Genomic DNA, 224,572 nt, shown 5'->3' on the forward strand with positions numbered 1-224,572 from the left:
GAAATGCTCCTCGCGACTGTCATCCGTTTCCGCACCGTCCGCGTCCACACCTGACGCCGACGCCTTGAGGCTGACATAAGGACAATCCGCAACATGGCGGGTGCTGGGCGTGTTCTTGAAGTGCGGGGTGCGCACGTAATTCACGTTCTTGGCGTTGAACGTCGTCAACACATTCGCCGTCTCGAAGGCTAAACGACAGGCATCGTTGGGGCACTGGAAATGTTCTTTGGCTGAATCGAACTCCATCGTCTCGTCGAAATTCAAATCGCGCACGTCATAGATCGACAGCTTGTCGTCGAGGCTGAGGCAGTAGGCGAGGTCGAATTTCATGGGGCTTGGGCTCTTTGTGGGATCGTTTATATAGTCGCTAAGCTCTCGTCCTGCACAGCTTTTTCGCTGCCTCGCTCGACTTCTCTGTGTGGCTTTACCAGAGATAGCAATGTGGTTACCGTTGTAGGATTAATTTCCTGTGGCTGTGCGCTGTTTCCTACGTCGAGTTTTGGAGCTTACAGCCTGTGTCGACTGTAATAGAGCAATCGCCCCGCGATACCCATTTTGCTCACGTAGCAAGGATAGCGATTCGATGACTTCGCCTGCACTTAATCAAATCTTGTTTGGCCCTCCGGGTACCGGTAAGACGTACGCGACCATCGAGGCTGCGCTGGAAATTCTTGCTCCTGACTTTCTTCAGGCCAACAAAGACGGTCGGGCAGCGTTGAAGAGGCGCTTTGATGAACTCGCGGCAGATGGGTACGTAGAGTTCGTCACGTTTCATCAAAGCTTCAGCTACGAGGACTTTGTCGAAGGTCTGCGTGCGGAAAGCGGAGAGGACGGGCAACTGCACTATGCCGTCGTCGATGGCGTGTTCAAAAGATTGTGTAACCCTGCCTTAGCCAAGGTAAAGAGCCCTGGTGTTCTATTTCAAAAGGGGGAGTCATTTGGCTCGGGATACATAGTCACGAGTGCATCCGTTGAGTTGCTAAGCTTGGTTAAACCCAATGGTAAAGAGCTACCGATTGGGATGAGTATTCTTAGCACGCTCGCTGAGTATGTGCGCGCAGGGCGGTTAACCGTCGCAGATATTCGCAACAAGCTAGTTTTTGACAAAGTGTCAGAAACTAAGCTGGAACCGTATCTCATCAATGGCTACAACAATATTTTGCCGCTATTGGTCCAGCGCATTTTGGATACCTCATCCGAAGGCGCAGAGGTCAAGGAGACAACTCAATCCAGCAGCGCACGCGTACTCATCATCGATGAAATAAATCGCGGCAATATCTCTCGGATCTTCGGTGAGCTGATTACGCTCATCGAGCCATCCAAGCGTGCAGGAGCGGATGAGGCACTAAAGGTGACGCTGCCGTATTCGAAGGATCATTTCAGCGTTCCGAGTAATGTCTACCTCATTGGCACCATGAACACCGCTGATCGTTCATTGGCCGGTCTAGATATCGCGCTGCGTCGTCGTTTCACCTTCCGGGAAATGCCGCCTAAGCCTGAGCTGCTGAAAGACGTCACCGTGGGGGAGCTCAATGTTGGCCAACTACTGATAGTGATGAATCAGCGAATCGAGATGCTGCTAGATCGAGATCATTGTTTAGGGCACGCGTACTTTATGCCGCTAGTGGAGGATTGTACGCTTGAACGATTGGGGCAAATCTTTCGCGAGCAAGTGCTCCCATTACTGCAAGAGTATTTTTTCGAAGATTGGCTACGGATTCAGTGGGTCCTTAACGATCATCGCAAGGTCCCTGAAAACCGCTTTATCGAGCAGCCGCTATTCAGCTCAGGATCTTTGTTTGGCGATCAAGTGGTGCTGACTAACCAAAATAACCAATGGCTTATCAACGAAGATGCCTTTGCTCGGATTGAGTCTTTTTGGGGTGTCATTGATCACCAAGCAGTACCTCCAAAGGTCCAGGAGGCTATCGAAGCTGAAAAAGACGGCATTCAGGTTCGTCAGCTTGAAAGCGGATCAATTGAGGTTTTAAGGTCTGGGAAGATCATCAGCCCTTCTAAACCTATTTTGCGAGAGCTTGCCGCAGCACATGGCCTGACAACACATCATGCAAGTGGTCGTGAGTTTAATACTCGCCATCTTGGTACGGCGGTTATCAGCGCATTGAAAGGCGCGACGGTGTGAAACCCGTCATCACGGTTCGCGAGTACGCGAGGCTGACGACAGATAAAGTCACTGAGCCGACGTTGGATCTTGTTCAGGTATCAGCTTCAGCCTTTGATTGGTTGTGCAAATTAAATGCTTCATTCAGCAACACTGGTGCTGCGCTGATTCAGCTTGAGAGTCGTCGTTTACTAAAACTCGATAACTACGTCGGGGTGTTGGAAACACCCTGCGGCACTCGTCTTGAAATTCTCCCCAAACATTTTGAGCGTGAAGACTGCATCAAGCAGAGTAGAGCTTTATTGAGGTGCATGATCCAAGCCTCTCTAAATTTGCCCACTCGTGAAGTTGGAGCGGCTGATCTACAAAATTTCGATGCACCGTTGAGCGAATGGATCATGGGCCGATTCCTACTGGCTCTGGATCACTTGATCAAACGAGGTTTACGCTTTGACTACCAGCGCGTAGAGGAGGAACAACGGTTCCTGCGTGGTCAATTGGATGTGGTTAAGCAAATGCGCCAACCCCCTGGGCGCCAGCACCATTTCCAGATACGACACGATATCTATTTACCCGATCGACCAGAAAACCGCTTACTCAAATTCGCGCTAGATCAGGTCTGCAAAGCAACAAAAGATGCTGGTAATTGGCGTCTGGCTCACGAGTTAAGAAGTGTGTTGTTAGAGGTTCCTACAAGCCGCAATGTGCAGCAGGATTTCAAACAATGGAGTAGCGAGCGACTGATGGCGCACTATGTGCCAGTGAAGCCCTGGTGCGAGCTGATTATCAAGCAACAGATGCCTTTGGCGGTCGCCGGGGAGTGGCATGGCATGAGCTTGTTGTTTCCTATGGAGAGGCTGTTTGAGCGCTATGTAGCTGCGGGTCTTGACAAGGATTTGCTGCAAGACGCTCGCCTTCAAACTCAAACCCGCAGTGAATATTTGTGTCAGCACAAGGGCAAAAACTTCTTCCAGCTACGGCCGGATCTGATGGTTCACTATCAACAAAAAAGCTGGGTGCTAGACACAAAATGGAAGCGGTTGAGTTCATCCGCTGAGGATAAAAGCTACGGTTTGAAGCAGTCCGATTTTTATCAGTTGTTCGCTTATGGCCACAAATACCTAGCGGGCGAGGGGGAGTTGGTGCTGATTTACCCCAGACGATCTGCATTTGATGCGCCGCTGCAGGTATTCGAGTTCGCTCCGCAGCTCACACTTTGGGTACTGCCGTTTGATATGGAACGTGGCGTATTGTTAGGGGCTCCTGAAGGGTTCCCGCTTCACTCTCAGCAACAGCAATCGGCGTGACGCTCCACGTTCCCAATCAAACGGGTGCAGAAAGCTGCACCCATTTAACGGCTTTCTAAAATAGAAATAGCCGTGAAGCTTTCCTCCACCAGGATGTTTGCTGTTGGGTCGGCAGGATGCAAGGCATGTCCCGCATCCGAATCCATGGTTCATTCTGCCAATGCAGCAAACTCAGTTGCATCTGTGGCCAATCCAAAACGCTCAAGGTCGGACGCTCAACAGTCCGCGCTGGTCTTGCGTCACGCAGTGCAGCTACAACCTGATGCGTCAGCCATTCGCGTAGTGAGCGATATTCCGGGCAATAGTGATAAACCAATAATGCATACACGCCCGATTCGCTGAGCATCAGTCGTTCCTCTGCTGCTCCGTGAGCGTGCACCAACAACATCCGTCGCTGATCTGTATCGAGTTTTCGGGACATTCGCTCATCCAAATACTTGCCCATCAGCCGCCCTATATCGCGCGCGCAAAACCAGGCTTGGTTTTCGAAGAGTAGGGCGTGGAGATGAATGTCGTGGCGAGTGAATAGGGTGGATGCGAGAGGCTCCCACTCGTCGTTCATTGGTGTGGGTAAACTTCTGGATGCGAGTTGAGTAGACATAATCCGTGACCTCTACGTATTAAGGGGGCAGGGCTAGACCCAACGTAGAGTGGAATTAAGAAATCCCAACGAGCAAAGCCGTCACCTTCGAACGACAAACCACCATAGGGTGAATTGCGCATCTGTGTGATTGACCAAGCTTTCTACGTTGGGTGTTTCTTAGGCACCTGCAATGGAGCTTAGAGGTGCTTTGAATATGGATCAACGCGGAAGCAGCTGTAAGTGCTGTAGGAGTTTTAGCGTCATAGCGTAGGGATGAAAAAAGGGTTCTCATTCCCCAATAAAAAAGCCCCGATCAGATCGTAATGCTGTTCACTTAAGCATTTGAGTCCTAGCTGGGCTTATCCGAAAATCCGATGCCAGACCTCTGGCATCGGATTTTTTATGTCTGTTCAACAGGACCTGCTCGACCTCGGCGACCTTTTCAACTTCTGCGACCTGAGCACCTTTACCCAAAACATCCCCATTGAGTGGGTAGCCTCTGCGCTGGATCTTTCCAGTCAGGCCACCATTCGCCGACGTCGCTTGCCTGCTGACCAGGTGCTTTGGCTGGTGCTCGGCATGGCGCTGTTTCGTGACGAACCCGTTCACGAGGTGGCCAGACGCTTGAACATTTGCGCCCAAGGCCTGGCCTCCGACCACCTGTTGGCCCGTAGCGGTGTAACCGAAGCTCGAAAGCGGCTCGGCGCCGATCCTGTTGAGTGGTTGTTCCGCAAGACGGGTACCCAATGGGGTGCAGAGCGCTATAGCGGTGACGCCTGGCACGATCTGCAGGTGTTCGCGGTAGACGGTGCGCTCTTGCGCACTGCGGATACGCCCGAGCTTCGGGATCACTTCGGCTCGGGAAATACTTCGACCGACCGCCAGACACCGTTTCCCATGATGCGTCTTGTGGCGTTGATGAATGTACGCTCGCACTTGATTCTGGATGCGCAATTGAGTCCCTACCGGCGCAGTGAAATGCGCTTGGCCGATGAGTTCCTGCAACAGATCCCCAACCACTCGGTGACGCTGTTCGATAAAGGGTTCTGGGGGGCTGAAATGCTGTCGAGCCTGAGCAAAGCCGGGATCAACCGTCATTGGTTGATCCCGGCCAAAAAAGGCATGGTCTGTGAGGAAGTGGCCCGTTACGGCCAGCACGACCGTTTGGTGCGCATGAAAGTCTCGCCGCAGGCTAGAAAGCGCATTCCGACTCTTCCAACGCACTGGGAAGCCCGCGAAGTCAGCTATGAAATTCAAGGCAAGCTAAAAACCGTCATGACGTCGTTGCCGGCCGATACCTACAACACCAAGGCGGTTGCCAGGCTTTATCAGGAGCGCTGGGAAATTGAATTGGGCTTCAGGGACATCAAGAGCTCGATGCAACAGAACGCAGTGACCTTGCGCAGCAAAAAAGTCGATCTGGTCTATCAGGAGGTATGGGGACTCTTGCTGGCTTACAACGTAATTCGTCGGGAAGCCAGTCAGGCGGCGGTGGCGTTTGGTCGAGCGCCATCGGACATCCGTTTCAAACCGGCCTGCCAGTACATCGCAGTCCAACTGATCGTCATGGCAGCGGCTAACCCGGTTTCAGCGACCGGGAGACGATTGGCAGAGTTGAGGGCAGGTATCGGAGGATTGTTTCTGGACCACCGCCCCAGGCCTTCGAGGCCAAGGACGGTGAAGATCTCAAAGACCCGGTTTCCAGTGGACCGTAAGGCTGCTCCGCTTAAGTGAACAGCATTACGATCAGATCGGGGCTTTGCTTTTTCGTTTTGTCGATTCAGAGTGCAATCGTAAAATCGCCGCGAGCTCGGGAATCAATCCCAGCTCAACGCCCCACCAGTCTGATACTCAATAACCCGAGTCTCAAAGAAGTTCTTCTCTTTCTTCAAGTCCATGATCTCGCTCATCCAAGGGAACGGGTTAGTCGTCCCTGGATACTCTTCTTTCAACCCAATCTGCGACAAACGACGGTTAGCGATGAACTTCAGATAGTCCTCCATCATCGCCGCATTCATCCCCAACACCCCACGAGGCATGGTGTCACGCGCGTATTCAATCTCCAGCTGAGTCCCCTGCAGAATCATCTGGCTCGCTTCTTCCTTCATCTCAGCATCCCACAAGTGTGGGTTTTCGATTTTGATCTGGTTGATCACGTCGATGCCGAAGTTCAGGTGCATGGATTCGTCGCGCAGGATGTATTGGAACTGCTCGGCGACGCCGGTCATTTTGTTGCGACGGCCCATGGAGAGGATCTGGGTGAAGCCGCAGTAGAAGAAGATGCCTTCCAGAACGCAGTAGTAGGCGATCAGGTTGCGCAGCAGTTCTTTGTCGGTTTCGACGGTGCCGGTTTCGAACTTCGGATCGGAGATCGAACGGGTGTATTTGAGGCCCCAGGTGGCTTTTTTCGCGACCGATGGGATCTCGTGGTACATGTTGAAGATCTCGCCTTCATCCATGGCCAACGATTCGATGCAGTACTGGTAGGCGTGGGTGTGGATCGCCTCTTCGAACGCCTGGCGCAGGATGTACTGGCGGCATTCCGGGTTGGTGATCAGGCGGTACACGGCCAGCACCAGGTTGTTGGCAACCAGGGAGTCAGCGGTGGAGAAGAAGCCGAGGTTGCGCATGACGATGCGGCGCTCGTCGTCGGTCAGGCCTTCCGGGTCTTTCCAGAGGGCGATGTCGGCGGTCATGTTGACTTCTTGCGGCATCCAGTGGTTTGCGCAACCGTCCAGGTACTTCTGCCAGGCCCAGTCGTACTTGAACGGTACGAGTTGGTTGAGGTCGGCGCGGCAGTTGATCATGCGCTTTTCGTCGACGGCCACACGGGCGGAGGCGCCTTCGAGTTCGGCGAGGCCTTCGGCGATGTCGAGGTTGTCCAGGGCAGCTTTGGCACGGGCGATTGCGGCGGAGTCGGACGCGGTCACAGCGCGGGCTTCTTGAGCCGCGACGCCACCAGCGGTGTCGAGGCGGTCCATGTTGGCTTCAGTTGCGTGGCCGGCGTTGGCGCCTTTTACCACGGTTTCGCCGCTGTCTTCTTTGTCGAATTCGTCCCAGCTCAGCATGACGTGTCGTCTCCTGCGTGAGGGCCAGATGCCCGTGTGAAAACTGATAGGTTGGTTTTTCACACGGCCGTACTGGCCGCGTTGGATAGCGTTTTTTGCAGCGGTACACGCAGGCAAATAAACATAATTTTGTACGGGGTTCCGAGAGCCTCTGACGGGCGCCGAAATAGGTGAAGACTTCGGCGTGGGCTTCAGACTGGCTGTTATCCCTGTAAGGGAATATTGCAGGCCCGTTTAAGCCGGCATTATAAGGAAATTTTTGCGGCCGTGGTGGGGCGAATCGGCGCATGGAGCGGTCGAGACGGAGGGTTTTTCGGTCGGAGCGAGGGTTTACAGGGCTTTGGCTGGATGTCGCGAGTGAAGATTTTTTTTCATAAATTTTGGCTAGCCATTTTTTTGTTCAAAAAACAGCCAAAAAACAGCGTTTTTCACTACATGTTGTGTTTTGAGTCACGTTTCGATGCCCCCAGACACAACTAAGCCCGACCGAAGTCGGGCTGTGAAGTCGCACTCAATGATCAGCTGAGACGCGCCGCACCAACGTGGTCTGCACCATCCGCAGCTACCTTGGCTGCACCGGTGTGATCGAAGCCGTCGGCAGCGACTTTGGCAGCGCCAGTGCGATCAAAACCATCAGAAGCAAGTTTGGCAGCACCCGTGTGATCGGAGCCATCGGAGGCGAAAGACGCCGAGCCGGTATGGTCGTAACCGTCAGAAGCGACAGCCGCTTGCGTGCTGTAAGCAGCCGAGCCAGTGCGGTCGTAGCCGTCAGCGGCGAAGGTGTTAGCGGCCAGGACGGAGAGGGTCAGGGCGAGGATCAGTTTGGTTTTCATGGTAGTGGCTCCAGGTTCATTGGCGTTTTGTGCCTTGGTATGGAATTCATACTACGCCAGATAATTTGATTAAAAAGCGCAAATAAACGCTTAAAATAATCGTATAAATCGATATATAAGGTTCGGCGCTTCATCTGCCTTCAATAGCGGGCGGGTGGGTCGAACCTTGGGAGAGTGAGAGTGGGTGATTAGCCGTTAGAGCAGCCGTTACCCATGACGCTGTAACGAAGAATGTGGCGTTGGCCTTTGGAGTCGTCGTATTCCATTTTTGCCGGAACAACTTCGCAGACGTTCGGGATTTCGCTCATGGAGATAACTTTGGCGATGTCCAGGTGAGTGGAGTAAGTGTATTCCTCAATGGCGGGTTGCTGCTGTGCGACATCAGTCGGGACCTCGTCTGCCATGGCGGTTGCGCACAGGCTGCTGAGGGCCAGAACTAATAAAGCTTTCATTTCAGATTTACCTTTTAGAGGTCGAGTGGGGTCACGCAACCTTTTTGGGGTTGCGTGTATAACTTAAGTACTGGTTTTGGATTAACTGCCTTCGTGGGGGCTGCAACTTGGTTAATCACGTTGCCTGGTTGGCGAGGCTGATTTTAGGCGTGGGGTTTACATTCATATAGGCGTGCTTTTGATAAACACTATTGGCAGATCCTGTAACAATCCCCGAAAAGCGACCTTTGGCTTGCTGATGAAGCCAATGTCATAAATGCCCAAAGCCCCTGAAATCACCGCTCTTGAGCGCGTTGGCGAGGTATAGCCACATTTTGTAGGGGCTTGTTACTACCATCGTCGAATGGTTCTATAGGCCCGGCCCGGCTACAACTGGGTCATACAAAAACAACTATTCCACCGAGGTAACAAAGATGAGTGCGGCTTCTCTGTATCCCGTTCGTCCCGAGGTTGCGGCCAACACGCTGACTGATGAGGCGACCTACAAGGCCATGTACCAGCAGTCCGTCGTTAACCCGGACGGCTTCTGGCGCGAGCAAGCCAAGCGCCTCGACTGGATCAAGCCTTTCACCACGGTGAAACAGACTTCTTTCGACGATCACCATGTCGACATCAAATGGTTCGCCGACGGCACCCTGAACGTTTCCTACAACTGCCTCGACCGTCATCTGGCCGAGCGCGGCGATCAAATCGCGATCATTTGGGAAGGGGATGACCCTGCCGAAAGCCGCAACATCACCTACCGCGAGCTGCACGAACAAGTCTGCAAGTTCGCCAACGCCCTGCGCGGCCAGGATGTGCACCGCGGCGACGTGGTGACTATCTATATGCCGATGATCCCCGAAGCCGTGGTCGCCATGCTGGCGTGCACCAGGATCGGCGCGATTCACTCGGTGGTGTTCGGTGGTTTCTCGCCGGAAGCCCTGGCTGGCCGGATCATCGACTGCAAATCCAAAGTGGTGATCACGGCCGACGAAGGTATTCGTGCCGGCAAGAAGATCCCGCTCAAGACCAACGTCGACGACGCGCTGACCAACCCGGAAACCAGCAGCATTCAGAAAGTCATCGTGTGCAAACGCACCGGTGGCAACATCAAGTGGAACCAGCATCGCGACATCTGGTACGAAGACCTGATGAAGGTGGCAGGCAGTGTCTGCGCGCCGAAAGAGATGGGCGCTGAGGAAGCGCTGTTCATCCTTTATACCTCCGGCTCGACCGGTAAGCCGAAGGGCGTGCAGCACACCACCGCCGGTTATCTGTTGTACGCGGCGATGACCCACGAGCGCGTGTTCGACTACCGTCTGGGCGAAGTTTACTGGTGCACCGCCGACGTCGGTTGGGTCACTGGCCACACCTATATTGTCTATGGCCCCCTGGCCAATGGCGCGACCACCTTGCTGTTCGAAGGCGTGCCGAACTACCCGGACATCACCCGGGTGGCGAAAATCGTCGACAAGCATAAGGTCAATATTCTCTACACCGCGCCGACCGCCATCCGCGCGATGATGGCGTCCGGCAAAGCTGCCGTTGAAGGTGCCGATGGCAGCAGCCTGCGTCTGTTGGGTTCGGTCGGTGAGCCGATCAACCCGGAAGCGTGGGATTGGTACTACAAGAACGTCGGACAGTCCCGTTGCCCGATCGTCGACACCTGGTGGCAGACCGAAACCGGCGGCAACATGATGAGCCCGCTGCCGGGCGCTCATGGCCTCAAGCCGGGTTCGGCGGCACGTCCGTTCTTCGGTGTGGTGCCGGCACTGGTGGACAACCTGGGCAACATCATCGAAGGCGTTGCCGAGGGCAACCTGGTGATTCTCGATTCGTGGCCAGGCCAGGCGCGCACGCTGTATGGCGACCATGACCGCTTCGTTGATACCTACTTCAAGACGTTCCGCGGCATGTACTTCACCGGTGACGGTGCGCGTCGTGACGAAGACGGTTACTACTGGATTACCGGTCGCGTGGATGACGTGCTCAACGTGTCCGGCCACCGCATGGGGACCGCCGAGATTGAAAGCGCGATGGTCGCTCACCCGAAAGTCGCCGAAGCGGCCGTGGTCGGTGTGCCGCACGACATCAAAGGGCAGGGCATCTATGTCTATGTCACGTTGATCGGTGGTGAAGAGCCGAGCGAGCAGCTGCGACTTGAGCTGAAAAACTGGGTCCGTAAAGAGATCGGTCCGATTGCCTCGCCGGATGTCATCCAGTGGGCGCCGGGCCTGCCGAAAACCCGTTCGGGCAAAATCATGCGCCGCATCCTGCGCAAGATTGCTACGGCCGAATACGATGGGTTGGGGGATATCTCTACCTTGGCGGATCCGGGTGTGGTGCAGCATTTGATTGATGAACACAAGATCATGAACGTCGCTTAACCCGCTGTTCCTGAGTCATCGAAGCCCCGCCCGGCATTGCGCCGAGCGGGGCTTTTTACTGCCTGATGTTTTTGTGTCGGCAGTCCGGGCCTCTTCGCGAGCAGGCTCGCTCCCACATTTGGAATGCGTTTCCCTGTGGGAGCGAGCCGGCTCCGGGCGGCGTTCCGACGAAGGCGATCTGACAGGCAACACATAAACGACGGCCAATAATTATCGGCTTCAGTTGTAGGTGCTTTCCCACTGTTACCCGCCTTCGTTCAAGTAACTGAATGTGTAACCGCTCGCTCCGATACGGGGCATTGGGAAACGCAAAGCCCCATCATCAGGCCACCTCAGTCCCTGCAAAAAATAAGACACAACGCTGCGCTTGCCGGATTAGAAGGGTTTGCCAATAATGGGCCCGCAATTTGCAATATAGATCGGTTCACTGTCTTTTGCTCTTGCATGAATTTGCAAGGCTGTCAACGCGCCCCAGCGGCTTTCTCGGTGCTTCTGTAATTAGTTGTCGCATTGAAGAAATATCGGCTTCGGGCCTGTCGTTAGAATGCCGATCACTCGCTCGTTGTTGCTCGCGTTGAAAAAAACGCGCGATTCCTACGACGCAGCACCGCTTTGCGGTTCCACTCATTCGCATATTGGGCTGTCGCTCACTCTGCCGTTTTAGCCCTTTACCGATGGAGTCCCAAGATGAAGAAACTCGTGCTGCTTGGCGCCCTGGCACTGTCCGTGCTGTCCCTGCCGACTTTCGCCGATGAAAAGCCTCTGAAAATTGGTATCGAAGCGGCTTACCCTCCGTTCGCTTCCAAAGCGCCGGACGGCAGCATCGTGGGTTTCGACTACGACATCGGCAACGCTCTGTGCGAAGAGATGAAGGTCAAGTGCGTATGGGTCGAGCAAGAGTTCGACGGTCTGATCCCTGCACTCAAAGTGCGCAAGATCGACGCGATCCTGTCGTCCATGTCGATCACTGAAGACCGCAAGAAGTCCGTGGACTTCACCAACAAGTACTACAACACCCCGGCTCGCCTGGTCATGAAGGCCGGCACTCCAGTCAGCGACAGCCTGGCTGAGCTCAAGGGCAAAAACATCGGCGTGCAACGCGGTTCGATCCACGAGCGTTTCGCTCGCGAAGTCCTGGCTCCACTGGGTGCCGAGATCAAGCCTTACGGTTCGCAGAACGAAATTTACCTCGACGTCGCCGCCGGCCGCCTCGACGGTACCGTGGCAGACGCTACGCTGCTGGATGACGGTTTCCTGAAAACCGACGCCGGCAAAGGGTTTGCCTTCGTCGGCCCGGCCTTCACCGACGTCAAATACTTCGGCGACGGCGTGGGTATCGCAGTTCGCAAAGGTGACGCGCTGAAAGACAAGATCAACACCGCGATCGCTGCCATTCGTGAGAACGGCAAGTACAAGCAAATCCAGGACAAATACTTCGCCTTCGATATCTACGGCAAGTAACACGCCCCGGCGACAAGTCCGAAATGGCGCAAGCAACAGGATCTCTGAGGTTTGCGCCATTTTTTCATCCCCCTTTTCGAGGACCTGAATCATGTTGAAAGGCTACGGGGCTGTCATCCTCGATGGCGCATGGCTGACGCTTCAGCTCGCCTTGTCGTCCATGGTCTTGGCCATTGTTCTGGGTCTGATCGGCGTTGCGCTGCGTCTTTCCCCGATTCGCTGGCTGGCCTGGCTGGGCGACCTGTATTCCACGGTGATCCGCGGGATTCCCGACCTGGTGCTGATCCTGCTGATTTTCTACGGTGGTCAGGACCTGCTCAACCGCGTCGCGCCGATGCTCGGTTTTGACGATTACATCGACCTGAATCCATTGGCCGCCGGTATCGGCACCCTGGGCTTCATCTTCGGTGCGTACCTGTCGGAAACCTTCCGTGGCGCCTTCATGGCAATCCCGAAGGGTCAGGCAGAAGCTGGCATGGCGTACGGCATGAGCAGTTTTCAGGTGTTCTTCCGGGTGTTGGTGCCGCAGATGATTCGCCTGGCGATTCCGGGTTTCACCAACAACTGGCTGGTATTGACCAAGGCCACCGCGCTGATTTCGGTGGTGGGTCTGCAAGACATGATGTTCAAGGCCAAGCAGGCGGCAGATGCTACCCGCGAGCCTTTCACCTTCTTCCTCGCAGTGGCGGCGATGTACCTGGTGATCACCAGCGTCTCGTTGTTGGCATTGCGTCACCTTGAGAAGCGCTACTCGGTAGGCGTAAGGGCGGCTGATCTATGATCTTCGACTACAACGTCATTTGGGAGGCCTTGCCGCTGTACTTCGGCGGCCTGGTGACCACCCTGAAATTGCTCGCGCTGTCGCTGTTCTTCGGCCTGCTGTGCGCGTTGCCGCTGGGCTTGATGCGCGTCTCGAAAAACGCGGCCGTCAACATGAGCGCCTGGCTCTACACCTACGTGATCCGCGGCACGCCGATGCTGGTGCAGCTGTTCTTGATCTACTACGGTCTGGCGCAGTTCGAAGCCGTGCGTGAGAGCTTCCTCTGGCCGTGGCTGTCCAGTGCCACGTTCTGTGCGTGCCTGGCCTTCGCGATCAACACCAGCGCCTACACCGCTGAAATCATCGCCGGCAGCCTGCGGGCCACGCCCAATGGTGAGATCGAAGCCGCCAAGGCGATGGGCATGTCGCGCTACAAATTGTACAAGCGCATCCTGCTGCCGTCGGCCCTGCGCCGGGCGCTGCCGCAGTACAGCAACGAAGTGATCATGATGCTGCAGACCACCAGTCTGGCGTCCATCGTGACCCTGATCGACATCACCGGTGCCGCGCGCACGGTCAACGCACAGTTCTACCTGCCGTTCGAAGCCTACATCACCGCCGGCGTGTTCTACCTGTGCCTGACCTTCATTCTGGTGCGGATGTTCAAACAGGCCGAGCGCCGCTGGCTGGGCTATCTGGCCCCGCGGAAGCACTGATATGGAACGCATCGATCATTCATTGCCGTGGAGCCACTTGGGCTGCGAACGCCAGATTTCGGTGTTCTGTTTCGGTAATAGGGAGCGCAGTGGCGGGCGCAAGGCCTACATCCAGGCCAGCCTGCACGCCGATGAACTGCCGGGGATGCGCACGGCCTGGGAGCTGAAAAAGCGCCTGACCGAACTCGAAGCCCAAGGCTTGCTCAACGGTGTGATCGAACTGGTGCCGGTGGCCAATCCACTGGGCCTCGGTCAACTGCTTCAAGGCAATCATCAAGGGCGTTTTGAGGCGGGCAGCGGCAAGAACTTCAACCGGGATTTCGTCGAGCTGAGCGCGCCAGTGGCCGCTGAGCTGGAAGGGCACCTGGGTGATGATCCGCACGCCAATATTCAGCTGATCCGTCAGACCATGAGCGATGTGCTCGCCGCATTGCCGCCCGCCGCCAGTCAGTTGCAAGGCATGCAGCGCATCTTGCTCAGTCATGCCTGCACCGCCGACGTGGTGCTGGATCTGCATTGCGATGCCGAAGCGGCGCTGCACATGTACGCCTTGCCGCAACACTGGCCGCAATGGCGTTCGTTGGCCGCGCACCTGAACGTGAAGGTGGGTCTGCTGGCGGAAGATTCCGGTGGCAGCTCCTTCGACGAAGCGTGCTCGCTGCCATGGTTGCGTCTGTCGCGTCTGTTTCCTGATGCGCAGATTCCCCTGGCCTGCCTGGCGACTACCATTGAATTAGGTGGTCAGGCCGATACCGGTCGCGCTGAAGCCTGCGCTTACGCCGAAGGCATTCTGGCGTTCCTCGCCGAGCAAGGTTTGATCAGCGGCGAATGGCCAAAACCTGCGCAAGACGCTTGCGAAGGCATGCCGTTCGAAGGCACTGAATTGCTGTTCGCGCCACACCCTGGCGTGATCAGTTTCTTGCGTAAACCCGGTGAATGGATTGAAGCCGGCGATGAGATTTTCGAAGTGATCGATCCGTTATCGGATCGGGTCAGCACGGTGTGTGCTGGTACGTCCGGGGTGCTGTTTGCCATTGAACGGCTGCGTTATGCCCAACCCGGTTTCTGGCTGGCCAAGGTGGCGGGGCGCGAAGCGCTGCGTCACGGGCGCTTGCTCAACGACTGACTGACTGTTTTTGTGAGAACCGACCGCATGTACAAACTTGAAGTCCAAGACCTGCATAAACGCTATGGCAGTCACGAAGTGCTCAAGGGCGTGTCCCTGAAAGCGGCGGCTGGTGATGTGATCAGCATCATCGGCTCCAGTGGCTCCGGCAAAAGTACTTTCCTGCGCTGCATCAACCTGCTGGAGCAGCCGCACGCGGGCAAGATTCTGCTCAACAACGAAGAGCTGAAACTGGTCGCCAACAAGGACGGCGCGCTGAAGGCGGCCGACCCGAAACAGCTGCAACGCATGCGTTCGCGCCTGTCGATGGTGTTCCAGCATTTCAACCTGTGGTCGCACATGACCGCGCTGGAAAACATCATGGAAGCGCCGGTCCATGTGCTCGGCATGTCCAAGGCTGAAGCCCGTGAAAAAGCCGAGCACTACCTGAACAAGGTCGGTGTGGCCCATCGTAAAGATGCTTACCCGGGTCACATGTCCGGCGGTGAGCAGCAGCGCGTAGCGATTGCCCGTGCGTTGGCGATGGAACCTGAGGTAATGCTGTTCGACGAACCGACATCGGCGCTCGACCCGGAACTGGTTGGCGACGTGCTGAAAGTCATGCAGGCCCTGGCGCTGGAAGGCCGGACCATGGTGGTGGTGACGCACGAAATGGGCTTCGCCCGTGAAGTGTCGAACCAGCTGGTGTTCCTGCACAAAGGTGTCGTCGAAGAAAGCGGCAACCCGCGTGAGGTGCTGGTCAATCCACAGTCCGAACGTCTGCAACAATTCCTCTCGGGCAGCCTGAAGTAATCAGGGCTGCCGTTGTGCACCGGGATAGTGCATGCTTCGCAATTTAGAGGCTGGCTCCGATCCCCTGTGGGAGCTGGCTTGTCGGCCCCTTGGTAGGAGCTGCCGAAGGCTGCGATCTTTTGATCTTGATTTTGCAAATCAAAAGATCGCAGCCTCGTTTCACTCGACAGCTCCTACAGGGGGGCGGCAAGCCAGCTCCCACATTTGATCTCTGTTGGTTTTCAGATATGCGTTCATTTCCGGGCTAGCATTGGCCCATGCCTTCATCACTGTTTTCGTTTCGGATTGCCCGCCATGACTGCCCATCGAATTGGTTTCCTGATTTGGCCCAGCACTAAAGCACTGACGCTTGCGCTGGCTGAGGAGGCCTTGCGTGTTGCCCAGCGTGTGCATCCGGACGTTGTTTACGAACTGTCGTTTTTGCAGGCCGAACCGCCGACCGAAGGCGCCTGGCAATTGCCGGGTGAACCGTGGGCCGGCAAGCTCGAAAACTTTCAGAAACTGTTCCTGCTCGCCGATGAGCCGCCGACCACCCTCGCGCCCGCGCTCAGCAGCGCGCTGAAACAACTGGTGCGTGCAGGCTGCGTTATCGGCGGTTTGTCGGCCGGTGTTTACCCGTTGGCGCAATTGGGTTTACTCGACGGTTATCGCGCTGCCGTGCATTGGCGCTGGCAGGACGACTTCACCGAACGTTTCCCGAAAGTCATCGCCACCAGTCATCTGTTCGACTGGGATCGCGATCGTCTGACCGCGTGCGGCGGCATGTCGGTACTCGATTTGCTGCTGGCCGTGCTGGCTCGTGATCACGGCGCAGAACTGGCCGGTGCGGTGTCGGAAGAATTGGTGGTGGAGCGCATCCGCGAAGGCGGCGAGCGCCAACGCATTCCGCTGCAAAACCGTCTCGGTTCCAGTCATCCAAAGCTCACGCAAGCCGTGTTGCTGATGGAGGCCAACATCGAAGAGCCGCTGACCACTGACGAAATCGCCCAGCATGTGTGCGTGTCCCGTCGGCAGCTGGAGCGGATCTTCAAGCAATACCTCAACCGCGTGCCGAGCCAGTACTACCTGGAACTGCGCCTGAACAAGGCCCGGCAGATGTTGATGCAAACCAGCAAGTCGATCATCCAGATCGGCCTGTCGTGTGGCTTCTCCTCGGGGCCGCACTTCTCTAGCGCTTACCGCAACTTTTTCGGTGCCACGCCGCGGGAAGATCGCAACCAGCGGCGCAGCAGCAGCCCGTTTGAGTTGTCGTCGGTGCCATCCGAGCGCGGGTGACAAGTGGCCTCCTGCTTACTCGTCGATCTCGGATCCGTCAGAGGACGACACTTCCATTTCGCCGCGATTGATAACCTCCTCCACGCCGAAATCCACACCCGTGCGCTCGAAGTAGGCGATCAGTCGTAGCAGGCTCTCCTCGGAAAGCGGATTACCCCTGAAACTGATGCTTTCGGCGACCTCCACAGGCAGCTCTTGCACGTCGATGGGGATTTCGCTGATCGCATTGGCGCTCAGGTCGGCCCAATCCAGTTCGGTCAGTTGAAACATGCCGGGTGGTACTTCGGTGATGCCGGTGTCGTTGAGCAGGACCGTCGCCAGCTTCGGCATCTGGCGCAAATCAAGCGTTTGCCCCAAAGGATTGACCCCCAGATCGAGGTAGTCGAGGTTATCCATTCCCGCCAAGGCTGTTGCTGACTCAAGTGACAGGCTTATCCGGCAACGAGGGAGCGACAAGGACCTCAGCTCACCCATCTTGAACACAGCCTCGGGAATGCCATCCAGGTTGCAGTCGCGAAGAACAAGGTTTTTCAGCTTTGGAAAGGCCTCCAGAAAACCTCCTGTCCGCGTAACACCTTCGGCACCGTGTACCTCCAGCGAAGTCACGTGACTGAAGTCTGCACGGAGTGTTGGCAGTTCTCCGTTGATGATGGTCCTGATGACGAGTTCATGAGTGGGTTGAAGTGCCTCATTGAAGTCGTCCAGTTCAGTTTCGTGCTGCCAGCACCTCTGCAACATTTGCTTGAACTCGTCGCGACTGGCGTGCTCGAGAAGTTGTTGTTGCGCATCAAAGGGTTCACCGCTCAGGGGATGTAAGGCCGGCAGGTCGGTTGTCCAGGCAGTCAAATCATCTCTGAGCTGGTTCAGTTCTGCTTCGAGGCGCGTCAGCTCCGCTCGCCCATCCTCCAAAGTGCCAGGCAATTCGTACACAAATTCGCTCGCCTGCTCGACTTCCAGATTCGGGTACAGCGCCATGACTCGATTGATGTCCGTCTCGGGAGCATAAACACCCAAATCATAGGAGGTGTCGAAGTGATGGTGCTTGATCAGTTGTCGTGCCCTGTCGGAGAGGGGATTGTGCGTCAGGTGCATGCCGCGCTTGTCGTACACCGGACTGTCGAATACCTCCGGAGGCAATTCACTGATTTTGTTGCCCAGCAGTTTGGCGGTATCAAGCTTGGAGTGGGTCATTACGCTGGGGGGGATTTCGGTCAGGCCGGTATGGCTCAGGTCCAGGTGTACGAGTTCAGGCATCGACTCGATGCTGGGCTTTAGCGTGAGCGGATTCTTGTACAGATCCAGCATGACCAGTTTGTTGAGTGAAGACAGTTTCGACCAGCTGACTGCATCTAACCTGATACCACAATCGCTCAACACCAGCGCATCGAGGTTCGCCATTCGAGGAATGGTCTCGGGGAGAGTGGTCAGGGAAAAGCGTTTTAAATCGAGGCGGCGCAGGCCATTGAAGCGCTGCAGAAATTCAGGAACACCCTGCACAGCATGACTGCCTTCCAGGGACAGCAATGACACATGGGGGAAATCGACCGTCAGCGTCGGTAGATCGCCAAGGATCGGCTCGGCAAATCTGAGTGCATAACGCGGCGTGTCGTCCGGGGCATCGAAGTCCCGCTCTGATTGTCGGCGCCAGCTGCGCTGGATTTCCTGGGCCAGCAGCCTGCGATTGTGTCGAGCGGCCTGTCGTTCCAATTCGTTCAGGGGGGCTCTGGTTTGCGGGTGAACAGTGGGCGAGTCGTTTATCCAGGTGTTCAGTTCCTGATGCAGTCGCGAGAGCTCGCTGGACAGACGTGAGAGCTCCATGCGAGCGCCATCGGGATGCGTTTGTAACTGGAGAACAACAGACTGGAGTTCCTCCTCGGAAAGGCTGGGGTAAACCTCGCGAACCCGGTCGTTGAGGGTCGGCGTCGGGGAGTGTCTGCGCTTGTAACCCTCTGAGCCGCCGGGCAAGCGCATGGTCGTCGGATCGTAGAACGGTTTTCGATGGGGATTTTTTGCGAACACTGAGCGTAACTTCGGTTGGTCCAGTGCGTGTTCTGCGATGCGTTGTTTAAATACCTGCCCCTTTTCGACAGAAATGCCCAATGCATCGCGGTTAGTTTGCGGCAAAGCTTGCAGAACGGCGTCATAAAAGTCGCCGGTGGGGGGCAGTGGCCCGCTGTCGTCGTAGACCTGGTAAGAGAAGTCTTCAGCGCGAACCAGGGTTCTGCGAATCGACGCGTCGATCGGGCCGATGCTGTCGCGCACAGAGCCTTCTTGGGAATAATCCCTCACCTCGATGCGTAGATTGGCGGGCCATCCCGGCAGGGCGTCGAGGCTGTGCAAGACCAGTTGATGGGTGTCCGTGGTTTCCAGTGATGGTCGATAAAGTCCTTCATGCGCTCGGGAGGCGCGCACAGCTTCCATGGCTTTGAGGGCCACGTCCTTGAGACGCTGGGGCACACGGCCGCCATGCAATTGCCGAAGTTCGGTGCCTGTTGTATTGCTTGTCAGTTCTTGTGCGACATCGGTCGGTAATCCCTGCACCTCGTCGATCAGCCTTTGCACTGACGGATCGTTGGTTTTTTCAAGTTCGCGGTAACAGGATTCGAACAGCGATTTGCGATAGTTCACAGCGGTATCCGCTGTCTGTTTTCTGAGTGTTTGCGTTTGGGTTTTCAGCTCGGGGACGGGAGTCTCGATGGGCCATGAGCCGTATCGGGTCAGCAGTTCAAGTTGCATGGCCGGATCGGCCTGCAGATATTGATCAGGGTTGTCGCTGCCGATCTGCTCGATAAAGGTCTGGATGTCCCGATCGATTTTGAAGCGCTTGATCGTGTCCGTCAGCAATGACGGTGGGGGCAGGTTGTCGACGTGCATTTCGCGCAACACGTTGTCGTGGTAGCCGCTGATTTGCAGGACCTGCTCGCGTTCGGCGCTGGAGAGTGATTCGACGCTATGGCCGATTCGGCGCATGACGGTTTCCCGGTCCCAGGTCATCGGTTGTTCAAGAGCGGTCTGCCAGGCGCCGTGATCGTTGTGCAGCAGAGAGGGCCGATAAGCATCAACTCGATCGGGATGCTGAATCTGGTATTGACCCGTTTCGTTATTCCGTTCCACGGCATAGAGATTGTCTTCAATCGGTAACAGGGTTTTGCCCTGGTGCTGATACAGGCCGAGGTGATCGGGTTTGGCCGCTGCCGGTAACTCTGCGGAGTGTTCGTAGGGAGTCAGGTCCGGTTTCCAGTAACGGGTGTTGCCATTTGCCACTGTGACAGGGGTGAGCTTTTCGAAAAACGCCAGTGTGTCGCTGGACAGCAGAGGCTTGAGCTCCCCGACAACGATGGTGCCACCCACCGCCAATGTCCCTAGTTGAACAACCGATTCGACAACGCCCATGAGGTGCCCGAATGCTTCTGTTTTCAGATCTTCGGCCCAGTCCACGATGCCTTCGAAGGTTTCGTCGAGTAGCTGGTAGGCCATGTAGGCCAGCGTCAGTTCACCCAGGAAGGGCACGAATGGCAGGGCTACAAACGCCGCAGCTTCAAGGATGCTCGAGGCCACTTTGCTGAAGGCGTCCCAGAGTGCCCATCGTGCGTTCCGGTCGGCCCGTGCCGTGGAGACCGCTACAGTGTTCGCGTCATTGAGGATCTTGTTCAGTTGTCGCTGATACTGGTGGCTCCACAGATCCGTTTTGATCCGTGTCAGCGAGAATTGCAGGTTGGGCTTGTCGATCGGTGTTTCGCGCCAGCTGGGCAGCGGGTCGCCCGTTCGGTGCTGATGCCAGGTCACGGTACTCAAGCGGCGATTGAGATCGGCAAAAAAATAGCCTCTTTCTTGATGATCGACGAATCGACTGAAGAACTTCTGATAAGCGGGCGAGCGCAGCTTGCGGGTCAGCTCGGTCATGAACGCCAGAGTGTCGGGGTATTGCTTGAGTGGATGCTCCGGGTCATCAGGAATGTAAGCAATGATCCGTGTTGCCTTGCGCGTGCGCTCAAGGTTGGGGGCGAAAATGACAATGCCTGTCAGTGCAGAAGACATCATTGTCAGGTCGTGGCAGTGCAGCAGTTCGCCGTCCAGCTTTGTGCCCGGGCGTTTTTCCAGGAGGCCTCGGATCGAGTGATGGGCGTCGCCCTGTAGATCGCCTCGGACGTGACCCAGTTGCAGGGCAGACATGAGGGCGGCTTTATGCGCGTTTTTGACCTTTGACTTCAAAACTGCTCCCGCCACGGGGTTGGTCAGCCCCAGATTGTCTTTGAGGTAAGCGCTGTATTGGCCACCAATGTCCAGTTCCCGACACAGTCGGGCGAACCCTGGGACAGTGATTTTTTGCTTTACCTTCGGCAGCGTATCGAACTGCCCCGTGGGCGAAGGCTCGGTGATAAAGGTCGAGGCGGACTCATAGGCGTGCGCTTGTGTCTCCGATTCGTGAAAGTTGTGCAGGGCCGCATCGAGCAACGACACCGTCCAGGTTCGAGCGGCACCGGACTTGATCGAAAGCCAGGGGATAGTCTGAGGAATATAGAGGCGCAAGAAGGTGGTCTTGACGTCCAGCTCCAGGCCGAACCGCTTTTTCAAGGCGGCGCTCAGAAGTGGTTCGGCAAAGTCCCGGGCGTTTTGCAGATTTGCCAGCATCGATTCCAGGCGATTTCGATGAGTCCAGTATTCCTGGCTTGAGTTTTTCAGCATCTGGTCTTGCAGGCGGGTTGCTGTGACAAGCCCGTGCGGCGCTTGCAAGCGAGCATTCTTCAGGGCGCTGCGTGTATCGGACGACGCTTGTAATACCCAGGAGGCGAGGATGCTGCAAAGGTGTTGGTAGTGAGTGTCTGGATGAGCGGCAGGCTCGTATTCGTGTTGATTCATGCGCCAGTCCTTTAGCGTTTGGATGAGGCGCCAGCAAAACAGACGATGACCTGCTCCGTGCGGTACATATTTACCGCACCATTCGACAACCCTGCCTATAACCTGTGCCGGCAGTTTAAACTGCGCCTTTGCGACGCTATATGTCGCATTGCCGTAAACCCGGCTGAAACCGGGGTTTGCGCTATAAGAAGTTGTCGCTTGGCGGCAAGGCCGGGCTGAAAACTGTCCTTACAATCCCCCCATCGCTCGCCAGTTTCAGGCGAGTGTTCCTCATCAGGAGACTCCGATGTCCGTTGAGCACGCTGCGGTACAACGCGCCGATTTCGACCAGGTAATGGTTCCCAACTACGCGCCTGCCGCTTTCATCCCTGTGCGTGGCGCCGGTTCCCGCGTTTGGGACCAGTCTGGCCGCGAGCTGATCGACTTCGCCGGCGGGATCGCCGTTAACGTATTGGGCCATGCGCACCCGGCGCTGGTCAGTGCCTTGACCGAGCAGGCGAACAAGCTGTGGCACGTGTCCAACGTCTTCACCAATGAGCCGGCCCTGCGCCTGGCCCATAAGCTGATCGACGCTACGTTTGCCGAGCGCGCGTTCTTCTGCAACTCCGGCGCCGAAGCCAACGAGGCCGCCTTCAAGCTGGCCCGTCGTGTCGGTTTCGATCGTTTCGGCAGCGAGAAGTACGAAATCATTGCCGCGCTGAACAGCTTCCACGGTCGTACTCTGTTTACCGTGAACGTCGGTGGTCAGTCGAAGTATTCCGATGGCTTCGGTCCGAAGATCACCGGTATTACCCACGTGCCGTACAACGATCTGGCCGCGCTGAAAGCCGCCATTTCCGACAAGACTTGCGCTGTGGTTCTGGAACCGATCCAGGGCGAGAGCGGCGTGATCCCGGCCGAACTCGAATACCTGCAAGGCGCCCGTGAACTGTGCACCGCGCACAACGCGCTGCTGATTTTCGACGAAGTGCAAACCGGTATGGGCCGCAGCGGCAAGCTGTTCGCCTACCAGCATTACGGCGTGATCCCGGACATCCTGACCAGCGCCAAGAGCCTGGGCGGTGGTTTCCCGATCGCCGCGATGCTGACCACCGAAGACCTGGCCAAACACTTGGTCGTCGGCACTCACGGCACCACGTATGGCGGCAACCCGCTGGCGTGCGCTGTCGCTGAAGCCGTGATCGACGTCGTCAATACCCCTGAAGTACTGGCCGGCGTCAACGCCAAGCACGACAAGTTCAAGGCCCGCCTGGAACAGATCGGCAAGAAGTACGGCCTGTTCACCCAGGTCCGTGGTATGGGCCTGTTGATCGGTTGCGTGCTGAACGATGCCTGGAAAGGCAAGGCCAAGGACATCTTCAACGCCGCTGAAAAAGAAGGCCTGATGATTCTGCAAGCCGGCCCCGACGTGGTTCGTTTCGCGCCAAGCCTGGTGGTTGAAGACGCGGATATCGATCAGGGCCTGGATCGCTTCGAACGCGCCGTGGCGAAGTTGACGCAAGCCTGATAGACCCTTCGGCGCCTGATATTTCAGGTGTCGATCCAAATTTTTGTTTCGGGCTGGATCAAAAGTGTGGGAGCTAGCCTGCTAGCGATGAGGGCCTGATAGCCAACATCATTGTTGCCTGACAGGACGATATCGCTAGCAGGCTAGCTCCCACAGTTGACTCTGAGTTGTTTCAGGGATGGCCCGGGATTTTTTCTTCTGTAAGTTCTGAGATTAAGGAGTGACACCATGCTGGTGATGCGCCCCGCGCAAATGGCTGATCTGGGCGAGGTACAGCGTCTGGCTGCGGACAGCCCGATTGGTGTCACTTCCTTGCCGGATGACGTTGAACGCTTGAGCGACAAGATCGCAGCAAGCGAAGCCTCGTTCGCCGCCGAAGTCAGCTTCAACGGTGAAGAGAGCTATTTCTTCGTCCTCGAAGACACCGCCACCGGCAAACTGGTGGGGTGCTCGGCCATCGTTGCGTCGGCCGGTTATTCCGAGCCGTTCTACAGCTTCCGTAATGAAACCTTTGTGCACGCCTCCCGCGAGCTGAAGATTCATAACAAGATCCACGTGCTCTCCCAGTGCCACGACCTGACCGGCAACAGCTTGCTGACCAGTTTCTACGTGCTGCCGGAGCTGGTGGGTTCGGCCTGGTCGGAACTCAACTCCCGTGGCCGCTTGCTGTTCGTGGCCAGCCATCCGGAGCGTTTTGCCGATTCGGTGGTGACCGAGATCGTCGGTTATAGCGATGAAAATGGTGATTCGCCGTTCTGGGATGCCATCGGTCGTAATTTCTTCGACCTCAACTACGCCGCTGCCGAGCGTCTGTGCGGTCTGAAGAGCCGGACGTTCCTGGCCGAGCTGATGCCGCATTACCCGATCTATGTGCCGCTGCTGCCGGACTCCGCTCAAGAGGCGATGGGCCAGGTGCACCCACGGGCGCAGATCACCTTCGACATCCTGATGCGCGAAGGCTTCGAGACCGATCACTACATCGACATTTTCGATGGCGGCCCGACCCTGCACGCCCGTGTCTCGGGGATCCGTTCGATCGCCCAGAGCCGAGTAGTCCCGGTGAAAATCGGCGAGCCGGTCAAAGGCGCCGGTCGTCAGTACCTGGTGGCCAACGCCCAGTTGCAGGATTACCGCGCCGTGTTGCTTGAGCTCGATTATGCGCCGGGCAAACCCGTGACCCTGGATCTTGAAGCGGCCGAAGCGCTGGGTGTTGGTGAAGGTGCCAGCGTGCGCCTGGTGGCGGTTTAGCGCCTGCTGCTAAGCCTGGAAAGAATGCTTGGAAAGAATGCCTGAAAAGCAGCGAGTTTCACGGGTGGCGCAAGCGGCCCGTTTGAGGAGATAGCATGATCGTTCGTCCCGTACGCAGCAGCGATTTACCCGCTCTGATCGACCTGGCCCGCAGCACCGGCACCGGCCTGACCACCTTGCCGGCCAACGAAGAGCGTTTGGCCCATCGGGTCGGCTGGGCCGAGAAGACCTTCCGCGGCGAAGCCGGGCGGGGCGATGCGGACTACCTGTTCGTGCTCGAAGACGATGACGGCCGCGTGGTGGGTATTTCTGCCATCGCCGGCGCCGTCGGTCTGCGTGAGCCTTGGTACAACTTCCGGGTTGGCCTGACGGTCAGCGCTTCGCAAGAGCTGAACATCTACCGCGAAATCCCGACGCTGTTCCTGGCCAACGACCTGACCGGCAATTCCGAGCTGTGCTCGCTGTTCCTGCACGCCGACTACCGCAGTGGCCTCAACGGTCGCATGCTGGCCAAGGCGCGGATGCTGTTCATCGCCGAGTTCCCGCAGCTGTTCGGCAACAAGATCATCGCCGAGATGCGCGGCATGTCCGACGAAGCCGGGCGTTCGCCGTTCTGGGAAAGCCTGGGCCGACATTTCTTCAAGATGGAATTCAGCCAGGCCGATTACCTGACCGGTGTGGGCAACAAGGCGTTCATCGCCGAACTGATGCCGAAATTCCCGTTGTACACCTGCTTCCTGTCGCCGGATGCGCGCAACGTGATCGGCCAGGTTCATCCAGACACCGAGCCGGCCTTGGCCATGCTCAAGAGCGAAGGCTTCAGCTATCAAGGCTACGTCGACATCTTCGACGCCGGTCCTGCGGTGGAGTGCGAAACTGGCAAGATCCGCGCAGTGCGCGACAGCCAGGCGCTGGTGCTGGCCATCGGCACGCCGGGTGACGACGCCACACCGTTCCTGATTCATAACCGCAAGCGCGAAGACTGCCGGATCACTGCTGCTCCTGCACGTTTCGCCGCCGGCACGCTGGTGGTCGATCCGCTGACCGCCAAACGTCTTCAACTCAACGCCGGCGATCAAGTGCGCGCCGTTCCGTTGTCCGCTGCCAGGGAGTCGAAATAATGAATTCGCTTTACATCGCAGGTGAATGGCTGGCCGGTCAGGGTGAAGCCTTTCAATCGCTGAACCCGGTCACTCAGCAAGTATTGTGGACGGGCGAGGGCGCTACCACCGCTCAGGTTGAATCGGCCGTGCAAGCAGCACGCCAGGCATTCCCGGGCTGGGCCCGACGTACTCTGGAAGAACGCATCACAGTGCTGGAAGCCTTTGCCGCCGCGCTGAAGAACAACGCTGACGAACTGGCTCGCACCATCGGTGAGGAGACTGGCAAACCCTTGTGGGAAGCGGCGACCGAAGTCACCAGCATGGTCAACAAGATAGCGATCTCGGTGCAGAGCTACCGCGAACGTACCGGCGAGAAGAGCGGCCCACTGGGCGACGCCACCGCCGTGCTACGCCACAAGCCACACGGTGTGGTCGCGGTGTTCGGGCCTTACAACTTCCCTGGCCATTTGCCGAACGGCCACATCGTGCCGGCGCTGCTGGCCGGTAACAGTGTGCTGTTCAAACCCAGCGAACTGACGCCGAAAGTCGCCGAGCTGACGGTCAAGTGCTGGATTGAAGCCGGTCTGCCGGCAGGCGTGTTGAACCTGCTGCAAGGCGCTCGCGAGACCGGTATCGCCCTGGCGGCGAACCCGGGCATCGACGGTTTGTTCTTCACCGGCTCCAGTCGCACCGGCAATCACCTGCATCAACAGTTTGCCGGTCGTCCGGACAAGATCCTCGCACTGGAAATGGGCGGCAACAACCCGCTGGTCGTTGATCAGGTCGCGGACCTCGACGCTGCCGTTTACACCATCATCCAGTCGGCGTTCATTTCTGCCGGTCAGCGTTGCACCTGTGCCCGCCGCTTGCTGGTGCCGCAGGGCGCTTGGGGCGACACACTGCTGGCGCGTCTGGTGGCGGTCAGCCGTACGATTGAAGTCGGCGCGTTTGATCAGCAACCGGCACCGTTCATGGGGTCGGTGATTTCCCTCGGCGCTGCGAAAGCACTGATGGAAGCACAGGAACATCTGCTGGGTAACGGCGCAGTAGCATTGCTGGAAATGACTCAACCTCAAGCTCAAGCCGCCTTGCTGACCCCAGGCATTCTGGATGTAACGGCAGTGGCTGATCGCCCTGACGAAGAGCTGTTCGGCCCGCTGCTGCAAGTGATCCGCTACGCTGATTTTGAGGCGGCGATCGCTGAAGCCAACGACACCGACTATGGCCTGGCGGCCGGTCTGCTGTCGGATTCCGAAGCACGTTATCAGCAATTCTGGCTGGAAAGCCGTGCGGGCATCGTCAACTGGAACAAGCAGCTGACCGGTGCTGCAAGCAGCGCGCCATTCGGCGGTGTCGGCGCCTCGGGCAACCACCGCGCCAGCGCCTACTACGCGGCAGATTACTGCGCGTACCCGGTTGCTTCGCTGGAAACGCCGAGCCTGGTGATGCCTGCCTCGCTGACGCCCGGCGTGCGAATGGCGTAACGCCCATTCGCGAGCAGGCTCGCTCCCACAGGTTTTGCATAATTTCTGTGGGAGCGAGCCTGCTCGCGATGGCCGCGACTCGGTCGCACTGAACAGTTAGTTACTGATGCCTATAACAACAGATTCTCGTGGAGCCTCGCTGATGAAATCCTATGAAGTCAATTTTGACGGTCTAGTGGGGCCGACCCATAACTACGGCGGTTTGTCCTACGGCAACGTCGCGTCCCAGAGCAACAGCCAGCAGTCTTCGAACCCGAAGGAAGCCGCGCTGCAAGGCCTGGCGAAAATGAAATCGCTGATGGAAATGGGCTTTCAACAGGGCGTGCTGGCACCACAGGAACGCCCGGACGTGGCAGCCCTGCGTCGTTTGGGTTTCAGCGGCACCGACGCTCAGGTGATCGAGCAGGCGGCTAAAGATGCGATGCCGTTGCTGGTGGCCAGCTGCTCGGCGTCGAGCATGTGGGTGGCTAATGCCGCCACCGTCAGCCCGAGTGCCGACACTGCGGATGGTCGTGTGCATTTCACCGCGGCCAACCTGAACTGCAAATATCACCGCAGCATCGAACACCCGACCACCAGTCGCGTGTTGGGGGCGATGTTCGCTGATCAGAAGCACTTCGCTCACCACGCCGCCTTGCCGGCCGTAGCGCAGTTCGGGGACGAAGGCGCAGCCAACCACACCCGTTTCTGCCGTGAATACGGCGAAGCGGGCGTCGAGTTCTTCGTGTTCGGTCGCAGCGCGTTCGACACCCGTTACCCGGCACCGCAGAAATACCCGGCCCGCCAGACCCTCGAAGCCTCCCAAGCGGTTGCCCGCTTGCACGGCTTGAGCGATGACGGCGTGGTCTACGCTCAGCAGAACCCTTCGGTGATCGATCAGGGTGTGTTCCACAACGATGTGATCGCGGTGGGTAATGGCGAGGTGCTGTTCTATCACGAGGACGCGTTCCTCGACACCGAGCAGATGCTCGCTGAATTGCAGAGCAAACTCGCCAAAGTCGGTGGGAAATTTCAGTCAATCTGCGTACCGCGTTCCGCGGTCACCGTGGAAGACGCCGTTCGTTCCTACCTGTTCAATAGCCAACTGCTGTCGCGTCCTGACGGCTCGATGCTGTTGATCGTGCCGGAAGAATGCCGTGGCAATGAGCGTGTCTGGCAGTACCTGCAAGGCTTGACCAGCTCCGGTGGCCTGATCCGCGAAGTGAAAGTGTTCGACTTGAAGCAGAGCATGCAGAACGGCGGCGGCCCGGCTTGCCTGCGACTGCGCGTCGCGCTCAACGAAACCGAACTGGCGGCCGTCAACCCAGGGGTTATCATGACGGCACCGTTGTACGGCACGCTGACCGAATGGGTCGACAAGCACTACCGCGACCGCATGACCGAAAACGATCTCGCGGACCCGCAATTGCTGCTTGAGTGCCGGACGGCACTGGATGAACTGACACAAATCCTTAAACTGGGCGCGGTTTATCCATTCCAGATCAATTGAACGTCGAGAGCGTAAAAAACATGAGCGATACCCTGCAGCTGATCCTTGAAGACACCGACGGCACGCAACTGGAAACGTCCTGCACCCGCGTCGCGGTCATGTGGCAAGGCAAAGAGCTGTGGATTCAGCAGGACGGCCGCGGCCAACTGCTGATCGGCGTGGACGTCGAAGAAGGTGACGCTGAATTCGCAAACCTGCTGCTGCGCCCATTGGCGACTAATCTGGTAAGTCTGCAACTGGAAATGGAGCCGGCTGAAGTCGGTGACGAAGACCACGTGCACGGCCCGGATTGCGCGCACGACCATTAAGGAAACCGCTCTATGCTCGCCCTCGGCAAACTGCTTGAACTGACCCTCGCCGGCCGCGAACCGGCGGAGAAGACTCAACTGACTGTCGAAGGCGTGCGCATGCGCTGGTTGAGCGAAGGTGCGCTGGAAGTCCGGCCACCTGAAGCTCGCGACAATGGCCTGGACCTGCTGCTATCGGCCGGCATCCACGGCAATGAAACAGCGCCGATCGAGTTGCTCGATCGCCTGTTGCATGACATCGCCCGCGGCGACTTGAAACCGCGCACACGTATTCTGTTCCTGTTCGGCAACCCGGAAGCGATTCGCAAAGGCGAGCGTTTCATCGAGCAGGATGTCAACCGGCTGTTCAACGGCCGTCACGAACAAAGCAGTGGCTCCGAAGCCCTGCGCGCGTGTGAACTGGAGCGGCTGGCAGCGAGTTTCTTCAGCTTGCCCGATCGCAACCGTCTGCACTACGACCTGCACACCGCCATTCGCGGTTCGAAAATCGAGCAGTTCGCACTGTATCCCTGGAAGGAAGGTCGTCAGCATTCACGCCTGGAACTGGCGCGCCTGCGCGCGGCCGGTATGGAAGCCGTGCTGCTGCAAAACAAGCCGTCCATCGTCTTCAGCTCCTACACCTACGACAAGCTCGGTGCCGAGTCTTTCACGCTTGAGTTGGGCAAGGCACGGCCATTCGGGCAGAACGACGGCGTCAACGTCGATCTGCTGGAAACCCGCCTCAAACAGATTATCGAAGGCAACGAGCCGACCCAGACCGAAGAGGCGCTGGACGGTTTGCAGCTGTTTAGCGTGGCGCGAGAAATCATCAAGCACAGCGATAGCTTCCGCCTGAACCTGCCAGCAGACATCGAGAACTTTTCGGAGTTGGAAGTGGGTTACCTGCTGGCCGAAGACATCGCCCAGACCCGGTGGATCATTGAGGAGGAGGGTGCCCGGATCATCTTCCCGAACCCCAAGGTCAAGAACGGCCTGCGCGCCGGCATCCTGATTGTGCCGACTACCGACGAAAATCTGGCCTGACCCGGATCTGAAGCCAGACATAAAACCCATGTGGGAGCGAGCCTGCTCGCGATAGCGGTGTATCAGTCAACATGGTCGTCGACTGACAGTCCGCCATCGCGAGCAGGCTCGCTCCCACAGGTTTTATTGGTGTTTAGACGGCCAATGCGCGCTGTTCGCTGCGACGCAATGCGCGAGTCTTGTGCAGCGTATCCGCGCACGTCTTTGCCGCTTCCTGGCCTTTATGCACAAAGTGCTCGAAGAAGAACTTCTGATGTTCTTCACCCGAATGGAAGTGGTGCGGGGTCAAAACCACGGAGAACACCGGCACTTCGGTTTCCAGCTGAACCTGCATCAAGCCGCTGATCACCGACTGGGCGACAAATTCGTGGCGGTAGATTCCGCCGTCGACCACCAGGCCCGCCGCGACGATGCCGGCATAACGACCGGACTTGGCCAGCAGCTTGGCGTGCAGCGGAATTTCAAAGGCGCCGCCGACTTCGAAGAAATCGATCTCCGATTCCTGATAACCCTGAGCAATCATTTCGGCCACAAAGCCCTTACGGCTCTGATCGACGATTTCCTTGTGCCAGCAGGCCTGGATGAACGCAATGCGCTCGCCCTGATGGTTTTTGCTTTTGCTATCGATTGCGGTGGGTTGCATGTTCTGACTCCTGTTTATGTAAAAAACAGGGCATATGAATCGAATGGGATTTAAGGGTACGCACGCTCGCACGAATGCCTGCGGACGGCCCTTTGGCGCCAATCCCGTTCTCTCTTCATCCGGACTATGACCGTCGGCCCCGGGATCACACCGGGTCTGCTGACCTTGCCAACATCACAGCCATTGCCGTGCCTGTCGCCAAGCGCTCGCGGGCTATGCGCATTGCGCGCAATTACCGCCGGTGGGGAGTTGCACCCCGCCCTGAGAACGTTTTGCCGCCAGATTGTTTGGCGGCGAAGCGTTTTTAACACATATTTCTCACCTGTGCATTGCTGCTATCTGATGATTGCTATCGACTTTTTCGTCGGTTCAAGAAGCCTTTTCCTACCCAAGGGTTGATTATTCGTCGGCATGACCGCAGTAATTCCTGACTGAAAGGGATTTTCCCTGCTTACCGAGGCCAGATTCATGAGCGTTATTGATCTTCGCAGCGACACCGTCACTCAACCGACCGCAGGGATGCTCGACGCGATGGCCACAGCAGCCACCGGCGATGACGTTTACGGCGAAGATCCGACGGTCAATCGTCTGGAAGCCGAGCTGGCAAAACGGCTGGGTTTTGCCGCGGCGCTGTTTGTCCCGACGGGCACTATGAGCAATCTGCTGGGCTTGATGGCCCATTGCGAGCGTGGTGACGAATACATCGTCGGCCAGCAGGCTCACACTTATAAGTACGAAGGGGGCGGTGCAGCGGTGCTGGGTTCGATCCAGCCGCAGCCCCTGGAAGTACAGGCCGACGGCTCGCTGGACTTGGCGCACGTCGCGGCCGCGATCAAACCGGATGACTTCCACTTTGCCCGCACCCGCTTGCTGGCGCTGGAAAACACCATGCAGGGCAAGGTTTTGCCGCTGGAGTATCTGGCGCGGGCTCGAAGCTTCACCCGTGAACAGGGGCTGCAGCTGCACCTGGACGGCGCTCGGCTGTACAACGCTGCGGTCAAATTGGGTGTCGATGCCCGGGAAATTACTCAGCACTTCGATTCTGTCTCGGTCTGCCTGTCCAAGGGCTTGGGCGCGCCGATCGGTTCGGTGCTGTGCGGCTCGATCGAGTTGATCGGTAAGGCGCGGCGTCTGCGCAAGATGGTCGGCGGCGGCATGCGCCAGGCCGGGATTCTGGCGGCGGCGGGTTTGTATGCGCTGGATAACAATGTTCAGCGTCTGGCTGACGACCACGCCAATGCGCAGTGGCTGGCCGAAGGCTTGCGAGCGGCGGGTTATGAGGTCGAGCCGGTGCAGACCAACATGGTTTACGTGCAGATGGGCGACAAGGCTGAGGCCATCAAGGCGTTTGCCGCCGAGCGCGGGATCAAACTCAGCGCTGCGGGCCGCCTGCGCATGGTCACGCACATGGACGTCAGCCGTGCTCAAATCGAGCAGGTCGTCGCGACATTCGTCGAGTTTTCTCGTAACTGATAGCGTTAGCGGTCCAATTGACCGTTTCTATCGTATAAACACGCTGTACCCCGCGCGCAGGGCCGATATAATGCGGCCCTTTGCCGTCGCTTCGTCTGTTGACGTTTCGAACAGGCCTTTGGCCGCAGCCTCCGTGGAAGAACCTAATGAAAAGCGCAGAAATCCGTGAAGCCTTCCTTCGCTTCTTCGAAGAGCAAGGCCACACCCGTGTAGCCTCCAGCTCTTTGATTCCGGGCAACGACCCAACCCTGCTGTTCACTAACGCGGGGATGAACCAGTTCAAGGACTGCTTCCTGGGCCAGGAAAAGCGCGCGTACACCCGCGCGGTCAGCAGCCAGAAATGCGTGCGCGCCGGCGGCAAGCACAACGACCTGGAAAACGTCGGTTATACCGCCCGTCACCACACGTTCTTCGAAATGCTGGGTAACTTCAGCTTCGGTGATTACTTCAAGCGCGACGCAATCACCTACGCCTGGAACTTCCTGACGTCCGACAAGTGGCTGAACCTGCCGAAAGAAAAGCTCTGGGTCACCGTCTACGCCAGCGATGACGAGGCCTACGACATCTGGACCAAGGAAATCGGCGTTCCGGCCGAGCGCATGGTTCGTATCGGCGACAACAAAGGCGCGCCGTACGCGTCCGATAATTTCTGGACCATGGGCGATACCGGCCCGTGCGGTCCTTGCACCGAGATTTTCTATGATCACGGCGCTGACATCTGGGGTGGCCCACCGGGCTCGCCGGAAGAAGACGGCGACCGTTACATTGAAATCTGGAACAACGTGTTCATGCAGTTCAACCGCACCGCCGATGGCGTGTTGCACCCGCTGCCAGCGCCGTCGGTCGATACTGGCATGGGCCTGGAGCGGATCAGTGCCGTGCTGCAACACGTTCACTCGAACTATGAAATCGACCTGTTCCAGAGCCTGCTGAGCGCATCGGCCAAGGCCATCGGCTGCACCAACGACAATCAGGCTTCCCTGAAAGTCGTCGCCGACCACATCCGTTCCTGCGGCTTCCTGATTGCCGACGGCGTGCTGCCGTCCAACGAAGGTCGCGGCTACGTGCTGCGCCGGATCATTCGTCGCGCTTGCCGTCACGGCAACAAGCTGGGCGCCAAGGGCAGTTTTTTCTACCAGATCGTTGCGGCACTGGTTGCCGAGATGGGCGAAGCCTTCCCTGAGCTGAAATCCCAGCAAGCGCACATCGAGCGCGTACTGAAAGCTGAAGAAGAGCAGTTCGCCAAGACCCTGGAGCAGGGCCTGAAAATCCTCGAGCAGGATCTGGCCGAGCTCAAAGGCGACGTGGTGCCGGGCGACGTCGTGTTCAAGTTGTACGACACCTACGGTTTCCCGATGGACCTGACCGGCGACATCGCTCGCGAACGCAGCCTGACTATCGACGAAGCAGGCTTTGAGCGCGAAATGGAAGCCCAGCGCGTCCGTGCCCGTTCCGCCAGCTCCTTCGGCATGGACTACAACAGCCTGGTCAAGGTTGATGTGGCCACCGAATTCACCGGTTACAACGCCACCTGCGGTTCGGCGAAAGTCGTTGGCCTCTATAAAGATGGCCAGGCGGTCGACGTATTAAGTGAAGGCGACGAGGGTGTGGTCGTGCTGGACCAGACGCCGTTCTATGCTGAATCCGGCGGCCAGATTGGCGATTGCGGCTATCTGCAAGCGGGTAGCTCTCGTTTTGATGTGCGCGACACGACCAAGACGGGCGGCGCTTTCCTGCATCACGGTGTACTGGATTCGGGTAGCCTGATCATTGGCGCGCCGGTCGAGACTCACGTTGAAGCGGAGGTGCGTCACGCGACGTCGCTGAACCACTCGGCGACTCACTTGCTGCACGCCGCGTTGCGTCAGGTGCTGGGCGATCACGTTCAGCAGAAAGGCTCGTTGGTCGACAGTCAGCGCCTGCGCTTCGACTTCAGCCACTTTGAAGCCATCAAGCCTGAGCAGCTGAAGGCGCTGGAAGACATCGTCAACGCCGAGATTCGCAAGAACTCCGAAGTTGAAACCGAAGAAACCGACATCGAAACCGCCAAGCAGAAGGGCGCGATGGCGCTGTTCGGCGAGAAGTACGGCGACAATGTGCGCGTACTGAGCATGGGCGGTGATTTCTCCGTCGAGCTGTGCGGCGGTATCCACGCCAACCGTACGGGCGACATCGGCCTGCTGAAGATTATCAGCGAAGGCGGTGTGGCCTCCGGCGTGCGTCGTATCGAAGCGGTTACCGGCGCCGCGGCGCTGGCATACTTGAACGCTGCTGAAGAACAACTCAAGGAAGCGGCCAACCTGGTCAAGGGTAGCCGCGACAACCTGATCGACAAGCTGTCGGCTGTGCTGGAGCGCAACCGTCTGCTGGAGAAGCAACTCGAGCAGTTGCAGGCCAAGGCTGCCAGCGCGGCGGGCGACGATCTGTCGGCTTCTGCCCTGGATGTCAAAGGCGTGAAAGTGCTGGCCGTGCGTCTGGACGGTCAGGACGGCAAGGCGCTGCTGGCGCTGGTCGATCAACTGAAAAACAAACTCGGCCGCGCAGTGATCCTGCTCGGCAGTGTCCATGAGGAAAAGGTCGTTCTGGTTGCAGGCGTAACCAAAGACCTGACTGGCCAACTCAAAGCCGGTGATTTGATGAAGCAAGCCGCTGCGGCAGTGGGCGGGAAGGGCGGTGGTCGTCCAGACATGGCGCAAGGCGGTGGTACTGACGCTGGCGCACTGGATGCGGCATTGGCCCTGACTGTTCCATTTGTAGAGCAGGGTTTATAAGGCAGTGTGTCCGGCCCGCAGTCTAGTGGCGGGCCGGAACGCTGTTTGAGTGATTATTTGGGCGCCCTTCATGGGCAGAGGCGGCTTTGAAATGGCTTTGATCGTACAGAAATTTGGAGGCACCTCGGTCGGCACTGTCGAGAGAATCGAGCAGGTCGCCGACAAGGTTAAGAAATTCCGCGATGCCGGCGATGACCTAGTGGTTGTGCTGTCTGCAATGAGCGGCGAAACCAACCGTCTGATCGATCTGGCCAAGCAAATCAGTGGCGACGGCCAACCGGTTCCTCGTGAGCTGGACGTGATCGTCTCCACCGGTGAACAGGTGACGATTGCACTGTTGGCCATGGCGCTGATCAAGCGCGGCGTGCCAGCGGTGTCCTACACCGGCAACCAGGTGCGGATTCTGACGGACAGTGCGCACAATAAAGCGCGTATCTTGCAGATTGACGACCAGAAGATTCGCGGTGACCTGAAGGCCGGTCGCGTGGTGGTTGTCGCCGGTTTCCAGGGCGTCGACGAGCACGGCAACATCACCACCCTCGGTCGTGGCGGTTCCGACACCACCGGCGTGGCGCTGGCAGCAGCCCTAAAGGCTGATGAATGCCAGATCTACACCGATGTCGACGGCGTCTATACCACCGACCCGCGTGTGGTGTCCGTGGCTCAGCGCCTGGACAAGATTACCTTCGAAGAGATGCTGGAAATGGCCAGCCTCGGTTCCAAGGTGTTGCAGATCCGTGCGGTGGAATTCGCCGGCAAGTACAACGTTCCGCTGCGCGTACTGCACAGCTTCAAGGAGGGTCCGGGCACCCTCATTACTATTGATGAAGAGGAAACCATGGAACAGCCGATCATTTCCGGCATCGCTTTCAACCGCGATGAAGCCAAGCTGACCATCCGTGGCGTGCCAGACACCCCGGGCGTTGCATTCAAGATTCTCGGCCCGATCAGCGCCGCGAACATCGAAGTCGACATGATCGTGCAGAACGTCGCGCACGATAACACCACCGACTTCACCTTCACCGTGCATCGCAATGACTTCCAGGCAGCGCAAACCGTGCTGGAAAACACCGCTCGCGAGATCGGTGCCCGTGAAGTCGTTGGTGATATCAAGATTGCCAAGGTGTCGATCGTCGGTGTCGGCATGCGCTCCCACGCAGGCGTGGCCAGCCGCATGTTCGAATCCCTAGCCAAGGAAAGCATCAACATCCAGATGATCTCGACTTCGGAAATCAAAGTCTCCGTAGTGATCGAAGAGAAGTACCTGGAACTGGCTGTGCGCGCTCTGCACACAGCTTTCGAACTGGACGCGCCGGCCCGTCAGGGCGAGTGATGCGTTTGCCGAAGGGCGCGGTCTGACCGCGCCCTTTGTTTTTTTGAATGGTGCGACTCGAGGCTGTTCTTTTGCTCGCGCTAGTCAATACTCAGGCATGTAGGGCTGCGATCGTTCCGGTTGTAGGTCGAGTGCCTTTTTTTTGCAGACTGTTGTCCCTGAAATGAAATGCGTGAGGAGAAAGGTATGCTGATTCTGACTCGTCGGTGCGCAGAAAGCCTGATTATTGGTGATGGCGAAATCACCGTGACCGTGCTCGGCGTCAAAGGAAATCAAGTGCGCATCGGTGTCAACGCCCCGAAAGAGGTTGCTGTGCACCGTGAGGAAATTTACCTGCGTATAAAGAAAGAGAAGGACGAAGAACCAAGCCATTAATTTTTATCGTTTTTTATGTTTGCAAACGGGGAAGAAGCTGGTTAATATACGCCCCGTGTTGCGGAGAGCTGGCCGAGTGGCCGAAGGCGCTCCCCTGCTAAGGGAGTACACCTCAAAAGGGTGTCGGGGGTTCGAATCCCCCGTTCTCCGCCATTATTTGCGTAGTACGTTGTAATCTGGCTTCTTCGGTAAGTGTTTGAAATTACTAGAAAAAGTGCTTTACATAGAGATTAAACGGCCTATAATGCGCGGCAACAAATGCACTCGTAGCTCAGCTGGATAGAGTACTCGGCTACGAACCGAGCGGTCACAGGTTCGAATCCTGTCGAGTGCACCATTTAAAGGTTGTTTGCAGTAATGTGAATGACTTGGCTCCAACCAGTTGTGATCTGGTATAAAAACACAAATGCACTCGTAGCTCAGCTGGATAGAGTACTCGGCTACGAACCGAGCGGTCACAGGTTCGAATCCTGTCGAGTGCACCAAAAACCAAAAAGCCCGCGTTTAACGCGGGCTTTTTGCCGTCTGGGATTTGGCTTTTCCTTTGGTGCATCCTCTCTCATCGAACTCGACGTGTGCACTACGACCTCGCTGGGTGTCGTAACGGTAGCTCGTGGCTGAATTGCGAATACTGATCTTGTCTGGCTTGCCAAGGGCGCTCTCGACATCCTGCTGACTCATGCCAGCGACAATCCGCTGATTGATGATGGCTTCGCGGCGCTCTCTGGCGCTGATGAGGTTTCCACATTTGTCCTCGGTCTTGCCGACGACAGTCGGATCTCTCCTTTTGATTTTCATACCTGATGTTTCGCGATTCTCGGCTTCCGGCATGAGAGCGGTCGCGCTGCCTGGTGTGAAGGTGTGTACATCCTGAAGCGAAAGGCTGTCTCCGGCCGTACAGCTCAACGTCGTGAAGGTAATGCGCCCGTTGGCCGCCTCGCAGCGGTGAACGGTCGTGGCAAGCGTCCAGGGCGACGGGCAGAGCAGGGTAATCAACAAAAAACAAAATGCATTCGATGGCATCAAACGTCCTCCATGACGGTCCATCTCAAGGGTAGTCGTTACATTTTTCGGCTGTGGTGTGTTTTCTTTTCAGGATGAGTCGTCGCAGTTTGATGGATCAGGCAGCGCTCAGGTTTGTCTTGCAAGCGCTTGTTTCAGCCACGATTTTTTAACGTTTAAAACCGTCGGGCGGTGTATCATTGCGCCCGTCAGCCCCGCCGGGGCTTGTGGAATACCTCCATGGACTTACCCAGTAGTTACTCAGTACCCCGTTTTTCCAATCATGAATTGACTGATTGATCCTTCCGGCGTGCCCCGCTGCTGGGAGTGGAGTTCGCCTATGTCTGAAGTTGAAGTAAAGAAAACGCAGGAAAGCTTGCAGGACCGCCTCGCTCAAGTTGTTGAGCTGCTGCAGCGTCAGCGGGTGGTCGAAGACCTGACTCATCGCCAGGAAGGTCCGCATCATGACCGGGTCGAGAACCTGGTTCACCGGCAAAACCTCGTCGAGTTGCAACGCAAGCTCGATGATTTGCACTCCGCCGACGTCGCCTACATCCTCGAAGCCTTGCCGCTGGACGATCGTCTGACGCTCTGGCAATTGGTCAAGGCCGATCGCGACGGCGACATTCTGCTCGAAGTATCCGACTCGGTTCGTGAAACGCTGATCGCCGACATGGACGATCACGAGCTCCTGGCTGCCGCCAAGGACATGGATGCCGACGAACTTGCTGACCTGGCCTCCGAGCTGCCGCGAGACGTCGTCCACGAGCTGATGGAAACCCTCGATGGTCAACAGCGTGAGCGCGTTCGCTCTGCGTTGTCCTACGACGAGGAGCAGGTCGGTGCGCTGATGGACTTCGAGATGGTGACGATCCGTGAGGACGTCAGTCTCGAAGTGGTTTTGCGTTACCTGCGCCGCCTCAAGGAGCTGCCGAGCCACACGGACAAATTGTTCGTGGTCGATTACGACGGTGTCCTCAAGGGCGTGTTGCCGATCAAGCGTTTGCTGGTCAACGACCCGGAAAAACAGGTTTCTGAAGTCATGGCCAGCGACCCGGTGAGTTTTCACCCGGACGAAGACGCCTATGACGCTGCTCAGGCCTTTGAACGTTACGACTTGATCTCGGCGCCTGTGGTCGACAAGAACGGCAAGCTGATCGGCCGTCTGACCATCGATGAAATGGTCGACCTGATCCGTGAAGAGAGCGAAAACGAAGTTCTCAACATGGCGGGTCTGCGTGAAGAGGAGGATATTTTTGCGTCAGTCTGGAAATCCCTGCGTAACCGTTGGGCCTGGCTGGCAATTAACCTGATCACCGCGTTTATCGCATCCCGGGTGATCGGTCTTTTTGAAGGCTCCATCGAGAAATTGGTGGCGTTGGCGGCACTGATGCCGATCGTGGCGGGTATCGGTGGTAACTCGGGTAACCAGACGATCACCATGATCGTTCGGGCCATGGCGCTGGATCAGGTCAGCACCGGCAATACTTCGCGCCTGATGCGCAAGGAGTTGGCGGTAGGTCTGATCAATGGCCTGGTCTGGGGGGGCGTTATCGGTGTTGTCGCCTATCTGCTGTATGGCAGTTGGTCTCTGGGGGTGGTGATGACCGCTGCCATGACGCTCAACTTGTTACTGGCGGCATTGGCGGGCGTATTGATTCCCATGACCCTGGCGCGGCTGGGGCGCGATCCTGCGATGGGCGCCAGTGTAATGATCACCGCCATGACGGACAGCGGCGGGTTCTTTATCTTTCTCGGGCTGGCGACGATCTTCCTGCTCTGAGTTCCTTACTTTAAAAACCCGCCAATCAATCGGCGGGTTTTTTATGCCCGAATTTCAGGCAAAAAAAAGCCAGCGATTAAGCTGGCTTGAACTTTCGGATGAAATCAGGAAGCGTCTGCGGCCATTTCGGCATCATGCGCAATCAGCGAAACAAGAGCGTTCTGCTGACGGTGGGAGAGTTGGCGGAAGCGTTGCAGCAGTTCACGTTCGTGCAATGACAGCTCCGGGCTGTCCAGGCGCATGCTCAACTCTTCGCCCAAAGCGCCTTCCTGAATAAGGCTCTGCTCAAGGCGCGCGATGATTTCGGAGTTCATGCTGCGATGATGATTGCGAGCCACCTCGGCAATGCGTTCACGCATTCCGTCTGGCAGACGTACGACGAACTTGTCAGCCGTACGGCTGGAATAAATTGCCTGTTTCAATGGGCGCATATATTTAACCGGTTAGTTCAGGGGAGCGGTTCTCGGGATTGGCCGCAGGATGTCAGATAGGACAAGCGCTCTGGCCAAATGTTCAACCTGAATTGATAGAGGCTCGCATCATGCATCAAAGCAGCCAGTTCATTGGCGTCAATTCTGTGACAAATATTGAACTGGATAAAGGCGTTATGCCAGCACCAATTATCAGAAATGCGGACTGGTTTGAAAAGTTTGCTCTGGTCCGTATTACTGACCGCACCCTCTTGCCCGACAGGTGATGTCCTAGGACGCCTGAAGGCGCATGCTGTGCAGATTCGATCAGTGTTCCTTACTGGTACAGGATAGTGGCAATTGGCCGATTTACTAGGGGAAGACGTGCAGTGGGAGGCAATTTCAAGATGGATGGCAGGCTGATTTACTTGATGGGGCCTTCTGGGTCCGGCAAGGACAGCCTCATCGAAGCCGCCCGAGAGCCGTTGCAGACGCTCAATTGTGAAGTGGTGCGTCGGGTCATCACGCGGTCGGCCGAATCAGTGGGTGAGGATGCGATTGGCGTTTCCCGGGAAGAGTTCGAGCAGCAGAGGGTCGAGGGTGATTTCGCGCTGTGCTGGAGCGCCAATGGCCTGGATTACGGTATTCCGATCGAAATAGATCAATGGCTCAATGACGGTCGGCATGTCTTGGTCAACGGCTCTCGCGGCCATCTGGTTGAGGCGCAGCATCGGTATCCAACGCTATTGCCGGTTCTGTTGACGGTCAAGGATGAAGTCCTGCGAGAGCGTCTGCTGCGCCGTGGTCGCGAAAGTTTTGCGGAGATTGAAGCAAGGCTGCACCGCAATGGGTTATTCACGGCAGAGGGTCCAATTGGTGGCAAACAGATCTATCGACTCGACAATTCAGGCGAATTGTCCACCACAGTTGCCAATCTGCTGGACCTGTTGAGGGTTAACGCAGAATCGGATCGAACTTGATCTTGCGCCCGGCAATCAGTGCCAGCACAAACAGCGCACCGAATACGCCGCTGGCGATCAAAGGCAGGGTGACGACCGTATCCTGGACCACTGACAGATGAAGAATGCCGCTCAGTAAGGCGAGGATGAAAAACCCTGCGGCTGATTTGGACATGTGGTGCTCCTGATGGGGTGATTCAAAATACCAAACGTTCTGAAGACTGAGCCGGCAGCAGAATGCCCTCCTGGCTCACCTCTTGGCTGACAAAGCTGCGCTCATCGCTCATTACCGCCAGTTGAGGCGCTCTTTGCACCTGAAGGTAATGAGGCATGCGTTGAGCAATCGGCTCAGCACCGCTCTCGGGGACAAAATGAAAGCCCAACAGAATCGCCAGAGCGATCGCGTTCGAGAGTAAAAGGGCGCTGTTCATGAGGCTGGCCTCCGTTGTTCTTCGAGAACAGCTAAAGCAGCCCGCATGCCAAGAGTCTAACGGTAATTAAATCCTTTAAAAACAATGAATTAAGATATTTGGCCGAAGTGCCTGCATTGCATTTTGCAATGATGGCTTTTTTGCGGTGATGCAATTTGCACGGTAAACAAAGCCACGCTCCTGCGAGGCGTCTGCCTACACTTAAAAAGCCCAACGGACGACATGACAAAAGCAGGCCTGCCCGTTAACATGCACGCCGTCCCTCGCACCGCGTTTCTTCGTGGTCGATCTGTGTCTCAGTAGCTCAATTGGATAGAGCATCCCCCTCCTAAGGGGAAGGTTGGCAGTTCGAACCTGCCCTGGGACACCATATTTTTCAGATCTCCCAGCCACGAAGCTTTGTCGATAGCTCATCTGGCTATCATTGGGCTAGCACCCAGCTTGGCCTGTGGGGCTACCCAGGTTGACAGTGCGGTCAAAACGCCTGGCAGCACCCATACGTATGTTCGGTGAACGAATTCGAGGACGATGTGCGTTGCCCATGCATTTCATGCTGCAAATTCCATTCTCCATTCTCCATCCCGCTGACTTGCTTATAGGCAAAGCATCACTTATGATCCGATGCATGTCAGTGACTAGGAGTATCTCCGGTCTGTTTGGAATGCTGGCCTCTACAGGTGTCTAGTCTCCGTCTTACGTTTGTGTGGGTTATACTGGGTCACACCAGCATAACCTACACAGATAGTAAGGAGTCTCCTCCAGCTCCTCCTTCGCTCCGTCCCTCCCTGCTCCAGCTTGCATCACCTAGGCCTCAGCCCTACCTTTCTTCTCTTTTTTCGCCTTTTCGTGAACACGGCTATCTCTAAGCGTTATCTGTGCTGCCTACGTCGTCGTTTCTCTTGGTTAGCTCGCTTTCAGTATGCTGATTCTTCTGTATTGTATTCCTCAGCCGATTTTGTTTCTCTCGTGGTCTTCTGAAAGTTAGAAGACCTCGAAATTCTGTCTGGAATCGTCTAACATATCTGTTTGATTGGCTAAAACTAAACTCGAAAATAAATAGTTACTGATTTAGATTCGGAAAATTGGGCGAATTAAGCCATGAATAGAAGACCGTTAGAAGAGTTGTTTTTTGCAACGTTTCGAGGAAAGCAAGATTTTTCAGATTTTTCAGGGATTGATGTAAGTACGGCTTATTCAAAAAAAGAATTTGATGGGCGGTCTATATATATTCCAGACAAGTCACTCAAGCTTTACTTGGGGTTCTTAAGTAGGGTGTTGTTTGATCGCCTTCCTGTCAAAGCAGATGTGGTGTTCTCCTACAGGAAGGGAGTTAATGTTGTTGATGCGGTAGAAAAACATTCTGATAACAAATACTTTTTTCAGTCTGATATAGAGAATTTTTTCGGTAGTATTAATCGGAAGATGATCAGTAATACTATTCTAGCTGCCATTGAGCGGTGCCCTATAGCTGATATTGAGGGTTGGATAGATAGAATATTGGATCTGGTAACAGTTGATGGGGTGCTACCACCAGGCTATCCAACTTCTCCGGCAATAAGTAATGCTTGTCTTTATGGGTTTGATAGAAAATTTCTTGCTTGGTGTGATGAGAGCTCCCTTATTTATACCAGATATGCCGATGATCTAATCGTTTCTGGTAAGAGTGAGGAGCAAATGCATTTGCTGATCTCCAAAATTACTGATCTTTTGGATGCCGAGTTCGGCGGGGGGATAAAATTAAACCCTCAGAAGACCAAATTTATCCGTCCCGGTGAAAAAGTCAGAATTCTAGGTGTTGCAATTCTGCCAAATGGGAAAGTTTCAGTTGATGGTAGGCTGAAAAAGAACTCGGAAACAGCAATGCATTTTTTGCTAAAAGATAAAAAGATGTTTGCATCTTTTTTAAAGGAGGCGGATCTAGAAAAGGCGCTAAAAAAATTCTCGGGTCAACTTAATTATATCAATACCGTGGATCCTAGCTTCTTAGATAAGTTACGGAAAAAGTATGGTGCCGCAGCAGTAGATAAAATAATACATATTTCGGTGCCTTCGTAATGCATCTCTATATCGAAGTTAGAAATGTTCAACATATCAACGACCTTCGTATTGATTTAGGTCTCAATATGAATGGGTTGACCTGTATAGTCGGTAAAAATGGGGTAGGCAAAACCACACTAATAAAGTCTATTAGAAACCTTAAAATTGCCGATACGTTTTCAAAAATGGCTCAGCCTGGGGCGATAAAGCCTGGTAGTGAAATAAGTTATATTTGCAATGGTGCGACCTATCATTTTGCGTATGATCATGAGCTCGAGGATCTGAATAGTAAGAATGTCTTCCCTCAAGACTTGAAGAAGCAAATTGAAGTCGAATTACCCATGCCTTGGGGGCAGCGATTTAATGCGTTTCAAAGTATAAGCTCTGCCGATGGCGATATTCGAACCGCAGTTATGCTTGGCGATTATTCCGTGCCCGAAGAGCTAATATTGTTGTTGGCTGATGTGTATGGGGATAATAAATTTTCCGATTTGAAAGAAATTAGAATAGGCAAAAATAATTATTACATAATGCCTTTGAGGGATGATAGATATGTTAGGGAAGACCATCTGAGCTCTGGGGAGTTTTTCTTAATATCGCTTTATAGAAAGATAAAGGGCGAATCTAAGCTTATCGTAATTGATGAAATTGATATTTCGTTAGATGCTGCCGCTCAAAGCCGGCTGATTGGATGGCTTAGAAAGTTTTGCGTGGTGGAGAGTATAAGTATTGTATTCACTACTCACTCCATGGCGATAATGCGAACCATGAATGATGGTGAGCTATTCTATATGAGCTGTGATAATAATCAGATAACGACACAGCCGGTGTCATATAATTATGTAAAGTCGGTTCTTTTCGGGTTTTCGGGGTGGGATCGTTATATTTTGACCGAGGATCCAGTGCTGGAAGGGTTTTTTAAGTTTCTTATGACTACTCATAATATCCCTAATTTCTACTCTTTCCAGATTGTTCCCGTTGGTGGTGGTGACAATGTTGCTCAGTTGCGACAGAAAAATATTAATGATGGTTTCTTCGGCCCAGAGGAACATGTGATGGCTATTCTTGATGGCGATTACAAGGGCACGCGTAGCGGTAGCAAACCAAATACGTACTGCATTCCATTTCAAAGTATCGAAAAAAAGATATTGGAGGATTATAGAAGTGGCAGTTTTACTTTGCCCTCTCCATTGGATATGGATTTGCGAGGCGATAAACTTGACAAGAAGTTTGTGAAGGCCATAAAGAGGCAGTTTAGAATATCGCATCAGGATCTGTATATTTATTTGAATGATAAATATCCTGAGGAAGTCGGGGAGGTATGTCGCGCGCTGCAAGGGTTTCTAAATAGGCCTTAAGATACATACAAAACGCTTATGTGAAGCTGTCTTTGATCGAAATCTATCAGGTGGCTCATTTGCAGTGGGGTCAAGGGCGCGACCGGAGGCCGCAGCTCGCACAGCGAAGCGGGCGGGAACGGGCGAGGATCGTGGCGCAGCGAATCCTTGACGCCTTCCAAAATCGCAATCTGACCGCGTTGGATGGGGGAAGCTCTTATCCCCAGCCGGCGAGCGTCCAGGGCGATCCCTGGGCTGGGGGCGCCCAAAGAGGGCGCGATTTTTGAGGCGCAAAGCGCCGGGCAGTCCAGCGGCACGCTGGCCCACCTTTCGGGACGAAAGTGTAGTGGGTTACACCTCGTGTCGAGGTTAGGGGTGGCGCCACCCTTTGCTCCATTCGCATACTGTTGATAAACAACAAGAGCGATGGAGAAACCGTCATGACTGAAACAAAAACGTTAGTGTTGTCAGAGGAAATGCGGGCGACTTGGGCCAAAGCAGGAGCGATGTTTCCAGGTAAGCAGCTAGATGAGGTTCTGACACGAACCCTGTCTGACTTTTCAAATGATCGAGCGCTGATTGCGTTCTATGAAATTCGGCGAACAGATGTTCCTGCTGTTTTCGACTCGTTACTCAAACTTCAGAACACGGGGTGCGCACGCCGTTACATTGAAACTGATGAAACTGAGTGTCGCGAGGTTTTGAAGGTGGAGGTATCGTTATTGAACGCCATCATGCTTGCCCTTGCACTCGTTCTAGATGTCATCCTAAGTATGATTTTACCAGGAGCCAGCGATGGCAGCGTCTCAATCTCTTCTACAGCACTCAATATTGAGCCATCACCAATAGCCGAGCCCTACATTCCCACTTGGAAGCGCCATTCCCAAGTAATTAGCTATGACAGGCCGTCTTTATGACTTACGCCATTCTGCGCACGAAAAAGCTCAAGAGCTTTGGGGCCGTGGCGCGCTCTGCACGCCACACGTTTCGAGAGCAGCCCACACCGAATGCCGACCCTGTCCATCGGAGCCATAACAGAACGGTTGGCGTTAGGGGTGTCTACGAAGTACTAGAGGCCATCAAGGGGCGGCTGCCCGATAAGCGGAGAAGTGATGCAGTGCTCTGTATCGAATATTTGGTTACTGCGTCACCCGAAGCTTTCGAGCGTCACGGAGGGCGCCTTGACGAACTGGGCGGGGGGTATTTCGCCGATGCGCTAGCGTGGTTGAGGATGCGCCACGGCCAAGAAAACGTTATTAGCTCGACCATTCACCTGGATGAGTTAACCCCGCATCTGGTGGCTTATGTTGTGCCCCGTACCAAAGATGGGCGGTTATCGTGTCGTGACTTCTTGGGAGGCCCCACCAAGCTGCGCGAGATGCAAGACAGTTTTCATGCTGCCTGCGGTGCGGCACATGGCCTGGAGCGTGGTATTAGGGGCTCCAAGGCTAAGCATGAGGAGGTAGCGGCCTTCTACACGACGTTGACTGCGGCTGGCAAAGCGCCACAGCTCTGCCGGAAGGACTATGCAGCGGCAGCGATGGGAATAAAGACTGATGCATGGAAGTACGCCGAGCAGACGGCCAAAAACAGTGCCATACAGGCGGCATATGAGCCACGTCGAAGAAAAGCTAACTTGTCCAGGTCACAGAGCCTAGAAAAGCTGGCGGCCAAATTAAGTTTGAACCAGCAGGCCGTCGCTCATAGGAAAATCGAACATTCCACTAAAGAAGCCGAACTGGAGCAGCGTGCTAGGAGCCTTGCAGTTCGTGAAAAAGAGGTTCGGGCTGTGGAAGATAAGGTTCTGGCCCTTGAAGGGGAGAGAGATGCCCTAGAGAGGCGTTTGGAGATGTTGGAGAGTTTCTCGGTTGTAAGGGAGAAGGCCCCATTCAGAGGCCTCAACTATGACAGTGCTTATTCATTGAGTTAGGCGTTTATTCAAGGCAAAACGGTCTGAAGATATTTCGCCTCCTCAGCGATTTCTATAACCGCCTTCCGTACCGCTTTAGGAAGAAATTTCGCCATTTCAGCGGTCTCAATTTTTGACCGAACTGACTGGTGAATCTCGGCCAGGGCAGTGCTGTCTTCATCGACTGCTTCTCCAGTATCAAAGGCATTAGCAACAGCTTGCCAGAGTAAGGAATTTAAGAGCATCCCCTTCTTCATAAAGTCAGCCGCCCATTCGCGGCAAATATATTTTGCCTGTTCGTCTTTTGGAAAAGTTTTCATTCATTTGACTCCTATGGTCACTGTTGTTTCGTATTTTCTAGTTGCTGGGAGTTTTCCCGGGCGGACGTACAGCTTGTTTATGATTTTTCACTAAGTAACTAGCAAGTGTTGCGGACGTTCTAACTCGCTACACGATCCTGTCTATTTGTTTTAGCTGGTATGAGTTAGCTGGTAGGTTTTTTGTTCATGTGCCATTCTTCGATTGCGTACAGCTCTAGCTCGTACAGTGCCGCTTCATCCCAGTCACCTCCCCGTCGCAAGTTGATCATCTCCCAGAATAGAAGCATGTTGGTATGATCTAGGCGTTCTACCCCCGCCAGACTTACAAGTCGATCCTCACTGGAGCTTCGATACCATGAGACATATGCGTGTGCAAACCAGTTTGAGCCACTCCCTCCTTTGCCTATCAGACACTTAATTTTTTCTACGGTGTGTGCAGATTTAGTCATGTTAGTTTCTTTTTGTTAACCGCGATGTGAGTGGGTAGTGTCAAGGCATGGGCGCTGTAATGTGCGATCAGCTTTTACTAGGAGCATTATGTGTAACTGTAACTGCGCAGTTTTTTTGCGTTTCTTCCTATCTCGCAGGGTTGCCTGTCAATTTGTATTTACCTTTGGTGATGAATTGTGTTCCATCAATATCGATTCCAATAATTCTCGTCCTCTCTTCGCTGTAACGAGAAAAAGTGGATTCTCTGATTAACTTTACAGGTGGGCTTTCACAGTCAGATTTTTTGAAAATAGATGGCCTTTGCAGTAGGTTTTTAAGCCCCAAAGGGTTTCGCCATACATGATTCCTAATGAAGCCTAGAACGCTTTCATCGTTTTCTTTGATGTCTTCCAGGTTTAGTTTGTTGATTTTCCTCAGTAGTGTCGTTACTCTTAGTAGTCCCACGGTTTGATACTGTCTTATGTTCATGGCCTGCAACGCCGCTTTGACTCGTTCGCTATTTTTAATTGATGCTAAGTCACTATCTTCGCGGATGGTGTCTTTGGATAAGTCATCTTTTGAAAGTCTGGATGTAATATTTTCATCTAGATTTGAGATGTCAAATTCTTTCATTATGTATTTGAATACATAGGAAGATGCCCTCCCTTTTTTGTCGTCCCCAAGTACTGTTTTTATCTGGTTGTGTAGTGGAAAGTATTCCTTGCACGAATTGGTGAATTCGTCAATTAGCGAGTGTTGAATAAAAATAATGAGGTGCCAGTGTATGCAGCCATCTTTGTGGGTCTCCACCGTTCTAGCGCCGAAGTATGTATTTGGACTGGCTTTAATTCCTCTCTTGCTAAGCACGGCCCTGATTTTCTTCCAAGCGTAATTTATATGATCGTGGCTTCTCTTTACGCCTAGATCTGGGTTGTAAGAACATTCACTCTTGGCTCCTGAAGGGTTTGGGTGGAATTCTGGCGGGGCAGTAAATGTAAGGAACAGCCACTCCATGCCATTTTCTTTTGCTAACACCTCAAAATTTTTTGTGAAAGCGTAAAGCTCATTAAATCTATTTGAGTGCGAAGCTTTTGCAATTTCAAGCATTGAAAACTGTTTTCCAGTTAATGTGTTTTCCATTGTGAGTTTTGCAAGAGCTTCATTCGTCTTGTTTGTTTTTTCTCTCATTCGATTGACTGTTGCATCTGAACTGTAAATATCGTTGTTGCTGTCACGGCCACCCACTAGCTTGTGTTTGGCCTCGTAGTTCAAGCGTGCGAGATTAACTTTCTTCTCTAGTGCGGTTCGCCAAAACTTGGTGCAAGAAAGCCTTGAATTTATGCCGATTTGTTTATCTGATTCAACAATAATTCCATAGATTCCGGTGTTAAAGTAAAATATCCCATTGAAAAACTGGCATGCGGTCATGTCTTCATTGCCTTTTTGAAGCGCAAGTTGTGACGCCAGAGAGATCACTTGGTTTATTGATAGGCTATAGGCTGGAGGTAATGATTTGAGCGTCCAGGTCAATGCATGTACTGGTTCTCCATCCTCATGTATTTTGAATTTGTTATCAGGGGCTACGACTGGACTTAGGTTTTCCTGTTCTGAATAATTCATACTATTAGGCAATCGTTACGTAGTTTTTGTTGTGGTCGAATCAGCCAGAAACTTTGCTAAGTCACTTAGGCGGTATCTGACAAGCCTTCCAACTTTCATATAGGGTAAATTATGTCTGCCCGTAGACCTCCATACTGAAAGTGTCGATGGTTTTACACCCAATACTTCAGCTGCATCAGTCTCACAGATTTGTATTGGGATGTTTTTAGTGGAAAGGCCTAGGGCGCTAGCTATCTCAATTTTTAACGATTCGATTTTCTTGGCATCGGTCATTCTGTTTCTCAAACGGCTCAATTTCGACCGGGAGAAGCTTTGCACGGTGGGCTTGATGGCGTGGATGGATGAAACTGCGTAAAGCTCAGAAGGTTTCATCCACCCATTCGGTGGGGAGGGTAGGGGGTAATAGGAGTGAATTTTTGGCGGGGTTATTTTCCAGTCGCTTTCGTAATTGATGCACGTGGATCACTTAGATTAGGCAGGACAAGATTTATAATCTGCACAAAATGGCTTCGGCTTGAATGTGATACTGAAACGTTATGTGCCCTACAGGTCGTAGCAATTTCTCCGATAAGGCCTATATGAAAACTATGCCTTGTTCCACTTGTTCGCATATGATTCTCTTTATAGAACTCCGCAGTTCCTCTCATTAGGTCGATAAGTTCAAGGTCGCAGCTCCAGTGCTCTAAATTATTCATGCCCGTTTTGCGCCATTCTGGTAGTTCTGATTTTTCACTATAGAAAATTGACGAAAGATTGCGCGTAACTTCGGATGGAAGTAGGCAGCCTTCCACATCCGAAATGAACTGAGGTAGCAGATCTCTGGATGATTTAGGTAGTGCTAGCCATGTTTTTCGAAGGTTTTTAATTGCGCTTATATAATCATTTAACTTGCCGAGATGTTCCGCTGGGCTTAGGTCTTCGGTAAATAATCTGTCTAAGTTGTCTCTTAAAACAATTTTCCCTAAGATCTGGTCTGCAAGTTCTTCCTGTTTGTCCGGGGCAGTAGTCCAAGAGTTGAAGAGGTGTATGAGTTTTTTTCGTAGAGTTTCATCAGGGGTTGCGTTTTCATAAACGTTGTTTTGCATTTTGTTTTTTTCGGCTTTGTCTGAGTATGTGGTTAGAATCAGATTTTTTTTGCTTGTTCAGAGGGGGGTGTGCTGGATAGTTTTTTATACTTTCCTTGCTCTGTCTCTATTCTCGATTTTGTCTGGCTTCTGCAGCTATGAACATTGCTTTTGTGGCGGTATTTACCGAGTTCCGTACAGGGTCGAGATCAAGGCGGGCGTAGATTCGCGTTGCCTGTGTTGATTTATGATTTAAGCTTTTTCCAATTATCGGCAGGGACGAACCAGTTTTTGCCTGCCAGCTGCCGAGTGTGCGGCGAAGATCATGAATTTGAAGATCGGTCATGTCATACGCGGCTTCTGCGATGTTTAGCTTAATGGCCAACGACTTATAGTGTTTTTCGGCTTTGCTTGGCGCATCCGATATAAGTTTTAAGGCCTCACGGCTTTCTTCTTCATTAAGATGGTTCATCTCATAAAGCAATTGTACCAAACGACTGGTTGTGGCCCGGCGTAAGATAGTTGCCCATGCCGTTTTAGGCTCAACAAGATGCCCGGTTTTGCTTTTGCTGCTTGGGAAAGCGAAGGACGCTCCATTGGCGCGCTGTTTTCGGATCTCCAAAATTGTCACGGCTTCAGGAGAAAGGGTGACATTTTGGGGGGTGCCGTTTTTAGTCTTGCCTATTCGCCAAACTCCACCCACAAGATCTACGTCGTGCCAAGCCATCGCCTGTACGTTTGAGCGCCTTGCGCCTGTGAGTAGCGACACGAAAAAAAAGTCGGCGTTAATGGATTTATCAATTGCATCGAACAGGTGCGGCAGTTCTCCGGCACCTACAAATCGATCTCGTTCTATGCTCGCGTTTTTTTGAATTTGCTGCGCAGGATTTCTGTCGGCGAAAAACCCAAGGTCAATTGCAAAGTTGAAGACGGCTGAAACGATGCGGACAGCTCGGTCAGCCTGAGCGTTGCTTGTACGAGATGCTTTAGCGTGGATAGCTTTAATCTCGTCTCGGGTGATTTGACTTAGCTTTTTCACCGCGATTGAACCTAGGTATATCCGCACTACGTCCGAGTAGTTGGTCTTGGTCTTCGGGGTCAGCGGCGTGCCATCGCGCTTTTTTTTGTTCACTAGGTAGTCACCGAACGCCTCACTAAACGTCATCTCCCTCTTTACCGCTCGGCGTACCTCTGCCGGATTGGAGCCAGTCGCGAACTCCCCGAGCACTTTGGTAGCCTCGTTGCGTGCTTGCTCGACGGTGATATCGGGAAACTGGCCCAGCTTTATCCAAGCCATCGTGCTGCCGGAGCGCTTAACTACATAAAATGTCTTGGCACCTGCCGCTGTTACCCGTAGGGCAAGCTTTGGAATTTCCGTGTCATAGACAGTTTTGCGCTTCCCTGCGTCTGGAAGTGCCAGTGACAACACCTCTCTTTTCGTAAGCTTAATCCGTTCCATTGTCTGACCTTCAAGGCGGGCTAGCACTGGGCTAGCGCGGGCTATCAAATGTGGTTTATTTTGGTAGCGTTTCGTAAAGGTTAGCTTAGGGGGAGAGGCCCGTTTTGTATAGGTGTGTAAGGTTATCTTAAGGTTCGTTAAACTGACAACCTTAACACTCCTAAGGGGAAGGTTGGCAGTTCGAACCTGCCCTGGGACACCATTAATCCAGGCCTCTTCGGTCAACTTCTGACAGGGCAATTCTCCTCGTCAGCAGGTAGCACCAAGAGGCAAAAAAAGCCCCGCCGGGCGATTTTTCGGCGGGGCTTTTTTATGCGCGAGGATAATCCTGTTTTTTGATAACCCACCCTTATTTAGCGCGTACTTAACGGCATGACTTCTCAAGGGAACGCCACTACTGGCCGATAACCCGAACAGTCATAGTCTTCTTCTTAAATTTCCTGGAAATCTTCGATGCTGTCGTATCACCAAAAGCGTTTTTTGATCGTCGATGATTTCTCGGATTTCCGCAGTTCCGTCAGGTCCATGCTGCGCGAGCTGGGCGTCAAGGATGTCGACACCGCCGACACCGGTGAACAGGCGCTACGTATGTGTTCGCAGAAGGCCTACGATTTCATCCTGCAGGACTTTCACCTGGGCGACGGCAAGAAGAACGGTCAGCAGGTGCTTGAAGACCTGATGATCGAGAAGCTGATCAGCCATGAGGCCGTGTTTGTCATGGTCACCGCCGAGACCAGCCAGGCGATGGTGCTCAGTGCGTTGGAACACGAACCCGATGCGTACCTGACCAAACCGTTCAACCGTTCCGGCCTGGCTCAACGGCTGGAGCGGCTGGAGCAACGCAAGACCTTGCTCAAGCCGATTCTGCAGGCCCTTGACCGGGGCAAACCGGTTGAAGTGCTCAATGCCTGCATCGCCCTGTGCAAGCAAGACATCCGCTACTCGCCGTTGTGCCTGCGCTACCGTGCCGATGCCTTGCGCGACCTGAATCAGAACGAGGCGCTGGAGCGTCTCTACGACAGCATCATTGCTGATCGGCCTTTGCCGTGGGCGTTTGCCGGTCTGGGCAAATTGCTGTTCAAACGTGGCCAGGTCGGTCAGGCCAAAGGCGTCTACGAAAAAGCCCTGAAAGTGTTCCCAATGATGCCGGCGCTCTACGACGGCATGGCCGATGTGCTGGTCGCCGAAGGCGACACCAAGGCGGCCCAGAGTGTGCTGGAAGAGGCGATCCGCTTGTCGCCGCTGGCGGTGCGCCGGCAAGCGCAGCTGGGCAAGTTGGCGATGGCCAACGAAGATTTCGACACCGCCTCCAAAGCCTATCGTCAGGCCGTGGCGCAGGGCGCGCAGTCACGTTTCAAGGATGCGGAGAGCAACCTTGGCCTGGCCCACGCCTTGATCAGTAAAGGCAGCGAAAAAGGCCTGGATACCCGGACTCGACTGGAAATCAACACGACGCTGAGTGCGGTGGCCAAGGAAAACCCTTCCGATCCAGGTCTGCAGATTCGTGCGCGACTGATGAAAGCCACCAGCCTGCTACTCAACGATGCCGAAACCGCCGAGAAGCTCACCGAGCAGGCGATGATGCGCCTCGATGGCATGGAACAGTTCATGAGCGCCGAAGCGGCGCTGCTGGTGGCCAAGCAACTGCAGATGCTCGGGCAGGCCAGCGCCGGTGCGTCGATGTTGAAAAACTGCGCAGAAATCTACGGCGACGACCCGACGGTGATGAAGGGCATCGCCAAGCTGACCGACGATCCGACCATCCTCAACTCCGGCAACGCCGCTGCCGACCTCAACCGTCAGGGCGTGCGGGTGTACAAGACCGGCAACCTGGTGGAGGCGCGGGATGTGTTCCGCAAAGCCCTGGCGTTGCAGCCGAAGAACATCAGTATCGCGCTGAACATGGCGCAGTCGCTGCTGCACGGCACCGACACCAGCGCCCCTTCGGCGGAGCTTGAGGAATGTCGGACCTGCCTGAAAATGGTCGGCCTGATGCCCGATACCGATGCGCGTTATTCCCGTTATCAGAAGCTGCGAAGCAAGGCGTTTGGCGAATGAACGACAGCGAACAGGCACTCGATTTTTCCACGGTGATTGCCTCCACCGTGCACGACATGAAGAACTCCCTGGCGATGCTGATGCAGGCGCACAGCCAATGGTTGGCGCGCTTGCCGGATCCGCAGCAGCACACCCCGGAGCAGGGCGTGATCGAATTCGAGTTCGCGCATCTCAATGGCATGCTGGTGCAGTTGCTGGGGCTGTACAAACTCGGCGTCAACCAGATGCCGTTGCAACCGGCCTACCATGAACTGGATGACTTCCTCGAAGCGCAATTAGCCTGCCACCAGGACGTGTTTGCCAGCCGCGGCATCATGGCGACCTATGAAGTGGACCCGCTAAGCCCTCTGGGTTTCTTCGACCGGGAGCTGATAGCTTCTGTGCTGGCCAACAGCATCAACAACGCCATTCGTTACGCCCGCCATGCGGTGTTGATCAGCGTCAGCGATGAAGCCGGGCAACTGGTGCTGACCGTCAACGACGATGGCGAGGGTTATCCATCCGAGATGATCGAGCGTCAGGCCGATTACGTGCAGGGCATCAACCACAGCAGCGGAAGCACCGGCCTGGGCCTGTACTTTGCCGGGCGGATTGCCGCACTTCATCAACGCAATGGCGTGGGCGGACGCACCGACATCAGCAATGGCGGCCCGCTGGGCGGCGGTGTGTTCGGCCTTTACCTCCCCTGACAGGTACATCCCCCGTAGGAGCTGGCGAAGCCTGCGATCTTTTAAACAGCAACGACAAAAGATCGCAGGCTGCGCCAGCTCCTACCGGATTTGTGGTGGCCGAAAATCAGAGGTTTCCAGCCAATGATTTTCTTTTTGTGCGGTGCTTGATATTCCGAACAGGCGGAGCCTATTTTGTACGGGTCGCCGTTCGCGGCTTGCATAACAAAAAGGATTGCGTCATGACAACCGATGGCCATTGTTCACTCGCGGAGCGATTGACGGGCATTGATGAGATTGAATGTGTCACGCCGGACTTGAATGGCGTACCGCGCGGCAAGGTAATGACCGCCGAAGGCTTTCTCGAAGGGCGGCGTTTGCAGATGGCGCGGGGGGTGCTGCTGCAATGCATCATGGGCGGATACCCGCCAGCGCGTTTTTACGGCAGCGATGACGGCGACCTGGCGTTGGTCCCCGACCCGGCGCAGATTCATCGCTTGCCGTGGAGCCAGCAGCCGCGAGCCTTGGCCATTTGCGATGCGCACGAGCTGACCGGCGAAAGCTCGTCTCTGTCGACTCGCGGCCAACTCAAAGCCGTGATCGCGCGTTACGCGGCCCTCGGCTTGGCGCCGGTGGTGGCGACCGAGCTGGAATTTTTTGTCTTCGCACCCAATACCGACCCGACTCAACCGTTCCAGCCGCCGCTGGGCCTGGACGGTCGTCGCGAGGACGGTCTTTCGGCGTTCAGTGTCAGTTCCAATAATGGTTTGCGCCCGTTCTTCGGTGAAGTCTACGCCTGCATGGCGGCCCTGGGCTTGCCGCGCGATACCTTCTTGCACGAGATGGGCATCAGCCAGTTCGAGATCAACTTGCTGCACGGCGACCCACTGCTACTGGCCGACCAGACACTGCTGTTCAAACATTTGCTTAAAGAAGTCGCGCTCAAGCATGGCCTGACCGTGGTTTGCATGGCCAAGCCGCTGGCGCACACGCCGGGCAGTTCGATGCATATTCACCAGAGCATCATCGAGATCGGCAGCGGGCGTAATGTGTTTAGCGACAAGGCCGGTGAGCCGACCGCGACCTTCCGTCATTTCATCGCGGGCCAGCAGGCCGGCATGGCGGATTTCACCGCGTTGTTCGCACCGAACGTGAACTCGTATCAGCGCTTGTGCCATCCCTTCGCATCACCGAATAATGCTTGCTGGTCCCACGACAACCGGGCGGCCGGATTGCGCATTCCGGCCAGTTCGCCCGCCGCTCGTCGGGTCGAGAACCGTTTGCCGGGGGCTGATGCAAATCCGTATCTTGCGATCGCGGCCAGCCTTGCCGCAGGGTTGTATGGCATTGAACACAAACTGGAGCCGAGTGAGCCGATCCAGGGTGAATTCGAAGTGCCGGACAATCTTTCGTTGCCGTGTACCTTGCATGCGGCTCTTGAGCGTCTGAAACGTAGCCAATTGGCGAAGGAACTGTTTGGCAAGGAGTTCATCGAAGGCTACATCGCCTCGAAGACCATGGAGTTGACCAGCTTCTTTGATGAAATTACTCCCTGGGAGCGCCGTGTCCTGGCAGCTCAGGCCTGACGATCCGTCGTCTTCGGGCTATCTTTTCGGATAGCCCGTTTCTCACCGCAAGGAGCCGCTCGGAACGCCGATGCGCCAAATCTGGAAACCCTTTCGAGCGCTTTATTTTGCCTCGCTGATGATGTTGATCGGCTCTGGACTGTTGAGTACTTACCTGGCCTTGCGCCTGGCCGCCGACCACGTCGACAGCCTGTGGGTCGGTGCGTTGATGGCAGCCAACTATTGCGGCCTGGTGCTGGGTGGCAAAATCGGCCACCGGCTGATTGCCCGGGTCGGGCATATTCGCGCCTATTCAGCCTGTGCCGGGATTGTCGGTGCGGCGGTGCTGGGCCATGGCCTGGTGGACTGGTTGCCTGCCTGGATCTTCCTGCGGGTGATCGTCGGCCTCGGCATGATGTGCCAATACATGGTCATCGAAAGCTGGCTCAATGAGCAGGCCGAAGCCTCGCAGCGGGGGACGGTATTCAGCGGCTACATGATCGCTTCGTACCTGGGGCTGGTGCTGGGGCAGTTGATTCTGGTCATGCACCCGGGCCTTGGCCTTGAGCTGCTGATGCTGGTCGCCTTGTGCTTTGCCCTGTGCCTGGTGCCGGTGGCCCTGACCCGGCGGATTCACCCGGCGCCGTTGCACCCGGCACCGATGGAGCCACGGTTCTTCATCAAGCGCGTGCCGCAGTCGTTGAGCACGGTGCTGGGGGCGGGGCTGATCATTGGTTCGTTCTACGGTCTGGCACCGCTGTATGCCTCACAGCAGGGGTTATCCACGGAGCAGGTCGGTCTGTTCATGGGTAGCTGCATTTTTGCGGGCTTGCTGGTGCAATGGCCGTTGGGCTGGCTGTCCGACCGTTATGACCGGGCGCTGTTGATCCGCTGTTTTGCAGTGGTCCTGGCGCTTGCCGCGTTGCCGCTGGCAATCATGCAACAGGTACCGCTGGAGATTTTGTTTATCACCGGGTTCTGCTGTTCGCTGGTGATGTTCTGCCTGTATCCGCTGGCGGTGGCATTCTCCAACGACCACGTCGAGGGTGATCGTCGGGTGTCCCTGACGGCGATGCTGTTGGTGACCTATGGCGTCGGCGCCAGTATCGGGCCACTGGTGGCCGGGGTACTGATGAAGCTGTTCGGCAGCCACATGCTCTATGCCTTCTTCAGCTTCTTCGCGTTGGTGCTGGTGTGGCGGATCCGCCCGAAAGCGGTGACCAATCTGCATCAGGTCGACGATGCGCCGCTGCATCACGTCGCCATGCCGGACAGTATGTCGAGTTCGCCGTTGGTGGCTTGCCTTGACCCGCGTGTCGATGAGCAGGTGGTGCAAGACCAGATGCAGAGCCCGATCAGCCCTGAACCGGAATCTGAACCAGAGCCCGAAACCGATCCGCCGCCCGAAGACCCTGATGCACCTCGCGAGCAAAGTTTTACCGAGGCCAGGCCTTAAATTCCATGCATAAAAAAAACGGGCAGTCACCGCAAGGGACTGCCCGTTTTCTGTTGAAGCGTTGTATTACATGTCGTCTTTGTCGAAGCGCCGCGCTTCGCGCTGAAGCTGATAGACGAACCGTTCTACCTGGCGCTGCACCAGCCCGCTCATGTTGTGAAAGCGTACGCCGGCGAAGGTGGTGGAGATCCTTTCTTCGAAGTGCAGGTAACGCAGCTCGACCGGTGCCGTCATGTTGCCAAAGGGCAGGGCGGCGATGAAGCGGTCATAGACCTGGCCCAGCTGCAGGCTGCCCGTGATGTCGCCTTCGAAGCGCAACTTGCAGCCGGTGGCGGAGATGTCCAGCAGCTTGCCGCTGATCGGCGACTTGAGTTTTTCACCACCCAGATCGACGTTGACCAGTTGTGCCAGCTTCAGTGCAGCACGAAATGCATTACGACGCTGATGGTAAACCACCTGGGCGGGCAGGGCGCCACGGTAGCAGCGACCGCCACCGGATTCGTCGATGGTCAACGGGCCGTTGCTTTCCCAGGCAATACGCACGCCGTCGTGAAAGCCTTCGACCTTGAACGGTTCGCCGGCCAGCAGGAAGCGTTCACCGTCGCGGGGAATCATTTCGTCCAGGGCAATCATGTTGCTGTCACGGTCAATGTCCACCAGATAACTCTGGAAGCGCTGGCTGCGCTCATGGAACGTGATGATCAGCGGATCATGGCTGTCTTGCAGCTGGCGCAGGTTGCCGGAGATCTCCAGGGGTGTGGTGAGCACCTTGGGTGGCTGCGGAGCATCTTCCGCGCTTATGGCATTGAACACGGTTCATCAATCTCCAGACAAGGTATGACTACGGCTGGCCAGCATTTTGACAGTATGTTGCGCGTCTTGATAGTGCGCGCTTTTCAGCAGACTCAGGCCTGACTGAGCGGGCGTGGCTTCGCAAGCATGGAGGTTGATCCGCGCGCATCGTAGAGCGCTGGCGGCTCGCCGCCGTTGAGGATTTTCAGCTGATTGGCCGTCGCGGCCTGTTGCACCAGGATTGACTGGCCATTCTTGACGTTGGCCGCCTGGCACTGAGCCAGAAGATCGGTCAATACATCGCTCTGCTCCAACAGCTGATCGCCAATGCTCGAATGGCTGGCAAGTTGCTCCAGGCCGTTGCGGTTGGTCGGCAGGTTGAGGCTGGCGAGGATTTCACTGCGCTTGCGGCCATGCTGATCGAGCAAAATGATCAATGCCTGTTTCTGCGCCAGAATCTCTTCGAGCAGTGGCATGTCGCGACCGTGCAAGGCGAGGGACTCGGTTTGCAGTAACTCCAGCAAGTGCTGTGCTGGAGCGAAGTCGTCGGTGATCAGTTGCAGTAAATTAGTGTCGTGCATGGCTGGCCTTGGGTTTTAAGCGTCCAAAAGCCTGGCGCAGGCCTTGGCCTAGCGCTGGGCTTCGAAGTTGAGCAGTTTGCTGGCTACACGGTTGCTGTCGACTTTGTAGCTGCCATCGGCAATCGCTGCTTTCAACTCGGCCACGCGGGCGTTGTCGACGGCAGGCTGATCGCGCAGCTTGTCAGTGACCTTCTGCAACTGTTGAGCCTCATTGCTGAGATGTACCGATTCCCCGCTTTTGACGGTACTGGCCTGTTCGGCCGGGGTATTCAGCGGCGCGGATTTGCCGGTTTCGGCGGTTTCCTTCGCGGCGCTGGTACGTGTACTGCCGGTAAGTGACGAGGAACTGTTTAAACGGCTGAAATCGATGACCATGACAAAAAACCTCTGGGTATTTGGACGCTTGCCATGTTTTCGGCCATACCCGGAAAAACTTTAGACCCATTTATCAATGAGCTTGCGCGCGCCAGTGCTTGCCCTGCGTGGGCACAGTTTAGGCAACAGTCGAGTGGCGCGCCATCTCTTCACCAACAGAGGTCGCTACATGGCCACTTCCACCTGGCCGGGCGCGGTGACTTGCGCCTTGATGACCCGCTGGGAGTTGAGGTTTTTCACCCGAATCTGTTCGCGCAGGCCGCCGTTGGACAGCGCTTCACCCGGCATGCGCACGCTGAGTGTTCCACTGCGGGCGGTAATTACCACCTGGTCGCCCTTGCTGATGACTTCTGCCTGTTCCATGTGCACCAGGGTCATGACCTGGTCGGCGACCATTGGTCGGGTAAGTTTCTGCCCGATCGCCTGGTCGACGGAAGTCAGGTAACCCTGATTGATCAAGCTGATGTCGCGCTCGCGCAGGGTCACATCCTGGGGCTCGACGATGCCGGTGCGCCGCAGCGCACGGGTGGTGGTCACAATGTCGCGAAACAGGCGCACTTGCGCGGGTACGAAGACGGTCCAGGGGGACGTGCCTTCACAAGCAACCTTGACGGTAACCCGCCCCAGCGGCCTTGCCGGACTCTCAAGCGTGGCTGTCAATTCCTTGTCACACATGGGCATGCGCAGCCGCGGATCGAGTTGCTTGACCTCGATCTCGTAGCGGCCTTGCGTTTGACTGGTTGCCAAATAGTCTTCTACGGTGAATTCAAGAAAGCCCTGAGTGACGCCGATAAGCATGTCAGGCAAGGTAACCGCGTCAGCAAGGGCAGGGCAGCCAGCGTTGAACAGGCAGACGGCCGACACCGCGCAAAGCAATCTGCGGGCGTTTGATGTCAGGCGTCGGAAAAATGTCGGTTCTGTGTTCATAAGAGTTAAAAAGCAAGCGCCGTGCCGTTTAGTGATGAATGTGCGTCGCAACACACTTAAGCGTTGGTGTAGGAGTCTGTGCATGGCTGGTGTAATGGATGCGGTAAACCAGCGCACGCAACTGGTAGGGCAGAATCGCCTTGAGCTGTTGTTGTTCCGTCTCGACGGCCAGCAGCTGTATGGGATCAACGTGTTCAAGGTTCGGGAGGTGCTGCAATGCCCCAAACTGACGCTGATGCCAAAATCCAGTCCTGTCGTGTGCGGTGTGGCAAACATTCGGGGGGCGACCATTCCGATTCTTGATCTGGCCATGGCGACCGGTTCCGGTGCGCTGAAAGATCAAAGCAATCCCTTCGTGATCATCACGGAGTACAACACCAAGACCCAGGGTTTCCTGGTGCGGTCGGTGGAACGCATCGTCAACATGAATTGGGAGGAGATTCATCCGCCACCCAAGGGCACGGGACGCGATCATTACCTGACGGCTGTGACTCGGATCGACAATCAGTTAGTCGAAATCATCGATGTCGAGAAAGTGCTGGCAGAAGTGGCGCCAACACCGGAAGCGATTTCCGTCGGTGTGGTGGATGTCGAAACCCAGCACAAGGCGCTCTCTTTGCGAGTACTGACGGTCGATGACTCGTCGGTGGCGCGCAAGCAGGTAACCCGTTGTCTGCAGACAGTCGGTGTCGAGGTGGTGGCGTTGAACGACGGTCGGCAAGCGCTGGATTACCTGCGCAAACTGGTCGACGAGGGCAAGAAGCCGGAAGAAGAGTTCCTGATGATGATTTCCGACATCGAGATGCCGGAGATGGACGGGTACACCCTGACGGCCGAGATCCGTAACGACCCTCGCATGCAAAAGCTTCACATCATCCTGCATACTTCGTTGTCGGGTGTATTCAATCAGGCGATGGTCAAGAAGGTCGGTGCCGATGACTTCCTTGCCAAATTCCGTCCTGATGACCTGGCATCCCGGGTAGTCGACCGGATCAAAGCAGCAGACATCAGCTAGGGGCCTAATGCCCCTAACGGTTAACACGATTTAAGAGGCGGCATCTTTGTCTACGGGTAATTTGGATTTCGAACAGTTCCGGGTCTTCCTGGAAAAAGCCTGTGGCATTTTGCTCGGTGAAAACAAGCAGTACCTGGTCTCGAGCCGTCTCAACAAACTGATGGAACAGCAAGGCATCAAGTCCCTGGGTGAGCTGGTCCAGCGCATCCAGACCCAGCCGCGCAGTGGTTTGCGCGAGATGGTGGTGGATGCCATGACCACCAACGAAACCCTGTGGTTTCGTGACACCTATCCGTTTGAAGTCTTGAAGAACAAGGTGCTGCCCGCAGCGATCAAGGCCGCCCCTGGCCAGCGCCTGCGGATCTGGTCGGCGGCGTGTTCGTCGGGTCAGGAACCGTATTCGCTGTCGATGTCGATCGATGAGTTCGAGCGCGTGAACATGGGTCAGTTGAAGATGGGCGTGCAGATCGTTGCCACCGACCTGTCCGGCACCATGCTGACCAACTGCAAGACCGGCGAGTACGACAGCCTGGCCATCGGCCGTGGTCTGTCGCCCGAGCGCCTTCAACGTTATTTCGACCCGAAAGGGCCGGGGCGCTGGGCAATCAAGGCGCCGATCAAGAGCCGGGTGGAGTTTCGCTCGTTCAACCTGCTGGACAGCTACGCGAGCCTCGGCAAGTTCGACATCGTGTTCTGCCGCAACGTGCTGATCTACTTCTCCGCCGAGGTGAAGAAGGACATCCTGTTGCGCATTCACAGCACGTTGAAGCCAGGCGGTTATCTGTTCCTCGGTGCTTCCGAGGCGCTGAACGGTTTGCCGGATCATTACCAGATGGTCCAGTGCAGCCCGGGGATCATTTACCAGGCGAAGTGATGTAAAAAGCGCCAGGCATAAAAAACGGGAGTCCTCAAGGGCTCCCGTTTTTTATGCCTGCCGCTTTTTCTGAAAACACCACTGACCCTGTGGGAGCGAGCCTGCTCGCGAAAGCGGTGGGTCAGGCAATGCAGATGTCGATTGACATGACGCTTTCGCGAGCAGGCTCGCTCCCACAACGGATAAGTGTTCCCCGTGAGAAAGCGGCAGAAAAGCGGCAGGCGGCGGAAATCAGTTGCCGCTTTTCTGGCATTGCCACATTGCCACTGCCCGCAAAGCCCCGGTTTATGGCCTTTTTTGAATTGGCACGACGCTTGCTATGTCCCTGTTACGAAAAATCAGGTCACCCGAAGGTTTCCGACATGAGCATCAGCTTCGATAAAGCGCTCGGTATCCACGAACAAGCCCTGGGCTTCCGCGCTCAGCGTGCCGAAGTCCTGGCCAACAACATCGCCAACGCCGACACCCCGAACTACAAGGCTCGGGATCTGGACTTCTCGAAAGTACTCGCCGAGCAGAACGAGAAGACCAAGAGCGGCACTTTCGCCTTGAACATGACCAACAGCCGTCATATCGAAGCCGAAGGCCTGGGCAATGGCGACGAGTCGCTGCTGTATCGCACGCCGATGCAACCGTCGATCGACCAGAACACCGTGGACGCCCAGCTTGAACAGTCGAACTACGCGGAAAACGCGATCGGCTTCCAGGCCAGCTTCACCCTGCTCAACAGCAAATTCAAAGGGCTGATGTCAGCCCTGCGCGGAGAGTAAGCCATGTCTCTATCCAGTGTTTTCAACATTGCCGGTAGCGGCATGAGTGCCCAGACCACTCGCTTGAACACCGTCGCCAGTAACATCGCCAACGCCGAAACCGTCTCGTCGAGCATCGACCAGACCTACCGTGCACGGCACCCGGTATTCGCCACCATGTTCCAGGGCGGCCAGAGCGGCGGCAGCGATTCGCTGTTCCAGAACCAGGACGCGGCCGGTCAAGGCGTGCAAGTGCTGGGCGTGGTCGAAGACCAGAGCAACCTTGAAGCGCGCTACGAGCCGAACCATCCGGCGGCCGACGCCAAGGGCTACGTCTACTACCCGAACGTCAACGTGGTGGAAGAAATGGCTGACATGATTTCCGCGAGCCGTTCGTTCCAGACCAACGCCGAAATGATGAACACCGCCAAAACCATGATGCAGAAGGTCCTGACCCTCGGTCAGTGATAAGGGGCGACTCAGATGAGTGTTACCGATACCACCAGTGGTTTGAGCCTCAACGACATCCTGGCCAACTCCTCGATCAAGACCACCACCACGACTGATGGCCTGGCGTCGGCCACCAACAGCGCCACGGGCAGCAAAGCCCTGGGCAAGGACGCGTTCCTGCAGTTGCTGGTGACGCAACTGAAAAACCAGAACCCGCTGGAGCCGCAAGACAACGGTGCGTTCGTCGCCCAGTTGGCGCAGTTCAGCAGCCTGGAAGGCATCACCACGCTCAACGACACCGTCAGTGGCCTGGCGAGCAATTACAACTCGTCCCAGGCATTGCAGGCGTCGTCGCTGGTCGGGCGTTCGGTCATTGCACCGGGCGGCTCGGCGGTGGTCGATACCTCCAAGAGTTTCAACGGCACCATCGCCGTACCGGCGTCGGCGGACCCGGTCACGGTCAAGATCACCAATGCCGATGGCAAGGTTGTCCGCACCATCGACCTGGGCAGCCAGGCAGCCGGTACTTCCAGTTTCATCTGGGATGGCAAAAACGATGCAGGCGAAGTGGCCACGGCGGGTACATATACCTTCGGCGCTACTGCGACCTACGACGGCAAGGCGACCTCGCTGGTGACGTACCTGCCGGCAACCGTCAACAGCGTGACCATCAGCCAGACCGGCGGTGAGTTGATGTTGAACCTGGCCGGGTTGGGCAGCATCGCCCTGTCCAAAGTACAAACCATTGGTATATAGAGCCGATTAGCACGGCACAAAGGAGTGGAATATGTCTTTCAATATCGGCCTTAGCGGTCTCTATGCAGCCAACAAACAACTGGACGTAACCGGCAACAACATCGCCAACGTCGCGACCACCGGTTTCAAATCGTCCCGTGCAGAATTCGAAGACGTGTACTCGGCGACCAAGCTGGGTTCAGGCGGCAAGACCACCGGTAACGGTGTGCGTCTGGCCAACGTTTCCCAACAGTTCACCCAGGGCGACATCAACAACACCGGTAACGTGCTGGACATGGGCATCAACGGTTCCGGCTTCTTCGTACTGAGCAACAGCGGCTCGCTGTCCTACACCCGTGCCGGTACGTTCAAGGTCGACAAGGACGGTTACGTCACCAACACCGACGGCACTTCGCGTCTGCAGGGCTACGGTGTGGATGCCAATGGCAAGATTCAGAACGGTGTGTTGACCGACCTGCGCATTGACACCTCCAACCTGGCGCCGAAAACCACCACCACCGTGTCGTCGACCATCAACCTGAACTCTTCGGCTGACGTGATCGACCAGGCGGTTCTGACCAACAAGTTCGATCCGACCAAGTCGGCCACCTTCACCAAGCAGTTCAGCACCCCGATTTTCGACACTCAGGGTAACCAGCACACCATGGATCAATACATGGTCAAGACTGGGGCCAACACGTGGGATACCTACACGCTGATTGATGGTCGCAACCCCGATGGCAGCGATCCTGCTGTTGCCGCTACCGCTCCGGTCCCTTCGACCATGACGTTCGACACGTCGGGCAAGTTGCTCCAGGTCAGCACTCCGCCCGTTCCGACCATCAGCAGCGATCTGAAGATCATGAACTGGACTCCAGGCACTGTGACCGCTGGCGTCTGGACGGCCAACGGCGCCGCCGCGAGCGCGGCGGGCGTGACCATCTCCATGGCCAACACCACCCAGTTCAACGCCGATACCGCGCGTTCGATTCCTTCCCAGAACGGTTACGCCACTGGCCAGATCACCAACCTGACCATCGACGGTAGCGGCGTGTTGCTGGCTAACTTCAGCAACAACCAGACCAAGCCTATCGGCCAGATCTCCCTCGCCAGCTTCACCAACGAGCAAGGTCTGCAGCCAGTCGGTGGCACCAGCTGGAAAGAAACCTATGCGTCGGGTATCCCGGGCTACGATGCGCCGGAAACCGGCACGCTGGGTTCGATCGCCTCCAACTCCCTGGAAGAGTCCAACGTCAACCTGACCAATGAACTGGTCGACCTGATCAAGGCTCAGAGCAACTACCAGGCGAACGCCAAGACCATCTCCACCCAAAGCACCATCATGCAAACCATCATTCAGATGACCTGATGCGGGTTAGCTGAAAGTGCTGCACAAAGAGCCCCTCGGAAGAGGGGCTTTTTTATGGCCGGGATTTTGTCGGTAACCTGAATTTCGCATTGTCGTGCAGGGCCCTTCGCGAGCAGGCTCGCTCCCACAATGGATCTCGTTTCTCTGGCTAACTCGGTCACCTGTGGGAGCGAGCCTGCTCGCGAAGGCGTCGGACCGGCCGCCACATTCCTCCAGGCAAAAGAAAACCCCCGATCAATCCAGAGGACCGATCGGGGGTTGTCGAGTAAGCGCCTTGCGGCGTCTACCGGCTCAGCTTATTGGCAAGCTTCGCAATCCGGCTCGTCGATGGCGCAAGCCTTCGGCACTGGAGCAGGACCAGCGGGCGCTGCCAGGACCGAATCTTCACCGTGGTTGCCGCCGCTGGAAACAGCGTTCAGCTTACCGGTGTTGATGGTCGACTTCTCGGTGCTGGTCGCGGCCAGGGCACGGAGGTAGTAAGTGGTTTTCAGACCACGGTACCAGGCCATGCGGTAGGTCACGTCCAGTTTCTTGCCCGATGCGCCAGCGATGTACAGGTTCAGCGATTGAGCCTGGTCGATCCACTTCTGACGACGGCTTGCCGCGTCAACGATCCACTTGGTGTCCACTTCGAAGGCCGTCGCGTAGAGCTCTTTGAGTTCTTGCGGGATGCGCTCGATCTGTTGCACCGAACCGTCGTAGTACTTCAGGTCGTTGATCATGACCGAGTCCCACAGACCGCGAGCCTTCAGGTCGCGAACCAGGTACGGGTTGATCACGGTGAATTCGCCCGACAGGTTCGATTTCACGTAGAGGTTCTGGTAGGTCGGTTCGATCGACTGCGATACGCCAGTGATGTTGGCGATGGTCGCGGTCGGTGCGATGGCCATGATGTTGGAGTTACGAATGCCTTTCTGCACACGGGCACGAACCGGTGCCCAGTCCAGGGATTCGTTCAGGTCAACGTCGATGTACTGCTGGCCACGTTGCTCGATCAGGATCTGTTGCGAATCCAGCGGCAGGATGCCTTTGGACCACAGCGAACCCTGGAACGTCTCGTAGGCGCCGCGCTCGTCGGCCAGGTCGCAGGAAGCCTGGATCGCGTAGTAGCTGACCGCTTCCATCGACTTGTCGGCGAACTCGACGGCAGCGTCGGAACCGTAAGGAATGTGCTGCAGGTACAAAGCGTCCTGGAAGCCCATGATGCCCAGACCGACCGGACGGTGCCTGAAGTTGGAGTTCTTCGCTTGCGGCACCGAGTAGTAGTTGATGTCGATAACGTTATCGAGCATGCGAACAGCGGTGTTCACGGTGCGTTCCAGCTTGGCGGTATCGAGCTTGCCGTTGGTGATGTGGTTCGGCAGGTTGATCGAGCCCAGGTTGCAAACAGCGATTTCGTCCTTGTTGGTGTTCAAGGTGATCTCGGTGCACAGGTTCGAGCTGTGAACCACGCCGACGTGCTGCTGCGGGCTGCGCAGGTTGCACGGGTCTTTGAAGGTCAGCCATGGGTGGCCGGTTTCAAACAGCATGGACAGCATTTTGCGCCACAAGTCTTTGGCCTGGATGGTCTTGAACAGTTTGACCTTGCCTGGATATTCGGTCAGGGCTTCGTAGTACTCGTAACGCTCTTCGAAGGCTTTGCCGGTCAGGTCGTGCAGGTCTGGAACTTCGGACGGCGAGAACAGGGTCCACTTGCCGTCATCGAAGACGCGCTTCATGAACAGGTCAGGGATCCAGTTGGCCGTGTTCATGTCGTGGGTACGACGACGATCATCACCGGTGTTCTTGCGGAGTTCGATGAACTCTTCGATGTCCATGTGCCAGGTTTCAAGGTAGGCACAGACAGCGCCTTTGCGCTTGCCACCCTGGTTAACGGCGACGGCGGTGTCGTTCACCACTTTCAGGAACGGAACAACGCCCTGGGATTTGCCGTTAGTGCCCTTGATGTACGAACCCAGTGCACGAACCGGGGTCCAGTCGTTGCCCAGGCCGCCCGCAAATTTCGACAACATGGCGTTGTCGTGGATCGCATGATAGATGCCCGACAGGTCATCCGGCACGGTGGTCAGGTAGCAGCTCGACAGCTGTGGACGCAGGGTGCCGGCGTTGAACAGGGTCGGGGTCGAGGACATGTAGTCGAAGGACGACAACAGGTTGTAGAACTCGATCGCACGGTCTTCTTTGTTCTTCTCTTCGATTGCCAGGCCCATGGCCACGCGCATGAAGAAGATTTGCGGCAGTTCGAAGCGGATACCGTCCTTGTGGATGAAGTAACGGTCGTACAGGGTTTGCAGGCCCAGGTACGTGAACTGCTGATCGCGCTCGTGGTTGATCGCCTTGCCGAGTTTTTCCAGGTCGAAGGTGGCCAGGACCGGGTTCAGCAATTCGAATTCGATACCTTTGGCGATGTACGCAGGCAAGGCCTTGGCGTACAGGTCGACCATTTCGTGGTGGGTCGCGCTTTCGGCGACTTCCAGGAAGCTCAGGCCTTCGGCACGCAGAGTGTCCATCAGCAGGCGAGCGGTCACGAACGAGTAGTTCGGCTCACGCTCAACCAGGGTACGGGCGGTCATCACCAACGCGGTGTTGACGTCGGTCAGGGCCACGCCGTCGTACAGGTTTTTCAGGGTTTCGCGCTGGATCAGGTCGCCGTCGACTTCTGCAAGGCCTTCGCACGCTTCGGTGACGATGGTGTTCAGGCGGCCCATGTCCAGAGGCGCAAAGGTGCCATCGGCGCGGGTGATGCGGATCGACGGGTGAGCGTTGACGGCTTCTTCGGCCGGTGCGTGGGCGGCGCGTTCTTTCGAACGACCGTCACGGTAGATCACGTAGTCGCGCGCCACTTTCTGCTCGCCGGCACGCATCAGGGCCAGTTCGACCTGGTCCTGGATTTCTTCGATGTGGATGGTGCCGCCCGAAGGCATGCGACGCTTGAAGGTCGCGGTGACTTGTTCGGTCAGACGGGCAACGGTGTCATGGATTCGCGACGAAGCGGCAGCGGTGCCGCCCTCAACTGCGAGAAACGCTTTGGTGATGGCGACGGTAATCTTGTCATCGGTGTAAGGAACGACAGTGCCGTTACGCTTGATCACGCGCAGCTGGCCAGGCGCGGTGGCGGACAGATCCGAAGTCGAATCTGCGGCCTGCGGCAAGGTGCCCTGCGGGTTCTCGCGAGTTGTGTCGGTTTGCATGGGGGGTTGTCTCCACATTCTCTATGTTTGTTTGGGCACCATCTGGGTGCCCACCGTTCCGTCCTGAAGCACTACAACCGGCGAGGGGCCGGGCATACCAACTTCGGGACAGATCAGGAAGGGGCAATTGGGGCGCCGCTTCCATGCCGAAGTCTTTGGTCCCAGGCCTTGAACCTGAAACCGGGATCCTTTTGGGTGACAGCAATTGACTGCAACACCCGTACCGTTAACGCCGTTTCCGGCTCAAAAACAGTAGCCATCCGCACGCGCGGTTTGGTCTTTCGAAAATACGTTTGGTTCAACCGGAAAGAGGCAATAAAAGCGCTTGAAATCGGTATCCGGTTTGTGTTTGGTTTTTGGTGTAAAACCCTACATGTAGGGTTTTTTTGGCGCCGGGGTACAAGATAATGCGTTTTGGGGGGGGTTGCAACGTACTACCTGTGGATAAACCTGTGCGTAAATTGTGTGTGAAAGGTGGAACAGGCGTGTAGGCCGCGACGTAGCTGGAGCGGACCGTTTTTCACTGATTTTCAGCGATTGAAAACAGTCATTCGGATTTTTAAGGGCGCGAACCCTATCACAAAAATCCGGGTTGTCCGAACGCATTTACCGGCTTGTGTTCTCGGCGGGCGGCGTTTATACAATCGGCCAGTGCGTACGCATTCTTATCCTCCCTAATCATTACAAAAAGACGGGCGGATCCTTCCTTATTAGTGTTGTTGGCAAGCAGAGGTCACCGTGGAGCAAGAAGCCTGGCAGGTATTGATTGTCGAGGACGACCAGCGTTTGGCCGAACTGACCCGCGACTACCTGGAAGCCAATGGCCTGCGCGTATCGATTGAGGGCAATGGCGCCTTGGCCGCGGCACGGATCATCAAGGAGAAACCGGACCTGGTGATCCTCGACCTGATGCTGCCGGGCGAAGATGGCCTGAGCATCTGCCGCAAGGTCCGCGACAAGTATGACGGCCCGATCCTGATGCTTACCGCCCGCACCGACGATACCGATCAGATTCTTGGCCTGGACCTGGGCGCCGACGATTACGTGTGCAAACCGGTTCGCCCGCGTCTGCTGCTGGCGCGCATCCAGGCCTTGTTGCGACGCAGTGAAGCCCCTGAAGTGGCGCCGGAAAAACAACGGCGCCTGCAGTTCGGGCCGCTGGTAGTGGACAACGCATTGCGCGAAGCCTGGCTGAACGACAACGGTATCGAGTTGACCAGTGCCGAGTTCGACTTGCTCTGGCTGTTGGTCGCCAACGCTGGACGCATCCTGTCCCGGGAAGAGATTTTTACCGCGCTGCGCGGCATTGGCTATGACGGCCAGGACCGTTCCATCGACGTGCGCATCTCGCGCATTCGCCCGAAAATCGGCGATGACCCGGAGCATCCGCGGCTGATCAAAACCATTCGCAGTAAAGGTTATCTGTTCGTTCCGGAAGCCTGCACGCTGTGAATTCGATCTTCCTGCGCATTTATGGCGGCATGTGCGCGGCGCTGATCCTGGTCGCCGTGCTCGGCGTACTGGCCTTGCACCTGCTCAACCAGGTGCGCGGCGAGCAGTACCGCGAACGCCTCGCCCACGGCACCTTCTCGCTGATGGCCGACAACCTGAACCCGATGAACGAAACCGAGCGCCACCGGGCCTTGCTGGTGTGGGAGCGTTTACTGGGCATTCCGTTGGCGCTGAAAACCTTCGCCCAGACCGACCTCGACCTCACCCAGCGCACCCGCGTGCTGCGGGGTCAGGCGCTGGTGGAACAGACCGGTCCGCATGCGGCGAAGGTGTATCGACTGGTCAGCGACAAGGAACAGCTGGTGCTGACCGGCGAAGTTCAGCAAATCAGCGAACAACTGGCCCGGGCAACTATTTACCTGCTGGCCGATGAACTGGTGCGCTACCCCGTGGCCGAGCAACCCGAACGCCTGGCGCAGCTGAAGCGCGAAAAAGGGTTTGGTTTCGACTTGCGGCTGGTGACGATCGAACAGGCGGACATGGACGAGGATCAGAGTCGCCGGGTGTCCGAGGGCGACACGGTGATGGCGCTGGGCAAGGGCGGCGATTCGATCCGGGTGTTTGCCGGCATGGTCGGTACGCCGTGGGTGCTGGAAATCGGCCCGTTGTATCAGATGAATCCTTATCCGCCGGAGTGGCTGGTGCTGATCGCCGCCCTGGGTTTGAGCCTGATCGGTTTGATCGTCTATCTGTTGGTGCGGCAACTTGAGCGCCGTTTGCGTGGCCTGGAAGCGGCCGCCACGCGCATCGCCAAGGGCAGCCTGGAAACCCGCGTGCCGGCACGCGGCGCGGACTCGGTGGGTCGGCTGGCCTCGGCGTTCAACGGCATGGCCGAGCACTTGCAGCAGTTGCTGGCGATCCAGCGTGAACTGGTGCGCGCCGTGTCTCACGAACTGCGCACGCCGGTGGCGCGACTGCGTTTTGGTCTGGAGATGATCGGCTCGGCCACCACGCCGCAGGCGTTGGAAAAATACTGTGAAGGCATGGACCACGACATCGAGGATCTCGATCGCCTGGTGGACGAGATGCTCACCTACGCACGGCTGGAGCAGGGTTCACCGGCGCTGAATTTTCAGCGGATCGATCTGGATGCGTTGGTCAATCAGGTGATCGAAGAACTGGCGCCGTTACGCGCCGAGGTCACGGTGCAGCGCGGTTTGTGTTTGTCCGCCGCTGACAACGACGCCGCTTGGGTCGAGGCCGAGCCGCGCTACCTGCACCGGGCGTTGCAGAACCTGGTGAGCAATGCCATGCGCCACGCTCAATCACGGGTGACCGTCAGCTATCAGGTGGGGCAGCAGCGCTGTCGGGTGGATGTCGAGGATGACGGACCGGGCGTGCCGGAAATGGCCTGGGAGAAGATCTTCACGCCGTTCCTGCGCCTCGATGACAGTCGCACCCGCGCCTCGGGCGGGCATGGATTGGGGTTGTCCATCGTGCGGCGAATCATCCATTGGCATGATGGCCGGGCGTTGATCAGCAAGAGCAAAAGCCTGGGCGGGGCGTGTTTCAGTCTGAGCTGGCCGAGGAATCAGGAGAAGCGGTGAGATTGGCGCAGGACTTGTAGCAGCTGCCGAAGGCTGCGTTCGGCTGCGAAGCAGTCGTAAATTCTGCGCACGCGGTTTGCCAGAAACACTGCGGTGCATGGTTTAGCGACTGCTTCGCAGCCGAACGCAGGCTTCGCCAGCTGCTACAGGGGGAACCTTCAGGCCTTGATGCTGACCAGACTCAACAACTGCCCATCCACAACCCCAAACTGCGCCTCCAGCTCAGTGCCGTTGCGCCACTCACTGGACAGGTCAGTCAGCAATCGCAGCCGCACCTCACCGCTCTCGCTCCACTCCAGCACTTCGGCGTGCTCGAAATAGAAGCGCTGCTGAACAATCGGATACAGCGCCTTGAACAGGCTTTCCTTCACCGAAAACGTCAGGGTCACCAGCATCGCCAGCTGATCGCGACGGCCAGCGGTCATGCGTTGCAACTCGGGCGGGGTGAGGATTTCCCCGGCCAGTCGCTCGGCCCGTTCAGGGTTGAGCAGGTTTTCCAGGTCCATCCCCAAGCCGCGCCAGTGGGTTTTCTTCGCGACAATCGCCGAGGCCCGGCCAGTGCTGTGGGTGATCGAGCCCGTGATGTGCGTCGGCCACACCGGTGCCCGGTCCTCGCCGATGGCCGGGATGAAGTTCAGCCCTTCCAACTGTTGCAACGCAGCCCGAGCGCAAACCCGCCCGGCGAGGAACTCAGCCTGACGCTTGGCGACCGAACGCTGGATGGTGGGCGGCGGCTCGATGGCGCTGCGCTGGAAATCATCGCTGGCCAGTTGCGAGGTATCGAAGTGAGTGCTCAACAGCACCGTATCGGGCAGCGCAAACGGCAGCGGCCAATGGGCATCGAGTGGGGTGCAGCAGACGGGGAGGGCGGGGGCGGGATTCATGTCGGGCATTTTGCCGGGTTGCTTTCGGGCTGGGTAGTAGCAACGGCTTTTGTGGCGAGGGGATTTATCCCCGTTGGGCTGCGAAGCAGTCCTAAACCCGACAACCGCAGTTTCCCTGCTGAAATGCGGTTGCAGGTTTTGGGGCCGCTTCGCAGCCCAACGGGGATAAATCCCCTCGCCACGAAAGCCCCTTGCCACAGGGGCTACCTGATCAACCGAAGATTTTCTTGAAGAACGCCTGCATGTCCGCCCAGGATTTTTCATCCGCTGCCTTGTTGTACCCAATATCCGGCCCGCCATGATCCCCATGGCTCAACCGATCCGCATCAGGGTTGCTGAACCCATGCTTGGCGCCCTCCAGGCTGACGAACTTATAGTCAGCCCCGGCCTTGTCCATTTCAGCCTTGAACGCTGCAACGTTATCCGGCGTGACCATGCTGTCCATCGCCCCATGCTCAACAAGAATTTTCGCTTTCACACTGTCAGGCGTCGCAGGCGTGTTAGTCGCCAGCGCCCCGTGGAAACTCACCACGCCCGCCAGCGGCACGCCCCGACGTGCCGCATTCAGCACTACGCCGCCGCCGAAGCAGTAACCGATAGCGGCGATTTTGTTCGGGTCGGTTTGCGGCTGTTTCTTCAATAGATCGAGCCCGGCCTGAAAGCGCGCACTCGACGCCGAACTGTCTTTCAGCGCGGCTTGCATAAACGCCATGGCGTCCTTGGGATGCTCGGTGTTCTTGCCGTCGCCATACATATCGATGGCGAGCGCGCTGTAACCCAGGCCGGCGAGGTCACGGGCGCGGCGCTTGGTGTAGTCGTTGAGCCCCCACCATTCGTGCACCACCACAACGCCAGGGCGTGCGCCTTTGATGGCGTCGTCATAGGCGAAATAGCCGATCATTTTGGTGCCGTCAGCACTTTGATAGGGGATTTCCTGGGTCTTGATGGCTGCCTGAGTCAGCCCGCTCAAGGCCAGCAAGACGAAAGCGAGAAACATGCGCATGGTCGGATCTCCTGACAGAAAAGTCGTCAAAAACAGCTGGGTCGATCTGGTTCAGCTTAGGTTCAGAGAGCGTTCAGGGGGAGTTCAGGGCGGGGTCAGTAATCTTGCCCCGTACCCGAAAAGCAAATAGCGCGTGAGGAAACTCCCTAATGACTGGTTTCAAAAAACTGCTTCTGGCTTTCACCGTCCTGAGTGCGAGTACCGCAGCTTTCGCTTCCGACGACAATTTCGCCAGCCTTACTTTTGGACAGACCAGCGACAAGGTCAAAAAGTCCCGCGCCCTGAACGACAACCTCAATAATCCGAACGCCGACGGCGTGATCGGCAAGGACAACACCTGGGGTGTGCGTCTGGGTCAGCAAAACAGCCAGGGTCGCTACTACGCCACCTACGACAACGTGTCGGGCTCACACAATGGCATTAAACTGCGTCAGGAAAACCTTCTGGGCAGCTACGATCTGTTCTACCCGGTGGGCGGCAGCACCAAACTGTTCGGCGGCGCCACGGCCGGTTTGACCAAAATGACTCAGGATTCCCCAGGCTTCAGCCGCGACAGCGACATCGGTTACGCCATCGGCGGCCAGGCGGGTGTCCTGCAACAGGTTTCGCAAAACACCTCGGTGGAACTGGGTTACCGTTATCTGCGCAGCAACGCGAGCACCGAGATGAGCGAGCGCGGTGGCAGCAAACAGGGTTCGCTGGACCTGACCAGCAGCGCCCAGACTTACCTGTCGGCGAACTACGCTTTCTGATAAGCGCTGCGCAATCCCTGTGGGAGCGAGCCTGCTCGCGATGGGGCCAGCACATTCGACATTGATGTCGACTGACGCACCGCTATCGCGAGCAGGCTCACTCCCACAGGTTCCGCGATCTGACTGAATACTGTGCTGCTGGAGATAACGATTTGCCTGGGAGAGCGTTATGAAACTGCTGGTCGTCGAAGATGAAGCGCTGTTGCGCCATCACCTGCAAACCCGCCTGACGGACAGCGGTCACGTGGTCGAATCCGTGGCCAATGCCGAAGAGGCGTTGTACCAGACCGAGCAGTTCAACCATGACCTGGCGGTGATCGACCTCGGCCTGCCGGGCATGGGCGGGCTCGACCTGATTCGCCAGCTGCGCTCGCGCGGCAAGACCTTTCCGATCCTGATCCTCACCGCACGCGGCAACTGGCAGGACAAGGTCGAAGGCCTCGCCGCCGGCGCTGACGATTACGTGGTCAAGCCGTTCCAGTTCGAAGAACTCGACGCGCGCCTGAATGCCTTGCTGCGCCGCTCCAGCGGTTTCACCCAGTCGACCATCGTCGCCGGTCCTTTGTTGCTGGACCTCAATCGCAAACAGGCGTCCCTCGATGATCAACCGCTGGCGCTGACCGCGTACGAGTACCGGATCCTCGAGTACCTGATGCGTCATCACCAGCAAGTGGTGGCCAAGGACCGCTTGATGGAACAGCTCTACCCGGACGACGACGAGCGCGATCCGAACGTGATCGAAGTGCTGGTCGGTCGTCTGCGCCGCAAACTTGAAGGGCCGGCCGGCTTCAAGCCGATCGATACCGTGCGTGGCCTCGGCTACCTGTTCAATGAGCGCTGCACTTGATTCGTTCCCTTCGTGTTCGTTTGATGCTCGCCGCCACGATCCTGGCGGTGTTGTTCATGCTGGCGTTGCTGCCGGCGATGCAGGGGGCGTTCAGCCTGGCGTTGCAGGACTCGATCGAGCAACGCCTGGCGTCGGACGTCACCACGCTGATCTCCGCCGCGCGGGTGGAAAACAACACCCTGCAAATGCCGGCGCAGTTGCCCGATGAGCGCTTCAACCTGACCGACAGCCGCTTGCTCGGTTACATCTATGACCGCGAAGCTCACTTGGTGTGGCGCTCGAAGGCCACCCGCGAAGAGAAGATCAACTACAAACCGCGTTACGACGGACGCGGCAACGAATTCGCCCGAATTCGGGAGGCCGACGGTCAGGAATTCTTCGTCTATGACGTCGAAGTCAAACTGCTCGGCGGCAAAAGCGCGGCGTTCAGCATCGTCGCGCTGCAACCGGTGCGCGAATACGAAGTCACCCTCGAAGGCCTGCGCGAAAACCTCTACCTCGGTTTCGGCGCCGCGTTGCTGGTGCTGTTGGCGTTGCTGTGGATTGGTTTGACCTGGGGCTTGCAGGCGTTGCGCCGGCTCAGTCAGGAACTGGACGAAATCGAAAGCGGCACCCGCGAAAGCCTCAGCGAACAACACCCGCGCGAACTGCTGCGCCTGACCGGCTCCCTCAACCGCTTGCTGCACAGCGAGCGCGAACAACGCAGCCGCTATCGCGATTCCCTCGACGACCTGGCCCACAGCCTGAAAACCCCGCTGACCGTGCTGCAAGGCGTCAGCGAAGACATGGCCCAGCGCCCGGCCGATCGTGATCAGGCCTGGGTGCTGCAAACCCAGATCGAACGCATGAGCCAGCAGATCAGCTATCAACTGCAACGCGCCAGCCTGCGCAAAAGCGGTCTGGTGCGCCATCAGGTACGCCTGCGCCCGGTGCTGCAAAGCCTGTGCGACACACTGGACAAGGTCTACCGCGACAAGCGCGTGCGCGTCGCATTCGATCTGCCGGACCCGTGTTACCTGCCGATCGAACAGGGTGCGTTGCTGGAAATGATGGGCAACCTGCTGGAAAACGCCTATCGCCTGTGCCTCGGCGAAGTGCGCATCAGCGTGCGCGAAAGCCTGAGCGGGATTGAGGTGTGTGTTGAGGATGATGGGCCGGGTGTGCCGCCGGATCAGCGTGCGCGGATTCTTGAACGGGGGGAGCGGCTGGATCGGCAGCATCCGGGGCAGGGGATTGGTCTCGCGGTGGTGAAGGACATTATCGAGAGCTACAGCGCCAAGCTGACGCTGGGGGATTCGCCGATGGGCGGGGCGGCGTTCCGGATTCATTTTCCGGTGGTTTGACCGCAGAGGTGATGGTGCTCTTTCGGGCCTCTTCGCGAGCAGGCTCGCTCCCACAATTGGATCTGCGGCGTTCGCGAAAAGTGGATACTCCGCAGATCCCCTGTGGGAGCGAGCCTGCTCGCGATGAGGCCAGCCCCTACAACGCAAATCCCACAGATTCTCTGCAATAAACAGCGGTGTTTAAAAGACATCTCCAGACACTCACTCAGGCTACACATCCTTGCGCCGCTGCCTACGACTGCGCCAGAATCCGCCGGCTTGTGCGCCTGGGGCGTGGGCTCTATCGTTTGCGGGTCGCTGACGAATCAGCGATCGGGTTTAGCGATCCGATCCCATACACAGACGCAAAAGCACCCAAGTTTTGATTGCAGTTTTTAGTGCCTGCAATTCGCGTAATGGTGGCTGTGCGTGGGAGACCTTCGAGTCTACCCGGGGTTTCTGTGACCCGGATCGCTAACCTGCGTACAGCCGCCACCTTTACTTGTTTAGCGATAGGTCGTGGTGGCTCAACCAACCACGGAGTTCAAGATCACACCCAACCCGCCAGAAACCGACGACGTTTCCCCCTACGAAACCCCCGATTCCAAAAAACTCAACGAAGCCGCCGACCGCGCCCTCGATTACTACCTCAAACCGGTCATTCCCAAAGACACTCCACGTAAACCCAGCACGATCTACTTCGTCGCTCCCGACACCGACGACGAAACATTGCTGGTCAACGCCTGTGAATCCATGGCGTCGGCGAGTGTGATGCTGAGTAATTTCGCGGGCTTGATGGAGGGGTCGCATCGCAACACGTTGCTGGGGATTCAGCAGGTTGTGATGCTGGGGGAACTGGCGGTGAATCGGATGCTGGATAGGCTTGATCCGCCGTAGTCGTTCAGTCAGGTAGTCCGCGTCATCGTTCTTCGCGAGCAGGCTCGCTCCCACAAGGGATCTTCGGTGACCACACTATTTGTGGATACCCGAGACCAAATGTGGGAGCGAGCCTGCTCGCGAAGGGGCCAGTCAATTCAACCCAAAAATCAGTTCTCTTGCGCGCAACAGGAAAAGGGGACGCATTTATTTATCCAGAGAGCTACAACGCGAAGCTGATGCTGGGGGACTCGCCGATGGGCGGGGCGGCGTTTCGGATTCATTTTTCGTTGCTGTAACAGCGACAACCGTCTGTCGGAAACGGGTTCGTACCTGTCAGATCTGACAGTAGCCAGTCTTCCAGTTTAGGAGTGTGATGGTTTTTGCATCCGAGAGGGGCTCGGGGCTTTTCACACTTGCGGGAGAAGATGATGGACATCCAGTCATCAGAGTTGGATCAGTTGTTTGAGCTTTATCCAGTGATCATCCAGGGCTGGATATCCCCTTTGAAACCCGCCGATCTCGCGCATGGCGGGATTCCGAGATCCCTTTACGATGGACAGCCACAGGGCCTGGAATGCCTGGTGGATCCATGGACCGAACTTCAGCTTCGTTTCTGGACAATGGCCGTTGATGATCGCGTTGACTTGTACGTCAACGACGATCCCACTCCCGTTACGGGCAAAACCGTCGCTCCGGGAGAGGAACAACTACGTATCCGCCTGTACGTGCCACACGGCCGGTTGCGCAACAGCGTCAACCGATTGCACTACAAGGTCATCCGTCCCGGTGGAAACAACGAAGACTCCCGGGATTTGAATGTGCTGTATTACCTGCGGTCTCCCGGTGAGCCTGCGCCGCAGGGGCTGGATCTGGTGATTCCGCCTGATGTCATCAAGGATGGGGTCAGCGCCGCACGCGCAGCGCAAGGTGTGGAGTTCGGGTTCACCTATTCCAATCGGCGAGCCTATGACCGCATTCGCTTTCAGTTAGGCGATGAGTCGGTTGATTGGGAGATCACCGACGCTTCGGTGCCGGTGATCAAAACGCTGTTCACCGACACGTTCCAGACGGTGGGTGACAACCCGAACCTGTTGCTTGATTTCGTCGTTTTTGACCAGTTGGGCAACTTCAACCGGTCGCCAACCAAGCAGATAGATGTTCACCTTGGCCGTACTAATCTTCTGGCGGCAATCCTTCGAGAAATTCCGACCGAGAACAATGACGATCCCAACACTGTGGACCTCGCCAAGTTGGATGGTAATCCGCTGTCGGCGTTGATTCATCTCGTCGAAACGATCTGGAAAGTGGGTGACTCCATCAAGCTGGTTTTCACAGCCGAGTTGAATGGCGGTGTCGTTGCGACTCACGAAGAAACATCGCCAATAACGCAAGTGCCGAGTCAGTTTTTGTGGAGTGTCCCCAACAGCAAGGTCATCGCCAATAGCACCGTGAAGGTGGTGTATCAGTTGGCCCGAGGCGGTGCGGTCATCGCTACCTCGGCGCCTGCCACGGCGCAGGTGATTGGCGTAGGCGTTATCAAATTAAACCCGGCGACACTGGTTGCACCGGCTGTCAGTCCCATCGACCTGTGGCTCTATTCGAACGGCGTCACTGTGCGCATCGAGTTCCTGGCCGCACTTGCCGGGGACATGGCTCGCCTGATCGAAATCAACCCCGAACCGGGCGCCACGCCATTTCCGGCGGTGGAGTTCAATGCGAACAAGCGGACGAACACCGTCCTTACCCAGGCATTTCTTGCGGAGCACCACGGGAAACAACTGACGTTTCGCTGGGCGCTGATTCGTGATGGCAAGGAGATTGCTCGGTCAGGGCCGCTGGTGTTGAACGTGAATCGGATTGCGGAGGGGGATGCGCGGTTTCCAACGCCGGTTGTTGCCGGTCAGACAGGGCAGGAACTGGATGTCACCCAACTGGTGGCGACCGATACGTTGAGAATTGCGCCGTGGCTATTTCAAAAGTCGGAACAGTTTGTCTGGTTGCGGTATGACGGGTTTAACAACAGTGGGGCGCCGATCTTCTTCGAAGACCTCAAGGGCGTATTGCACAACGAGACGCAGGGTCTGACTAGGCCGGCATTGGTTGACTGGTTGAAAGCGCTCAAGGATGGGACGAAGGTCACGATGACATTCAGGGTCAACTTTTCCCGAGTTGCTGACTTGGGTTCGGCTGTGACGTTCCCGGAGCGGCGTTATACGGTCAAGGCGGCGCCAGGTCTTCCGGAGCTTATTGTGGATACTTCGCTCCTCAGCTTGAAAGGAGAAAATTTCACTTTTAGGTATGCCCATTATTACTCGGGTGATGATGCCGTCGGCACAGCTGCAAATCGGGCGGCGTCTGGGGGAGTACTTCCATATACCTATGAGTCACTCGACCCAACAGTAGCGTCAGTCGATAGTAAAGGGGTGGTTCGTAGTGAAGGAAACGGCAGAACCACAATATGGGTTCGCGATTTTGCTCGTCAGCAAAAATCCTTTGATGTCGAAACTGCTAACGTCACCCACGTCGTGCAGACCCCTTCAGGATTAACTTTAGCAGCTGCACAGGCACATGTAAGGCAAGTAGGTGGGTCAATGATTCCATATAGTTTGTCTGATCGCCGTGTTCAAATTGCGTCTAGACGCGCTTCAATATTCAAAATAGATCTAGGTATAGTCTCAAGGGAGCACGCAACGCGGCAATACGCAATTTCTAAAAATATTGGTGCGGAAGTGATATTAACTGATTCGTCGCTCCCTTCGAACGGCACAATCAGTTTCTCTTTTTGGATTAATTGACCTGTTGGTTTTTCTGATGGATCGGGGAAAAGGGGATGCATTTGAATGGCACTTACTTAGCAGCTAACCACTTGAGCTAAAAGCAAAAAATGAAGAAGGGCTGGTCTTGGTCTACGGTGATAGTTGCGAACACACACCGACGAACCAAGGACACAGCCCCAATGAATGGGACGGAAAAGGGGGACGCATTTATTTATCCGGCTTTGACTGATCGTTCCCACGCTCTGCGTGGGAATGCCTCAATGGACGCTCTGCGTCCGCTTCGGCAGGGACGCGGAGCGTCCCGGGCTGCATTCCCACGCAGAGCGTGGGAATGATCATTAAACAGAGATGTTTAACCGACATCTCCGGATACTCTCCAAGGCTACACATCCTTGCGCCGCTGCCTACGACTACGCCAGAATCCGCCGGCTTGTGCGCCTAAGGGCCGGGCTCTATCGTTTCCCTGTCGCTGACCAATCAGCGGTCGGGTTTAGCAGCCCGGGTCACCTCTAGACGTACAGCGTCAGTCGTTGATTTTATGGCGGCTTTACGTGGGGCACTTCGGTGCGCCGGGTTCTAGAGTCCTGGTCTGCTAACCCGCGTACAGCCGCCACCCCTAATTCGTTTAGCAGCGATGCGTAGCGGCTCCATCACTCTAGGAGCTTCAAATGTTCAAGATCACCCCAAATCCGCCGGATACCGACGACGGTTCCCCCTACGAAACCCCCGATTCCAAAAAACTCAACGAAGCCGCCGACCGCGCCCTCGATTACTACCTCAACCCGGCAGCCCTCATCAAAGCCGCCCCGCGCGCACCCGGCACGATGTTCATCGTCAACCCGGAGCTCGATACCGAAACCCTGCTGGCTCACGCTTGCGAGTCGCTGGCCTCGGCCAATGTCCTGGCCATGGACCTGGCGGATCATATGGAGGGGTCGAGTCGCAATTCGCTGTTGGGTATTGCGCAAATCATCATGCTGGGCGAACTGGCGGTAAATCGGGCGCTGGATAACATTGATCCGTAAGGCTAGCGCGGATGATCGTTCCCACGCTCTGCGTGGGAATGCAGCCCGGGACGCTGCGCGTCCCTTTCGAGAGCTGGAACGCGGAGCGTCCCTTGAGGCATTCCCACGCGGAGCGTGGGAATGATCGGTGGGACTTCAGTTCTCCTGGGCGCGGTAGGCCCCCGGCGTCAATCCGGTCCACTTCTTGAACGCCCGATGAAACGCCGAAGGCTCGGAAAACCCCAGCTGCTCGGCAATCTGTTGCAACGACAGATCCGCACGCCCCAGGTGATAAATCGCAATGTCCCGCCGCAGCTGATCCTTCAACTCCTGAAAACTCGACCCTTCTTCACGCAAATGCCGCCGCAAGGTCTGCGGACTGATGTGCAAGTGCGCGGCCACCGTTTCCAGGTCCGGCCAGCGTGCACTGTCGCGGCTGAGCAGCCGTCGCAACTGGCTGCTCAAACTGTCGCCATCATCCGGGCGCGACAACAGGTCGGCGGGGGAGTGTTCGAGGAAATGTTTGAGTGTCCGTTCGTCCTGCAACAGCGGCATGTTCAAGTAGCGACTGTGGAACAGCAGGCTGCTCTGGGCGGTGGAAAACTCCATTGGGCAGGAAAACAGCAAATCGTACTCGGCGCCGTGCTCGGGTTTCGGGTAGCTGAACGTCGCCTGTTCCAGCCGAATGCGCTGGCCGATCAGCCAGCTGCCGAGTCGATGCCACACCATCAGCTGGCTCTCGGTGAGGAAGTGGTCCGGGTCGCGGAACTGCGAATCATCGAGGCTCAGGCGGATCATTTCGTCTTCGCGGGTCAGGGTCAGACGCGGACTGTCGGGGAATAGGCTATAAAACAATAAGCCGCGATGCAGTGCTTTATCGAGGTTGCGGCAGTGGATTACGGCATGGCACATCATCGCGAAACTGCCAGTTTTGCTCGGGATCGGCCCGAAGCCCAGGTATTCGTCGTCCAGTGCTAGCCACAGTCCCTGGATCAATCGGGTGAACTGTTCAGGCGCGATTCTCGCTCGTGGCTCTTCAAGCAACTCGGGGCTGATGCCCAGTTGTTGCAACAGGTTTGAATAGTCATAACCCAGCCGGCGTGCGCCACCGAGGGCGGCACGGGCGAAATGACTGGCGATGGTGCGTTCGCGCATAGGAGGCAGGTCCGTCCATTGAACGGCGGATGGTAGCCGTGGTGCCTGATGATGAACAAGGCGGATATCCGCCAAATTGTAGGACGAGGTCTGGTTGATGGGCGGAAATCCGCCACTTTGCCGTAACTGTTTGGTGACAAAGAAAAACCTGCAACCCTTGATGTCAAAAGGCTTGCTGGCGATTTGACGAAGGTGGCACGGGCCTTGCGATACAACCAGCAGATGCTTGCCGTTGCGCAGCTCGACAAAACAAATCCCTCCAGTGCAGGAGGGTTCGCAATTGAAGTGTTCAGGGCAACAGATGGATGTTGTCACCGGGCACTCTTGAGGAACTTTGCAATGACGACTCGTCAGCCACTGTACAAATCCCTGTATTTCCAGGTGATCGTTGCCATCGCCATCGGCATCCTGGTCGGTCACTTCTACCCACAGACCGGTGTAGCCCTCAAGCCCCTGGGTGACGGGTTCATCAAACTGATCAAAATGATCATCGCCCCGATCATCTTCTGCACTGTTGTCAGCGGTATCGCGGGCATGCAGAGCATGAAGTCGGTCGGCAAGACCGGCGGTTACGCGCTGCTGTACTTCGAAATCGTGTCGACCATTGCGTTGCTGGTGGGTCTGGTGGTGGTCAACGTCGTGCAGCCGGGCGCCGGCATGCACATCGACGTGGCCACGCTGGATGCCTCCAAAGTCGCTCAATATGTAGCGGCCGGTGCTGATCAAAGCGTCGTTGGCTTCCTGCTGAACGTGATCCCGAACACCATCTTCGGCGCGTTCGCCACCGGCGATATCCTGCAAGTGCTGATGTTCTCGGTGATCTTCGGTTTCGCCCTGCATCGCCTGGGTGCCTACGGCAAGCCGATCCTGGACTTCATCGATCGCTTCGCCCACGTGATGTTCAACATCATCAACATGATCATGAAGCTCGCGCCACTCGGTGCCCTGGGCGCCATGGCCTTCACCATCGGTGCCTACGGTGTGGGTTCGCTGGTGCAACTGGGTCAGCTGATGGCCTGCTTCTACATCACTTGCCTCGTGTTCGTACTGGTCGTGCTGGGCGGTATCGCTCGCGCTCACGGCTTCAGCGTGCTGAAAGTGATTCGCTACATCCGTGAAGAACTGCTGATCGTGCTGGGTACTTCTTCTTCGGAATCGGTACTGCCACGCATGCTGATCAAGATGGAACGCCTGGGCGCGCAGAAATCCGTGGTGGGTCTGGTGATCCCGACCGGTTACTCGTTCAACCTCGACGGTACTGCGATCTACCTGACCATGGCGGCAGTGTTCATTGCTCAGGCAACCGACACCCACATGGACATCACTCACCAGATCACCCTGCTGGTGGTGTTGCTGCTGTCCTCCAAAGGCGCTGCGGGTGTGACCGGTAGCGGCTTCATCGTGTTGGCTGCCACCTTGTCCGCCGTTGGCCACTTGCCGGTTGCCGGCCTGGCGCTAATCCTCGGTATCGACCGCTTCATGTCCGAAGCCCGCGCCCTGACCAACCTGGTCGGTAACGCTGTTGCCACCCTGGTTGTGGCCAAGTGGGTCAAGGAACTGGATACCGACGTGATGCACGCCGAGCTGGCTTCTGGCGGTCGCGGTATTGCCGACGAGCCTAAAGACGATGTTCTGGGCCACGTCGAAGGGGCAACCCCAACCAACGTCAAATAAGACGGCTGCACTGAAAAAACCCGCTTCGGCGGGTTTTTTCATGCCTGCGATTTGAGCGCAACGGTCAGCGCATCTGACGCATAAGGTGATTGCTGCAAGGCCATCGGCTGCCTAGTCTGAAGGCATCGTTTTACGGAGAACGCCCATGCTTGGTCCACTGGCATCACTCAAGGTTCTGGATTTCTCGACACTGCTGCCGGGGCCGTTCGCCTCGTTGTTACTGGCAGACATGGGCGCCGAGGTGCTGCGCATCGAATCGCCAACGCGCATGGACCTGCTGAAGGTATTGCCGCCGCACGATCAGGGCGTCTCCGCCAGCCATGCCTACCTCAATCGCAACAAGCGCAGCCTGGCGCTGGACCTCAAGCAGCCTGAGGCGCTGGAGGTGATCAAGCAGTTGCTTACGGACTACGACATCGTGCTGGAGCAGTTCCGTCCCGGCGTGATGGAACGCTTGGGGCTGGGTTATGACGCGTTGAAGGCGATCAATCCGAAGCTGATTTACGTGTCGATCACCGGTTACGGCCAGACCGGCCCCTACAAGGACCGCGCCGGCCATGACATCAACTACCTGGCGCTGGCGGGGCTGGCGAGCTACACCGGCCGCGCCGACAGCGGACCGCTGCCGTTGGGCATGCAAGTGGCGGATATCGCCGGTGGCTCGTTGCACGGGGTGATCGGGCTGCTGGCGGCGGTCATCGCCCGGCAGCAAACCGGGCAGGGCCAGCATCTGGATGTGAGCATGACCGACTGCGTGTTCAGCCTGAACGCCATGGCCGGCGCCGGGTATCTGGCCTGTGGCGTGGAGCCGGGAAGGGAGGATCAGATGCTCAACGGTGGCAGTTTCTATGACTATTACCGTTCCCGCGACGGACGCTGGTTCTCGGTGGGCAGTCTGGAACCCGCGTTCATGAAGCAACTGTGTGCGGCGCTGGGGCTGGAGGAGCTGGAAACCTTGGGGTTATCGCCTGAACCGGCCTTGCAAAAGGCACTGAAGAACGCGCTGAGGATTGAATTCGAGACGCACGATTTCGCCGAGTTGTGCGCGCTGTTTGCCACGTTGGATGCGTGTGTCGAGCCGGTGTTGAGCCTGAGCGAAGCGGTGCGGCATCCGCAGTTGAAGGCGCGGGCGCTGGTGACCGAAGTGCCGCGTGGTGACGGGACGACTCAGGCGCAGATGGCTTGTCCATTGAAGTTTTCGCAAGGGTTGCCCGAACCGCGGCATATCGGCGCGGCCATAGGGCAGCATACGGATCAGGTGTTGGGGGAGTTGGGGTTTAGTGCTGAGCGTATCGAAGCGTTGCGGCGTGCCAAGGTGGTTGTTTAGCGCCTGTCAGGACGCCTTCGTCGGAACGCCGCCCGGAGCCGGCTCGCTCCCACACTGGATATATGGCACGCCGAAGATCCCCTGTGGGAGCGAGCCTGCTCGCGAAGAGGCCAGCACAAACACAGAAAATCTAACTACTCGACCCGCATTTCCCCACTGAACACCAACGTGCTCCGACACCGCCGGCACAAATACCGCCGCCCCTGGCGCACCAAACCATGGCGCTGGGCCGAAAACGGAAAGTCACTGTCCGCACACGGGCATTTGTAGATGTAGCGGGTCACGCTGCGGCGTTTGACGTCATAGGTGTGGCAGCGATTGGGTGGCAGCTCGTACACGCCGCGCATGATCAGTTGCCACTCTTCACCATGCGGCTGGATGCGGTCGCCGAACAGTTGATGGGCGATCAGGTGCGCCACCTCGTGGGCCACGGTTTGCTTGAGGAAGTCTTCGGTGTTTTCCCGGTACAGCTGCGGATTGAAGCGCAGCAGGTTCTCGTGCAAATGCGCGACACCGGCTTTTTGCCCGCGCAGCTTGAGGCTCACCACGGGGCGTTTGAAAGGTCGTTTGAAAAAGGATTCGGCGAGTTGGTAACAGTCTTCGACGCGGGTATTGAGTTGCTCGGGCATGCTTGATGGATCTCCAGAGACGTCGAGTATGCCGCAACCCTCGGGAGTTGCGAATCGCCGAGGCGCCGAATGGTCGTCACCGTTTTCTATCCTTGAGCATTAGAAGGCCGCCTTGCGGCGGCCTGTGTTGGCAGATCTTGTTTTTGGGTGATGTGTTGCTAATTGGTGTAGACCGGCCCCACGCCGAGTCCCCAGACAATTACAGTGAACGCCATGATGGCCACCAGCACCACCAGGCCTACAGCAAGCACCGAACTCGAAAACAGAAATCCCTCGTCTGATGGAATGTTCATGAAAGTGGGTAGCCCCACATACAGCAGGTACACCGTGTAGCAGATGGCCGCGGTGCCGACGATCATCCCAAGCCACATGTGTGGGTACAGCGCCGCCAGACCACCGATGAACAGCGGTGTCGCGGTGTAGGTCGCAAATGCAACGCAGCGTGCCAGACTCGGGTTGGCGTCATAGGTACGAGCCATCCAGTGGATGAACGCGCCCATTACTGCCACACCGCCGAGCATCGCCAGGTACGACATGACCGTCATCCATATCGCGCTTTCCACCGTCAGCATCACCGGTGCGCGACTGCCAATGACCCAGCCGACCTGTGTGGTGCCGATAAACGCCGACACCGCGGGGATCGCCGCCAGAATCAGGGTATGAGTGAGATACATGTGGCTGATGCTTTCCTCCTGGTCGCCACGGATCTCTTTCCATTCTTGGTCAGGGTGGGTGAAGAGCCCCACTACGTGATGGATCATGCCAGTCACTCCTCTGTTTTTACCGTCGCCCCCCAGTGGAGCGCCTACGGGCCAAAGTGGCCGAGTAAGGAAAGGTCTGGATATGCGATGCGACCTTATGTCGCAGTATAGAAAGGTCTTAACGGCGCAGGTGTGGAGGCGTTAGAGCAAATTGCGCTGTAAAAAATGCTGTTAATCGCCTATGGGACTGTCAACACACTCATTGTGGGAGCGAGCCTGCTCGCGATTGCAGTGTGTCAGGCAATGTTGTGTCGACTGACACACCTTATTCGCGAGCAGGCTCGCTCCCACAGGGGATGGTGGGCACTTCGCCCACGGAGGGTTTTTGCGTAAAATGCCAGCCTTTCGTCACACCTCACGGATTTCGCGTCATGGGCACTCTTACGGTCAACCAGAACAAACTGCAAAAGCGCCTTCGCCGCCAGGCCGGTGAGGCTGTTGCCGACTTCAACATGATTGAAGACGGCGACAAGGTCATGGTCTGCCTGTCCGGTGGCAAGGACAGCTACACCCTGCTCGACGTGCTGATGCACTTGCAGAAGGTCGCTCCGATCAAGTTCGAGATCGTGGCCGTGAACATGGACCAGAAGCAGCCGGGTTTTCCTGAGCATGTGCTGCCGGCCTACCTCAAAGCGCTGGGTATCGAGTACCACATCGTCGAGAAAGACACCTATTCGGTGGTCAAGGAGCTGATCCCGGAAGGCAAAACCACCTGTTCACTCTGCTCGCGCCTGCGTCGCGGCACGCTCTACACCTTCGCCGACGAAATCGGCGCGACCAAGATGGCCCTCGGTCATCACCGCGACGACATCGTCGAAACCTTTTTCCTGAACATGTTCTTCAACGGTTCGCTCAAAGCCATGCCGCCGAAGCTGCGCGCCGATGACGGCCGCAACGTGGTGATCCGCCCGCTGGCCTATTGCAACGAAAAAGACATCCAGGCCTACTCGGACTTCAAGCAATTCCCGATCATCCCGTGCAACCTCTGTGGTTCCCAGGAAAACCTGCAACGTCAGGTGGTCAAGGACATGCTGCAAGAGTGGGAGCGCAAGACGCCAGGCCGCACCGAAAGCATTTTCCGCAGCTTGCAGAACGTGATCCCGTCGCAACTGGCGGACCGCAACCTGTTCGACTTCACCAACCTGCGCATCGACGAAACCGCAGCTTCGCGCTTCGTCAACGTTGTAAACCTCTAAACACAATCACTGTGGGAGCCAGCCTGCTGGCTCCCACATGGGTCTATTCACTTGCTCATCAGGAGAGGGCATGCGCGATTACAAGTGGCTGCACGAATACTGTCTGAACCGCTTCGGTTCGGCAGCTGAACTGGAAGCCCATCTGCCCGTTCCGAAAACCCCGGCGCAATTGCGCAAAATCAGCGACGACCGCTACCTCTCGACCATGGCCTTGCGCGTATTCCGCGCCGGGCTCAAGCACAGTTTGGTGGACGCCAAATGGCCGGCGTTCGAAGAAGTGTTCTTCAAGTTCGACCCGGAAAAGGTCGTATTGATGAGCGCCGAACACCTTGAGCGTTTGATGCAGGACGCGCGAATCATTCGCCACCTGGGCAAACTCAAGAGCGTGCCGCGTAATGCGCAGTTTGTGCTCGACGTGGCGCATGAAAAGGGCAGCTTCGGCGCGTTGATCGCCGATTGGCCGGTCACGGATATCGTTGGGTTGTGGACCTACCTGAAAAAGCGCGGTCATCAATTGGGCGGGTTGTCGGCGCCGCGATTCTTGCGAATGGTCGGCAAGGACACGTTTGTGCCGAGCTACGACGTGGTCGCGGCGTTGAATGCGCAGAAGATCGTCGACAAGGTGCCGACCAGTCTGCGGGATCTGGCGACGGTGCAGGGCGTGTTCAACCAGTGGCATGAAGAGAGTGGCGGGCGGCCGATGAGTCAGATTTCGATGATGCTGGCCTACACCGTCAACCATTAACACCGAGTCGCCCCATTCGCGAGCAGGCTCGCTCCCACATTGGATCTGTGTCGTTCACAAATCCCCTGTGGGAGCGAGCCTGCTCGCGAAGGCGTCAGATCAGGCGGCGGAGATCTCGCCCTCGCCAGCCAACTTGCGATTGAGCTGAAACCGCCACCGCACATACAGCAGCGCCGAGCAGAACACCGCCAGGCTCGCGCCCATTTCCAGCAAACCAAACAGCTGCCGGTTCGGGTCATACGCCGCCAGTGCGCCCTTGATGAAATACAGGTTCACCACAAAACACATCCATGAATGCCCGCGAGCGCTGCCGATAATCATCCCCGGCGCCAGCAACAGCAGCGGCACCAGTTCGATCAGCAGAATCACCCACGGCCGGGCGCCGTGCAGGTCGGCGACCACCAGGTAGTAAGCGCACAGCAAGCCCACCAAACCGAAGTAACACAGTAGGCTGATGACGCGCATCGCTCGGACCCGGGGTTCGAGCCATTCGATGGAGGGCAGAACTTTCGGCTTTTTGGCCACGTTAGCTCTCCAGTTTTTGTGCAGTCTTCGCCAAGCGCAGGCCCAAGGCCCGACACAGCGCGACTTCATGTTCATTCAAGCCGCTTTTGCCATCGGCCCCGGCGTGATGGCTGGCGCCGTACGGTGTGCCGCCGCCACGGGTTTCCAGCAGGGCCGATTCGCTGTACGGCAGACCGGTGATCAGCATGCCGTGGTGCAGCAAGGGCAACATCATCGACAGCAGCGTGGTTTCCTGGCCGCCGTGCAGGCTCGCGGTGGAGGTGAAAACGCCAGCCGGTTTGCCCACCAGAGCGCCGGTCAGCCACAGGTTGCTGGTGCCGTCGAGGAAGTACTTGAGCGGCGCCGCCATGTTGCCGAACCGGGTCGGGCTGCCCATGGCCAGGCCCGCGCAGTTCTTCAAATCGTCGAGGCTGGCGTACAGCGCGCCTTCGTCGGGGATGTCCGGCGACACGGCTTCGCATTCGCTGGATATCGCCGGCACCGTGCGCAACCGGGCTTCAAGGCCGGCCTGCTCGACGCCACGGGCGATCTGCCGGGCCATTTCATTGGTCGAGCCGCTGCGGCTGTAATACAGAACCAGAATGTACGGCGCACTCACGGCAGCAGCTCCAGCACATTCTCCGGCGGCCGACCGATGATGGCTCTGTCGCCGATTTCGAGGATCGGTCGCTCCATGAGTTTCGGATTGGCGGCGATGGCGGCGATCAATTGCCCCTCGCTCAGGCTGCTGTCGGCCAGGTTGAGGGTTTTGTACTCGTCCTCACCGGTGCGCAGCAGTTGCCGGGCGCTGATGCCGAGCTTGGTCAGCAAGCTCTGGATTTGCGCGGCGTCCAGAGGGGTGTCCAGGTAGCGGACCACGGTCGGGGTCAGGCCTCGGGCTTCGAGCAGTTCGAGCGCACCGCGGGATTTCGAGCAGCGCGGGTTGTGATAAAGCGTCAGATCGGTCATGTGCGGTTCGCATCTTGCGTAAGGTGACGGCTATTCTAACTGTGCAGCGCGTAATCCAGAACCTTGGGAGGCGATGGGTTGCAGGCGCATTCAATTTTGAACAAGGATCACGACATGACTAGGCGACTGGCAGCGGCATTGGCGATCATCGGTACGTTATTGCTGGGGGGCTGTGGTAACGACTATGGCATCGACCAGAGCGGCCAGAAAGTCGCCGCCGAACGTCTGGACAAACAATGGCTGGTGCTCAATTACTGGGCTGAATGGTGCGGGCCGTGCCGAACCGAGATCCCGGAATTGAACATCCTGGCCGATCAGCTCAAGGACAAGAAGATTGGTGTGTTCGGGGTCAATTTCGACAATGTGCAAGGTGAAGAGCTGAAAAGCGCCAGTGAAAAACTGGGCATCAAGTTCACCGTGCTGGCTTCTGATCCGGCCGATTTTTTTGAGTTGCCGCGCAGTGAGGCGTTGCCGGTGACTTACATCATCGATAACAAAGGCAAGGTACGGGAACAGTTGATGGGAGAGCAGACGGCTGCGGGGGTGATGGCCAAGTTGGAGGCATTGCAGGCGAAGAATTGAAGGTGGGGAGGGGGATCTGAATGCTGTGTTTGTCTTTAAGAACCACCCCTCACCCCAGCCCTCTCCCCAGTGGGGAGAGGGGGAAAGGGGGCAGATCGGGGGCTTTTCAAAACCTGAGTTCGACTCGATATCTCACGTCGCATAATTTCTCGAGATATCCCCGATCAGTCCCCTCTACCTCTGGGAGAGGGTTAGGGTGAGGGTGAGGGCTGGCGATCTAACTGATCAACCCTCTTCAAGCCACCAACGCAGTGGCTTGCCTTCGGCCGGCCAGAAACGCATCTGGTCCATCGGCGAGACGTCCCAGCGCTGGACGTTTTCCAACGCCTGGAGGAAACGCTTTTCCTGCTCCATCAACGCCGGCGCACACAGTTTGCGGGTGCTGCCGACCTTGCCGAAGCTCAGCTTGTCGCCTTCCAGGGTGTACGGCGCGAACCAGTGGTTGCAGCCGCCGTTGCCGTAGGCCCGACCGTCTTCACCCAGGGTGATGGTCAGGTGGCTGTAGTCCATCAACGGAAGTTCGCCAATCCACTCCAGAATGTAGCTGCGGTTCTGTTGCAATTGCACCGGCTCGGCGGCGCAGCCCAGCAGGCTGGCGCCAACCATAGCGGTCAGAGCGAGGCGTTTCATCACGCGGGCTCCTGGCATTTCGGGCACAGGTGCTTCTCGCCAACGGTGGTCCAGCCCAGCTCGGCGATCCGAGCAGTGGCAGCAGGCTTTTCAGCCTTGTTGCCCAGCTTGGCGTCGACCGCGAACTCGAAGTTCAGCTCTTTGGCGCAGCTGTCGCAGTTGACTTTCCAGGTGTGGATCGCCAGTTCGCCGAACACCGGACCACTGGCCACCGCGACCCATTGGCCTGGCGGGTTGATCAGGTGGCGAACCGTTTCGACGGTCAGGCGCATGGACAAGTCCTTGGCGCCTTTGAGGGTCACGACCAGCACGTCGTTGTTACGAATCGAGCCGCCGTTGCCGGTGACTTGATAACGCCCCGGCACAAGGGCGCGGCATTCGGTGAGGGTGTGTTGCGGGTTCATCAGGCTGTAGCGGAAATCGTGTTCGACCATGGGTCCTCCAAATATGCGCGGCATGCTAGCACGGACATTAGCGCAGCATGGCGCGGGCTTATGACCTTCGATCTGGTTCAGTCACCGGTCACCCGATTCGCAGGCGCGCCTGCCGCCCAGGCGGCGATGTTCTGCAGGGTGGTCGCGGCAATCGCGCCCAGGGCTTCGCGGGTCAGGAAGGCCTGGTGAGCGGTGACGATCACGTTCGGAAAGGTCAGCAGCCGCGCCAGCACATCGTCCTGCAGCGGCAGGTCGGAACGGTCCTCGAAGAACAACTGTGCCTCTTCTTCGTACACGTCCAGCCCCAGATAACCCAGTTGACCGTCCTTTAACGCGTCGATCAGCGCCGGCGTGTCCACCAGACCACCACGTCCGGTGTTGATCAGCATCGTACCGGGCTGCATGTGCGCCAATGACTCGCGATTGATCAAGTGTTTGCTTTGTTCGTTGAGCGGGCAGTGCAGGCTGATGATCTGCGACTCGGCCAGCAGTTCCGGCAGGCTCAGGTAACGGGCGCCGAGGGCTTCGACTTGCGGGTTGGGGAAGGGGTCGTACGCCAGCAGTTGGCAGCCAAAGCCGTTCATGATGTTCGCGAAGGTCGCGCCGATCTGTCCGGTGCCGACCACGCCGACGGTCTTGCCCACCAGGTCGAAGCCGGTCAGCCCGTGCAGGCTGAAATCCCCTTCGCGCGTGCGGTTGTAGGCCCGGTGCAGGTGTCGGTTGAGCGCCAGGATCAGCGCCACTGCATGTTCCGCCACCGCGTGGGGCGAGTAGGCCGGGACGCGCACAATCGCCAGCCCCAGACGCTTTGCCTCCGCCAGGTCGACATGGTTGTAACCGGCCGAGCGCAGGGCGATCAGGCGTGTGCCGCCCGCGGCCAGGCGTTCGAGCACCGGCGCACTGAGGTCGTCATTGATGAAGGCACAGACCACCTCGTGATGCTCCGCCAGCGCCACCGTATCGAGGCTCAGTCGCGCCGATTGAAAATGCAGTTCAATGCCGGCCGGTAGCTCGGCACTGAGAAAACTGTCGCGATCGTAGGTCTGGCTGCTGAAAAGAATCGTGCGCATGGCGTCCTCCTGGAAAATTTCACGCTATTCACGCTATTCACGCTATTCACGCTTTTGTAGCAGCTGGCGAAGCCTGCGTTCGGCGGCGAAGCCGTCGTGAATCCTGCCTCCGCGTTTTACTTGAAAGACCGCAGCGCCTGATTTTACGACGGCTACGTCCGAACGCGGCCCGCGCCGAACGCAGGCTTCGCCAGCTGCTACAGGTATTCATCAGGCATTGATACGGGCATGGGCGGCCAGGCGATTGATGGCCCGGTCGAGGTCTTCCAGCGCGCTGGGGGCTTTGGGGTCCTGTTGCTTGAGCAGGGTTTCGCTGCGCTGGCAGGCGGCGCGCAGTTGCGGGACGCCGCAATAGCGTGTCGCGCCGTGCAGGCGATGGACGCGTTCGATCAGGGCGTTCTGGTCGTTGGTTTCCCGGGCGAAGCGAATCGCCTCGCGGTCGGCTTCCAGCGACGCCAGCAGCATCGCCAGCATGTCCGCCGCCAGATCAGCCTTACCGGCGGCCAGGCGCAAACCTTCTTCGTGATCGAGCACCTGCAATTCATGACCACCACCGTGACTGTCGCTGGAGCGCTCCGGCCCATGATTGCGCAGCGCCAGGCCGGTCCACTTCAGCACCACTTGGGCCAGTTGCCGTTCGCTGATCGGTTTGGTCAGGTAATCGTCCATGCCGCTTTGCAGCAGCGCACGCTTTTCGTTGGCCATGGCGTGAGCGGTGAGGGCAACGATCGGCAGCGGCGTGCAATGCCGTTCACTTTCCCACTGGCGAATCGCTTCGGTGCTTTGCCGCCCGTCCATGCCGGGCATCTGAACGTCCATCAGCACCAGATCGAAGGTTTCGGTCTGCACGGCCTTGACCGCCGCGTAACCGCTTTCCACCGCGAGGACTTTGGCGCCCATGTCTTCGAGCAGGGTTTGCACCAGCAGCAAGTTGGCCGGGTTGTCGTCGACGCAAAGCACCTTTGCCGCACGGCTGGACACCGGTTCGCCGGGCTCGCTGCGGTGCTGACGCGGGTTGACCAGGTCGGACAAGGCCCGCCGCAGCTTGCGGGTGCAGGCCGGTTTGGCCTGGAGCTGGCTGTGCGGATTAGGCACCGAGAGGTGGAACAGCGTCTGTTCGGTGGTCGGGCACAACACCAGCACCTTGCAGCCCAGGTGTTCGAGGTCCCAGATGTGCTGGTTGAGGCGCTCTGGTGGCATGTCGTTGCTGGTGATGCCGAGTACCGCCAGGTCGATCGCCTGATCGGTCTGATGCGCGCCGGTCACGCCATTAGTCAGGCTTTCCAACGTATTGAACGGGGTGACTTCGAGGCCGCAGTCTTCCAGTTGATGCTGCAAGGCCTGACGGGCCAGTTCGTGGTTTTCCAGCACTGCCACCCGACGCCCGAGCAACGGCGGACCGGGCAGGTCTTCGGCGTCGTCGCGGGTTTTGGGCAGGCTCAGGCTGATCCAGAATTCCGAGCCTTCACCGGGCGTACTGTCGACGCCAATCTCACCGCCCATCTGTTCGATCAACCGCTTGGAAATGACCAATCCCAGACCCGTGCCGCCAGGTTGTCGGGACAGCGAATTGTCGGCCTGGCTGAAGGCCTGGAACAAGGCGCGCACGTCCTGGTTCGACAGCCCGATGCCGGTGTCCTGAATGCTGATGCGCAGTTGCACGCTCTCTTCGTGCTCTTCTTCAAGCATGGCCCGGGCGACGATGGTGCCTTCGCGGGTGAACTTGATCGCATTGCTGACCAGGTTGGTGAGGATCTGCTTGAGCCGCAGCGGATCACCCACCAGCGACAGCGGCGTATCGCGATAAACCAGGCTCACCAGCTCCAGTTGCTTGGCGTGGGCGGCCGGGGCGAGGATGGTCAGCGTGTCCTGGAGCAGGTCGCGCAAGTTGAACGGAATATTGTCGAGCACCAGTTTGCCGGCCTCGATTTTCGAGAAGTCGAGAATCTCGTTGATGATCCCCAACAGGCTGTCGGCGGATTTTTCGATGGTGTCCAGATAGTCGAGCTGGCGTGGGGTGAGCTCGCTTTTTTGCAGCAGATGCGTGAAGCCGAGAATGCCGTTGAGCGGCGTGCGGATTTCATGGCTCATGTTGGCCAGGAACTCGGATTTGATCCGGCTGGCTTCAAGGGCTTCCTTGCGCGCCAGGTCCAGTTCGATGTTCTGGATCTCGATGGTTTCCAGGTTCTGACGCACATCTTCGGTGGCCTGGTCGATGCTGTGTTGCAATTCTTCCTGCGCGTTCTGCAGGGTGCCGGCCATGCGGTTGATGCCGGACGCCAGTGTGTCCAGCTCCTGGCTACCGAGGGGCGGCAGACGGGTTTCCAGATGACCGTCCTTGAGTTGCGCCACCGCTTGCTTGATCTGGCTCAGCGGCCGATTGATGGTCCGGCCCATGCGTAACGCCAGCAGCGCTGCGCCGGCAAGGCCTGCGCCGATCAGCAGCAGGCTGGCGAACAGGCTGCGGTAACCGCGCAGCAGCATGCCGTTGTGGGACAGTTCGAGTTCGACCCAGCCCAGCAGGCGGTCGGCTTCTTCGGGAATCAAGTCACCGGCCAGATTGCGGTGCTTGCCGAACACCGGCAGCAAGTAACGCGTCGCGTCATTGCCGCTGCGGCGCAGCATCTGCGAACTGTTGCCGATCGGCGCCTGATTGAGCATGGTCGGGCCGGCATGGGCCAACAGGGAGCGGTCGGGTGCGAGGAACGAAACGGCGCGAACGTCCGGTTGTTCCAGGGATTGGGTGGCAATGCGTTCCAGCAGGTCGGTGTTCTTGTGGCCCATGGCCGGGGCCACCAGGGGCGCCAGTTGTTCGGCGATCATCTCGCCACGCTGCATGAGCTGGGTTTGCAGGTCGGATTGCTGCATCCAGGTGAAATAGCCGCCCAGAACCAAGGCCATCAGGCTGGTCGGCAATAAGGTCAGCAATAGCACGCGGCCTTTAATTCCCAGTTTCTTGAGCACGCATCTCTCCTGCATCCAGCGATTTAATGACCTGCACGTACGTCCAGCACGCGCCACTTGCGCAGTGTAGCGATTTGCAGGCGGGCAATCTTCGTAAAATTGATGTCGGCATTCGTCGGCCGGATCGCCACATTTACCTCACGGGCAAACCTTGTGTTGCCCGCAGCGAGGCAATCTTGAATAATCGCCAACTGAGAATTATTTGCAGATAGTCATGACTCCCATCACTGCTGACCATCCCCGTATCCTGTCTATAGAAGACGACCTCGTGCTCGGTGCTTATGTTCATGAGCACCTGGGACGTTGCGGTTTTCAGGTGACGTGGTGCCAGAACGGTCTGGAAGGTTTGACCATCGCCCGCCAGCAAGCCTTCGATGTGGTGCTGATGGATATTCTGCTGCCGGGACTGGACGGGCTGAATGTACTGACGCAGTTGCGCCAGAGCCATTCCACCCCGGTGGTGCTGATGTCGGCGCTCGGTGCCGAGGCGGATCGCATCAGTGGTTTTCGGCTGGGCGCCGACGATTACCTGCCCAAACCCTTCAGCATGGTCGAGTTGCGGGTGCGCATCGAAGCGATCCTGCGGCGCGTCGCGCTCGACCGCCGGCCAGCGCCAGCACCGATTGCCTCTTCGGCGGACAGCCTGCGTTTCGACGATGAGCGCTGTGATGTCTTTTATGGCGAACACGCTGCCGGCCTGACCCGCAGCGAGTACCGGTTGCTGGAAACGCTGAACCGCAGCGGTGATGAAGTCCTGAGCAAAGCCTTCCTTTATCAGCATGTACTGCAGCGCGGTTACGCACCCCATGACCGCAGCCTCGACATGCACATCAGCCAGATCCGTCGCAAGCTCAAGGCCATCGGTTACACCGAGCGGGAAGTGCGCACGGTGTGGGGCAAGGGTTACGTATTGAGTGCTGTCGATGAAGTGGTCTGACCTGCCGGGCAGGCATTCACTGTTCTGGAAACTGGCGTGCTTGTTGGTGGCGTTCTGTCTGCTGATGATCTGGCTCAGCTGGTCCTGGGGGCGCTACATGGAACAGAAAAACCTGTTCCTGTCCGGCGAGGCACGGGGCACGCTGACGCGCTACGCCGCCGAGGCCGAGCAGGCGTGGAATCAGCGTCAGAGTGCAGGCGTCGATGTCTGGTTGCAGAGTGTCGGCCATCGCGAGTCGACATGGGTCGGTGTGATTGGCGGCGATTTGCAGTCATTGAGCAGTTACCCGCTGACTGAAAAAGAAATCCAGCGCCTGACCTTTTTGCGCGGTCTGGATTGGCCGACGAGTCGCCATACCAAAGGTTTGCCGTGGTTGAGAGTGCCTTTTCCCAACGATCCGTCCGCCGGCAGTCTGGTGATCGAACTGCCCCGGCGTTTCGTGCCCGGGCAATACCGGGTGTTCTGGCGGGTGATCACCAACGGGGTGATTCCCGGACTGTTCACCTTACTGTTGTGCGTCGGTCTGTATCGGTTGCTGGTTGTGCCTTTGAACAGTCTGCGCGAACAAGCCAATGCCTGGCGTGCCGACCCGTTGAATGTGCGGTTGTCGAGCCGCATTACCAATCGCCCGGATGAGCTGGGTGAACTGGGCGGGGCCTTCGATCACATGTCCGAGCGCCTGCAAAGCACGGTGGCCCTGCAACAACAACTGTTGCGCGACCTGTCCCACGAATTGCGCACGCCACTGAGTCGTCTGCGGGTGGCCAGCGAAAGCGAGCAGGGGTTGACGCAATTGCGCGAGCGCATTGGCCGAGAGGTCGATGGCATGCAGCGCCTGGTAGAAGACACCCTCCAATTGGCCTGGCTCGACACCGAACGCGCGCCGCTGCCCGACGAATCGATCCAGATTCAGGCGTTGTGGGACATGCTCACGGAAAATGCCTGCTATGAAAGTGGCTGGCCGGCGAGCCAGTTGCAGTGTGCGGTGGATTCGTCCTGCTGGGTGCGCGGCCATCTCAATACGTTGGCTCAGGCACTGGAAAACATCCTGCGCAATGCCATTCGTCATTCACCGAAGGGCGGCGTTGTGCGTCTTGGTGGGCAGCGCGATGGCGACTTTTGGCATGTGTGGCTGGAGGATGAGGGCGGCGGGGTGGCCGATGAAGATCTGGAACGGATCTTTTCGCCATTCATCCGACTTGACGGTTCGCGACCTGGGGATGGTGGATTTGGCTTGGGGTTGAGCATTGCGAGGAATGCGGTGCAGCGTCAGGGCGGGAGTCTTTGGGCCGAGAACACTGAGACCGGGTTGCGGCTGAATATGCGGTTGGTGGCTGATATTGATGGTGTGAGTGATGACGCTATCGCGAGCAGGCTCGCTCCCACAGTGGATGTGTGTCGGCCACAAATGGTGTGATCAACCCCTAAGCCTGTGGGAGTGAACCTGCTCGCGAAGAGGCCTTCCCCTACACCACCGTTCTGATTTTACCGGAGCGTTCCCGTTATTTTGTACGACCTTTCCTAAAGGGTATCGCCGACACCTTAAGCCTGATTTGACGGAATAGACTCGCGTTTTTCCTCGTCCTCCAGGAGTTCGGCATGAATGCATCCAGCGTCCCCGGCAGCATAACCGACGACCGTTTCAATGAAGTGCTTGCGCTGATTCAAAGTGCCAAGCAGCAGGCCATTCAGGCGGTGAATACCCAGTTGATCGAGCTGTATTGGCAAGTTGGTGCTTACATCAGTCGCAAGCTGGAGCAGGCAGAGTGGGGCGATTCTGTGGTCAGTCAATTGGCTGAACATCTGTCTCAAACTCAACCAGGGTTGCGCGGGTTTACCCGGCGCAATCTGTTCCGTATGCGCCAGTTTTACGAGGCTTATCGGGACAATGAAAAAGTGTCAGCACTGCTGACACAATTACCCTGGACCCACAATCTGCTTATCCTGACTCAGAGTAAGCACCCGCAAGAGCGTGAGTTCTATTTGCGTCTGGCCGTCCAGGAAAAGTGGTCGACGCGTGAGTTGGAGCGCCAGCTCAAAGCTGCGCTGTTCGAGCGCAGCATTACCCAGCCAGCAAAAGTCTCAGCAGTCCTGAAACAAACTCACCCGGCTGCGCTGGATATATTCCGCGACACCTACATGCTCGAGTTTCTCGACCTGCCCGGCGGCCATGCCGAAACCGATCTGCATAAAGGTTTGCTGGCTCGTCTCAAGGAATTTCTGATCGAGCTGGGGCGCGACTTTTGTTTTGTTGGCTCTGAACACCCGCTGCAAGTCGGCGGGCGTGATTTCGCCCTGGATCTGCTGTTCTTCCACCGTGGGCTCAACTGTCTGGTGGCCATTGAGCTTAAGGTCGGCCGCTTCGAACCGGAGTATTTGGGCAAACTGAACTTCTATCTGGAAGCGCTGGATCGCAAGGAGCGCAAATCTCACGAAAATCCGGCCATTGGTGTATTGCTCTGCGCCAGCAAGGATGACGAGGTGGTCGAGTACGCCCTTAACCGCAGCTTGTCGCCAGCGCTGATCGCTGAATACCAGGTGCAGCTACCGGACAAACAGTTGTTGCAGGCCAAGTTGCATGAGTTCTATGCATTGAATATCGCGCAAGGCGAAGAGTACTGATCCAGCCCCTTATTCCCATAAACCATAAGCACCGTACTTTGCGTGATATGGCCTGCGATGGTTTGCCGGTATGATAGTCGCCCCCGCAGTCTGGATTGCGAATTACGCCATGACCTTGCAGTACCCAACCATCGCCGATTGCGTCGGCAACACTCCGCTGGTCCGTTTGCAGCGCCTGCCTGGCGCCACCAGCAATACCCTTTTGCTCAAGCTCGAAGGGAATAACCCGGCGGGTTCGGTCAAGGACCGTCCGGCGCTGTCGATGATCACTCGCGCCGAGTTGCGCGGGCAGATCCACGTCGGCGATACGCTGATCGAAGCGACCTCGGGTAACACCGGGATCGCCCTGGCGATGGCCGCCGCGATCAAGGGTTACAAGATGATCCTGATCATGCCGGACAACTCCAGCGCCGAACGTAAAGCCGCCATGACGGCGTATGGCGCCGAGCTGATTCTGGTCACCCAGGAAGAGGGCATGGAAGGCGCCCGCGACCTCGCCCAGCGAATGGAAGCCGAAGGCCGCGGCAAGGTGCTGGATCAGTTCGCCAACGGCGACAACCCCGAAGCGCACTACACCACCACCGGCCCGGAAATCTGGCGTCAGACCGAAGGCACCATCACCCATTTCGTCAGTTCGATGGGCACCACGGGTACCATCATGGGCGTCTCGCGCTACTTGAAAGAGCAGAACGAGAGCGTGCAGATCATCGGCCTGCAACCGATGGAAGGCTCGGCGATTCCGGGCATCCGTCGCTGGCCGCAGGAATACCTGCCGAAGATCTACCAGGCCGAGCGCGTGGACCGGATCGTCGACATGGCGCAAAGCGAAGCCGAAGACGTGACCCGTCGTCTGGCCCGCGAAGAAGGCATCTTCTGCGGCGTGTCCTCGGGCGGTGCCGTAGCAGCCATGCTGCGTCTGTCCAAAGAAGTTGAAAACGCGGTGATCGTCGCGATCATCTGCGACCGTGGCGACCGTTACTTGTCGACCGGCATTTTCGACGCGCCTAAATGATGGCCAAGCAAGAGAGAGGCCTGCGCTTCCAGCCCACCGGCGGCAGCAAGGCCCCGCAAATTCCGACCGGCAAAAAGCAGCGCTTGAGTATTGAGCGCCTGGCTAATGACGGTCGCGGTATCGCGTTTTTTGAAGGTCGCACCTGGTTCGTCCTCGGCGCATTGGCCGGTGAAGAAGTCGAGGCGCGCGTATTGGGCGCCCACGGCAAAGTGGTCGAGGCGCGCACCGAACGGGTGTTCCAGGCCAGCGAACTGCGCCGCCCGGCACCGTGTCCGCATGCCGGTCGCTGTGGCGGTTGCAGCGTGCAACATCTGCCGCACAACGAACAACTCGCCCTGAAACAGCGCATGCTCGCCGAGCAACTGTCCAAGATCGCCGGTGTCGAACCCGACGAATGGGCAGCGCCGTTGAGCGGTCCGGAGTTCGGTTACCGCCGTCGCGCCCGAGTGGCGGTGCGCTGGGACATGAAGGCGAAAAAACTCGAAGTCGGTTTCCGCGCCGCTGGCAGTCAGGACATCGTTGCGATCAACGAATGCATGGTGCTGGTACAACCCTTGCAACCGATCATGACCCGCTTGCCGGAAATGCTTCGGCGCTTGAGCAAACCTCAGGCGCTGGGGCATGTGGAATTATTTGCTGGATCGAAATTGGCCGTATTGCTGCGGCACATGGCGCCGCTGTCCGACGCCGACATGACGATCCTCAAGGATTTCTGCGCCTTCCATGAAGCCCAATTGTGGCTACACGGTGACGGTGAACCGCAACCGGTCGAGGCTGACCAGTCGTTGGGTTATCGACTTGAACAGTGGGACTTGAACCTGGCGTACCGGCCGGGAGATTTCATCCAGGTCAACGCCGGGGTCAACGAAGCGATGGTCGCCCAGGCACTGGACTGGCTGAAGCCTGCGGCGGATGAACGCGTTCTCGATCTGTTCTGTGGTTTGGGTAACTTTGCCTTGCCGCTGGCCAAGGTTGTTCGTGAAGTGGTGGCAGTGGAAGGTGTGCAGGCAATGGTCGAGCGGGCAGCCGCAAACGCCGCTAGCAACAATCTTCATAATGCGAAGTTTTTTCAGGCCGATTTATCCCAGCCTTTGACCGATGCCGAATGGGCCAGCGAAGGCTTTTGTGCGGTACTCTTGGACCCACCGCGTGACGGTGCTTTCGAGGCCGTGCGCACGCTGGCGTCCCTGGGCGCCAAACGGTTGGTGTATGTGTCGTGCAATCCGGCAACGCTGGCGCGCGACACGGTCGAATTGATCAAGCAGGGCTACCGGTTAAAACGTGCCGGGATTCTCGATATGTTTCCTCAGACGGCACATGTCGAGGCCATGGCGTTATTTGAAGCGAGCTAGGACGGCTCGTCTGGTCCGACTGGCCCGCCCGTGCAGCCGCGCACCAGCCCTGACGTGGGCACACGGGCAACGAAGGTCAGCGATTTGACGCATTGAATCTGCGTCGTAGGGAAGGTAAGCAAGATGGTACAGGTGAGAGCACACCAGCCGATCAACACCGACGGCAGTATCAATCTCGAGGCTTGGCTCGATCACGCGGTCAGTGTCGATCCGGCACTGGATCGCGAAGCCTTGAAGGAAGCCTGCGAGTTCGCTCGACAGGCCGAACAGCAAGCCAATGCGGCGAAGAATCTGTGGTCCGAAGGGACTTCCAGTTTCCGCACGGGCCTTGAGATCGCCGAGATTCTCGCCGACCTCAAACTCGATCAGGATTCGTTGGTTGCCGCGATCCTGTATCGCGGCGTGCGCGAAGGCCAGATTGAATTGCCGGCGGTCAGCCAGCGCTTCGGTCCGGTGGTCGCCAAACTCATCGACGGCGTGTTGCGCATGGCAGCGATCAGCGCCAGCCTCAGCCCCCGTCAATCCCTGGTGCTGGGCACGCAGGGCCAGGTCGAGAACCTGCGCAAGATGCTGGTCGCCATGGTCGACGACGTTCGCGTTGCGCTGATCAAACTGGCCGAACGCACCTGCGCGATTCGTGCGGTGAAAACCGCCGATGACGAAAAACGCAACCGCGTTGCTCGTGAAGTCTTCGACATCTATGCGCCTTTGGCTCACCGTCTCGGTATCGGTCACATCAAGTGGGAACTGGAGGACTTGTCCTTCCGTTACCTTGAGCCCGATCAGTACAAGCAGATCGCCAAGTTGCTTCATGAGCGGCGTCTGGATCGCGAGCGCTTCATCAGCGACGTGATGACTCAGCTGAAAAACGAATTGCAGGCCACCGGCGTCGATGCCGACATCAGCGGCCGGGCCAAACACATCTATTCGATCTGGCGCAAAATGCAGCGCAAGGGTCTGGAGTTCAGCCAGATCTACGACGTGCGCGCGGTTCGCGTGCTGGTGCCGGAAATGCGCGACTGCTACACCGCGCTCGGTATCGTCCACACTCTGTGGCGGCACATCCCGAAAGAATTCGACGACTACATCGCCAACCCGAAAGAGAACGGCTACCGCTCGCTGCACACGGCGGTGATCGGCCCCGAGGGCAAGGTGCTGGAAGTGCAAATCCGCACCCACGCCATGCACGAAGAAGCCGAACTGGGCGTTTGCGCGCACTGGCGCTACAAGGGCACTGACGTCAAATCCGGCTCCAACCACTACGAAGAGAAAATCTCCTGGCTGCGTCAGGTCCTCGAGTGGCACGAAGAGCTGGGTGATATTGGTGGTCTGGCTGAACAGCTGCGGGTCGATATCGAGCCGGACCGGGTCTACATCTTCACCCCGGACGGTCACGCCATCGACTTGCCGAAGGGCGCGACGCCGCTGGACTTCGCCTACCGCGTGCACACCGAAATCGGTCACAACTGCCGTGGCGCGAAGATCAACGGGCGCATCGTTCCGCTCAACTACAGCCTGCAAACCGGTGAACAGGTCGAGATCATCACCAGCAAGCACGGCACCCCGAGTCGCGACTGGCTGAACCCGAACCTGGGTTACATCACCACCTCGCGGGCACGGGCGAAGATCGTTCACTGGTTCAAATTGCAGGCGCGCGATCAGAACGTCGCCGCCGGTAAAACCTTGCTGGAACGCGAACTCAACCGCCTCGGTCTGCCAGCGGTAGATTTCGACAAGTTGGCCGAAAAGGCCAACATGAAAATGGCCGAAGACATGTTCGCCGCGTTGGGCGCAGGCGATTTGCGCCTGGCACAACTGGTGAACCTGGCGCAGCAACTGGTCGAGCCGGAACGCGGCAACGAACAGCTGGAATTGATTCCACGCAAAGCCACCGGTTACAAGCCGGGCAAGCGCGGCGACATCCAGATCCAGGGCGTCGGCAACCTGATGACCCAGATGGCCGGCTGCTGCCAGCCGCTGCCGGGGGATGCGATCGTCGGTTACATCACCCAGGGCCGTGGCGTGAGCATTCACCGTCAGGACTGCGCCTCGGTGCTGCAACTGGGCGGGCGCGAGCCCGAGCGGATCATCCAGGTCAGCTGGGGCCCGGTGCCGGTGCTCACCTATCCGGTGGACATCATCATCCGCGCCTACGACCGGTCCGGTCTGCTGCGTGACGTTTCGCAAGTGCTGCTCAACGAGCGGATCAACGTGCTGGCGGTCAACACCCGCTCGAACAAAGAGGACAACACCGCGTTGATGTCCCTGACCATCGAGATTCCGGGGCTTGATGCACTGGGGCGGTTGCTGGGTCGGATTTCCCAGTTGCCGAACATCATCGAAACCCGTCGTAACCGCACGCCTTGATGATGATCCCCCGATCCAATGTGGGAGCGAGCCTGCTCGCGAAAGCGGTGTGTCAGACAACAATGATGTCGACTGGCACTCCCTCTTCGCGAGCAGGCTCGCTCCCACAGGGTTTTGCAGTGAGAGTGATTGATGTACAAACTTGAAGACTTGCTGCACCTGATGAACCGTCTGCGCGACCCGCAGTACGGCTGCCCGTGGGACATCAAGCAAACCTACGAAACCATCGTCCCGCACACCCTTGAGGAAGCCTACGAAGTCGCCGACGCCATCGAGCGCGGTGACTTCGATCACTTGCAGGGTGAGTTGGGGGATTTGCTGTTCCAGGTGGTTTATTACAGCCAGTTGGCCCGGGAAGAAGGGCGCTTCGAATTCGAGGGTGTGGTCGACAGCATCACCCGCAAGTTGATTCGCCGACATCCTCACGTGTTCCCCACCGGTGATCTGTACGCGCCGCTGGATATCCCGCGACTGAGTGAAGAACAGGTCAAACAGCGCTGGGAAGAGATCAAGGCTGAAGAACGGGCGGAGAAATCTTCGGCGCCCGAACAGTTATCCTTGCTCGACGACGTGCCCGCAGCACTGCCGGCATTGTCCCGTTCGGCGAAGTTGCAGAAGCGCGCGGGGCAGGTCGGTTTCGACTGGCCGGACGCCTTGCCAGTGCTGGATAAAGTCCGCGAAGAGCTTGATGAAGTGCTCGAAGCCATGGCCGACAATGACTCGGCAGCGATTGCCGATGAAGTCGGTGATCTGTTGTTTTCCGTGGTCAATCTGGCGCGTCATCTCAAGGTCGATCCGGAAACTGCACTGCGTAGCGCCAACAGCAAGTTCGAAAGACGCTTCCGTTTTATCGAACAGGCATTGCGCGATACCCACCGTCCCATAGAAGATTGCACCCTCGAAGAGTTGGACGCCTTGTGGGGCGAAGCCAAACGTCAGGAAAAGAATTTGCCCAGCTGCGGTTGAGCAGTTGCCTAAGTGAGTAATAAGCACCATGAGCATTTCCCTTCGCGACCAGTTGCTCAAAGCAGGGCTGGTCAACCAGAAGCAGGCCAAACAGGTCGGCAAAGAGAAGCAGAAACAGCAGCGTCTGGCCCACAAAGGTCAGATCGAACTCGATGACTCGCAGCAGCGAGCGGCTCAGGAAGCCATGGCCGAGAAGGTCAAGCGCGATCAGGAGCTGAACCGTCAGCAACAGGAGAAGGCCGAGGCGAAGGCCCGCGCCGCCCAGGTCAAGCAATTGATCGAAGTCTCGCGTCTGCCGAAGCTGACGACCGAGGACTACTACAACTTCGTTGACGACAAGAAGGTCAAGCGCATCTCCGTCAACACGCTGATGCGCAACCAGCTGAGCAATGGCTTCCTGGCGATCGTGCACCATGCTGGCGGTTACGAAGTGATCCCCCGTGAGGCGGCCCTGAAGATCCAGGAGCGCGATCCGCAACGGATCGTGCAGCTGAACGTCAAGACTGAAGAAGTTGCTGCCGAGGACGATCCGTACGCGGCCTATCAGATCCCTGACGATCTGATGTGGTAAGTCTTTAAAGACTGCAACAACGACAAACCCCGCTCATGGCGGGGTTTGTCGTTTTCAATGCTGTCATTGCTTATGCGGAGCGCCTAGGCTCCGCGCCTAGGCGGAACGTAGTTCTCGTTGCTGCTCCAGTTTTTCCAGTTCGGCCTTGTAGCTGTGGGCGTCGGTTTCGGAGTGGAACATCCCCACCAGCATGTCTTGTTGGTGCACGTCCCAGATCCGGATACCGGCGGCTACGCCTTCATGGGACATATGTGAATCGTCGCGTTCAGTTACTTTTACAGTCATCTGCTAGCTCCAATCTCTGTTATCTGCAGCAAGGCGTGTGCAGGACTCCGTTATATGTTTGGTTAGCCTGCTAAGTAAACGACTGAGTTTGGTAACGGACTATTTCGAATTTGGTAAAAGTCCTGCAGCCCACTAAACGCGCGACATTCGGTCGCAGGGCATTGAGTTGTATGACAAAAGCTTCATGTTCGCGAAGAAAAACCTGCAGGCGACGCAGGACTTGTAGCAGCTGGCGAAGCCTGCGTTCGGCGACGCAGTCGTCGTGAAATCAGCACCTCGGTGTGTCAGGTAAATCGCATACGCAGGATTTACGACTGCTTCGCAGCCGAACGCAGGCTTCGCCAGCTGCTACAGGGAGCTGTGGTGAATTCATTTTTCCATGGCACATAAAAACGCCCCGAACCAGCCGGGGCGTTTTTATGTGCAGCGTAGTGGCGGGGTATTACTTACCCTGCCAGCGCTTCAGTACCAAGGTCGCGTTGGTGCCACCGAAGCCGAAGCTGTTGCTCATCACGGTGTTGATGGTGGCGTCTTCGCGCGTCTTGGTCAGGATCGGCATGTCTGCCACTTCCGGGTCCAGTTCGTCGATGTTGGCGGAACCCGCCATGAAGTTGCCTTCCATCATCAGCATGCAGTAGATCGCTTCGTGAACGCCGGCGGCGCCCAGGGAGTGACCCGACAGGCTCTTGGTGGAGCTGATGGCCGGAGCCTTGTCGCCGAACACTTCACGCACACCTTTCATTTCCATGACGTCGCCGACCGGAGTCGAGGTGCCGTGGGTGTTCAGGTAGTCGATCGGAGCGTCAACGGTGGACATGGCCATCTGCATGCAGCGGATGGCGCCTTCGCCGCTTGGGGCAACCATGTCGTAGCCGTCGGAGGTCGCGCCGTAGCCAACGATTTCCGCGTAGATCTTCGCGCCGCGGGCCAGAGCGTGTTCCAGCTCTTCGACCACGACCATGCCGCCACCGCCGGCGATGACGAAACCGTCACGCTTGGCGTCGTAGGCACGGGAAGCTTTTTCCGGGGTTTCGTTGTACTGGCTGGACAGTGCGCCCATGGCGTCGAACAGGAACGATTGGCTCCAGTGTTCTTCTTCACCGCCGCCGGCGAACACGATGTCCTGCTTGCCCATCTGGATCTGTTCCATGGCGGTACCGATGCAGTGAGCACTGGTGGCACAGGCAGAAGCGATGGAGTAGTTCAGGCCCTTGATCTTGAACGGCGTGGCCAGGCAAGCGGAAACGGTGCTGCTCATGGTCCGCGTAACGCGGTATGGGCCGACGCGCTTGACGCCTTTCTCGCGCAGGATGTCCAGCGCTTCCATCTGGTTCAGCGTGGAGGCGCCACCGGAGCCGGCGATCAGGCCGGTACGCGGGTTGGAGACTTGCTCATCGGTCAGACCGGAGTCGGCGATGGCGTCTTTCATGGCCAGGTAGGCGTAAGCCGCCGCGTGGCCGACGAAGCGAAAGATCTTGCGATCGATCAGCTCTTCGAGGGGAAGGTCAATGGAGCCGGAAACCTGGCTACGCAGACCCATTTCGGCATATTCCGGGTTGAACCGGATGCCAGGGCGGCTTGCACGCAGGTTAGCGGAGACGGTCTCTTTGTCATTGCCCAGGCACGAAACGATGCCCAGACCAGTGATAACGACGCGGCGCATGCGGATAACCCTTAGAAGTTTTCAGTGGAGGTGAACACGCCGACCCGAAGGCCTTCGGCGGTGTAGATTTCGCGGCCGTCGACACTGACCGAACCATCGGCGATGGCCAGGTTCAGCTTGCCCTTCAGCACGCGCTTGATCTGAATGTTATAGGTCACTTTCTTGGCGGTCGGCAGAACCTGGCCGAAGAATTTCACTTCGCCCGAACCCAGCGCACGCCCACGGCCCGGCAGACCTTGCCAGCCGAGGAAGAAGCCGACCAGTTGCCACATGGCGTCGAGGCCCAGGCAGCCCGGCATCACCGGATCACCTTCGAAGTGGCAGGCGAAGAACCACAGGTCCGGAGTGATATCCAGCTCGGCGACCAATTCACCTTTGCCGTACTTGCCACCCTCTTCGCTGATATGGGTGATGCGATCCACCATCAGCATGTTGGGGGCGGGCAGTTGCGCGTTACCTTGGCCGAACAGCTCACCGCGACTGCAGCGCAGCAGGTCTTCCCGAGTAAAGGCGTTTTGTTTGGTCATGCGAGCTCCTCAATAGTCCCATGCGGCAGGTGGGGCAAATCTTCCCGGCCGATCGAAGCGTTCATGCCTCGAGTCAGCAGCCTACTCATAGACTATTGCGTTGTGGTGAAAGTCACAGCACCAAGGACATGAATGTACACTTGTGCACTGAAATTATTATTCAAGCCCCTTTTCGGGCCTGTTCGGGTGCCTAAGACTGCCGCACTTTCGCCTTTCACGCCAGTCGCAGATAGCCGAAAGGCCTGCACTACTGCACCCAGCGCTGCAGAATTTGCTGCAAATCTGTGCGTTTGAAGGGCTTGGCCAGGTAATCGTTCATTCCCGCCGATAAACAGGCCTCGCGGTCACCCTGCAAGGCGTTGGCGGTCAGCGCGATGATCGGCAAGTCTGTGCAGCCGGGTAATTGGCGGATCTGTCGGGTAGCTTCGTAGCCGTCGATGATCGGTAGCCGGCAGTCCATCAGAATGGCTTCAAAAATCAGACTCTCGGCACTGCGCACTGCCTGGGCACCATCGGTGGCGACGCTGACAGTAAAGCCCAGACTGCGCAACATTGCTTCGATGACCGTTTGATTGACTGGATTGTCTTCCACCAGCAGCACGTTGCGCCCTTCGCCATCACCGGTGCCGGTCGGTGCGCGCGGCACCCGCACTGGCAGCGTCTGTTTATAGAGCGCCAGCGGGATTTCCAGGGTGAACACCGAGCCGCGACCTTCCTCGCTCTGGGCGCGCAACGTGCCGCCCATGCGTTCAGCCAGCGTGCGAGCAATCGGCAGGCCCAGCCCGGTGCCACCGTAACGCCTCGAGATAGAACTGTCGGCCTGCTGGAAGGCGTTGAACATCAATTCCAGGCTTTCAGCCGAGATACCAATCCCGCTGTCGCGCACGGTGCAGGTGAACCACAGCAGTTCGTGATCCAGCGATTGCCATTGTGGTTCGATGCTGACGCGGCCCTGTTCGGTGAATTTCAGCGCATTGCCGATCAGGTTGACCAGGATCTGCCGGATCCGCGTCGGGTCACCCTGAACCTGCAACGCGCGCATGTCGTCCGGAATCGACAGCGCCAGGTCGAGCCCGCGTTGCACGGCGCTGTGCGAGAACGACTGGGCGCAACTGCCGATCAGGTCCGCAAGGTTGAACGGAATGTGCTCCAGCTCCAGTTCCGAACGCTCGATGCGCGAGAAATCGAGAATGTCGTTGATGACTTTGAGCAGGTGTTCGGTGGACTCCGAGGCGAGCGCCGCGTATTCGACCTGCTCCTCGGTCATCTCGGTGGTTTCCAGCAGTTGCAGCATGCCCAGCACACCATTCATCGGCGTGCGCAGTTCGTGGCTCATCATCGCAAGGAAATCGGATTTGGCGTTGTTGGCCTTTTCCGCTTCCTCGCGAGTCTGAATCAACTGCGCCATCGCTTGATGCTGTTCGCGACTGGCTTGTTCGAGCCCGTTGGCGAGGTTGTTAATGTGTTGCGACAACGCGCCCAGTTCGGTGTCGTCGACGATCGGCAGCGGCGTTTTGTAGTCGCCGCCCTGAATCGCCTTGACCGCGTTACCGATATCGCGGATCGGTTGCGACAGGCTGCCGGCGAGGCGCCGGGCGACCAGAAAAGTAAACAGCAGGGCGAACAGCGCCAGGATCCCGGCCTTGAGCAGAATTTCCTGTTGACGCTGGCTGAAGGCGTCATTGGACAGCCCGACGATCACCCGACCCAGATAATCCTCGGTGGACGACGTGTTGGCGACGCGGCTGCCCTGCAGAAAATCATTGTGCAGCTGGATTCGTTGCAGCCGCACCGGGGCCTGGAACACTTCGACCTGATGTGAGCGGTTATGGGTTTCCGACGGTTGCTCGACGTACACCAGGATCCGGTTGGCACTGTCCTGGACTTCCAGAAAGCGCACATTGGGCGTGGCCAGGGTGGCCTTGAGCAAACTGTCGAGTACTTCGTTGTTGCCCGAAATCACCCCGTATTCGGTGGCCGGCGCCAGTTGGTTGGCGATCAGCTGCCCGGTGTGGTTGAGCTCCTGACGCAGGTCCTGGATCCGCACGAAGGTGAAGAAGCTGATCAACAGCAACGTCAGCAACAGGGCAGGGCCGAGGCTGATGATTTGCGTGCGGGTGTTGATGTCCCAACGGCGACGGAAGGTCATGGGCGGTTTTCTCCTTCGGCCAACTGTGTTGCGACAGACGCTTCATCCATCTGTTCAATCCCTAATGAACGAGCCACTTGCGGGTTGCTTAAGACTTTGAAGTGTTGCGGGTAGTGCGTGCGTGGCCACGTGGCCGGTGGCCGGTCGAGTAGCTCGTCGAGTATCGCCAGCCAATCGCTCTGATCGCTGTAGGTGCTGGCCAGGCTCCCGGCCCTGACGAACCCGGCGTTTGGGCCGATCAGCGCCAGTTGCCGTGTATAGCTGCTGAGCAACAGGTTTTTCGCGGTTTTCGGGTTGTACAGATCGGGGTCGTCAAGGCCCAGCAACACGTCGCTGTTTTTCAGCAGGGTTTGCAGCGGCCGGCTGTCGTTGGTGTTATCCCAGCGCTCGGTGACCACCTCAAGGCCCAGGGAGTGGGCGGCCTGATGCAGTTCTTTCAAGAGGAATTCGCTGTGGCTGTCGAAGAGCACGCCGACCCGTTTGGCCTGAGGCAGCAGCAATCGGGTCAGGCGCAATTGTCGGTCCAGAGGCGGATCGCTCCAGAGCAGGCTGAGGCGTGGGGGCAGGGTGTCGCCCAGATGCTGACGAGCTTGCAGGCGGCTGATGCGCAGCACCAGCGTCGCCGGGCCCTGGGCGTCTTGCAGGCGCCAGTCGAGGCTCGGCAGGTCGAGCAGAATCAAACGGGTGCCGGCGGGCAGTTTGCCTGGCGCCGGCAGACTGGCCAGAGGCTGGAAGCGCACGTTATCGGCAGGCCGCAACGCGCTCAGGGCCTGGGTGAAGGATTGCATGCCCGGGCTGTCCTCGGCGCCGGTCAGCAAAATGTCCGCGGCGCTGGCCTCCAGACTGCTCAGCAGCCCGGCAAACACCAGGCACAACCCGGCCAGCAGGCGGCCAAGGATTGGCGTCTTGCGTGACGGGCTTAGCATCTTAGAACGCCAGCTCTGCGCTGAAGTAAAGCACCCGGCGCTCGTCGTAGTTGTTGTCGACGAAGGTCGTGGGCTGGTTGTCGAGGCGTTGCTGGAGCACGCCGGCCAGTTCCAGGCTGGCCTTGCCCAGACCGATGCGTTTGGCGATGCGCGTGTCGACCCGTTCGAAGCGGTAGCCGTTCAGGGCATCGTCACCATAGTAGAAGAGCGCGCTGTTCCAGCCATGGCCCCAGTTGCGCAGCCAACCGGCGGAACCACTGTTTCGAGCCGTCTGTTGCGCATCCTGCGGGTTGCTCGCCTCGGCATCGACGTAGGCATAGGTCAGGCGCAGGCGATCGGCGCTGCTGATTCGCCAGTCGAGCTGGGTTTCTGTCCCGGAGAAGCGCGAGCTGTTTGAGTTGCTGGCGATGTACTGGTTGTTGCGCAGCGGTTCGCTGATCATCCCGGTGATTTCGTCGTAGAACAGCTTCACATCGACCGCCAGTCCCCACTGCGCAAAGTAGCCGTTGTAGCCCAGCTCCCGGGAGCGCATGTGTTCCTGTTCGAGGTCGCCGGGGCCACGGGTCTTGACGAAATAACGGGCGCTGGTCTGGCCGTAAGCGCTGGGCCGCAGGTTCTTTACCTGATAGCTCCAGTTGACGTTGTTCTCAAACATGTCCGGCGAGCGGATGGCTTCCGAGTACACCGCCCGCAGGCCATGGCGCGGGTTGATCAGGTAGTTGACCGCCACCCGCGGGGTGAGCGAACTGCCGATCAATTGCGTGTCTTCGAACATCGCACCACCCTGCAGCAACCAATGCTCGGTGGCGCGCCACTCGAGTTGGCCGAACGCCCGCCAGGTGGTGTCGTCGAGGGTGCCATTGAAGTAGGTCTCGGAATCTGCCCGGTCGTAACGATAATTCATGCCGCTGACCAGCCGCAGACTATCGGACAGGCTGAGGGTGTCCTGCAATTCAAGGTCGTAGCGCGATTCCCGGGTGCTCTGGTCAATATCGCCACAGAGGGTTTGCCGGGCGCCGTTTCGCCATTGGTCGAGCACTTGATTGGCAAGTGCGCGCTGGGCCGGGTCACCTGCGGGTGCGCCGGGGCCGGTGTAGCGCTCCATGTTGCGCGCCAGGCGCTCGGTGTAATTCGGGTTGAGCTGCCAGAGTTCGGTCAACTGCGGGCTGAACGAAACCTCGGCATCGCAGGCACGCCAGGTCTGCTGACGATCCCAATGTTGCGCCGAGCCCTGGATGTAAAGGCTGTGATCGGGATTGATGTCGAGGTTCCAACGCAGCGAGCCAGCGTAGTCCTTGGCGATAACGTCGGAATTGTTCCCTGCAGCGGTAATCCCCGAGAAGACCGGGCGGTAGGTATACGGACGCTGGTTGGTCCCGTCCTTGGCATTCAATTGCCAGTCGATACTCTGGTTTTCAGTGAGCGTCTGGCTGACGGCGAGGTTGAAGCGATTCAAACGGCGGCTGTCGCGGTAGTCGGCGCCGTTGCGGTCCGAGTCGAAGCCGTCGTCTTGCTGGCCGGACAGTGACAGGCGCAGGTCGCCGTCGTCCCAGCCCACGCCCTCCTGACTGGCGTAAAAGTCGTCGATGCCGCGCTGCCCACGGGTGACTTTCATCCGCGTGCCATGGCTGTCGGCCGGGTTGCGCGTGATGATGTTGACCACCGCCATCAGCGCATTGGCACCATAGCTGACGGTGTTCGGGCCGCGAAAAACTTCGATGCGCTCGATGTCCTCCATGGCCACCGGAATGTCACTCCAGTCCACTGTGGACAGGCCTGCGCGGTATACCGAACGGCCGTCGATCAAGACTTGCAGGCGTCGCGCTTCGGTCGCATTGGTGCCGTGATAGTTCACCGCCGCCTGGTTGCCATTGATGTTGCCGACCATCATTCCCGGCACCAGTCGCAGCAACTCACTGATGTCCCGAGCGCCACTGGCGTTGATCAGTTCGCTGTCGATCACCGTCATGCTCCCCGGTACCGCGGCCGGCGACTGCTTGAGCCGCGTCGCGGTCAATACTGGCGGCAGCGGCTCGCTGTCGAGGAACAAGTCGTCTGCAAGCAATGGCGAGCTGAAGATCAGCGCCAGTACCAGCGGCGAGCGAGGTGAGGGAGAGCCAAACGACACAACACATCCTTGATAGCGAACAATTGGCGCGCATGTTAACCGAGAGCAATGACTTTTCCAGTCACGTTGTGGGCATTTTCCTCGGTTTTCTTGGTCTTCTTCCTACAAGTGTCGGTAATTGATGCGGGGGCTGGCCGCCACGGGGCCGCTCCGTATAATGCCGACATCGCCACTGGTATGGATTAACGGATTGCATATGACTGAACAGCGCCCAATTGCGGTCCTGGGAGGCGGAAGTTTTGGTACCGCCGTGGCTAATCTGCTGGCCGAGAACGGGCATCAGGTCCGGCTATGGATGCGTGACCCCGAGCAGGCCGAGGCCATTCGGGTCAATCGCGAGAACCCGCGTTACCTCAAAGGCATCAAGATTCTGCCATCCGTGGAAGCGGTCACCGACCTGCTGGCCACTCTGCAAGCCTGCGACCTATGCTTCGTCGCACTGCCGTCCAGCGCGCTGCGCTCGGTATTGATGCCTCACGCCGAACGTTTGAGCGGCAAATTGTTGGTGAGCCTGACCAAAGGCATCGAAGCCCACACCTTCAAACTCATGAGCGAAATCCTCGAAGAGATCGCCCCGCAAGCGCGCATCGGTGTGCTGTCCGGACCGAACCTGGCCCGTGAAATCGCCGAACACGCGCTGACCGCCACGGTGGTCGCCAGCGAAGATGAAGAACTTTGTCAGCGGGTCCAGGAGGCGTTGCACGGCCGGACCTTTCGCGTATACGCCAGCGCCGACCGCTTCGGCGTGGAGTTGGGCGGCGCGCTGAAAAACGTTTACGCGATCATCGCCGGCATGGCGGTGGCGCTGGGCATGGGTGAAAACACCAAGAGCATGCTGATCACCCGGGCGCTGGCGGAAATGACCCGCTTTGCGGTGAATCAGGGCGCCAACCCGATGACCTTCCTCGGTTTGGCGGGCGTCGGCGATTTGATTGTCACCTGCTCGTCGCCGAAAAGCCGTAACTACCAGGTCGGATTCGCCCTCGGCCAGGGCTTGAGTCTGGAAGATGCGGTCACCCGTCTGGGCGAAGTCGCCGAAGGGGTGAACACCCTCAAGGTGCTCAAGGCCAAGGCCCAGGAGGTGGGCGTGTACATGCCGCTGGTCGCCGGGCTGCACGCGATCCTGTTCGAAGGGCGCACGCTTAATCAGGTGATTGAATTGTTGATGCGTGCCGAACCGAAAACCGACGTCGATTTTATTTCCACCAGTGGTTTCAACTGAGCATCAGGGAGAGCGAGACATGAACGATCCGAAAACAGAGGACAAGTACGAATCCATCCTGCTGCGCGTGTTGTGGATGATCGTCTACGTGCTGGTCTGGCAAGTGGCGCAATTCATCCTCGGCGCTGTGGTGCTGGTGCAGTTGATCTATCGTTTGATCTATGGCGCCCCGAGCGCCAGCCTGATGAACTTCGGCGACAGCCTGAGCCAGTTCCTGGCGCAGATCGGTCGTTTCGGCAGTTTCCACAGCGACCAGAAACCCTGGCCGTTCGCCGACTGGCCGACGCCGCGTACACCGGAAGGTGAAGCGCCGCATGTTGTGGCGCCGGCCCCGCATCCGGCACGAGATGAGGAACCGAAACTATGAAACTCTGGGTATTGCGTCATGGTGAAGCCGAGCCACACGGTACTCGCCCGGACTCCGAGCGGGCACTGACCGACAAGGGGCGTAAAGAGGTGAAGCGCATCGCGGCCAAATTGAAGGGCAAACCCCTTACTGCCATTTATGCCAGTCCTTACCTGCGAGCGCAGGAGACCGCACTGCTGGTGCGTAAGGAGCTGGGTTTCGCACCGGAGATTCGCACCGTCGAGTGGCTGACGCCGGACAATAATCCGCAAGCGGTGGCGGAGCAGTTGGTGTCTGTGGATCACGCGCTGCTGGTCAGTCATAACCCGCTGGTTGGCAACCTGCTGGGTTACCTTCAGCACGGTCACGTGCAGGACCCGGAAGCGGTGAAAACCGCCGGCCTTGCCGAGCTTGAAGGCGACTTGCCGCTGGCCGGAGCAATGAAGCTCGTTGGCATCAAGCACCCCTAAAAGCAAAAGATCGCAGCCTGCGGCGGCTCCTACATGGGTTTCGCATTCCCCTGTAGGAGCTGCCGCAGGCTGCGATCTTTTGATCTTGTTTTTGCCGACAAATAATTAACCGAGCAACTGCTTGGTTGACTACGCTTGCTCCAGACCAAAAACAAAGGAGCGAGTCGCATGTCTGCTGCTTTTCGTTTGCCGCTGGACGTCTTCTACGAGCGTGAGGCCCGCCATCCGCGCCAGCGCTTTTTGGTCCAGCCCACGGGCGGCGGACAAGTCGAGACCCTGACCTGGGCCGACGTCGGCCATCAGGCCCGCTGCGCTGCGCATTGGTTGCGCGCGCGCGAACTGCCCCAAGGCAGCCACATCGCCCTGATCTCGAAAAACTGCGCGCACTGGATCATCGCCGACCTGGCGATCTGGATGGCCGGCCATGTGTCGGTGCCGCTCTACCCGAACCTCACCGCCGAGACCGTGGCCCAGGTACTTGAGCACTCCGAAGCGGCGCTGGCGTTCATTGGCAAACTCGATGACTGGCCTGGCATGTCTCGCGGGGTCAGCCCTGATCTGCCGACGATCAGCCTGCCGTTGCATCCGCCCGGCACGTTCGATTTCAGCTGGGCCGAGCTGCAAAAGAGCTCACCGATCCAGGACGATCCCAAGCCGTCCGCCGACCAGTTGGCGACCATCATTTACACCTCCGGCACCACCGGCATGCCCAAAGGCGTGATGCACAGCTTCGCCAATCTGGGGTTTGCCACCACTCGCGGCACGCAGTTGTTTGGCTTGAATGAGTCGGATCGGCTGCTGTCCTACCTGCCGCTGTGCCATGTCGCCGAGCGGATGTTCGTCGAGCTGGCGTCGATCTACACCGGGCAAACGGTGTTTTTTGCCGAGAGCCTCGACACCTTCCTGGCCGATTTGCGCCGTGCACGCCCGACCGCGCTGTTCGGCGTGCCGAGGATCTGGACCAAATTCCAGATGGGTGTGTACAGCAAGATCCCGGCAAAGCGCCTCGACTTCCTGCTCAGTCTGCCGATCATCGGCAAACGGGTCGGCCACAAAGTCCTGGCCGGGCTCGGGCTGGATGCCTTGCGCATCGCTTTGTCCGGCGCCGCGCCAGTGCCGCAGACCTTGCTGCTGTGGTACCGCAAACTGGGGCTGGATGTGCTGGAGGTCTACGGCATGACCGAAAGCTGCGGCTATTCGCACGTTTGTCTGCCGGGCCAGAACAAACCCGGCTGGATCGGCAAGCCCTGCCCTGAGGTCGAGGTGCGGATTGCTGAGTCGGGCGAGGTCATGGTGCGCAGCGGCGCGACCATGCTCGGGTATTTCAAGGAGCCTGAGAAAACCGCCGAAACCATCACCGAGGACGGCTTCCTGCGCACTGGCGACAAGGGCGAGGAAGACACCGAAGGCAACCTGCGTCTGACCGGGCGCCTGAAAGAAATATTCAAGACCAGCAAAGGCAAATACGTCGCCCCGGCACCGATCGAAAATCGTCTGGCGGAGCACTCGCGCATCGAGCAAGTCTGCGTCGTCGGCGATGGTCTGAGTGCGCCATTGGGGTTGTGCGTGCTCTCGGCGGTCGGTCAGCAGGACGCCAGCGGAACGGCGAGGGCGGGTCTGCATTCAAGCCTGGAAAAACTCCTGGATGAGGTCAATGGCGTCCTCGACAAACACGAACGCTTGCGTCGCTTGGTGGTGGTCAAGGACAGTTGGGCGGTGGAAAACGGCTTCCTGACGCCGACCCTGAAGATCAAGCGCAACGTGATCGAAGCGGCTTATGGCGCTCGGTTTGAGGAATGGAGCGAGCGCAGCGAAGCGGTGCTGTGGCAGGATTGAGTCACGAATAAAACCAACCAAGGAAAGCAACGATGAGTCTGTGGCGTACCACTCCCAACGTCGAGCAGCTGAACGCAATCCAGAAAAACACCATCGGCGAAGTGCTGGATATTCGCTTCGAAGCCTTCGACGAAGAGTCCCTGACCGCGAGCATGGTCATCGACCACCGCACTCACCAGCCTTACGGCTTGCTGCACGGCGGCGCCTCGGTGGTGCTGGCCGAAACGGTCGGCTCGATGGCCAGTTACCTGTGCATCGACGCCAGCAAGTTTTATTGCGTGGGCCTGGAAATCAACGCCAACCATTTGCGCGGCTTGCGCAGTGGGCGGGTCACGGCGGTGGCCAAGCCGATTCACATTGGCCGCACGACGCATGTCTGGGATATCCGTTTGACCAGCGATGAGGGGAAGGCGAGTTGTGTGTCGCGGTTGACCATGGCGGTGGTGCCGTTGGGTGAGAATCCACCCGCCCGCTGAAACGCGATTCCTTGTAGCAGCTGGCGAAGCCTGCGTTCGGCTGCGAAGCAGTCGTAAAGCCATCACCGCGGTGGTTCAGAAAGACTACGGTTGCAGGATTTACGACTGCTGCGCAGTCGAACGCAGGCTTCGCCAGCTGCTACATAGATCTTCATCAGAAATCCTGTTGACCGGACTGTCATCATTCCTGGCACTTACGGTCATTGCTGAAGGACGTCGTCTTACGGACAATCAACCCTTGTTTTCGTTGATGGATCACCGGTATGTCGCAACAGATATTTTTCGCCCACGCCAACGGTTTCCCCTCGGGCACCTACGGCAAGTTGTTCGCGGCGCTGGCGCCCGAGTATCAGGTGACGCATCTGCAGCAGCACGCCCACGACCCGCGTTTTCCGGCGGACGACAACTGGTACAACCTGGTCGACGAGTTGATTCATCACCTCAAGCAGCAATCTGAACCGGTGTGGGGCGTCGGCCATTCCTTCGGTGGCGTGCTGCACCTGCACGCGGCGTTGCGGTGCCCCGAGCTCTATCGCGGCGTGGTGATGCTTGATTCGCCGGTGCTGACCCGCGCTGATCAATGGGTAATCCGTGCCGCCAAACGCTTTGGTTTCATCGATCGCCTGACCCCGGCCGGCCGTACGTTGGGACGACGGGAAGAGTTTGCCGATCTGGAAGCGGCCCGAATGTATTTCGCCGGTAAAACCTTGTTTCGCAGTTTCGACCCGGAATGCTTCGACGCTTACCTGCAACACGGCTTGCACAAGGTGGGCGACACGCTGCGTTTGCGCTTCGACCCGGCCACGGAAATCAGTATCTATCGCGGCGTGCCGCACACCAGTCCTGGCCGCGCACGGCAGCTGCAAGTGCCGCTGGCGGTGGTACGCGGGCACAAGAGCCGCGTGGTGATGCGTCATCACGCAAGCCTCGTGGGGCGCTTGCCGCTGGGCGAGTCCCTGACCATGCCTGGCGGCCACATGTTTCCCCTCGAACGTCCCCACGACACGGCCGCGCTGCTGAAGAACCTGTTCAGCCGTTGGGAAGGTCGCCGCCAACAGGATTGCGCATGAACAACGTCGTTGAAGAAGTTCGCCTCAGCCTGCCGCACATCGAGCTGGCAGCGCACTTGTTCGGCCCCGAAGACGGCATGCCAGTGATCGCCTTGCATGGCTGGCTGGACAACGCCAACAGCTTCGCCCGGCTGGCGCCGAAGCTCAAAGGCCTGCGCATCATTGCGCTGGACATGGCCGGTCACGGTCATTCCGGGCATCGGCCGACCGGTGCCGGTTACGCGATGTGGGACTACGCCCACGACGTGCTGCAAGTTGCCGAACAGCTGGGCTTGAAGCGTTTTGCACTGATGGGGCACTCGATGGGGGCGATCGCTTCGTTGATCATTGCCGGGTCGATGCCGGAACGCGTCACGCATCTGGCCTTGATCGACGGCATCATTCCTCCTACAGACAAAGGCGAAAATGCCGCCGAACGCATGGGCATGGCACTGCAAGCGCAGCTGGATTTGCGGGAAAAACGCAAACCGGTCTACAGCACCCTGGACCGCGCCATCGAGGCACGCATGAAAGGTTTGGTGGCGGTCAGTCGCGAAGCCGCCGAGCTGTTAGCCCAGCGCGGACTCATGCCAGTGCCGGGCGGTTACACCTGGCGCACCGACAACCGCCTCACGCTGCCGTCGCCGCTACGTCTTACAACCGAGCAGGCGATGGCCTTCGTCCAGCGGGTCAGTTGTCCTGCGTTGTTGGTGGTTGCAGCCGACGGCATGCTCGCCAAACATCCCGAGTTGCTGGAGCGTCTACCCTTTAGCCGTGAACAGCTGCCTGGCGGTCATCATTTGCACCTGAATGACGAACCCGGCGCCGACCTTGTCGCAGACTGTTTCAATCGGTTCTTCGCCGTTCCTTGACTTGCGCCGGGCAACTGTCGAGGCTGGGCGGGTTGAAATGGGAGACAACCATGATAGATCTCTACACCGCTGCGACCCCGAATGGCCACAAGGTCTCTATCGTGCTCGAGGAACTCGGCCTGCCCTACACGGTGCACGCCTTGAGTTTCGACAAAAAGGAACAGAAGTCCAAGGGCTTCCTCAAGATCAATCCCAATGGCCGGATTCCGGCGATTGTCGACCGCGCCAACGGCGATTTCGCCGTGTTTGAATCCGGCGCGATCCTGATTTACCTGGCTGAACTGAGCGGCAAACTGCTGCCAAAAGACCCTAAGGGGCGTTCAGTGGTCCTGCAATGGCTGATGTTCCAGATGGGTGGGATCGGCCCGATGCAAGGCCAGGCCAACGTGTTTTTCCGTTATTTCCCGGAGAAACTCCAGGGCGCCATCGACCGCTATCAACATGAAACCCGCCGCCTCTATGAAGTGCTCGACACGCGCCTGCAAGCCGTGGAGTTTCTGGCCGGTGAGTACAGCATTGCCGATATCGCTACTTTTCCGTGGGTTCGTGGCCACGACTGGTCCGGCGTCGAGGTCGAAGGCTTGCCGGCGTTGCAACGCTGGATGGCGACCATGGAGGCGCGCCCGGCGGTACAGCGCGGTTTGCTGGTGCCTGAGCGCATCGATGACGCCAGTATCATCAAGGGCGCCCAGGCCATGCTGATCCGATGAGTCTATCCATGCGTTCACTCAGTCTGCTGGCACTGTGTTGTTTCTGTCCGCTGTTATTTGCCGCCGATGTCCCGGGCAGTCAGGACCTGCCGATCGTGCCGCGTATGGCCGATGCGCAGATCGTCGACTATCGTCCGGTCGCCGAACTTGAGCGGATCTATCCACTGGGTTCGATCCGCAAAATCAGCGGCCAGTTGCGCTTTGACGGCCAGGTCGGTGCCCGGGGGAAAACCACTTCGGTGACCTACGAGTTGCCACCGGAGCATTCCTCCACCGAGGCCTTCACCGCCGCTCGTGAAGTCTTGCAGAAGCAGGGCGCCGAGTTGCTGTTCTGGTGCCAGGCCCGTGATTGCGGCGAAAGCAGCCTGTGGGCCAATGATGTCTTTGGCAATGCCAAGCTCTATGGCGCTGATGATCAGCAAGCGTTCTTGCTGTTGCGTCTGGCGGCCCCGCAAGACAACACGCTGGTGGCGCTTTACAGCATCACGCGCGGCAATCGCAAAGCTTATCTGCACGTCGAACAGTTCGACGCCGCTGCGCCGTTGGGCGATTTGCTGCCGACTTCTGCAACCTTGCTTCGGGAGCTCAAAAGCACCGGTGAGCTCGATTTTCCCAAACTGACCGACGATCCTGACGATACCTGGCTGCGCCTGATCTCTCGTGGGCTGAATCTGGACACCACGTTGCGGGTCAGTGTTTCGGGGCCGAAGGCCGAAGCCTGGCGTCAGGCACTGATCGGGCAGGGTGTGCGTACCGCCAGGATGGAAGCCGGCAGCGTCGAGGGCGCGGGCTTGCACATCGAGCTGTTGCGATAAGCTTTATCAGGCGAACGTGCACGCTGCGTTCGCCTACTCTTTTGCGAACTGACTTTTTTCGAGATTTAGATGATCAATAACGACCGGCTGTTGGTGCAGATCCTGCTCCTGGTGCTGTTTGGCGCGAGCTTCTGGGTGATGGCGCCGTTCTGGTCGGCGCTGTTCTGGGGCGCGGTGCTGGCGTTTGCCAGTTGGCCGCTGATGCGTTTGCTGACGCGTTTGCTCAAGGGTCGCGAATCTCTGGCGGCCGCAGTGCTGACGCTGGGCTGGATGTTGCTGGTGGCGTTGCCGTTGGTCTGGCTGGGGTTCAACCTCGCGGACCATGTGCGCGATGCCACAGCGTTCATCAAGGATGTGCAGGTCGATGGGCTGCCGGAAGCGCCGACCTGGCTGGGCAGTATTCCCTTGGTGGGCGAGCGGCTGGTGGGGGTCTGGAACAGCATCGATCAGCAGGGCGCGGCGATGATGCTGGCAGTCAAACCTTACCTGGGCCAGGTCGGCAATTGGCTGCTGGCGCGCAGTGCGCAGATTGGCGGCGGGATTCTTGAGCTGACGTTGAGTATCGTCTTCGTGTTCTTTTTCTACCGTGACGGGCCGCGTCTGGCGGCGTTTGTTCGAGGGTTGCTGGAACGGCTGATTGGTGACCGTGCCGGGTATTACATTGAATTGGTGGCGGGCACGGTGCAGCGGGTGGTGAACGGTGTGATCGGGACGGCAGCGGCCCAAGCGGTTCTGGCGTTGATCGGGTTTTTGATTGCCGGGGTTCCTGGGGCGCTGGTGCTGGGGATCGTCACGTTTTTGTTGAGCCTGATTCCGATGGGTCCGCCGCTGGTATGGATTCCGGCCACGGCGTGGCTGGCCTGGAAGGGTGAGTACGGGATGGCGGTGTTTCTCGGAATTTGGGGGACGTTCATCATCAGTGGCGTCGACAACGTGCTCAAACCGTACCTGATCAGCCGGGGCGGGAATTTGCCGTTGGTGATTGTCCTGCTCGGGGTGTTTGGCGGGTTGATTGCCTTTGGGTTTATTGGCTTGTTCATCGGCCCGACATTGTTGGCGGTGGCCTACAGCCTGCTGAACGACTGGAGCAAGAGTCAGGCTCGGGTTGAGGATCGCCGGCCCTGAGGTTTTTGGTTGAAGCTTAGGGCCCCTTCGCGAGCCTGCTCGCGAAGCTTTTGCCTTAGGTGGCCTCGTTCAGGTATTTGCCCACGGTCGCCACGTTGTCGAGCGAGTACTGCTTGCTCAGGTTGGCGATCATTTTGTTCAGGGCTTCGGTCACGTTCGACTGAGCGGTGGAACTGTCGGTGTTTCGCTCGCGGCCGGCTTGCAACGCCGCTTTCAACTCGTCGCTGCTGACGCCGCCACTGCTGTCGCTATCCAGCGCTTTGAGCAACGCGGCGCTGGTATCGGTGCTGGTCGATGAGGTGCTGCTGGTCTGCAACGCGCTGGTCAGTTCGGTGGCGCTGACACTGCCGTCGCTGTCCGCATCGAGCTGGCTGAACAGTTCTTCGCTGGACACTTGTTGAGGTGGCGGCGGAGGCGGGGCGAGGCTGGCGGCGAGTTCGTCCTGGCTGACGGAGCCGTCTTCGTTCTTGTCCAGGGCCGAGAAGATTTCTGTGCTGTCGGCACTGCTGCCGGCGCTGGTCAGGCCGTTGCTCAGTTCATCGCTGCTGATGGCGCCGTCACCGTCGGCGTCCAGGGCGCTGATCAGCGCGTCAGCCAGTTCGGTGTTCGGTGCCTGGTCCCGTGGCGGTGGCGGCGGGGGTGCCATCGCGGCCATTTCTTCACTGCTCAGGCTGCCGCTGTCGTCGCTGTCCAGGTCGGCGAAATTCTTGCTCAGGCTCACCAGCAGGCCGTCGTCGGTTTTCTGCGACAGGGCGCTCTTGAGTTCGTCCTGATCGACTGCGCCATCACTGTTGCTGTCCAGTTTGGCGAGCAGATCTTTCTGAAATTGCTGACTGCGGGCGGTGTTGGTTGTGGTGCTGTTGGTGCTGGTATAGCTCGTATAACTGCTGACGCTACCGATCATTGCGCTCACTCCTTGGAATGGATGACCGGTGGGTGCACCGGCTTATGCAGCCTCAAGGGGCAAGTTGTCGTGGGTATGTGAGGTTTGTACCGAGCGGTACACAGAGCTCGACGGGCCCGTGTAGCAGCTGGCGAAGCCTGCGTTCGGCTGCGAAGCAGTCGTAAATCCTGCTACATCAATCGTCCTGAAACACCGCGGTGGTTGGTCTAGCGACTGCTTCGTCCGAACGCGGCCCGAACCGAACGCAGGCTTCGCCAGCTGCTACACGGATCGAGGTAACCGGATAACGGCGGTCAAACCACCACCGGGCGTTTCTTCCAGGCTCAACTGCCCACCCAGGCGTTCGGCCGCTTCGCGGGCGATGGTCATGCCCAGCCCGACGCCACCGGAGTTGCGGTTGCGCGAACCTTCCAGACGAAAAAACGGCTCGAACACGGCTTCACGTTTATCCGCCGCAATACCCGGCCCATGGTCGATGACCCGGATCACCAGGGTTTCGCGCGTGTCTTCGAGCGTAATCATTGCCTGCCCGGCATAACGCAGGGCATTGTCCAGCAGGTTGTTGATGCACGAACGCAAGGCCATCGGCTGCACTTGCAACGGTGCGCAGTGGCCGCTGGTGAGCACATCGGCACCCTGGTCCTGGGCATTTTCACTCAGGGATTCGACCAGCGCCTGCACATCCATCCATTGCATAACTTCGCTGGTCCGCTGTTCGTGCAGATAAGTGAGGGTGGCGTCGAGCATGCTGATCATGTCGTCCAGATCCTGACGCATCTGGCCTTGCAGTTTGTTGTCGTCGATCTGCTCCAGCCGCAGCTTGAGCCGCGACAGCGGCGTACGCAGGTCGTGGGAGACGGCGCCGAGCATCCGCGAGCGTTGCTGCACTTGTTCTCGAATGCGTTGCTGCATTTTGTTGAAGGTGTGCGCCGCTTGCCGTGCTTCCCGTGGGCCGGACTCATCCAGAGGCGGGCTATCAAGGTTTTCGCTCAGTCGTTCGGCCGCATCGCTCAGACGCTGGATCGGCCGGCTCAACAGTTTGGCGCCGTACCAGGCGGCGATGACCAGCGAGACCAGTTGAAAGGTCAGCGGCACCAAAGGGCCGCCGAACCACGACCGCGGTGGCCGATTTTCGAAGCGCGGGTCCCTCGGCGGGCGCTGTCCGTCGAAGTTTTCGGAAAACCCCGGCGGCGGAGGGGGCGGCGGCGGGCCGTAATAGTGAAACCAGAAAAACGCCAACAGATGCGCCAGGATGATCGCCACCAGCAGCATGCCAAACAGGCGGCCGAAGAGCGTATCGAAGCGCACACGCATCAGCCGATGTCTCTAGCGTCGAACAGATAACCCTCACCGCGAACGGTTTTGATCAGCTGCGGCGCTTTCGGGTCATCACCGAGTTTCTGGCGCAGGCGCGAGACCAGCAAGTCGATGCTGCGATCAAAGGCTTCGATCGAGCGACCGCGAGCGGCGTCCAGCAGTTGTTCGCGGCTGAGGACCCGACGCGGACGTTCGATGAACACCCAGAGCAAACGGAACTCGGCGTTGGACAGCGGCACCACCAGGCCATCCGCGGCGATCAATTGGCGCAGCACGCTGTTCAGACGCCAGTTGTCGAAACGGATGTTCGCCCGTTGTTCAGTGCGATCGTCGCGCACCCGGCGCAGGATAGTCTGGATGCGTGCCACCAATTCTCGCGGCTCGAACGGCTTGGCCATGTAGTCGTCGGCGCCCAGTTCCAGGCCGATAATCCGGTCGGTCGGCTCGCAGCGGGCGGTGAGCATCAAAATCGGGATGTCCGATTCGGCACGTAGCCAGCGGCACAGCGACAAACCGTCTTCGCCGGGCAGCATCAGGTCGAGCACCACCACGTCGAAATGCTCCGCTTGCAACGCCAGACGCATCGCGGCGCCATCGGTGACGCCGCTGGCGTGAATGTTGAACCGGGCCAGATAGTCGATCATCAGTTCGCGGATCGGGACGTCATCGTCGACGATCAGGGCGCGAATGCTCCAGCGTTTATCATCGCCGGGCGCTTTTTGATCGTCGTTCACAGGTGCGTGGAGGTTGTGCATGCGTGCGTTCATCTGCCAGGTAGGCTGCCAACCACAAAGATGGGCTGCGAGGTTGTGGTTTCAGCATAGGCGTCCGGCCCGGAGGCGGGAAGTGCTGTAGGACGTGTTGCGGCTGCCGAAGGTAACGTTGAAGGGTGTTGCAGGCGTGTCATGTGTGTATCTGACTCGACACAATGGGCACAAGGGCTAGTCTTGCTTGAGCCGCCTCGACGAATTACCGATCATCGGGTCCCGCAGAGGCGCTGGTTCCGCTACAATGCGCGCCGATTTCGACCTGCCTGAGAGCCCACTCATGTCCGCCTGCCAGACTCCTATCATCGTCGCCCTGGATTTCCCCACCCGTGACGCCGCACTGAAGCTGGCCGATCAGTTGGACCCGAAGCTGTGCCGGGTCAAAGTCGGTAAAGAACTGTTCACCAGCTGCGCTTCGGAAATCGTTGGCACCCTGCGTGACAAGGGTTTCGAAGTGTTCCTGGACCTCAAGTTCCACGACATCCCGAACACTACCGCCATGGCCGTCAAGGCGGCTGCGGAGATGGGCGTGTGGATGGTCAATGTGCACTGCTCCGGTGGTTTGCGCATGATGGCCGCGTGCCGCGAAGTGCTCGACCAGCGCACCGGTCCGAAACCACTGCTGATCGGCGTGACCGTGCTGACCAGCATGGAGCGTGAAGACCTGGCGGGTATCGGTCTGGATATCGAGCCGCAGGAGCAAGTGTTGCGCCTGGCCGCGTTGGCGGAAAAAGCCGGGATGGACGGTCTGGTCTGTTCGGCCCTGGAAGCCCAGGCTCTGAAATCGGCGCACCCGTCGTTGCAACTGGTGACCCCGGGGATTCGTCCGGCGGGCAGCGCCCAGGACGATCAGCGCCGCATTCTGACGCCGCGTCAGGCGCTGGATGCCGGTTCCGATTATCTGGTGATCGGCCGTCCGATCAGCCAGGCCGCGGATCCGGCCAAGGCGTTGGCCGAGGTTGTGGCCGAAATCGCCTGATCAATAACTGAAGATCCACATGTGGGAGCGAGCCTGCTCGCGAAGAGGGAGTGTCAGTCGACATCATTATCGACTGATACACCGCTTTCGCGAGCAGGCTCGCTCCCACATTGGTTTGTGGTGCATTGAAATATCGGGTTAAACCTTCAACACCAACTTCCCGAAATTCTCGCCGCTGAACAATTTCATCAGCGTCTCCGGGAAGGTCTCCAGTCCTTCTACGATGTCTTCCTTGCTCTTGAGCTGCCCCTTGGCCATCCAGCCGGCCATTTCCTGCCCGGCGGCGGCGAACTGCGCGGCGTAGTCCATCACCACAAAGCCTTCCATCCGCGCGCGGTTGACGAGCAGCGACAGGTAGTTGGCCGGGCCTTTGACCGCTTCCTTGTTGTTGTACTGGCTGATGGCGCCACAGATCACCACCCGCGCCTTCATGTTCAGACGGCTCAGCACCGCGTCGAGGATATCGCCGCCGACGTTATCGAAATACACATCGACACCTTTCGGACATTCGCGCTTGAGGCCGGCGTGGACGTCTTCGTTTTTGTAATCGATGGCACCGTCAAAACCCAGTTCGTCGATCAGGAACTGGCACTTGTCCGCGCCCCCGGCAATGCCGATGACGCGGCAACCTTTGATCTTGGCGATCTGCCCGGCAATGCTGCCCACCGCACCCGCAGCGCCTGACAACACCACGGTGTCACCCGCCTTTGGCGCGCCGACATCGAGCAGGGCGAAATAAGCGGTCATCCCGGTCATCCCCAGCGCCGACAGATAGCGCGGCAGAGGCGCCAGTTTCGGGTCGACTTTGTAGAAGCCTCGTGGCTCGCCGAGGAAGTAATCCTGCACCCCCAGAGCTCCGTTGACGTAATCCCCGACCGCGAAGCCCGGATTATTCGAGGCAACGACTTTGCCTACACCTAATGCGCGCATCACTTCACCGATACCGACTGGTGGGATGTAGGACTTGCCCTCGTTCATCCAGCCACGCATGGCCGGGTCCAGGGACAGGTATTCGTTTTTGACCAGGATCTGACCCGCATCCGGCTCGCCGAGCGGTACTTCTTGATAGGTGAAGGTCTCACGGGTCGCCGCACCCACCGGACGTTTGGCGAGCAGGAACTGGCGATTGGTCTGGGTAGTCATGACAGGCACTCAAGATGAATGAAGACTTGTTGATAGACCTTCATGGTCGATGCCGCAAGTTTGGCTGATGCGGCGAATGCATATCGATCCAGTGCAGTGATAGTCGAGCCGGCGGTTTTATCACTGCCACTCATGGGCGCCCAACCGGCCTTCTGATAGTGCTGCCGTGCCGCAGGCCCTTGTGGCTAGATTGAGAACACGCGATCCCCGCATCTTCTCTTCGAGGACATAACAATGAGCATGACGTTTTCTGGCCAGGTCGCCGTGGTGACGGGCGCCGCCAATGGTATTGGCCGCGCGACCGCCCAGGCGTTCGCCGCTGAAGGCTTGAAAGTGGTGGTGGCCGACCTGGACGTGGCGGGTGGTGAGGGCACTGTGGCGCTGATTCGTGCCGCTGGCGGTGAAGCTACCTTCGTGCGCTGCAACGTCACGCTGGAAAGCGATGTAAAAAATCTGATGGACGAGGTGGTCAATACTTACGGCCGTCTCGACTATGCCTTCAACAACGCTGGCATCGAGATCGAGAAAGGCAAGCTGGCCGAAGGCACGGTTGACGAATTCGACGCGATCATGGGCGTCAACGTTAAAGGCGTCTGGTTGTGCATGAAGTACCAGTTGCCGTTGCTGTTGGCCCAAGGTGGCGGCGCGATCGTCAACACCGCTTCAGTCGCCGGCCTCGGAGCCGCGCCGAAGATGAGTATTTATGCAGCGTCGAAACACGCGGTGATCGGCCTGACCAAATCGGCGGCCATCGAATACGCCAAGAAAAAGATTCGGGTGAACGCGGTGTGTCCGGCAGTGATCGACACCGACATGTTCCGTCGTGCCTATGAAGCCGACCCGAAGAAAGGCGAGTTCGCCAATGCCATGCACCCGGTCGGGCGCATCGGCAAGGTCGAGGAAATTGCCAGTGCGGTGCTGTACCTGTGCAGCGATGGCGCAGCGTTCACCACGGGGCATTCACTGGCGGTGGACGGTGGCGTCACGGCGTTCTGAAACCAGGCACTGCAACGTAGGAAAAAACCCGCATTTGTGCGGGTTTTTTTTCGGTTCCTTATAGGGGCCGGACAATGTGTTTCAAATGGTTAGAACCGACGGTTTTAGCGGCGTTGTCGCACAGCTGATCGACCGCTCCTGTGATTAACTGTTTCCCGCAAAACGGACAGGAGTTTGCTTGCTCATGGAGTTGAGAATCGATCGACAGGCATTGGTGCCGGTCGTACAGCAAATCGTCGACGCGCTAGCCTGCTGGCTCCGTCGTGGCGAGGTGCCGCCGGGGACGCGTTTGCCTTCCGTGCGGCAAATCGCCCGGATCAATTTGCTCAGTCAGTCCAGCGTCGTTGAGGCCTGTGAGCGTCTGGTGGCTCAAGGACTGCTGGCGTCGCGTCATGGCGCCGGTTTCATTGTCGCCATTCCAGCGCTGACCGCTCAGGGGCAACAGGATTGCCCCAGGTTCGAGGGGGCGGAAGTGAAGCAGGGCGGCACCTCGGGCGAACTCAAACTGGGGTGTGGCGGACTGCCCGAGAGCTGGCGCGAAACTGACGACCTGAGCTACGCGATCCATCAGGTCAGCCGCACCGACATGGCCGGCCTGTTCAATTACAGCACGCCGCTGGGCCTGCCAGCCTTGCGCCAGCAAATCCACAAACGCCTGAAACAGCTCGATATCGTGGTGGAGGAAAGCCGGATTCTGACAACGGCGGGGGCCAGTCAGGGGCTGGACCTGATCGTGCGGACCTTGTTCAAACCGGGTGATTGCGTGGTAGTGGAGAATCCCGGTTATTCCTTGCTGTTCGATTTGCTCAGGCTGCACGGTGTCAGCATGATCGAGGTGCCGCGAACCCCGCGCGGGCCGGACGTTGAAGCGCTTGAGGCGTTGCTGGTTAAGTACAGGCCCTGCGGGATCTTCATCAATAGCTTCTATCACAATCCCACTGGCAGCAGCCTGGCGCCAGCGGTGGCGCAGCGGGTTCTGCAACTGGCCAAAACTTATGGCCTTCTGGTAATCGAAGACGACGTCTATGCGGATTTGCACAGCGGCCCCGGTACGCGCCTCGCTGCGTTGGGTATCGATGACAACGTCATCTACGTCGGCAGCTACTCCAAAACCCTCAGCAGTTCGTTGCGGGTCGGTTTTGTAGTGGCCGGCACCGGGGTTATTTCGCGGCTGGCGGAGGTCAAGATGATCAGCAGCATGGGCGCTTCACGGTTTTGCGAGTCGGTGCTGGCCAGTCTGTTGGCCAGCGGTGCCTATCGCAAATTGGTACAGCGCCAGCGCCAGCGTTTGAGCAATGACAGGGAGGCGGCGTTGCAAGTGCTTGAAGACGCCGAGTGGGAAGTGTTCGGCAAGCCGGTTGGAGGCCTGTTCATCTGGGCGCGATCGCGGATGTCCGACTACGCTCAGGTGCGGGCTCAGGCACAGCGCTTTGGTGTCCTGTTGTCTTCTGCGACGGCATTCAGTCCCACCGCAGAGGCCAATGACTGGCAGCGTATCAATGTGGCCTATGCCTGTGATCCGCGAGCCCGGGCGTTTTTTCAGGCCACCGCTCTGGATCGACCTCAAGCGTTCTGAAAACGACGTGAGCGTAGCTTTTTGCCATTATTCCGACGCCAGAGACTTGTGTTGATACAGGCCCGTTGCGAATCTGCGTCAACAGACTATGTCAGGGGACTAAGTGCAATGATTTCGGCCGTGCAAGGACGTTTTGCCAACCTCGGGATGGCGAAAAAAATGGGTGTCGGGTTTGTACTGGTGCTGCTATTGACCGCCTTGGTGGCAGCCATCGGCGTATGGTCCCTGCAAACCATCAGCCAGCGCTTCGACGGGCTCAAGCAGATGTCGTCGCTCAACAGCGGTTTGCTCAAGGTGAGACTGCTCGAACAGGAATACGCCTTGCACGGCAACCCGAAAACCGCTGATGCGCTGCACGAGGGCGTTGACGGCCTGATCGCCCTGGCAACCCAGCTGAAAGCGGCGTCTGCGGCCAACGTGCCGGTGATGAATGACGTCGAGCAGTCCTTGGGCGCTTACCGCAAGGCCTTTGATGAGTTCGTTTCGCTCAGCCAGGCCAAGGACCTGGCGCTGGAGATGGCCAGTTGGTCGGTGTCCAGTGTGGCCAATAATCTTGACGTGTTGCAGGCCGGGCTGGCCGATGACGGCGCTTATGCCTTGAAGGAATCCGAAGGCAAGGACGGGGGTCAGTTCATCGAGCAAGCCAGTCAGGTCAGCCAGGTGTCGCGGCTGATGTTGCAAGCCATGAACGAAGCGCGTGTGCGCCTGGACCTGAGCCGCAAGGGCGACGACAGCGCAGGGCAGGGCAAGATTGAGCAGGCCGACCAGGCACTGACCCAGGCCGAGCAGCTGAAAACCACTGTAAAGGATGAGGGTTACCAGACGGTCCTCAACGAAGTGGTCGGGCACATTAGCGGATTCAGCGAAAAACTGGCCGAGTACACCGGCCTGCTGGCGCAGGAAAAAACGGTCTATGAGCAGCTGCATCAACGTGCCGCTCAGGTGGTGGAGCGGGTGGATCAGGCCTATGTCGCCGAAGACCAGTCGATGCAGGCAGAGCTGAAAAAGAACTCGCTGCTGATCATTGGTTCCTCGGCGCTGGCGTTGATGGTTGGGTTGATTGCGGCCTGGGTGATTACCCGGTTGATCGTGGCACCGCTGCGCAGTGTGATCCGTGTTGCTCAACAGATTGCCTCGGGCGATTTGAGTGCGACGGTTGAAGTGACCCGTCGTGATGAGATCGGGCAGCTGATGCAGGCCATGCAGCAGATGGGCGCGGGGCTTAGCAGTATTGTCAGCGGTTTGCAGGCGGGTATCGAGCAGTTGGCCAGTTCAGCGCAGTCGCTGTCGGCGGTGACCGAGCAGACCAATCTTGAAGTCAGCAGCCAAAAGGAAGAAACCGAACAGGTCGCTACCGCGATGAATCAGATGACCGCCACCGTGCACGACGTTGCGCGTAACGCGGAGGAAGCTGCTCAGGCGGCGCAGACGGCGGACGGCAAGGTTGAAAGTGGCCAGCAGGTGGTGCGCCAGAGCATGGCGCGGATCGAGCAGTTGGCGGATTCAGCCACCTCGGCCAGTTCGAGTATCGAAAGTTTGAGTGCGGAAATCCAGAATATCGGTACGGTGCTGAGCGTCATCAAGAGTGTGGCCGAACAGACCAATCTGTTGGCCCTCAACGCCGCTATCGAAGCGGCTCGAGCCGGCGAGCAGGGCAGGGGCTTTGCGGTGGTGGCCGATGAGGTGCGGGCACTGGCCAAGCGCACTCAGCAATCGACCGAGGAGATTGAACGACTGGTGAGCGCCTTGCGCTCGGCGGCTCAGTCTTCTGTTCAGCAGATTCAGAACAGTGGCGAGCTGGTGAAGCTGGCGGTGAGTGATGCGTTGCAGACGGAGAGTGCGCTGGGGAGTATCGCAGCGGCAGTGTCATTGATTCAGCAGATGAACCAGCAGATCGCAGCGGCTGCCGAGGAGCAGAGTTCAGTGGCTGAGGAGATTAATCGCAGTGTCACGAGTATTCGGGCCAGTGCGGATCAGTCTTCGTTGGCGATGCAGGGGAATGCGGCTTCCAGTATTGAGTTGGCGCAGTTGGGGGTTGAGTTGAAGGGGATGGTGGGGCACTTTCGGCTTTGAGGCGTACACCGATCAACTGTGGGAGCCGGGCTTGTCGGGTCGCCGCATCGCCGCGATGGCAGCCTGACAGCCGACCAGTCTCTTTCAGGTGTACATATCCATTGCTGCGGTAACGGCTGCCTATGGTTTCGCCCTTACGGCGAGTCTCTTTTTCAAACGCCAAAAAGGAACCAAAAGGCTTCGCCCCAAGCGTCCGGCCCCTCGCCTAGGCTCGGCGTTCCTTCGCTCCGGCATTCATCTGGGGGCATCGCCTCCGGTCGGCTTCGCTTCGACCTCCTCTCGATGTGTTCGACTGCGTCGAACGGCGCTGCGCGCCTTCCCCCCAGATGAACACCTCCACTCAGCCTCCCGAAGGGGCGGGTGGATCAAGATCACAAGCTGCAGGCGAGCTAACGCTCGGCCTGTTGAGTGGTGAGGGGCGAAGCGTGTACGCCGCTCCATTGTAGGAGCCGGGCTTGCCCGCGATGGCGGCCTGATAGCCGACCTATCTTTCCTGGGTGTACACGCCAAACTCAACACAAAAAAAAGCCACCTGCTTAGGTGGCTTTTCTACTTTCTCTGTCAGTCGTAGATCACTTTTTTCTTCCAGTCCGCATCAGCCTCGACGTCTTTGAGGCCTTCGGTCAGTTGGTTCACTTCGCCTTCTACCGGGGCGATGTTGTCCATGACTTGTGCGTTGGCGCGAGCCAGGAGTTTTTCCAGGTATTCCAGCTGTTCGGCGTAGACCTGGGGTTCCTGTTGTTTGCGCAGGTATTGCACGCCGCGTTCGAACGCCAGGCGGGCCTGGCCGGGCTGGTTCTGTTGCAGGGCGTGCTGGCCGAGGTTGTTGAAGAATTCGATGTGCAGCAGGACCAGGATGTGGCGAACTTCGCGGATCCAGCGTTTGGCTTCGTTGGTCGGCAGGAAGCCGTCCTGTGCGGCGCGGGTGATTTGGCCGTGCAGGGCTTCGAGCAGGAAGCGTACGTCTTTGGCTTTGGCTTCGGTCTGGATCGGTGCTGGCGGGTTGTTGACCGGGATCGATTCGCCCTGGCCGACCAAGGCGCTCAGTTCGCCAATCCGTGCCTTGAGGTTGGAGCTGGTTTTTTCCAGGTTAAGCAGGCGTTGGCAGACGTTCAATTCCAGACGGGTCAATAGCAGCTTGAGCGCCGGTGTCATCAACTGGCCAGGGAAGGTCTCGGTGATTTCGCCGCAACGACGCAGACGATCGTTGAGCTCAACCTTGGCGCGGGCCTTTTCCAGCTTATTGTTTTCCACCACATGGTTCATGTAGCCAATGGCGATCAACAGTGCGATCCCGGCTACGACTAGCAGGGTGATCATGAGTGGTGTCACCGGTAAGACCTCTTTATGGGGTTCGCGTGCGAGTGTAGTAGCTTGGCATTGGGACGCATAGCGCCGCTCAGCGAGTTGAATCGGCTACTGCACTGCCTGTATCGGCCGCGTTCCTGCTTATATAAGTAATAGCGTGCGGGGCGCACATTGCCATCATCTTTGGCGTGGGTGGACTATAACGTCTTGGCGGGTGTCAGAATATAGGCGTCAAACGCCGGGCGACGGAAATGCCGGATTAGTGTCTCAAAGCAGGGCGAAGTCATTGATTTAAATAAATTTATATCTGGGGGTTGACGACCCCTCAATCCATCCATAGAATGCGCGCCACTTACAGCGTAAAGCACACAGCGAAACGCGGTAGGGAGTGAATGTTGTACGTGTGTCCCCTTCGTCTAGTGGCCTAGGACACCGCCCTTTCACGGCGGTAACAGGGGTTCGAGTCCCCTAGGGGACGCCATTTGCGGGAATAGCTCAGTTGGTAGAGCACGACCTTGCCAAGGTCGGGGTCGCGAGTTCGAGTCTCGTTTCCCGCTCCAATTTTAAACAGTGTTGCTTTCGGGCAGCGCTGAGTGAAACCAGAACCAGCATCTTCGGATGCGGATTTGGGCACTGAAATACACACCATGTGTTTCAGTTAGCGTGTCCCCTTCGTCTAGTGGCCTAGGACACCGCCCTTTCACGGCGGTAACAGGGGTTCGAGTCCCCTAGGGGACGCCATTTGCGGGAATAGCTCAGTTGGTAGAGCACGACCTTGCCAAGGTCGGGGTCGCGAGTTCGAGTCTCGTTTCCCGCTCCATATTTAACGAAAACGCCGCTCAGCAATGAGCGGCGTTTTTGTTTGTGCATTTTTTATGGCACAACAAAAAAGAACCTTAGGTTGGTCAGTTAGGCGACAACGCACTTTGTAATTGAATGGACTCGCCCAAGCCGAGGCGTCTGTGCGCCACGGTGGCATTCTTATAGAAGCCAACGACAGCGAGGGCGAGGCCATGAAAAAGCATACGACGATCAACCAGTCTTTGTCAGCCGATGCGGCGGCATGCACCACAGTTGCGGTGGATCTTGCCAAAAGGGTCTTTCAAGTGGCCGGGGAGGATGCCCTCGGTCAGGTGATATTCGAGGATCGAATCAAGTCACGCGAGGCCTTTCAGGTATTTCTTCATAAGCTACCAGTGAGCGTGACGGTGTTGGTGGAAACCGGGCCAGGCGCTCAGGCGTGGGCGCGGTTGCTGCAAACGCAGGGTAATCCAGTGCGCATCCTGCCGGCCCAGTTGGTTGCCAATCATCGCAGCGGCCCGAAAAATGATCGCAACGATGCATTGGCTATCTTGCGCGCAGGCCGCGATTGCAAGATCTCATCTGTACCGCTCAAGAGTGCGGCGGCGCTGGCGATGCAGGCTCTGCACAGGGCCCGGCAGGGATATGTACGGCGACGTACTGCGGTCGGCAATCAGATGCGCGGTTTACTGCTGGAACACGGTGTGGCCATGGCGCAGGGCGAAATAGCTATCAGCCAACTCGTGCCTCGGGTACTGGAAGATACCACCCAACCGTTGCCCGATTTGCTGCGCGAACTGATCGCCGAACTGCTGGGCGAATGGAGTCAACTGGGCGAACGCGTCAACGTGCTGACTGGTCGGCTGGAAACAGCCGCGAAGGCGGACGAGACGGCGAAGCGGCTGATGACGGTGCGCGGCGTTGGTCCGATCATCGCCACGGCGTTGTTGGCCAAGCAGACCGAGCCTGAACGCTTCGCCAACGCCCGCTTGTTCGCCGCCTACTTCGGGTTGGTGCCCAGCCAGCACAGCAGCGGCGAGAAGGTCCGGTTGGGCAAGATGAGCAAGCATGGCGATGCTTACTTGCGCAGTCTGACGATCCAGGGTGCCCATGCCGTTTTAAGACAGCTACGACCCGATTCACAGCAGCCGGACGACCAACGTCTCCAGCGTTGGATATCCCGCCTGGGTCGCAAGGAGGCGGCGGTGCGCTTGGCCAACCGCAACCTGCGCATCCTCTGGGTGCTATTGCAAAACGACCAGACTTATCGTCGCCAGCCGGGCACTGGCCAGGAGGCTGCGATGAGTCACTGATAACAGAGTTCTGCCACCGGGGCGTTAAGCCGCTCCAACCCATGCTAAGAACATTGACCCCAGGTCAGACCGTCGCGGATTGATGCCTAAGCTGCTACTGGCCCTTGAGGCCTTACTGTAATCGGCATACCGCGAGCTTACCCAATGTTGGCCAGAAGCCGTTGAAGGCTTCCTCGAACAGGCCTCATACATAGATGCAACCGGGTAGCAGTGTTTAAAAGCGGGTTGAACGTGGGGGCGAGTCCATACATAGCAGCTGGCGTAGCCTGCGTCCGGCTGCGTAGCAGTCGTAAATCCTGTACGCACGGATTTCCTGAAACACCGCACCGTCTGATTTCACGACTGCTGCGCAGCCGGACGCAGGCTTCGCCAGCTGCTACAGATTGTGTCGTTCTCTGGGGCCTTTTTTGTTTGGACCCGCCAGCATGGCGGGTCCGGCAAGCGATCAGAGCTTCGGCAACTGCCCGATGCGTCCCATCATCTCGGTCACGATCTGCAGATCCAACAGGAACTGGTCAACGGTCTTGAACTCGTTGTCAGTGTGGCCGGTGTACTTGACCTCAGGTCTGGCCAAGCCAAATTGCACGCCATTGGGCAGTTCATGGACTGAGGTGGCGCCGGCGGAAGTACCGAACGTGTGTTCCATGCCAAGGTTTTCGCTGGTCACAGCCAGCAGGGCCTTGACCCATTCACCCTCGGGGTTGCGGTACATCGGCTCGGCGATCGAGTAGTCGAAGGCCACCGCAACGTGGGTCTTCTTGCTCCAGGCGCCAAGCTTTTCGGCGATTTCGGCTTTGAGCATTTCGGGGGATTTGCCCTTCGGCACGCGTAGGTTTACTGCGAGCTTGAAGGCTTTCTCATCCATCCCGACATAGGTCAGGGAAGTGGTCAACGGTCCCATGAAGGCATCGGAAAAGCCGACCACCAATTTGCCACCCAGGTAGTCCAGTCCCCAGTTATCGGCGGCGTAGCGGGCGGCATCGGTAATGTGGTTGTGCTTGAGCGCGACTTTTCCGTCGAGGCTGTTGATGAAGTCCAGCATTCTGGACACCGGATTGACGCCTGACTCGGGCTCGGAGGAGTGGGCTGAAACGCCGGTGACTGTCAGCTTGACGTCCTTGCCGACGACCTTGGCGCTCACTTCGAAATTGCCGCCGTTGTGCTTGGCATAATCGGCACCGGCCTTCTGCAGGCTGGCGGCCAATTTGGCGGGCTTGTTACTCAAAAGTGTCGCGACCGATGTCGACGGAATCTGGTTGGTGGCCATGCCGCCCGTCATCGAGACGATTTCAGCGCCCTTGCCCTCTGCCTTGCGCTTGGCAAAGTTCGCCATGACGGTGCCGTAGCCTTTCTCGGCAATCACCACCGGGTAGCTGCCATCCAGCGCCAGGTTGTAGTTGGGTGTCGGGTTGCGTTCGAAGTAATAGGGGATGGCGTCGCCGGTGGTTTCTTCGGTGGTGTCGACCAGCAGCTTGAAATTCCGGGCCAGCGGCAGCTTCTCTTCCTTGATGATCTTCATGGCATAGAGCGCGACCACGATGCCGTTCTTGTCATCCTCGGTACCCCGGCCATACAGGCGGTCGCCTATCAGGGTGACTTTGAACGGATCGAGTCGGGTGCCGTCTTTCAGGACCCAGTTCTCCGGCGTCACGGGCACCACATCGGCATGCGCGTGAATGCCTATGACTTCATCGCCGCTGCCTTCCAGGGATATTTCATAGACGCGGTTGTCGATGTTGCGAAAGTTCAGGTTGAAGGCCTCTGCCAGGTCCTTGATCTTGTCGGCGATCTTGATGAATTCGGGATTGTCGTGCTGGGCAACACCGTCCACGCGGAAGGTCGGGATTGTCACCAACTCGCGCAGGGTCTCGGTGGCAGCATTGCCGTATTTTACCCGCGCATAGAGGCCCAGCAGGCGATGGATCTCGTTCTGCTGTTCAGGGGAAAGGGTCTTGTTGTCGAGAAAGGCACTGATGGCCGGGCCGAGGTCGTCGGTTTTGCCAAGGTCGCTTTTGGCCAGGCCTCCCAGGAACTGCCTGAAATCCGTTACTGATGCGTCGTTGAAGGTCTTGAGGATGGCCACGCTCTGTTGCGGGGTCATGTTAGCGTGCGCTGTCAGGGTGAACGACGAAAGGCTGGCCAGTATCAGGGTTGACGCGGCCAGGTGCTTGAGTGAGTAATTCATTGCTGGGGGCATTCCTTTGCAGGCAGTTTGTGAGAAATTTCTGATCGATGAGACAGAAACTTTTCCAAACTATCACCACGAAGGAGCGATAGGGGAGTCCCTGAAGTGGGATCTGTCGCACAGAAATGCAAAAGCGGCGCAGAAACGAAAAAGGCCCGCCAGTCTGACTGAGCGGGCCTTTTGCGTTTCAGGCGGTTTTACATCGAGAGAATCAACCGGCCGGCGAACAGGATCAGAATCACCCCCATCGTGCGTTCGAACCAGTGCCCCATGCGCATAAACAGCAAACGCACCCTGGCGCTGGAAAAGAACAGCGCGACGATGACAAACCACAGTGCGTTCACAAAACACATCCAGACACCGTAAAGCGCCTGAATCTTGAGCGGTGTCGTAGCGCTGATGATGGTGGTGAAGATTGCCAGGAAAAACAGCGTGGCCTTGGGGTTGGTGGCATTGGTCAGGAAACCCGTGGTAAAGGCCTTCAGCAACGTTTGCTCGATAACCGGCTCGTCTGCGCCCTTGTCACCCTCCAGCACGGTTTTGGGTTTACTGCGCAACAGGCTGACGCCGAGGTACAGAATGTAGGCACCGCCCACAACCTTGGCCACCGTCAATAGCCAGGGCGTGGTGTGCATCAGGGCGCCGACCCCGAGCAGGGTGTAAAGCACATGCACCGAAATGCCCGCGCCGATGCCCAGCGCCGTGCAAATCCCGACCAGTCGACCGAAGCGCACGCTCTGGCGGATGGTCACTGCGAAGTCCGGACCGGGTGCGACCACAGCCAGAAAGTGGATAGTTGCCAGCGCCAGAAACTCGCCCAGGTAATTCGAAAGCATCTCAACTCCAGAAAGTAAGGGGTGAAGCATTGCCGCGATAGCCGACAAAGAACGAAAGGCTCAAGCGCGGATCGGCCACACCCGGTGTCACCGAGTGCATGCAGCGCGAATTGAACATGATGAAATCACCCGGCTCGGGAAGAATCTCCAGGGCCGGAGTGCCGAGCAGCACCGGATCGATGCCGTAACTGTCGCCACGCATTTCGTCGAACTGGTCCGGGGAGATGTCGTGGTCCCACATCTGCAGTGCGCCACCCTCGGTGGGCATGTTCAGGTAAACATTGCAGGCGAACTGCGCTTCCAGGCTTCTGGCCTGGTAACTGTCCGGGGCGTCCTTGGCGAAAATGTCGTGGTGGGCCAGAAAACAGATCCCGGGTTTCACCACCCGGGACAGCCCGACATACATCTTGCGACCGTAGAGATTCTCCAGATGCGCGCCCGCCGGCCAGGATTCATCGAGCATGCAGCGCAGGGTGTCGACGGGGGACGAATAGGGCGCACACCGATTGCGCAATTCCGCAATGTTGCGGGTGGCGCGTTCGAAATAATCTTCGATCAGCAGCGGCTGGTTTTCCGCTTCATAAAACGCCATGCCGATGCGGCCGATGCTCGGCGCATTGATATAGCCTTCGAAGCCAGGGGCGAGGATCTTGTCGCCAATCTGAATCGCCAGCGGCTTGGGCAACAAGCCTTTGACGCGGATGGCGAGGACTTCTTCGTTGGCCAGTTTTTTTATGCACGTCTCATCGAGACGCTCGACGTCAAGCATCATGTCTTAGGTCCATCTATCAGATAGTCAACAGAACCCGCGACCGCAGGTTCCCCCGGCGTCAGGCGATGACAGGAACGGCATCGCCCAAATGCTCAATCCACGCTGTAGTGGACTGACAGCGTTCCCTTCTTCAGTGAAAGGGAAGCGATCGTGACCGTGCCCAAATCCTTCAGGCTGCGTACATGGGTGCCGCCGCAGCCGTAGGCGGGCAGTTCACCGAAACCGATTTCCCGGGCGCCTTCACGCATGGACGTCAGGCGCGGCAGATCATGGGCGATCCACTGCTCGATGCCGTGCTGAATTATCTCGGCATCAACATCTTTTGCCGAGTCTGCCGGTTTGAACTGCACACGGCCTTCGCCCGGCCAGTGATGAGCCTTGATTGGCATCCACCCTAATGCCTGGACAAAGTGGCCGATCAGGTGGCCGGCGGAATGCATGCGTGAATTGAATTGGCGGCGTTGCTCGTCAATCCGAATCTGGGTCATGCCCGGTTTTACCGGATGGTCGACGAAATGAATGATCCGGTCCGGATCCTGAACTACCCGCAGGACCCGGCTTTCGCCGATCCAGCCGGTGTCAAAAGGCTGTCCACCGCCCTGGGGGTGAAACAATGTGGCGCGCAGCACCACGGCAAATTCGTTCTCGTGGGGCGTGCAATCCAGGACTTCCACATTGGCCTTGAGGTCATCACTATGGAAAAAGAGGCGAAGCGTCATATTCCATGCCCTTATTAACAATTCTATTTTTTATTATATGAAGCGTGGAATTGCGTGATAATCCGTTCAAACATCAAAGGACTGTTGCGCTGTGAGCATAAATCTTCCACTGCCGTTGCTCGGTGAAATGGCAATTTTCGTCAAGGTTGTTGAGACCGGCAGCTTCTCCGAGGCTGCTCGCCAGTTGGGTTCTTCACCGTCGGCGGTCAGCCGTAGCATTTCGCGCCTGGAGAAGGCGCTCGCCACCCGTTTGCTGCAGCGAACCACGCGCAAGTTGCGCTTGAGCGACGGTGGCGAAGAGGTGTTCAAGCGTTGCCAGGAGATGGTCAGCGCGGCCAAGTCGGTGATGGAAATCAGCGGTCAGTTCACCCATGAAGCGGAGGGACTGGTGCGCGTCAGTGTGCCGAAGGCCGTGGGGCGGTTCGTGATTCATCCGCATATGCCGGAATTTTTGCGCCGTTATCCCAAAGTGGATGTGGAGTTGTTGCTCGAAGACCGCCAGGTTGATTTGATCGACGACAATGTAGATCTGGCCATTCGTATTACTGATCGGCCGCCCGCTGGACTGGTCGGGCGGCAACTGCTGACCATCGACCATTTACTCTGTGCAACACCGCAATACCTGGCCGAACACGGCACGCCAACACATCCTCACGACTTGCTCAACCACAGCTGCATCTACCTGGGCGAAACCCCGAGCGATGCACGCTGGAAATTCAAGAAGGGCACCAAGGCTGTGACCGTTGGTGTGCGCGGACGGTACGCGGCGAATCACACCGGCGTGCGTTTGGGGGCGGTGTTGCAGCACATCGGGATTGGCAGCCTGCCGTACTTCACCGCGCGTTATGCGCTGGAGCAGGGGCTGATCGTGCAGGTGCTGCCGGACTGGACCTTTCTGGCGTCATACCACGGCGGTGCCTGGTTGCTGCATTCGCCGACGCGTTATCTGCCGCCGAAATTACGGGTGTTTATTGACTATCTGGTGGAGTGCCTGGAAAAGGAACCGACCCTGAGCAAGCCAGGCAGGCCAAGTGCGTTGGGCAAGGTCGCGGCGGAGTATGAGTTGCCCGAGAGTGATGGGTTGCTCTGACGGGCTTGCTCGCGAAGGCGTCCGCCCAACCCCCCCCATCACCCGGCAAAAAAAGGCCCGCATGTTCAACCATGCGGGCCTTTTGCATTTCTGACCGAGGATCAGTGCTTGCTGTCGTCTTTCGACATCGCCAGCAGCTGTTTTTCCTGGTTCCAGTCGAACGGTTCGTCGTTTTGTTCAGCTTCGAAACGACGTTCTTCCAGCGCCTGGTACAAGTCGATTTCATCGTCGGGCATGTAATGCAGGCAGTCACCGGCGAAGTACCACAGCAGGTCGCGCGGGACCAGGTGGGCGATTTGCGGGTAGCGGGTGATCACCTGGCACAGAATGTCCTGGCCCAGGTATTGGCTTTCGATCGGGTCGACCGGCAGCAACGCACGCAGTTCGTCGAAGCGCTCCAGGAACAAGGCATGGCTTTCTTCGGGAACCTGTTCGGCCTCACCTACGGCGACCAGGATGCTGCGCAGGTGGTCGAGCAAGACAAGATGATCGGCAACGACATTGGACACAAGATAAGTCCTCAAGAGCAAAACGGGCGCGGGAGTATAAAGCTCCTGCGCCCATTTTTACAGGATCAGCGGACCTTTCCGTCGGCCAGCGCGAGTTCGTCTTTGTCGAAATCATCGACATCAATCACCTTGCGCCGCGCCGCTTCGGCCTCACGCAGGGTCTGCGCTTCCACGGGCTGCAACACGCCAGCCTCAAGCGCTGCATCGATGGTGTGTTCCCCGGCGACCGGTTTGACCTGACCGCTTTTGAGCGCGACATGAAGCTTTTTCCGCAGCGGTTGCGCGGCACTCAGCAGGTTACACGCATGTTGCAGGGCGCCGACCGGGTCATCAGTGGATTGCGGCCGGTAGCAACCGCCGAGCAACTCTTCCAGGGTCGGATCGCCCTTGGCGCGGCCGATCACCGCCGCCACTTCGGCGCCGAGTTTGTCCGACGGCCCTTTGTGACGACGACCGAACGGGAACACGATCACCCGCAACAGGCACCCCAACACCTTGTTCGGGAAGTTGGTCAGCAGTTCATCCAGCGCTCGTTCCGACTGACCCAGGCTTTCTTCCATGGCCCAGGTAAACAGCGGAGCCATGTGCTCCGGTGAATCGAGGTCGTGGTAACGCTTGAGCGCGGCGGAGGCGAGGTACAGGTTGCTGAGCACATCCCCAAGACGCGCCGACAGACGTTCGCGTCGTTTCAATTCGCCGCCCAGCAGCATCATGCTCAGGTCGGCGAGCATGGCGAACGCAGCCGCCTGGCGATTGAGGGCGCGGAAGTAACCCTGGCTGAGCTTGTCGCCTGGTGCGTGTTCGAAGTGACCGAAACCAAGGTTCAGCACCAGCGTGCTGGCGGCGTTACTCACGGCGAAACCGATGTGCTTGAGCAGCAGCCCATCAAATTCGGTGAGGGCCTGGTCCTTGTCTTCACGACCGGCGAGGGCCATTTCTTTAAGCACGAAGGGATGGCAGCGAATCGCACCCTGACCGAAGATCATCAGGTTGCGCGAGAGAATGTTTGCGCCTTCCACGGTGATGAAGATCGGCACGCCATTCCAGCTGCGACCGAGGTAATTGTTCGGCCCCATGATGATTGCCTTGCCGCCATGAACATCCATGGCGTGGCTGATGCACTCGCGGCCGCGTTCGGTGAGGTGGTACTTGAGAATCGCCGACAGCACCGACGGCTTCTCGCCCAAATCCACCGCATTGGCAGTGAGCATCCGCGCGGCGTCCATCATCCAGGCGTTGCCGCCGATACGGGCCATCGCTTCCTGAATCCCTTCGAAGGCCGACAGTGGAACGTTGAATTGTTCACGGACCTGAGCGTACTGGCCGGTCACCAGACTGGTGAACTTGGCGGCGCCGGTGCCGACTGCTGGCAACGAAATCGAACGCCCGACCGACAGGCAGTTCATCAGCATCATCCAGCCTTTGCCGAGCATTTCCTGGCCGCCGATGAGGAAGTCCAGCGGTACGAATACATCTTTGCCGGAGTTCGGGCCGTTCATGAATGACGCGCCCAACGGCAAGTGGCGGCGCCCGATTTCCACACCGGCGGTATCGGTCGGAATCAACGCCAGACTGATTCCCAGGTCTTCCTCCTCACCCAGCAGGTGATCCGGGTCGTAGGCCTTGAACGCGAGGCCGAGCAGGGTGGCGACTGGGCCCAGCGTGATGTAACGCTTTTCCCAGTTCAGACGCAGGCCCAAGGTTTCCTTGCCTTCCCATTCACCTTTGCAGATCACCCCGGTGTCGGGCATGGCACCGGCGTCGGAACCCGCCAGTGGTCCGGTCAGTGCGAAGCACGGGATGTCGTCACCGCGCGCCAGTCGTGGCAGGTAATGGTTGCGTTGCTCGTCGGTGCCGTAATGCAGCAGCAGTTCGGCCGGGCCGAGGGAGTTGGGGACCATCACGGTAGAGGCAAGGTCGCCGCTGCGGGTCGCCAGTTTCATCGCCACCTGGGAGTGGGCATAGGCGGAGAAACCCTTGCCGCCGAACTCCTTGGGAATGATCAGGGCGAAGAAGCCGTTTTCCTTGATGTGGGCCCAGGCTTCGGGAGGCAGGTCCATGGTTTGACCGATCTGCCAGTCGCTGACCATGGCGCAGAGTTCTTCGGTCGGGCCGTCGATGAAGGCCTGTTCCTCTTCATTCAGCTGCGCTTTTGGATAGGACAGCAGTTTGTTCCAGTCCGGGCGACCGCTGAACAGTTCGCCATCCCACCACACCGTGCCGGCATCGATCGCATCGCGCTCGGTTTGCGACATCGGCGGCAGGGTTTTCTGGAACCAGCCGAACAGCGGCGCGCTGAAACATTTGCGGCGCAGGTCGGGCAACAACAAGGGCGCTGCGACCGCCGCGATCAACACCCAGAGAACCAGCAGCAACCAGCCTGGCGCGCGGCTGAAAGCGCCCATCGCCACCACGTAAACGGCAACGACGCACAGCGCGGGCAGCGGGGCGATACGACGGTGGGCTAAATACGCAATCCCGACAACCAGAACCAGTATCCACAACAGCAGCATATTTAATCCTCCGTGAAACCAGGGCAAAACCAACTTTCAGAGCTTAGACGGCATCCGCAAAAGAGGGGGGTCAGAGCGATGTGATTGAATTCGTGGGAAACCATGGATGAGTTTTGTAGGCCCGGTGGGCAACAGGCCGCGGAAATCGTTCGTTGGGCGGGCGGCAAAGCGTCCATGTTTGGCCGAAACGTCGTTATCTCTGTGCTGAACGTGTCGCTAGACTCGTGGCTTCCCCAGGAGATTGTTCTCATGCACGAGTATCTGAGTCCCGGCCGCTTCATCGATAGTGACCACCCGTCGGTGGTGGAGTTCGCCGAAAAACATCGCGGCAGCCGTCGCGATCCTCTAGAGCAGGCGATCAATCTCTATTACGCCGTGCGCGAAGCCGTGCGTTACAACCCTTACACCTTCAGTCGCGACCCGGGCACCTTGCGCGGCAGTTATGCGTTGGCCGCGGGGGAGAGTTACTGCGTACCCAAAGCCACACTGCTGGCAGGTGCAGCCCGGCATTGCGGAATTCCCGCCCGGATCGGTCTGGCGGACGTGCGCAATCATTTGTCGACGCCGCGGTTGCTCGAGTTGCTCAAAAGCGATGTGTTCGCCATGCACGGCTATACGGAGCTGTATCTAAACGATCGCTGGGTCAAAGCCACGCCAGCGTTCAACCAAGGCTTGTGCGAACTGTTCAATGTCGCACCACTGGAATTCGACGGCATCAACGACAGCGTTTTCCATCCGTTCAATCGCGACGGCGAGCAGTTGATGGAGTACCTGATCGACCACGGCCAGTTCACCGACGTGCCTGAAGCGTTCTTTTTCGAGCACCTGGAGAAGTGCTATCCGCATCTATTCAGCGACAAAACGCCCGTGCAGCTGGGTGACATGCAGAGCGATTTGAGTCGCGCCTGATCCGGCGTATGCTGCCTGCGCATTCATCCATAAAGAGGCGGTCATGCTGAAGATCTGGGGTCGGAAAAACTCGTCGAATGTCAGAAAACCTTTGTGGGCCGCCGAGGAGCTGGGCCTGGCCTATGAAGCCATCGACGCCGGCGGCGCCTTTGGTGTTGTCGATACGCCGCAGTACCGCGCGATGAACCCCAATGGTCGCGTGCCGGTGATTGAAGACGATGGTTTCGTGCTGTGGGAATCCAACGCCATCGTGCGTTACCTGATGGCTCGCCACGCCAACGGCACCGCCTGGTATCCAGAAGATCTGCAGGCCAGGGCCTCTGCCGACAAGTGGATGGACTGGACCACTTCAAGTTTTGCCGGCCCTTTCCGAACGGTGTTCTGGGGCGTGCTACGCACACCGGAAAGTCAACAGGACTGGCCGGCCATCAACGCCGCGATCAAGGAGTGCGATGGCCTGTTGTCCATGGCCGATCAGGTGCTGGCGACCCAACCGTACCTGTCCGGCGATGAGATCGGCATGGGCGACATTCCTCTGGGCAGTTTCATTTATGCCTGGTTCGAGATGCCGATCGAGCGCGCACCACAGCCTCATCTGCAAGCTTGGTACGCACGCCTGAAACAGCGTCCGGCGTATCAGAAAGCCGTTATGACCGCGTTGACTTAATACTCACTATCGACACACTTGACTGTACTTGTGTGGCGGCGACAAGCACCATTGCGCTCCTGCGCCGCGGTTGTATTAGTCGCCGCCCGCCCTTATTTGTCCCTTTCCTCCCTTCTTGGTGCGTAAATCCGATATGAGTTCCGCTCTGTCCATCCGGCAGCTAACCAAAACCTACGGCAACGGTTTCCAGGCCTTGAGTGGTATCGATCTGGACGTCGCCGAAGGTGACTTTTTCGCCTTGCTCGGCCCTAACGGCGCCGGCAAATCCACCACCATCGGCATTCTCTCGACCCTGGTGAACAAGACCAGCGGGACGGTGAATATTTTCGGTCACGACCTGGACAAGAATCCTGCGCAGCTCAAGCGCTCCATCGGCGTAGTGCCTCAGGAATTCAACTTCAACCAGTTCGAAAAAACCTTCGATATCGTCGTGACACAGGCCGGTTACTACGGCATCCCGCCGAAAATCGCCAAGGAACGCGCCGAGCAATACCTGACCCAACTGGGTCTGTGGGACAAGCGCGATGTCCCGTCGCGTTCACTGTCCGGTGGCATGAAGCGTCGCCTGATGATCGCCCGTGCGCTGGTTCACGAACCGCGCCTGCTGATCCTCGACGAACCGACAGCGGGTGTGGACATCGAACTGCGTCGCTCGATGTGGACCTTCCTCACCGAGCTGAACAAGAAAGGCATCACCATCATCCTCACCACCCACTACCTGGAAGAGGCTGAGCAGTTGTGCCGCAACATCGGCATCATCGATCACGGCACCATCGTCGAGAACACCAGCATGAAACAGTTGCTCAGCCAACTGCATGTGGAAACGTTCCTGCTCGACCTCAAAAACACAGTGCACACCGCGCCGCAGTTGCTCGGCTACCCGACCAAGCTGCTCGACAGCCACACCCTTGAAGTTCAGGTCGACAAGGCCATGGGCATCACCGCGCTGTTCACCCAATTGGCGCAGCAGAACATCGAAGTGCTGAGCCTGCGTAACAAAACCAATCGCCTCGAGGAGTTGTTCGTGTCCCTGGTGGAGAAAAATCTGTCGAAGGTGGCGGTATGAGTTCCGAGCTGCAACCCAACCTCGTTGCCCTCAATACCATCGTTTACCGAGAGGTCAAACGCTTTACCCGGATCTGGCCACAGACGCTGCTGCCGCCGGCAATCACCATGGTTCTGTACTTCGTGATCTTCGGCAATCTGATCGGCCGGCAGATCGGTGACATGGGTGGTTTCACCTACATGGAGTACATCGTGCCGGGGCTGATCATGATGTCGGTGATCACCAACTCCTACGGCAACGTGGTTTCGAGTTTCTTCGGCAGCAAGTTCCAGCGTTCCATCGAAGAATTGATGGTGTCGCCGGTATCGCCGCATACGATTCTGATCGGCTACACCCTGGGCGGCGTGCTGCGCGGCTTGATGGTCGGGATCATCGTGACCCTGCTGTCGCTGTTCTTCACCCATTTGCAGGTGCATCACCTGGGCGTGACCATTCTGGTGGTGGTGCTGACGGCGACGATCTTCTCGCTGCTGGGCTTCATCAACGCCGTGTTTGCGCGCAACTTCGATGACATCTCGATCATCCCGACGTTTGTGCTGACACCGCTGACCTACCTGGGCGGGGTGTTCTACTCGATTTCCTTGCTGCCGCCGTTCTGGCAGACCGTGTCCCTGGCCAACCCGGTGCTGCACATGGTCAACGCGTTCCGTTACGGTATTCTTGGCGTTTCGGACATCAAGATCAGCGTGGCGATCACCTTCATGCTGGTGGCGACCGTGGTGTTGTACATCGGTTGCACACGGCTGCTGGTCAGCGGTCGCGGGATGCGTACCTAAAAGGACGACCGCGTCGCCTTCTTCGTCGGAACGCCGCCCGGAGCCTGCTCGCGAAGGCGACAGCCCAGGCACCACAAAAAAACGGCCTCCAAAAAATGGAGGCCGTTTTGCGTTTACTGCATCCGGTTTTTCTTGCGCCGCTTCCACTGCCGCCCAACCCACCAGCGCCAGTACATCATGGTCAGGCAATAGGCGAGCGCACCCAGCACCAGCCCCGTCACCACTGAACCGAGCAAAAACGGCTGCCAGAGGGAAGAGAGTTCACCGCTGATCCATTCCCAGGTCAGCTCGTCCGGCAAATGGCGGGTAGGAACGTCCATCAGCCAGGCACCGGTCTGGTAAGTGCAAAAGAACACCGCCGGCATGGTGATCGGGTTGGTCAGCCAGACCAGGCTGACCGCAATCGGCAGGTTGCCGCGCACCATGATGGCGAGAATGGCGGCGACCAGCATCTGCAACGGAATCGGCAGGAACGCCGCGAACAGACCAACAGCCATGGCCCGTGCGACGGAATGGCGGTTGAGGTGCCAGAGGTTCGGGTCATGCAGCAGGGTGCCGAGAAAGCGTAAGGACTTGTGTTCCCTGATGCTGGTCGGGTCTGGCATATAACGTTTGAATAAGCGCCGGGGCATAAGGCTTCTCGGTCGGTTAAGGCGGCAAGTATGTCTGGATTCTATGCACCGCCCATTCAGACTTTGTGACAATTAATAACGATGCCCGTGCGGTTAGCCGGCTATGCCTAGGAGGGGACTCTCAAGGACGGGCGTATGCGCACAGGGATGATGGCGCTGGCGTTGGGTCTGTTGATCCTGCGTTTTTTACCGGTATTACCGCCGGTCTGGTTATGGATGTTGCTGCCGGTGATCGGTTTGATGTTGCTGCCGTTTCGCAGCTATCCACTGGCATTTTTGCTGTTCGGCTTCAGTTGGGCATGCGCGAATGCACAGTGGGCGCTGGATGATCGGTTGCCGATGAGCCTCGATGGCGAAACCCGTTGGGTTGAAGGTCGGGTGACGGGATTGCCCCAGAACAATGAGGCAGCCGTGCGCTTTGAGTTGGCGGACGCCCGGTCGCGACACGGCAAGGTGCCGCAACTGCTGCGCCTGGCCTGGTATGACGGGCCGCCGGTCAACAGCGGCGAACAATGGCGACTGGCGGTCAAGTTGAAGCGTCCTGCGGGGCTGCTCAATCCCCATGCCTTCGATTACGACGCCTGGCTGCTGGCGCAACGCATCGGCGCTACGGGGACGGTCAAGGCTGGCGAGCGGCTGATGGAGGCCCGGTGGGCCTGGCGCGACGGCATTCGCCAGCGTTTGCAGGCCGTGGATGCCCAGGGGCGAACGGGTGCGCTGACGGCGTTGGTGCTGGGGGATGGCGGCGGGCTGAGTCGCGAAGATTGGCAAGTGCTGCAAGACACTGGCACCGTCCATCTGTTGGTGATTTCCGGACAGCACGTCGGTTTGTTGGCAGGGCTGGTGTATCTGCTGATCGCCGGACTGGCCCGTTATGGCCTGTGGCCGAAACGCTTGCCTTGGCTGCCGTGGGCCTGTGGACTGGCGTTCGCGGCGGCGCTTGGTTACGGGCTGCTGGCCGGTTTCGAGGTGCCGGTGCGGCGGGCCTGCGTGATGATCGGCCTGGTGCTGTTGTGGCGCCTGCGATTTCGTCACCTCGGCGCCTGGTGGCCGCTGTTGCTGGCGCTCGACGGCGTTTTGCTGCTCGACCCGCTGGCGAGTCTGCAACCGGGTTTCTGGTTGTCATTCGCAGCGGTGGCGGTGTTGATCTTCACCTTCGGTGGTCGGCTGGGCCCATGGCGTTGGTGGCAAACCTGGACCCGCGCCCAATGGCTGATCGCGATCGGTCTGTGCCCGTTGCTGCTGGTGCTCGGGTTGCCGATCAGTCTCAGCGGGCCGGTGGCCAATTTGCTGGCGGTGCCGTGGATCAGTCTGGTCGTGCTACCTCCGGCATTGCTGGGTACGTTGTTTTTACCTCTTCCTTACGTGGGCGAAGGGCTGCTGTGGTTGGCAGGAGGTTTGATCGATCTTTTGTTCAAGTGCCTGACGCTGATGGCCGGGCATTTGCCCGCGTGGGTGCCGGTGGCGATCCCGTTGTGGATATGGGCACTCGGCACACTCGGTGCCTTTCTACTATTAATGCCTCGAGGTGTGCCATTTCGCTCGTTGGGTTGGCCGATGCTGTTGTTGCTGGTTTTTCCACCCCGGCACGTCTTGCCTGAAGGCATGGCCGAAATCTGGCAGCTGGATGTCGGCCAGGGTTTGGCCATCCTGGTGCGCACCCGCCATCACACGCTGTTGTATGACACCGGGCCACGTTTCGGCGATTTCGACCTGGGCGAGCGGGTGGTGCTGCCGTCATTACGCAAACTGGGTGTGGAGGGGCTCGATTTGATGCTGATCAGCCATGCCGACGCCGATCATGCGGGCGGCGCCCGGGCCGTTGCCAATGGCCTGCCGGTGAAACGGGTGGTCAGTGGCGATCCCCTGGCGCTGCCGGCCGAGTTGCAGGCAGAAGGCTGCGAGAGCGGCAAGCAATGGGTCTGGGATGATGTGAGGTTCCAGCTCTGGCAATGGTCTTCCGCCCGCGACAGCAATCAAAAATCCTGCGTCCTGCAGATCGAAGCCAACGGTGAGCGTATGTTACTGACCGGTGATATAGACGCCGCAGCCGAGCGGGCGCTGCTCGACAGTCCGTTGGCCGTCACCACCGATTGGTTGCAGGCGCCGCACCACGGCAGTCGCAGTTCATCATCGATGGCGCTGCTTACCGGGCTGCAACCCAAAGCAGTGCTGATCTCCCGCGGCCAGGGCAATTCATTCGGTCATCCCCATCCTACGATCATGGCGCGCTATCAAAAGCGCGGCATATCGATCCATGACAGCGCCGAACAGGGTGCCATCCGTCTGCAACTGGGACACTTCAAGCCGCCATGGACGATGCGTCAAGAACGGCGTTTCTGGCGCTCTGCGCAATGACTCGGAGTGATTAAAGCCCGACCGGATGCGACATCACGGTCTTCGGTGCATGGACCCCCTATGTTAGAGTGGCGCACTTTTTCGAGGGGACTATCACTGTGTGGGAATTGGTCAAATCCGGCGGATGGATGATGATACCGATCATTCTGAGTTCCATCGCAGCCATGGCGATCGTCGCCGAACGTCTCTGGACCCTGCGAGCCAGCCGTGTGACCCCGGAGCATTTGCTCGGGCAGGTCTGGGTCTGGATCAAGGACAAACAACTCAATAAAGACAAGCTCAAGGAACTGCGTGCCAACTCTCCGTTGGGCGAGATCCTGGCTGCCGGCCTGGCCAACTCCAGGCATGGTCGCGAGATCATGAAAGAGTGCATTGAAGAAGCCGCCGCGCGAGTGATTCACGAGCTCGAACGCTACATCAATGCGCTGGGCACCATCGCCGCCATGGCCCCGTTGCTGGGTCTGTTGGGGACGGTGTTGGGCATGATCGATATCTTCAGCGCATTCATGGGCTCGGGCATGACCACCAACGCCGCCGTGTTGGCCGGTGGTATCTCCAAGGCGCTGATAACCACAGCCGCAGGCTTGATGGTCGGTATCCCATCGGTGTTCTTCCACCGTTTCCTGCAACGCCGGATCGATGAACTGGTGGTGGGCATGGAGCAAGAAGCGATCAAACTGGTCGAAGTGGTACAGGGCGATCGTGATGTTGACCTGAATGGGGGCAAAGCGTGAAATTCCGCCGCAAGCAACGGGAGAATGTGGACATCAACCTCGCGTCGCTGATCGACGTGGTGTTTATCCTGCTGCTGTTTTTCGTGGTCACCACCACGTTTACCCGTGAAACCCAGTTGCGCGTTGATCTGCCGGAAGCGGTCAGCGGTTCGCCTGCCGAAGACCAGCAGGTCAAGCATCTGGACGTTGCCATCAGCGCCGAGGGCGTATTTTCGGTGAACAACCAATTGTTGTCGAAAAACGATCTGGCCACGCTGATGGACGCGCTGCAGAAAGAATCCAGTGGCGACACCAACCTGCCGCTGTCCATCAGCGCTGATGGCAAGACTCAGCATCAGTCCGTCATTACCGCCATGGACGCCGCCGGTAAACTCGGTTTCAGTCACCTGCGCATGACCACTGTCGAGGCGGCGCCGCCCGCGCCCTGATGGCCATGTCCGATCGCTTGCTCGCCGCGTGGTACCAAGGTCATCCGGCCCTGAAGTTGTTACAGCCGCTGGAGTGGCTGTATCGGCGCGTGGTCATGAACAAGCGCAAGCGTTTTCTGGCGGGTGAGGGCGAGATCTATCAACCGCCGGTGCCGCTGATCGTGGTCGGTAACATCACCGTCGGCGGCACCGGCAAGACGCCGCTGATTCTCTGGATGATCCAGCACTGCCAGCGCAGCGGTTTGCGGGTCGGCGTGGTCAGCCGGGGTTACGGCGCCAAACCGCCACAACTGCCGTGGCGGGTTGAGGCGGATCAAAGCGCCGAGATCGCAGGCGACGAACCGCTGTTGATCGTCCAGCGCACCGGCATTGCGTTGATGATCGATCCCGACCGCAGCCGAGCCGTCAAAGCGCTGCTGGCGAGTGAACCGCTGGACCTGATCCTGTCCGACGACGGCATGCAGCATTACCGACTGGCCCGGGACCTTGAACTGGTGTTGATCGACGCCGCCCGCGGCTTGGGCAACCAGCGTTGCCTGCCCGCCGGGCCGTTGCGCGAACCGGTTGAGCGTCTGCAAAGCGTCGACGCGGTGCTGTACAACGGTGCCGATGCTGATCGCGATGGCGGTTTTGCCTTCCAGCTTCAACCCACCGAACTGGTCAATCTGCACAGCGGCGAGCGGCGTCCCCTCGACCACTTTCCCGCTGGCCAGGCGCTGCACGCGGTGGCCGGGATCGGCAATCCGCAGCGTTTCTTCACAACCCTCGAAACGCTACACTGGCAGCCAGTTCCGCATGCGTTTGCCGACCACGCCGAATACAGCGTGCAGGCCTTGAATTTCACGCCGTCATTGCCGTTGGTGATGACCGAAAAGGACGCGGTGAAGTGCCGTGCCTTCGCCGCTGCCGATTGGTGGTACCTGGCGGTCGATGCTGCGCCATCGCCGGCCTTCGTGGCCTGGTTCGATACGCAGCTGATGCGCCTGTTGCCGGCTCGTCTTTTGCCTTAAATCCGTTTTTATCCAGGGAATGCTCATGGACACCAAATTGCTCGATATCCTCGCTTGCCCGGTCTGCAAAGGCCCGCTCAAGCTCAGTGCCGACAAAACCGAGCTGATCAGCAAGGGCGCGGGTCTCGCTTACCCGATTCGCGACGGCATCCCGGTGATGCTGGAAACCGAAGCCCGCACCCTGACCACCGACGAGCGTCTGGATAAATGACCACAGCCTTTACCGTTGTCATTCCATCGCGTTACGCCTCCACCCGCTTGCCGGGCAAGCCGCTGCTGCTGATCGCCGGCAAGCCGATGATCCAGCACGTCTGGGAGCAGGCGAGCAAAAGCAGCGCTCAGCGCGTGGTGGTCGCCACTGACGATGCGCGCATCGTTGAGGCCTGCAAAGGGTTTGGTGCCGAGGTGGTGCTGACCCGCGAAGATCACAATTCCGGTACCGATCGTCTGGCCGAAGTCGCCACGAAACTGGGCCTGGCGCCCGATGCCATTGTGGTGAACGTTCAGGGTGACGAACCGCTGATCCCGCCGAGTGTGATCGATCAGGTGGCTGCCAACCTGGCCGCCCACACCGAAGCGCGCATGGCCACGCTGGCTGAGCCGATCGAAGACGTGGGAACCCTGTTCAACCCCAACGTGGTCAAGGTTGTCAGCGACCTTAATGGCCTGGCGCTGACCTTCAGTCGTGCCACGTTGCCGTGGGCCCGCGACGCGTTCGCCAAAAGCCGCGAGCAATTGCCGGAAGGCGTGCCGTATCGTCGGCATATCGGCATTTATGCCTACCGCGCCGGTTTCCTGCATGACTTCGTCAGCTGGGGCCCGTGCTGGCTGGAAAACACCGAATCCCTGGAACAGCTGCGTGCCCTGTGGCACGGCGTGCGGATTCACGTCGCCGACGCCTTGATCGCACCGCCCACCGGCGTCGACACGGTTGAAGACCTTGAGCGCGTTCGTCGCCTGCTGGAGGCCTGATGCGGGTTTTGTTTGTCTGCCTGGGCAATATCTGCCGTTCGCCCACGGCTGAAGGCGTGTTGCGACAAAAACTGCGTGAAGCGGGGCTGGCCGATCAAATCGAAGTCGCCTCCGCCGGCACCGGTGACTGGCACGTCGGCAAGGCGCCGGACAAGCGCAGCCAGGCGGCGGCGAAACTGCGCGGTTATGACCTGTCCGCTCAGCGCGCCCAGCAAGTGAGCCGGGCTGATTTCGCCACCTACGACCTGATTCTGGCGATGGACCACAGCAACCTGCGCAACCTCAAGGCCTTGCAACCGGCCAAGGGCAAAGCCGAACTGGATCTGTTTTTACGTCGCTACCCGTCGGAAATCGATGAAGTGCCGGATCCGTATTACGACGGCGACCAAGGCTTTGAGCAGGTGCTGGACCTGATCGAGCGTGCCAGTGATTTGCTGGTGATCGAATTGAAGGGACGGTTATGAGTTTGCAGGTTCAACCCCGGGTTTCGCTCAAACCGTACAACAGCTTTGGTGTCGACGTTCAGGCCCGGCTATTTGCCGAGGCCCATAGCGATGCCGACGTGCGTGAAGCCCTGGCCTATGCGGTGGAGCATGACGTGCCGCTGCTGGTGATTGGCGGTGGCAGCAATTTGCTGCTGACGGCCGATATCCAGTCCCTGGTGCTGCGCATGGCCACGCGCGGGATTCGCATCCTCAGTGATGATGGCAGCAAGGTCGTGATCGAAGCCGAGGCCGGCGAGCCTTGGCATCCGTTCGTGCAGCACACCCTGGCGCAGGGATTGTCGGGCCTGGAAAACCTCAGCCTGATTCCCGGAACCGTCGGCGCGGCACCGATGCAGAACATCGGTGCCTATGGTGTGGAGATCAAAGACGTTTTCGCCGGCCTGACCGCCCTCGATCGCCAGACTGGCGACTTGCGGGACTTTACGCTGGAGGAATGCAACTTCGCCTACCGCGACAGCCTGTTTAAACAGGAGCCGGGGCGTTGGTTGATCCTGCGGGTTCGTTTCATCCTGGACCGCGCCGCGCACCTGCATCTGGAGTACGGCCCGGTGCGTCAGCGCCTGACCGAGCAAGGCATCGATCACCCGACCGCCACCGATGTCAGCCAGGCGATTTGCAGCATCCGCAACGAAAAGCTTCCGGACCCGGCAGTGCTCGGCAATGCCGGCAGCTTCTTCAAGAATCCTTTGGTGCCAGCGACGCTCGTCACGCAACTCAAAGGTGAATACCCGGATCTGGTGGCCTACGCACAACCCGACGGGCAGATGAAACTGGCGGCGGGCTGGCTGATCGAGCGGGCCGGCTGGAAAGGTTTCCGTGATGCCGACGCCGGCGTGCATAAATTGCAGGCGTTGGTGCTGGTCAACTACGGCAACGCGACCGGTCTGCAATTGCTGAGCCTGGCGCAACGCATCCAGAAAGACATTTCAGAACGTTTTCATGTCGACCTGGAAATGGAGCCCAATCGGTATTGAGGCTAAGCTTTCAAGACTGATTTCAAAGCCCTGCACACGTTTAACTGTGCAGGGCTTTTTTGTTAATGCTGGGTTAACTTAGCCACCTAACGATGCAAACGTTTGCTCCATCAAAGGCCCGATGCAGATGCTACCGTCCGCATAAGAGAGCCTCATTAGCCTGAGCCGATCTGCGTGATGCCAACCGCCAACCCCAGGCGGCAGATTGCTCGACCCCATAACCAATAACTATGCGGGCGTGCCCATGATTACCCTGAAGCTCAATGGTCAAGACCATCAACTCGATGTCACCGAGGACATGCCGCTGCTCTGGGCAATTCGCGACGTGGCCGGCTACAACGGCACCAAATTCGGCTGCGGCATGGGTCTGTGCGGCGCCTGCACCATCCATATCGAAGGCGCCCCGGCGCGCAGTTGCATCACGCCGATCGGTTCGGTGGTCGGCCAGAACGTGACCACCATCGATAACCTGCACGCCGACCCGGTCGGGCAAGTCGTCCAGCAAGCCTGGCTCGACACCGCTGTGGCCCAGTGCGGTTTCTGCCAAGGCGGGCAGATCATGTCGGCGACAGCGCTGCTCAAGACCAACCCCAACCCCAGCGACGAACAGATCGAAGAGGCGATGGTCGGCAACATTTGCCGCTGCGGCACTTACAACCGCATCAAGACTGCCATCCGCCAGGCATCCACTCACCTGAAGGAGGCCAAGGCATGAGCCAGTTACCGAATGACTTTGCGCTGAGCAACCTCAGCCGCCGTGGCTTCCTCAAGGGGGTCGGTGCCACCAGTGCGTTGGTTCTGGTTGCGAGCTGGGGCTGGCAAGACGCTTTTGCTGCAGAGAAAGAGAAAAAATTCGGCGCCGACGGCATGCCCAACGGCTGGATCGACGATCCCAAGGTGTACGTCAGCATCGCCGCTGACGGCATAGTGACGGTGGTCTGCAACCGTTCGGAAATGGGCCAGGGTGTGCGTACCAGTCTGACGATGGTGGTGGCCGATGAACTGGAAGCCGACTGGGCGATGATGAAAGTACAACAGGCGCCGGGCGACGAAGTGCGTTTCGGCAACCAGGACACCGATGGTTCGCGCAGCATGCGCCACTGGTACGAGCCGATGCGCCGCTGCGGTGCTGCCGCGCGGACCATGCTTGAACAAGCCGCTGCCGAACAGTGGAAAGTGCCGGTCAGCGAATGCCATGCACAGTTGCATAAAGTCATCCATAAACCGTCCGGTCGTGAATTGGGTTACGGCGCCTTAGCCGCCGCGGCCGGTGCGTTGGCAGTGCCAGCGCGTGACAGCCTGCGGCTCAAGCAGTCGTCGGAGTTCCGCTACATCGGCAAGGAAGGCACCAAGGCGATCGACGGTGCCGACATCGTCAATGGCCGCGCCATTTACGGTGCAGACGTGCATTTCGACGGCATGCTCTACGCCACCATTGCGCGCCCTGCGGTGTACGGTGGCAAGGTTAAATCCGTCGACTCCAGCGCCGCGATGAAAGTCCCAGGCGTGATCAAGGTCGTGCAGATCGAAGGTCATCCGCTGCCGTCGGAGTTTCAGCCGTTGGGCGGCGTGGCCGTGGTGGCCAGTAATACCTGGGCGGCGATCAAGGGCCGCGAGGCGTTGAACATCGAGTGGGATGATGGTCCTAACGCCAGTTATGACTCGATCGCCTACCGCAAGGAACTGGAAGCCGCGTCCCTCAAACCCGGCAAAGTGGTGCGCAATACCGGCAACATCGACGAGGCCATGGGCAGTGCCAACAGCACGCTCGAAGCATCCTATTACCTACCGCACCTCACGCAAGCGCCCATGGAGCCGATGGTCGCCATCGCCCGCTTCAAGGACGGTGTGTGCGAAGCCTGGGCCCCAAGCCAGGCACCACAAGTCACCCGCGAGCGAATTGGCGAGCGCCTCGGTATCCCGTTCGATAACGTCACCTTTAACGTTACTTTGCTGGGCGGCGGTTTCGGTCGTAAATCCAAACCGGACTTCATCATCGAAGCGGCCATCCTTGCCAAGGAATTCCCCGGCAAGGCAGTGCGGGTGCAATGGACGCGTGAAGACGACATCCACTGCTCGTATTTCCACACGGTGTCGGCCGAGTACCTGAAAGCCAGCCTGAACAAGGACGGCCTGCCGTCCGGCTGGTTGCACCGCACCGTGGCGCCGAGCATCACTGCGCTGTTCGCGCCGGGCATGAACCACGAGGCGGCCTTCGAGCTGGGCATGGGCTTTACCAACATGGCGTACGCGATTCCCAATGTGCGTCTGGAAAACCCGGAAGCGGCGATTCACACTCGAGTCGGCTGGTATCGCTCGGTGTCGAACATTCCCCACGGTTTTGCGATTCAGAGCTTTGTCGATGAGCTGGCCCATAAGGCTGGCGAGGATCCGCTCAAGTACCAGATCAAATTGCTCGGCCCGGACCGGCAGATCGATCCACGCACCTTGAGTGAAGAGTGGAACTACGGCGAGTCCCCCGAGCGTTATCCGATCGACACGGCGCGGATGCGTACGGTGCTGGAAACCGCTGCCAAAGCCGCCGGTTGGGGCCGTGAGTTGCCCAAGGGCCGAGGCCTGGGCCTGGCGGTGCATTACAGCTTCGTGACCTATGTGGCGGCAGTGATTGAGGTCGAAGTCAAAGACGACGGCACGCTGATCGTGCACAAGGCCGACATCGCGGTGGATTGCGGTCCGCAGATCAACCCCGAGCGGATTCGTGCGCAGTTCGAAGGCGCCTGTGTCATGGGCCTGGGCAACGCGGTACTGGGGGAAATCAGCTTCAAGGACGGCAAGGTCCAGCAGGACAACTTCCACATGTACGAGGTGGCGCGCATGTCCCTGGCGCCGAAGGAAGTCGCGGTTCATCTGGTCACGCCGCCAGGCGATGTGCCATTGGGCGGTGTCGGTGAACCGGGCGTGCCACCGATTGCGCCAGCGCTGTGCAACGCAATCTTTGCCGCCACCGGCAAGCGCATCCGCAACCTGCCGGTTCGCTATCAGCTGCAAGGTTGGCAGAAGGCGCAGGCCTGATGGACAGCGTCGATCTGAACGTTCTGCGCAGCGTGCTGGAATGGCGCCGCGCCGGTCAGCGGGTGGTGTTGTACAGCGTGGTCCAGACCTGGGGCACCGCCCCTCGGGCACCTGGCGCCATGCTGGCGTTGCGTGAAGACGGCGTGGTGATTGGCTCGGTGTCCGGTGGTTGTGTTGAAGACGATTTGATTGCCCGGCTGCACGACGGTCGTATTCCAGCCGATGGGCCGCCGGTGCAATTGATCACTTACGGCGTCACCCGTGAAGAGGCGGCTCGCTTCGGTTTGCCGTGCGGTGGCACCTTGCGCCTGACCGAGGAGCGGGTCGGCGACCCGGCTTGGGTCGCCGAGTTGCTGGCGCGCTGCGAGGCGCATGAAATCGTTGCTCGCTCGCTCTGTGTCGAGACGGGTGAAGTCATGCTGCAACCGGCTGACAAGACCGATGTGCTGACGTTCGATGGCAAGACGTTGCGGGCCATTTACGGTCCGCGTTGGCGGCTGTTGCTGATCGGTGCGGGGCAGTTGTCCCGTTATGTGGCCGAGATGGCGCGGCTGCTGGATTTCGAAGTGCTGATCTGCGACCCACGCACCGAGTTCGTTTATGGTTGGGAAGAGCAGCACGGGCGATTTGTTTCGGGCATGCCCGATGAAGCGGTGCTCAGCATCCAGACCGACGAGCGTACGGCCATCGTCGCGCTGACCCACGATCCTCGACTCGATGACATGGCGCTGCTCACGGCGCTGGATTCCAGGGCGTTTTATGTCGGTGCGCTGGGCTCGCGGATCAACAGCTTGAAGCGCCGGGAGAACCTGGCTCAGCTAGGCTTGTCACAGCAGGCCATCGAGCGGCTGCATGGCCCGATCGGTTTGCACATCGGCAGCCACACACCGGCGGAAATCGCTTTGTCGCTGCTGGCCGAAATCGTGGCGATTAAAAACGGCGTCGAGCTCAAGCAGAAGAAGCCGTTGCAGGAGGTCGTATGAGTGAACCTATCGGCGTCATCGTGTTGGCGGCGGGGCAGGGCAGTCGGTTTCGGCAGGAGGCTGGTGCCGACAAGGACAAGTTGGTGGCGGATTGTACGGGGCGCGAGGGTGCTGTTCATTCGATGATCGAGCAAGTGCTGGTGAATTTGCCGGTCTCCCTTGAGAAGCGCGTCTTGGTGACCACTGTGGATCGACCGCAAGTGATCCGCATGGCCAAGGCCTATGGCTGCGAGATTGTGCTGATCGAGTCGACGGGGATGGGAGACAGCATCGCCGCCGGGGTGGCGGCGTGTCCGCAGCTCAGTGGCTGGCTGATTGTGCTGGGGGATATGCCGTTTATCTTGCCGTCGAGTATCGAACGGGTGTTGGCGGGGATTGCTGAGGACGCCGTCAGTGTTCCGGTGCATCAAGGCGAGTATGGGCATCCGGTGGGGTTTGGGCGCAGCTTTGCTCCGGCGTTGATGGCGTTGTCCGGTGATCGAGGTGCCAAGGCGTTGTTTGCGCAGGCGAGGGTGGTCGAGGTGGCGGTGGACGATCCTGGGGTGTTGTGGGATGTGGATGTGCCTGCTTCGCTGGTTTATCAATAAGGGTTGTCAGCGGGATTGCCATTGCGCATTCCTCGAATAGTCAGCCTTTTCTTTCGCTCATTCGTATTTATCGATGGGTGCCAGATATAAAACTCGTTATTCAGCGGGTTTTATCCGACATACGATCATGTGGCGTGCGGAGTTCACAGTTGGGGTGAATATCCGGTCAGTACTCATTAGAAAAAAAGAGCCTACATGATAAAGCACTATCTGGATGCGTCGGTCACTGTCAGTCCTTTAGAACTGGACAGTGACATACAGGAGTTGGGGGCGTTGGAGCGGGCGTTAAGTTCTGCAGATGTTTTTCAACCTGTTCCTCGTTATGTCAAAACGCTTCGACAACTTAGAAAAGCTTCGCAAACGATCAGTTGTCATCGTGACGAAATCAAGTTCGGGGTCACTTTTGGCGAACGTCTAAAAGAACTGGGTGATGACTTCGGTTTGCCTGCGGAGCACTTCTCGGTCAATACCACTGGTTCCCCACTGCTCGTCAATGAGCAGATCGGGGAGCACTTGATTTCGCCTACTCACTTTGAAAACGGTGCGTACTTCAGCCATCCCCATGCCGACCATCAACTCGAGCACTGCGCGGATGAGTTGCCGTCGATCAAAATTGGTCAGTATGTGCGTTTTGGTCGTAACGCTGCGGTCAACGCCGGCGGCGATGTGGATATTGGCGACGGTGTCTGGCTGTCGCCGGGGAGTCAGTTGCTGCGCCAGGACCATGATCCTTATGGCCGGCTCTCCATCGGCTCGAGAACCGTCGCGATGACGCGACTGCCGCCGGTGCGACTGTGTGATTACGCGTGGGTCGGGCGCGAAGCGATCGTGGGCTGGAACGCGGATTACCTGGGCAAGGCCAGCATCGTCGGGATCCGTTCCTTTCTCAATACCTGGGTCGGTGACTACTCTATCGTTGGCGATCAGGGGAAAGTCCTGCAATACCTGCCGTTCAAGGCTCACCTCATGGAAACCTATCAACCGTCGATCCAGCAGACGCTGCAAGTCAGCGATTGGGCCGCGATCAATTCGGACTGGTTGATGATCTATCGCGACACTGAGAAGCGCGATACGCCGCCGTTACCCGCCCCCCTGGCGGAGTATCTCGACACACCGGGCAAGAAATCGGTGTTGCTGATCTCGCCGGCCAATAACGCCCAGCTTCAAGCGTTCGCCCGACACAGTCTCGATGTCATCTCCAGTTCCCGGCAGTCGTTTGCCCACCACTTGCAGTGGGCGCAGGACTACGGCCACAAGCAGCTCAGATTACGCGCCGACCTGGATTTTTCGAGATTGCCCTTTGCCTCTGCCGGCGACTTTCACTATCGCCGCCGCTTGGGTTACTCATTGATTGTCGCTAACAGTTCGCCTGTCGACGCTGAGCCTTGCCGAGTCTATGTCAATGAGCTGGCCCGGGTACTGGCGTCGCAGGCACTGATGTTGGTGCCCATCACTGATGTATTGCAGGCGCAATTGTCTGTCTTTCAAGACTTGTTCCATCTGCAAGGGGAAGTCGAGTTCGACGGCGTCTCTTTCATGTTAATGAAGAAACTCTAACGGAGGCGTCAATGCCGTACTTATTACTCTCACTCGCTGCCGTGTTCTGGGGCGGGAACTATGTTGTCGGAAAGTTGATGGTCGTGGATGTCGATCCGGTGTTGCTGTCGCAACTTCGATGGTTGATCACCAGTGCGTTACTGCTGTTGATTAACTATAAAGCCGTGGTCGCCAGTTTGCCGGCCGCGCGTAAGTCATGGCTGACTCTTGTGATGTTAGCGGTCTGCGGCCAAGTTATATTTCCGTTGACGTTATATATCGGCTTGCAATACACCAGCTCTTTGAACGCGGCGATTTATCTGTCGGCCACCCCATGTCTGGTACTGGCTCTCAATCGTTTCGTTTTTGGTGACTTCATCTCCAGGTCGAACATGCTTGGGGTGGTCATCAGTACGGTCGGTGTGTTCTGGCTGGTGACCATGGGGCATCTTTCCGATTTGAGCTTTCTGGAGGGCTTCAACAAAGGTGATTTCTGGACCATGGCCTCGGCCGCCAGTTGGGCTGTCTATTGTTCCTTTTTGCGGACAAAGCCCAAAACCATCGCCGGCAACGCATTCGTGACGTATTGCGCGGTGGTGGGGGCGCTGTGCCTGATTCCGTTCAGCCTCGGGGTTTGGGTCTTGCATCCTGAATCGACCTTTAGTTTGGGACAGGGCGCAGCACCCTGGCTTGGCCTTGCGTATCTGGTGATCTTCCCGTCCTGGCTGTCGTACTTGTTCTGGAGCAAAGGGATCGGTGAAATCGGCGCCACCCGTGGCGAGATCTTCACTCATCTGGTGCCACTGTCTGGAGGGCTGTTCAGTATTGTGTTCCTGGACGTACAACTGCACGCCTATCACTTGGTCAGTCTGGTGCTGATTGTATTTGGGGTGATCCTTTGTTCGATCAAACGGCGGGCACCGGTGGCACTGCGCACGGAGGCCGCGTAATGGACAGAATCATCGATTCGGTCGACCGACACGGTGTTCGGTGGGTGGGCCTTGTACAAGGCAAGGAGGCATCGGCCGCAGTCTGGCAAGTCGAGGGTGTCGAGAACTCTCAGGCGTTGGCCGTGCGGTTCATGCGCAGCAAGCAATCCTGGGAGCACTTCAAAAGCGGCTTGTCCCTTGCTGCGGTGCCGCTTGAGTCACTGCCTTCAATGACTTTTAACGTGCCGCTGCGGCCTGCTCATGATGCCGCATGCATGGTGAGCGGTTTCGGTTACACCCACCGTTCAGTCAATGGTCTGGCCATGCCCGAACGGTCCTCTCCCGACTGGTACTACAAAGGCAATGGCAAGGGGCTGGTGGCGGCTTCCCGGGCGATCAAGTCGCCGTGTCATGCCAGCGGGGCAGGGATCGAGATCGAGTATGCGTGTGTGTACCTCATCGACGACTGCCGAAACCCGCGCTACATCGGCTACACCTTGGCGGTAGATTTCTCTGACCCGGTGCTGCGTCACACTCAGCCCGGGCTGGCCGGTCTTTCCAAGTTGCGCAATACCGCGTTGTGCCACGAACTGGTGATCGCCGAACCACCACGCCACTCGGTGGTGAGGAGTTCGATAGTCCGCAGCGGAAAAACCGTGTGGGACAAGCAGTCGCTATTGGGGTTGGACCAACTGATGTTTGCCAAAAATGAACTCGAAGCCCTGTTGTTTCAGCATGAAGAGCTCTGCGAGGCCGGTACGATCCACTACGTTTTGCTCGGTGCTTCATTAAGTACCGACAAGGATGCCTTCGAGCTGCAACACGGTGATGTCATTCAGGCAAGCAGCCTGGAGGATGGGCTGCAATTGTCCAACCTCTTCGAGGATGAAGTGGTGCGTCAATCGTGTAACTGTTGACGAGTTGCCCGGCCCGTTACCCCGCAGCTGCCGTCATCGCCAGCCGGGCCGGTTTTTCGAAGTCCAGCACCCATTGCGCCAGCGCCCTGGGTGCCGGTTTGCCGGGGTGGTCGAAAAATACGAATTCAGTCGTTAGCGAGGCATATGAACCGCTCAGGAAATAAGTCTGCACCTGTTCACTGCGACAGCACGAATCAACCAGTGACAAAGGCACCAGAGCGACGCCCACGCCATTGATTACATTTGAAAACAACAGCGGATAAGAGCCGCACTCGATGATCTTTTCCGGGGTAATGTTGCCCATCAGAAACAGTTCGTCGAGATTGCGTTGCGAAGCGCTGCGCCGGCTATTGACCAGAAATACCTGACCGCTGAACGCTTTCAAGTCCTGGATGGCAGGCTGTGTCGCGCTGTAGATCAGGGCCAACGGATCGTTGAACAACGTCACCCGGCGATAATGCGAAGGTGCAAAGCCGGCCCCGACAATCACCGCGTCGAGTTTGCCGGCCTCAAGATCCTTGAGCAGTGACTGTGTGTTGCCAATGCTGACATCGACCTCCAGGCCGTCGGGATTGGCAACGATGCTTTGCAACAGGTTCTGGCGAGTAATGGTGAGGTTTTCAATAACCCCCAAGCGAACCCGCGATTCGGTTTTTGCCTGATTCAGACAGGCTTGGGCGCGAGCCACCAGATCGAGGATTTGTGAGGCGTAGGCATAGAACTCCTTGCCTTGAGGCGTCATCGTGATACCGCGGCCAGAGCGTTCGAACAATTTGGTATCCAGCCGTGATTCGAGTGTCTTGATACGGAAGGAAATACTGGATTGAGCGCGGTTCAACCTGATTGCTGCTTGCGTGACGCTGCCATAGTCCACAATCGCTTTGAAAGCGTCCAGTTCAGCAATTTCCATAGTCATGCACTCTTTGCTCCTTGACGGCCGAAGGCTTTCGGACCGTGGCAGGGCCTGCTATGAGCCTTGCGACCGCTCTATTCTGCCCGTTACACGGCCTGTTCGTAATACTTGCTTACAAATATTTAAGCGAGTGTTCAGTGAGCAGCGCAAGAACTCCGGATCAAATCGTGCTTCACCTTGGCGGGGTATCGGGTTTTACAGGCGAAAAAAAGCCCCGCCTGGATCACCAGGCGGGGCTTTTTAGTGGCCGATGGAATCAGACGAAGGGTTTAGGTTCGTGTTCTTTTTCCTGGGCTTGTTCGTGTTGCTCTACCGCTTCCTGAACGGAGCGCGGTGCTTCTTCGATCACCGATACAGCTGGCTCAGCCGGTTCCGCTGGAGCAGGAACGGCCTCGACTACTTCAGCAACAACCGGTGCAGGCTCTGCAGCCACAACCGCTTCAACCGGAGCTGCAGCGGCAGCCAGTTCGGCTTCCTTCTGCAGACGCTCGGCTTCACGCTTGCGGCGACGCACTTCACGTGGGTCGTTCGGCGCACGGCCGCTTGGCGTCAGGGAGCTGACCGGAGCAATTTCGACTTCCGGTGCAGCCACTTCGGCAACAACCGGCGTTTCAACCACAGGAGCAGGCTCAGGCTCGGCAGCAGCAACCACTGGCTCGGACACCATGGCCTCGGCTTCTGGCGCTTCGGCGGCGGCTGGCTCGGCAACCCAGTTGAACGCGGTTTGCTCTTCGCGAACTTCACGGACAGCTTCGGTTACTGTTTCGGTTACTGTTTCGGCAGCCGGTTCTGCGGCAACCACTGGCTCAGCGGCAGCTTCAAATACAGGCTGTGCTTCACGAACCGGGGCCACTTCGATTTCCGGAGCGGGGGTGGCTTCGACCGGAGTCGTTGCTTCAACCACTGGCGCTTCCACTGGAGCAGTTTCCAGGGTGGCGGCAGTAGCGCGTTCGGCTTGCTCGTTAGCCTGTGCTTCGGCTGGAGCGCTGATCACGGTGCTGGCAACGGCTGCGGTAACAGCCAGGCCGGCGGCCAGATCGGCAGCGCTTGGCGCTTCGTTGGTTTCGGCAGCTTCGTTACCTTCGGCGGACTCGGATTCTTCCGAACCTTCGATCACATTACCGTTGGCATCGCGCTGACGCTCACGACGGTTGCTGCGACGACGCTGGCCACGGGAACGGCGGCGTGGACGATCGCCTTCGGCGCCTTCCTGACCGTCTTCCTGCAGTTGCTCTTCGTTGGTAACCAGCTCTTCTTCAGCTACTGCGGCAGCGGCTTGCTCGGCACGTGGCTGGCGTTCTTCACGCGGTGGGCGTGGAGCACGCTCTTCACGTGGCTGGCGAGCTGGACGCTCTTCAGCGGTAGCAGCGGCGGCCGGAGCGGCATCCAGAGGCTCACGCAGTTCACGAACCGGACGCTCTTCACGATCGCCACGTGGTTTGCGATCTTCGCGAGGAGCGCGCGGTGCACGTTCCTCACGAGGAGCGCGTGGTGCGCGCTCTTCACGTGGAGCGCGTTCTACTGCTACTGCTGGAGCTTCTTCGCGGGCTTCACGTGGCTCACGTGGTGCGCGCTCTTCACGCGGTGCACGTTCCTCACGAGGCTTGCGTTCTTCATCGCGGCGACCGTTACGGTTGCGGCTCTGCTGACGACCGTTGCGACGTTCTTCGTTGCGGGCCGGACGCTCGGTGGTTGCTGGTTTTTCAACCACAACCGGAGCAGCAGGTTCTTCCTTGGTCGCAAACAGGCTGACCAGCGACTTCACCAGGCCTTTGAACAGGCTTGGCTCAGGCGCGGCGGCCGGTGCAACCACTGGAGCGGCGACGACTTCGGTCGGAACCGGAGCATTGGCGCGGGCCGGAGCCGTCTTGACCGCGGCTTCCTGGCGAACCAGGGTGCGGGTCGCAGCGGCTGGCTGGACTTCTTCGACTTCGGCAGCGGCAGCAGCGATTTCGTAGCTGGACTGATTGATGCTGGCTTCCGGGCTGTCATCGCGCAGACGCTGAACTTCGAAGTGCGGCGTTTCGAGGTGATCGTTCGGCAGAATGACGATGCGGGCACGGGTGCGCAGTTCGATCTTGGTGATCGAGTTGCGTTTTTCGTTGAGCAGGAACGCGGCGACCGGGATCGGCACTTGGGCGCGAACTTCGGCGGTGCGGTCTTTCAGGGCTTCTTCTTCGATCAGGCGCAGGATCGCCAGCGACAGCGATTCAACGTCACGGATGATGCCGGTGCCGTTGCAACGCGGGCAAACGATGCCGCTGCTTTCACCCAGGGATGGACGCAGGCGCTGACGGGACATTTCCAGCAGGCCGAAGCGCGAGATGCGACCGACTTGCACGCGAGCGCGGTCGGCTTCCAGGCATTCGCGGACTTTTTCTTCCACGGCGCGCTGGTTCTTGGCTGGGGTCATGTCGATGAAGTCGATGACGATCAGGCCGCCGATGTCGCGCAAGCGCAACTGACGGGCGATTTCTTCGGCGGCTTCAAGGTTGGTCTGCAGAGCGGTTTCTTCGATGTCGCTGCCTTTGGTGGCGCGCGCCGAGTTGATGTCGATGGACACCAGGGCTTCGGTCGGATCGATAACGATGGAGCCGCCGGAAGGCAGTTCAACGACGCGCTGGAAAGCGGTCTCGATCTGGCTTTCGATCTGGAAACGGTTGAACAGCGGAACGCTGTCTTCGTACAGCTTGATCTTGCTGGCGTACTGCGGCATTACCTGGCGAATGAAGGTCAGGGCTTCGTCCTGGGCTTCAACGCTGTCGATCAGCACTTCGCCGATGTCCTGGCGCAGGTAATCGCGGATGGCGCGGATGATCACGTTGCTTTCCTGATAGATCAGGAACGGCGCGGAGCGATCCAGCGAGGCTTCTTTGATGGCGGTCCAGAGTTGCAGCAGGTAGTCGAGGTCCCACTGCATTTCTTCGCTGCTGCGGCCCAGGCCGGCAGTGCGAACGATCAGACCCATGTCGGCGGGTGCAACCAGGCCGTTCAGGGCTTCACGCAGTTCGTTGCGCTCTTCACCTTCGATGCGACGGGAGATACCGCCGGCACGCGGGTTGTTCGGCATCAGCACCAGGTAACGACCGGCCAGGCTGATGAAAGTGGTCAGGGCGGCGCCCTTGTTGCCACGTTCTTCTTTTTCGACCTGAACGATGACTTCCTGGCCTTCGCTCAGGACGTCCTTGATGTTGACGCGGCCTTCAGGGGCTTTCTTGAAGTATTCGCGGGAGATTTCTTTGAGGGGCAGGAAGCCGTGGCGCTCAGAGCCGAAATCGACAAAGGCAGCCTCAAGGCTTGGTTCGATGCGAGTAATCCGGCCTTTATAGATGTTGGCCTTTTTCTGCTCGCGTGCACCGGATTCGATGTCCAGGTCGTAGAGGCGCTGGCCATCTACCAGTGCAACACGCAACTCTTCGGGTTGGGTTGCGTTAATCAGCATTCTTTTCATGTAGTACCGTCGGTTTCCGGGCTGCCGGAAACGGCGTTCGGCACACACGACTTCTCATGGTCGGTGTCAGGTGCGTCAGGAGTGGTTGGACACTCCAGTGTCTAGCGAACCCCGACCAATTGGGCCGGCGTCGCGACGTACGCGTCCTGCTTGCTGTGGCTACTTAAGCACTCAGTCAGGAGGAGGAATCAACCAGCGGCTGTGGACGAGATGAAGCGTCTTGATAAAGCCTATTGCTACACAGTCCAGCGGTTGTGCATCTCCACCCTACACGTATCCCTGATAATTCGGGTGCTGCCGCGCGCAGAATCCGCAGCGGGTTGGCATTTACCGTGAGCTCCGAAAGGGGAGGTCACGCATCATGGCTAATTTAGGCGGTGTTTCCGAAGCGTTCGCTCGGGGTTGTTCGTAGCTGACTGCACTTTGTGAACTGGCCGTGAATATTTGCTCGCAAGGCGAGTGAAAACTCTGCTTTGCGGCATGCTTCAGGCCTCATGTCACCTGCGCTCGTTACAACTGCAAACTCTACCGTTTCGTAGCGAAAGCCCCGTAGGACGGCCTCTCGTCCTCGTGAATTGCGTTGGTCAGGGCCGGTTTTTGACCGTTAGTCCGCTGTCCAGGCCACTTTTGGCGGCGTTCGCGACTATAGCAGCAATGATTAAGTGCTTCAATTCCATAAAAAATTGTTATCATCCGCGCCATGACGACTACTGCCCCTTCGACCCCAGCCGTACAACTGCTGGAGGTCTCGCCGGAATATGCCGGCCAACGTATTGATAACTTCCTTCTCGCTCGGCTCAAAGGCGTGCCCAAGACCTTGATTTACCGCATTTTGCGCAAGGGCGAAGTGCGAGTGAACAAAGGTCGGATCAAGCCCGAATACAAGCTGCAGGCGGGCGATATCGTGCGCGTGCCGCCGGTTCGCGTGCCTGAGCGCGACGAGCCGGTGCCGCTGGCACAAGGCCTGCTGCAGCGCCTCGAAGCCTCGATTGTGTTCGAGGACAAGGCGTTGATCGTGATCAACAAGCCTTGCGGCATCGCGGTTCACGGTGGCAGCGGCTTGACTTACGGGGTGATCGAAGCCTTTCGTCAGCTGCGTCCCGATTGCAAGGAGCTCGAACTGGTTCACCGTCTCGACCGTGACACCTCCGGCCTGCTGATGATCGCCAAGAAGCGCAGCATGCTGCGTCATTTGCACACGGCATTGCGCGGCGATGGCGTCGATAAGCGCTACATGGCGCTGGTTCGCGGCAACTGGGCGGCCTCGATCAAGCAAGTCCGAGCGTCGCTCGGCAAGAGCAATCTGCGCTCCGGCGAGCGTATGGTCGAGGTCGACGAGGAGGAGGGCAAGGAGTCCGTGACCGTGTTCAAGGTCCTGCGTCGTTTTGGCGACTTTGCCACCCTGATCGAAGCCAAACCGATTACCGGCCGGACTCACCAGATCCGCGTCCACACCTTGCACGCCGGGCATTGCATCGCTGGCGATACCAAGTACGGCGATGAAGATTTCAGTAAGGAAATTCGTGACCTGGGCGGCAAACGCCTGTTCCTGCACGCCTACATGCTGACCGTGCCACTGCCTGATGGCGGTGAGCTGAAGTTGCAGGCGCCGGTCGACGAGATGTGGGCCAAAACCGTGGAGCGCCTGAGTGCACCCATCTGATTACAAGCTGCTGATCTTCGATTGGGACGGCACTCTTGCTGACTCCATTGGTCGGATTGTCGAGTCGATGCATGTCGCGTCCGAGCGCTCCGGTTTTCAGTTGCGCGATGATTTTGCCGTCAAGGGCATTATTGGTCTGGGCTTGCCGGAAGCGATTCGCACGTTATATCCGGAAATCGGCGACGACGAATTGGTAGCCTTCCGTCAGCACTATGCTGATCACTACATTGCCTCGGAGGCTGTTCCTTCGCCGTTGTTCGAGGGTGTGGTCGAGTCGATGGAAGCGTTTCGTGCCGAGGGTTATCACTTGGCGGTCGCGACCGGCAAGGCCCGTCGCGGTCTGGATCGGGTGCTGAAGTCTCACGGCTGGGAAGAGTATTTCGATATCACCCGCGCGGCCGATGAAACCGCCAGCAAGCCCCATCCGCTGATGCTAGAGCAGATCCTCGCTCACTGCGAGGTTCGCCCGGAGCAAGCGCTGATGGTGGGCGATTCGTCCTTTGACTTGCAGATGGCGCGCAACGCCGGCATGGATTCGGTGGCCGTCAGCTATGGCGCGCAATCGATCGAGGCGTTGAAGTTGTTCGAGCCGGCACTGGCCATTGATCGTTTTTCAGAACTGCATGCCTGGCTGAGTCAGCGGGCTAAATAGGTTTTTGCTGGGGTAGATGTCATGAGCGACGAATGGAAAGCGCCCGCCAAGGCGAGCGCAGAGAGCGGTGACGAGAAGAGCTGGAAGCTGCTGGAAAAGACCCTGCTGGCCAGCGTGCAGGAGCAGCGCCGGTCCCGTCGCTGGGGGATTTTCTTCAAGTTGCTGACCTTCGTGTACCTGTTTGGCGCGTTGATCTTGTTCACGCCGCTGATGGACATGGAAAAAGCCGCCACCCGCAGTGCCAACTACACCGCGTTGATCGACGTGACCGGCATGATCGCCGACAAGGAGCCTGCCAGCGCTGACAACATCGTCGGCAGTCTGCGTGCAGCATTCGAGGACGAGAAGGTCAAAGGTGTCATCCTGCGAATCAATAGTCCGGGTGGTAGTCCGGTACAGTCCGGTTACGTCTATGACGAGATCCGCCGTTTGCGCGGCCTGCATCCGGATACCAAGCTTTACGCGGTGATCTCGGATTTGGGTGCTTCCGGTGCTTACTACATCGCCAGTGCGGCGGATCAGATCTACGCCGACAAGGCGAGCCTGGTGGGTTCCATTGGTGTGACGGCGGCCGGTTATGGCTTTGTCGGGACGATGGAGAAGCTGGGTGTCGAGCGTCGCACCTACACCTCCGGCGAGCATAAATCGTTCCTCGACCCGTTCCAGCCTCAAAAGCCTGAAGAGACTCAGTTCTGGCAGGGCGTGCTTGATACCACTCATCAGCAGTTCATCAACAGCGTCAAGCAGGGTCGTGGCGACCGCCTCAAGGACAAGGAACATCCGGAGTTGTTCTCCGGGCTGGTCTGGAACGGTGAGCAGGCGTTGCCGCTGGGTCTGATCGATGGTCTGGGCAATGCCAGTTCGGTGGCGCGTGACGTGATCGGCGAGAAAGAGCTGGTGGATTTCACTGTTCAGGAATCGCCGTTCGATCGCTTCTCGAAAAAACTCGGTGCCAGCGTGGCTGAGCATCTGGCGATGTGGATGGGTTTTCAGGGGTCTTCGTTGCGCTGATCTTCTTGCTGCATAAAAAAACCGGCTTTTTGCCGGTTTTTTTTAAAGTCAAAAGATCGCAGCCTCGTTTCACTCGACAGCTCCTACATTGAAATGCGTATCCCTTGTAGGAGCTGTCGAGTGAAACGAGGCTGCGATCTTTTGACCTTTAAGGTATCTGCACGCCTTCTGCGAGCAGCATGTCGATCAGGCGGATCAGCGGCAGGCCGATCAGGCTGGTGGCGTCAGGGCCTTCGGTGCTTTGAAACAAGCTCACCCCCAAACCTTCAGCCTTGAAGCTGCCAGCGCAGTCGTAGGGCTGTTCGGCGCGAAGGTAGCGTTCGATGCGTGCCGGGTCCAGCGTGCGCATGTGCACGGTGAAGGGCACGCAGTCGACCTGGCAGTCGCCGGTCTGGCTGTTGAGCAGTGCCAGGCCCGTCAGGAAGGTCACGCTGGCACCGCTCGAAGCCAGCAATTGTTCGCGGGCCTTTTCGAAGGTGTGCGGTTTGCCGATAATCCGTTCGCCAAGCACCGCGACCTGATCCGAGCCGATGATCAGATGAGTGGGATGACTGCCGGCCAGCGCACGTGCTTTTTCCTCGGCGAGGCGCTTGACCAGTTCGATGGCGGACTCGCCCGGACGATCGCTTTCGTCGATATCCGGCGAGCTGCAGGTAAACGGCAGCTGCAAGCGGGCCAGCAATTCCCGGCGATAAACCGAGCTTGAAGCGAGTAATAAAGGCAGCATGCGCATCTCCAGAAGACAGGCGCGAATTCTAGCGGAGGCTTGCAAGTGACGGACAGGGCTGAATTTCCTTTGACATGGCCGGGGGCATCCCTATAATGCTGCGCCTATGTTGAATGACCCGATTCCACCTCACGTTGACCCGCGCAAATTGGCTGATCGTGGCACCACCCTTCAAGGTGAACTGCTGCTGGCCGATTTGGAGAGACTCTGCGACCCGCTTTCCGATACTGTCGGTACGGTGCAGGCTAAATTCGTTTTTGAACGAGATGAACGTAAGTCTGTGGTAATCCACAGCTTTATCGACACCGAAGTCAAAATGGTTTGCCAGCGTTGTCTTGAGCTGGTCACCCTGCCGATCCATAGCGAATGCAGTTATGCTGTGGTGAAGGAGGGTGCGAATACCCAGTCGTTGCCGAAAGGTTATGACGTGCTGGAACTGGGCGAAGATCCTTTGGATCTGCAGTCACTGATCGAGGAGGAGCTTCTGCTCGCCTTGCCCATTGTGCCTGCTCATCATCCGGAAGAATGCCAGCAGCCGGCGGGTCTCGATGAGCCCGAACCGAGCGAGGACGAGGTAACGCGGTCCAACCCGTTCAGTGTATTGGCGCAGTTAAAGCGTGACCCAAACGTTTAGGAGTTAATCAATTATGGCTGTTCAGCAGAACAAAAAATCCCGCTCTGCCCGTGACATGCGTCGTTCGCACGACGCCCTGACGGCAAGCACTCTGTCTGTAGAAAAAACCACCGGTGAAATTCACCTGCGTCACCACGTATCGCCAGAAGGCGTATACCGTGGCCGTAAAGTGATCGACAAGGGCGCTGACGAGTAATCACTTGTCTGCTCAAGTCATCGCGATTGACGCAATGGGCGGGGACTTCGGTCCCCGCAGCATTGTTCAGGCCAGCCTTGCTTGTCTGTCTGCTACGCCCTCGCTACACCTGACCCTCGTCGGTCAACCCTCCCTTCTTGAAGAATTGCTCTCTGGCCAGTCGGCTGTGGATCGCTCGCGTCTGTCGATTGCGCCGGCGTCCGAAGTCATCACCATGGACGAAAAACCTGCTCAGGCCTTGCGCGGCAAGCCCGACTCGTCGATGCGCGTGGCGCTGGAGTTGCTGCGCGATGGCAAGGTCCAGGCCTGTGTCAGTGCCGGCAATACCGGTGCGCTGATGGCGTTGTCGCGCTTCGTGCTCAAGACCTTGCCGGGCATTGATCGTCCGGCGATGGTGGCGGCGATTCCGACGCAGAAAGGCTACTGTCAGTTGCTCGACCTGGGCGCCAATGTCGATTGCAGTGCCGAGCACCTGTTGCAGTTCGCCGTGATGGGGTCGGTGGCGGCGGAAACCCTGGGCATCGTTCGTCCGCGAGTGGCGCTGCTGAACATCGGTACTGAAGACATCAAGGGCAATCAGCAGGTCAAGCTGGCGGCCACCTTGTTGCAGAGTGCTCGCGGCATCAATTACATCGGTTTTGTCGAAGGTGACGGTGTGTACCGTGGCGAGGCGGATGTGGTGGTATGTGACGGTTTTGTCGGCAATATCCTGCTCAAGTCCAGCGAAGGCCTGGCGACGATGATTGCCGGGCGCATCGAAGCCTTGTTCAAGAAAAACCTCGCGTCTAAAGTGGTCGGCGCTCTGGCGCTGCCGCTGATGAAGCGTTTGCAAGCTGATCTGGCGCCTGCGCGGCATAACGGCGCAAGTTTCCTTGGTTTGCAGGGGATTGTGGTGAAAAGCCATGGTTCGGCGGGGGTTCAGGGCTTCCAGAGTGCGATTCAGCGTGCCTTGATCGAGATCCAGGAAAACCTGCCGGAACGCATTCACGGTCGCCTGGAGGATTTGTTGCTTTAGGCGTTTTCGTCGGACAATGCTTAAATGTGACCGCTCAGTTCAATTTGCCATCCAACTGTCAGTTTCTTGCGTCCCCCAAGCGGGACGTCAATTCTCCGACGACAAGATCATTAGGGGCTTGTTACATGTCTGCTTCCCTCGCATTCGTCTTTCCGGGACAGGGTTCGCAGTCCCTCGGCATGCTGGCCGAGTTGGGCGCGCAACATCCGGTTGTCCTCGAAACATTCAAAGAAGCTTCCGATGCTCTGGGTTACGACCTGTGGGCACTGACCCAGCAAGGGCCGGAAGAACAACTCAATCAAACCGATAAAACCCAGCCGGCCATTCTGACCGCCTCGATTGCCTTGTGGCGTCTGTGGCTGGCTGAAGGCGGCGCGCGTCCGGCTTATGTTGCCGGTCATAGCCTGGGCGAATACAGCGCTCTGGTCGCCGCGGGCAGTCTGAGCCTGGGCGACGCGGTGAAGCTGGTTGAGCGCCGTGGTCAGCTGATGCAGGAAGCCGTTCCTGCCGGGCAAGGTGGCATGGCTGCCATTCTCGGTCTGGACGATGCTGATGTGCTGGCTGCCTGTGCCGAAGCGGCGCAAGGCGAAGTGGTCAGTGCGGTCAACTTCAACTCCCCTGGCCAAGTGGTCATCGCCGGTGCCAAGGCAGCGGTCGAGCGTGCCATCGAAGGCTGCAAGGCCCGTGGTGCCAAGCGCGCCATGCCGTTGCCGGTCAGCGTGCCGTCCCATTGCGAGCTGATGCGTCCGGCGGCCGAGCGTTTCGCCGAGTCGATCGCAGCGATCGACTGGCAGGTCCCGCAGATCCCGGTGGTTCAGAACGTCAGCGCCAATGTGCCGGCCGATCTGGAAATCCTCAAGCGCGATCTGCTTGAGCAGCTTTACAAGCCTGTACGCTGGGTCGAATCGGTTCAGGCGCTGGCCGCCAAAGGTGCTACCCAGTTGGTCGAATGCGGCCCAGGTAAAGTGCTGGCTGGCCTGAACAAGCGTTGCGCCGAAGGCGTGTCGACATCCAACCTCAATACCCCCGACGCCTTCGCTGCCGCCCGCGCAGCGCTGGCCTGAATCAGGAGAAGCCTGCATGAGTCTGCAAGGTAAAGTTGCACTGGTCACTGGCGCAAGCCGCGGTATCGGCCAGGCTATCGCCCTGGAACTGGGTCGTCAGGGCGCCATCGTTATCGGCACCGCGACGTCTGCTTCGGGTGCCGAGCGCATTGCGGCAACCCTGAAGGAAAACGGTATTCAAGGCACTGGCCTGGAACTCAATGTCACCAGCGACGAATCCGTTGCGGCAGTGCTGGCGAGCATCCAGGAGCAGTTCGGTGCGCCGGCGATCCTGGTCAACAATGCCGGTATCACCCGCGATAATCTGATGATGCGCATGAAAAATGACGAATGGCATGACGTCGTTGATACCAATTTGAACAGTCTGTTCCGCCTGTCCAAGGGCGTTTTGCGCGGTATGACCAAAGCCCGTTGGGGACGAATTATCAGTATTGGCTCGGTTGTGGGTGCCATGGGCAACTCAGGCCAAGTAAACTACGCAGCCGCCAAGGCCGGTCTGGAAGGTTTCAGCCGTTCACTGGCGCGTGAAGTCGGTTCGCGTTCGATTACGGTAAACTCGGTGGCCCCTGGGTTCATCGACACCGATATGACCCGCGAACTGCCCGAGGCACAGCGTGAAGCCTTGCAGACGCAGATTCCGCTGGGCCGTCTGGGGCAAGCTCAAGAGATCGCGTCTGTGGTCGCTTTTCTTGCATCCGACGGTGCGGCTTACGTTACTGGGGCTACAATCCCGGTGAACGGCGGGATGTACATGAGTTAAATGTGACGGATCGCTTCAAAAAAATGTCATACGAGCTGTCTAAAATCCGTTATAAAGCTGCAATCTATTTATAGGCAGAGGGTCGTCGGGTTTGAGGAGTGAAGCTTTCAGTTGAAAAACTGAAAAGTCTTTCTATACACTTACCCACTGGCCAGCTGCCTGAATTTGTCCATTAGGAGTGAAAACAAGGTATGAGCACCATCGAAGAGCGCGTCAAGAAAATCGTTGCTGAGCAACTGGGCGTTAAAGAAGAAGAAGTGGTCAACACTGCTTCCTTCGTTGAAGACCTGGGTGCCGACTCCCTTGACACCGTTGAGCTGGTGATGGCTCTGGAAGAGGAATTCGAGACCGAAATCCCAGACGAAGAAGCTGAGAAGATCACTACTGTACAAGCCGCAATCGATTACGTTACTAACCACCAGGCTTAATAGCTTGTAATCGTTGCATGCTGTCATGGAAAAACCGCACTGCCATCACGGCGTGCGGTTTTTTCTTTAGGCCTGATGCAAAGTCGTCATTTGAAAAAGGAGAGTGCTGTGTCGCGTAGACGCGTCGTAGTCACCGGTATGGGTATGTTGTCGCCACTGGGCACGGATGTGCCGAGCAGTTGGCAGGGCATTCTGGCTGGCCGCAGTGGCATTGGTCTGATCGAACACACCGACCTTTCTGCCTATTCCACCCGTTTTGGCGGCTCGGTAAAGGGCTTCAATGTCGAGGAATACCTGTCGGTCAAGGAAGCTCGCAAGCTCGACCTGTTCATTCAATACGGTCTGGCCGCAGGTTTTCAGGCAGTTCGTAATGCCGGTCTGGAAGTCACCGACGCCAACCGTGAGCGCATCGGCGTGGCCATGGGGTCGGGTATTGGCGGACTGACCAATATCGAAGAAACCAGCCGCACGCTGCATGATTCCGGCCCACGACGGATTTCTCCATTTTTCGTGCCTGGCTCGATCATCAATATGATTTCCGGTTTTCTGTCCATCCATCTGGGTGCACAGGGACCTAACTACGCCATCGCCACCGCGTGTACCACCGGTACGCACTGCATCGGCATGGCGGCACGCAACATCATGTACGACGAAGCCGACGTGATGATTGCCGGCGGCGCTGAAATGGCAGCTTGCGGTCTGGGCATGGGCGGCTTTGGTGCCTCCCGCGCACTGTCGACCCGCAACGACGAACCGACACGCGCCAGCCGTCCATGGGACAAGGGTCGTGACGGCTTCGTGCTGTCCGACGGTGCTGGCGCTCTGGTTCTGGAAGAACTGGAACACGCCAAGGCCCGTGGTGCGACGATCTATGCCGAGCTGATCGGCTTCGGCACCAGTGGCGATGCCTACCACATGACTTCGCCACCGGCGGATGGTGCAGGTGCTGCACGTTGCATCACCAATGCGCTGCGCGATGCCAGGATCAATGGCGATCAGGTTCAGTACGTCAATGCTCACGGCACCTCGACGTCGGCCGGCGACCTTGCCGAAGCCTGTGCGATCAAATCGGTGTTCGGTGATCACGCTTACAAGCTGGCGGTCAGTTCGACCAAGTCCATGACCGGTCACCTGTTGGGTGCGGCGGGCGCGGTCGAGGCGATCTTCAGTGTGCTGGCGATCAACAGTCAGGTAGCACCGCCAACCATCAACCTTGATGAGCCGGACGAAGGTTGCGACCTCGATTTCGTACCGCATACCGCGCGCAATATGGATATCGATGTGGTGCTGTCCAACTCCTTCGGGTTTGGCGGTACCAACGGCTCGCTGGTGTTCCGCCGGTTCGCTGACTGATGGACAGCTGGGTCGACGGTCAGCCGGCTGACGCTTTGTCGCTGAAGGATCGCGGCCTGGCTTACGGTGATGGTCTGTTCGAGACCATTGCCGTGCGCAATGGCACTCCAGTGCTGCTGGATCGGCATCTGGTGCGTTTGGTCAAAGGGTGCCAGCGGTTGGCAATTAACCTCGACCATGCGGCTGTGTGCACCGAGTTACTGACCTATGCCCAAGCGTTGGGCGAAGGCGTGCTCAAACTCATCGTCACGCGTGGCGAAAGCGCGCGCGGTTATGCGCCCGATCCTTCGGCTCAGGCGCGCCGCATCATGCTGGGTAACCCCTCTGCGGTTTATCCTGCTGCCCATGCGGAACAGGGCGTTCGCCTGTTCCCCTGTGCGACGCGGCTTTCCAAACAGCCTCTGCTCGCCGGACTCAAACACCTGAACCGTCTTGAGCAGGTCATCGCCCGCTCCGAATGGCAAGACACCGATCATGCCGAAGGCTTGATGCTCGATCAGGCCGGGCGCGTCATTGAAGGCGTGTTCAGCAATCTGTTCCTGATCCGCAATGGCGTGTTGATCACGGCTGATTTGAAGCGCTGTGGCGTTGCCGGCGTGATGCGTGCCGAATTATTGTTTCAAGCCGAGTCGTTGGGGATCCCCACGCAAATCACCGACATCACCCTCGATCAGATGCAATGGGCTGATGAAGTCTTTGTCTGCAACAGCGTGTATGGCGTTTGGCCGGTGCGCGCCTATGCCGCACTGAGCTGGCCGGTTGGTCCGCTCACCCGTAAACTCCAAACCATTGCCCGCGCGCTACTGGATGCTTGATACGTGAGACGTAAATTCTTGCTGCTGCTGGAAACCGGATTGGTTCTGGCGGGGCTGTGTCTGGGCGCTTCCGCCTGGAAAATTCATTCGGCGCTGGAACAGCCGCTGAACATCACTCAGGAAGAACTGCTGGAAGTGCCCAAAGGCACGACACCGACCCGCACCTTCTACCGACTCGAAGCCGATGGCGTCATCAAGGACGCTTTCTGGCTGCGGGTGTATTGGCGCTTCAATCTCGCCAAACAACCGTTGCACAAGGGCGAGTACCGCATGCAGCCCGGCATGACCGTCGAAGGACTGATTGACCTGTGGAAACGCGGGGAAATGGTTCAGTACAGCCTGACCTTGGTCGAAGGCTGGAATTTCCATCAGGTCCGCGCTGCTCTGGCCAAGGATGAAAAACTCGAAAAGACCCTCGACGGTTTGAGCGATAGCGAGGTGATGGACAAACTTGGCCACACCGGGATTTTTCCGGAAGGGCGATTCTTTCCTGACACCTATCGCTTCGTGCGCGGCATGACCGATGTTGAGCTGCTGAAAAAAGCCTACGACCGTCTCGACGAAGTCCTTGCCAAGGAGTGGAGCCAGCGCGCCGCTGACGTGCCGTACACCGAACCCTATCAGGCGCTGATCATGGCCTCGCTGGTGGAGAAGGAAACCGGCGTGCCGCAGGAGCGCGGGCAAATCGCTGGCGTGTTTGTGCGGCGCATGGAAATGGGCATGTTGTTGCAGACTGATCCGACCGTGATCTACGGCCTCGGTGATCGTTACAACGGCAAATTGACTCGCGCCCATCTCAAGGAAGCGTCGCCGTACAACACCTACATGATTTCGGGACTGCCGCCGACCCCGATCGCCATGGTCGGCCGCGAAGCGATTCATGCAGCGTTGAATCCGGTGGCTGGCAATAGCCTCTATTTCGTTGCTCGTGGTGATGGCAGTCACGTGTTCTCCGATGATCTGGACGCGCACAATAACGCTGTGCGCGAGTTCCAGCTCAAGCGCCGTGCCGACTACCGCTCCAGCCCGGCGCCGACCACGGCGCCAGAGGCGACGGATGAGCAGGCACCGATTCCGGCTGCTTCGCCCGACACAGCCCCCGAGGCTTTGCCGCAAGTGCCACCGCAAGTGCCGCCGCAGGAGCCGGTGCAGGAATCGTCGCCAGTGCAGCCTCAAGCGACCCCGCAGACGCCTGCTCCAGAGCCCGCTCAAGAACCCGCAGCTGCACCCGCGCCCGAACCGGATGCAGCCGCGCCGCAAAGCCCGCAATGACTCTGACTAAGGACTGCCTGTGACTGGCTTGTTTATTACCCTGGAAGGCCCGGAAGGGGCCGGCAAGAGCACCAATCGCGAATACCTGGCCGAGCGCCTGCGCGCCGCGGGTATCGAGGTCGTGCTGACTCGCGAACCAGGCGGCACGCCGTTGGCCGAGCGGATCCGCGAAGTGCTGCTGGCGCCGGTTGACGAAGTCATGAACCCCGACACCGAGTTGCTGTTGGTGTTCGCCGCGCGAGCCCAGCATCTGGCCGAGGTGATTCGCCCGGCACTGGCCCGCGGTGCGGTGGTCCTGTGTGATCGCTTTACCGATTCGACCTACGCCTATCAGGGTGGCGGTCGCGGCCTGTCACTGGAGCGCATCGCGACCTTGGAAACCTTCGTCCAGGGCGATCTGCGCCCGGACCTGACGTTGATTTTCGATCTGCCGGTGGAAGTGGGCCTGGCCCGCGCCAGCGCTCGCGGTCGTCTGGATCGCTTCGAACTCGAAGGCCGAACCTTTTTTGATGCGGTGCGTAGTGCTTTCCTCAAACGCGCTGAAGCGGATCCTGCACGTTATGTCCTGGTCGATGCGGCCCAGCCGCTGGCGCAGGTTCAGCAGTCACTGGATGCCTTGCTGCCGCGTCTGCTGGAGTTGACCCGTGGCTGAAGCCTATCCGTGGCAGGACAGTCTCTGGCAGCAGTTGGCCGGTCGTAAGCAGCATGCGCACGCCTATCTGCTCCATGGCCCGGCCGGGATCGGCAAGCGTGCGCTGGCCGAGCGCTTGATGGCCAGTTTGCTGTGCCAGCGTCCATCCGCCCAGGATGCTTGCGGCGAATGCAAATCCTGTCTGTTGCTCAAGGCCGGCAGTCACCCCGACAACTATATTCTGGAACCGGAAGAAGCGGATAAGGCGATCAAGGTCGATCAGGTTCGTGATCTGGTCAGTTTCGTGGTTCAGACCGCGCAGATGGGTGGCCGCAAAGTGGTGCTGATCGAGCCGGCCGAGTCGATGAACATCAACGCCGCCAACGCCTTGCTCAAAAGCCTGGAAGAACCTTCCGGCGATACCGTTTTGCTGTTGGTCAGTCACCAGACCAGCCGTCTGTTACCGACCATCAAGAGCCGCTGCGTGCAGCAGGCCTGTCCATTGCCGAGCGAAGCCATGAGTCTGGCGTGGCTGGCGAAGGCATTACCGGACTGCGCGGAAGAAGAGCGCATCGAGTTGCTGACCCTGGCCGCCGGTTCTCCGCTGGCCGCCGTCAACTTGCAGGCTCAGGGTGTGCGAGAGCAGCGAGCGCTGGTAGTCGACGGCGTGAAGAAATTGCTCAAGCAGCAACAGTCGCCAACTCAATTGGCCGAAGGCTGGAATGCGATTCCGCTGTTGCTGCTGTTCGACTGGTTCTGCGATTGGTCGAGCCTGATCCTGCGCTATCAACTGACTCAGGATGAAGAAGGGCTGGGACTGACGGACATGCGCAAGGTGATTCAGTATCTCGCGCAGAAAGCCGGCCAGGACAAAGTCCTGAATATCCAGGACTGGATCCTCGCCCAGCGCCAGAAAGTGATGAGCAAAGCCAACCTCAACCGGGTGCTGTTGCTGGAGGCGCTGCTGGTGCAATGGGTGGGTTTGCCTACCCAGAAGTGACCGTCTGGGCCTAGACTCTGAGCATCAGCAACGGAGGTCAGCATGAATGAAGCCGTCAATCCGGGGCCGCGCAACGGCATTTTGTCCCTGACGATCAAGGACAAGTCCGTGCTGTACGCAGCCTACATGCCATTCATCAAGAACGGTGGCCTGTTTATCCCGACCAACAAGAGCTACAAGTTGGGCGATGAGGTATTCATGCTGTTGAACCTGATGGACGAGCCGGAGAAGATTCCGGTCGCCGGCAAGGTCACCTGGATCACCCCCAAAGGTGCGCAGGGCAACCGGGCCGCCGGGGTCGGCGTGCAATTCAACGACGGCGACAATACTGCGCGCAGTCGAATCGAAACCCATCTGGCCGGAGCCCTGAAGTCCGACCGTCCCACTCATACGATGTAAGTTGCAGCCCTTTTATGCTCGTAGATTCCCATTGCCACCTTGATCGTCTTGACCTCGCCGCCCACAACGGCTCGCTGGATGCCGCACTCGATGCGGCCCGTCAGCGCGGGGTAGGGCACTTTCTGTGTATCGGCGTCAGCGTTGAGAATGCCGCCGACGTCAAAGCCCTGGCCGAACGTTACGACGACGTCGACTGCTCGGTTGGCGTACATCCGCTGGACGTGCAGCCGGGTGCCGCGCCGGCGCTGGATTGGCTGTTGCGCGAGCTCAACCACCCGCGTGTGGTGGCGATCGGTGAAACCGGTCTGGATTACCACTACGAGCCGGAAGCGGCGGAGTTGCAGCAGGAGTCGTTTCGCCTGCATCTGCAAGCGGCGCAGCAGACGGGCAAACCGGTGATCATTCACACCCGGGGTGCCCGCGCCGATACGTTGAGCCTGTTGCGCGAAGCTGCGCTTCCCCAGGCGGGCGTTCTGCATTGTTTCACTGAAGACTGGGACATGGCCAAAGCGGCGCTGGACATGGGGTATTACATTTCCTTGTCCGGGATTGTCACTTTCCGCAATGCCGATGCTCTACGTGACGTAGCCAGTAAAGTGCCGGCTGACCGATTGTTGGTGGAAACCGACTCCCCTTATCTGGCGCCGATCCCTCATCGCGGCAAGCCGAACCTGCCGCAGTACGTGCGCGACGTAGCGGAATTTCTGGCAATGTTGCGAGGTGAGCCCTACGAGCGGTTTGCCGAGCAAACGACGGAAAACTTCAAGCGACTGTTTCCGCTGGCGCACGTGAAAGGTTAAATCGCAGGCAAAAAAAACCCGGGTTCTGGGGGGTGAATCCGGGTTAAGACCATTAGGAGTAAAACAAAGGTACACGGTCCGTTGGTACCTATATCGGCGCAACACTTGGGGGAGATGTCCCGCCGACAGTTGAAGTATTGATCAGTATTGCGCCGAGTCCAGTTTACCGGTCGCGGTTTTTAAACAAATTTGGAATACGGGCGCTTCGGTTGAGTTCTCATCACTCTGCAAGGCTGCCGGAATTCATCAAGAAACACATATATGGTCGGATGATCCGTGCATTTTTGCGCAAGTTAGGCATAATACGCGGCTTCGAATTTTGACCCCTACAGACCTTTTCTTATGCATAAAGAACCTCGTAAGGTCCGTGAGTTTCGTCGCCGCGAGCAAGAAATTCTCGATACCGCGCTCAAGCTGTTCCTCGATCAAGGTGAAGACAGTGTCACCGTCGAGATGATTGCTGATGCCGTCGGTATCGGCAAAGGCACGATCTACAAGCACTTCAAATCCAAGGCCGAGATTTATCTGCGCCTGATGCTCGATTACGAGCGCGATTTGAACGAGCTGTTGCATTCGTCCGATGTCGACAAGGACAAGGAGGCCCTGTCCCGGGCCTACTTCGAATTCCGCATGCGCGATCCTCAACGCTATCGGTTGTTCGATCGCCTGGAAGAAAAGGTGGTCAAGGGCAATCAGGTGCCGGAGATGGTCGAGGAGCTGCACAAGATTCGCGCCTCGAACTTCGAACGCCTGACCCTGCTCATCAAAGGCCGGATCAGCGAAGGCAAACTTGAAGACGTACCGCCTTACTTCCATTACTGCGCATCCTGGGCGCTGGTGCACGGCGCCGTGGCGCTGTATCACTCGCCGTTCTGGAGCAATGTGCTGGAAGATCAGGAAGGTTTCTTCCAATTCCTGATGGACATTGGCGTGCGCATGGGCAACAAGCGCAAGCGCGATACCGACACCCCGGGCAGTTGAACCATTCAGTTGCCTTATTGCGCCATTATTTCGCTACGTGGCGCAGTACCGCAGGAATATACTCAGGCATGGGACTTGCTAAAACTTGATTTGTGAGTCAAGTTTTAGCGGTCCGAATATCCTTCCGCCGGAGTGATTCATGATCGTTGACCGTCAAGGCAGGCGTTTTCGCAATTTGCGAATCAGTCTGACTTCAGCCTGCAATTACGCTTGTACCTACTGTGTGCCCAATGGCAAGCGGTTGGTGGCTGCGCAGGATGAATTGTCGGCAGAGGCCATGGCGCGTGGCGTGGCCTATCTGATTGAAGCGGCGGGCATTGAGCGTTTGCGCATCACCGGCGGCGAACCGCTGGTCAGCCCCAAACTCGAAACCTTCATGACTGCCGTCGGGAAGATGGGCCTGGCGGACATCAGCCTGACCACCAATGGTCAGCTGCTGGCGAAGAAGCTGCCACTGCTGGTGGACGCCGGCATTCGTCGCATTAACGTTTCCCTCGATACCCTGGATGCCAGCGCTTTTCGCAGCATTGCCCGTGGCGGCGATCTGGCGACTGTGCTTGGCGGTATGGATCAGGCCAGCGCCGCCGGCTTGAAGATCAAGGTCAATATGGTGCCGCTGCGTGGGCAGAACCTCGATCAAGTGATGCCGCTACTCGATTACTGTCTGGAGCGCGGCTATGAGCTTCGCTTCATCGAGTTGATGCGCATGGGCCACCTGGCCAGCGACTCCAATGCTTTCCTGCAACAGTTTGTCAGCCTTCAGCAGTTGCTCAGCCTGATCGGCGAGCGCTACGAGTACCTTCAGGCCGATGCGCCGGTAGACGCCACCGCCGTGCGTTACGAGATTCCGGGGCAGGGCTACTTCGGCATTATCGCCAACGAAAGCGTTCCTTTCTGCCGCACCTGTTCGCGACTGCGTCTGTCCTCCACGGGCTGGCTGCATGGCTGCTTGTCGTCGAGCAACCGCCACTATGTCGGCGACCTGCTGGACAAGCCCCGCCATCAAGCTTTGCCCGCCTTGCAGCGACTCTTGGTGAAAGCCTTGGGGGACAAGCAGGAAGTGGCGTTCTCCGGTGGTGCGACCATCATGAAGATTATTGGCGGCTGATCGGACCTCTTCGCGAGCAGGCTCGCTCCCACAGGAGAATGCATTTCACCTGTGGGAGTGAGCCTGCTCGCGAAAGCGATCTTAAGACGCTGATGTTTCTTGAGCTGGCGCGGAAGCTGCATCCAATGGCCATTCGCCGGTTTTCCGTCACCGGCCTCTGGAGGGTAGGATGCGTAGCCTGGTTTTGCTGCTGGCCGTTTTGGCGCTTGGTGGCTGCATGAATGTCAGCGATCTGGCTGAAGGGACTCGCTACCACATGAGCGACGCAGGGTTGCTCGACCATAGCGACAGCCGTCGTGTGAATAACCTGCGCATTCAACCGGACTCATTCGTTTATATCGCCCAGGGCGCCTTTGTGCCGCCAGACAGTGCTGTCTACCCACGACCTAACGTGATCGCCGAAGTCGCCTTCGATGGCTTTATCGAATACTTCCCTATGGTCCGTCGCGCCCGTGCGCCGGAAGGTCTTGATCAAGCCATGGGCGAAGCCCGTGCCGCCGGTGCCCATTACCTGCTCTATACACGGTTCGCCAGGTCCGACGACCGTATCGGCAACTCGGACGAATGGCTCGATCAGGAAGCCCTGGATCGCCTCGGTATCGATAGCGGCGTGATTCAGATCATGTTGATCGAGACCAGCACCCAGTATTTGATTGATACTGCACGTATCAAGAGTCGTGGCGGTTTACTGACGTTCCACGACAAAAAGCCAGAAGACCTGATGGGCCCGCCGCTGGAACAATACGCGCGCAGCCTGCTGGGGCTCAGCGACCAGTAATTCAAAAGGAGAACGCCATGAGTGGCCCGCAAAAAGCCAACGATCTGTTGGGGCAAATCCCCAAAACCAAAGGCTTGCCGCCGGTCCACCTGTGGAACCCCGACTTCTGCGGCGACATCGACATGCGTATCGCCCGTGACGGTACCTGGTACTACCTGGGCACGCCGATCGGGCGCAAGCCGATGGTCAAGCTGTTCTCCACCATCATTCGTCGCGATGGTGACGATTACTTCCTCATCACCCCGGTCGAGAAGGTTGGCATCAAGGTCGACGATGCCCCCTTCGTGGCGATTGCCGTGGAGGTCGAAGGCGAGGGTGAAACCCAAGTCTTGCGCTTCACCACCAATGTTGACGAGACCGCCGAGGCCGGCACCGAACACCCCATGCGCGTGGTGATCGACCCGGTCACGCAGGAACCGGCGCCGTACGTGCATGTGCGCACCAACCTTGAAGCCCTGATCCACCGCAACGTGTTCTACCAACTGGTGGAGCTGGCCGTCACCCGCGAGATCGACGGGCAGCGCTGGTTAGGCGTGTGGAGCGGTGGCGAGTTCTTTCCCATCGGGCTTGAGCCGTAACTCGCCGAGTTGCTGTGTTCTGGAAAATGGCCCGCTATTCAAGCGGGCCATTTTTTTTTGGTGCGCCAGGCATGGCGCGTTGCGCGTAAGCGCAACCAGTTTGGCTGTGGTGGCCACGCTGGTGACTTGGAGGTGAAAGTCCTCTACACACCCGGCAAGGGGAAGTGTTAGCTGAAGGCAAGGGTGTCGCGGGTGACCGCGAATCTGAAGGAAGCCCGAGGCAAAATGCTGGCCTGACGAACAGGAAGCGGATTAGGCGGCGCAGCGGGGTAAGAAGGCCAATATCTTCAAAGCCCGATACTTGCACGGAACGCTGTGACGTAGATCCGACAGGCATAAGCAGGAAGGTCGCGCGAATTACCCTGGGAGATCTGTTTAGCCTGCCATGTGCTACCGGCGCCGTGAGGTGACGGGATGGGCGACAGAAGTCAGCAGAGGCCGTAGTAGCTGCTCGAAACCGGAGCAATGAAGGGCTGAACCTGCCATGAGTGGATAGTCGGGTGTGATCTCTGTTGGAGCGTAAAGCAGAAACTCCGCGTAGCGGGGGTCGAGACCATCAGGAGGTAGGAGCCGGAAGCTCCGAGGGCCGGTCTGGGCGCTTAGATACCGCAGGCGACACATCAACGGAACCAAGCTCGCTGACGCTGTTTATCAGTAGGCAGGAACCGCCGTATACGGAACCGTACGTACGGTGGTGTGAGAGGACGGCGGGGGCAACCCCGCCTCCTACTCGATCCTACAAACCTTTGTCCTTAAGCCGAGCAGCATGTTCAAGATAGAGGTGGACCGGGCTTACGTTCCAACTCGTGATCCCGGCCATTTGATTGACTGCGTCGAAATGGTCCATCGGGTAATCCGAGCGAATGACTTTGCCCAGGTGCGAGCTGTACCGTCCGACTAGTCCATCGTTGGCGAGTTTCTCTTTATAAAATAACTTCGACAGCACGATACAGTTCAAGTGGGACGGATCGAGAGGTTGCAGACTTTGAAAGTTTTGCAGGATCCCGCTCCAGGAGTAGTAGTACACGCCGTTTTCAACTTCGTTGCCTTCCCCACCCCAGTGTTCCGGTAGCCCTTGCGGGTACTTCTTATTGAAGGCTGCCAAACCTGCGCTGGTCAACGATTCGAAGGCTGCTTGAGGGTCCTGAGGGTTTTGCGGATGGTCGCTGATCAACGAAATGAATTTGCCGACTGCTTTGAACAGGGCGAGTACGAGCGCTTCGGGCAACTCACCAGGCGTCAGCGCCTTATGCAATTGGTCGGCAATCTCGGAGCCATGATTGGGGCAGCTGACAGAAGTGACAGATGCGACCTTTTCCGGGTGCAGCGCCGCTACGTAGCGTGCAGCCAATGGACCTTGGCTGTGGCCGATCAGATTGACCTTGGCGGCTCCCGTTTCCTGCAAAATACGGTTGACGTGTTCGAGCAGTTTTTTACCGCGCTCCTCGTTTCCGTTAACGGCTGGAATGTTAACGGCAAACACCTTGGCGCCTGCATGTTCCAGGGCTTCCTTGATCTCGAAGAAGTAGGGATAACCGGCAATTTTATCGAAGCCAAAAAGGCCGTGGACCAAAACAATCGGGTATTGCGTAGACGCATCCATGTTCATGCTTATACCTGTCGATAGCGGACTTGAGTGAAACAGATGCTATTGACTGCTTGATCTGTCGCGGCTAACCGTAGGTCACAAAGTGGGTTCGTTCAAATCGCTCACCTGAACGCCTCCAGACTGAAAAAATCAAATTGACACTCAATCGTATGATGATTAGCGTGGACACCTATCGCGAACGGCTTTGTGCCGTCCCTGAATCGAGGTGTCCATGTCCAGCAGTTTTCATGCGTCGACGGTCGATTGGCTGGGTTGCTGGATCGCCACGGGGCAGGTCAAACCGGGTGAGACGCTCAAGGTTGAAGCCGACCTGGGCGAGCAACTCGGTGTCAGTCGCACCGTTATCCGTGAAGCCATCAAAACCCTGGTCGCCAAAGGCATGCTCGAAGTCGGGCCGAAGGTCGGCACGCGGGTGTTGCCGGTGCGCCGCTGGAACCTCTTCGATCCGCAAGTCGTAGGCTGGCTGTCGCGCAGCGGCCTGCCGGAAAACTTCGTCGACGACTTGCTCGACCTGCGCCGCACCATCGAACCAATGGCCGTGCGCTGGGCTTGCGAGCGCGCTACCGTCGAGCAAGTTCACGCCATCCTTCAGGCTTACAACGCGTTGGAGCGGGCAGTGGACAGCGGCATTGATTACAACCGCGCCGACCAGTTCTTCCATGAGTGCATTCTCGCTGCCAGCCACAATCAATTCATCGAACAAATGGTCCCGGCCCTCGGCGCGCTGCTGGCGGTGTCCTTCGAAGTGTCTGCCGCCGACCCGGACGAACTGCGCCGCACGCTACCGATTCACAAAGACATGGCCGAGGCCATCGCCGCCCGGGATGCCGCGCGGGGAGTCTGGGCGTGCATGACCCTGATCGATAACGCCGACCTGGCTATCAAGCGCTTCTACCCGCAAGTCATGGCCGACAAAAAAGCCAGCTGACAATAAATAGCCCTGTGGGAGCGAGCCTGCTCGCGAAAGCTGTTCAGCATTCAACGATGAAGTCACCTGACACACCGCTTTCGCGAGCAGGCTCGCTCCCACATAAAAGCAATAAGGAAGGAGGTTTCATGGAGTGGACTGCGGTTACCGAACACCGGGCACGACTGGGTGAAGGCCCATTCTGGGACGCGCCGACCCAGGCGCTGTACTGGGTTGATATCGCCGGTCAACAGGCGCTGCGGCTGATTGGCGCCAACGTGCAGATCTGGCAGATGCCCGAGCACGTGTCTGCCTTCATCCCCTGCGAAAGCGGCGATGCGCTGGTGACATTGAACAGCGGCGTGTATCGACTCGATCTGGATTCCCCTGGCCTTGAGCCGCGACTGAGCTTGCTCTGCGTCGCCGATCCGCAACCCGGCAATCGCGCCAATGAAGCCCGCTGCGATGCTCAGGGCCGACTCTGGCTCGGCACCATGCAGAACAACATCGGCGAGCAGGGCGAAGACGTGCCCATCGTGCGGCGTTCCGGTGGCCTGTTTCGCATCGATCGCGATGCTCGGGTCACGCCGTTGCTTCGCGGGTTGGGCATTCCTAATACGTTGCTGTGGAGCGAAGACGCAACCACCGTGTATTTCGCCGACAGCCTCGACAGCACGCTCTACCAGTACTTCATCCGCACCGATGGCAACCTCGACCCGGCTCACGTCTGGTTCGGGCCGCATGAGCGCGGCGGGCCGGATGGCTCGGCGATGGATGCCGAGGGTTATATCTGGAACGCGCGTTGGGACGGCAGCTGCCTGCTCAGACTGACCCCGGCCGGGCAGGTTGATCGGGTGATCGAGCTGCCAATCAGCCGTCCCACCAGTTGCGTGTTCGGGGGTGAAGACCTGAAAACCCTTTACATCACCAGCGCTGCGAGCCCGCTCAACCATCCGTTGGACGGCGCGTTGCTGTCGATTCGAGTCGATGTGCCCGGAAAAACTTGTACACGGTTCGTGGGATAAATCCCAAAATATGGGATGCAAAATTATATATTGAGATTGTTTGGCGGGCGGGTTTATAGTCGACCATCAGTTACACGCACTCACACTTAAAAAAACAAAACAGGTGAAGTGATGCAGCGATTTTCCAAAAAGACTTTTGACCGGACATCGATAGATGCCCGGTTTTTGTCGTGCCTTCGAAAAGGAGTCTTGATCCATGGCTGAACCTCTTTCCTTGCCACCGGTGCCCGAACCGCCGAAGGGTGAGCGACTGAAAAACAAGGTCGTGCTGCTGACCGGCGCCGCTCAGGGTATCGGCGAGGCGATTGTCGCGACGTTCGCTTCCCAGCAGGCCAAGCTGATCATCAGCGATATCCAGGGTGAGAAAGTCGAAAAAGTCGCGGCTCACTGGAGGGACAAAGGCTTTGATGTTCAGGCGATCAAGGCCGACGTATCGCGTCAGCAGGACCTGCACGCCATGGCCAAACTGGCGATCGAGCTTCACGGACGGATCGACGTGCTGGTCAATTGCGCCGGGGTCAATGTGTTCCGCGATCCGCTGGAAATGACCGAGGAAGACTGGCGCCGCTGCTTCGCCATTGACCTCGACGGCGCCTGGTACGGCTGCAAGGCGGTATTGCCGCAGATGATCGAGCAGGGCATCGGCAGCATCATCAACATCGCCTCGACCCATTCCACTCACATCATTCCCGGCTGCTTCCCGTACCCGGTGGCCAAACACGGTTTGCTCGGCCTGACCCGCGCCCTAGGCATCGAGTACGCGCCGAAAGGCATTCGCGTCAACGCCATTGCGCCGGGTTACATCGAAACCCAACTGAACGTTGATTACTGGAACGGTTTTGCCGACCCGCATGCCGAGCGTCAGCGCGCTTTCGATCTGCATCCACCGCGTCGCATCGGCCAGCCGATTGAAGTGGCCATGACGGCCGTTTTCCTGGCCAGCGATGAAGCGCCGTTTATCAATGCTTCGTGTATCACCATTGATGGCGGTCGTTCGGTCATGTACCACGACTGAGTCAATCGGGTTTCAGGCGCGGAACCATGCCTGAAATCCAATCATCATACGATATGACTATTAGCTGCACAGTTTGATTGGCTTTCAAATAACGCTCAAAAAAAATAACAAGGAGTCAGCTTATGAATCGTCGTCGTGGGATCCGTTCCCTGTGCTGTGCCGCTTTGGCGGTCACCGCGGTCAGCCTGAGCAGTTCGTTGTTGGCGGCCGAGGAAGTGAAAATCGGCTTTCTGGTCAAGCAGGCGGAAGAGCCCTGGTTCCAGACCGAATGGGCATTCGCCGAAAAGGCCGGGAAAGAGAAGGGCTTCACCGTCATCAAGATCGCCGTGCCCGACGGCGAGAAAACCCTCTCGGCCATCGACAGCCTCGCCGCCAACGGTGCCAAGGGCTTCGTGATCTGCCCGCCAGACGTATCCCTGGGACCTGCGATCATGGCCAAAGCCAAGCTCAACGGTTTGAAAGTCATCGCAGTCGATGACCGCTTCGTTGATGCCGGCGGCCAGTTCATGGAACACGTTCCTTACCTGGGCATGGCAGCGTTCGAAGTCGGCCAGAAACAAGGCAACGCCATGGCCGCCGAAGCGAAGAAACGCGGCTGGGACTGGAAAGACACCTACGCGGTGATCAACACCTACAACGAACTCGACACCGGCAAGAAACGCACCGACGGTTCGGCTAAAGCACTGGAAGAAGCCGGTCTGCCGAAAGACCACATTCTGTTCTCGGCGCTGAAAACCCTCGACGTCCCGGGCAGCATGGACGCCACCAACTCGGCGCTGGTGAAACTGCCGAGCGCGGCGAAAAACCTGATCATCGGCGGCATGAACGACAACACCGTGCTGGGCGGCGTGCGCGCCACCGAAAGCGCCGGTTTTGCCGCGGCCAACGTGATCGGCATCGGCATCAACGGCACCGACGCCATCGGCGAATTGAAGAAGGCCAACAGCGGCTTCTTCGGCTCGATGCTGCCGAGCCCGCACATCGAGGGCTACAACACCGCCAGCATGATGTTCGATTGGGTCACCACCGGCAAAGAACCACCGAAATACACCGCGATGGATGACGTGACACTGATCACTCGCGAGAACTTCAAGCAGGAACTGGAAAAGATCGGCCTCTGGAACTGAGGGGCGGTTGATTCCATCGGTGGCCCTGGCAACGGGGCTGCCTGATCTGTGTGATGAGGTGGTTATGGCGCAAACAACAATACAACAACACGGCGGCTGTTCTTTTAGTGGCAGTGGCAGCTTGCGCTTCAACGGGATCGGCAAGACCTTTCCCGGGGTGAAGGCACTGGATGGCATCAGCTTCGTCGCCCACCCGGGGCAGGTTCACGCCTTGATGGGCGAGAACGGCGCCGGCAAATCGACCCTGCTGAAAATCCTCGGCGGTGCTTACACCCCGAGTAGCGGCGACCTGCAGATCGGCGAGCAGACAAGGGTCTTCAAGTCCACCGCCGACAGCATCGGCAGTGGTGTCGCAGTGATCCACCAAGAGCTGCACCTGGTCCCGGAAATGACCGTGGCAGAGAACTTGTTCCTCGGTCATCTGCCGGCCAGTTTCGGCCTGATCAATCGCGGTGCGTTGCGGCAACAGGCATTGGCCTGCCTCAAAGGCCTGGCCGATGAAATCGATCCGCAGGAGAAAGTAGGGCGCCTGTCCCTGGGTCAGCGGCAACTGGTGGAAATCGCCAAGGCCTTGTCCCGTGGTGCGCATGTGATCGCGTTTGACGAACCGACCAGCAGTCTGTCGGCGCGGGAGATTGATCGTTTGATGGCGATCATCGGTCGCCTGCGCGACGAAGGCAAAGTGGTGCTTTACGTCTCCCATCGCATGGAAGAAGTGTTCCGCATCTGCAACGCGGTGACGGTGTTCAAGGACGGTCGCTTTGTGCGCACGTTCGAGGACATGAGCGAGCTGACTCATGATCAGTTGGTGACCTGCATGGTCGGTCGCGACATTCAGGACATCTACGATTACCGCCATCGTCAGCGTGGCGCCGTGGCGCTCAAGGTCGACGGTTTGCTGGGACCGGGTTTGCGTGAGCCGGTGAGTTTCGAGGTGCACAAAGGTGAGATTCTCGGGCTGTTCGGCCTGGTCGGCGCCGGTCGTACCGAGCTGTTCCGCATGCTCAGCGGCCTTGAGCGCAACACCGCCGGGCGCCTGGAATTGCGCGGTCATGAACTGAAGTTGCGTTCACCCCGCGATGCGATTGCCGCCGGGATTCTGCTGTGCCCCGAGGACCGCAAGAAAGAGGGCATCCTGCCCCTCGCCAGCGTCGCCGAGAACATCAACATCAGCGCCCGCGGCGCTCATTCCACCTTCGGCTGCCTGTTGCGTGGCCTGTGGGAGAAGGGCAACGCCGACAAGCAGATCAAAGCGCTGAAAGTGAAGACGCCCAACGCGGCGCAGAAAATCATGTACCTGTCCGGCGGCAATCAGCAGAAGGCCATTCTCGGCCGCTGGCTGTCGATGCCGATGAAAGTCCTGCTGCTCGACGAACCGACTCGCGGCATCGACATCGGCGCCAAAGCCGAGATCTACCAGATCATTCACAACCTGGCGGCCAGCGGCATCGCGGTGATCGTGGTCTCCAGCGATCTGATGGAAGTGATGGGTATTTCCGACCGCATCCTGGTGCTCTGCGAAGGCGCGATGCGCGGCGAGTTGTCTCGCGCAGAGGCCAATGAATCCAACCTGCTGCAACTGGCTTTGCCGCGCCAACGCGCTGACGGCGTGGCGAACTGAGAGGTGACTATGACAATCCAAAACAACGCTTTGCCCACCCAGCGCAAACCTCTGGACCTGCGGCGCTTTCTCGATGACTGGGTGATGCTGCTGGCGGCCGTCGGGATCTTCGTGCTCTGCACCTTGCTGATCGATAACTTCCTCTCGCCGCTGAACATGCGCGGCCTGGGCCTCGCGATTTCGACGACGGGGATTGCGGCCTGCACCATGTTGTATTGCCTGGCGTCCGGGCACTTCGATTTGTCGGTGGGTTCGGTGATTGCCTGTGCCGGCGTGGTCGCAGCGGTGGTGATGCGCGACACCGACAGCGTGTTTCTCGGTGTGGTTGCTGCGCTGTTCATGGGGCTGATTGTCGGGTTGATCAACGGCATCGTGATCGCCAAGCTGCGGGTCAATGCGTTGATCACCACGCTGGCGACCATGCAGATCGTTCGCGGCCTGGCTTACATCTTCGCCAACGGCAAAGCGGTGGGCGTGTCGCAAGAGCAGTTCTTCGTCTTTGGTAACGGCCAGTTGTTGGGTGTGCCGGTGCCGATTCTGATCACCATCGTCTGCTTCCTGTTTTTCGGCTGGTTGCTGAATTACACCACCTACGGGCGCAACACCATGGCCATTGGCGGTAACCAGGAAGCAGCGCTGCTGGCCGGGGTGAACGTTGACCGGACCAAAATCATTATCTTTGCCGTGCACGGCGTGATCGGGGCGTTGGCCGGGGTGATTCTGGCTTCGCGGATGACCTCGGGGCAGCCGATGATCGGCCAGGGTTTCGAGCTGACAGTGATCTCGGCTTGCGTGCTCGGCGGGGTGTCGTTGAGCGGCGGGATCGGGATGATTCGGCATGTGATTGCCGGGGTGTTGATTCTGGCGATTATCGAGAATGCGATGAATTTGAAGAACATCGATACGTTTTACCAGTACGTGATTCGTGGTTCGATTTTGCTTTTGGCGGTCGTGATTGACCGCCTCAAACAACGCTGAGATCAAGATCTACCCCTCACCCCAGCCCTCCCGAAACGTCGGACCGCCCCAGAGGGGAGAGGGGGAAAGGGAGCAGATCGACGTCGCTTCCAAAACCTGAGTTCGACTTGGACTTTCAGGTCGCAGTAAATCCTCCAAACCCCTCGGTCAGCCCCCTCTACCCCTTGGGGAGAGGGTTGGGGTGAGGGGTGGATTCACCTGACACCACACACCTGCGAACATCTCATCTCCCGTCACCTCCTCAAAATATCCCTTGCCCGCCCAACCCCGTTTCGGTTATCACTTTGTACATGATTAGACAGGTACGATTTGACAAGAAACAACGGGTGGTCGACGAACTCATCCGGCGCATCGAAAGCGGCCTCATGGAGGACGGCTTTCTGTTGCCGGGCGAGCATCAATTGGCTCAAGAATTCAACGTCAGCCGCGGCACGCTGCGCGAAGCCCTGGCTGAATTGAAACGGCGCAACTACATCGCGACGCAAAGCGGGGTGGGCTCCATCGTCACCTTCGATGGTGTGGTGCTCGATCAGCGCAGCGGCTGGGCACAGGCCCTGGCCGACAGCGGGGCGCTGATCAATACCGAAGTGCTGCGGCTGGAGGCGATCACCCGTCCTGACCTGTTGCCGCGTTTCGGCACCGACCAATTCATCACCCTCGACCGTCGCCGTCGTTCCAACGAAGGCAAGCTGGTCTCCCTTGAACGCTCATTGATGCCCGCCACCGGAGGTCTGGAAAGCCTGCCGCGGGTCGGCCTTATCGACAATTCCCTGACCATCACCCTGGCCGCCTATGGCTATATCGGCGAGCGCGGTGATCAATGGATCGGCGCCGAACCCTTGAACGCCGAAGACGCCGAACTGCTCGGCCGTCCGCAAGGCACGGTGTTCCTCAAGGCCCTGCGCACCACCTACGACCGGAAAAACCGCTTCATGGAGCAGGTCGAAAGCTTGCTCGACCCGGTGCATTTTCGCCTGCACCTCCAGTTTGGAGAGTCAAAATGACCGCGCTCAACCGTGCTCTCGGCGCGTTCTACGGACTGGCTTTGGGCGACGCGCTGGGCATGCCGACCCAATCCCTGAGCCGTGCCGAGATCAAGGTGCGCTTCGGCGAGATCACTGATCTGGAAGACGCAGGCCCGGATCAACCGATCGCCGCCAACATGCTCAAAGGCTCGATTACCGATGACACCGAGCAGGCGATTCTGGTCGGCCAATTGCTGGTTGAAGGCGAGGGCCGGATCGAACCGTCGGTGCTGGCCCAACGGCTGATCGAATGGGAAGCCGCGATGCAGGCCAAGGGCTCGCAAGACCTGCTTGGCCCTTCGACCAAACGTGCCATCGAAATGATCCTCGCCGGCCACTCGCCCGAAGAAGCGGGGCGCTACGGCACCACCAATGGCGCGGCAATGCGCATCACGCCGGTCGGGATCGCGGCGGATGTCGCCAACCCTGAGCGTTTCATCAACGCTGTCGTGCAGGCGTGCCAGGTCACCCACAACACCACGCTGGGCATTTCCAGCGCGGCGGCGGTGGCGGCTGTGGTTTCGGCCGGTATCAACGGCATGGACCTGGGCGAGGCGTTGAACCTCGGCCAGCAAATCGCTCAGCAAGCTGAAGGCCACGGTTACTGGGTGGCTGGCGGGCGCATCGCCTCGCGCATCAGCTGGGCGCGGACCATCAGTGTCGACAGCGACAAGGCGTTGCTGGCGGATTTGATGTACGACGTGATCGGCACGTCGGTGGCTTCGCAGGAATCGGTGGTGGTCTCGTTTGCCCTGGCCCAGCAAGTGGCCATTGGTGAAATGAACGCTTTCGAAGCGCTGTGCATGGCCGCCAGCCTTGGCGGCGACACTGACACCATCGCGGCGATACTCGGCGCCATGCTCGGGGCCTGCCTGGGCCTTGAGTGTTGGCCGGCGGCGATGATCGACAAGGTCAAAACCGTTAACGATCTGGAGTTGGAACCGTTGGTGCGAGGGCTTTTAGCTTTGCGTTGACTGGACTGACGCTTTCGCGAGCAGGCTCGCTCCCACATTGGATTTGTGCAGGACGCAAACCCTGTGGGAGCGAGCCTGCTCGCGAAGGGCGCGCCGCCTACTTGAATTTTTCACCCGCAATGGAAAGCACGAATACGGCCAGGACTGCCGGGATGTTATGTCGACTTCCGAAACTGCCCACAACCAAAACAATGGCAACAGGAGCATTTCACATGAGTTCATCGAACGCCGGGCAAAGCGCCGGGCAACTGGAAACCCGTGGCATCGAGCCCGTGCCGGAAGCGGAGTGCAACGGTCATCCGCTGCAACTGTTCTGGGTCTGGTTTGCTGCCAACATCTCCATCCTCGGCCTGCCGCTGGGTGCGACACTTGTAGCCTTTCGCGGCTTGGCGATCTGGCAGGCGATCATCGTCGCGATCCTCGGCGCCGCCGGTTCCTTCGCGGTGGTCGGGATCATCTCCATTGCCGGTCGCCGTGGTCGCGCACCGAGCCTGACGTTGTCGCGAGCGATCTTCGGTGTACGCGGTAACATCGGTCCGACCCTGGTCTCGCTGATGTCGCGTCTGGGCTGGGAAACCGTCAACACCACCACGGCAGCGTTCGTGCTGCTGTCTCTGTGCTCGATTCTGTTCGGCTCGCCGGTAGAAGCCAAAAGCGCACCGGTATTGACCCTGATCTTCATTGCGATTTTCGTGTTGCTGACGTTGTCGGTCTCTGGCCTCGGTCACGCCACGTTGCTGGTGATTCAGAAGTGGGCGACTTACGTGTTCGGTGCGCTGAACCTGCTGGTGGGCGGCTTCCTCTGCGCCACTATCGACTGGAGTGCGGTGTTCAACGCAACGCCCGCGCCGTTGAGCGCGATGATCATCGGCGTTGGCACCATGGCCGCTGGCACTGGGATCGGTTGGGCCAACGCGGGTGCCGACATGTCGCGCTATCAGCATCGCAGCGTCAAAGCCGTGCGCCTGGTGGCGTCGGCGGCGTTCGGTGCGGGGATTCCGCTGGTGCTGCTGATCACCCTCGGCGGTCTGCTGTCGGTGGGCAACAACGATCTGGCCTCGGCCACTGACCCGATCATTGCCATCCGCGACATGCTGCCGACCTGGATGGCCGTGCCGTACCTGATCACCGCGTTCGGTGGGCTGCTGCTGTCGAACAACCTGTCGGTGTACTCCGCCGGTTTGACCACGCTGACCCTCGGCCTGAAGGTCAAACGCGTCTACGCGGTGGTCGTCGACATCGTCGCGATCTTCGCCGGTTCGATCTATTTCATGCTGATCGCCGACAGTTTCTATGGTCCGTTCATTACCTTCATTTCGCTGCTGGCCGTACCGATCACCGCGTGGGTCGGGATCTTCGTCGTCGACTTGATTCACCGTCATTACTACAGCCCCAAAGACCTGCTGGACGTCAGCCCGAGCAGCGCTTACTGGTACAGCGGCGGTATCGAGTGGCGCGCCTTCGGTGCGTGGGCGGTGGCGATCGTATTGGGCTTCAGCTTCACCACCATCGGTACGACCGAACAAACCGTCTGGTTCCGCGGTTTCCTGTCCGACTCCTGGCTGGGCCATAACGGCCTCGGCTGGATCGTGACGTTCCTGGTGGCGGGCGGGATGTATTTTGTACTCGGTGGGGCGAAGGATCGTCGCGCTGCGTTGACCGAGAATGCTCATGCCTAGATTGCTGCACACCGGCCAGGTCATGATCGACCTGGTCATGGCCGTGGATAAACTGCCGCATTCGGGCGGCGACGTGCTGGCGCAATCCGCCGGTTTCGAGGCCGGCGGCGGCTTCAATGTGATGGCTGCCGCCCAGCGCAATGGTTTGCCGGTGGTTTACCTCGGCCGCCACGGCACCGGGCGTTTCGGCGATCTGGCGCGCGAGGCGATGAAGGCTGAAGGCATTCGGATCGGCATCACTCACCGCGCCGAACGGGACACGGGATTGTGCGTCGCGTTGACCGAAACATCGGCCGAGCGCAGTTTCATTTCCTATATCGGTGCCGAAGGTGAGCTGACTGCCGAGGATCTGGCCAGCGTGCCGGCCGAGGCGGGTGACTATGTCTACGTCAGCGGCTACAGCCTGCTGCATGGCGGCAAAGCCCAGGCATTGGTGGATTGGGTGCTGGATTTACCGAGAGGGATCAACGTGGTGTTCGATCCGGGTCCGCTGGTGGATTCGCCGAATGAACCGTTGATGCAAGCCTTGCTGGCGCGCATTGATCTGTGGACCAGCAATAGCGTCGAGGCGTTGAAGTTTACCGGTGCGTCGGACATTGCCGAGGCGTTGAACCGGTTGGCCGATCATCTGCCGGCCGACGTGTTGATGGTGGTTCGTGACGGCCCTCAAGGGTGCTGGATCAGCCAGCGTGGAAACCGCCAGCATGTGCCGGGTTTCAAGGTTGAGGCGGTGGACAGCAATGGCGCGGGGGATGCGCATGCCGGGGTGTTTGTGGCCGGGTTGGCGCAAGGATTGTCGGCGGCTGAGGCGGCTCGGCGGGCCAATGCGGCGGCGGCGTTGGCGGTCACTCGTTGGGGGCCGGCGACTTCGCCGGGGACTGCTGAGGTTGACGCGTTAGTCAGCCAGACGTTCGGTGCCTGATCGGCCGCCTTCGCGAGCAGGCTCGCTCCCACAATGAATCTGTGAACGACACAAATCCCCTGTGGGAGCGAGCCTGCTCGCGAAGGGGTCATAAAATTCACTACAGATCCTGGATTTACCCAGCCTTGCGCAACGCCTCGATCAACTCTTGCTTGCGCATACCCGACCGCCCCGGAATCTTCTTCGCCCGAGCCTCTTTCATCAGGCTGTCGACGGTCTGGGTTTCGCGAGAAGCCTTGCTGTTTCGCGAATGACCTTTACGGCTGGCCACCGCACGTCGAGCTGATTCCTGGCGATCCGATGACTTGGCACTCGCCGGTTTCTTGCGTCCCGAACCCCCTTTGCGTTCACCGCCGCCCGACTGCTTGTTCACCGTCGCCCAGGCTCGGGCTTCTGCTTCTTCTTTCGAGACGCCCTTGTGTTCGTAGCTCTCTTCGATGTGCTCGGCCTTGCGTTTCTGTTCGGCGGTGTATTTGTCTTTGCTTCCACGAGGCATGGGATTTCTCCTTGCTTCAGGTGTGTATCCGTAGGAGCTGGTGCAGCCTGCGATCTTTTGATCTTCGAGGAGCCAAAGGCAAAAGTTCGCAGCCTGCGGTAGCTCCTACGCGGTTAGACGTCCAGCTTGCGCGCCGCCTCAACCCCTGCGGCACTGAGTTTGATCGGCAAGTTCAACGAGTGCTCACCGGCCTCGTTGCAGATCACATGACCATGCTGGATCAATCCACGATCCTGCAGCGTGGCGAGGGTGCTGGCCACGACTCTCTCCCCCCGGTAATTGTCCAGGACCTCTTTGCCCAAGCCGCTTGGATGGGCATGCAGCAGACGGGTCAGGACTTCGTTCTCAAGGTTTTTATCGGCGTTCATGGTTACCTCTTCATGGATGTGGATAGGTCCGTTTAATTCGAGTCCTTACTTGACGTTGGTCCGCCCCCGATTTGGATTGGTGCCTGATGAACGACGAACGGTCTAGGCTTGCTGCAACGTTTTGCTGGTAACGGTTCGACGCCAGACCAGCCGGCCGACGCTGATCAGCCAATTCAATACAGCAACCGCCAACACCGTGAGCAACAGTGTCGCCATTCCCTGTTCGACGATGATTTTCCCGGCCAGCAACGGAAAGCCAAACACGCCGATAAAGTAGGACAGGCTGAACAGCAGCAAGGATTGCGCGGTGGTGCCGTTCGGTGCCTCGTTGGCCGCCAGGCCGTTGATCACTGAATAGGTCAACCCGTAACCGACCCCGAGCACCGCCGCCGCCAGCACGTAGCTGAACCCGTCGTCGACGACAAACCCGAACATCAGGATCGAGCCCATCATCAAGCCCGACAACAGGCAGGACGCCCAGAAGGGGTCGCGCTTGACCACGAAACCGGCGATCAGCATTCGGCTGCTGATCGCTGCGCTCATGAAGCCGAGGAAGAACAGTGAATAATCGAGTGAACGCGCCGCCGCGTAACTTGTTTGAAAACTCGACAGACCGCCGAAAACGCAACCGCCGAGGCCGACCATGATGATCGGGAATACCGCTCTGGACGACAGCACTTGCGCCGCTGCACGCCAGGAAATTCGCGACACCGCTGCCGAGTGGGCCGGCGCTTTTTTCAGTTGCGAATCCAATCGCCAGAACAGCAGCACACCGATCAGGCTGGCCAGCGCCGCGAGGTAAAACGCCGCGGTGATCGGATACCCGAGGGCGCTGGCAGCGCGACCTAACAAGGGACCGCTGCCGATCCCGGTCATCATGCTGCCCGACAACAGCGCAAAGTATTTTGCCCGTTGGGCAGGCGTTACCAGACTCGCCACAATGATCGGGCCGAGGGTGTAGAACACGCCCCAACCCAGCCCCAGCAAGAGTCCGAAAAACAACAGCAGATTGCCGAAGCCTGGCGCCAGGGCGAAGCCCAGGCTGGCGGCCACCAGCAAGACGCCGAACAGCGCAATCGAGCGCGCCGCGCCGAGCAAATCGGACAAGTGCCCGGAGACGATTACCGCTGCAAACGTACTGAGCATCGCCGCCGAAATCACACTGCCGGCATCGTGCTCGTTGCCGCCGCGGGAACCGATCAACAACGACAGCAAAAAGGTCGAGCCATAGGACAGCGACAGCAAGTAGCTGGCCAGGCAAAACAGGCCGAACAACCTGCTTGAGACTTGGGGTGTTGCGCTAGGCATGACGCGGTTCCTTGACCCGATAGAAGAGAGCTTCTTCTATCTATCACGCAAGGCGTTGATGTTAGGTCTGAGGTTCTCGATTTCAGGGTTAGTGTTGGCCGGAGTAAGGCCTTCAGCAGACGCCACGGATGACGTTTTGATTTCATATGTGACGAGCGCCGCTTGCCGACTTAGTATGGCGTTTTCAACTTTTGACGAAGGCACGTCCATGACGATCGAGATCCGCCCGGCGACCCCGAGCGATGCACCGCAAATCCTCGGGTTCATCACCGAACTGGCCGACTACGAACGTGCCCGCCACGAAGTCATTGCCAGCGTCGCCGACATCGAGCGCAGCCTGTTCAGCGAAGGCGCCACTGCCCACGGCCTGATCTGCCTGCGCGACGGCTCGCCGATCGGCTTCGCGGTGTTCTTCTTCAGTTATTCCACGTGGCTCGGCAGCAACTGCCTCTACCTTGAAGACCTCTACATCACCCCCGGACAGCGTGGCGGCGGCGCCGGTAAAACCTTGCTGCGCCATCTGGCGAAAATCGCCTGCGCCAATGATTGCGGTCGATTTGAGTGGAGCGTGCTGGACTGGAACAAACCGGCAATCGAGTTCTACAAATCCTTGGGGGCGCAGCCGCAGGAAGAGTGGGTGCGGTATCGGATGGATGGGGCGGTGTTGCGGGAGTTTGCCGAGGGGCGGTGATCGTTGTACCCACTCTGACTCTGACTCTGAATCAGTTGTCGGCTCCTCTCTGGTCCTGCATTCTGTTCGCACTTCTGCATACTCACGGATGATACCTGCAGTGTCTTGTGCACTCATTCATCCCCTGAATTTCGCGACGAATTCGGCTAACAGTTCGAATGTGTCGAAAGCCAATGGCGCGTTGATCTTTACCACCACCTTAAAACTCAACAGCAAGGAGCTTTGACTTGAGTGGAAAACCGGCTGCTCGTGTAACCGACTCAACCTCGTGTCCGTTGCCGGGACATGGCACCAATCCGATAGTCTCTGGATGACCAGACGTTTTCTTCGATGGTCTTGCCGCTGCCCGCATGACGGATAAATCCGCCTGCGGTAGCCCTATTACTGGTGCAGTATCAGGCACGGTGTTCATCAACGGCCTCAATGCCGCAACCCTCGACAGCACTGGAGGTCACGGCAACGTTGTGGTTGGCGGTTCCGGGACTGTGATCATCGGTCAGAGCGGGGGAGGCGCGGCGTTCAGCGGTTTGCTACCGATGCCAGTGCATTTCACAGACAGATTGCAGGTAGTTAATGAGGCGACCGGCAAGCCGATTCCTTATCACCCCTACACCATTCAGCGTGGTGACGGCAGCGAGGAACATGGCATTACTGATGCGGTCGGCTTCACCCATACCGTCAGTTCTCATTTGGCTGAAACCATTAAATTGTTCGTGGAGTGATAGGGATGTCGGCTGAAGGACTGGCGGCGAAAGAAGAATTACCAAAAAAAAGGGAAGTGAAAACTCACACATTAACGTGCAAGACCGATCAGTCTGTTAAGCAGGTTCCCGTAGCTTTGCGGGACTTGGTTATATTTTTTATTGGCGGTGCGGGTGATCAGGAAAGTTATTATGGTACGGGCCCAAATAATAATATTGATTATGTTCGCCGGATCACGGTAGACGACGCAAAGCAGTTTGAGATTTTAAAGCGCTGCCCATCCTGGGCGCTCAGTTATAATGCATTTATAAGTGATGATGATCTTGAAAAAAGAATGTGTTGAGCCGGATACCTAATTGCTCTACCGCTATCTATATTGTTGGTCATAGTCTGGGTGGTTGGAATGGTGCCCATCTCTCTAGTGTGCTGGCAGACAGAGGGTTCAAAGTAAGGATGTTAATGACACTGGACCCAGTCGGCGAAGGGAAAATCGTCTACGGAATTTCAAGTATTTATAGGCGGGAGCCAAAACCCAAAGCCGATTACTGGGTGAATATTCGGGCTGCTGCGGTCGACTGGAACGTATCGGATCTGGTCGCAGATTTCGGTGAGCAGTGGGAAGTGACACAAGGGCCTAACGTAATGGGGCGGGTGGACATCAACCACGCCGACGCAAACAGGATGTTCGTGCAGCCGTTACCGGGCGGTAAGACAGCTCGACAAATATTTAATGAGTCGATTTTGAGTTATTTCAGGGAGTGAATCTGGATGCACAAGGTTTTTCTGTTTTTTTTAATATTGATGAGTGCATCCTGTTCTTTGAATCATGGGAAGCCTGTAGCAACACTTGAGTATTCCAGTGTCGCGGAACTTCGTAGTACTGGCCTTTACCAGATTTATTTTACTTCAGATGTGGATGTGCTCCAGTTGTTTAAGTCTAAAATTGGCGAGGGCCTTGTCTGTGCATTAGAAGACGATTTGGATTTTGCTGAGTCGCATCATATAAAAAGATCTGGTTTTGGTTTGGTAGAATCTGTGCCAGGCGACTTACCTTTGCGATATCGGGCAAATGTCATTTTTAGTGAGTCGGCAAGCGGGAAAGGAGGGGAGAACTATCTGGAGGGTGAAACCTTGGCTCCGCTTTTGAGGAAACGTGATTTTATCTCATGTGTGTTTAGAGTTCACACCACTACGTACAAAACGTACTTCTCAACGATCATGCGCATACCAACCAAGGAGCTTTTGAAGGCGGTTGCTAAACAGTAAAAGCGAGCATCTCTGACTCGAAGACACGCATAAAACGTGCTCGTTCAATCACTGACGTCCCAGTTACCACCGACCAAACCATCGAGTGTTTGCCGCACGGTGATCTTGAATGCCCCAGCCTTCCCTTCATCGAAGGCCGCACTCCACGCCTCATATCCCTGACTGAAATCCGGGATTTCAGAGGTATTTCCCACTCGGTGGGTGATGCTGCGTTCTATGGCTTTTGCCTGGAAGGGCAGGTGGGGCATTTCATTGAACTCGTTACCTGTCACTGGGTTGATCAGTCGGTAAGCGCTCAATAAACCCCACCTGCACATGAAGCGCCGATTCAAGGATGCTGAGCTCCCATTTCTCGCTCGGATCGACCGATCCGCCGGACGGTCTGTTAGTCGTTACGTGTCTGTTCAAGCCGCTTATCAAGCTCGCTTGGCGGCAAGTTCGGCGTCGAGTGAAGCGTCAGCCAGACGGCCCGCAGAATGTTGATCGCGGCCATGTTCAGGTGTTGTTCGGCGGCGTGCAGGGCCAGTTCGGCTGCCAGGCGCTTGTCGGCAGCACTGAGGTGCGCCGTTTTGTGGGTCATGTCCGCATCGACGTTGGCCAACAGCCCCTGGAGTTCCTGCACCGCCTGATCCGATGCCTGACGCATGTCCGCCAGCAGGCGGCTGGCTTCGGCAGGCGTCATGGCCAAGGCGCGGACGCTGCGAAAAGTCAGGCGGGCGGGCAAGGTGGCCAAACTGAAACCCGTCGAAATTAACTTGCCAATCATGCGAACAACTCCTGTAAACGAGGGTTTCAGCAGCGTATCAGAGTAAATCGCAAAAAAATGTCTGCTCATCGCTTGCCAGAATCAACTCTCCGCCTCTTTTTGGCATCAAGCGTCTGATCGTCGTCAGAACCCTCGAACGATGCGCCCATAGACGCTCGATCTGCTCATCCTTGGCAGACATTTCCTTGTCCTTCGAAAACATCTGCTTATGCAGCGACAGCAAAAGCTGTTTCAGCAAAATAGGGTCGTCAGGAAGGGTTTCGGGCACGGAAATCATGCCGTGGATTATACCGGCTCAGGTGACGAAGCGTGGCGTCAGCACCTTGTGAGGTTGATTGCCCCAGAGGTCGATTCCCTCCAGTAGGAGGTTCAACTCCCGCACCGTGAGCTCGATGGCTTCGTCATCCGCATCCGGCTTGGTCTTGAAGCGCTCAGCCTCCAGGCGCTTGAGCCACAAACAGAAGCCGTTGCGGTGCCAATACAGAATTTTCACTTGGTTGCGCGTGCGATTGAGGAAGACAAACAACACCGGGTCGAACACCGCGACCTTGATATCCAACTCGACCAAAGCCGCCAGGCCATTGATGGATTTCCGGAAATCGACTGGTTTGGGGTAGAGGTAAACGGCTTTGACCTTGGGGTCGGGACGCATCATGGGCTGGCACCAGAAAAATTGGGAGCACAGCATCGACGGGCTATCGGTTCATTTGAAGGTGTAGTTTGTGGAGCGGTTACATCAGTCGAAAGCCATCGACTCTGATGTGAACGACCTTACCCAACTTCGGATAGTTTTCGATTCTCAGGATCGTCAGCGTTGATGCGTCCTCGCCCGGTCGATTTTTGTAAGCCCAGATATCGCCGACCTGCAATTCCTTCGATGCGCTGAATGCGGCCACGGACCAGAGTACGCCGCATAGCAGCAGAGCCTTTGAAACAATCTTCATTTTTCTTCCTTGAAAGTGATGTACCGCTGCAATGGCCCGGCATTTTAAAGCGGCGTCGTAGAAAATCTTGTCATACTTGCAAATCCCATAATATGGGAGTGATATTTATATATTGAGATTTTGATGCATCCGGGTTTATAGTCCAGCTCACTCACTGCCAATAAACAAAACAGGTGAAGCGATGCTGGCGCAATTGATCGCGCTCGATTGGGGGACAACCTCATTACGTGCTTACAAACTCGCCGCGGGTGGCCAGGTGCTCGAACAGCGTTCGCTGTCGTCGGGGATCATGCAGTTGCCCAGGACGCCGCGAATGATTGCGGGTCAGGCCTGTACCGACGGTTTTGAACTGGCCTTTGACGAGGCCTGCGGTGACTGGCTCGACGCGCAGCCCGATTTGCCGGTGATTGCCTGTGGCATGGTCGGCAGCGCACAAGGCTGGCGTGAAGCGGCTTACCGCGATACGCCGGCGAACGTCGCCAATCTAGGAACTTCCCTGCAAACCATTCGTAGTGTTCGCGGTGTCGACGTGCACATCGTGCCGGGCGTGATTCAGCGTTCGCGCCTGCCGAACGTGATGCGTGGTGAAGAAACCCAGGTGCTTGGCGTTCTGCACAATCTGCCGGGCGGGGCGGGCAACGATCTGCTGATCGGCCTGCCGGGCAGTCATTCGAAATGGGTGGAAGTGGCCGACGGCTGCATCGTGCATTTCGATACCTTCATGACCGGCGAAGTCTTCGCCGTGCTCAGCGAACACAGCATTTTGGGGCGCACCCAGCAAAAGGGCGCGTCCTTTGATGGCCAAGCCTTTGATCGTGGTGTGCAGGTGGCCCTGTCGGCGGATGGCGAGATCGGGCCGTTGTCGACATTGTTCAGTGCCCGCAGCCTCGGGTTGACTGGCGAACTCAGCGCCACCGCCCAACCGGATTACTTGTCCGGCTTGTTGATCGGCCATGAGCTGTCAGCGCTGGCCAGCGTCCAGCGACGCCGACGCAACAGTGTTCATCTGCCTTCGATCATCCTCATTGGTAATGCCCAACTCTGTGCCCGCTACAGCCGGGCGCTCGACGCCTGTGGTTTTGCCCGGGTGACCCTGGCCGAACAAGCCACCGAACGCGGCTTGTGGCAGCTGGCGGTTGCCGCCGGACTGATCACACCCAACCCATCCCGTTTAACTTGACTGGAGGTCTGACATGCTCAAGCAAGCATTGGCGCAAAACGGTCTGATCGCGATTTTGCGTGGCCTGCGCCCGCAAGAAGCGGCAGCCATCGGCGAAGTCCTTTACGCCGCGGGATTTCGCGTCATCGAGGTGCCGCTCAATTCCCTCGAGCCGTACGAAAGCATCCGCATCCTGCGCAGTACGTTGCCCGCCGATTGCCTGATCGGTGCCGGCACGGTGTTGACGCCGGAGCAGGTCGAGCAGGTGAAAGCGGCGGGCGGTCAAGTGATCGTCATGCCGCACAGCGATGCCAAGGTGTTGCGCGCTGCGAAAGCGGCGGGGTTGTTCCTGTCACCGGGTGTGGCGACGCCGACTGAAGCCTTCGCCGCATTGGCCGAAGGGGCGGACGTACTGAAGATGTTCCCGGCTGAGCAGATGGGCCCGGCAGTCGTCAAAGCCTGGCTCGCGGTGCTGCCTGCGGGAACGATTCTGGCGCCGGTCGGCGGGATCACGCCGGACAACATGCAGGTGTTTATCGACGCTGGCGTCAAAGGCTTCGGCCTCGGTTCCGGGTTGTTCAAGCCGGGCATGACACCTGAGGAAGTGGCTGTAAACGCCAAGGCGTATGTCGCTGCGTGGAACGCTCTGCGTTAAGACTTTTTGGCGCCGAGCGCGCTGCATCTATAAGAGAGACAAGAAGATGAAAATCACCAAACTGACCACCTTCATCGTTCCACCGCGCTGGTGCTTCCTCAAGGTTGAAACCGACGAGGGCGTGACCGGCTGGGGCGAACCCGTGGTTGAAGGCCGCGCTCACACTGTCGCCGCCGCCGTTGAAGAATTGTCCGACTACCTGATCGGCAAAGACCCACGCAACATTGAAGACATCTGGACCGTGCTTTACCGCGGCGGCTTCTACCGGGGCGGCGCAATCCACATGAGTGCGCTGGCCGGTATCGACCAGGCGTTGTGGGACATCAAGGGCAAGGCCCTGGGTGTGTCGGTCAGCGACCTGCTGGGCGGTCAGGTGCGGGACAAGATTCGCGTCTATTCGTGGATCGGCGGCGACAGGCCGGCGGACACCGCTCGCGCTGCGAAGGAAGCCGTCGAGCGTGGTTTCACTGCGGTGAAAATGAACGGCACTGAAGAGCTGCAATTCCTCGATTCCTTCGAAAAAGTCGACCTGGCCCTGGCCAACGTCGCCGCCGTGCGCGATGCGGTGGGCCCGAACGTCGGCATCGGTGTCGACTTCCATGGCCGGGTGCACAAGCCCATGGCCAAGGTCCTGATGAAGGAGCTCGACCCGTACAAATTGATGTTCATCGAAGAGCCGGTACTCAGCGAAAACTACGAAGCGCTGAAAGAATTGGCGCCGCTGACCAGCACGCCGATTGCCCTCGGTGAGCGGCTGTTCTCGCGCTGGGATTTCAAGCGTGTGCTCAGCGAAGGTTACGTCGACATCATCCAGCCGGACGCGTCTCACGCCGGCGGTATTACCGAGACCCGCAAGATTGCCAACATGGCTGAAGCCTATGACGTGGCGCTGGCGCTGCATTGCCCGCTCGGCCCGATTGCCCTGGCGGCGTGTTTGCAGCTGGATGCGGTTTGCTACAACGCGTTCATCCAGGAACAGAGCCTGGGCATTCACTACAACGAGAGCAATGACCTGCTGGATTACGTCAAGGATCCGCGGGTGTTCGACTACGACAAAGGCTTCGTGAAAATACCCAACGGCCCGGGCCTGGGGATCGAGATCAACGAGGAATACGTCATCGAACGCGCGGCCGTCGGCCACCACTGGCGCAACCCGATCTGGCGCCATGCCGATGGCAGTTTTGCCGAGTGGTGATTGATCTCTAATCCACCCCAATCCCCTGTGGGAGCGAGCCTGCTCGCGATAGCAATCTATCAGCCAATATCGCAGTCGACTGAAATACCGCAATCGCGAGCAGGCTCACTCCCACAGTTTGATCTCCATGGTTAGCGAGATCTGCGTTTCACATCGACCTCAATAAACATAAGAAGAGGCACTCCCCATGCAACCGCAAACCCTCACCGGGCAGGCGTCGTTGGTGACGCCCAGTCGCAAGCGTTTTTTCATCATGGTCCTGCTGTTCATCACCGTGGTGATCAACTACCTGGACCGCAGCAACCTGTCCATCGCCGCCCCGGCGCTGACCAGCGAACTGGGCATCGACCCGATCCACGTCGGGCTGATTTTCTCGGCATTCGGCTGGACCTACGCCGCCATGCAAATCCCCGGCGGCTGGCTGGTGGATCGCGTCCCGCCGCGGATTCTTTATAGCGTCGCATTGCTGCTGTGGTCGATCGCCACGGTGATGCTCGGCTTCGCCGCCAGCTTCATCGCACTGTTCGTGTTGCGTATGGCGGTCGGTGCACTGGAAGCCCCGGCGTACCCGATCAACAGCCGAGTGGTCACCACCTGGTTTCCCGAGCGCGAGCGCGCCACAGCCATCGGTTTTTACACGTCCGGGCAGTTTGTCGGTCTAGCGTTTCTGACGCCGGTATTGGCCTGGCTGCAGCACCAATATGGCTGGCACATGGTGTTTGTCAGCACCGGTGCGGTGGGCATTCTCTGGGCGGTGATCTGGTACGCGGTGTACCGCGAGCCACGGGATTTCAAAGGCGCCAATGACGCCGAAATCGACCTGATCCGCGAAGGCGGCGGGCTGGTGGATATCCAGGCTGAACAAGCCAAAGTCAAAGCCAAATTCAGCTGGACCGACCTCGGCATCGTTCTGACCAAACGCAAATTGTGGGGCATCTACCTCGGCCAGTTTTGCCTCAACTCGACGTTGTGGTTTTTTCTGACGTGGTTCCCGACCTACCTGGTGAAATATCGCGGTATGGACTTCATCAAGTCCGGCCTGTTGGCGTCGCTGCCGTTTCTCGCCGCTTTCGTCGGTGTGCTCTGTTCGGGGTTCTTTTCCGACTGGCTGATCCGTCGTGGCTACACCGTGGGGTTCGCCCGCAAGTTGCCGATCATTGGCGGCCTGCTGATTTCCACTTCGATCATCGGCGCCAACTTCGTCGAGTCGACACCGCTGGTGATTGCCTTCCTCGCGTTGGCGTTCTTCGGCAATGGGCTGGCTTCGATTACCTGGTCGCTGGTTTCAACGCTGGCCCCGGCGCGGTTGCTCGGGTTGACCGGTGGGGTGTTCAACTTCATCGGCAACCTGTCGGCGATTACCACGCCGATCGTCATCGGTTTCCTCGCCACCGGTGATTCGTTCGCTCCCGCGATCACTTACATCTCGGTTCTGGCGTTGATTGGCGCGCTTTCCTACATCTTGCTGGTCGGCAAAGTCGAGCGTATCAAGTTGTAGTTGCGGCATTCGGGCGACCATAATGCCGCCCGTTCACTCGCTCAACGGTAAAGGCTGGATATGCAGGAAGACGCCCCAAAAATCGCCAAGGACGCCGCACCGACCGGCACCCAGACACTGCTTCGTGGTCTGGGTGTGGTTCAGGCCGTGGCCAGTGGCGCCCGCGATCTCAAGGAAATCGCCCGCCTGATCGGCACCACGCGCAGCACCACCCATCGTCTGGCCAGTTGCCTGGTGGACGAGCGTTATCTGCGCGTGGTGCCGCAAGTCGGTTATCTGTTGGGGCCGAAGCTGATCGAGTTGGGTTTTCAGGCACGTGAAGAATTGCCGTTGGTAACCCTTGCCGGACCGTATCTGGATGAGTTGTCGGCGTTGACTGGCGACACCATTCATCTGGCGATTCGCGAGGGCGACGAGGTGCTGTACCTGCACAAGAATCCTGGGCGCAATGGCCCGGAAATGCGTTCGCGGGTCGGCCATCGCATGCCGTTGGCGCGCACCGGGATCGGCAAGGCGCTGATGCTCGATGACACGCAGGAAGAATGGCAAAGGCTGTATGAAGTCAGCTTGCCGGCAGGTGGGAAAAATCAGTTCTGGCCGCAGCACCCGGAGCAGTCCTGGGAGCAGTTTCAACAGCGCATGATCGAGTATGTCGCGGGCGGTTATGCGTTCGATCTGGAAGACAACGAACCGTCGATCCGCTGTGTAGCGGCGCCGATCCGCGATGCCAGCAAGCGCATCGTCGCCGGCATCAGTATCGCCAGCACCGTGCCGTACATGCCGCTGGAAAAAATGGCCGAGCTGATTCCCCTGATCAAAGGGGTCACAGCCCGGCTGTCGGCGGAGCTTGGTTTGAAGGTATAAGCCGCTAAGGTCTGATCAGACCTTCAGCGTCGCCATGTCGATGACGAAGCGGTACTTCACGTCACCGGCGATCATGCGGGCATAAGCCTCGTTGATCTGGCGGATGTCGAGCATTTCGATGTCGCAAGTGATGTTGTGCTCGGCGCAGAAATCCAGCACTTCCTGGGTTTCGGCGATGCCGCCGATCAGCGAGCCGGCCAGCACGCGACGGCCCAATACCAGTTTGGCGGCGTGGACCGGTGGATCGACCGGTTCGATCAGGCCCACCAGAATGTGCACGCCGTCGAAACGCAGGGTGTCGAGGTAGGGATTGAGGTCGTGCTGCACCGGAATGGTGTCCAGCAGGAAGTCGAAATGGCCCGCAGCAGCCTTCATCTGTTCGGTATCGGTGGACACGATCACGTGGTCCGCACCTTGGCGACGACCTTCTTCAGCCTTGCTCGCCGAGCGGGTGAACAGCGTCACTTCAGCGCCCATCGCCTTGGCGAACTTGATGCCCATGTGGCCGAGGCCGCCCATGCCGAGAATCCCGACCTTGTCGCCCGCCTTCACGCCGTAGTGCTTGAGCGGCGAGTAGGTGGTGATGCCGGCGCAGAGAATCGGCGCGGCGCTGGCCGGGTCGAGTTTTTCCGGGATGCGCACCACGAAGTGTTCGCTGACCACGATGCTGTCGGAGTAGCCGCCCATGGTGTTGCTGCCATCGACCCGGTCCGGGGTGGCGTAGGTCATGGTCGGACCTTCGAGGCAGTATTGCTCAAGGTTGGACTGGCAGGCTTCGCAGCTGCGGCACGAATCGACCATGCAGCCGACACCGACCAGATCGCCGACTTTATGTTGGGTGACGTTCGCACCAATCGCGGTAACTTTACCTACGATCTCGTGGCCGGGCATCAGTGGGTAAACGGCAATGCCCCACTCGTTGCGTGCCTGATGGATGTCGGAATGGCAGACGCCGCAGTAGAGAATATCAATCGCAACGTCGTCGGGCCGTGGGCTGCGACGTTCGAATTTCACGGGGGCGAGGGGAGTGGTGGCCGACTGGGCGGCGTATCCGATGGCGGTGTACATGATGAACCTCGCAAAAACAGTGACAGGTGAGGTGGCGCATTCTGGGCGCCGCACTGGCCACCGGCCATGGCGATTCCTCCGGGTGTCATGCCTAATCCTCCGGCATCCGCCTTCAATGGGTCGCATTGGCCATCAGACCTGCGATGATGCTTTCATCCCTGTTTCCGCGACTTTTTTTGTGAAGAGCTCCCATGTTGTTAACCCGTCATCTCGATGCCAATGCCACGCTGGTTTCGCTGATCCAGCCTTTGACTACTCGCGATGGTTTCGCCGCTACGGCGTTGCCGGGCGTGCAGGTTTTGCGGGCCAGTTGTGATGTGGCGCGTGGTCCGCAGATTTATGAGCCCAGCCTGGTCATCATCGCCCAGGGCAGCAAGTTGGCGTATCTGGGGCCGCGTACGCTGGAATACGGCGCCGGGCATTATTTGATTCAGGCATTGCCGGTGCCGTTCGAATGCGAGACGTTTTCAGCACCCGATGGCCCGATGCTGGGCGTTTCCATCGCCATTGACCGGGTGTTGCTCGGTGAGTTGGTCTTGGCCATGGGGCTGGCGCCGGGGCGTAGTATTGCGGCGCAAACGCCAGAGTCCATGACCTCGGCGGTGCTCGACGATGCGATGCGTGGTTGTGTTGAACGGCTGTTACGTTGCCTGCACGATCCGCTGGAATGCCAGGTTATGGGGCAGGCGCGATTGCGCGAGTTGTTGTTCGTCGCCTTGCGCGGGCCGCAAGCCGATGTGCTGCGGGCGCTGGTCGAGCAACAGGGGCAGTTCGCCCGGATCGCGGCGTCGCTCAGCCATCTGCATGCGCATTACACCGAACCCTTGAACGTCGAGACCTTGGCCAGTTGCGCAAACATGAGTGCGTCGACCTTTCATGAGCATTTCAAACGCAGCACCTTGTTGTCGCCGGTGCAGTATTTGAAGCGTTTGCGCTTGCTCAAGGCGCAGACGTTGCTGGTGGCCGAAGGTTTGGGCGTGGCGCAGGTGGCGCATCGGGTGGGGTATCAAAGTACGTCGCAGTTCAGTCGCGAGTACAAGCGCTACTTCGAGCGTAATCCCGGTGATGAGCGCGCTGCCTGACACACCGCAAATCCCCTGTGGGAGCGAGCCTGCTCGCGAATGCGGTCGATCATTCAGCATTGATATTGATTGATACACCGCATTCGCGAGCAGGCTCGCTCCCACATTGGTATTTGATGTTTCATAAATCGCGGGCAACAAAAAGGCCCCCGTTCGGGAGCCTTGATGTTCAGGCATTCGACTTACATGTTCGGGTAAGTCGGGCCGCCAGAGCCTTCCGGCGCCACCCAGGTGATGTTCTGTGCAGGGTCCTTGATGTCGCAGGTCTTGCAGTGAACGCAGTTCTGGGCGTTGATCTGGAAGCGCTTCTCACCGTCTTCCATGGTCACCACTTCGTACACACCGGCCGGGCAGTAACGCTGGGCAGGCTCATCGTACAGGGGCAGGTTCTTGGCGATCGGGATGCTCGGATCGGCCAGCTTCAGGTGGCACGGCTGCTCTTCTTCATGGTTGGTACCCGAGATGAACACCGAGCTGAGTTTGTCGAAGCTGATCTTGCCGTCCGGTTTCGGGTAGTCGATCTTCTTGCAGTCGGCCGCGAGTTTCAGGCAAGCGTAATCCGGCTTGTTGTCGTGCAAGGTGAACGGCAGTTTTCCGCCGAAGATGTTCTGGTCGATCCAGTTGAAACCACCGCCAGCGATGGCGCCGAACTTGTGGATCGCCGGGCCGAAGTTGCGGCTGGCGAACAGTTCGTCGTAGAGCCAGCTCTTTTTGAAGGCGTCGACGTAAGTGGTCAGCTCTTCGGTGCCGTCTTTTTCAGCGAACAGCGCCTCAGCCACGGATTCAGCGGCGAGCATGCCGGACTTCATGGCGGTGTGGCTGCCTTTGATCTTGGCGAAGTTCAAGGTGCCGAGGTCGCAACCGATCAGCGCGCCGCCCTTGAAGACCATTTTCGGCAGCGAGTTCAAGCCGCCTTTGCTGATGGCGCGCGCGCCGTAGCTGATGCGTTTTCCGCCTTCCAGATACTGCTTGAGCACCGGGTGATGCTTGAGGCGCTGGAACTCGTCGAACGGCGACAGGTAAGTGTTGCTGTAAGACAGGTCGACGATCAGACCGACTACGACCTGGTTGTTTTCCAGGTGATAGAGGAACGAGCCGCCGGTGTTCTCGGTGCCCATGATGTCCAGCGGCCAGCCGGCGGTGTGGACCACCAGGCCTGGCTGATGCTTGGCCGGGTCGATTTCCCAGATTTCTTTCAGGCCGATGCCGTAGTGCTGGGCGTCGGCATCGCTGTCGAGGTTGAAGCGCTTGATCAACTGCTTGCCGATATGGCCGCGGCAACCTTCGGCGAACAGCGTGTACTTGCCACGCAGTTCCATGCCCGGGGTGTACAGGCCTTCTTTCGGCTGACCTTCGCGGTCAACGCCCAGATCGCCAGTGATGATCCCGCGAACCACGCCGTTCTCGTCGAACAGCGCTTCCTGGGCGGCGAAGCCGGGGTAGATTTCCACGCCCAGGTTCTCGGCCTGCTGAGCCAGCCAGCGGCACAGATTGCCCAGGGAGATGATGTAGTTGCCTTCGTTGTGCATGGTCTTGGGCACAAAGAGGTCAGGAATTTTTTGCGCGCTGTCAGCGTTCTTGAGAACGAAGATGTCATCGCGGGTGACTGGCGTATTCAGCGGGGCGCCGAGTTCTTTCCAGTCAGGGAACAATTCGTTCAGGGCGCGTGGTTCGAACACGGCACCGGACAGGATGTGAGCACCGACTTCGGAGCCTTTTTCGACCACGCAGACGCTGATTTCCTTACCGGCTTCGGCGGCCTTCTGCTTCAATCGGCAGGCGGCGGAAAGACCAGCGGGGCCGGCACCGACGATGACCACGTCGAATTCCATGTATTCGCGTTCCACAGGTTATCTCCTACTCAAGGCTCAACAGTTTTTTTCTAATTGGAGGTTTGGTGTCGCATCCATGAATCCCTGCGCAATGCAGGAAGAGGACAATCGATGAGCCACCTTTCTCTCTAAGGTGGCGCATTATATCTACACCACTCCTAGCGTCCAATACAAACGTTTGTTTGAATCGGCTCAAAGCCAGAGAAATCAAAGTCACGCGGCTTATGACTGGCCATTTTGCCGTATTGACCGGAATAGGCGTTCCGGTCAAGATACGGTCGGTTTTGCGCTCGCCGTAGGCTGACTGTTGGTATCAAGAGCACCTCTAAAGACAGGGCGATGGCAGTACAAGGTGATGCGCAGCGCAGGTTCTGGCGCGCAGTTTACACGCCGCGGTAATGAATGACTCATCAGTCACCACTGACGAACGGTCATTTACCTCGTGAGCAGGGTTCACCTTTACACCGGCCAGCGTTTTTAGAGGTGCCCTTGCGCCGATGAGCATCAAACCGCCAGGTTCGCCTAGGCGACTTTCTTTTCACCGGAGAGTAACGAGGAATCCATGAAGGTTCTTGTAGCTGTCAAACGCGTTGTGGATTACAACGTCAAGGTTCGCGTCAAGGCGGACAATTCCGGCGTCGACCTCGCCAACGTCAAGATGTCGATGAACCCGTTCTGCGAAATCGCAGTGGAAGAAGCCGTACGCCTGAAAGAGAAAGGTGTTGCGACTGAAATCGTCGTCGTCTCCATCGGCCCGTCCACCGCTCAAGAGCAACTGCGCACCGCGCTGGCTCTGGGTGCCGACCGCGCCATCCTCGTCGAATCCGCCGAAGATCTGACCTCCCTGGCCGTTGCCAAACTGTTGAAAGCGGTTGTCGACAAGGAACAGCCTCAGCTGGTGATCCTTGGTAAACAAGCCATCGACAGCGACAACAACCAGACTGGCCAGATGCTCGCTGCATTGAGCGGCTACGGTCAGGGCACGTTCGCGTCCAAAGTCGAAATCAGCGGCGACACCGTTGCCGTGACTCGCGAAGTCGACGGCGGCGCGCAGACGGTTTCCCTGAAACTGCCGGCCATCGTCACCACCGACTTGCGTTTGAACGAGCCGCGCTACGCGTCCCTGCCAAACATCATGAAAGCCAAGAAGAAGCCTCTCGAAGTGCTGACTCCGGACGCTTTGGGCGTTTCCACCGCCTCCACTAACAAGACCGTGAAAGTCGAAGCGCCAGCTGCACGCAGTGCGGGTATCAAGGTCAAGTCGGTGGCTGAACTGGTCGAGAAACTGAAAAACGAAGCGAAGGTAATCTAATCATGACTATCTTGGTAATCGCTGAACACGACAACAAGGTCGTGGCCCCGGCCACGCTGAACACCGTGGCGGCTGCCGCCAAAATCGGTGGTGATATCCACGTTCTGGTTGCAGGCCAGGGCGTTGGCGCCGTGGCTGAAGCCGCTGCGAAAATCGCTGGCGTGGCTAAAGTGCTGGTGGCCGACAACGCCGCTTACGCTCACCAACTGCCGGAAAACGTAGCACCGCTGGTGGCCGAGCTGGGCGCTGGCTACAGCCATATCCTGGCTGCCGCGACTTCCAACGGCAAAAACATCCTGCCGCGCGTTGCCGCTCAGCTGGACGTTGACCAGATCTCCGAGATCATCTCGGTCGAAAGCGCTGACACTTTCAAGCGTCCGATCTACGCCGGTAACGCCATCGCTACCGTTCAATCGAACGCTGCGGTCAAAGTCATCACCGTGCGTGCTACCGGTTTCGACCCGGTGGCTGCTGAAGGTGGTTCGGCTGCCGTTGAAGCGGTCGCTGCGGCTCACGATGCTGGTATTTCCAGCTTCGTCGGCGAAGAACTGGCCAAGTCCGATCGTCCGGAACTGACCGCTGCCAAGATCGTCGTTTCCGGCGGCCGTGGCATGCAGAACGGCGACAACTTCAAACACCTGTACGCCCTGGCCGACAAGCTGGGCGCTGCCGTCGGTGCTTCCCGCGCTGCGGTCGACGCAGGTTTTGTACCCAACGACATGCAAGTCGGTCAGACCGGCAAGATCGTTGCTCCACAGCTGTACATCGCGGTAGGTATCTCCGGCGCGATCCAGCACCTGGCCGGCATGAAAGACTCCAAAGTGATCGTTGCGATCAACAAGGACGAAGAAGCGCCGATCTTCCAGGTGGCCGATTACGGCCTGGTCGCGGACCTGTTTGAAGCCATCCCTGAGTTCGAGAAGCTGGTCTAATCCAGCGCCCTGACTTATAAAGAGCCCGACCTTTTGGTCGGGCTTTTTTTTGTTCTTTAGGAGCTATGTAGGAGCTGTCGAGTGAAACGAGGCTGCGATCTTTTGATCTTTCGCTTGGGATTCAAGTGGACCTGAAAAGATCGCAGCCTCGTTTCACTCGACAGCTCCTACAGGCGATATAACGGGGTTTGAGTGGAGAGTATTGCCATGGATCTGCGCCGCGTTTACGGCTGGTCATTGCTGCTGAGTCTGACGGTGTTGCCGGCGCTGTCCGTCGCTGCAGGCAAGTGCGAACGCCTGGTGGTGACCGGCAGCCCGGACGCGCCGCCGTACCTGTGGCAAGACCCACAAAACCCCAAGCACCTGATCGGCGCCAGTGCTGACCTGTTGCAGCAAGTGGCGGGGGAGTTGGGGATCAAGGTCCAATTGCTTTACGCCGGCAAACGTTCCCAGGCTCTGGAGGAAGTGCGCAGTGGGCGAATGGACATGCTGGCGGATGCGTCATTGACGGTCAGTGAACTGGATACTCTGGATTACATTCATCCGCCGTTACTGGAAAACGATTACCTGGTCTGGACCCGCAAAGACTCGACGCTGGTCTACAACGAAGCGCAGGACCTTCACGGTCATCCCGGCGCATTGTCGGAAAAGTCTCGTATGACCCCGGCATTTGGCACGTTCGCCGAGCAGCAATTGACCCTCGCACGTACGCCTAACCTGACCCAGGCCTTTCAGAAATTGCTGCTGGGCGAGGTGGAATTTGTTCTTGCCGGACGCTACTCGGGCATGGCGGCTGCGCAGACACTTAACCTGGCCAACGACCTGATCGCCCGTCCACAACCGATCGACAAGCCCGGTCTGTTCCTCGCGGTTTCCCACAACTCCGCCTGCAACGATCCGTGGTTGCGCGGACAGCTGGCCAAAAAGATGACAGAATTGCCCGCGTCCGGACTGACGGAAGCCGTGCTGCAACGCAATATCGAGCGCTGGAAGGCGCAGCTCTCACAACCGCAGCAACAACCTGTCAGTACCCCAAAACAGTAGGGATTTTTAGTGAGTATTCGACCTCTTTTCGCTGCCCTGGCCGTTCTGGCTCTGGCGGGTTGTGCAGCCGATCCGGCGCCGAATGAACAAATGCGCCTGACCGAACAGGCACTCGAGCAGGCCAAGGCCGTGGGCGCCACCGCCGACGACGTGCCGGAAATGAAACTGGCCGAAGACAAGTTCAACCGCGCCAAGGGCAGCATGAACGACCAATCTTTCAAGAACGCGCGCATGCGGGCCGAGCAGGCCGAGCTGGACGCGCGTCTGGCCGAAGCCCGGGTTCTGACCCTCAAGAGCGAGGAGCAGTTGAACGTGCTCAATACCCGCATCACTCGCCTGCGCAAGCAACTGGGAGATGCCCAATGAGCCTCAAGACCAAAGCTCTCGGCGGTTTTATCCTGGCAGGCTGCGCCAGCCTCTATGGTTGTGCCGGTCAGCACAGCGAGGCCGCGTTGCAGCAAGCCAGTACTGACTTTCAGAAGGTCAAGGAAGACTCCAACGTGCTGCGTATCGCGCCCAAGGACGTGATACGCGCCGGTGAATCGCTGGCCCGTGCTGATCGTCTGTCCAGCTACTGGGGCAGTGGAACGGACGTGCTGCATTACGCTTACCTGAGTGAGCGCTATAGCGAAATCGCACGCGAACACACCAATCAGGTGCTCAACGAAGAACGTGCAGCGAAGCTCGAACTGGAGCGTCAGCGCCTGCAACTGGCCCTGCGCGAATCCAAACTGCTCAGCGTGCAGCAGCAGGGCAAGTGGCTCGAAGAACAGATTGTCGCGCTGGCGACCACCCAGACCGACCGCGGCCTGGTGATGACCTTGGGCGACGTGCTGTTCGACACGGGCGAAGCAGAGTTGAAAAACTCGGCGAACCGCGTGGTGTTGAAGATCGTGCAGTTCCTGCAGCTCAACCCCAAGCGCGTGGTGCGCATCGAAGGTTACGCCGACAGTACCGGCGGCAAGCAGGAAAACCTCAAGTTGTCCCGTGACCGTGCGCAATCGGTGGCAGACGTGCTGATGGATTTGGGCATCGACGACAAACGCATCCAGGTCGAAGGCTACGGTGATGAATATCCGGTCGACGCGAACGCCTCCGAACGGGGTCGTGCGCAGAACCGTCGGGTGGAAATTGTGTTCTCTGACGAAAAAGGCCAGCTCGGCGCTGCCCGCTAAGGGGGGGCGTTACTGGATGAAGCAGGTTTACGGAAACTGCTGACGCTAGAGATCCTGTAGCAGCTGTCGAGTGAAACGAGGCTGCGATCTTCTTTCGCTCGGAACTCAAGTGGAACTGTAATATCGCAGCCTCGTTTCACTCGACAGCTGCTACAAACCCGGCCTGCCCGTCAGCGCCGGGTTTTTTTACGCCTGCCAATTGCCCCACAAAACAGTACAGTTTTTGCTGACACTGCACTGTACGGTCGACTATTGTGGCAACTGTCCCCGTACACTTCTAAACTGTTCCGGTATTGTTCCACACAAGAATAAAATGCCCGTGAAATCGAGTGCTGCGTCATGACCAATCTCTTGCTCTACCAACGTATTGCTCAACAACTGGCCGAAGACATCCGCCGTGGCGTTTATCAACCGGGGGAGCGCGTGCCTTCGGTGCGCAAGATGAGCTCGCAGCTCAACGTCAGCCATGCGACGGTGTTGCAGGCTTACGCCAACCTCGAGGATCAGGGGCTGATCCGCGCCCGGCCGCAATCGGGTTACTACGTGCACCAGACCCCGGCCCTGACCGCGCCGACACCGGACATCGCCCGGGTCGAGCGTCCCGGTCTGGTCACTCGCAGTAGCATCATCCAGCAAGTGCTGGTCGAATCCCGCCGCGAGGGTGTGTTTCCCTTGGGCGCGGCCGTACCAAGCGTTGATTATCTGCCGGTGCGGGCGCTGCATCAGCAACTGGCCAAAGTCACCCGTTTCCATAGCCCGCGGGCTTTCAGCTACATGTTCAGTCCGGGTTTCGAACCGTTGCGTCGACAAGTGGCGATCCGCATGCGTGACGCCGGCGTGGTGGTCGATCCGTCGGAAGTGGTGATCACCCACGGCTGCGTCGATGCGTTGCAGATGTCGCTGCGCGTGCTGACCCGTCCGGGCGACCTGATCGCCGCCGAGTCGCCGACCTACTACGGTTTGCTGCAACTGGCTGACCTGCTGGGCCTCAAGGTCATCGAGATTCCGAGCGATCCGGCCACCGGTATGAGCCTCGAAGCCCTGCAACTGGCGGCCAACCAGTGGTCGATCAAGGCGCTGGTGCTGACCACTCGTCTGAGCAATCCATTGGGTGGCACCATGCCCGAAGAGCGGCAGAAGCAACTGCTGCGCCTGGCCTCGGATTTCGATATCCAGATTGTCGAAGACGATATCTACGGCGAACTGATGTTCGAGCAGGGGCGCACCAAATCCCTTAAAGCCTACGATCGGCTGGATCGGGTGATCTATTGCTCAAGCTTCTCCAAAACCCTGTCGCCGGGCGTGCGGATTGGCTGGATGATTGCCGGCAAGTACCAGCAGGAAATCCAGCGTTTGCAGACCTTCAGTACCCATTCGGCCTGCAGCGTTACGCAAATGGGCATCGCGGCCTATCTGGAGAACGGTGGTTACGACCGGCATTTGCGCTACATCCGTCAGGAGTACCGCAAGAACCTCAGCGCTTTCCAGCTGGCGGTGCAGCAATACTTCCCGGAAGGCACGCAGATGACCCGGCCGACCGGCGGCTTCATTCTGTGGGTCAGCCTGCCGGGGCGGGTCAACACGCAGGAGCTGCACGTTCGGGCGTTGCAGCAGGGCATCAGTATCGCGCCGGGGCTGATTTTCAGTAACACCGAGCAATTCAATCACTGCATTCGATTGAACTGTGGCATACCCTGGAACCGTGAAGCCGAACGTGCATTGATGACCCTGGGCATGTTGGCCACCCAGCTCTGTCAGGAGATGGCCGGCGGCTTTTGACGGGACGGGCAGGTTGTTCCTGTCCGTGCTTGTCTTGTTGCGTGCAACAGGCGAGCATATGGCCTCCTGCCGTTTGCGCTGTTGGATCCATGAAATCGATTTTCCCCGCCGTCTGGCTGTCGATCTGCCTGCTGATGACCTTCCAGGCGGAAAGCGTCATGGCGGCTTCCGTTCAGGAAAAACCGACAGCCAGCGCCACGTCGAAAAAGCCGGCTCCCGCTAAAAAAGCCGCGCCGGTCAAAAAGAAAGCGGCCCCGGTGAAAAAGCGACCGCCGATTGCCTCCAAGTCCAAATCCGCCAGTGAGATCGTGAAAACCAAGCTTCCTTCGGCCGACCTGGATTTGAGCCTGCCCCAAGACATGGCCGAGGAGCTGAAACCGATCGGTACGGTACCGTTGCCCAGACACGATGCGGTGTTGCCGCAAATGTTTGGTGAAAAGGCCGGCAGCTCTCCCTTTCAGCTCAACGGAAGGCTGATCAGCAACGAAATGAAGTTGCAACTGCGCAACGAAGAGCGCCGTGAAGTCGAAGGCGCGGCACTGGAATTCGAGTTCAAGCGGTAATTCCTTCTCATCCGTGACCCGCTGGCCAGACGCTTTGTCGGAGACTGGTCAGTCACGCTCGTTTGAGCGAAAAAACCGGGGGCCAGGCAATTTTAAACAAGCGTTTTAGCGGTTACTCTGTGCCACGTCCTTTTACCCATCGCCCGTCGCGAGGAGCTCGTCGTCATGAAATGCCGTGAAGGCTGTGGCGCCTGTTGCATTGCCCCTTCCATCAGTTCACCGATTCCCGGCATGCCCAATGGCAAACCCGCCGGAGAACGTTGCGTACAACTCTCTGTCGATAATCTGTGCAGTATTTTCGGCAATCCCGAACGACCAGCCGTTTGCTCGGCATTCGAAGCCGACGTCGAAGTCTGCGGAAGCAGCAGCGACGAAGCGATCAAATTGCTGGGTTGGTGGGAGCAAATGACGGCGGCGTGATGTGTTCAACGAACGGAACTTCAACAATAAGGAATAAGACTATGGGTTCGCTGCAACGTATGGCTGTGCTGTGTGGTTTGACGGTGGTGCTCGCCACCACGGCTGCTCAGGCCGAAGACTGGAAAGTCGCCAAGGAACAGGACGGCATCAAGATATCCTTGAGCGAGGTGGCCGGCTCCGATTACAAGGCCTACCGTGGCGTCACGCTGATGAAGACCACCATAGCCAAACTGCGCGCATTGCAGGAAGACGTGCCAGGGGCCTGCACCTGGATTCACGAATGCAAGACCCAGAAGTTGCTCAAACACGAAGGTGATCAGAGCTGGACCTACACCCAGTTCAATACCCCTTGGCCGGTCACCGAGCGTGACTCGGTGCTGCATGTGACCACCATCGAGGGGGCTGATGGCAGCCTGACCCGCAAACTTGAAGGTGTGCCGAAGTACATTCCTGAGGAAAAAGGCTTTGTGCGGGTGACCAAGGTCGACGGTTTCTGGAAGTTCGTGCCCAAGGGCGATCAGATCGAAGTGACCTATCAGGTGCACACCGAGCCGGGCGGTAGCATACCGTCCATGGTAGCCAACAAGTTTGTGGTCGATGCGCCGTTCAATACCTTGAAAGCCCTGAAAGAACGCGCTGAGAAGTAATCGCCCATTTTGATAAAACGCCCTGACTTGTTTGGGGCGTTTTCTATTTGGTAGGGCGCCGATGGAGGTAGTCACAGGTTGACGGACAGGCTCAGGGCGTGAGGGGGCGGTGCATCAAGATCAAAAGCTGCAGGCGAGCTAACGCTCGGCCTGTTGAGTGGTGAGGAGCGTGCGTACACCTCCTCCCGCCTGTAGCAGCTGTCGAGTGAAACGAGGCTGCGATCTTTTGATCTTGCTGTGGCTGTGGCTGTGGCTGTGGCTTTTGATTTTGATTTTGATCTACTGCCCCTTTCCCAGAGGCCGAACGCAGGTGTTGCGCAGGGGGCACCGCGGCAAGGATGCCGCGGTAGCCGCCCCCGGCCATGGATGGCCGATGGCGGCGGGCCCCCGGAGCAATGCCTTCGTTACGGCATGCCGAGCCTAGGCGAGGCACCGAATGGCGGGGCAAGAGCCCTTGGTTACTTGGGGCTTTTCCAAGTGACTCGCTGTAAAAGCGAAACCGCCAGTCGCCGTTACCGCAGAAACGGATATGCCCCCGAACGACTGGCATCGGGGGCAGGGGCTTTATTTTGTTTCCGAATATGCGTTGCACGAAATTTTCACAAAGCCTCCAAGACAATTCGCCCGCGCCAGACATGCCGGACAGTAATCAATGGCAATGCCGCGGTTGATCGTGCAACATTTGCGCACCGCGCAAACCCCGGGGCCGAGTACTGGCCAACAGAGGGCAAGGCGCCGCTGTATTTTTGAAACTTCAACTTCCAATGGGTCCTAAAACGACATGGCAAACCCGGACGCCCTGAGTCAGCAGCGAGCTTCTAGTCGCCTGCTGCAACCGACCGTCAAATCGCATCTGGCCTACACGCTGCTGTGTGCCCTGGTCATGATGGTCATGTTCAGCCTGCTGCGCGTTGCGCTGCTGGTATACAACCGCGAGATGATCCTCGACACCCCGGCCTCGACCTTTCTCGAAGCGTTCGCCAACGGTCTGCGTTTCGATCTGCGTCTGGTGGTCTACCTCAGCATTCCGTTGCTGCTGGCGCTGTTCAGCGCCCGGGCGATGGCCGCACGCGGGTTCTTCCGTTTCTGGCTGACCATTGCCTCGAGCATCGCCCTGTTCCTCGGCCTGATGGAGATGGATTTCTACCGCGAGTTCCACCAGCGCCTCAACGGCCTGGTCTTCCAATATGTAAAGGAAGACCCGAAAACCGTGATGAGCATGCTCTGGTACGGTTTCCCGGTGGTTCGCTACCTGTTGGCCTGGGCCGTGGGCACGTTGATCCTGACCCTGGCGTTCAAGGGCGCCGACCGCGCCACCCGTCCTCGTGGCCCCTTCAGCGGCGGCAGCATCGGCACGCGCCAGATCGCCCCATGGTATGCGCGCATCACGGTGTTCGTCGTCTGCCTGCTGGTCTGCGTGGTGGCCGCTCGTGGCACCCTGCGTCAGGGCCCGCCACTGCGTTGGGGTGACGTCTACACCACCGACTCGAACTTCGCCAACCAGTTGGGCCTCAATGGCACCTTGTCGCTGGTCGCAGCCGCCAAGAGCCGGATGTCCGAAGATCGCGACAACATCTGGAAGGCCACCCTGCCACAGCCTGAAGCGCAGAAAATCGTGCGTGACATGCTGGTGATGCCAGACGACAAACTGGTGGATGCCGAAACCGCCGCCGTGCGTCGCGATTACACGCCGCCGGCCGACAAAACCCTGCCGATCAAGAACGTTGTCGTGATCCTGATGGAAAGCATGGCCGGTCACTCGGTGGGCGCCTTGGGTGCACCGGGCAACATCACGCCGTACCTCGACAAACTGTCGAAAGAAGGCCTGCTGTTCGACCGCTTCTTCTCCAACGGGACCCATACCCACCAGGGTATGTTCGCCACCATGGCCTGCTTCCCGAACCTGCCGGGTTTCGAATACCTGATGCAGACGCCGGAAGGCAGCCACAAGTTGTCCGGCCTGCCGCAATTGCTCAGTGCCCGTAACTATGGAGACGTGTACGTCTACAACGGCGACTTCGCTTGGGATAACCAGTCGGGTTTCTTCAGCAACCAGGGCATGACCAACTTCATTGGTCGTAACGACTTCGTGAACCCGGTGTTCTCTGATCCGACCTGGGGCGTGTCCGACCAGGACATGTTCGACCGTGGTCTGGTCGAACTCAAGGCGCGGGAAAACGGCAAGCCGTTCTATGCGTTGCTGCAAACCCTGTCCAACCACACGCCATACGCCTTGCCGACCCCATTGCCGGTCGAGCGCGTGACCGATCGCGGTAGCCTGAACGAGCATTTGACCGCCATGCGTTACGCGGACTGGGCGCTGGGCCAGTTCTTTGAAAAGGCCCGCAAGGAGCCGTACTTCAAGGAAACCCTGTTTGTCATCGTCGGGGACCACGGTTTTGGCAACGAGCGCCAGATCACCGAAATGGACCTGGGCCGCTTCAACGTGCCGATGCTGATGATCGCGCCAGGCATCCAGGAAAAGTTCGGCCGGCTTGACCATACCGTGGGCACGCAGATCGACATCGTGCCGACCATCATGGGCCGTATCGGTGGTGAAGTACGTCATCAGTGCTGGGGGCGTGACCTGCTCAACCTGCCTGAAGGCGACACCGGCTTTGGCGTGATCAAACCGTCGGGTAGCGAGCAGACCACCGCCATCATCACGGCTGATCAGATTCTGGTGCTGCCGAAGGAAAAGGAAATGGCGCCGAAGATGTACCAGTACGAACTGGGCGCGACACCTCACGCCGAGATCGTTCCGGATGCACCGCGTACCGCTGAGCTGAAGCTCAAGCTCGAAGCGTTCCTGCAAACGGCGACCAAGAGCCTGATCGACAACACTGCCGGGGTGGTTGACGGCAAGCCGGACTAAGTATTGACGCAATAAAAAAGAGGCCCTTGAAAAGGGCCTCTTTTTTTTGCCTGTTAAATCTTTATATCTTGCCGAGTAACAGCAGGATCAACAGCACCACCAACACCACGCCGATGATACCCGACGGGCCATAACCCCAACTTCTGGAGTGCGGGAACACTGGTAAACCACCAATCAGCAAGAGGATCAGGATTACGATAAGAATTGTGCCCATGTCTATTTCCTTGTTGGAAGTGTTCTGGATTACCTGGCGTTTAAGTGTCAGCCGGGATGCTAAAAACCAGGCTGCTTACAAAATCCGACTGTCGCGCATGAAAGAAAATTCCAAGTTTTTTTAATGTTTTTCGAAGAAAGGCTTATTCC

Annotated in this window: 209 protein-coding genes, 8 tRNA genes, 3 pseudogenes and 1 riboswitch (1 of these 221 only partly in view); of the genes and pseudogenes, 153 read left to right on the plus strand and 67 right to left on the minus strand. The window is 58.2% G+C overall.

What is annotated here, in order from left to right; all coding sequences use genetic code 11:
• On the minus strand, positions 1 to 330 hold the 5' end (the start) of the coding sequence (locus tag ACYZTW_RS07780; RefSeq protein WP_462004402.1) for a hypothetical protein. 660 nt of this gene lie to the left of the window's left edge; 330 of the gene's 990 nt are visible here — the first part of the coding sequence; its start codon is at positions 328 to 330; its stop codon lies off the left edge, out of view.
• Between the two features lie 253 nt (positions 331 to 583).
• Between ACYZTW_RS07780 and ACYZTW_RS07785 the strand changes: the two genes are divergently transcribed.
• Both ACYZTW_RS07785 and ACYZTW_RS07790 read left to right on the plus strand, forming a co-directional pair.
• A complete protein-coding gene (locus ACYZTW_RS07785) occupies positions 584 to 2,143 on the plus strand; it encodes an McrB family protein (protein WP_462004403.1) in 1,560 nt (519 codons plus the stop codon).
• The gene (locus ACYZTW_RS07790; protein WP_462004404.1) at positions 2,140 to 3,429 is read left to right on the plus strand and encodes an McrC family protein; all 1,290 of its coding nucleotides are present in this window, start codon (positions 2,140 to 2,142) and stop codon (positions 3,427 to 3,429) included. The genes ACYZTW_RS07785 and ACYZTW_RS07790 overlap by 4 nt, the downstream gene beginning before the upstream one ends.
• A 55-nt stretch (positions 3,430 to 3,484) precedes the next feature.
• Here the strand turns inward: ACYZTW_RS07790 and ACYZTW_RS07795 are convergent, their stop codons facing one another.
• Positions 3,485 to 4,030 (minus strand): BRO-N domain-containing protein, encoded by a 546-nt coding sequence (locus ACYZTW_RS07795; protein ID WP_462004405.1) that lies wholly within the window; start codon positions 4,028 to 4,030, stop codon positions 3,485 to 3,487.
• Between the two features lie 384 nt (positions 4,031 to 4,414).
• Between ACYZTW_RS07795 and ACYZTW_RS07800 the strand changes: the two genes are divergently transcribed.
• Positions 4,415 to 5,746, plus strand: a complete 1,332-nt coding sequence (locus tag ACYZTW_RS07800) for an IS4 family transposase (RefSeq protein ID WP_462000820.1) — start codon at positions 4,415 to 4,417, stop codon at positions 5,744 to 5,746.
• Positions 5,747 to 5,829: 83 nt separating this feature from the next.
• On the opposite strand, the gene ACYZTW_RS07805 is transcribed toward ACYZTW_RS07800, so the two are convergent.
• From ACYZTW_RS07805 to ACYZTW_RS07815, 3 genes are all read right to left on the minus strand, one after another.
• A complete protein-coding gene (locus ACYZTW_RS07805; protein WP_008034875.1) occupies positions 5,830 to 7,080 on the minus strand; it encodes a ribonucleotide-diphosphate reductase subunit beta in 1,251 nt (416 codons plus the stop codon).
• A gap of 518 nt (positions 7,081 to 7,598) precedes the next feature.
• Positions 7,599 to 7,913: a hypothetical protein gene (locus tag ACYZTW_RS07810; RefSeq protein WP_462004406.1), complete on the minus strand. Its 315-nt coding sequence runs from the start codon at positions 7,911 to 7,913 to the stop codon at positions 7,599 to 7,601.
• Positions 7,914 to 8,101: 188 nt separating this feature from the next.
• A complete protein-coding gene (locus tag ACYZTW_RS07815; RefSeq protein WP_038979415.1) occupies positions 8,102 to 8,365 on the minus strand; it encodes a DUF2790 domain-containing protein in 264 nt (87 codons plus the stop codon).
• A gap of 413 nt (positions 8,366 to 8,778) precedes the next feature.
• On the opposite strand from ACYZTW_RS07815, the gene acs reads away from it, so the two are divergent.
• The 7 genes from acs to argR all read left to right on the plus strand — a co-directional run bounded on the left by acs (position 8,779) and on the right by argR (position 16,864).
• Entirely contained in the window at positions 8,779 to 10,734 is a 1,956-nt protein-coding gene (gene acs, locus ACYZTW_RS07820; RefSeq protein WP_462004407.1) for an acetate--CoA ligase, read from the plus strand.
• A 687-nt stretch (positions 10,735 to 11,421) separates the two neighbouring features.
• Positions 11,422 to 12,195, plus strand: a complete 774-nt coding sequence (locus ACYZTW_RS07825; protein ID WP_462004408.1) for an ABC transporter substrate-binding protein — start codon at positions 11,422 to 11,424, stop codon at positions 12,193 to 12,195.
• Between the two features lie 91 nt (positions 12,196 to 12,286).
• Entirely contained in the window at positions 12,287 to 12,976 is a 690-nt protein-coding gene (locus ACYZTW_RS07830) for an ABC transporter permease (RefSeq protein ID WP_008154330.1), read from the plus strand.
• The gene (locus tag ACYZTW_RS07835; RefSeq protein ID WP_462004409.1) at positions 12,973 to 13,671 is read left to right on the plus strand and encodes an ABC transporter permease; all 699 of its coding nucleotides are present in this window, start codon (positions 12,973 to 12,975) and stop codon (positions 13,669 to 13,671) included. The genes ACYZTW_RS07830 and ACYZTW_RS07835 overlap by 4 nt, the downstream gene beginning before the upstream one ends.
• Before the next feature lies 1 nt (position 13,672).
• Positions 13,673 to 14,797 carry a M14 family metallopeptidase gene (locus ACYZTW_RS07840; protein WP_462004410.1) on the plus strand — a complete coding sequence of 375 codons (1,125 nt, stop codon included), beginning with the start codon at positions 13,673 to 13,675 and terminating at the stop codon, positions 14,795 to 14,797.
• A 27-nt stretch (positions 14,798 to 14,824) separates the two neighbouring features.
• The gene (locus tag ACYZTW_RS07845) at positions 14,825 to 15,589 is read left to right on the plus strand and encodes an ABC transporter ATP-binding protein (protein ID WP_008154324.1); all 765 of its coding nucleotides are present in this window, start codon (positions 14,825 to 14,827) and stop codon (positions 15,587 to 15,589) included.
• 294 nt (positions 15,590 to 15,883) lie between these two features.
• Positions 15,884 to 16,864 carry a transcriptional regulator ArgR gene (gene argR, locus ACYZTW_RS07850; protein WP_008154322.1) on the plus strand — a complete coding sequence of 327 codons (981 nt, stop codon included), beginning with the start codon at positions 15,884 to 15,886 and terminating at the stop codon, positions 16,862 to 16,864.
• Positions 16,865 to 16,879: 15 nt separating this feature from the next.
• Here argR and ACYZTW_RS07855 read toward each other — a convergent pair whose 3' ends face one another.
• Positions 16,880 to 21,724 (minus strand): dermonecrotic toxin domain-containing protein, encoded by a 4,845-nt coding sequence (locus tag ACYZTW_RS07855; protein ID WP_462004411.1) that lies wholly within the window; start codon positions 21,722 to 21,724, stop codon positions 16,880 to 16,882.
• A 286-nt stretch (positions 21,725 to 22,010) separates the two neighbouring features.
• On the opposite strand from ACYZTW_RS07855, the gene ACYZTW_RS07860 reads away from it, so the two are divergent.
• The 7 genes from ACYZTW_RS07860 (at position 22,011) to astE (ending at position 29,886) form a co-directional block, all read left to right on the plus strand.
• Positions 22,011 to 23,231 (plus strand): aspartate aminotransferase family protein, encoded by a 1,221-nt coding sequence (locus ACYZTW_RS07860; protein ID WP_462004412.1) that lies wholly within the window; start codon positions 22,011 to 22,013, stop codon positions 23,229 to 23,231.
• A 228-nt stretch (positions 23,232 to 23,459) separates the two neighbouring features.
• Positions 23,460 to 24,479 carry an arginine/ornithine succinyltransferase subunit alpha gene (gene aruF / locus ACYZTW_RS07865; protein WP_008154316.1) on the plus strand — a complete coding sequence of 340 codons (1,020 nt, stop codon included), beginning with the start codon at positions 23,460 to 23,462 and terminating at the stop codon, positions 24,477 to 24,479.
• Between the two features lie 95 nt (positions 24,480 to 24,574).
• A complete protein-coding gene (gene astA, locus ACYZTW_RS07870) occupies positions 24,575 to 25,600 on the plus strand; it encodes an arginine N-succinyltransferase (protein ID WP_462004413.1) in 1,026 nt (341 codons plus the stop codon).
• Positions 25,597 to 27,066, plus strand: coding sequence for a succinylglutamate-semialdehyde dehydrogenase (astD, locus tag ACYZTW_RS07875; RefSeq protein WP_462005720.1), 1,470 nt, complete (start codon positions 25,597 to 25,599; stop codon positions 27,064 to 27,066). Before astA ends, astD begins: the two co-directional genes overlap by 4 nt.
• 142 nt (positions 27,067 to 27,208) lie before the next feature.
• Positions 27,209 to 28,555: an N-succinylarginine dihydrolase gene (astB, locus tag ACYZTW_RS07880; RefSeq protein ID WP_033056736.1), complete on the plus strand. Its 1,347-nt coding sequence runs from the start codon at positions 27,209 to 27,211 to the stop codon at positions 28,553 to 28,555.
• Positions 28,556 to 28,575: 20 nt separating this feature from the next.
• A complete protein-coding gene (locus ACYZTW_RS07885) occupies positions 28,576 to 28,863 on the plus strand; it encodes a topoisomerase II (protein ID WP_140895507.1) in 288 nt (95 codons plus the stop codon).
• A 12-nt stretch (positions 28,864 to 28,875) separates the two neighbouring features.
• Positions 28,876 to 29,886, plus strand: a complete 1,011-nt coding sequence (astE, locus tag ACYZTW_RS07890; protein ID WP_462004414.1) for a succinylglutamate desuccinylase — start codon at positions 28,876 to 28,878, stop codon at positions 29,884 to 29,886.
• 133 nt (positions 29,887 to 30,019) lie between these two features.
• Here astE and ACYZTW_RS07895 read toward each other — a convergent pair whose 3' ends face one another.
• Positions 30,020 to 30,529, minus strand: a complete 510-nt coding sequence (locus ACYZTW_RS07895; protein ID WP_462004415.1) for a 6,7-dimethyl-8-ribityllumazine synthase — start codon at positions 30,527 to 30,529, stop codon at positions 30,020 to 30,022.
• A gap of 102 nt (positions 30,530 to 30,631) precedes the next feature.
• Positions 30,632 to 30,802, minus strand: a riboswitch (FMN riboswitch).
• A gap of 195 nt (positions 30,803 to 30,997) precedes the next feature.
• Here ACYZTW_RS07895 and ltaE point away from each other — a divergent pair.
• The 7 genes from ltaE to ACYZTW_RS07930 all read left to right on the plus strand — a co-directional run bounded on the left by ltaE (position 30,998) and on the right by ACYZTW_RS07930 (position 36,966).
• Positions 30,998 to 32,002 (plus strand): low-specificity L-threonine aldolase, encoded by a 1,005-nt coding sequence (gene ltaE, locus ACYZTW_RS07900; protein WP_462004416.1) that lies wholly within the window; start codon positions 30,998 to 31,000, stop codon positions 32,000 to 32,002.
• 146 nt (positions 32,003 to 32,148) lie between these two features.
• Positions 32,149 to 34,773 (plus strand): alanine--tRNA ligase, encoded by a 2,625-nt coding sequence (gene alaS / locus ACYZTW_RS07905; protein ID WP_462004417.1) that lies wholly within the window; start codon positions 32,149 to 32,151, stop codon positions 34,771 to 34,773.
• 91 nt (positions 34,774 to 34,864) lie between these two features.
• Positions 34,865 to 36,106, plus strand: a complete 1,242-nt coding sequence (locus ACYZTW_RS07910; RefSeq protein ID WP_031319071.1) for an aspartate kinase — start codon at positions 34,865 to 34,867, stop codon at positions 36,104 to 36,106.
• A gap of 186 nt (positions 36,107 to 36,292) precedes the next feature.
• A complete protein-coding gene (csrA, locus tag ACYZTW_RS07915) occupies positions 36,293 to 36,481 on the plus strand; it encodes a carbon storage regulator CsrA (protein ID WP_002554426.1) in 189 nt (62 codons plus the stop codon).
• Positions 36,482 to 36,543: 62 nt separating this feature from the next.
• Positions 36,544 to 36,634: transfer RNA gene (locus ACYZTW_RS07920), tRNA-Ser, on the plus strand.
• 107 nt (positions 36,635 to 36,741) lie between these two features.
• A tRNA-Arg gene (locus ACYZTW_RS07925) sits at positions 36,742 to 36,818 on the plus strand.
• Between the two features lie 71 nt (positions 36,819 to 36,889).
• Positions 36,890 to 36,966: transfer RNA gene (locus ACYZTW_RS07930), tRNA-Arg, on the plus strand.
• A gap of 19 nt (positions 36,967 to 36,985) precedes the next feature.
• On the opposite strand, the gene ACYZTW_RS07935 is transcribed toward ACYZTW_RS07930, so the two are convergent.
• Positions 36,986 to 37,504, minus strand: coding sequence for a cell envelope protein SmpA (locus ACYZTW_RS07935; RefSeq protein ID WP_462004418.1), 519 nt, complete (start codon positions 37,502 to 37,504; stop codon positions 36,986 to 36,988).
• Between the two features lie 319 nt (positions 37,505 to 37,823).
• On the opposite strand from ACYZTW_RS07935, the gene mgtE reads away from it, so the two are divergent.
• A complete protein-coding gene (mgtE, locus tag ACYZTW_RS07940; RefSeq protein WP_008154295.1) occupies positions 37,824 to 39,266 on the plus strand; it encodes a magnesium transporter in 1,443 nt (480 codons plus the stop codon).
• 104 nt (positions 39,267 to 39,370) lie between these two features.
• Here the strand turns inward: mgtE and ACYZTW_RS07945 are convergent, their stop codons facing one another.
• Entirely contained in the window at positions 39,371 to 39,697 is a 327-nt protein-coding gene (locus ACYZTW_RS07945) for an Arc family DNA-binding protein (RefSeq protein WP_003178899.1), read from the minus strand.
• A gap of 110 nt (positions 39,698 to 39,807) precedes the next feature.
• Here ACYZTW_RS07945 and ACYZTW_RS07950 point away from each other — a divergent pair, with 110 nt between their 5' ends.
• Both ACYZTW_RS07950 and phnN read left to right on the plus strand, forming a co-directional pair.
• On the plus strand, positions 39,808 to 39,963 hold the full coding sequence (locus ACYZTW_RS07950; protein ID WP_462004419.1) for a hypothetical protein: 156 nt from the start codon (positions 39,808 to 39,810) through the stop codon (positions 39,961 to 39,963).
• Between the two features lie 120 nt (positions 39,964 to 40,083).
• Entirely contained in the window at positions 40,084 to 40,656 is a 573-nt protein-coding gene (phnN, locus tag ACYZTW_RS07955; protein ID WP_462004420.1) for a phosphonate metabolism protein/1,5-bisphosphokinase (PRPP-forming) PhnN, read from the plus strand.
• On the opposite strand, the gene ACYZTW_RS07960 is transcribed toward phnN, so the two are convergent.
• Complete coding sequence (locus tag ACYZTW_RS07960; RefSeq protein ID WP_123368741.1) at positions 40,631 to 40,810, minus strand: PA3371 family protein; 180 nt, start codon at positions 40,808 to 40,810, stop codon at positions 40,631 to 40,633. The two genes, phnN and ACYZTW_RS07960, sit on opposite strands and share 26 nt — an antisense overlap.
• A gap of 22 nt (positions 40,811 to 40,832) precedes the next feature.
• A complete protein-coding gene (locus ACYZTW_RS07965; RefSeq protein WP_462004421.1) occupies positions 40,833 to 41,066 on the minus strand; it encodes a hypothetical protein in 234 nt (77 codons plus the stop codon).
• Positions 41,067 to 41,359: 293 nt separating this feature from the next.
• On the opposite strand from ACYZTW_RS07965, the gene ACYZTW_RS07970 reads away from it, so the two are divergent.
• The 5 genes from ACYZTW_RS07970 to mobV all read left to right on the plus strand — a co-directional run bounded on the left by ACYZTW_RS07970 (position 41,360) and on the right by mobV (position 46,370).
• Positions 41,360 to 41,436, plus strand: a tRNA-Arg gene (locus tag ACYZTW_RS07970).
• 728 nt (positions 41,437 to 42,164) lie between these two features.
• Positions 42,165 to 43,121, plus strand: coding sequence for a reverse transcriptase domain-containing protein (locus tag ACYZTW_RS07975; protein WP_462004422.1), 957 nt, complete (start codon positions 42,165 to 42,167; stop codon positions 43,119 to 43,121).
• Complete coding sequence (locus ACYZTW_RS07980) at positions 43,121 to 44,461, plus strand: ATP-dependent nuclease (protein WP_462004423.1); 1,341 nt, start codon at positions 43,121 to 43,123, stop codon at positions 44,459 to 44,461. Before ACYZTW_RS07975 ends, ACYZTW_RS07980 begins: the two co-directional genes overlap by 1 nt.
• A 419-nt stretch (positions 44,462 to 44,880) precedes the next feature.
• Positions 44,881 to 45,357, plus strand: a complete 477-nt coding sequence (locus tag ACYZTW_RS07985) for a hypothetical protein (protein ID WP_462004424.1) — start codon at positions 44,881 to 44,883, stop codon at positions 45,355 to 45,357.
• Complete coding sequence (gene mobV / locus ACYZTW_RS07990) at positions 45,354 to 46,370, plus strand: MobV family relaxase (RefSeq protein WP_462004425.1); 1,017 nt, start codon at positions 45,354 to 45,356, stop codon at positions 46,368 to 46,370. Before ACYZTW_RS07985 ends, mobV begins: the two co-directional genes overlap by 4 nt.
• An 8-nt stretch (positions 46,371 to 46,378) precedes the next feature.
• Here the strand turns inward: mobV and ACYZTW_RS07995 are convergent, their stop codons facing one another.
• The 5 genes from ACYZTW_RS07995 to ACYZTW_RS08015 form a co-directional block, all read right to left on the minus strand.
• Entirely contained in the window at positions 46,379 to 46,669 is a 291-nt protein-coding gene (locus ACYZTW_RS07995) for a hypothetical protein (protein WP_462004426.1), read from the minus strand.
• 576 nt (positions 46,670 to 47,245) lie between these two features.
• Entirely contained in the window at positions 47,246 to 48,718 is a 1,473-nt protein-coding gene (locus ACYZTW_RS08000; protein ID WP_462004427.1) for a replication endonuclease, read from the minus strand.
• Between the two features lie 15 nt (positions 48,719 to 48,733).
• On the minus strand, positions 48,734 to 49,090 hold the full coding sequence (locus tag ACYZTW_RS08005; protein ID WP_462004428.1) for a helix-turn-helix domain-containing protein: 357 nt from the start codon (positions 49,088 to 49,090) through the stop codon (positions 48,734 to 48,736).
• 53 nt (positions 49,091 to 49,143) lie between these two features.
• Complete coding sequence (locus ACYZTW_RS08010; RefSeq protein WP_462004429.1) at positions 49,144 to 49,803, minus strand: hypothetical protein; 660 nt, start codon at positions 49,801 to 49,803, stop codon at positions 49,144 to 49,146.
• Between the two features lie 106 nt (positions 49,804 to 49,909).
• Positions 49,910 to 51,241, minus strand: a complete 1,332-nt coding sequence (locus tag ACYZTW_RS08015) for a tyrosine-type recombinase/integrase (protein ID WP_462004430.1) — start codon at positions 51,239 to 51,241, stop codon at positions 49,910 to 49,912.
• 453 nt (positions 51,242 to 51,694) lie between these two features.
• Here ACYZTW_RS08015 and ACYZTW_RS08020 point away from each other — a divergent pair, with 453 nt between their 5' ends.
• The 4 genes from ACYZTW_RS08020 to ACYZTW_RS08035 all read left to right on the plus strand — a co-directional run bounded on the left by ACYZTW_RS08020 (position 51,695) and on the right by ACYZTW_RS08035 (position 56,988).
• Complete coding sequence (locus ACYZTW_RS08020; protein ID WP_462004431.1) at positions 51,695 to 53,299, plus strand: response regulator; 1,605 nt, start codon at positions 51,695 to 51,697, stop codon at positions 53,297 to 53,299.
• Complete coding sequence (locus ACYZTW_RS08025) at positions 53,296 to 53,988, plus strand: sensor histidine kinase (protein ID WP_462004432.1); 693 nt, start codon at positions 53,296 to 53,298, stop codon at positions 53,986 to 53,988. Before ACYZTW_RS08020 ends, ACYZTW_RS08025 begins: the two co-directional genes overlap by 4 nt.
• 323 nt (positions 53,989 to 54,311) lie before the next feature.
• Positions 54,312 to 55,553, plus strand: coding sequence for a glutamine synthetase family protein (locus ACYZTW_RS08030; RefSeq protein WP_462005721.1), 1,242 nt, complete (start codon positions 54,312 to 54,314; stop codon positions 55,551 to 55,553).
• A 70-nt stretch (positions 55,554 to 55,623) separates the two neighbouring features.
• Positions 55,624 to 56,988, plus strand: a complete 1,365-nt coding sequence (locus tag ACYZTW_RS08035) for an MFS transporter (RefSeq protein WP_462004433.1) — start codon at positions 55,624 to 55,626, stop codon at positions 56,986 to 56,988.
• Between the two features lie 66 nt (positions 56,989 to 57,054).
• Here ACYZTW_RS08035 and ACYZTW_RS08040 read toward each other — a convergent pair whose 3' ends face one another.
• The 4 genes from ACYZTW_RS08040 to flgA all read right to left on the minus strand — a co-directional run bounded on the left by ACYZTW_RS08040 (position 57,055) and on the right by flgA (position 59,663).
• Complete coding sequence (locus tag ACYZTW_RS08040) at positions 57,055 to 57,801, minus strand: flagellar brake protein (RefSeq protein WP_462004434.1); 747 nt, start codon at positions 57,799 to 57,801, stop codon at positions 57,055 to 57,057.
• 92 nt (positions 57,802 to 57,893) lie between these two features.
• On the minus strand, positions 57,894 to 58,361 hold the full coding sequence (locus ACYZTW_RS08045) for a flagella synthesis protein FlgN (protein ID WP_123368748.1): 468 nt from the start codon (positions 58,359 to 58,361) through the stop codon (positions 57,894 to 57,896).
• A gap of 48 nt (positions 58,362 to 58,409) precedes the next feature.
• Complete coding sequence (flgM, locus tag ACYZTW_RS08050) at positions 58,410 to 58,736, minus strand: flagellar biosynthesis anti-sigma factor FlgM (protein ID WP_462004435.1); 327 nt, start codon at positions 58,734 to 58,736, stop codon at positions 58,410 to 58,412.
• 165 nt (positions 58,737 to 58,901) lie between these two features.
• A complete protein-coding gene (gene flgA / locus ACYZTW_RS08055) occupies positions 58,902 to 59,663 on the minus strand; it encodes a flagellar basal body P-ring formation chaperone FlgA (RefSeq protein WP_462004436.1) in 762 nt (253 codons plus the stop codon).
• Positions 59,664 to 59,745: 82 nt separating this feature from the next.
• On the opposite strand from flgA, the gene ACYZTW_RS08060 reads away from it, so the two are divergent.
• From ACYZTW_RS08060 to flgE, 6 genes are all read left to right on the plus strand, one after another.
• A complete protein-coding gene (locus ACYZTW_RS08060) occupies positions 59,746 to 60,678 on the plus strand; it encodes a chemotaxis protein CheV (protein WP_462004437.1) in 933 nt (310 codons plus the stop codon).
• Positions 60,679 to 60,724: 46 nt separating this feature from the next.
• Positions 60,725 to 61,552 (plus strand): protein-glutamate O-methyltransferase CheR, encoded by an 828-nt coding sequence (gene cheR / locus ACYZTW_RS08065; RefSeq protein WP_008147958.1) that lies wholly within the window; start codon positions 60,725 to 60,727, stop codon positions 61,550 to 61,552.
• 362 nt (positions 61,553 to 61,914) lie between these two features.
• Entirely contained in the window at positions 61,915 to 62,322 is a 408-nt protein-coding gene (gene flgB, locus ACYZTW_RS08070; protein ID WP_462004438.1) for a flagellar basal body rod protein FlgB, read from the plus strand.
• Positions 62,323 to 62,325: 3 nt separating this feature from the next.
• Complete coding sequence (gene flgC, locus ACYZTW_RS08075; protein WP_007937507.1) at positions 62,326 to 62,769, plus strand: flagellar basal body rod protein FlgC; 444 nt, start codon at positions 62,326 to 62,328, stop codon at positions 62,767 to 62,769.
• A 15-nt stretch (positions 62,770 to 62,784) separates the two neighbouring features.
• Positions 62,785 to 63,507: a flagellar hook assembly protein FlgD gene (flgD, locus tag ACYZTW_RS08080; protein ID WP_462004439.1), complete on the plus strand. Its 723-nt coding sequence runs from the start codon at positions 62,785 to 62,787 to the stop codon at positions 63,505 to 63,507.
• A gap of 31 nt (positions 63,508 to 63,538) precedes the next feature.
• A complete protein-coding gene (gene flgE, locus ACYZTW_RS08085; RefSeq protein WP_462004440.1) occupies positions 63,539 to 64,855 on the plus strand; it encodes a flagellar hook protein FlgE in 1,317 nt (438 codons plus the stop codon).
• 296 nt (positions 64,856 to 65,151) lie between these two features.
• On the opposite strand, the gene ACYZTW_RS08090 is transcribed toward flgE, so the two are convergent.
• Positions 65,152 to 68,046: a ribonucleoside-diphosphate reductase subunit alpha gene (locus ACYZTW_RS08090; RefSeq protein WP_462004441.1), complete on the minus strand. Its 2,895-nt coding sequence runs from the start codon at positions 68,044 to 68,046 to the stop codon at positions 65,152 to 65,154.
• A gap of 738 nt (positions 68,047 to 68,784) precedes the next feature.
• Between ACYZTW_RS08090 and ACYZTW_RS08095 the strand changes: the two genes are divergently transcribed.
• Together ACYZTW_RS08095 and ACYZTW_RS08100 are read left to right on the plus strand one after the other, a co-directional pair.
• The gene (locus tag ACYZTW_RS08095; protein WP_074879161.1) at positions 68,785 to 69,498 is read left to right on the plus strand and encodes a response regulator; all 714 of its coding nucleotides are present in this window, start codon (positions 68,785 to 68,787) and stop codon (positions 69,496 to 69,498) included.
• Positions 69,495 to 71,105, plus strand: a complete 1,611-nt coding sequence (locus ACYZTW_RS08100) for an ATP-binding protein (protein WP_462004442.1) — start codon at positions 69,495 to 69,497, stop codon at positions 71,103 to 71,105. Before ACYZTW_RS08095 ends, ACYZTW_RS08100 begins: the two co-directional genes overlap by 4 nt.
• Positions 71,106 to 71,263: 158 nt before the next feature.
• Here the strand turns inward: ACYZTW_RS08100 and ACYZTW_RS08105 are convergent, their stop codons facing one another.
• Both ACYZTW_RS08105 and ACYZTW_RS08110 read right to left on the minus strand, forming a co-directional pair.
• Entirely contained in the window at positions 71,264 to 71,989 is a 726-nt protein-coding gene (locus ACYZTW_RS08105) for a 4'-phosphopantetheinyl transferase family protein (RefSeq protein ID WP_462004444.1), read from the minus strand.
• 211 nt (positions 71,990 to 72,200) lie between these two features.
• Positions 72,201 to 72,992 (minus strand): dienelactone hydrolase family protein, encoded by a 792-nt coding sequence (locus tag ACYZTW_RS08110; RefSeq protein WP_462004445.1) that lies wholly within the window; start codon positions 72,990 to 72,992, stop codon positions 72,201 to 72,203.
• Positions 72,993 to 73,141: 149 nt separating this feature from the next.
• Between ACYZTW_RS08110 and ACYZTW_RS08115 the strand changes: the two genes are divergently transcribed.
• The 6 genes from ACYZTW_RS08115 to ACYZTW_RS08140 all read left to right on the plus strand — a co-directional run bounded on the left by ACYZTW_RS08115 (position 73,142) and on the right by ACYZTW_RS08140 (position 80,594).
• Positions 73,142 to 73,744, plus strand: coding sequence for a hypothetical protein (locus ACYZTW_RS08115; RefSeq protein WP_462004446.1), 603 nt, complete (start codon positions 73,142 to 73,144; stop codon positions 73,742 to 73,744).
• Between the two features lie 169 nt (positions 73,745 to 73,913).
• Positions 73,914 to 74,591 carry a response regulator gene (locus ACYZTW_RS08120; protein ID WP_054054836.1) on the plus strand — a complete coding sequence of 226 codons (678 nt, stop codon included), beginning with the start codon at positions 73,914 to 73,916 and terminating at the stop codon, positions 74,589 to 74,591.
• A complete protein-coding gene (locus tag ACYZTW_RS08125; RefSeq protein WP_462004447.1) occupies positions 74,588 to 75,934 on the plus strand; it encodes an ATP-binding protein in 1,347 nt (448 codons plus the stop codon). The genes ACYZTW_RS08120 and ACYZTW_RS08125 overlap by 4 nt, the downstream gene beginning before the upstream one ends.
• Positions 75,935 to 76,435: 501 nt before the next feature.
• Positions 76,436 to 76,810, plus strand: a complete 375-nt coding sequence (locus ACYZTW_RS08130) for a DUF6124 family protein (RefSeq protein WP_462004448.1) — start codon at positions 76,436 to 76,438, stop codon at positions 76,808 to 76,810.
• A gap of 407 nt (positions 76,811 to 77,217) precedes the next feature.
• The gene (locus ACYZTW_RS08135; RefSeq protein WP_462004449.1) at positions 77,218 to 79,587 is read left to right on the plus strand and encodes a hypothetical protein; all 2,370 of its coding nucleotides are present in this window, start codon (positions 77,218 to 77,220) and stop codon (positions 79,585 to 79,587) included.
• Between the two features lie 650 nt (positions 79,588 to 80,237).
• Complete coding sequence (locus tag ACYZTW_RS08140) at positions 80,238 to 80,594, plus strand: DUF6124 family protein (protein ID WP_462004450.1); 357 nt, start codon at positions 80,238 to 80,240, stop codon at positions 80,592 to 80,594.
• A gap of 135 nt (positions 80,595 to 80,729) precedes the next feature.
• On the opposite strand, the gene ACYZTW_RS08145 is transcribed toward ACYZTW_RS08140, so the two are convergent.
• A complete protein-coding gene (locus ACYZTW_RS08145) occupies positions 80,730 to 81,728 on the minus strand; it encodes an AraC family transcriptional regulator (protein WP_462004451.1) in 999 nt (332 codons plus the stop codon).
• A gap of 339 nt (positions 81,729 to 82,067) precedes the next feature.
• On the opposite strand from ACYZTW_RS08145, the gene ACYZTW_RS08150 reads away from it, so the two are divergent.
• Together ACYZTW_RS08150 and ACYZTW_RS08155 are read left to right on the plus strand one after the other, a co-directional pair.
• A complete protein-coding gene (locus ACYZTW_RS08150) occupies positions 82,068 to 83,402 on the plus strand; it encodes a dicarboxylate/amino acid:cation symporter (RefSeq protein ID WP_462004452.1) in 1,335 nt (444 codons plus the stop codon).
• 145 nt (positions 83,403 to 83,547) lie between these two features.
• On the plus strand, positions 83,548 to 84,729 hold the full coding sequence (locus tag ACYZTW_RS08155; protein WP_462004453.1) for a CaiB/BaiF CoA transferase family protein: 1,182 nt from the start codon (positions 83,548 to 83,550) through the stop codon (positions 84,727 to 84,729).
• 134 nt (positions 84,730 to 84,863) lie between these two features.
• Here the strand turns inward: ACYZTW_RS08155 and ACYZTW_RS08160 are convergent, their stop codons facing one another.
• Both ACYZTW_RS08160 and ACYZTW_RS08165 read right to left on the minus strand, forming a co-directional pair.
• Complete coding sequence (locus tag ACYZTW_RS08160) at positions 84,864 to 85,358, minus strand: SprT family zinc-dependent metalloprotease (protein WP_033055255.1); 495 nt, start codon at positions 85,356 to 85,358, stop codon at positions 84,864 to 84,866.
• Between the two features lie 158 nt (positions 85,359 to 85,516).
• Positions 85,517 to 86,119 (minus strand): Yip1 family protein, encoded by a 603-nt coding sequence (locus ACYZTW_RS08165; RefSeq protein WP_008147981.1) that lies wholly within the window; start codon positions 86,117 to 86,119, stop codon positions 85,517 to 85,519.
• Positions 86,120 to 86,490: 371 nt separating this feature from the next.
• Between ACYZTW_RS08165 and ttcA the strand changes: the two genes are divergently transcribed.
• Both ttcA and ACYZTW_RS08175 read left to right on the plus strand, forming a co-directional pair.
• Entirely contained in the window at positions 86,491 to 87,315 is an 825-nt protein-coding gene (gene ttcA, locus ACYZTW_RS08170; protein ID WP_462004454.1) for a tRNA 2-thiocytidine(32) synthetase TtcA, read from the plus strand.
• A gap of 70 nt (positions 87,316 to 87,385) precedes the next feature.
• Positions 87,386 to 88,060 (plus strand): DNA-3-methyladenine glycosylase I, encoded by a 675-nt coding sequence (locus tag ACYZTW_RS08175; RefSeq protein ID WP_462004455.1) that lies wholly within the window; start codon positions 87,386 to 87,388, stop codon positions 88,058 to 88,060.
• 99 nt (positions 88,061 to 88,159) lie between these two features.
• Here ACYZTW_RS08175 and ACYZTW_RS08180 read toward each other — a convergent pair whose 3' ends face one another.
• From ACYZTW_RS08180 to arsC, 3 genes are read right to left on the minus strand one after another with little or no spacing between them, the layout of a single operon-like run.
• Positions 88,160 to 88,585 carry a DUF2069 domain-containing protein gene (locus ACYZTW_RS08180; protein ID WP_462004456.1) on the minus strand — a complete coding sequence of 142 codons (426 nt, stop codon included), beginning with the start codon at positions 88,583 to 88,585 and terminating at the stop codon, positions 88,160 to 88,162.
• Position 88,586: 1 nt separating this feature from the next.
• The gene (gene wrbA, locus ACYZTW_RS08185) at positions 88,587 to 89,183 is read right to left on the minus strand and encodes an NAD(P)H:quinone oxidoreductase (RefSeq protein ID WP_462004457.1); all 597 of its coding nucleotides are present in this window, start codon (positions 89,181 to 89,183) and stop codon (positions 88,587 to 88,589) included.
• The gene (arsC, locus tag ACYZTW_RS08190) at positions 89,180 to 89,533 is read right to left on the minus strand and encodes an arsenate reductase (glutaredoxin) (RefSeq protein WP_462004458.1); all 354 of its coding nucleotides are present in this window, start codon (positions 89,531 to 89,533) and stop codon (positions 89,180 to 89,182) included. The genes wrbA and arsC overlap by 4 nt, the downstream gene beginning before the upstream one ends.
• A gap of 114 nt (positions 89,534 to 89,647) precedes the next feature.
• Here arsC and ACYZTW_RS08195 point away from each other — a divergent pair, with 114 nt between their 5' ends.
• Complete coding sequence (locus tag ACYZTW_RS08195) at positions 89,648 to 90,115, plus strand: redoxin domain-containing protein (RefSeq protein WP_462004459.1); 468 nt, start codon at positions 89,648 to 89,650, stop codon at positions 90,113 to 90,115.
• 225 nt (positions 90,116 to 90,340) lie between these two features.
• On the opposite strand, the gene ACYZTW_RS08200 is transcribed toward ACYZTW_RS08195, so the two are convergent.
• From ACYZTW_RS08200 to ACYZTW_RS08215, 4 genes are all read right to left on the minus strand, one after another.
• On the minus strand, positions 90,341 to 90,745 hold the full coding sequence (locus tag ACYZTW_RS08200) for an META domain-containing protein (RefSeq protein WP_462004460.1): 405 nt from the start codon (positions 90,743 to 90,745) through the stop codon (positions 90,341 to 90,343).
• Positions 90,745 to 91,179 carry a hypothetical protein gene (locus tag ACYZTW_RS08205; protein ID WP_008147995.1) on the minus strand — a complete coding sequence of 145 codons (435 nt, stop codon included), beginning with the start codon at positions 91,177 to 91,179 and terminating at the stop codon, positions 90,745 to 90,747. Before ACYZTW_RS08205 ends, ACYZTW_RS08200 begins: the two co-directional genes overlap by 1 nt.
• Before the next feature lie 77 nt (positions 91,180 to 91,256).
• The gene (locus tag ACYZTW_RS08210) at positions 91,257 to 92,249 is read right to left on the minus strand and encodes a 2-hydroxyacid dehydrogenase (protein ID WP_462004461.1); all 993 of its coding nucleotides are present in this window, start codon (positions 92,247 to 92,249) and stop codon (positions 91,257 to 91,259) included.
• 210 nt (positions 92,250 to 92,459) lie between these two features.
• Complete coding sequence (locus tag ACYZTW_RS08215) at positions 92,460 to 95,213, minus strand: response regulator (RefSeq protein WP_462004462.1); 2,754 nt, start codon at positions 95,211 to 95,213, stop codon at positions 92,460 to 92,462.
• A 214-nt stretch (positions 95,214 to 95,427) separates the two neighbouring features.
• On the opposite strand from ACYZTW_RS08215, the gene ACYZTW_RS08220 reads away from it, so the two are divergent.
• The 8 genes from ACYZTW_RS08220 to ACYZTW_RS08255 all read left to right on the plus strand — a co-directional run bounded on the left by ACYZTW_RS08220 (position 95,428) and on the right by ACYZTW_RS08255 (position 105,040).
• Positions 95,428 to 96,150 carry a response regulator transcription factor gene (locus tag ACYZTW_RS08220; RefSeq protein WP_462004463.1) on the plus strand — a complete coding sequence of 241 codons (723 nt, stop codon included), beginning with the start codon at positions 95,428 to 95,430 and terminating at the stop codon, positions 96,148 to 96,150.
• Positions 96,137 to 97,567, plus strand: coding sequence for a histidine kinase sensor domain-containing protein (locus ACYZTW_RS08225; protein WP_462004464.1), 1,431 nt, complete (start codon positions 96,137 to 96,139; stop codon positions 97,565 to 97,567). The genes ACYZTW_RS08220 and ACYZTW_RS08225 overlap by 14 nt, the downstream gene beginning before the upstream one ends.
• A 182-nt stretch (positions 97,568 to 97,749) precedes the next feature.
• Positions 97,750 to 98,772 (plus strand): PDDEXK nuclease domain-containing protein, encoded by a 1,023-nt coding sequence (locus ACYZTW_RS08230; protein WP_462004465.1) that lies wholly within the window; start codon positions 97,750 to 97,752, stop codon positions 98,770 to 98,772.
• 109 nt (positions 98,773 to 98,881) lie between these two features.
• Positions 98,882 to 99,784, plus strand: a complete 903-nt coding sequence (gene cysM / locus ACYZTW_RS08235; RefSeq protein ID WP_462005722.1) for a cysteine synthase CysM — start codon at positions 98,882 to 98,884, stop codon at positions 99,782 to 99,784.
• Positions 99,784 to 101,136 (plus strand): 23S rRNA (uracil(1939)-C(5))-methyltransferase RlmD, encoded by a 1,353-nt coding sequence (gene rlmD / locus ACYZTW_RS08240; protein WP_462005723.1) that lies wholly within the window; start codon positions 99,784 to 99,786, stop codon positions 101,134 to 101,136. Before cysM ends, rlmD begins: the two co-directional genes overlap by 1 nt.
• A 123-nt stretch (positions 101,137 to 101,259) precedes the next feature.
• Positions 101,260 to 103,503: a GTP diphosphokinase gene (gene relA, locus ACYZTW_RS08245; protein WP_462004467.1), complete on the plus strand. Its 2,244-nt coding sequence runs from the start codon at positions 101,260 to 101,262 to the stop codon at positions 103,501 to 103,503.
• Between the two features lie 132 nt (positions 103,504 to 103,635).
• Complete coding sequence (gene mazG, locus ACYZTW_RS08250) at positions 103,636 to 104,469, plus strand: nucleoside triphosphate pyrophosphohydrolase (protein ID WP_462004468.1); 834 nt, start codon at positions 103,636 to 103,638, stop codon at positions 104,467 to 104,469.
• A gap of 28 nt (positions 104,470 to 104,497) precedes the next feature.
• A complete protein-coding gene (locus ACYZTW_RS08255; protein ID WP_462004469.1) occupies positions 104,498 to 105,040 on the plus strand; it encodes a DUF2058 domain-containing protein in 543 nt (180 codons plus the stop codon).
• A 96-nt stretch (positions 105,041 to 105,136) separates the two neighbouring features.
• Here the strand turns inward: ACYZTW_RS08255 and ACYZTW_RS08260 are convergent, their stop codons facing one another.
• From ACYZTW_RS08260 to ACYZTW_RS08285, 6 genes are all read right to left on the minus strand, one after another.
• Positions 105,137 to 105,325, minus strand: coding sequence for a hypothetical protein (locus ACYZTW_RS08260; protein ID WP_462004470.1), 189 nt, complete (start codon positions 105,323 to 105,325; stop codon positions 105,137 to 105,139).
• 442 nt (positions 105,326 to 105,767) lie between these two features.
• Positions 105,768 to 106,988, minus strand: coding sequence for a beta-ketoacyl-ACP synthase I (gene fabB, locus ACYZTW_RS08265; protein WP_283181300.1), 1,221 nt, complete (start codon positions 106,986 to 106,988; stop codon positions 105,768 to 105,770).
• A gap of 11 nt (positions 106,989 to 106,999) precedes the next feature.
• Positions 107,000 to 107,515, minus strand: a complete 516-nt coding sequence (gene fabA / locus ACYZTW_RS08270; protein WP_462004471.1) for a 3-hydroxyacyl-[acyl-carrier-protein] dehydratase FabA — start codon at positions 107,513 to 107,515, stop codon at positions 107,000 to 107,002.
• Between the two features lie 247 nt (positions 107,516 to 107,762).
• A complete protein-coding gene (locus tag ACYZTW_RS08275) occupies positions 107,763 to 109,664 on the minus strand; it encodes an ATP-binding protein (protein WP_462004472.1) in 1,902 nt (633 codons plus the stop codon).
• Entirely contained in the window at positions 109,661 to 110,590 is a 930-nt protein-coding gene (locus ACYZTW_RS08280) for an ABC transporter substrate-binding protein (RefSeq protein WP_462004473.1), read from the minus strand. The genes ACYZTW_RS08275 and ACYZTW_RS08280 overlap by 4 nt, the downstream gene beginning before the upstream one ends.
• A gap of 1 nt (position 110,591) precedes the next feature.
• The gene (locus ACYZTW_RS08285; protein WP_462004474.1) at positions 110,592 to 112,718 is read right to left on the minus strand and encodes a TonB-dependent receptor plug domain-containing protein; all 2,127 of its coding nucleotides are present in this window, start codon (positions 112,716 to 112,718) and stop codon (positions 110,592 to 110,594) included.
• 196 nt (positions 112,719 to 112,914) lie between these two features.
• Between ACYZTW_RS08285 and ACYZTW_RS08290 the strand changes: the two genes are divergently transcribed.
• The 10 genes from ACYZTW_RS08290 to ACYZTW_RS08335 all read left to right on the plus strand — a co-directional run bounded on the left by ACYZTW_RS08290 (position 112,915) and on the right by ACYZTW_RS08335 (position 121,639).
• Entirely contained in the window at positions 112,915 to 113,940 is a 1,026-nt protein-coding gene (locus tag ACYZTW_RS08290) for an NAD(P)H-dependent glycerol-3-phosphate dehydrogenase (protein ID WP_462004475.1), read from the plus strand.
• A 19-nt stretch (positions 113,941 to 113,959) separates the two neighbouring features.
• Complete coding sequence (locus ACYZTW_RS08295; protein WP_462004476.1) at positions 113,960 to 114,307, plus strand: DUF4389 domain-containing protein; 348 nt, start codon at positions 113,960 to 113,962, stop codon at positions 114,305 to 114,307.
• Positions 114,304 to 114,756: a phosphohistidine phosphatase SixA gene (gene sixA, locus ACYZTW_RS08300; protein ID WP_462004477.1), complete on the plus strand. Its 453-nt coding sequence runs from the start codon at positions 114,304 to 114,306 to the stop codon at positions 114,754 to 114,756. Before ACYZTW_RS08295 ends, sixA begins: the two co-directional genes overlap by 4 nt.
• Positions 114,757 to 114,924: 168 nt before the next feature.
• Complete coding sequence (locus ACYZTW_RS08305; protein ID WP_462004478.1) at positions 114,925 to 116,592, plus strand: AMP-binding protein; 1,668 nt, start codon at positions 114,925 to 114,927, stop codon at positions 116,590 to 116,592.
• A 32-nt stretch (positions 116,593 to 116,624) separates the two neighbouring features.
• Positions 116,625 to 117,068, plus strand: a complete 444-nt coding sequence (locus tag ACYZTW_RS08310; RefSeq protein ID WP_109633914.1) for a hotdog fold thioesterase — start codon at positions 116,625 to 116,627, stop codon at positions 117,066 to 117,068.
• Between the two features lie 263 nt (positions 117,069 to 117,331).
• On the plus strand, positions 117,332 to 118,138 hold the full coding sequence (locus ACYZTW_RS08315) for an alpha/beta fold hydrolase (RefSeq protein WP_462004479.1): 807 nt from the start codon (positions 117,332 to 117,334) through the stop codon (positions 118,136 to 118,138).
• Complete coding sequence (locus ACYZTW_RS08320; RefSeq protein WP_462004480.1) at positions 118,135 to 118,989, plus strand: alpha/beta hydrolase; 855 nt, start codon at positions 118,135 to 118,137, stop codon at positions 118,987 to 118,989. Before ACYZTW_RS08315 ends, ACYZTW_RS08320 begins: the two co-directional genes overlap by 4 nt.
• A gap of 50 nt (positions 118,990 to 119,039) precedes the next feature.
• Entirely contained in the window at positions 119,040 to 119,699 is a 660-nt protein-coding gene (locus tag ACYZTW_RS08325) for a glutathione S-transferase family protein (protein ID WP_462004481.1), read from the plus strand.
• Between the two features lie 8 nt (positions 119,700 to 119,707).
• Positions 119,708 to 120,514, plus strand: coding sequence for a DUF4892 domain-containing protein (locus tag ACYZTW_RS08330; protein ID WP_462004482.1), 807 nt, complete (start codon positions 119,708 to 119,710; stop codon positions 120,512 to 120,514).
• A gap of 69 nt (positions 120,515 to 120,583) precedes the next feature.
• The gene (locus ACYZTW_RS08335; RefSeq protein ID WP_462004484.1) at positions 120,584 to 121,639 is read left to right on the plus strand and encodes an AI-2E family transporter; all 1,056 of its coding nucleotides are present in this window, start codon (positions 120,584 to 120,586) and stop codon (positions 121,637 to 121,639) included.
• Positions 121,640 to 121,694: 55 nt separating this feature from the next.
• On the opposite strand, the gene xopAW is transcribed toward ACYZTW_RS08335, so the two are convergent.
• The 3 genes from xopAW to ACYZTW_RS08350 all read right to left on the minus strand — a co-directional run bounded on the left by xopAW (position 121,695) and on the right by ACYZTW_RS08350 (position 124,615).
• On the minus strand, positions 121,695 to 122,543 hold the full coding sequence (xopAW, locus tag ACYZTW_RS08340; RefSeq protein WP_462004485.1) for a XopAW family type III secretion system calcium-binding effector: 849 nt from the start codon (positions 122,541 to 122,543) through the stop codon (positions 121,695 to 121,697).
• Positions 122,544 to 122,804: 261 nt separating this feature from the next.
• Entirely contained in the window at positions 122,805 to 123,857 is a 1,053-nt protein-coding gene (locus tag ACYZTW_RS08345) for a sensor histidine kinase (protein WP_462004486.1), read from the minus strand.
• Positions 123,857 to 124,615, minus strand: coding sequence for a response regulator (locus ACYZTW_RS08350; RefSeq protein WP_033053235.1), 759 nt, complete (start codon positions 124,613 to 124,615; stop codon positions 123,857 to 123,859). The genes ACYZTW_RS08345 and ACYZTW_RS08350 overlap by 1 nt, the downstream gene beginning before the upstream one ends.
• A 292-nt stretch (positions 124,616 to 124,907) precedes the next feature.
• Between ACYZTW_RS08350 and pyrF the strand changes: the two genes are divergently transcribed.
• Positions 124,908 to 125,606, plus strand: coding sequence for an orotidine-5'-phosphate decarboxylase (pyrF, locus tag ACYZTW_RS08355; protein ID WP_462004487.1), 699 nt, complete (start codon positions 124,908 to 124,910; stop codon positions 125,604 to 125,606).
• A 138-nt stretch (positions 125,607 to 125,744) separates the two neighbouring features.
• Here pyrF and ACYZTW_RS08360 read toward each other — a convergent pair whose 3' ends face one another.
• Together ACYZTW_RS08360 and ACYZTW_RS08365 are read right to left on the minus strand one after the other, a co-directional pair.
• Positions 125,745 to 126,749, minus strand: a complete 1,005-nt coding sequence (locus ACYZTW_RS08360) for an NADP-dependent oxidoreductase (RefSeq protein ID WP_462004488.1) — start codon at positions 126,747 to 126,749, stop codon at positions 125,745 to 125,747.
• Positions 126,746 to 126,883 (minus strand): hypothetical protein, encoded by a 138-nt coding sequence (locus ACYZTW_RS08365; RefSeq protein WP_462004489.1) that lies wholly within the window; start codon positions 126,881 to 126,883, stop codon positions 126,746 to 126,748. The genes ACYZTW_RS08360 and ACYZTW_RS08365 overlap by 4 nt, the downstream gene beginning before the upstream one ends.
• Positions 126,884 to 126,983: 100 nt before the next feature.
• On the opposite strand from ACYZTW_RS08365, the gene ACYZTW_RS08370 reads away from it, so the two are divergent.
• The 4 genes and pseudogenes from ACYZTW_RS08370 to ACYZTW_RS08385 all read left to right on the plus strand — a co-directional run bounded on the left by ACYZTW_RS08370 (position 126,984) and on the right by ACYZTW_RS08385 (position 131,394).
• Positions 126,984 to 127,745, plus strand: a complete 762-nt coding sequence (locus tag ACYZTW_RS08370) for an SDR family oxidoreductase (RefSeq protein ID WP_462004490.1) — start codon at positions 126,984 to 126,986, stop codon at positions 127,743 to 127,745.
• 184 nt (positions 127,746 to 127,929) lie between these two features.
• Positions 127,930 to 129,321, plus strand: a complete 1,392-nt coding sequence (locus ACYZTW_RS08375) for an aminotransferase-like domain-containing protein (RefSeq protein WP_462004491.1) — start codon at positions 127,930 to 127,932, stop codon at positions 129,319 to 129,321.
• A 1,047-nt stretch (positions 129,322 to 130,368) separates the two neighbouring features.
• A pseudogene (locus tag ACYZTW_RS08380) lies at positions 130,369 to 130,533 on the plus strand (HAMP domain-containing protein); the annotation flags it as partial.
• Positions 130,531 to 131,394: a methyl-accepting chemotaxis protein gene (locus tag ACYZTW_RS08385; RefSeq protein WP_375154723.1), complete on the plus strand. Its 864-nt coding sequence runs from the start codon at positions 130,531 to 130,533 to the stop codon at positions 131,392 to 131,394. The pseudogene ACYZTW_RS08380 and the gene ACYZTW_RS08385, both read left to right, overlap by 3 nt.
• A 561-nt stretch (positions 131,395 to 131,955) precedes the next feature.
• Here ACYZTW_RS08385 and ACYZTW_RS08390 read toward each other — a convergent pair.
• Positions 131,956 to 132,714, minus strand: a complete 759-nt coding sequence (locus ACYZTW_RS08390; RefSeq protein WP_046054392.1) for a hypothetical protein — start codon at positions 132,712 to 132,714, stop codon at positions 131,956 to 131,958.
• A 393-nt stretch (positions 132,715 to 133,107) separates the two neighbouring features.
• Between ACYZTW_RS08390 and ACYZTW_RS08395 the strand changes: the two genes are divergently transcribed.
• The 5 genes from ACYZTW_RS08395 to ACYZTW_RS08415 all read left to right on the plus strand — a co-directional run bounded on the left by ACYZTW_RS08395 (position 133,108) and on the right by ACYZTW_RS08415 (position 134,816).
• Positions 133,108 to 133,183, plus strand: a tRNA-Glu gene (locus tag ACYZTW_RS08395).
• 3 nt (positions 133,184 to 133,186) lie between these two features.
• Positions 133,187 to 133,262, plus strand: a tRNA-Gly gene (locus tag ACYZTW_RS08400).
• A gap of 105 nt (positions 133,263 to 133,367) precedes the next feature.
• Positions 133,368 to 133,443, plus strand: a tRNA-Glu gene (locus ACYZTW_RS08405).
• A 3-nt stretch (positions 133,444 to 133,446) separates the two neighbouring features.
• Positions 133,447 to 133,522 (plus strand) — tRNA-Gly (locus tag ACYZTW_RS08410).
• A 193-nt stretch (positions 133,523 to 133,715) separates the two neighbouring features.
• A complete protein-coding gene (locus tag ACYZTW_RS08415) occupies positions 133,716 to 134,816 on the plus strand; it encodes an IS110 family RNA-guided transposase (protein WP_462005284.1) in 1,101 nt (366 codons plus the stop codon).
• A gap of 445 nt (positions 134,817 to 135,261) precedes the next feature.
• On the opposite strand, the gene ACYZTW_RS08420 is transcribed toward ACYZTW_RS08415, so the two are convergent.
• The 4 genes from ACYZTW_RS08420 to ACYZTW_RS08435 all read right to left on the minus strand — a co-directional run bounded on the left by ACYZTW_RS08420 (position 135,262) and on the right by ACYZTW_RS08435 (position 139,328).
• Positions 135,262 to 137,001, minus strand: coding sequence for a dipeptidase (locus ACYZTW_RS08420; RefSeq protein ID WP_462004492.1), 1,740 nt, complete (start codon positions 136,999 to 137,001; stop codon positions 135,262 to 135,264).
• A 197-nt stretch (positions 137,002 to 137,198) separates the two neighbouring features.
• Positions 137,199 to 137,837, minus strand: coding sequence for a LysE family translocator (locus tag ACYZTW_RS08425; protein WP_462004493.1), 639 nt, complete (start codon positions 137,835 to 137,837; stop codon positions 137,199 to 137,201).
• Position 137,838: 1 nt separating this feature from the next.
• On the minus strand, positions 137,839 to 138,609 hold the full coding sequence (locus ACYZTW_RS08430; RefSeq protein ID WP_462004495.1) for a 2OG-Fe(II) oxygenase: 771 nt from the start codon (positions 138,607 to 138,609) through the stop codon (positions 137,839 to 137,841).
• Positions 138,610 to 138,701: 92 nt separating this feature from the next.
• Positions 138,702 to 139,328 (minus strand): alanyl-tRNA editing protein, encoded by a 627-nt coding sequence (locus tag ACYZTW_RS08435; RefSeq protein WP_462004496.1) that lies wholly within the window; start codon positions 139,326 to 139,328, stop codon positions 138,702 to 138,704.
• A gap of 91 nt (positions 139,329 to 139,419) precedes the next feature.
• On the opposite strand from ACYZTW_RS08435, the gene ACYZTW_RS08440 reads away from it, so the two are divergent.
• On the plus strand, positions 139,420 to 140,418 hold the full coding sequence (locus ACYZTW_RS08440; RefSeq protein ID WP_462004498.1) for a LysR family transcriptional regulator: 999 nt from the start codon (positions 139,420 to 139,422) through the stop codon (positions 140,416 to 140,418).
• Positions 140,419 to 140,519: 101 nt separating this feature from the next.
• Here the strand turns inward: ACYZTW_RS08440 and ACYZTW_RS08445 are convergent, their stop codons facing one another.
• Both ACYZTW_RS08445 and ACYZTW_RS08450 read right to left on the minus strand, forming a co-directional pair.
• Positions 140,520 to 140,927, minus strand: a complete 408-nt coding sequence (locus tag ACYZTW_RS08445; RefSeq protein WP_008152400.1) for a PA2817 family protein — start codon at positions 140,925 to 140,927, stop codon at positions 140,520 to 140,522.
• A gap of 65 nt (positions 140,928 to 140,992) precedes the next feature.
• The gene (locus tag ACYZTW_RS08450; RefSeq protein ID WP_462004499.1) at positions 140,993 to 143,440 is read right to left on the minus strand and encodes an acyl-CoA dehydrogenase; all 2,448 of its coding nucleotides are present in this window, start codon (positions 143,438 to 143,440) and stop codon (positions 140,993 to 140,995) included.
• A gap of 249 nt (positions 143,441 to 143,689) precedes the next feature.
• On the opposite strand from ACYZTW_RS08450, the gene ACYZTW_RS08455 reads away from it, so the two are divergent.
• The 4 genes from ACYZTW_RS08455 (at position 143,690) to ACYZTW_RS08470 (ending at position 146,858) form a co-directional block, all read left to right on the plus strand.
• Positions 143,690 to 144,349 (plus strand): transglutaminase-like domain-containing protein, encoded by a 660-nt coding sequence (locus tag ACYZTW_RS08455; RefSeq protein WP_462004500.1) that lies wholly within the window; start codon positions 143,690 to 143,692, stop codon positions 144,347 to 144,349.
• 43 nt (positions 144,350 to 144,392) lie between these two features.
• A complete protein-coding gene (locus ACYZTW_RS08460; RefSeq protein ID WP_462004501.1) occupies positions 144,393 to 145,016 on the plus strand; it encodes a glutathione S-transferase family protein in 624 nt (207 codons plus the stop codon).
• Between the two features lie 133 nt (positions 145,017 to 145,149).
• Positions 145,150 to 146,082, plus strand: a complete 933-nt coding sequence (locus ACYZTW_RS08465; RefSeq protein WP_462004502.1) for an ABC transporter ATP-binding protein — start codon at positions 145,150 to 145,152, stop codon at positions 146,080 to 146,082.
• On the plus strand, positions 146,079 to 146,858 hold the full coding sequence (locus tag ACYZTW_RS08470; RefSeq protein WP_462004503.1) for an ABC transporter permease: 780 nt from the start codon (positions 146,079 to 146,081) through the stop codon (positions 146,856 to 146,858). Before ACYZTW_RS08465 ends, ACYZTW_RS08470 begins: the two co-directional genes overlap by 4 nt.
• 113 nt (positions 146,859 to 146,971) lie before the next feature.
• Here ACYZTW_RS08470 and ACYZTW_RS08475 read toward each other — a convergent pair whose 3' ends face one another.
• A complete protein-coding gene (locus tag ACYZTW_RS08475) occupies positions 146,972 to 147,490 on the minus strand; it encodes a DUF2062 domain-containing protein (protein ID WP_462004504.1) in 519 nt (172 codons plus the stop codon).
• A 135-nt stretch (positions 147,491 to 147,625) separates the two neighbouring features.
• Here ACYZTW_RS08475 and ACYZTW_RS08480 point away from each other — a divergent pair, with 135 nt between their 5' ends.
• From ACYZTW_RS08480 to ACYZTW_RS08550, 15 genes are all read left to right on the plus strand, one after another.
• Entirely contained in the window at positions 147,626 to 149,848 is a 2,223-nt protein-coding gene (locus ACYZTW_RS08480) for a DNA internalization-related competence protein ComEC/Rec2 (RefSeq protein ID WP_462004505.1), read from the plus strand.
• A 98-nt stretch (positions 149,849 to 149,946) separates the two neighbouring features.
• On the plus strand, positions 149,947 to 150,582 hold the full coding sequence (locus ACYZTW_RS08485; protein WP_046049059.1) for a MotA/TolQ/ExbB proton channel family protein: 636 nt from the start codon (positions 149,947 to 149,949) through the stop codon (positions 150,580 to 150,582).
• Positions 150,579 to 151,010, plus strand: a complete 432-nt coding sequence (locus tag ACYZTW_RS08490; RefSeq protein WP_046049060.1) for an ExbD/TolR family protein — start codon at positions 150,579 to 150,581, stop codon at positions 151,008 to 151,010. The genes ACYZTW_RS08485 and ACYZTW_RS08490 overlap by 4 nt, the downstream gene beginning before the upstream one ends.
• Positions 151,010 to 152,020 carry a tetraacyldisaccharide 4'-kinase gene (gene lpxK / locus ACYZTW_RS08495; protein WP_462004506.1) on the plus strand — a complete coding sequence of 337 codons (1,011 nt, stop codon included), beginning with the start codon at positions 151,010 to 151,012 and terminating at the stop codon, positions 152,018 to 152,020. Before ACYZTW_RS08490 ends, lpxK begins: the two co-directional genes overlap by 1 nt.
• A gap of 25 nt (positions 152,021 to 152,045) precedes the next feature.
• Positions 152,046 to 152,231 (plus strand): Trm112 family protein, encoded by a 186-nt coding sequence (locus ACYZTW_RS08500; protein WP_007945752.1) that lies wholly within the window; start codon positions 152,046 to 152,048, stop codon positions 152,229 to 152,231.
• A complete protein-coding gene (kdsB, locus tag ACYZTW_RS08505) occupies positions 152,228 to 152,992 on the plus strand; it encodes a 3-deoxy-manno-octulosonate cytidylyltransferase (RefSeq protein WP_462004507.1) in 765 nt (254 codons plus the stop codon). Before ACYZTW_RS08500 ends, kdsB begins: the two co-directional genes overlap by 4 nt.
• The gene (locus ACYZTW_RS08510; RefSeq protein ID WP_462004508.1) at positions 152,992 to 153,456 is read left to right on the plus strand and encodes a low molecular weight protein-tyrosine-phosphatase; all 465 of its coding nucleotides are present in this window, start codon (positions 152,992 to 152,994) and stop codon (positions 153,454 to 153,456) included. Before kdsB ends, ACYZTW_RS08510 begins: the two co-directional genes overlap by 1 nt.
• Positions 153,453 to 154,472, plus strand: a complete 1,020-nt coding sequence (murB, locus tag ACYZTW_RS08515) for a UDP-N-acetylmuramate dehydrogenase (protein ID WP_462004509.1) — start codon at positions 153,453 to 153,455, stop codon at positions 154,470 to 154,472. Before ACYZTW_RS08510 ends, murB begins: the two co-directional genes overlap by 4 nt.
• Positions 154,473 to 154,716: 244 nt before the next feature.
• Entirely contained in the window at positions 154,717 to 155,187 is a 471-nt protein-coding gene (locus ACYZTW_RS08520) for a (2Fe-2S)-binding protein (protein WP_008152370.1), read from the plus strand.
• Positions 155,184 to 157,505: a xanthine dehydrogenase family protein molybdopterin-binding subunit gene (locus tag ACYZTW_RS08525; RefSeq protein WP_462004510.1), complete on the plus strand. Its 2,322-nt coding sequence runs from the start codon at positions 155,184 to 155,186 to the stop codon at positions 157,503 to 157,505. Before ACYZTW_RS08520 ends, ACYZTW_RS08525 begins: the two co-directional genes overlap by 4 nt.
• Positions 157,505 to 158,488 (plus strand): XdhC family protein, encoded by a 984-nt coding sequence (locus ACYZTW_RS08530; protein WP_462004511.1) that lies wholly within the window; start codon positions 157,505 to 157,507, stop codon positions 158,486 to 158,488. The genes ACYZTW_RS08525 and ACYZTW_RS08530 overlap by 1 nt, the downstream gene beginning before the upstream one ends.
• Positions 158,485 to 159,075 (plus strand): nucleotidyltransferase family protein, encoded by a 591-nt coding sequence (locus ACYZTW_RS08535; protein WP_462004512.1) that lies wholly within the window; start codon positions 158,485 to 158,487, stop codon positions 159,073 to 159,075. Before ACYZTW_RS08530 ends, ACYZTW_RS08535 begins: the two co-directional genes overlap by 4 nt.
• 195 nt (positions 159,076 to 159,270) lie before the next feature.
• On the plus strand, positions 159,271 to 160,632 hold the full coding sequence (locus ACYZTW_RS08540; protein ID WP_462004513.1) for an acyltransferase: 1,362 nt from the start codon (positions 159,271 to 159,273) through the stop codon (positions 160,630 to 160,632).
• Between the two features lie 11 nt (positions 160,633 to 160,643).
• Entirely contained in the window at positions 160,644 to 161,561 is a 918-nt protein-coding gene (locus ACYZTW_RS08545) for a DMT family transporter (RefSeq protein WP_462004514.1), read from the plus strand.
• Positions 161,561 to 162,457, plus strand: coding sequence for a hypothetical protein (locus ACYZTW_RS08550; protein ID WP_462004515.1), 897 nt, complete (start codon positions 161,561 to 161,563; stop codon positions 162,455 to 162,457). The genes ACYZTW_RS08545 and ACYZTW_RS08550 overlap by 1 nt, the downstream gene beginning before the upstream one ends.
• 16 nt (positions 162,458 to 162,473) lie before the next feature.
• Here ACYZTW_RS08550 and ACYZTW_RS08555 read toward each other — a convergent pair whose 3' ends face one another.
• Together ACYZTW_RS08555 and rne are read right to left on the minus strand one after the other, a co-directional pair.
• Positions 162,474 to 163,373, minus strand: a complete 900-nt coding sequence (locus ACYZTW_RS08555) for a LysR family transcriptional regulator (RefSeq protein ID WP_462004516.1) — start codon at positions 163,371 to 163,373, stop codon at positions 162,474 to 162,476.
• A gap of 253 nt (positions 163,374 to 163,626) precedes the next feature.
• Entirely contained in the window at positions 163,627 to 166,821 is a 3,195-nt protein-coding gene (rne, locus tag ACYZTW_RS08560) for a ribonuclease E (RefSeq protein ID WP_462004517.1), read from the minus strand.
• Positions 166,822 to 167,521: 700 nt separating this feature from the next.
• On the opposite strand from rne, the gene rluC reads away from it, so the two are divergent.
• From rluC to ACYZTW_RS08575, 3 genes are read left to right on the plus strand one after another with little or no spacing between them, the layout of a single operon-like run.
• A complete protein-coding gene (rluC, locus tag ACYZTW_RS08565) occupies positions 167,522 to 168,484 on the plus strand; it encodes a 23S rRNA pseudouridine(955/2504/2580) synthase RluC (RefSeq protein ID WP_462004518.1) in 963 nt (320 codons plus the stop codon).
• Positions 168,471 to 169,136 (plus strand): HAD-IA family hydrolase, encoded by a 666-nt coding sequence (locus ACYZTW_RS08570; protein WP_462004519.1) that lies wholly within the window; start codon positions 168,471 to 168,473, stop codon positions 169,134 to 169,136. Before rluC ends, ACYZTW_RS08570 begins: the two co-directional genes overlap by 14 nt.
• 21 nt (positions 169,137 to 169,157) lie before the next feature.
• Complete coding sequence (locus tag ACYZTW_RS08575) at positions 169,158 to 170,147, plus strand: S49 family peptidase (protein ID WP_462004520.1); 990 nt, start codon at positions 169,158 to 169,160, stop codon at positions 170,145 to 170,147.
• A gap of 148 nt (positions 170,148 to 170,295) precedes the next feature.
• Here ACYZTW_RS08575 and ACYZTW_RS08580 read toward each other — a convergent pair whose 3' ends face one another.
• The gene (locus tag ACYZTW_RS08580) at positions 170,296 to 170,874 is read right to left on the minus strand and encodes a Maf family protein (RefSeq protein WP_462004521.1); all 579 of its coding nucleotides are present in this window, start codon (positions 170,872 to 170,874) and stop codon (positions 170,296 to 170,298) included.
• 106 nt (positions 170,875 to 170,980) lie between these two features.
• Between ACYZTW_RS08580 and ACYZTW_RS08585 the strand changes: the two genes are divergently transcribed.
• The 17 genes from ACYZTW_RS08585 to ACYZTW_RS08665 all read left to right on the plus strand — a co-directional run bounded on the left by ACYZTW_RS08585 (position 170,981) and on the right by ACYZTW_RS08665 (position 184,686).
• Positions 170,981 to 171,508: a YceD family protein gene (locus tag ACYZTW_RS08585; protein WP_004371317.1), complete on the plus strand. Its 528-nt coding sequence runs from the start codon at positions 170,981 to 170,983 to the stop codon at positions 171,506 to 171,508.
• Between the two features lie 13 nt (positions 171,509 to 171,521).
• Positions 171,522 to 171,704 carry a 50S ribosomal protein L32 gene (gene rpmF, locus ACYZTW_RS08590; RefSeq protein ID WP_008152339.1) on the plus strand — a complete coding sequence of 61 codons (183 nt, stop codon included), beginning with the start codon at positions 171,522 to 171,524 and terminating at the stop codon, positions 171,702 to 171,704.
• A 4-nt stretch (positions 171,705 to 171,708) separates the two neighbouring features.
• Positions 171,709 to 172,719, plus strand: coding sequence for a phosphate acyltransferase PlsX (gene plsX, locus ACYZTW_RS08595; protein ID WP_082459097.1), 1,011 nt, complete (start codon positions 171,709 to 171,711; stop codon positions 172,717 to 172,719).
• Positions 172,720 to 172,844: 125 nt separating this feature from the next.
• Complete coding sequence (gene fabD / locus ACYZTW_RS08600) at positions 172,845 to 173,783, plus strand: ACP S-malonyltransferase (protein ID WP_462004522.1); 939 nt, start codon at positions 172,845 to 172,847, stop codon at positions 173,781 to 173,783.
• 16 nt (positions 173,784 to 173,799) lie between these two features.
• Complete coding sequence (gene fabG, locus ACYZTW_RS08605) at positions 173,800 to 174,543, plus strand: 3-oxoacyl-ACP reductase FabG (protein WP_462004523.1); 744 nt, start codon at positions 173,800 to 173,802, stop codon at positions 174,541 to 174,543.
• Positions 174,544 to 174,734: 191 nt separating this feature from the next.
• Positions 174,735 to 174,971, plus strand: a complete 237-nt coding sequence (acpP, locus tag ACYZTW_RS08610; protein WP_003442511.1) for an acyl carrier protein — start codon at positions 174,735 to 174,737, stop codon at positions 174,969 to 174,971.
• A 108-nt stretch (positions 174,972 to 175,079) separates the two neighbouring features.
• On the plus strand, positions 175,080 to 176,324 hold the full coding sequence (gene fabF, locus ACYZTW_RS08615) for a beta-ketoacyl-ACP synthase II (RefSeq protein ID WP_461960856.1): 1,245 nt from the start codon (positions 175,080 to 175,082) through the stop codon (positions 176,322 to 176,324).
• Positions 176,324 to 177,139, plus strand: coding sequence for an aminodeoxychorismate lyase (pabC, locus tag ACYZTW_RS08620; RefSeq protein ID WP_462004524.1), 816 nt, complete (start codon positions 176,324 to 176,326; stop codon positions 177,137 to 177,139). The genes fabF and pabC overlap by 1 nt, the downstream gene beginning before the upstream one ends.
• A gap of 3 nt (positions 177,140 to 177,142) precedes the next feature.
• The gene (mltG, locus tag ACYZTW_RS08625; protein ID WP_462004525.1) at positions 177,143 to 178,411 is read left to right on the plus strand and encodes an endolytic transglycosylase MltG; all 1,269 of its coding nucleotides are present in this window, start codon (positions 177,143 to 177,145) and stop codon (positions 178,409 to 178,411) included.
• A 19-nt stretch (positions 178,412 to 178,430) separates the two neighbouring features.
• On the plus strand, positions 178,431 to 179,063 hold the full coding sequence (tmk, locus tag ACYZTW_RS08630) for a dTMP kinase (protein WP_008152325.1): 633 nt from the start codon (positions 178,431 to 178,433) through the stop codon (positions 179,061 to 179,063).
• Positions 179,056 to 180,042 (plus strand): DNA polymerase III subunit delta', encoded by a 987-nt coding sequence (locus ACYZTW_RS08635; RefSeq protein ID WP_462004526.1) that lies wholly within the window; start codon positions 179,056 to 179,058, stop codon positions 180,040 to 180,042. Before tmk ends, ACYZTW_RS08635 begins: the two co-directional genes overlap by 8 nt.
• Before the next feature lie 42 nt (positions 180,043 to 180,084).
• Positions 180,085 to 180,441, plus strand: a complete 357-nt coding sequence (locus ACYZTW_RS08640; protein WP_150744430.1) for a PilZ domain-containing protein — start codon at positions 180,085 to 180,087, stop codon at positions 180,439 to 180,441.
• 14 nt (positions 180,442 to 180,455) lie between these two features.
• A complete protein-coding gene (locus ACYZTW_RS08645) occupies positions 180,456 to 181,241 on the plus strand; it encodes a TatD family hydrolase (RefSeq protein ID WP_462004527.1) in 786 nt (261 codons plus the stop codon).
• 342 nt (positions 181,242 to 181,583) lie between these two features.
• On the plus strand, positions 181,584 to 182,222 hold the full coding sequence (locus tag ACYZTW_RS08650; RefSeq protein WP_462004528.1) for a TetR/AcrR family transcriptional regulator: 639 nt from the start codon (positions 181,584 to 181,586) through the stop codon (positions 182,220 to 182,222).
• Between the two features lie 139 nt (positions 182,223 to 182,361).
• Positions 182,362 to 183,330 carry a GTP 3',8-cyclase MoaA gene (locus ACYZTW_RS08655; RefSeq protein WP_462004529.1) on the plus strand — a complete coding sequence of 323 codons (969 nt, stop codon included), beginning with the start codon at positions 182,362 to 182,364 and terminating at the stop codon, positions 183,328 to 183,330.
• A 169-nt stretch (positions 183,331 to 183,499) separates the two neighbouring features.
• Positions 183,500 to 184,108: a DUF4823 domain-containing protein gene (locus ACYZTW_RS08660; RefSeq protein WP_462004530.1), complete on the plus strand. Its 609-nt coding sequence runs from the start codon at positions 183,500 to 183,502 to the stop codon at positions 184,106 to 184,108.
• Positions 184,109 to 184,125: 17 nt separating this feature from the next.
• Positions 184,126 to 184,686 carry a DUF1285 domain-containing protein gene (locus ACYZTW_RS08665; RefSeq protein ID WP_462004531.1) on the plus strand — a complete coding sequence of 187 codons (561 nt, stop codon included), beginning with the start codon at positions 184,126 to 184,128 and terminating at the stop codon, positions 184,684 to 184,686.
• Positions 184,687 to 185,422: 736 nt separating this feature from the next.
• Here the strand turns inward: ACYZTW_RS08665 and ACYZTW_RS08670 are convergent.
• A complete protein-coding gene (locus ACYZTW_RS08670; protein WP_462004532.1) occupies positions 185,423 to 186,295 on the minus strand; it encodes an esterase/lipase family protein in 873 nt (290 codons plus the stop codon).
• A 211-nt stretch (positions 186,296 to 186,506) separates the two neighbouring features.
• Between ACYZTW_RS08670 and ACYZTW_RS08675 the strand changes: the two genes are divergently transcribed.
• The 10 genes from ACYZTW_RS08675 to ACYZTW_RS08720 all read left to right on the plus strand — a co-directional run bounded on the left by ACYZTW_RS08675 (position 186,507) and on the right by ACYZTW_RS08720 (position 197,568).
• Entirely contained in the window at positions 186,507 to 187,223 is a 717-nt protein-coding gene (locus ACYZTW_RS08675) for a FadR/GntR family transcriptional regulator (protein WP_008152308.1), read from the plus strand.
• A gap of 128 nt (positions 187,224 to 187,351) precedes the next feature.
• Positions 187,352 to 188,227, plus strand: coding sequence for an SMP-30/gluconolactonase/LRE family protein (locus tag ACYZTW_RS08680; protein WP_462004533.1), 876 nt, complete (start codon positions 187,352 to 187,354; stop codon positions 188,225 to 188,227).
• Between the two features lie 196 nt (positions 188,228 to 188,423).
• On the plus strand, positions 188,424 to 189,242 hold the full coding sequence (locus ACYZTW_RS08685) for an SDR family oxidoreductase (protein WP_462004534.1): 819 nt from the start codon (positions 188,424 to 188,426) through the stop codon (positions 189,240 to 189,242).
• Positions 189,243 to 189,364: 122 nt separating this feature from the next.
• Entirely contained in the window at positions 189,365 to 190,369 is a 1,005-nt protein-coding gene (locus ACYZTW_RS08690) for a substrate-binding domain-containing protein (protein WP_462004535.1), read from the plus strand.
• Positions 190,370 to 190,433: 64 nt separating this feature from the next.
• Entirely contained in the window at positions 190,434 to 191,990 is a 1,557-nt protein-coding gene (gene araG / locus ACYZTW_RS08695; protein ID WP_462004536.1) for an L-arabinose ABC transporter ATP-binding protein AraG, read from the plus strand.
• 9 nt (positions 191,991 to 191,999) lie between these two features.
• Positions 192,000 to 192,968, plus strand: coding sequence for an L-arabinose ABC transporter permease AraH (gene araH, locus ACYZTW_RS08700; RefSeq protein WP_111451791.1), 969 nt, complete (start codon positions 192,000 to 192,002; stop codon positions 192,966 to 192,968).
• A 290-nt stretch (positions 192,969 to 193,258) separates the two neighbouring features.
• Positions 193,259 to 193,972, plus strand: a complete 714-nt coding sequence (locus ACYZTW_RS08705; protein WP_462004537.1) for a GntR family transcriptional regulator — start codon at positions 193,259 to 193,261, stop codon at positions 193,970 to 193,972.
• A complete protein-coding gene (locus tag ACYZTW_RS08710) occupies positions 193,969 to 194,967 on the plus strand; it encodes an ADP-ribosylglycohydrolase family protein (RefSeq protein WP_462004538.1) in 999 nt (332 codons plus the stop codon). The genes ACYZTW_RS08705 and ACYZTW_RS08710 overlap by 4 nt, the downstream gene beginning before the upstream one ends.
• A gap of 212 nt (positions 194,968 to 195,179) precedes the next feature.
• Complete coding sequence (locus ACYZTW_RS08715) at positions 195,180 to 196,646, plus strand: purine-cytosine permease family protein (protein WP_462004539.1); 1,467 nt, start codon at positions 195,180 to 195,182, stop codon at positions 196,644 to 196,646.
• Positions 196,639 to 197,568: a PfkB family carbohydrate kinase gene (locus ACYZTW_RS08720; RefSeq protein ID WP_462004540.1), complete on the plus strand. Its 930-nt coding sequence runs from the start codon at positions 196,639 to 196,641 to the stop codon at positions 197,566 to 197,568. Before ACYZTW_RS08715 ends, ACYZTW_RS08720 begins: the two co-directional genes overlap by 8 nt.
• Positions 197,569 to 197,683: 115 nt before the next feature.
• Here the strand turns inward: ACYZTW_RS08720 and ACYZTW_RS08725 are convergent, their stop codons facing one another.
• The 3 genes from ACYZTW_RS08725 to ACYZTW_RS08735 form a co-directional block, all read right to left on the minus strand.
• Positions 197,684 to 198,064: a Rho termination factor N-terminal domain-containing protein gene (locus ACYZTW_RS08725; RefSeq protein WP_462004541.1), complete on the minus strand. Its 381-nt coding sequence runs from the start codon at positions 198,062 to 198,064 to the stop codon at positions 197,684 to 197,686.
• A 113-nt stretch (positions 198,065 to 198,177) separates the two neighbouring features.
• Positions 198,178 to 198,432: a hypothetical protein gene (locus tag ACYZTW_RS08730; protein ID WP_033056985.1), complete on the minus strand. Its 255-nt coding sequence runs from the start codon at positions 198,430 to 198,432 to the stop codon at positions 198,178 to 198,180.
• A 102-nt stretch (positions 198,433 to 198,534) separates the two neighbouring features.
• The gene (locus tag ACYZTW_RS08735; protein ID WP_462004542.1) at positions 198,535 to 199,740 is read right to left on the minus strand and encodes an MFS transporter; all 1,206 of its coding nucleotides are present in this window, start codon (positions 199,738 to 199,740) and stop codon (positions 198,535 to 198,537) included.
• 208 nt (positions 199,741 to 199,948) lie between these two features.
• Here ACYZTW_RS08735 and ACYZTW_RS08740 point away from each other — a divergent pair, with 208 nt between their 5' ends.
• The 4 genes and pseudogenes from ACYZTW_RS08740 (at position 199,949) to ACYZTW_RS08755 (ending at position 202,399) form a co-directional block, all read left to right on the plus strand.
• On the plus strand, positions 199,949 to 200,431 hold the full coding sequence (locus ACYZTW_RS08740; protein WP_462004543.1) for a GNAT family N-acetyltransferase: 483 nt from the start codon (positions 199,949 to 199,951) through the stop codon (positions 200,429 to 200,431).
• Positions 200,432 to 200,658: 227 nt separating this feature from the next.
• A pseudogene (locus ACYZTW_RS08745) lies at positions 200,659 to 201,153 on the plus strand (PAAR domain-containing protein).
• A gap of 5 nt (positions 201,154 to 201,158) precedes the next feature.
• Positions 201,159 to 201,895 (plus strand): annotated as a pseudogene (locus tag ACYZTW_RS08750) (alpha/beta hydrolase).
• 6 nt (positions 201,896 to 201,901) lie between these two features.
• Entirely contained in the window at positions 201,902 to 202,399 is a 498-nt protein-coding gene (locus ACYZTW_RS08755; RefSeq protein ID WP_462004544.1) for a hypothetical protein, read from the plus strand.
• Positions 202,400 to 202,443: 44 nt separating this feature from the next.
• On the opposite strand, the gene ACYZTW_RS08760 is transcribed toward ACYZTW_RS08755, so the two are convergent.
• The 5 genes from ACYZTW_RS08760 to ACYZTW_RS08780 all read right to left on the minus strand — a co-directional run bounded on the left by ACYZTW_RS08760 (position 202,444) and on the right by ACYZTW_RS08780 (position 204,109).
• Positions 202,444 to 202,698, minus strand: coding sequence for a hypothetical protein (locus ACYZTW_RS08760; protein ID WP_462004545.1), 255 nt, complete (start codon positions 202,696 to 202,698; stop codon positions 202,444 to 202,446).
• An 86-nt stretch (positions 202,699 to 202,784) separates the two neighbouring features.
• Entirely contained in the window at positions 202,785 to 203,165 is a 381-nt protein-coding gene (locus tag ACYZTW_RS08765) for a hypothetical protein (protein WP_009043509.1), read from the minus strand.
• Positions 203,166 to 203,202: 37 nt separating this feature from the next.
• Positions 203,203 to 203,442 (minus strand): hypothetical protein, encoded by a 240-nt coding sequence (locus ACYZTW_RS08770; RefSeq protein WP_462004546.1) that lies wholly within the window; start codon positions 203,440 to 203,442, stop codon positions 203,203 to 203,205.
• Positions 203,443 to 203,460: 18 nt separating this feature from the next.
• Entirely contained in the window at positions 203,461 to 203,820 is a 360-nt protein-coding gene (gene tnpB, locus ACYZTW_RS08775) for an IS66 family insertion sequence element accessory protein TnpB (protein WP_462004547.1), read from the minus strand.
• A gap of 76 nt (positions 203,821 to 203,896) precedes the next feature.
• Complete coding sequence (locus ACYZTW_RS08780; protein ID WP_462004548.1) at positions 203,897 to 204,109, minus strand: hypothetical protein; 213 nt, start codon at positions 204,107 to 204,109, stop codon at positions 203,897 to 203,899.
• Positions 204,110 to 204,290: 181 nt separating this feature from the next.
• On the opposite strand from ACYZTW_RS08780, the gene ACYZTW_RS08785 reads away from it, so the two are divergent.
• From ACYZTW_RS08785 to ACYZTW_RS08805, 5 genes are all read left to right on the plus strand, one after another.
• Positions 204,291 to 205,289, plus strand: a complete 999-nt coding sequence (locus tag ACYZTW_RS08785; RefSeq protein WP_462004549.1) for a 2-dehydro-3-deoxygalactonokinase — start codon at positions 204,291 to 204,293, stop codon at positions 205,287 to 205,289.
• Between the two features lie 13 nt (positions 205,290 to 205,302).
• Positions 205,303 to 205,923: a 2-dehydro-3-deoxy-6-phosphogalactonate aldolase gene (locus ACYZTW_RS08790; RefSeq protein WP_403141821.1), complete on the plus strand. Its 621-nt coding sequence runs from the start codon at positions 205,303 to 205,305 to the stop codon at positions 205,921 to 205,923.
• 46 nt (positions 205,924 to 205,969) lie between these two features.
• Positions 205,970 to 207,118, plus strand: a complete 1,149-nt coding sequence (gene dgoD / locus ACYZTW_RS08795) for a galactonate dehydratase (protein WP_462004550.1) — start codon at positions 205,970 to 205,972, stop codon at positions 207,116 to 207,118.
• Between the two features lie 187 nt (positions 207,119 to 207,305).
• Positions 207,306 to 208,616 carry an MFS transporter gene (locus ACYZTW_RS08800; protein WP_149629305.1) on the plus strand — a complete coding sequence of 437 codons (1,311 nt, stop codon included), beginning with the start codon at positions 207,306 to 207,308 and terminating at the stop codon, positions 208,614 to 208,616.
• 60 nt (positions 208,617 to 208,676) lie between these two features.
• Positions 208,677 to 209,480 carry an IclR family transcriptional regulator gene (locus tag ACYZTW_RS08805; protein WP_008032872.1) on the plus strand — a complete coding sequence of 268 codons (804 nt, stop codon included), beginning with the start codon at positions 208,677 to 208,679 and terminating at the stop codon, positions 209,478 to 209,480.
• A 15-nt stretch (positions 209,481 to 209,495) separates the two neighbouring features.
• On the opposite strand, the gene ACYZTW_RS08810 is transcribed toward ACYZTW_RS08805, so the two are convergent.
• Complete coding sequence (locus ACYZTW_RS08810; RefSeq protein ID WP_462004551.1) at positions 209,496 to 210,548, minus strand: NAD(P)-dependent alcohol dehydrogenase; 1,053 nt, start codon at positions 210,546 to 210,548, stop codon at positions 209,496 to 209,498.
• A 191-nt stretch (positions 210,549 to 210,739) separates the two neighbouring features.
• On the opposite strand from ACYZTW_RS08810, the gene ACYZTW_RS08815 reads away from it, so the two are divergent.
• On the plus strand, positions 210,740 to 211,630 hold the full coding sequence (locus tag ACYZTW_RS08815) for an AraC family transcriptional regulator (protein ID WP_462004552.1): 891 nt from the start codon (positions 210,740 to 210,742) through the stop codon (positions 211,628 to 211,630).
• 182 nt (positions 211,631 to 211,812) lie between these two features.
• Here ACYZTW_RS08815 and ACYZTW_RS08820 read toward each other — a convergent pair whose 3' ends face one another.
• Entirely contained in the window at positions 211,813 to 213,477 is a 1,665-nt protein-coding gene (locus ACYZTW_RS08820; RefSeq protein WP_462004553.1) for an electron transfer flavoprotein-ubiquinone oxidoreductase, read from the minus strand.
• 547 nt (positions 213,478 to 214,024) lie between these two features.
• Between ACYZTW_RS08820 and ACYZTW_RS08825 the strand changes: the two genes are divergently transcribed.
• From ACYZTW_RS08825 to ACYZTW_RS08870, 10 genes are all read left to right on the plus strand, one after another.
• Positions 214,025 to 214,774 carry an electron transfer flavoprotein subunit beta/FixA family protein gene (locus ACYZTW_RS08825; protein WP_056745417.1) on the plus strand — a complete coding sequence of 250 codons (750 nt, stop codon included), beginning with the start codon at positions 214,025 to 214,027 and terminating at the stop codon, positions 214,772 to 214,774.
• Between the two features lie 2 nt (positions 214,775 to 214,776).
• Entirely contained in the window at positions 214,777 to 215,706 is a 930-nt protein-coding gene (locus ACYZTW_RS08830; RefSeq protein ID WP_462004554.1) for an electron transfer flavoprotein subunit alpha/FixB family protein, read from the plus strand.
• A 207-nt stretch (positions 215,707 to 215,913) separates the two neighbouring features.
• Positions 215,914 to 216,750 (plus strand): substrate-binding periplasmic protein, encoded by an 837-nt coding sequence (locus ACYZTW_RS08835; RefSeq protein ID WP_462004555.1) that lies wholly within the window; start codon positions 215,914 to 215,916, stop codon positions 216,748 to 216,750.
• 9 nt (positions 216,751 to 216,759) lie between these two features.
• Positions 216,760 to 217,116, plus strand: coding sequence for a DUF4398 domain-containing protein (locus ACYZTW_RS08840; protein WP_462004556.1), 357 nt, complete (start codon positions 216,760 to 216,762; stop codon positions 217,114 to 217,116).
• Positions 217,113 to 217,925 carry an OmpA family protein gene (locus tag ACYZTW_RS08845; protein ID WP_462004557.1) on the plus strand — a complete coding sequence of 271 codons (813 nt, stop codon included), beginning with the start codon at positions 217,113 to 217,115 and terminating at the stop codon, positions 217,923 to 217,925. Before ACYZTW_RS08840 ends, ACYZTW_RS08845 begins: the two co-directional genes overlap by 4 nt.
• A gap of 339 nt (positions 217,926 to 218,264) precedes the next feature.
• Positions 218,265 to 219,704: an aminotransferase-like domain-containing protein gene (locus tag ACYZTW_RS08850; protein WP_046031720.1), complete on the plus strand. Its 1,440-nt coding sequence runs from the start codon at positions 218,265 to 218,267 to the stop codon at positions 219,702 to 219,704.
• A gap of 89 nt (positions 219,705 to 219,793) precedes the next feature.
• Positions 219,794 to 220,267: a translation initiation factor 2 gene (locus ACYZTW_RS08855; RefSeq protein ID WP_462004558.1), complete on the plus strand. Its 474-nt coding sequence runs from the start codon at positions 219,794 to 219,796 to the stop codon at positions 220,265 to 220,267.
• Between the two features lie 165 nt (positions 220,268 to 220,432).
• Positions 220,433 to 220,687, plus strand: coding sequence for a YkgJ family cysteine cluster protein (locus ACYZTW_RS08860; RefSeq protein ID WP_462004559.1), 255 nt, complete (start codon positions 220,433 to 220,435; stop codon positions 220,685 to 220,687).
• Between the two features lie 41 nt (positions 220,688 to 220,728).
• Positions 220,729 to 221,334: an START domain-containing protein gene (locus tag ACYZTW_RS08865; RefSeq protein WP_462004560.1), complete on the plus strand. Its 606-nt coding sequence runs from the start codon at positions 220,729 to 220,731 to the stop codon at positions 221,332 to 221,334.
• 781 nt (positions 221,335 to 222,115) lie between these two features.
• Positions 222,116 to 224,209, plus strand: coding sequence for an LTA synthase family protein (locus ACYZTW_RS08870; protein WP_462004561.1), 2,094 nt, complete (start codon positions 222,116 to 222,118; stop codon positions 224,207 to 224,209).
• Positions 224,210 to 224,270: 61 nt separating this feature from the next.
• Here the strand turns inward: ACYZTW_RS08870 and ACYZTW_RS08875 are convergent, their stop codons facing one another.
• Positions 224,271 to 224,429 (minus strand): DUF3309 family protein, encoded by a 159-nt coding sequence (locus tag ACYZTW_RS08875; RefSeq protein WP_172901242.1) that lies wholly within the window; start codon positions 224,427 to 224,429, stop codon positions 224,271 to 224,273.
• Positions 224,430 to 224,572 lie beyond the last annotated feature (143 nt).

It is taken from the genome of Pseudomonas sp. LB3P25 (assembly GCF_054897985.1).

Excerpts from the sequence above, each read along its gene's own strand:
- ACYZTW_RS07785 (WP_462004403.1), top strand. The coding sequence starts at position 584 with ATGACTTCGCCTGCACTTAATCAAATCTTGTTTGGCCCTCCGGGTACC.
- ACYZTW_RS07795 (WP_462004405.1), bottom strand. The coding sequence starts at position 4,030 with ATGTCTACTCAACTCGCATCCAGAAGTTTACCCACACCAATGAACGAC.
- ACYZTW_RS07800 (WP_462000820.1), top strand. The coding sequence starts at position 4,415 with ATGTCTGTTCAACAGGACCTGCTCGACCTCGGCGACCTTTTCAACTTC.
- ACYZTW_RS07805 (WP_008034875.1), bottom strand. The coding sequence starts at position 7,080 with ATGCTGAGCTGGGACGAATTCGACAAAGAAGACAGCGGCGAAACCGTG.
- ACYZTW_RS07810 (WP_462004406.1), bottom strand. The coding sequence starts at position 7,913 with ATGAAAACCAAACTGATCCTCGCCCTGACCCTCTCCGTCCTGGCCGCT.
- ACYZTW_RS07815 (WP_038979415.1), bottom strand. The coding sequence starts at position 8,365 with ATGAAAGCTTTATTAGTTCTGGCCCTCAGCAGCCTGTGCGCAACCGCC.
- acs (WP_462004407.1), top strand. The coding sequence starts at position 8,779 with ATGAGTGCGGCTTCTCTGTATCCCGTTCGTCCCGAGGTTGCGGCCAAC.
- ACYZTW_RS07825 (WP_462004408.1), top strand. The coding sequence starts at position 11,422 with ATGAAGAAACTCGTGCTGCTTGGCGCCCTGGCACTGTCCGTGCTGTCC.
- ACYZTW_RS07830 (WP_008154330.1), top strand. The coding sequence starts at position 12,287 with ATGTTGAAAGGCTACGGGGCTGTCATCCTCGATGGCGCATGGCTGACG.
- ACYZTW_RS07835 (WP_462004409.1), top strand. The coding sequence starts at position 12,973 with ATGATCTTCGACTACAACGTCATTTGGGAGGCCTTGCCGCTGTACTTC.
- ACYZTW_RS07840 (WP_462004410.1), top strand. The coding sequence starts at position 13,673 with ATGGAACGCATCGATCATTCATTGCCGTGGAGCCACTTGGGCTGCGAA.
- ACYZTW_RS07845 (WP_008154324.1), top strand. The coding sequence starts at position 14,825 with ATGTACAAACTTGAAGTCCAAGACCTGCATAAACGCTATGGCAGTCAC.
- argR (WP_008154322.1), top strand. The coding sequence starts at position 15,884 with ATGACTGCCCATCGAATTGGTTTCCTGATTTGGCCCAGCACTAAAGCA.
- ACYZTW_RS07855 (WP_462004411.1), bottom strand. The coding sequence starts at position 21,724 with ATGAATCAACACGAATACGAGCCTGCCGCTCATCCAGACACTCACTAC.
- ACYZTW_RS07860 (WP_462004412.1), top strand. The coding sequence starts at position 22,011 with ATGTCCGTTGAGCACGCTGCGGTACAACGCGCCGATTTCGACCAGGTA.
- aruF (WP_008154316.1), top strand. The coding sequence starts at position 23,460 with ATGCTGGTGATGCGCCCCGCGCAAATGGCTGATCTGGGCGAGGTACAG.
- astA (WP_462004413.1), top strand. The coding sequence starts at position 24,575 with ATGATCGTTCGTCCCGTACGCAGCAGCGATTTACCCGCTCTGATCGAC.
- astB (WP_033056736.1), top strand. The coding sequence starts at position 27,209 with ATGAAATCCTATGAAGTCAATTTTGACGGTCTAGTGGGGCCGACCCAT.
- ACYZTW_RS07885 (WP_140895507.1), top strand. The coding sequence starts at position 28,576 with ATGAGCGATACCCTGCAGCTGATCCTTGAAGACACCGACGGCACGCAA.
- astE (WP_462004414.1), top strand. The coding sequence starts at position 28,876 with ATGCTCGCCCTCGGCAAACTGCTTGAACTGACCCTCGCCGGCCGCGAA.
- ACYZTW_RS07895 (WP_462004415.1), bottom strand. The coding sequence starts at position 30,529 with ATGCAACCCACCGCAATCGATAGCAAAAGCAAAAACCATCAGGGCGAG.
- ltaE (WP_462004416.1), top strand. The coding sequence starts at position 30,998 with ATGAGCGTTATTGATCTTCGCAGCGACACCGTCACTCAACCGACCGCA.
- alaS (WP_462004417.1), top strand. The coding sequence starts at position 32,149 with ATGAAAAGCGCAGAAATCCGTGAAGCCTTCCTTCGCTTCTTCGAAGAG.
- ACYZTW_RS07910 (WP_031319071.1), top strand. The coding sequence starts at position 34,865 with ATGGCTTTGATCGTACAGAAATTTGGAGGCACCTCGGTCGGCACTGTC.
- csrA (WP_002554426.1), top strand. The coding sequence starts at position 36,293 with ATGCTGATTCTGACTCGTCGGTGCGCAGAAAGCCTGATTATTGGTGAT.
- ACYZTW_RS07935 (WP_462004418.1), bottom strand. The coding sequence starts at position 37,504 with ATGCCATCGAATGCATTTTGTTTTTTGTTGATTACCCTGCTCTGCCCG.
- mgtE (WP_008154295.1), top strand. The coding sequence starts at position 37,824 with ATGTCTGAAGTTGAAGTAAAGAAAACGCAGGAAAGCTTGCAGGACCGC.
- ACYZTW_RS07945 (WP_003178899.1), bottom strand. The coding sequence starts at position 39,697 with ATGCGCCCATTGAAACAGGCAATTTATTCCAGCCGTACGGCTGACAAG.
- ACYZTW_RS07950 (WP_462004419.1), top strand. The coding sequence starts at position 39,808 with ATGCATCAAAGCAGCCAGTTCATTGGCGTCAATTCTGTGACAAATATT.
- phnN (WP_462004420.1), top strand. The coding sequence starts at position 40,084 with ATGGATGGCAGGCTGATTTACTTGATGGGGCCTTCTGGGTCCGGCAAG.
- ACYZTW_RS07960 (WP_123368741.1), bottom strand. The coding sequence starts at position 40,810 with ATGTCCAAATCAGCCGCAGGGTTTTTCATCCTCGCCTTACTGAGCGGC.
- ACYZTW_RS07965 (WP_462004421.1), bottom strand. The coding sequence starts at position 41,066 with ATGAACAGCGCCCTTTTACTCTCGAACGCGATCGCTCTGGCGATTCTG.
- ACYZTW_RS07975 (WP_462004422.1), top strand. The coding sequence starts at position 42,165 with ATGAATAGAAGACCGTTAGAAGAGTTGTTTTTTGCAACGTTTCGAGGA.
- ACYZTW_RS07980 (WP_462004423.1), top strand. The coding sequence starts at position 43,121 with ATGCATCTCTATATCGAAGTTAGAAATGTTCAACATATCAACGACCTT.
- ACYZTW_RS07985 (WP_462004424.1), top strand. The coding sequence starts at position 44,881 with ATGACTGAAACAAAAACGTTAGTGTTGTCAGAGGAAATGCGGGCGACT.
- mobV (WP_462004425.1), top strand. The coding sequence starts at position 45,354 with ATGACTTACGCCATTCTGCGCACGAAAAAGCTCAAGAGCTTTGGGGCC.
- ACYZTW_RS07995 (WP_462004426.1), bottom strand. The coding sequence starts at position 46,669 with ATGAAAACTTTTCCAAAAGACGAACAGGCAAAATATATTTGCCGCGAA.
- ACYZTW_RS08000 (WP_462004427.1), bottom strand. The coding sequence starts at position 48,718 with ATGAATTATTCAGAACAGGAAAACCTAAGTCCAGTCGTAGCCCCTGAT.
- ACYZTW_RS08005 (WP_462004428.1), bottom strand. The coding sequence starts at position 49,090 with ATGAAACCTTCTGAGCTTTACGCAGTTTCATCCATCCACGCCATCAAG.
- ACYZTW_RS08010 (WP_462004429.1), bottom strand. The coding sequence starts at position 49,803 with ATGCAAAACAACGTTTATGAAAACGCAACCCCTGATGAAACTCTACGA.
- ACYZTW_RS08015 (WP_462004430.1), bottom strand. The coding sequence starts at position 51,241 with ATGGAACGGATTAAGCTTACGAAAAGAGAGGTGTTGTCACTGGCACTT.
- ACYZTW_RS08020 (WP_462004431.1), top strand. The coding sequence starts at position 51,695 with ATGCTGTCGTATCACCAAAAGCGTTTTTTGATCGTCGATGATTTCTCG.
- ACYZTW_RS08025 (WP_462004432.1), top strand. The coding sequence starts at position 53,296 with ATGAACGACAGCGAACAGGCACTCGATTTTTCCACGGTGATTGCCTCC.
- ACYZTW_RS08030 (WP_462005721.1), top strand. The coding sequence starts at position 54,312 with ATGACCGCCGAAGGCTTTCTCGAAGGGCGGCGTTTGCAGATGGCGCGG.
- ACYZTW_RS08035 (WP_462004433.1), top strand. The coding sequence starts at position 55,624 with ATGCGCCAAATCTGGAAACCCTTTCGAGCGCTTTATTTTGCCTCGCTG.
- ACYZTW_RS08045 (WP_123368748.1), bottom strand. The coding sequence starts at position 58,361 with ATGCACGACACTAATTTACTGCAACTGATCACCGACGACTTCGCTCCA.
- flgM (WP_462004435.1), bottom strand. The coding sequence starts at position 58,736 with ATGGTCATCGATTTCAGCCGTTTAAACAGTTCCTCGTCACTTACCGGC.
- flgA (WP_462004436.1), bottom strand. The coding sequence starts at position 59,663 with ATGAACACAGAACCGACATTTTTCCGACGCCTGACATCAAACGCCCGC.
- ACYZTW_RS08060 (WP_462004437.1), top strand. The coding sequence starts at position 59,746 with ATGGCTGGTGTAATGGATGCGGTAAACCAGCGCACGCAACTGGTAGGG.
- flgB (WP_462004438.1), top strand. The coding sequence starts at position 61,915 with ATGAGCATCAGCTTCGATAAAGCGCTCGGTATCCACGAACAAGCCCTG.
- flgC (WP_007937507.1), top strand. The coding sequence starts at position 62,326 with ATGTCTCTATCCAGTGTTTTCAACATTGCCGGTAGCGGCATGAGTGCC.
- flgD (WP_462004439.1), top strand. The coding sequence starts at position 62,785 with ATGAGTGTTACCGATACCACCAGTGGTTTGAGCCTCAACGACATCCTG.
- flgE (WP_462004440.1), top strand. The coding sequence starts at position 63,539 with ATGTCTTTCAATATCGGCCTTAGCGGTCTCTATGCAGCCAACAAACAA.
- ACYZTW_RS08090 (WP_462004441.1), bottom strand. The coding sequence starts at position 68,046 with ATGCAAACCGACACAACTCGCGAGAACCCGCAGGGCACCTTGCCGCAG.
- ACYZTW_RS08105 (WP_462004444.1), bottom strand. The coding sequence starts at position 71,989 with ATGAATCCCGCCCCCGCCCTCCCCGTCTGCTGCACCCCACTCGATGCC.
- ACYZTW_RS08110 (WP_462004445.1), bottom strand. The coding sequence starts at position 72,992 with ATGCGCATGTTTCTCGCTTTCGTCTTGCTGGCCTTGAGCGGGCTGACT.
- ACYZTW_RS08115 (WP_462004446.1), top strand. The coding sequence starts at position 73,142 with ATGACTGGTTTCAAAAAACTGCTTCTGGCTTTCACCGTCCTGAGTGCG.
- ACYZTW_RS08120 (WP_054054836.1), top strand. The coding sequence starts at position 73,914 with ATGAAACTGCTGGTCGTCGAAGATGAAGCGCTGTTGCGCCATCACCTG.
- ACYZTW_RS08135 (WP_462004449.1), top strand. The coding sequence starts at position 77,218 with ATGATGGACATCCAGTCATCAGAGTTGGATCAGTTGTTTGAGCTTTAT.
- ACYZTW_RS08140 (WP_462004450.1), top strand. The coding sequence starts at position 80,238 with ATGTTCAAGATCACCCCAAATCCGCCGGATACCGACGACGGTTCCCCC.
- ACYZTW_RS08145 (WP_462004451.1), bottom strand. The coding sequence starts at position 81,728 with ATGCGCGAACGCACCATCGCCAGTCATTTCGCCCGTGCCGCCCTCGGT.
- ACYZTW_RS08150 (WP_462004452.1), top strand. The coding sequence starts at position 82,068 with ATGACGACTCGTCAGCCACTGTACAAATCCCTGTATTTCCAGGTGATC.
- ACYZTW_RS08155 (WP_462004453.1), top strand. The coding sequence starts at position 83,548 with ATGCTTGGTCCACTGGCATCACTCAAGGTTCTGGATTTCTCGACACTG.
- ACYZTW_RS08160 (WP_033055255.1), bottom strand. The coding sequence starts at position 85,358 with ATGCCCGAGCAACTCAATACCCGCGTCGAAGACTGTTACCAACTCGCC.
- ACYZTW_RS08165 (WP_008147981.1), bottom strand. The coding sequence starts at position 86,119 with ATGATCCATCACGTAGTGGGGCTCTTCACCCACCCTGACCAAGAATGG.
- ttcA (WP_462004454.1), top strand. The coding sequence starts at position 86,491 with ATGGGCACTCTTACGGTCAACCAGAACAAACTGCAAAAGCGCCTTCGC.
- ACYZTW_RS08175 (WP_462004455.1), top strand. The coding sequence starts at position 87,386 with ATGCGCGATTACAAGTGGCTGCACGAATACTGTCTGAACCGCTTCGGT.
- arsC (WP_462004458.1), bottom strand. The coding sequence starts at position 89,533 with ATGACCGATCTGACGCTTTATCACAACCCGCGCTGCTCGAAATCCCGC.
- ACYZTW_RS08195 (WP_462004459.1), top strand. The coding sequence starts at position 89,648 with ATGACTAGGCGACTGGCAGCGGCATTGGCGATCATCGGTACGTTATTG.
- ACYZTW_RS08200 (WP_462004460.1), bottom strand. The coding sequence starts at position 90,745 with ATGAAACGCCTCGCTCTGACCGCTATGGTTGGCGCCAGCCTGCTGGGC.
- ACYZTW_RS08205 (WP_008147995.1), bottom strand. The coding sequence starts at position 91,179 with ATGGTCGAACACGATTTCCGCTACAGCCTGATGAACCCGCAACACACC.
- ACYZTW_RS08210 (WP_462004461.1), bottom strand. The coding sequence starts at position 92,249 with ATGCGCACGATTCTTTTCAGCAGCCAGACCTACGATCGCGACAGTTTT.
- ACYZTW_RS08220 (WP_462004463.1), top strand. The coding sequence starts at position 95,428 with ATGACTCCCATCACTGCTGACCATCCCCGTATCCTGTCTATAGAAGAC.
- ACYZTW_RS08225 (WP_462004464.1), top strand. The coding sequence starts at position 96,137 with ATGAAGTGGTCTGACCTGCCGGGCAGGCATTCACTGTTCTGGAAACTG.
- ACYZTW_RS08230 (WP_462004465.1), top strand. The coding sequence starts at position 97,750 with ATGAATGCATCCAGCGTCCCCGGCAGCATAACCGACGACCGTTTCAAT.
- cysM (WP_462005722.1), top strand. The coding sequence starts at position 98,882 with ATGACCTTGCAGTACCCAACCATCGCCGATTGCGTCGGCAACACTCCG.
- rlmD (WP_462005723.1), top strand. The coding sequence starts at position 99,784 with ATGGCCAAGCAAGAGAGAGGCCTGCGCTTCCAGCCCACCGGCGGCAGC.
- relA (WP_462004467.1), top strand. The coding sequence starts at position 101,260 with ATGGTACAGGTGAGAGCACACCAGCCGATCAACACCGACGGCAGTATC.
- mazG (WP_462004468.1), top strand. The coding sequence starts at position 103,636 with ATGTACAAACTTGAAGACTTGCTGCACCTGATGAACCGTCTGCGCGAC.
- ACYZTW_RS08255 (WP_462004469.1), top strand. The coding sequence starts at position 104,498 with ATGAGCATTTCCCTTCGCGACCAGTTGCTCAAAGCAGGGCTGGTCAAC.
- ACYZTW_RS08260 (WP_462004470.1), bottom strand. The coding sequence starts at position 105,325 with ATGACTGTAAAAGTAACTGAACGCGACGATTCACATATGTCCCATGAA.
- fabB (WP_283181300.1), bottom strand. The coding sequence starts at position 106,988 with ATGCGCCGCGTCGTTATCACTGGTCTGGGCATCGTTTCGTGCCTGGGC.
- fabA (WP_462004471.1), bottom strand. The coding sequence starts at position 107,515 with ATGACCAAACAAAACGCCTTTACTCGGGAAGACCTGCTGCGCTGCAGT.
- ACYZTW_RS08275 (WP_462004472.1), bottom strand. The coding sequence starts at position 109,664 with ATGACCTTCCGTCGCCGTTGGGACATCAACACCCGCACGCAAATCATC.
- ACYZTW_RS08280 (WP_462004473.1), bottom strand. The coding sequence starts at position 110,590 with ATGCTAAGCCCGTCACGCAAGACGCCAATCCTTGGCCGCCTGCTGGCC.
- ACYZTW_RS08290 (WP_462004475.1), top strand. The coding sequence starts at position 112,915 with ATGACTGAACAGCGCCCAATTGCGGTCCTGGGAGGCGGAAGTTTTGGT.
- ACYZTW_RS08295 (WP_462004476.1), top strand. The coding sequence starts at position 113,960 with ATGAACGATCCGAAAACAGAGGACAAGTACGAATCCATCCTGCTGCGC.
- sixA (WP_462004477.1), top strand. The coding sequence starts at position 114,304 with ATGAAACTCTGGGTATTGCGTCATGGTGAAGCCGAGCCACACGGTACT.
- ACYZTW_RS08305 (WP_462004478.1), top strand. The coding sequence starts at position 114,925 with ATGTCTGCTGCTTTTCGTTTGCCGCTGGACGTCTTCTACGAGCGTGAG.
- ACYZTW_RS08310 (WP_109633914.1), top strand. The coding sequence starts at position 116,625 with ATGAGTCTGTGGCGTACCACTCCCAACGTCGAGCAGCTGAACGCAATC.
- ACYZTW_RS08315 (WP_462004479.1), top strand. The coding sequence starts at position 117,332 with ATGTCGCAACAGATATTTTTCGCCCACGCCAACGGTTTCCCCTCGGGC.
- ACYZTW_RS08320 (WP_462004480.1), top strand. The coding sequence starts at position 118,135 with ATGAACAACGTCGTTGAAGAAGTTCGCCTCAGCCTGCCGCACATCGAG.
- ACYZTW_RS08325 (WP_462004481.1), top strand. The coding sequence starts at position 119,040 with ATGATAGATCTCTACACCGCTGCGACCCCGAATGGCCACAAGGTCTCT.
- ACYZTW_RS08330 (WP_462004482.1), top strand. The coding sequence starts at position 119,708 with ATGCGTTCACTCAGTCTGCTGGCACTGTGTTGTTTCTGTCCGCTGTTA.
- ACYZTW_RS08335 (WP_462004484.1), top strand. The coding sequence starts at position 120,584 with ATGATCAATAACGACCGGCTGTTGGTGCAGATCCTGCTCCTGGTGCTG.
- xopAW (WP_462004485.1), bottom strand. The coding sequence starts at position 122,543 with ATGATCGGTAGCGTCAGCAGTTATACGAGCTATACCAGCACCAACAGC.
- ACYZTW_RS08345 (WP_462004486.1), bottom strand. The coding sequence starts at position 123,857 with ATGCGTGTGCGCTTCGATACGCTCTTCGGCCGCCTGTTTGGCATGCTG.
- ACYZTW_RS08350 (WP_033053235.1), bottom strand. The coding sequence starts at position 124,615 with ATGCACAACCTCCACGCACCTGTGAACGACGATCAAAAAGCGCCCGGC.
- pyrF (WP_462004487.1), top strand. The coding sequence starts at position 124,908 with ATGTCCGCCTGCCAGACTCCTATCATCGTCGCCCTGGATTTCCCCACC.
- ACYZTW_RS08360 (WP_462004488.1), bottom strand. The coding sequence starts at position 126,749 with ATGACTACCCAGACCAATCGCCAGTTCCTGCTCGCCAAACGTCCGGTG.
- ACYZTW_RS08365 (WP_462004489.1), bottom strand. The coding sequence starts at position 126,883 with ATGAGTGGCAGTGATAAAACCGCCGGCTCGACTATCACTGCACTGGAT.
- ACYZTW_RS08370 (WP_462004490.1), top strand. The coding sequence starts at position 126,984 with ATGAGCATGACGTTTTCTGGCCAGGTCGCCGTGGTGACGGGCGCCGCC.
- ACYZTW_RS08375 (WP_462004491.1), top strand. The coding sequence starts at position 127,930 with ATGGAGTTGAGAATCGATCGACAGGCATTGGTGCCGGTCGTACAGCAA.
- ACYZTW_RS08385 (WP_375154723.1), top strand. The coding sequence starts at position 130,531 with ATGGGCGCGGGGCTTAGCAGTATTGTCAGCGGTTTGCAGGCGGGTATC.
- ACYZTW_RS08390 (WP_046054392.1), bottom strand. The coding sequence starts at position 132,714 with ATGATCACCCTGCTAGTCGTAGCCGGGATCGCACTGTTGATCGCCATT.
- ACYZTW_RS08415 (WP_462005284.1), top strand. The coding sequence starts at position 133,716 with ATGAAAAAGCATACGACGATCAACCAGTCTTTGTCAGCCGATGCGGCG.
- ACYZTW_RS08420 (WP_462004492.1), bottom strand. The coding sequence starts at position 137,001 with ATGAATTACTCACTCAAGCACCTGGCCGCGTCAACCCTGATACTGGCC.
- ACYZTW_RS08425 (WP_462004493.1), bottom strand. The coding sequence starts at position 137,837 with ATGCTTTCGAATTACCTGGGCGAGTTTCTGGCGCTGGCAACTATCCAC.
- ACYZTW_RS08430 (WP_462004495.1), bottom strand. The coding sequence starts at position 138,609 with ATGATGCTTGACGTCGAGCGTCTCGATGAGACGTGCATAAAAAAACTG.
- ACYZTW_RS08435 (WP_462004496.1), bottom strand. The coding sequence starts at position 139,328 with ATGACGCTTCGCCTCTTTTTCCATAGTGATGACCTCAAGGCCAATGTG.
- ACYZTW_RS08450 (WP_462004499.1), bottom strand. The coding sequence starts at position 143,440 with ATGCTGCTGTTGTGGATACTGGTTCTGGTTGTCGGGATTGCGTATTTA.
- ACYZTW_RS08455 (WP_462004500.1), top strand. The coding sequence starts at position 143,690 with ATGCACGAGTATCTGAGTCCCGGCCGCTTCATCGATAGTGACCACCCG.
- ACYZTW_RS08460 (WP_462004501.1), top strand. The coding sequence starts at position 144,393 with ATGCTGAAGATCTGGGGTCGGAAAAACTCGTCGAATGTCAGAAAACCT.
- ACYZTW_RS08465 (WP_462004502.1), top strand. The coding sequence starts at position 145,150 with ATGAGTTCCGCTCTGTCCATCCGGCAGCTAACCAAAACCTACGGCAAC.
- ACYZTW_RS08470 (WP_462004503.1), top strand. The coding sequence starts at position 146,079 with ATGAGTTCCGAGCTGCAACCCAACCTCGTTGCCCTCAATACCATCGTT.
- ACYZTW_RS08475 (WP_462004504.1), bottom strand. The coding sequence starts at position 147,490 with ATGCCCCGGCGCTTATTCAAACGTTATATGCCAGACCCGACCAGCATC.
- ACYZTW_RS08480 (WP_462004505.1), top strand. The coding sequence starts at position 147,626 with ATGCGCACAGGGATGATGGCGCTGGCGTTGGGTCTGTTGATCCTGCGT.
- lpxK (WP_462004506.1), top strand. The coding sequence starts at position 151,010 with ATGGCCATGTCCGATCGCTTGCTCGCCGCGTGGTACCAAGGTCATCCG.
- ACYZTW_RS08500 (WP_007945752.1), top strand. The coding sequence starts at position 152,046 with ATGGACACCAAATTGCTCGATATCCTCGCTTGCCCGGTCTGCAAAGGC.
- kdsB (WP_462004507.1), top strand. The coding sequence starts at position 152,228 with ATGACCACAGCCTTTACCGTTGTCATTCCATCGCGTTACGCCTCCACC.
- ACYZTW_RS08510 (WP_462004508.1), top strand. The coding sequence starts at position 152,992 with ATGCGGGTTTTGTTTGTCTGCCTGGGCAATATCTGCCGTTCGCCCACG.
- murB (WP_462004509.1), top strand. The coding sequence starts at position 153,453 with ATGAGTTTGCAGGTTCAACCCCGGGTTTCGCTCAAACCGTACAACAGC.
- ACYZTW_RS08520 (WP_008152370.1), top strand. The coding sequence starts at position 154,717 with ATGATTACCCTGAAGCTCAATGGTCAAGACCATCAACTCGATGTCACC.
- ACYZTW_RS08525 (WP_462004510.1), top strand. The coding sequence starts at position 155,184 with ATGAGCCAGTTACCGAATGACTTTGCGCTGAGCAACCTCAGCCGCCGT.
- ACYZTW_RS08530 (WP_462004511.1), top strand. The coding sequence starts at position 157,505 with ATGGACAGCGTCGATCTGAACGTTCTGCGCAGCGTGCTGGAATGGCGC.
- ACYZTW_RS08535 (WP_462004512.1), top strand. The coding sequence starts at position 158,485 with ATGAGTGAACCTATCGGCGTCATCGTGTTGGCGGCGGGGCAGGGCAGT.
- ACYZTW_RS08540 (WP_462004513.1), top strand. The coding sequence starts at position 159,271 with ATGATAAAGCACTATCTGGATGCGTCGGTCACTGTCAGTCCTTTAGAA.
- ACYZTW_RS08545 (WP_462004514.1), top strand. The coding sequence starts at position 160,644 with ATGCCGTACTTATTACTCTCACTCGCTGCCGTGTTCTGGGGCGGGAAC.
- ACYZTW_RS08550 (WP_462004515.1), top strand. The coding sequence starts at position 161,561 with ATGGACAGAATCATCGATTCGGTCGACCGACACGGTGTTCGGTGGGTG.
- ACYZTW_RS08555 (WP_462004516.1), bottom strand. The coding sequence starts at position 163,373 with ATGACTATGGAAATTGCTGAACTGGACGCTTTCAAAGCGATTGTGGAC.
- rne (WP_462004517.1), bottom strand. The coding sequence starts at position 166,821 with ATGAAAAGAATGCTGATTAACGCAACCCAACCCGAAGAGTTGCGTGTT.
- rluC (WP_462004518.1), top strand. The coding sequence starts at position 167,522 with ATGACGACTACTGCCCCTTCGACCCCAGCCGTACAACTGCTGGAGGTC.
- ACYZTW_RS08575 (WP_462004520.1), top strand. The coding sequence starts at position 169,158 with ATGAGCGACGAATGGAAAGCGCCCGCCAAGGCGAGCGCAGAGAGCGGT.
- ACYZTW_RS08580 (WP_462004521.1), bottom strand. The coding sequence starts at position 170,874 with ATGCTGCCTTTATTACTCGCTTCAAGCTCGGTTTATCGCCGGGAATTG.
- ACYZTW_RS08585 (WP_004371317.1), top strand. The coding sequence starts at position 170,981 with ATGTTGAATGACCCGATTCCACCTCACGTTGACCCGCGCAAATTGGCT.
- rpmF (WP_008152339.1), top strand. The coding sequence starts at position 171,522 with ATGGCTGTTCAGCAGAACAAAAAATCCCGCTCTGCCCGTGACATGCGT.
- fabD (WP_462004522.1), top strand. The coding sequence starts at position 172,845 with ATGTCTGCTTCCCTCGCATTCGTCTTTCCGGGACAGGGTTCGCAGTCC.
- fabG (WP_462004523.1), top strand. The coding sequence starts at position 173,800 with ATGAGTCTGCAAGGTAAAGTTGCACTGGTCACTGGCGCAAGCCGCGGT.
- acpP (WP_003442511.1), top strand. The coding sequence starts at position 174,735 with ATGAGCACCATCGAAGAGCGCGTCAAGAAAATCGTTGCTGAGCAACTG.
- pabC (WP_462004524.1), top strand. The coding sequence starts at position 176,324 with ATGGACAGCTGGGTCGACGGTCAGCCGGCTGACGCTTTGTCGCTGAAG.
- ACYZTW_RS08640 (WP_150744430.1), top strand. The coding sequence starts at position 180,085 with ATGAATGAAGCCGTCAATCCGGGGCCGCGCAACGGCATTTTGTCCCTG.
- ACYZTW_RS08645 (WP_462004527.1), top strand. The coding sequence starts at position 180,456 with ATGCTCGTAGATTCCCATTGCCACCTTGATCGTCTTGACCTCGCCGCC.
- ACYZTW_RS08650 (WP_462004528.1), top strand. The coding sequence starts at position 181,584 with ATGCATAAAGAACCTCGTAAGGTCCGTGAGTTTCGTCGCCGCGAGCAA.
- ACYZTW_RS08655 (WP_462004529.1), top strand. The coding sequence starts at position 182,362 with ATGATCGTTGACCGTCAAGGCAGGCGTTTTCGCAATTTGCGAATCAGT.
- ACYZTW_RS08660 (WP_462004530.1), top strand. The coding sequence starts at position 183,500 with ATGCGTAGCCTGGTTTTGCTGCTGGCCGTTTTGGCGCTTGGTGGCTGC.
- ACYZTW_RS08665 (WP_462004531.1), top strand. The coding sequence starts at position 184,126 with ATGAGTGGCCCGCAAAAAGCCAACGATCTGTTGGGGCAAATCCCCAAA.
- ACYZTW_RS08670 (WP_462004532.1), bottom strand. The coding sequence starts at position 186,295 with ATGAACATGGATGCGTCTACGCAATACCCGATTGTTTTGGTCCACGGC.
- ACYZTW_RS08675 (WP_008152308.1), top strand. The coding sequence starts at position 186,507 with ATGTCCAGCAGTTTTCATGCGTCGACGGTCGATTGGCTGGGTTGCTGG.
- ACYZTW_RS08680 (WP_462004533.1), top strand. The coding sequence starts at position 187,352 with ATGGAGTGGACTGCGGTTACCGAACACCGGGCACGACTGGGTGAAGGC.
- ACYZTW_RS08685 (WP_462004534.1), top strand. The coding sequence starts at position 188,424 with ATGGCTGAACCTCTTTCCTTGCCACCGGTGCCCGAACCGCCGAAGGGT.
- ACYZTW_RS08690 (WP_462004535.1), top strand. The coding sequence starts at position 189,365 with ATGAATCGTCGTCGTGGGATCCGTTCCCTGTGCTGTGCCGCTTTGGCG.
- araG (WP_462004536.1), top strand. The coding sequence starts at position 190,434 with ATGGCGCAAACAACAATACAACAACACGGCGGCTGTTCTTTTAGTGGC.
- araH (WP_111451791.1), top strand. The coding sequence starts at position 192,000 with ATGACAATCCAAAACAACGCTTTGCCCACCCAGCGCAAACCTCTGGAC.
- ACYZTW_RS08705 (WP_462004537.1), top strand. The coding sequence starts at position 193,259 with ATGATTAGACAGGTACGATTTGACAAGAAACAACGGGTGGTCGACGAA.
- ACYZTW_RS08710 (WP_462004538.1), top strand. The coding sequence starts at position 193,969 with ATGACCGCGCTCAACCGTGCTCTCGGCGCGTTCTACGGACTGGCTTTG.
- ACYZTW_RS08715 (WP_462004539.1), top strand. The coding sequence starts at position 195,180 with ATGAGTTCATCGAACGCCGGGCAAAGCGCCGGGCAACTGGAAACCCGT.
- ACYZTW_RS08720 (WP_462004540.1), top strand. The coding sequence starts at position 196,639 with ATGCCTAGATTGCTGCACACCGGCCAGGTCATGATCGACCTGGTCATG.
- ACYZTW_RS08725 (WP_462004541.1), bottom strand. The coding sequence starts at position 198,064 with ATGCCTCGTGGAAGCAAAGACAAATACACCGCCGAACAGAAACGCAAG.
- ACYZTW_RS08730 (WP_033056985.1), bottom strand. The coding sequence starts at position 198,432 with ATGAACGCCGATAAAAACCTTGAGAACGAAGTCCTGACCCGTCTGCTG.
- ACYZTW_RS08735 (WP_462004542.1), bottom strand. The coding sequence starts at position 199,740 with ATGCCTAGCGCAACACCCCAAGTCTCAAGCAGGTTGTTCGGCCTGTTT.
- ACYZTW_RS08740 (WP_462004543.1), top strand. The coding sequence starts at position 199,949 with ATGACGATCGAGATCCGCCCGGCGACCCCGAGCGATGCACCGCAAATC.
- ACYZTW_RS08755 (WP_462004544.1), top strand. The coding sequence starts at position 201,902 with ATGCACAAGGTTTTTCTGTTTTTTTTAATATTGATGAGTGCATCCTGT.
- ACYZTW_RS08765 (WP_009043509.1), bottom strand. The coding sequence starts at position 203,165 with ATGATTGGCAAGTTAATTTCGACGGGTTTCAGTTTGGCCACCTTGCCC.
- ACYZTW_RS08770 (WP_462004546.1), bottom strand. The coding sequence starts at position 203,442 with ATGATTTCCGTGCCCGAAACCCTTCCTGACGACCCTATTTTGCTGAAA.
- tnpB (WP_462004547.1), bottom strand. The coding sequence starts at position 203,820 with ATGATGCGTCCCGACCCCAAGGTCAAAGCCGTTTACCTCTACCCCAAA.
- ACYZTW_RS08780 (WP_462004548.1), bottom strand. The coding sequence starts at position 204,109 with ATGAAGATTGTTTCAAAGGCTCTGCTGCTATGCGGCGTACTCTGGTCC.
- ACYZTW_RS08785 (WP_462004549.1), top strand. The coding sequence starts at position 204,291 with ATGCTGGCGCAATTGATCGCGCTCGATTGGGGGACAACCTCATTACGT.
- ACYZTW_RS08790 (WP_403141821.1), top strand. The coding sequence starts at position 205,303 with ATGCTCAAGCAAGCATTGGCGCAAAACGGTCTGATCGCGATTTTGCGT.
- dgoD (WP_462004550.1), top strand. The coding sequence starts at position 205,970 with ATGAAAATCACCAAACTGACCACCTTCATCGTTCCACCGCGCTGGTGC.
- ACYZTW_RS08800 (WP_149629305.1), top strand. The coding sequence starts at position 207,306 with ATGCAACCGCAAACCCTCACCGGGCAGGCGTCGTTGGTGACGCCCAGT.
- ACYZTW_RS08805 (WP_008032872.1), top strand. The coding sequence starts at position 208,677 with ATGCAGGAAGACGCCCCAAAAATCGCCAAGGACGCCGCACCGACCGGC.
- ACYZTW_RS08810 (WP_462004551.1), bottom strand. The coding sequence starts at position 210,548 with ATGTACACCGCCATCGGATACGCCGCCCAGTCGGCCACCACTCCCCTC.
- ACYZTW_RS08815 (WP_462004552.1), top strand. The coding sequence starts at position 210,740 with ATGTTGTTAACCCGTCATCTCGATGCCAATGCCACGCTGGTTTCGCTG.
- ACYZTW_RS08825 (WP_056745417.1), top strand. The coding sequence starts at position 214,025 with ATGAAGGTTCTTGTAGCTGTCAAACGCGTTGTGGATTACAACGTCAAG.
- ACYZTW_RS08830 (WP_462004554.1), top strand. The coding sequence starts at position 214,777 with ATGACTATCTTGGTAATCGCTGAACACGACAACAAGGTCGTGGCCCCG.
- ACYZTW_RS08835 (WP_462004555.1), top strand. The coding sequence starts at position 215,914 with ATGGATCTGCGCCGCGTTTACGGCTGGTCATTGCTGCTGAGTCTGACG.
- ACYZTW_RS08845 (WP_462004557.1), top strand. The coding sequence starts at position 217,113 with ATGAGCCTCAAGACCAAAGCTCTCGGCGGTTTTATCCTGGCAGGCTGC.
- ACYZTW_RS08850 (WP_046031720.1), top strand. The coding sequence starts at position 218,265 with ATGACCAATCTCTTGCTCTACCAACGTATTGCTCAACAACTGGCCGAA.
- ACYZTW_RS08855 (WP_462004558.1), top strand. The coding sequence starts at position 219,794 with ATGAAATCGATTTTCCCCGCCGTCTGGCTGTCGATCTGCCTGCTGATG.
- ACYZTW_RS08860 (WP_462004559.1), top strand. The coding sequence starts at position 220,433 with ATGAAATGCCGTGAAGGCTGTGGCGCCTGTTGCATTGCCCCTTCCATC.
- ACYZTW_RS08865 (WP_462004560.1), top strand. The coding sequence starts at position 220,729 with ATGGGTTCGCTGCAACGTATGGCTGTGCTGTGTGGTTTGACGGTGGTG.
- ACYZTW_RS08870 (WP_462004561.1), top strand. The coding sequence starts at position 222,116 with ATGGCAAACCCGGACGCCCTGAGTCAGCAGCGAGCTTCTAGTCGCCTG.